The following is a 230686-nucleotide window of genomic DNA, read 5'->3' as shown; positions in this document are numbered from 1 at the left end:
AGGTGCTGCGCGAGTTTGGCAGACAACTTAGGACAAAGGTCATCTATTTCAGCAGTCAGAGAAAACTGGAAAGAGGAATATATTTGGATGACGGAAATATGATTTATAAAGGTGAGAAAGAAGTCTGCCTTTGCAATGTAAAGGATTTGAAACTTCTAGGCATGCATAACTATGAAAATGTGATGGCGGCATCTGTGATGGCTTTGGAGTATGGGGTGTCCGAGGAAATTGTACGGGATACGATCCGTGCATTTCAGGGAGTGGAGCACAGGATTGAGTTTGTATGTGAAAAGGATGGTGTAGCATATTACAATGATTCCAAAGGCACGAATCCGGACGCAGCGATCAGGGGCATCCGCGCCATGAACCGGCCTACATATTTGATCGGCGGCGGTTATGATAAGGACTCAGAGTATGACGAATGGATCGAGGCGTTTGACGGGAAGGTAAAAAAACTTGTCCTTATCGGAGCCACAAAGGAGAAAATAGCAAAGACAGCTTATGAACATGGATTCCATGAAGTTGTCCTTGCAGACACATTTGAGGAGGCTGTACAAATCTGCCATGACCTTGCCGGGAAAGGGGATGCGGTCCTGCTCTCTCCTGCCTGTGCAAGTTGGGGGATGTTTAAAAATTATGAAGAACGCGGAGATAAATTCAAAGAACTTGTAAAACAATTTTAAGGGGTTGAGTATGTGCCGCGTCCAAATAAAAAGAGACAATGGGATTATGGTCTTATCTGTATTGTGTTTATATTGGTCGGAATCGGGCTTTTGATCTTGTACAGTACAAGCGCATATAACGGAGAAGTCAAATTCCATGATTCTTTTTACTATCTGAAAAAGCAGGCATTTGCCACAGCGCTGGGCATTGCGGGAATGTTTTTTACGGCAAAGATGGATTACCATATTTTTCAAAAATTTGCAGTGTGGGGATATCTGGCGGCACTTGGGCTGTCAACCGCAGTGCTTTTTATCGGGGATGAATACAATGGCTCTAAAAGATGGCTTTCTTTTGGGCCATTCTCTTTTCAGCCCTCTGAGTATGCAAAACTTGCAGTCATTTTATTTCTGGCATCATTTGTATCAAAACATGTGAAAAAAATGGGAAAGATGGGGATGCTGCTGAAAGTGATGCTGACCATTCTGCCCATTGTGGCGCTGGTGGGGACCAACAACTTAAGTACCGCGATCATCATCCTCGGTATTGCAGTTGTACTTGTATTTGTTGCAAGTCCTAAATATGCTCAGTTTATCTGGATGGGCAGCTTAGGCATTGGTTTTATGGCGATCTTCCTTGGACTTGAGAGCTACCGGCTTGAAAGACTGGCTATATGGAGAAATCCGGAGGCGTACGAAAAAGGGTATCAGACACTGCAGGGGCTTTATGCCATTGGCTCAGGAGGTCTGTTTGGGAGAGGGCTTGGAAAGAGCGTACAGAAATTAGGGTTTGTTCCTGAGGCGCAGAATGATATGATCTTTTCCATCATCTGTGAGGAACTTGGGCTTGTGGGGGCTGCGTTCATCATTGTCCTGTTTCTTATCCTGATATGGCGTTTTTTTGTGATCGCCACACATGCGAAGGATCTTTTCGGCGCACTGATCGCCACGGGAGCGATGGCGCATATAATGATCCAGGTCATATTGAACATTGCTGTGGTGACAAATTCCATTCCCAATACCGGGATCACACTCCCCTTTATCAGCTACGGCGGGACTTCGGTAGTATTCCTTTTGGCGGAAATGGGGCTTGTGCTAAGTGTGTCGGGTCTGATAGAATAGACACTACCATAGAAAGAAAAGGAGGTACACATGGAGAAAATAAAAAGAAGGACAAAAGAAAAGAGGGCACAGCGGCTCTATGCGCTGACGGTCATCATTCTTGGGATTGCGATTTTTGTGATGGGATTCATTGTACTTTTCCACATTCAGAAAATAGAAATCAAGGGAACAGAATACGCCTCCAAAACAGAGATCGTAAAATGGATGCAGGACGGAAATTTTACGTCAAATTCTCTCTACGTGCTTATGCAGAATAAACTGGGATACAAAGAGCCTTTGGGATTTATGGAAGAAGTAAAGGTGAGCATGAAAAATCCATGGACCCTCAAGGTGACAGTCAAAGAAAAAGAGATGGTGGGCTGTTTTGTGAGTAAAGATGGGTATAATTATATTGACGGCCAAGGTGTGGTCGTGAAAAAGGATACGGTTTCCAGGCAGGCGATTCCGGTTGTGGAAGGACTTGAGATGGAAGAGCCAATATTATATGAGACGATCCGGGCAAAAGATGAGCGGGCAAAAGACATAATTTTGGATGCTCTAAGGTATGCAAAAGATGAAGAATTGGCACCGGACCGCATTGTATCGAATGACAATGGACTCACAATGGTGTTTGGAAGAGTGTATGTGAATTTAGGGATAGGGAACCTGGAAAACAAAATTCTTCAGATATCTCCTATACTGGAAAAACTAAGCGGCCAGGAGGGGACGTTGCATCTGGAATACTTTTCTGATGAAAGCACAAAAATCAGTTTTAAAAAGGGAGAAATTCCGGAAAATGGGCAGTAGAATTAGGAAAAATTCTATTGATTATTTAGAAAAAATCCGATATTATATTACTATATGGCAGAAAACCTATTGACATCCCAGAGGGAAGTATACGATAAACAGGGAAACAAAGGAGGAAAAACTCTTGTTAGAAATTAAAACAAACGAATCAGAGGCAGCAGCAAAAATTATTGTAATCGGCGTAGGCGGCGGCGGAAACAACGCTGTGAACAGAATGATTGACGAGCAGATCGCGGGAGTAGAGTTCATCGCGATCAATACAGATAAACAGGCATTGCAGTTGTGTAAAGCACCGACTCTGATGCAGATTGGGGACAAGCTTACAAAGGGCCTTGGAGCGGGGGCAAAACCTGAGGTTGGAGAAAAAGCGGCGGAAGAGAGCGCAGAAGAGATTGCATCTGCATTAAAAGGTGCGGATATGGTATTTGTCACATGCGGTATGGGAGGCGGAACAGGTACCGGAGCGACTCCTGTTGTTGCAAAGATCGCAAAAGAGCAGGGAGCTTTGACTGTAGGCGTTGTGACAAAACCGTTCCGTTTTGAATCCAAGACACGTATGCAGAACGCACTTGGTGGAATTGAAAAACTTAAAGAAAACGTAGATACACTGATTGTAATTCCAAACGATAAACTTCTGGAGATTGTGGACAGAAGAACAACTATGCCGGAGGCTTTGAAAAAAGCGGACGAGGTATTGCAGCAGGGTATTCAGGGAATTACAGACCTGATCAATGTGCCTTCTCTGATCAACCTTGATTTTGCGGATATCCAGACAGTCATGATCGACAAGGGAATCGCTCACATTGGAATCGGATACGGAAAGGGAGATGACAAAGCGCTTGACGCTGTCAGAGCAGCAGTTTCCAGTCCGCTTCTCGAGACAACAATTGCGGGCGCATCCCATGTCATCATCAATATATCCGGTGACATTACTCTTATGGATGCGAGCGATGCAGCTGAGTTTGTGCAGGATTTGGCAGGCGAGGATGCCAATATTATCTTTGGTGCAATGTACGATGATTCCAGGCCGGATGAGGCAACGATCACTGTTATTGCCACAGGATTACATAATGTAGAGGGAACAGCCTCAAAATTGAAATCCAGACTGGAGGGAACAGGAAAATCTTCCGTTCTTCCAGAAAATAATATGCGCGGTTTTCAGTCCCAGCAGACGACAACCCGTTCTATGGAAGACTTGGCAGGAAGAAGAACGCAGAATTCCGCTCCTGCATACAGAAACACTTCCTCTTCATCCGCAGCACCGGCAGGAAGAGTGAAAGAACAGTCTATCAAGATTCCGGATTTCTTTAGAAAATAAATACAGCATTATTATGGAGGGCAGATGCCCTCCATTTTTGTCGAAAGAAAAGCATGTCTATCATCTACTATCTGACAAATTTTTGAAACCCATTTCCCTATAATAAATTTTGCTTGAGTACCAAATCGATTTAGTATCAAAAGAGAAAGAAGGCAGAGCATGTATTATGAAGTATACATCGATGTCCTCTTCCTGATAAATTTTATGATGGATTATTTTCTGCTAGGAATTATAAAAAAAGTGCTCCGGTGTTCTGCCACACACTGGAGAATTTTTCTTGGAGCAGTTTTGGGAGCGGCACTCATGTGTTTGGTGTTTCTCCTGCAGGTCCATCCGTACATAAAATTGTTCTTATATCATATGGTAGCAAATACCGCAATGTTGTTGGTGGGACTTCATATAAAGAGTATAAAATCTTTTTTTGAGTCCTTTGTGCTTTTGTATACGGGAAGTTTTTTGATGGGGGGAATACTTGAAATCTTCCAGCCGTATACAAGGATAGCCGGACTTTTTGTCCTCTTGGCAGCAGTCAGCTATGAGGTGATCTGGAAGATTTTTGAATGGATAAAAAAATTGTACAGAATCAACGAATATTACTGCAAGGCTACACTGTATTGGAATGGAAAGAAATGTCATGTAAGAGCAGTGATCGATACAGGAAACCATTTAAGGGAGCCGTCCGGCGGCAAACCGGTCCATGTGATTGATAAGAGCGTATTTTTGAGGGCGTTTGAAAAAGAAAAGGTGAAAAACCTTCAATATGTGTGTTATCACTCTATCGGGAAGAAGGAGGATTTCATGCCAGTGATTCGTATTGACAGGATTTGTCTTCACAGAGAATCGGACTGCTGGCTTGAAACGCCGTATCTGGCAATTGGAAATGAAGAAATTACACTTACAGGGAAGTATGAAATGATTATCAACCCTGCGGCATTATAGGAGGGAATAGAATGGTTTTGAAAGTAGCTGTACCACATCAGTTTAAATTTAAAGTATATCCGGATTTGAAGACATTGTTTTTTCCGGAAAAGAAAGATATACACTACATAGGCGGCTCAGAAGTGCTGCCGGCACCGCTGGAAACAGAGGAGGAGGCGAGGGTCATAAACGGACTTGCAACGGAAAGTGCGGAGGAGTCAAGAAAGTTGTTGATCGAACATAATCTAAGGCTGGTCGTCTACATTGCAAAAAAATTTGACAACACAGGCGTTGGGGTGGAAGATTTGATCTCCATCGGGACCATAGGGCTGATCAAAGCTATCAACACGTTCAAACCAGATAAAAATATCAAGCTAGCCACCTATGCATCCAGGTGTATTGAGAATGAGATTTTGATGTATCTTCGCAGAACAAGCAAGACGAAGATGGAAGTGTCCATCAATGAGCCGTTAAATGTGGACTGGGATGGAAATGAGCTGCTGCTCTCTGATATCCTCGGCACAGAGGAGGATACGATTTCCAAAGATCTGGAGTCTGAGGTGGAGCGAAAGATTTTGAGCAAAGCCATTGCCTCCCTCTCAAACAGGGAGAGAATGATCGTGACTATGCGATTTGGACTGGATTCTGTGGATGATAAGGAAAAAACGCAGAAAGAGGTAGCGGAACTTCTAGGAATCTCCCAGTCTTATATTTCGAGGCTTGAAAAGAAGATCATGATCAGGCTGAAAAAAGAGATGAGCAGATATGTTTAAATTTGTATTAAGTTTATAAAAAAATCCCGCAACATATACTAAAACCAGGGCAGGAGTGTTACAATAAAACAAAAAGGAGGCTGGCGTTATGAAACTTACTTTTATTGGAGCCGCTCATGAAGTAACAGGCAGTTGCCATCTTTTGGAGGCGAACGGAAAGCATATTCTGATCGACTGCGGAATGGAGCAAGGGCCGGATCTTTATGAGAATCAGAAATTACCTGTAGCGCCAAAGGAAGTGGACTGCATTTTGCTGACTCATGCGCATATTGATCATTCAGGATTGATCCCTCTGATGTACAGGAATGGATTTTCAGGTCAGATTGTCTCCACATTTGCCACCTCTGATCTGTGCAGTATCATGTTGCGGGACAGTGCACATATCCAGGAATTTGAGGCGGAATGGAGAAACAGAAAAGCCAGGCGTTCAGGGGAGGCATTCTACGAGCCATTGTATACAATGCAGGATGCGCTGGGGGCTATTGACTTATTTGTCCCATGCGGGTATAATCAAAAAATTGATTTGTATGATGGAATCCAGGTGAGGTTTTCGGATATCGGACACCTTCTTGGGTCTGCAAGTATTGAAGTATGGATTTGTGAAAATGGCGTAAACAAAAAAATTGTTTTTTCCGGGGACGTGGGAAATAAAAACCAGCCGATCATCAAGGATCCTTCTCCGGTGAGGGATGCAGATTATGTGGTGATCGAGTCTACATACGGAAACCGGCTGCACGGGGATGAGCGGCCGGACTATATTGGAGAGTTTACTAGAATTTTAGAGGAAACATTTGACAAGGGCGGAAATCTTGTCATCCCGTCGTTTGCAGTCGGAAGGACACAGGAGCTTTTATATTTTATCCGTGAGATAAAGGAGAAGAAACTTCTGCCCCGGTATGAAGGATTTGAGGTGTATGTGGACAGTCCGCTTGCAATAGAGGCCACTACCATGTTTACCAAAAATATGAAGAGTTGTTTTGACAGCGAGGCTCTCGCCCTTGTGGAACAGGGCATCAATCCACTTGTCTTTCCGGGGCTCAAGACTACGATCACAAGTGATGAGTCAAAGATGATCAATCTGGATGAAAAGCCAAAAGTCATCATTTCAGCGTCCGGTATGTGTGAGGCAGGACGCATCAGGCATCATTTGAAACATAATCTGTGGAGGCCGGAGTGTACGGTGCTCTTTGTCGGATATCAGGCAGCGGGAACGCTTGGAAGAAGACTCCTTGAAGGGGTCTCGAGCGTGAAACTGTTCGGGGAGAACATTGAGGTGCTGGCAAGGATAGAGTCTTTAAAGGGAATCAGCGGGCATGCTGACAAAAAAGGACTGCTGGAATGGCTTCAGGCGTTTGAGAAAAGACCAGAGCATGTGTTTGTAGTGCACGGGGAGGATACTGTCACGGAAGAATTTGCAAGGGAAGTGGAGGATATATTCGGAATCCCCGCATTTGCCCCGTTTTCCGGCGGGTGCGTAGACCTTGCGGAAAATGAGATTTTGAGTCAGGGAGTGAGGATTCCGAAGAAATCACTGGAGAAACCGTCCACGCAGAGAGCGCGCACTGCGTTTGAGCGTGTGGTGGCTGCTGCCAGGAGACTACAGAACGTGGTTCTCAAAAACGAGGGGATTGCGAATAAAGATCTGGCAAAGCTGGAATCGCAGATCCAGAACCTGGCCGATAAGTGGGACAGATAAATTTGGCATAAAAACTTACAAAGGAGAAATTGCATGGCGGGTATGAGCCGAAAGGAACGAAAAGAATACGAGGAATTGAAAAAACGCAAGAAACGTCAGATGGAACGAAGGGAGCAGTATGCCAGAAGGAACGTCTACGACGAGGATTTCGGGGACATATACTGCGAGGAGCCGGTCAGGCGTGTGCGAAGACCGGAGGATTTGGACGGCCGATATGAAAGGGACAGAAAACACTACAGAGAGCCCAAGGCAGGAAGAAAAAAGAAGAGAAAGCAGCGGGGAAAGACTACGGCCCTTATTCAGGCCTGTACCTCCATCGCGTTCATCGGATTTGCGCTGTATCTGGGGATGATTCCATGGCTGTACTTGGGCATCATTGTAGCGGTTCTTGTCCTTCTTCTCTATCTTTTTTTGAAGATGCAGAATGGAAGAAAGGCAAAACCATTTGCAGGGAAATGTTTGGGTATGTTGCTTTCCATTGCCTTGGTGCTGGGCTGCTATTATATGTTTGATGTCAGACAGATGCTGGGCAAGATCAGCAGTAAGGGAGAAACGATCTCTAAGGATTCAGGGAATATTGACGTGAGCAAGGAGCCATTCAGTGTTTATATCAGCGGAATCGATGTGTACGGTGAGATCACAGCGGAGAGCAGGAGTGACGTAAATATTATTGCAACCGTAAATCCGAACACGAAGGAAGTGCTCTTGACAACCACGCCGAGAGATTATTATGTGGAGATTCCAGGCGTGAGCAATGGTTATAAAGATAAACTGACGCATGCGGGAACCTACGGTGTGGCCAGCTCTGTGGCAACGTTGGAACAGCTTTATGAAGTGGAGATTCCTTTTTATGTCAGAGTTAATTTCACTTCGCTGATAGAGATGGTGGATATTTTAGGGGGAATTGATGTAAAATCTGATCTTGCGTTTACGACCGGGCCGGAGTCCGGATGTATTGTGGAAGTAAAAGAGGGCATCAATCATTTTGACGGCAAGCAGGCACTTGCCTTTGCAAGAGAGCGTCATAGTCTGGCGGATGGAGACAACCAGAGGGGAAAGAATCAGCAGAAGATTATCGAGGCTTTGATCGATAAGGCTGCATCTCCGATCATACTTTTAAAACTGCCCCAGCTTCTCGACAAGGCCGGCGAGTATACAGACACCAATATGGCGACAAGTCAGATACAGGAGCTTGCGAGAGCCCAGCTTACAGGTCTTGGTGGCTGGAAGGTGCATTCGCTCGCAGCGGAGGGAACTGGAAAGAAGGCATACTGCTATTCCTACTCTGGCGGACCTTTGTATGTTACAGTTCCGGATGAGACTTCGGTTGCCAATATCAAAGATGCGATGAACCGGATTGAGGCAGGAGAAAAAATAGAATAACAGAAAACGCATGGACCTTGAAGAATTGTCAAGGTCCATTAATTTTTATATTTTACACTCCGTTGAATATTCAAAAGCCAGGATGCAAAAAATGGTACTAGAAGATGCGAGGAGGAATTTTGAAATGGCTTTGAATAAAGTGGAGATATGCGGAGTGAATACATCCAAGCTGCCGCTGCTGAACGACAAAGAAAAAGAGGAGCTGATTGCGAGGATCAAGGCAGGGGATGAAAAGGCAAAGGAGGAGTACATTAAGGGAAATCTAAGGCTTGTCTTAAGTGTGATCAAGCGGTTTTCCAATTCCAATGAAAATGCGGATGATCTGTTTCAAATCGGATGTGTGGGTCTTATTAAGGCGATCAACAACTTTAATCCGGATATGATGGTGAAATTTTCAACCTATGCGGTTCCGATGATCATCGGGGAGATCAAGCGGTATATGAGGGACAACAATTCTATCCGTGTAAGCCGTTCTTTAAGAGATACGGCTTACAAGGCAATCTATGCAAAAGAGGGGTACGTGCGGGAGCATTTAAAAGAACCTACAGTGCAGGAGATTGCTGATGAGATCGGGATTGCCAAAGAAGACATCGTATTTGCCCTGGATGCGATCCAGACACCGGTGAGTCTTTATGAGCCGGTGTACAATGACGGCGGGGATGCTCTGTACGTCATGGATCAGATAAGCGACAAGACAAACAAAGAAGAAAACTGGGTGGAAGATCTGGAGCTTGAGGCTGCCATGAAACGGCTTGGGGAGAGGGAAAAATATATCATTGAGCTTAGGTTCTTCCAGGGAAAGACTCAGATGGAAGTGGCGGAGGAAATCAAGATTTCGCAGGCACAGGTCAGTAGACTTGAGAAACATGCACTGGCAAAGATGAAACAGTATCTGAGTTGAAATTAGAGCAAAAGCCGCATTTTTGCAGGAGGGCTGTCCGATTGCCGGAATGCGGCACATATGATGGATGTAAAAATATGGGTTGAAATTTTAAGGGGTTCATACTATTATAGTGAAGAAGAAAATAAGGGGGAGGAAAAAGCATGTATCAGGCCTGTATTTTTGATTTGGATGGAACACTGACGGATACACTGGATTCGTTGGTATACTCGGTGAATTTAATGTTGTCTTCTCTGAACTTGCCAAAGATTTCGAGGGAGCAGTGCAGACAATTCGTGGGAAACGGGGCAAAGGTGCTTGTAGAGAAGGCACTGCGGGCATCCGGAGACGTAGATCTGAAACTGTTTGATGGAGCAATGAAAATTTATGGTGAAGTGTTTGGAGAGAACTGTACTTATCATGTCAGGCCGTACGAGGGGATTTTAAAGCTTTTAGAAGAATTAAAAAAGCGTGGTGTCAGGACTGCGGTCCTGTCAAACAAACCGCATGATCAGGCGGTGGACGTTGTACATTCCTTTTTTGAGGAAGGATGTTTTGACCTCGTTTTGGGACAATGCGAGGGAAGACCAAGGAAACCGGACCCTGCTGGGATTTATTTAGCTGCAGAGCAGCTCCTTGTTTCCCCAAAGAACTGTCTGTACATAGGGGATTCGGAAGTGGATATCAAAACAGGGATTGCGGCCGGGGTAAAGACCATTGGCGTGACCTGGGGATTCCGGGAGAGAGAGACGCTTGTCGAGGCAGGCGCAAAGTATCTGGCAGATAAGCCGGAGGATATTTTAATGTATATGGAAGAAAAGTAAAAAAGGAATGAAGGAGGGTTGTGAAAATGTATGAATATGATGAAGAGTGTCTTAGTACATTTTTAAAAAACCAATCACAGTTGTTTGACCAACCGGTGGCGGATACACCGGAAGAAGCGGAGGCATTTTTGGAAGATTGTATGGCAGTGGTTGTGGATTCGCTCAAAGAAGTAAAAGAGTATTTTGAGGAGAGCGGAGCTGATGTGGAACACATGTCTTTGGAGGAATTTGAGGAGGCATCGGAAGTGTTTGCCCTCCCAAGTGGAAAATACCTGATAGTAGAAGGTTAAAGTGGATGACAGCAAGGGTACCGCGTGCGCGGTACCCTCTATTCATGACAATAGGAAGTCTTAAATGGGACTTTCTATTGTTTTTTTGACTCTGCCTTTGAAAGGGCGTCTTCGATGGCATCCATGATGACTTGAGAGGTATAGGTGTTTTCTTCCGAATATGCGATATTTTCCACAGACTGGCTCTTTATGACCTGTTCGGCAATTTGCTCTACCGTTGGCTGGAAGAGAGGATACATGGTGGCCACAGTGTCATCCAGGTTGGAGCATCGGATGGAATTGATGTGGGAACTGTCCACAGAGACCTCTATTTCAAACTCTGTATTGTTGAGAGTGACGGTGGACGTGTACACGCCGGGCTGATATTTGGATGGAGTGGATGAAGTTTTCTGGTCTTTTGGAGAAAACATAAATACGAGAAGCAGGATTAAGAGGATCCCAAGCACAACAAAAAGAACAGTATAGATGATTTCTTTCATATGAAGAACGACGATTTTCGTTTTAGAACTCATAAAAGGCCTCCTGAATTTAAATAATATCACTGTTTGTTTATATAGTTTATGATGGGAACTGGAAATATATTCATGGTATGAAGAAGGAAAGGTGAAGCCTTTCAAAATCGATGCGTGACAAAATGGAAGAGCTTTAGTAGAATGAAAAAAGAAATTGAGGTGAAAATATGTTTATTATAGCAGGACTTGGAAATCCAACAAAGGAATATGAAAAAACGAGACATAATGTCGGTTTTGATGTCATAGATAAAATTGCAGAGAAATACGGAATCGATGTGACAGAGAAAAAGCACCGTGCGTACTGCGGGAAAGGGATGATCGCGGGGCAGAAAGTAATGCTGATAAAACCGCAGACGTATATGAATTTAAGTGGTGAAAGTATCCGAAGCGCAGTGGAATACTATAAAATTGAGCCGTGGGATGAGCTGATCGTCATTTATGATGACATTAGTCTTGATGTAGGACAGCTGAGAATCCGTAAAAAAGGCAGTGCCGGAGGGCATAATGGAGTAAAGAATATCATTGCCCAGCTGCAGACACAGGTATTTCCGAGAATCAAAATCGGCGTGGGAGAAAAACCAAAGGGATACGATCTTGCTGCTTATGTGCTGGGGCGTTTTTCCAAGACAGAGCGTGAGCGCATGGAGGAAGGATATGAAAGAGCAGTGTCCGCGGTTGAGAAGATCGTGTCAGGAGACATTGACGGCGCGATGAACGAGTTCAATAAAAAAGCAATGGGAAAGGAGTCGTAGGGCATGCAGGCTTTAATCAGTCCGCTGAAAGAACTGGCTGAATTCCAACAGATGAAGGAAGAATTGAAAAGAGGAAGTGCGTTTGTACAGGCTGCGGGCTGTGTCAATTCCCAGAAAACACACATGATGTATGCGCTCGGGGATGAAAGAAAAAAGAAACTCATCGTCTGTCCGTCTGAGACAAAGGCAAAGCAGACCTTTGAAGAATACAGGTTTTTGGATACAAACACCTGGTTTTATCCTGCAAAAGATTTTCTGTTCTATCAGGCAGATATTCGCAGCAAAGAGCTGGTAAAAGAGAGAATGGAAGTCATACGCGCTCTTTTGGAGGAGGACAGTATTGCTGTTGTCACAAGTTTTGACGGACTTTTGGATGCTCTTCTTCCTCTGGAGGAAATCCGAAAAAAGGTGTTTACAATACAGCCGGGGGATGTGTTTGAGTTTGAAAAATTAATACAGATGCTTTCCTCTCTTGGCTATGACAGGGAAGCGCAGGTGGAAGGTATCGGGCAGTTTGCGGTCAGGGGAGGGATCATTGACATTTTTCCGCTCACTGAAAATGCACCGGTGCGCATTGAAATGTGGGGGGATGAGGTGGACTCTGTCCGAAGTTTTGATCTTGAGAGCCAGCGCTCCATAGAAAATCTGGAAACCTTCACTGTGTATCCGGCCTGGGAGTTTGCAAAAGAGGATACAGAAAGGGTATCGTTTCTTAATTATTTTGAGAAGGAAAAAAGCCTGCTTTTTCTGGATGAACCTGCCAGACTTTTAGAAAACGGGGAGGCTGTGGAGGAAGAATTTTTAACTGCGCAGGCCAACCGTATGGAGAGTGGGTACGAAGTGACAGATGCAGAGGCCATACTTTTTCATACAAAGGACATTATCATGCAGATGCAGGGATATGCAGGGGTCTGTTTTACCACATTGGAGACAAAATGCAGGGATTTCCACGTGAAAAATGTGTTCAGTATCCAGGCAAAAAGCATGAATCCTTACAACAGCAGTTTTGATATTCTGACGCAGGATTTAAAAAAATTAAAAAGAAACAAAAACAGGGTTGTGCTGTTGTCCGGATCCAGGACAAGGGCAAAAAGACTTGCAGAGGATTTAAGAGATTACAATCTGAGCAGTTTTTATTCGGAGGACATGGACAGGGAAGTAAAGCCAGGAGAGATAATGGTTGCCTATGGGCATGTTGCGACCGGGTATGAATATCCGATGCTGAAATTTACAGTCATCTCCGAGACTGACATTTTCGGAAAAGTGAAAAAAAAGAAACGCCGAAAAACCTACGAAGGGAAGAAAATCCAAAGCTTTACTGAGTTAAAAGTCGGAGATTATGTGGTGCACGAACATCATGGACTTGGCATTTATCAGGGCATTGAAAAGATCGAGGTAGATAAAGTCACGAAGGACTACATGAAAATCTCCTACGCGGGGGGAGGAAACCTCTACATTCTTGCCACACAGCTGGATCTGATTCAGAAATATGCAAGCGCGGACGCAAAAAAGCCAAAACTGAACAGACTTGGCGGCCAAGAATGGGCTAAGACGAAAAAGCGGGTTCGCACAGCTGTTCGGGAAATTGCAAAAGATTTGGTAGAGCTCTACGCTGCGAGGCAGGAGCACCACGGATATCAGTACGGACCGGATACTGTCTGGCAGAGGGAGTTTGAGGAGATGTTTCCGTTTGAGGAGACAGAGGATCAGCTGCATGCGATAGAGTCTGTAAAAAGTGACATGGAGAGCGAGAAGATCATGGATCGTCTTGTGTGCGGGGACGTGGGATTCGGAAAGACAGAAGTTGCCATAAGAGCTGCGTTTAAGGCTGTACAGGAGAGCAAGCAGGTTGTCTATCTTGTGCCCACGACAATCCTGGCCCAGCAACATTACAATACATTTGTCCAGAGAATGAAAGATTTTCCGGTCCGGGTGGATCTGATGTGCAGATTCCGGACTGCGGCTCAGCAAAGAAAGACTGTGGAGGATACAAAGAAAGGGCTTGTTGACATCGTTATCGGAACGCACCGTGTGCTCAGCGATGATCTGCAGTTTAAAGATCTGGGACTTCTGATCATAGACGAGGAGCAGAGATTTGGCGTGCAGCACAAGGAAAAGATTAAAAAACTGAAGGAAAATGTGGATGTCATCACATTGACTGCGACGCCAATCCCAAGAACGCTCCATATGAGCCTCATTGGAATCCGCGACATGAGTGTGTTAGAGGAAGCACCGATGGACAGAATGCCCATTCAGACCTATGTCATGGAGTATAATGATGAGATGGTAAGGGAAGCGATCGACCGTGAGGTTGCAAGAGGCGGACAGGTCTACTATGTCTACAACAGGGTGGAGGATATTGAGGAGGTGGCAGCAAGAATCCAAAAACTGGTTCCGGACGCAGTTGTGGCGTATGCTCACGGGCAGATGAGGGAACACCAGCTGGAAAAAATCATGCTCGCGTTTATAAACAGAGAGATCGATGTGCTGGTTTCCACGACCATTATTGAGACCGGGCTTGATATCTCCAATGCCAACACCATGATCATCCATGATGCCGACAGACTTGGGCTTTCCCAGCTCTATCAGCTAAGGGGGCGTGTAGGACGATCGAACCGTATGGCTTATGCATTTCTCTTGTACCGGAGAGATAAGCTTTTAAAGGAAGTGGCAGAAAAACGTCTGTCGGCGATCCGGGAGTTCACGGACCTTGGATCCGGTTTCAAGATTGCCATGAGGGATTTGGAGATCAGGGGAGCAGGAAATCTTCTCGGCGCACAGCAGCATGGGCATATGGAAGCAGTTGGGTACGATCTGTACTGTAAAATGTTAAACGAGGCAGTTAAACACCTGAAAGGTGAGACTGATGAGGAAGAGGACTATGCCTCCACGGTGGATTTGAATATTGATGCTTACATTCCATCCTCCTATATCCCGAATGAGTATCAAAAACTGGATGTGTACAAACGGATCGCCAGTATTGAGAGTGAGGAGGAGATGGACGACATGCTCGAAGAGCTCATCGACCGTTTCGGCGATATTCCTAGAAAAGTTCATCAGCTTTTGAAGATTGCGGCGCTCAAAGCACTGGCCCACAACGTATATGTCACGGCTGTGGAGCAAAAAGGGGACAGTTTTAAATTCACGATGTACGAAAAAGCAAAAGTAGAGGCTGTGCGGATTCCTCTTCTTTTGGAACAGTATAAGGGGGCCCTGCAGTTTAAGGCGGATGCGCCTCCATACTTTCTCTATGAGAAAAAGGGAAGGAACAAAAGGGAGAAGGATGAGGACATTTTGGAAACTGTGAAAAAGGTGTTAAATGACATAAAAGGATTGATTGAGAAGTAAAAAAAAGGTATACTGGAATAGTTAGAAAGTACCAAGGAGGATGTAGCATGAAAGGGTTAAAAAGAAAGGCAGCCGTGCTGACAGTGGCGGCATCTCTTGCTGTGGGAAGTATGACTGCATGCGGCGGGGCAGTGCCTGCGGATGATGTGGTAATGAAAGTAAATGGAGAAGAGGTCAGTCTTGGTGTGGCGAATTTTTATGCCAGATACCAGCAGGCTCAGATGGAGACATCCTATGGAAGTATGCTTGGGGAGGATATGTGGTCACAGGAACTCTCCGAAGGCAAGACTTATGAGGACAGTGTAAAAGACAGCGTCATTGAGGATCTTCAGATGATGTATCTTTTAAAAGAGCATGCAAAAGAATACAATGTCTCCCTCACAGATGAGGAGACGAAAAAGATAGAAGAGACTGCCAAAGCATTTGAAGAGAACAATACACAGGCGGGAAAAGAAGCGGTTTCCGCTCAGGATACAGCTACAGTGGAGGAATTTTTGGAACTTCTGACTATTCGTCAGAAAATGTACGATGCTATCACAAAAGATGTGGACACAAATGTCACGGATGAGGAGGCTGCTCAAAAGAGTATGCAGTACGTGGAATTTGCTTTCTCAACGACAAATGAGGACGGCTCCACCAAGACTTTGTCAGACGAGGAAAAGACAAAGTTAAAAGAGACTGCCCAATCCTTTGCTGCAAATGCAAAGACAGCGGGAGACTTTGCATCTTACGCATCCGGTGCAGGATATGAAGCTAAGACACAGACATTTGACGCAGAGTCTACAACACCGAATTCAGAGCTTGTCAAGGCAGCAGATGCCCTCAAAGAAGGGGAAGTGACAGGAGTGGTGGAATCCGCAAACGGATACTATGTGGCAAAGGTGACCAGCCTTCTTGACAGAGAAGCTACGGATACAGAGAAAGAGTCTATTGTAAATCAGAGAAAGTCCGACAAGTACACAGAAGTCACAGATGGATGGAAAAAAGATGCAGATATTTCTGTGGACAAAGGTGCATGGAAAAAAGTAGATTTTGAAAAACAGGGTGTGACAGTGAAACAGGAAGACACGACCAACCAGGAAGGGACAACGGAGAACAGCACTACAGAAGGTACGGATACTGCTCAATAAAGAGACGAAGGGCCAAAATCAAATCGGTTTTGGCCCTTCATTTTTGTATAGAAAGCGTTATTATTGGAAATAAGTGCCAAGCAGCTGGTTTACAAGCTTGCCATCCGCTTTTCCTTTGACCTTTGGCATCAGATGTTTCATGATGTTACCCTTATCCTTGCCTGTAGGGGACAAAATATCAAGCTCCTTAAGCGTTTCCTCGATGACGGCCTTGATTTCTGTTTCGTCCATGAGTTTTGGAGCAAAACGCTCCAGCACGGAGAGCCTCAATTTGCACTCCCCGATAATGTCAGTACGTTCAGCAGGGGTGGTGTCCATCGTTTCTTTTGTCTGCTTGATCTCTTTTAATACAACCTGAATTTCTTCCTCCTCTGTTAAATCTTCACGTTTGTCGATCGCTTTGTTTTTCAAAGCGGAAAGAAGAAGGGAGAGAGATTCTTTGGTGTCCTTGTCTCCGGCTTTCATGGCATCCACCATGGCCTGTCTTACTTCATCTATTTTGCTCATATTGGCGCCTCCTTAAAAAATAATACTATTGTACTTTATTATACAAAAGTTATACACAAAATTCCAGAGCGAAATTTTGGACGCTGAAATTGAAACAAATAAGATTTTATAGTACACTATTAAAAGCAGGATGCTGACAGAGCAGAGGCAGGAAAGGAAAGAAACATATGACAGGAGAAGAAAGAAGGAGAGGGATTCTCGTGGATATAGAGAGCGCGCAATTGCCTATATCGGGCAGCGCGCTGGCAAAAAAGTACAAGGTGAGCAGGCAGGTCATTGTACAGGACATTGCACTTTTGAGGGCAGCAAAAAAGGAGATCATTGCCACAACAAAAGGGTATATGATAAAAGAACAGGAAATTGCTGTTCGGATTTTTGAAGTGGAGCACTCGGACGAGGAGATTGAAGAAGAGCTGAATGCTATCGTGGATTTGGGCGGTGTTGTCAAGGATGTCAGTGTCACGCATGAGGTGTATGGATTTTTGCAGGCAGACTTGCACGTGAGCTCCAGAAGGGATGTAAAGATGTTTCTTTTGGACATCAGGAATGGAAAATCCAGTCCTTTGAAAAATCTGACTTCAGGGATGCACTGCCACACAGTGGAGGCAAAAAGCGAGGAAATTTTGGATTTGATAGAAAACGAATTGAAAGAAAAAGGGTATTTGAGAGGATGCCGCAGAATTTAGGAGCCGATTCACATAGAAGACAAAGGAGTGTGAAGTCAGGAGATGAATTTTGCGGCATCTCTTCTTTGACAGGAAGAGGAGGAGACAATGAAACTATTGCACACAGCAGACTGGCATCTGGGGAAGATGCTGGAGGGAAGAAACAGAATCGAGGAGCAAAGGATTGTGCTGGAGCAGATGGTAAACATCGTGGACAAGGAGAAACCGGACATCGTCTGTATTGCGGGCGATATTTTTGACAACGGAAATCCAAGCGCCCAGGCACAAAAATTGTGCTACAGTACGTGGAAGAGAATGAGCAGGATGGGGCGCACACTTGTGGTGTGCATTGCCGGTAATCACGACAATCCTGTGCGGCTTGAGGCGTGCGCACCTCTGGCAAAAGAACAGGGAATTTTGATACTCGGAACGCCGGGCTTAAGGCTGCCCTCGGGAAAATACGGAGAGTTTGAGGTCAACTTTCTGGGAGAAGGCGCATTTACATTCGAAAAGAACGGGGAGCGCTCAGTGGTCGTCTGCCTGCCCTACCCAAGTGAAAAACGTTTGAATGAAGTTCTGTACAAAGAAGAGATGGAGGAGGAAAAAAAGGCGGACTCCTACACAGAAAAAATGAAGGCGTTGTTTGAAAAATGTAATGCATATTTCAAGGAGGATTGTGCCAACCTGTTTGTCAGCCATATTTACACAATGGGTGCAAGGGGAGACGGCAGCGAGAGGGGGCTCAAACTTGGGGACAGTTATCTCCTGCCTGCGTCCATTTTCCCGGATAAGGCCGGGTACACAGCTCTTGGACATGTCCACAAGCCTCAGAAAGTGCCGGGGACCAGAGGAAAGATTCGTTACAGCGGCTCAATCCTCCCTTATCACAGGGACGAAAGAAACATGGCAAAGCAATGTCTTCTTGTGGAAATTCATCCGGGAGAGGACGCAAAGGTGGAGGAAATCTATTTGAAAAATCCGAAACCTATTGAATTTTGGGAGTGTAAAAATTATGAGGAGGCGCTTTTGAAGTGCAGGGAAAATAAAGGGCGCCCGTGCTGGAGTTATCTTAGGATCCATACAGATACTTGTCTTAGAGAGGACCAATTAAAGGAGCTGAAAAGTATCAAAGAAGACATTCTGGAGATCATCCCTTTGTTTGAAGAAGAGAAAAAAAAGCGAAGGGAGTTTTGGCACGAGGAAAAAGATATGCGGACATTGTTTGAAGAATACTATGAGATGCGTCGGGGGACAAAACCCGATGAGGAGATGAGACAATTATTTGAGGAAATGCTCGAGGAGGATAAGGAAGATGAAACCGGTGAAATTGACGCTGAAAGGAATCAATAGTTTTGAGAAACTGCAGGTGATTGATTTTGAGGCGCTCACAAGACAGGGGGTATTTGGAATCTTTGGTCCGACAGGAAGCGGAAAGAGCAGCATTCTCGACGGAATCACACTGGCACTCTACGGAGAAGTGGCAAGGGAGAGCCGTAATTTTATCAATGTGAATATGGAACAGGCATCTGTGGAGTTTACCTTTCTTATACGGGAAGGAGGAGTAAAACGTTACCAAGTTTCCAGAAGTTTTAGAAGAGATAAAAAGAACGGAAATGTGCGCACATCCAGTGCAAAACTAATCTTTTTCAAGGACGGCAAAGAGGATGTGCTTGCGGAGCGGGCAAAGGAAGTCAATCAGATTTGTTATGAAATCATCGGTCTTTCCAGAGAGGACTTTTTCCGAACTGTGATTTTGCCTCAGGGAAGGTTTTTTGACTTTTTAAAGTTGGAGGGCGTGGCGCGAAGCCGGATGCTGGAGCGTCTGTTTCATCTGGAAAAGTACGGGGATGAACTCAGTGCAAAGGTAAATGCAAGGTGGCTTTGCCTGAAAGATGAGTATCAGACACTGGCCGGATACATGGATGCACAGGGGGATGTGTCAAAGGAGGCCATCGAAACGCTGAAAAAAGAGGAAGAATACCTTCAAAAGGAGCTGGAATCGGAGAAGGGGACAGCAAAGGGTGAGGAGAGGAAAATCCGAAGGCTTGAGAAACTTTTGGAAGTGCAGGACGCTTTGCAGATGGCAAAAGAAAAAGTGGACCAGCTTGCACGGAAAAGGGAAGAGATGGAGGCAGCAGCAAAAAAGGCAGAATATGCAAAGAAGGCTGCCTTATTATTGGAACTGGAGGCTGAGAAAAACGAAAGGAAGAAAAAAGAGCAGACCTGTCTGAAGGAATGGGAAGAAACTGAAAAAAATTATAGGACAGCCGAGAAAAAAAGCGAGAGCCTTCGACAACAGTGGGAGATATTTTCCGGGATTTACAAGGAGAAGATGCCAAAACTTGCAGTGTGGATAGAGCGATTGGAGAACGCAGTCAATGAATGGAAACAGTATGAAACATCGTGTGCGCGTATGGAAATACTGAAACAGGAAAAAGCGGATATTGGGAAAAAACTTTCAGAAAAGAAGAGTGCGCAGGAGGAAAAGCAAAAGGAGCTTGAGACACTGAAAATAGAGCGGAGGAAAGAAGAGCAGAAGGAGCGTCAGTATCAGGAAAAACAGGTGCAGAGAAATTTTCTGGAAGAAGGATATTTTTGCCAGAAAGATTGTAAAAGGATTGAAAGCGAGATCAAACGTCTGAAAAAAGAAAACGAGATACTGCTTTTGGAAGACTGGGAGGAGAAAAAAAGAGAGTGCGAAAGCAGCCTGGAAAAGATAAAGATGACAATGGTCTGGATGGATATACAAAAAGAGAGGACAGACTATGAACAGTTAAAAGCCGAGTATGAGATGAGTATGAGGGATTTTCAGGAAAAAGAAAAGGTAATGGAGGAGACAAAGGAAAAGAAGGAGCATGCCCAAAAAGTGTATGAGGAAAAATACAGGGAAGGACTTGCGGCCATACTTGCCGGGGAGTTAAAGGAAGGAATGCCCTGCCCTGTTTGCGGAAGTGTTCATCATCCTGGAAAACTTAAAAAAACTGTGGAGCAGATACATTTAGGCGGTTTCCGCCAGGAGAAGACCCGTCTGGAAGAAGAGGAGCGCAGACTTGCCGGGGAGCTTTTGGTGTGCAAAAGTGTCTGTGTACAGAAAGAAGAAAAAATGGTCTCCAGTCAGAATCTTTTAAGAGAAAAAGAACAAAAATATCTGGAGCAGACAGAAAGAATGACGAAAAAGCCATGGGAAGAGGAAACGTGGACAAAAGACAAAGAGAAAGAAATGCAGGAGAAGGCTGACTCTTTTGCAATGCTGCAGCAGGAAACAGACAGGGAACTTGGACGGTGGATGATCAAAATGGAGACCTGTCAAAAAAGTATGCATACACTAAGCGAACAATTGGACAGACAGAAGGAAAAACTGGAAGGATGGAAAAGGAAGACAGGGATTTTGGATTTTGAACAGGCATGGGAAGATGAGAAGGAGAGAGAAAAAAGAATAGAGACAATCAGAGGATGCATTCATGCACTTCGGGAAAAAGAAGAACTTCTGGAAAGAGAATGTCAAGAGTTTTCACAGAGCCGGCAGAAGTTTTTGCTTCTACTTGCTAGGTTGGAAGAAGAGGGGCGGATTTTAAAAGCCGATATCCAAAGGAAAGAGGAAAAAGGGGTGGAAAATCCAAAGGAGGAGCTCGAGCAGGCAGGACAGCAAAAGAAACAGATGGAAGACACCTACCAGTCTCTTTGTGGAAATCTAAAAAATGCACAAGAGGAAAAAGAAGAGTGGGAACAGAAAAGAAAGAATGAACAAAGACGGGCACAGGATGCCAAACTTCTTCTAAATGAGGCAGAGGAGAGACTTCTTGCAAAGATGGAGGAAAGCCCGTTTTCCGATATAGAGGATGTAAGAGTGTGGGAGCTGGAGGAAGAGGTGATCCTGTCCCTGGAAAAGACGGTCCAGGAGTACACGGATGCGTGGACCAGGGAAAATGCTAAGGTTTTGGAGTGCCGGACGCAGTTAAACGGGGAGACTGTGGAAAAAGAACAAATACGGCAGCTGGCAGAAAGTGCGAAAAAACGGGCAGAGTCCATTGAGATCATGCAAAGAGAACTTGGGAAAATGAGGGCAGAAAAGGAGCGTATGTGCAGGCAGTATGAGCGTTATAAGGAACTTTTGAACAAAAAGAAGGAACTGGAGCACAAGGTTGCGCTTGTGAATGAATTGTACCAAATTTTGAAGGGAAAACAGTTTGTGAATTATGCGGCAAAATACCATCTGGATTACATTGCCATGGATGCGGACGAAAGGCTGAAGGAAATGTCCAATGGAGCCTACGGGATGGAGACGGACGAGGAGGGAATTTTCCTCATCCGTGATTACAAAAATGGGGGCATTTTAAGATCTGCCCAGACGCTTTCCGGCGGGGAGACATTTATGGCATCTCTGGCGCTCGCCCTGTCCTTGTCCGCCAGGATACAGATGAAAGGAAAGGCTCCGCTTGAACTTTTCTTTCTGGATGAAGGCTTTGGAACCCTTGACAAAGAAAGTCTGGATGTGGTGATGCAAAGTCTGGAACATATCCATGGGGAGCGGATGGCAGTCGGCCTTATCACCCATGTGGAGGAAATCAAGGAACGTGTGGACTCCAGACTGATCTTGAGTCCGGCAAGGGCTGGGGAGGGCGGAAGCAAAATAAAAATGGAAATTCTTTAATATGCAGACAGGAATAATTTTCTTGCGTTTACAGATACTAGGGTACAGATAATAATTTGTAAACTGGAGGAAAACCGATTATGAAAGCAACAGGTATTGTCAGAAGAATAGATGACCTTGGAAGGGTTGTGATACCAAAGGAAATTCGAAGGACATTAAGGATCCGCGAAGGAGAACCGTTAGAAATTTTTACAGACAGAGAAGGGGAAGTCATCTTAAAAAAGTATTCCCCAATAGGCGAGATGAATACATTTGCCCAACAGTATGCGGAAAGTCTTGCCTTGACAATTGGAAACCTTGTGTGTATCACGGACAAGGAGCAGGTGATCGCAGCAGCGGGCAGCGGGAAAAAAGGTCTGTACGAAAAGAAACTGCATGAGAAAATGGAGGAAGCAATAGAAAAAAGAGAGATGCTCCATGCAGCCTTGGGGGAGAAAGGCTATATCCCTTTTGTGGAAGGTCAGGAAGAAGAGTATGCATCCCAGATCATCTGTCCGGTGATCGCCCAGGGAGACGCAGTGGGAGCCGTTGTTTTGCTCGAGAAAAATGCAAAGACTCCGTTTGGCGAGACGGAGAAGAAACTCATCAGCTGCGCTGCAGATTTTATCGGGCGTCAGATGGAGCAGTAGGGGAATAAAACCTTCTGGACAATCATAGTATGTATCAAAAAAAGACAGTGATTGTGCAAGGAGGAAGAGATGGAAAAGAAGTTGAAAAGAGAGAGCAAATGGGGATGGATTTTAAAATCCATGCTTGCATCCTATATCGTGACGGGAATTCTGCTGATGGTACTGGCGTTTCTCCTGTATAAAATGGATCTTGACAAAGCGAAAGTGTCCGCGGGAATCATCGTCATCTATGTGGTGTCGGCTTTTGTCGGAGGCTTTTTGATGGGAAAGATGGCGAAGGTGAAAAAGTTTCTGTGGGGACTTGGAATCGGAGCAGCATATTTCCTTTTGCTTTTTCTCATCTCGTTTGGGGTATACCATACTGTGCAGGGAAGCGTGATGAATACGTTGACTGCTTTTCTTTTATGCGCCGGCGGAGGGATGCTTGGAGGAATGCTCTCCTAAAACAAAGCTTGGAAAAAATACTTTCAAAATACAGGCTCCTATGGTATAATAACAAAAGCGAAAATGAATAAGGAGGCAATGAGATGAAACACATCAAAACATTGAATACACAGACTTTAAACCATACAGTCAAAAAAGGCGGATGCGGAGAATGTCAGACATCCTGCCAGTCTGCATGCAAGACATCCTGCACAGTAGGAAATCAGACTTGTGAACAGAAGAGATAATTTGCTGTAAGAGGTCAAGCAGCGGCTTCGGTCGCTGCTTATTCTTTGTTGTGACAAAACGGGTCTGCCCGCTTTGGAGCGACAAGGGAAATCCTGATCAGTCAGGTATTTTAAGGAGGATAAAGAAGTGATTCACCAGTACGAAAATAATGGTTATCGTATTGTGCTGGATGTGAACAGTGGATGCGTCCATGTGGTGGACGGGATCGGATATGATGTGATCGCATGCCTTGCGGACATCAGTCAGGAACATACAGAGGAATCTTTAAAGAGTGAAGGAATATGGGAAAAACTCTTAAAGGAACTGAAGGAAAAGTACAGCGAGGAAGAGCTGAAGGAAACGCTGGATGATGTCACAGAGCTTGTAAAGGCCGGGCAGCTGTTCACGAAAGACTTGTACGAAGGATTCGCGGGTGAGGTTAAGAAACGCAAAACCGTGGTAAAGGCGCTGTGCCTGCACATTGCGCACGACTGCAATCTTGCCTGCAAATATTGTTTTGCGGAAGAGGGCGAATATCATGGAAGACGAGCTTTGATGAGCTTTGACGTTGGAAAAAAAGCGCTCGATTTTCTGATAGCCAATTCCGGCAGCAGAAGAAACCTGGAAGTGGACTTTTTCGGCGGAGAGCCGCTGATGAACTGGCAGGTAGTGAAAGATTTGGTCGCATACGGAAGAGAACAGGAAAAACTGCACGGAAAACATTTCCGTTTTACACTGACGACCAACGGCGTTTTGCTGAACGATGAAGTACAGGAATTCGTCAATAAAGAGATGGACAATGTAGTGTTAAGTCTTGACGGACGAAAGGAAGTTAATGATTACATGCGTCCATTCAGAAACGGCAAAGGCAGTTATGAGCTGATCGTGCCGAAATTTCAAAAACTGGCGGACAGCAGAAATCAGGAGAAATATTATGTGAGGGGAACCTTCACGAGAAAGAACCTGGATTTCTCCAAGGATGTGATACATTTTGCAGACCTTGGTTTCAAACAGATGTCCATTGAACCGGTAGTTGGAGAGGAAAGCGAAGAGTACGCGATCCGAAAAGAAGATTTGCCTGTCATCTTTGAGGAGTATGACAAGCTTGCAAAATATATGATAGAAAGAGAGAGACAGGGAAAAGGATTTAACTTCTTCCATTTCATGATCGATCTGGAGGGGGGACCTTGCCTCGCGAAACGATTGTCCGGATGCGGCTCCGGGACGGAATACCTTGCGGTGACACCGTGGGGAGACTTTTACCCATGCCATCAGTTTGTAGGAGAGGAAGAATTTCTGATGGGAAATGTGGATGAAGGGGTCACACATCCTGAAATAGCGGATGATTTCAGGGGCTGTAATGTATACTCAAAAGAAAAATGCAGAAATTGCTTTGCCAGATTTTACTGCAGCGGAGGCTGCATGGCAAATTCCCATAAATTTCATGGCTCCATACATGACACCTATGATATTGCCTGCGACATGGAGCAGAAACGAGTGGAATGTGCAATTATGATAAAAGCTGCATTGGCAGAAGAAAGGAAGTAGGACATGAAGAAGAGCAGAGGAATTTTAAGCCTGATCCTTGTCGTTGTTGTCATCGGTGTCCTGGCATTTACAACGATCGTCGGATGGGGCGGAAGCAAGACCGGAGCGGCAAAGAACATTACGCTCGGACTGGATTTGGCCGGAGGTGTAAGCATTACATATCAGGCAAAAGGCGATACGCCTAGCAGTGAAGAGATGGCGGACACTGTCTACAAACTTCAGAAACGTGTGGAACAGTACAATACAGAGGCCAGTGTTTACCAGGAAGGGAGCAATCGTGTAAATATTGAGATTCCCGGAGTCACAGATGCAAACGAGGTCCTTGAAGAACTTGGACAGCCAGGCTCTCTGGAGTTCCAAACATCTGACGGTACCACAGTTTTAGATGGAACGGACGTCAAGACAGCTGAGGCAAAATCCACGACCAACCAGACGACGGGCGCTGCAGAGTATGTGGTGGAGCTGGTGCTCACAGATGAGGGTACACAAAAATTTGCAGAGGCAACCAGTGCAAACATAAACAAGAACATTGCGATTGTTTACGATGGACAGGTTATCAGCAATCCTATGGTCAAACAGGCGATCACAGGTGGAACTGCATACATCGATGGAATGGAATCCTATGAGGAAGCAGAGAACCTGGCATCTTCCATCCGTATCGGTGGACTGAAAGTAGAGCTTGAAGAGATCAGTTCAAGTGTAGTAGGAGCGCAGCTTGGAGAAGAGGCGGTCAATACAAGTCTTCTTGCAGGGGCGATCGGACTTGCCATTGTCATTTTATTTATGATTTTTGTATATCTCCTTCCGGGACTTGCATCCGGAATTGCGCTGCTTGTGTACACAGGACTTGAGATTGTGCTTTTGAATGCATTCAATATCACATTGACCCTTCCTGGAATTGCAGGTATTATTCTCTCCATTGGTATGGCTGTGGATGCAAACGTTATCATATTCGCGCGTGTGAGAGAAGAGCTTGCTGCAGGAAAGTCTGTGAAGACATCCCTAAAGACAGGATTTCACAAGGCAATGTCCGCAATTATCGATGGTAACGTGACAACATTGATCGCAGCTTTAGTGCTCGGGCTGAAAGGAAGCGGAAGTGTAAAAGGATTTGCACAGACACTGGCACTTGGTATCATTGTTTCCATGTTTACAGCGCTTGTAGTGACAAGACTGATCATCTATGCATTCTATGCGATCGGACTGAAAGATGTAAAATTCTACGGAATCAGGAAACACAGAAACACTATTGATTTCCTTGGCAAAAAGAAAATCTTTTTTGCAGTTTCCATTATCCTGATCCTTGTGGGACCGGTATGTATGGGAATTTACGCAGGACAGGGAAAAGGAGCGCTCAATTACAGCCTGGAGTTTATGGGCGGTACGTCCACAAATGTTACATTTAAAGAAGACTATTCGATCAAGGAGATTGATTCCAAGGTTATCCCGGTAGTTGAAGATATCACAGGAGATGCCAATGTGCAGGCTCAGAAGATCCGCGATACGAATCAGGTAGTGATCAAGACAAGGACTCTTGACCTTGAGGAACGTGAAGAATTCAACAAAGCGATGGTGGACAATTTCAAAGTGGATGAGTCTTTGATCACATCTACCAATATCAGCTCCACGGTAAGTTCTGAAATGCGTGTGGATGCTTTTGTTGCAGTTGCGATTGCTACTGTATGCATGCTGCTCTACATCTGGCTGCGTTTCAAGGATGTGCGTTTTGCCACAAGCGCGGTACTGGCGCTTGTACACGATGTACTGGTAGTTTTGGCATTCTATGCAGTGGCAAGAATTTCCGTTGGAAGTACATTTATCGCATGTATGCTGACCATTGTGGGATATTCTATCAACGCGACGATTGTCATTTTCGACAGAATCCGGGAGGAGAGAAAACTTCACAGCAAAGAAGATCTTGTGGAGCTTGTAAACCGCAGTATTACCCAGACACTCACAAGGAGTATCTATACTTCACTGACTACATTCATCACAGTGGCGGTTCTGTTTGTTCTTGGAGTAAGCTCTATCAAAGAATTTGCTGCTCCACTGATGGTTGGGATTGTATGCGGAGCATATTCTTCCGTGTGCATCACAGGTGCACTGTGGTATGTCATGAGGACAAAAATCGGAAAGAAAAAGTAACAGTATTATAGAAAAGATGCTGCAGAATTCAGACAAAGAAAATCTGGTTTTGCAGCATTTTCTCATTCGTAGAGTGAGAAAGACACAAAACATATTTTTGTGGAGGCGGAAAATACAGATGGAGAGATGGGTTTTACTGCAAAAAGGAGCAGATTACAGAAGGATTGCCGAAAAATATCATATCAGCCCAAGGCTTGCCTGCCTGATACGGAACAGGAATATTGTGGGAGACGAGGAAATGAACATGTATTTGAACGGTAGTCTGGAGGAGCTTAATGACGGGCTTTTGATGAGAGATATGGACAAGGCGGCGCAGATCCTTTTGGAAAAGATAAGAGAAGGAAGTAAGATTCGGGTGATCGGGGATTACGACATTGATGGGATCAATGCCTCCTATATATTGATGAAGGGATTAAAAACGCTTGGAGCAGATGTAGACACGGATATACCGGATAGAATGAAGGATGGGTATGGACTAAACAAAAACTTGATCGACAGAGCAATGGAGGATGGAGTGGACACGATTGTCACATGTGACAATGGGATCGCAGCGGCCGGGGAGATTGCGTATGGGAAAGAGCTTGGCATGACGCTGATCGTGACCGATCACCATGAGGTTCCATATGAGGAAGGACAAAAGAAAACATACATTCTTCCACCTGCGGACGCGGTTGTGGATCCAAAAAGGGCGGACTGTGAGTATCCGTTTAAAGGGCTTTGCGGCGCAGCCGTTGCATATAAACTGATCGAAGTTTTGATGAACATTACAGGGAACGATACAAAGGAAATTGAGTATCTGATTGAAAATGTGGCCATTGCGACTGTGGGAGACGTGATGGATTTGATCGGAGAAAACCGGGTTTTTGTGAAATATGGTCTGGAAATGTTGAAGAAGACGAAGAATTTGGGACTGCAGGCTTTGATGGAGTGTACACAGATTGACAAGGACAGGCTTAGTGCATATCACATCGGGTTTGTTTTAGGGCCATGCTTAAATGCCAGCGGAAGATTGGACACAGCAAAGCGTGCTCTGGAAATGTTGTCGGCGGAAACAAAAAAGGAAGCTGACATTCTGGCCGGAGATTTAAAGGCGCTAAACGACAGCAGAAAGGAGATGACGCTCCAGGCAGTGGAGGAAGCCATTGAAAAGATTGAAGGCAGTTCTTTAAAAGAGGACACTGTGCTCGTCGTCTATCTGCCGAATTGTCACGAAAGCCTGGCGGGTATTGTGGCCGGGAGGATCCGAGAGCGGTACTATAAACCAACCTTTGTCCTGACCAAAGCAGAGGAGGGAGTGAAGGGTTCCGGGCGCTCTATTGATGCATACCATATGTATGAGAAACTCAATCAGTGTAAAAATCTGCTCACAAAATTCGGCGGGCACAAACTGGCTGCAGGACTATCCTTAAAAGAGGAAAATATTGAAAAACTCAGAACACGGCTAAACGAGTGCGCAGGGCTTTCCGTGGAAGACTTGATGGAGAAAGTGTCGATTGATATGCAGATGCCGTTTTTTTCTGCCACGGAGGAGCTGGTCGAAGAGTTGGAGTTGCTGGAACCTTTTGGAAAGGGCAATGCAAAACCATTATTTGCAGAGAGAAACGTAGAAATTTTGGGAGCACATATCATTGGAAAAAATAAAAACGTGGTAAAATTTCAGCTGAAGGATCAAAATCAGACAACCATAGAAGGCATTTATTTTGGAGATGTGGAGAAACTGTACTCTTATATGGAAGAGACCTTTGGAAAAACCAGGACGGAAGAGGCGTTTCGCGGGAGGATTTCAGGGATCGCCATGTCATTTACATACTATCCTCAGATAAATGAATATATGGGCAGAAAAAATGTTCAGATAGTGATAAAGAATTATCGTTAAAAGCACAAGAAAGTGAGTTTTTCAGGTAAAAATTGAAAATTGTTAAAAAAGATGATATACTAAAAAATAGATTTAATTTTAGAAAATGGAGAAAAGAATGAAACCAATAGAAGAATATGTCATAAGTATTCCGGATTTTCCGGAGGAAGGAATTATCTTCAGAGATGTGACCAGTATTCTGGAGGACGCGGAGGGTCTTCATCTGGCCATTGATCTGATACAGGAAAAAGTAAAGGATATTGATTTTGACGCTGTGATTGGACCGGAGTCAAGGGGATTTATCTTTGGCATGCCGATTGCGTACAATCTTGGCAAGGCATTTGTCCCGGTGAGGAAAAAGGGGAAACTTCCAAGAAAGACCATCGGTGAAAGGTATGATCTGGAATATGGAAGTGCAGAGATTGAGATGCACGAGACATCCATAAAGCCGGGACAGAAGGTAGTGATTATCGATGATCTTATGGCAACAGGGGGAACCATTGAGGCGATCATTAAGATGGTGGAACGTCTCGGAGGAAAAGTAGTCAAAATTGTATTTCTCATGGAACTTATGGGACTGAAAGGAAGAGAGAAACTGGAAGGATATGATGTGGAGAGCGTCATCTCCTATCCTGGAAAGTAGCCTTAAGGATACGCAGGGATAAAGGAATGAAGGAGGGAATTGATATGGCAGACAATATACTGGAAGAGATGGACCATATACAGAAATTAAAAGTTGTGGATGGCCATGCGGTGAAAGAACCATCTGATTATCAAGACCCGGAAAAGTTATACCAGGCATTGATCGAGAGGGTAAAAAAATATCACCCGTCCGATGATATATCCATGATAGAAAAAGCATACAGGATTGCCAAAAGTGCGCATGAAGGACAGTTCCGCAAATCAGGGGAGGCTTACATCATCCATCCTCTCTGGGTCGGAACGATCCTGGCGGAGCTTGAGATGGATAAGGAGACCATTGTTGCTGGGATTCTCCACGATGTGGTTGAGGACACAGTGATGACCTCTGAGGAGATTGCAGATGAATTCGGGGACGAAGTAGCGCTGTTGGTGGACGGTGTCACAAAGCTGGGACAGCTGTCCTACTCTCAGGATAAAATAGAGGTTCAGGCAGAAAACTTAAGAAAAATGTTTTTGGCCATGGCAAAGGATATCCGTGTCATCATCATCAAACTGGCGGACCGATTGCACAACATGCGCACACTTCAGTTTATGAGACCTGAGAAACAGAAGGAAAAAGCAAGAGAGACTATGGACATTTATGCTCCGATCGCTCAAAGGCTTGGTATTTCCAAGATAAAGACAGAGCTGGATGATCTTTCCCTGCGATATTTAAAACCGGAAGTTTTTTACGATCTGGTGCAGCAGATCAATGCCAGGAAGACAGAAAGAGAAGAGTTTGTGGCTCAGATCGTCAAGGAAGTTTCCACACACATGAAAAATGCCAATATCAGGGCAGAGGTAAAAGGACGTGTGAAACATTTTTTCAGCATCTATAAAAAAATGGTGAATCAGGATAAAACAGTGGATCAGATTTACGATCTGTTTGCAGTCAGGATCATTGTGGACTCTGTGAAGGACTGTTACGCTGCACTTGGAGTTATCCATGAAATGTACACACCTGTTCCGGGACGGTTTAAAGACTATATCGCCATGCCGAAACCAAATATGTATCAGTCATTGCACACCACGCTGATGAGTTCCATAGGACAGCCGTTTGAGATTCAAATCCGCACTCAGGAAATGCACAAAACAGCGGAATATGGAATCGCAGCTCACTGGAAATACAAAGAATCCAATGACGGAAAGAAGAACATCAAAGTCCAGGAAGAAGAAAAGCTGACGTGGCTGCGCCAGATACTGGAATGGCAGCAGGATACCGATAACCGGGAGTTTTTAAGTCTTCTCAAAGGAGATTTGGATTTGTTTGCAGAGGATGTCTACTGTTTCACCCCGAACGGGGACGTAAAAAATCTGCCGAACGGTTCCACGCCAGTGGATTTCGCGTATGCGATACACTCTGCGGTCGGAAATAAAATGGTCGGGGCAAGGGTGAACGGAAAGCTTGTGAACATTGATTACAAGATTCAGAACGGAGACCGAATTGAGATTTTGACATCCCAGAATTCCAGAGGACCGAGCCGAGACTGGCTCAATATTGTAAAGAGCACACAAGCTAAAAATAAAATTAACCAGTGGTTTAAAAAAGAATTTAAGGAAGATAATATTGTCCGCGGAAAGGAACTGATCGGGGCTTACTGTAAGGCAAAGGGGATCGTGTTGAGCGATCTGACGAAACCAAAATACCTTCAGGTTGTGCAGACAAAATATGGATTCCGGGACTGGGATTCTGTGCTCGCAGCCGTGGGGCATGGAGGTTTGAAGGAAGGCCAGGTGGTAAACCGGCTTCTGGAGGAATACGGAAAAGACCATAAAGAAAGCATTACCGATGAGGCCATACTGGAGAAAGTCAATGAGGCCACGAGAAACAAGGTCCACATTGCAAAATCTAAGAGCGGCATTGTGGTGAAGGGAATTGACGATATTGCGGTGCGCTTTTCCAGATGCTGCAATCCGGTTCCCGGTGATGAGATCGTAGGATTTGTGACAAGGGGAAGAGGCATGACTATTCACCGGACGGACTGTGTGAATATCCTCCACCTATCGGAGAGTGAGAGAGCCCGTTTGATTCCGGCGGAGTGGGAATCCGGTGCCGAAGAAAATATCGGCCAGTATATGGCAGAGATTAAAATGTACGCCAACGACAGACAGGGACTTTTGATGGAGATCACAAAAGTATTCACAGAGATGAAGATAGATGTAAAATCCATGAATATCCGAACGAACAAACAAGGCACTGCAACTATTGAGGCGGGATTTATTGTCCATGGAAGAGAAGAACTTTCCAGGGCGATCGATAAGCTGAGGAAACTGGAAGGCGTTGTGGATATTGAGCGCGCAGTGGGCTAGAAAAGAGGAAAAGATGAAAGTTAAAACTTATGTACTGGGAATGTTCCAGACGAACACATATCTTGCAGTAAATGAGGAGACAAAGGAGTGTGTGATCGTTGATCCGGCACTGTTTTCGGCGGAGATGAAAGCGTATATTCAAAAAGAAGGGCTTACCCCAAAGGCTGTTCTTTTGACACACGGTCACATTGACCATATGGGCGGGGCAAGTGAGACAGCAAAAGAATACAAGATTCCAATCTATGCCCACGAAGAGGAACTTGCTGTATTGAAGGATGCAAACGTGAATTTATCAAGTTCTTTTGGGGCTCCTTACACGTTGGAGGAGGCACTGCCTTTGAAGGCTGATGAGAAGATTTCTTTTGCGGGATTTTCCTTCCGCGTCATCTTTACGCCGGGGCACACACAAGGAGGATGCTGTTACTATGAGGAGAGTGAAAATGTGCTTTTCAGTGGAGACACCTTGTTTGCAGGTTCTGTGGGGAGGACGGATTTCCCGGGAGGCAGTATATCTGCTTTGATCCGAAATATTAAGGAAAGATTGTTGCCTCTTCCGGATGACACGATCGTGTATCCGGGGCATATGCAGATGACCACGATCGGAAACGAAAAAAGGGAAAACCCATTTATTTAATGAATGTATTTGGCAGAGGATGCAAAAGAATGCGGCCTCTGCCAAATTGTGTGTAGATATATGAATAGGAAAGGAAACAGACGATGATACGCTTGGAGTTTCAAAATGAGAGTTATCCTTATGACATTTATCATATGGTGAAGGCGTTTTATCCTGCAGAGGAGCTGGAGCAGAGTATAAACGAGGAGTTTTCTGCTCTGGTGCGGATCCAAAAAGACGGCAGGGAAATCGCATCCGTCTGTCCGGAAGAGGTGGCGGAGTTTTCAGGAAAAAAAGAAAAGAAACAGTATGTGAATGTGAAGGTATACCGGATTCTTTCAAAGCTTACCGGAAAGGAGCTTGCCTGGGGAATCCTGACTGGTATTCGGCCTACAAAAATCATCATGAAAGGTCTGGAAGACGGGAAGACGAACGAGGAGATCATTTCTTCAATGAAGAAAGTGCACATGGTGACAGAGAAAAAAGCAAGACTTGGGCTGGAGATTGCAAAGAGAGAAAAAGAGCTGCTCTCCAGATTGGACTATAAGGATGGATACAGTCTGTATGTGGGGATTCCATTTTGTCCGACTACCTGTATCTATTGTTCTTTTACTTCTTATCCGCTGGCATCATACCAAAAATACGTGGAGGACTATTTGGCCGCTTTGTTAAAAGAACTTACCTTTGTGGCCAGTGTGTCCAAAGAGAAAAAGCTCAACACCGTGTACATTGGGGGCGGAACGCCGACCACACTTTCGCCGGATCAGCTTGATCGGCTCCTCACTCACATGGAGGAACATTTTTCCTACGAAGATGTAAAGGAATTTACCGTGGAGGCCGGAAGACCGGACAGCATTACACAAGAGAAACTAAAAGTGTTGCGTGCACATGGGATTTCCAGAATTTCTATCAATCCGCAGACTATGCAGCAAAAAACACTGGATCTGATCGGGAGAAAGCATACGGTCGAAGATGTAAGGAATGTTTTTTTTATGGCAAGGGAACTTGGATTTGACAACATCAATATGGATCTGATCGCAGGACTTCCGGGTGAGAGCGTAGTGGATATGGAAGATACACTAAAAGAGATTGAAAAGCTGAATCCGGATAATCTGACAGTCCACAGCCTTGCCATCAAAAGGGCATCAAAACTTCGCCAAATGGAAGAATACCAAAGAACCGCGGATGAGGAAGGAAAGATGGCAGAGACATTTTCCCGGATGATCGCGCTTTCAGAGAAGTATGCAAGGAAGATGCAAATGACACCGTATTACCTGTACAGGCAGAAAAATATTGCAGGGAATTTTGAAAATGTTGGGTATGCAAAGGTTGACAAAGCAGGAATATACAATATACTTATTATGGAAGAAAAGCAGTCGATCGTTGCGTGCGGCGCAGGTGCGAGCACGAAAATCGTATTTCCGGATTTGAACAAAAACGGGATGAACCGGATTGAGCGGACAGAAAATGTAAAAGACTTAAAAGAATACATCCAAAGAGTAGATGAAATGATAGAACGAAAAGGAGAATGGCTATGGCATTAAAGAAGAAACCAGTTACCGGAATGAAAGATATTCTGCCAAAGGAGATGGAAATCAGAGACTATGTCATCCGTTTAATTAAGGAGACATACGGGGCGTTTGGATTTTGTTCCATGGAAACCCCATGTGTGGAGCACATTGAAAACCTGTGCAGCAAACAGGGCGGTGACAATGAAAAACTGATTTTTAAAATCCTCAAGCGCGGTGAGAAGTTGAAGATTGACACAGCCAAGGAGGAGACTGATCTGGTGGACGGCGGACTGCGTTACGATCTGACTGTGCCATTGTCCAGATATTACGCAAATCATGCAAATGAACTGCCGTCACCGTTTAAAGCGCTCCAGATGGGCAATGTCTGGAGAGCAGACCGACCGCAGAGAGGTCGTTTCCGCCAGTTCATGCAGTGTGATATTGATATCTTGGGAGAGCCGTCTAACCTGGCAGAGATTGAGCTGATCCTTGCGACAACATCTCTGCTTGGAAAGCTGGATTTCCATAATTTTGCCATTCGTATCAACGACAGAAGAATCTTAAAAGCAATGGCAGCGTACAGCGGATTCGAAGAAACAGATTATGACAGCGTATTCATCACGCTGGATAAAATGGACAAGATTGGCATGGAAGGCGTGGAGGAAGAATTAAAAGCATCCTACGCAGAAGAAAAAGTGGACAAATACCTCGCCTTGTTTAAAGAGACAAGTTTTGACGTGGAAGGTGTGCGCTATCTGAAAGAAAAACTGGAAGGTTTTCTCGATCCAGACACAGCTGCAGGCCTTGAGACGATCATGGACAGCGTGGAACATGCAAAAGAAGCCGAATTTTCCATCCGTTTTGATCCTACTTTGGTGCGCGGAATGTCCTACTATACAGGCACAATTTTTGAGATCGCCATGGATGAGTTCGGCGGTTCTGTCGGCGGCGGCGGACGTTACGACAAAATGATCGGAAAGTTTACAGGCCAGGATACTCCTGCGTGTGGATTTTCCATTGGATTTGAGAGAATTGTCATGCTGCTTTTGGAGCGCGGATATGAAATCCCGACAGGCAGAGGGAAAAAAGCATACCTTTTAGAAAAAGGAATGCATAAAGAAGGATTACAGAAAGTGCTTGCGCTGGCAAAAGAAGAGCGTGCCGGCGGCATGCAGGTGACGATCCTGAACATGAAGAAAAATAAAAAATTCCAGAAAGAACAGCTGATGAATGAAGGATACACAGAAATCGTGGATTGTTACTGTGACTCTGTGGACAGATTGTAAGCTGCAGAATAAAGATAAGTGGAGGAAGAAAAAATGGCAGAATCAATGCGTGGTTTAAAGAGAAGCCACAGATGCGGGGAATTAAATAAGTCCAATGTGGGTGAAAAAGTGACCGTCATGGGGTGGGTCCAGAAAAACAGAAACAAAGGAGGAATCATTTTTCTTGATCTTAGAGACCGTTCCGGAATCCTTCAGATTATTTTTGAGGACAATGAGCAATTGATGGAAAAGGCCGCAAAACTTCGAAGTGAGTTTGTGGTTGCGGTTGTCGGACAAGTGGAGGCGCGTTCCGGTGCGGTCAATGAAAATCTTGCGACAGGAGAGATTGAGATCCGTGCGGAGGAACTTCGTATTTTATCTGAGGCTGAGACACCGCCGTTCCAGGTGGAAGAGAACAGCAAAACAAAGGAAGAGCTGCGTTTGAAATACCGCTACCTTGACCTTAGAAGACCTGACCTTCAGAAAAACCTGATGATGAGAAGCCAGGTGGCGACGTTGACACGTCAGTTTTTGACAGAAGAAGGGTTCATGGAGATTGAAACGCCGATCCTTGGAAAGAGTACACCGGAAGGGGCAAGAGATTACCTTGTGCCAAGCCGTGTGCATCCTGGTTCTTTCTATGGACTTCCGCAGTCACCGCAGCTTTTTAAACAGCTTTTGATGTGCTCGGGATGTGACCGGTATTTCCAGATCGCAAAATGTTTCCGCGATGAAGATTTAAGAGCGGACCGTCAGCCGGAGTTCACTCAGATCGACATGGAGCTGTCCTTTGTGGATGTGGACGATGTCATTGATGTAAATGAAAGACTGCTTGCAAAAGTATTTAAAGAAGTGCTGAATGTGGAAGTGCCATTGCCGATTCAAAGAATGACTTGGCAGGAGGCCATGGACCGCTTTGGTTCTGATAAACCGGATATCCGATTTGGCATGGAGCTTACAGATGTGACAGAAGTGGTAAAGAACTGCGACTTTGCAGTATTCAAAGGTGCAGTGGAAAATGGCGGCAGTGTGCGCGGTATCAATGCAAAAGGCCAGGGAGCAATGCCAAGAAAGAAAATTGACAAGCTGGTGGATTTTGCAAAAGACTACGGCGCAAAAGGTCTTGCATACATTGCCATTGGAGAGGATGGAAATGTCAAATCTTCTTTCGCAAAATTTATGAAAGAGGATGAGATGACAAATCTCATCCAGGCAATGGGTGGAGAGAACGGAGATTTACTTCTCTTTGCAGCAGATAAAAACAAAGTTGTCTGGGATGTGCTGGGAGCGCTTCGTCTGGAGCTGGCAAAACAGATGGAACTTCTGGATAAGAGTGAGTATAAATTCCTTTGGATCACAGAATTCCCGCTGCTAGAGTGGAATGAGGAAGAGAACCGTTATACAGCAATGCATCATCCGTTTACAATGCCGATGGAGGAAGATTTACAGTATCTTGACACAGATCCTGGAAGAGTACGTGCAAAAGCATACGACATCGTGCTCAACGGAAATGAGATCGGAGGAGGAAGCGTGCGTATCTTCCAGAACGATATCCAGGAGAAAATGTTTGAATGCCTTGGATTTACGAAAGAGCAGGCACAGAGCCGTTTTGGATTCCTTCTGGATGCATTCAAATACGGAGTGCCTCCTCACGCAGGGCTTGCATATGGACTGGACCGCCTTGTCATGCTGATGGCAAAAGAGGACAGCATCCGCGATGTGATCGCATTCCCGAAAATCAAAGATGCTTCCTGTCTTATGACAGAAGCTCCGGGAGAAGTAGATGAAAAACAGTTGGAAGAGTTAGGACTTGCGATCCGCAGGACGGAAGAACAGGAATAAGGATTGTTGATAGAGAACAGATAGAAAATGCAAAAGACAGCGTGGAGCGAAAAAGTTTTCCACGCTGTCTTTTTTGCGTGTGAAGAGTTCTTAAAATCCGAGCTCTTCACCAATCAGAAAGACTTTGATTCGGTCGTTGTGGCGGGAATGTCTGGTAACTACAATCTCGCAGCACATACATCCAGGGGCATGACAGTCGCCGCAGCATCCTGTCTTTTCGCAAGGAGTATTTGTGTGCAGACGTGCCGCGTTGGCAGGAGATGCACAGTTTTGGATGCGCGGTACCGCGCTTTTGATGTCCGGTACAACTTTGTTCATGCCGGCAAGGATGATCACGTGTTCAGGACCATGGATCAGACATGCCACACGATTTCCGTTTCCGTCAATATTGACCAGCTCGCCTTCCAAAGTGATGGCGTTCGTGCTCATAAAGAAATAGTCGGCTCCCACAGATTTCTGGTAAAATGCTTTTTTCTCTTCCAGAGTTTTTGCAAGATCTCTGTCCCAGACTTCAAAGTTTCCATTTTTCAGCGCATCCAGCATTCCGCTTTCTGCGAGTGTTTCAGAACCGCCCCATGTCACAGAAGAACCTTCAGGTATTGTGGAAAGAATGTATTCCACAGCGTCCTTGGCTGTGTCAAAATAAAAACCTTCCATGTTGCGTTTTTCCAATTTTTTGATGATGCTTGCAGCCTGCAGGGCGTAGGCATCCTTCTTTGCTTGACTCATATGTATCCCTCCAAAATAAATTCTTATTTTTTTATTGTATCACAGAGAATAGAGAAATAGGATTGTTTCCGTAAATTATAAAAAATGAAAAGACACTGTCAGCGGCTTGGAATGGATCAGACAGCTACGCCAGGGCGCAGAATCCATTGAAACGGTCAAGGGGAAATTGAGGATACAGGGGCAGAGTTGACCTTTGCCCCAAATTGTTATAATTGTTTAAAAAACTTGTTGACAAACATCTTTTCATATAGTATAGTATGTATTGTTCACGACAGAACAACAGATATGCACGAGTGGCTCAGTGGTGGAGTATCGCCTTGCCAAGGCGAGGGTCGCGGGTTCGAATCCCGTCTCGTGCTTTTCTTTCAGAAAAGATGAGTTCATGACAGACAACAAAATATGCACGAGTGGCTCAGTGGTGGAGTATCGCCTTGCCAAGGCGAGGGTCGCGGGTTCGAATCCCGTCTCGTGCTCTTAAGAAAGCAGTTTTCAATCTGAAAACTGCTTTTTTATTCTATAGGAAATTTCGATTTCCTATAGAACAAAACCCTCCGGGAGGATGCGCACGCCGCAATGAGGAAGTTTACCGCTCTGCGGTGTTGCGGCGGCGCGCAAAGTGCCAAGCCCCTCATGAGTGAGGGGAGGGGGGAGTTGAAGTGGGCTTGCCCACTTTGTTCTATACCCGGTTAGAAACAGGAAACATTCTTATGCAGTCAGCACTTTGGGATACTCCCTTATAACTGGATCTGTTTTTTCCTAACCTGATATCAATATCTTCGATACAGAAAACTTCAAATTCCAGTTCATCTTTATTTTCGTATCATTTAACATAACTGCGATACCTGGATGTATTTTTTTATAATTCTTCTCCTTGGTGTATGTTTTATTTTATTATCCCGGATGGTTTCTGACAGTTTTCTGTGTGTGAAAAATTTTGTTTTTTTTGAGAACGAGAGATCCATCTGTTTACAAAACGAAACAGCAGTGTTAGAATGGCAGATGTAACAAAAGAATAGTTTAAGCAGAATAGGAGTGTGCGCGTTAAGTGCCGGGTGAACGGGGAGTTGTCACCCGGACGAAAAGCTTAAATGCTTGCGGTGCACATTCCGCATCCCGCTGCTGCACATAGAGAAATCTTTATATCCTCCTTTCTATGCGTGGCGAAGGACACTGCAAAGGAGGTTATTTTTATGAGAAATTTAGCAACATGTTTTCAGGAATCCGCCAGGGAGCTGAAAGAGCACAAAACGTTGGTAGTTACAGCGATGATGATCGCGCTTGGAGTTGTGCTTGGTTTTTATACAGTTCAGATCGGAGATTTCCTGAAAATCGGATTTTCCGGTCTTGCCAATGAACTGACAGCTATGTTGTTTGGCCCGGTAGTCGGAGGGCTGATGGGAGGCGTCACGGATATCCTGAAATTTGTCATCAGGCCAACAGGACCATTCTTTTTTGGATTCACACTCAATGCTGTGTTGGGGGCTGTGATCTATGGGATGTTCTGGTATAAGAGACCGTTGTCCCTAAAAAGAGTGTTTGCCGCAAAGATTACGGTTGCCATTGTGGTCAATTTATTCCTTAATACGTACTGGCTATCCATTCTTTACGGAAAAGGATTTGCGGCCCTTCTCCCGGCAAGAGCGATCAAACAGCTCATTTCGGTTCCGGTGGACAGCCTGTTGTTTTTCCTTGTGGCGGGTATGCTGGTGAGGGCAAAGGTATTTGGAAAATTAAAAGCGTAGAAGAAAAAGAGGGAGAAAGATGGAGGAGAAGAAATCAATCGGAATGCTTGTAAAGCAGATAGGACATATATATGAAAAGGAGTTGAATCTTCTTCTGAAGAGAGTCGGAATCACATCCTCCCAATATGCGGTACTGCATTATCTTTTTCAATGCGGAAAAGAGAATATCACGCAAAGAGATATTGAAAAACAGTTGAGCCTGAGAAATCCGACGGTCACAGGCCTTTTAAAAAGACTGGATGAAAAGGGGTTTGTGTTTGCTGTGCCAGGTACGGAGGATAGGCGCTGCAAGCATGTATTTTTGACAGAGAAAGCCTACGATATCCAGAGAAGGATGGAAGCTGAGCGCAGAAAAATAGACAAAAAGCTGACGCTTGGCATGAACAAAAAAGAAAAAGAGCAGCTGGAGAAACTGCTGGACAAGGTGCTTTACAATATAGACGAACCATAGGAGGAAAAACATGAGTTACGCAGACCATATATTTATCGAAATGTGCCGCGACATTATTGAAAATGGAGTGAGCACGGAAGGAGAAAAAGTAAGACCAAAGTGGGAGGACGGCAGCCTTGCATACACGGTAAAAAAATTCGGCGTTGTAAACCGCTATGATTTGTCAAAGGAATTTCCGGCCCTGACACTTAGAAGGACTGCCATCAAAAGCTGTACAGATGAGCTTTTGTGGATCTGGCAGAAAAAATCAAACAATATCCATGACCTGCACAGTCATATCTGGGACAGCTGGGCGGATGAGAACGGATCGATCGGCAAAGCATACGGTTACCAGATGCAGGTGAAACATCAGTACAGAGAAGGCATGATGGATCAGGTGGACCGGGTGATCTATGATCTGAAGAACAATCCGTACAGCAGAAGGATCATGACAAATCTGTATGTGCATCAAGATCTGCACGAGATGAATCTGTATCCTTGTGCATACAGTATGACGTTCAATGTGACAAAAAAAGAAGGTGAAGATAAACTGGTACTCAATGCCATTTTGAACCAGCGCTCCCAGGATGTGCTCACTGCCAACAACTGGAATGTGTGCCAGTACGCAGTTCTCGTCCATATGCTTGCACAGGTGTGCGATATGCAGGCAGGAGAGCTGGTGCATGTGATCGCGGACGCGCACATTTATGACAGACATATTCCGCTTGTGAAAGAGTTGATTTCCAGAAAACCTTTTGAGGCGCCGAAATTCTGGCTGAACCCGGAGATCAAAGATTTTTATGCGTTTACGCCAGATGATGTGAAACTGGAAAATTATGAAACCGGACCGCAGATCAAAAATATACCGGTGGCAGTGTAGGAGGAAAGAGAAATGAATTTAATCGTGGCAGTGGATAAAAATTGGGCAATCGGAAAGGAAAATAAACTTCTTGTGAGTATTCCGGCGGATATGAAATTTTTCCGTGAGACAACGGGAGGAAAAGTGGTTGTCATGGGGAGAAAGACATTGGAGAGTTTTCCGGGAGGAAAACCTCTAAAAAACAGGACTAACATTGTGCTCACAACAGACACTTCCTACTGCGTAAAAGATGCATTGGCGGTGCATTCAGTGGAAGAGCTTTTGGAAGAGCTCAAAAAGTATGATCGGGAAGATATTTATGTCATCGGAGGGGAGAGTATTTACCGCCAGCTCCTTCCTTACTGCAGACTTGCCCATGTGACGAAGATTGACCACGCTTACGAGGCGGATACTTATTTCCCAAATCTGGATGACATGGATGACTGGGAAGTGACCGGGGAGAGCGAGGAGCAGACGTATTTTGATCTCGAATATACCTTTGTACGGTATGAGAGAAAGTATTAAAAACAATCATTGACAAAGAAAAAGAAAGACTCTATAATTATCTTAAATTTTATGATGATAGAAAGTTCGCAGCGCGTGCTTTCTATTATTTATTATTCAAATGCGATGAAGAGGAGGAGTACATAGTTTCCGCAAGCAAAGAGAGTGGATGGATGGTGGAAATCCTCGTGAGGAGATTATGGAAGTAGCCTTCGAGCAGCGGACTGAACAATTTATAAGTAGGCTCCGACGCAGTTCCGGCGTTAAAGGAAAACGATATCGGAAGATTCCTGTATCGGCAGAGTGCAAAGAGAAATCTTTGAATTTAGGTGGTAACACGGATATATATTCGCCCTAAGCTGTATTTCAGCTTAGGGCGTTTTCTTCTGATATGAATATTAGAAAGAAAGGGAGGCTTTACATGAAAAAAATAACGGGAAATAAATTATTGGTGAAAGCTTTAAAAGAAGAAGGTGTGGAGATCGTTTTTGGATATCCGGGAGCCTGTACCATTGATATCAGCGATGAACTCTATAAACAGCAGGACATACGCGTCATCCTTCCAAGACATGAGCAGGCGCTCGTCCACGCGGCGGATGCATATGCAAGGACAACAGGAAAAACAGGAGTATGTCTTGTGACGAGCGGACCGGGTGCGACCAATCTTGTGACCGGAATTGCGACCGCAAATATGGACAGTGTGCCGCTTGTGTGTTTTACCGGACAGGTGTCCAGAAATCTTATCGGAAACGATGCGTTCCAGGAAGTGGATATCGTAGGGATCACACGCACGATCTGTAAATACGGCATTACGGTGAGAAACCGTGAGGATCTTGGAAGGATCATAAAAGAAGCGTTCTATATCGCAAGAACCGGAAGACCGGGACCTGTTGTCGTGGATCTGCCAAAAGATGTGATGGCTGAGCTTGGAAGTCCGGAATATCCATCCGAGGTCAATATCCGTGGATACAAGCCGAGCACAGGGGTACACATCGGACAGTTAAAACGCGCCATCAAAATGCTGCACAAAGCAGAGAGGCCATTGTTCCTTGTGGGCGGAGGAGTCAATATTTCAAGAGCAGGAAAAGTTTTCACAGAACTTGTGGATAAGACACAGGTGCCGGTTGTGACGACCATTATGGGAAAAGGCAGCATTCCGACAGATCATCCGCTGTATATAGGAAATCTTGGTATGCACGGTGCTTATGCGTGCAACATGGCTGTGAGCGAATGCGATCTTTTGTTCTCCATCGGAACAAGATTCAATGACCGTATCACAGGGAAAATCCATGAGTTTGCGCCAAAAGCAAATATTGTACACATTGACATCGATACAGCGTCTATTTCCAGAAATATCCAGGTGGATATCCCGATTGTGGCGGATGCCAAAGAGGCGATTGAAAAAATGCTGGAGTATGTGGAGGTTTCCGATACAAAAGAATGGATGAGCCAGATTAATGAATGGAAGGAAAGATATCCGCTGAAGATGAAGGAACATCCGGGAATCACTCCGCAGAAAATCATTGAAGAACTGAACAGGCAGTTTGATGAGGCGATCGTAGTGACGGATGTAGGACAGCACCAGATGTGGACGACACAGTTTTTGGAGATGAATGAAAAGAAAAAACTGGTCACATCCGGAGGGCTTGGAACAATGGGATACGGATTTCCAGGTGCCATCGGAGCGCAGCTTGGCAATCCGGATGCAACCGTCATTTCCATTAACGGGGACGGTGGCTTTCAGATGAATATTCAAGAGTTTGCGACAGCGGTGATCCAGAAACTTCCGCTGATATTATGTGTGTTTAATAACAGTTACCTTGGAATGGTGCGCCAATGGCAGAAACTGTTCTATGGAAGAAGATACTCTATGACGGACTTATGCCCTGCGGAGGAAGGCAGCATGGAACCGCCAAAATACAGGCCGGATTTTGTAAAACTGGCTGAGAGCTACGGAGCATATGGAATCCGTGTGGAAAAAGAAGAAGACATTGCAGGAGCGTTTGAGGAGGCAAAAACACATAAAAATGCGCCGACGCTCATTGAATTTATCATTGATGCGGAAGAGCTTGTATACCCGATGATCAAACCGGGCGGTACACTGGAAGAAATGCTGTTAAGTTAGGAAGGAGACGGAATTATGAATGCAAAACTAAAACAAAGATGGATTTCCCTTTATGTAGAAAACCAGGTAGGTGTACTTTCAAAAATTTCCGGGCTCTTTTCCGGAAAATCCTACAATCTGGACAGTCTGACTGTAGGAACCACTGCAGATCCGACAGTTTCCAGAATGACGATTGCGACATCCAGCGATGAGGAGACGTTTGAGCAGATAAAAAAACAGCTGAACCGCATGGTGGAGGTCATTAAAGTGATGGACTTTACAGATTCCTCTGTATGTATGCTGGAAATTCTTTATGTGAAAGTAAAAAAATGCAACAAAGAAGAGAAAGAGGAGCTTTTCCAGATTGCACAGGCATTTGATGCAAAGGTGGTGGACTATGGACGGGACAGTCTTCTTTTGCTTTTTGTTCAGACCGCGGGAAAGAACGATGCTGTCATCAAACTTATGAAGGAAGAATTTCAGTCCATCGAGGTTGTGCGCGGGGGAAGTGTCGGTATTGAGGCCATCAGCATGGCGGAAAGATAAAAAACAGAGCGCACTCTTGATTTTTTGGAGATGCCGTATTATAATTGAGAACAGAATTTGAAACTGTACAGCAGCAGAGAAATGGAGTGGTGAGTAATGGAAAAAAAGAATATAGATTGGGAAAATCTGGGATTCGGATATGTGCAGACTGACAAAAGATATGTCTCGAATTATAAGGATGGCGCCTGGGATGAAGGTGTCCTTACAGAGGATGCCAATGTGGTGATCAATGAATGTGCAGGGGTTCTCCAATATGCACAGACGATCTTTGAGGGCATGAAAGCATACACAACAGAGGACGGGCGCATTGTGACTTTTCGCCCGGATTTGAATGCACAGAGAATGGCCGATTCCGCCAGACGTCTGGAGATGCCGGTGTTTCCGCCAGACAAGTTTGTGGATGCTGTAGTCAAGACGGTAAAGGCCAATGCAGCGTATGTGCCGCCGTATGGAACAGGCGCTACACTCTATGTCCGTCCATATATGTTCGGTTCCAATGCAGTGATCGGAGTAAAACCTGCGGATGAATATCAGTTCCGTGTATTCACCACACCGGTAGGACCTTATTTCAAGGGCGGAATCAAACCTTTGACCATCAAGGTGTCTGATTTTGACCGCGCTGCTCCGCATGGAACCGGTCACATAAAGGCAGGACTTAATTATGCCATGAGCCTTCATGCGATCGTGACTGCACACGAGGAAGGGTATGATGAGAATATGTACCTGGATTCTGCGACAAGAACGCATGTGGAGGAGACGGGGGGAGCAAACTTTATCTTTGTCACAAAAGATAAGAAAATTGTAACGCCAAAATCAAACACAATCCTTCCATCTATCACAAGACGTTCTTTGATGCATGTGGCTAAAGAGTATTTAGGCCTTGAGACAGAAGAAAGAACCGTGACACTGGAAGAAGTCAAAGATATGGCAGAGTGCGGACTTTGTGGAACTGCTGCCGTGATTTCGCCGGTTGGCAAGATCGTGGATCATGGAAAAGAAATCGTGATGCCAAGTGGAATGAACGAGATGGGACCTGTGACAAAACAGCTGTATGATACATTGACAGGTATTCAGATGGGCCGTATCGAGGCGCCGGAAGGATGGCTGAAAGTGATCGAATAAAGAAAAGGTTGAGGAATAAAAATGGTTGCTGCAGATTTGCAGCAGCCATTTTTGTTCACAAAAATATTCATAAAATCTTAAAATATACCCAAGAGAGATATGATAAAATAGAAATAAAAAATGAGTACATGAGGAAAGGAAAAAGTTATGGAACTTGTCATCGAACATCTGGAAAAACATTTTGAGAAAAAACAAGTGCTGAAAGATGTTTCTTATCGGTTTGAAGAAGGAAAGATTTATGCACTTTTAGGACGTAACGGAGCCGGAAAGACAACACTTTTCAACTGTCTGAACAGGGATATGAAAAACGATGGTGGAGAGTTTTATATAGTTGAGGGGAACGAACAGAGAAAGACAAAAACCGAGGATATCGGATATGTACTGTCCACACCTACGGTCCCGGAGTTTCTCACGGGAAGAGAATTTTTAAAATTCTTTATTGATATCAATCGGGAACACATTGAGGATTTAAAAAGTATCGATGAGTATTTTGAGATGATGAACATCGAGGAGGAGGACAGGGACAAACTGCTCAATGGGTATTCACACGGAATGAAAAATAAAATGCAGATGCTCATCAATGTCATAGCAAAGCCAAAGATCCTGCTCCTTGACGAACCGCTCACATCATTGGATGTGGTTGCGGCGGAAGAAATGCAGCGTATGTTGAAGAGCTGGAAGAAAGAGCAGATCATTATATTCTCCACTCATATTATGGAGCTGGCGCTTAGCCTGTGCGATGAGATTGTGATTTTAAATGGAGGAAAATTGTTTCAGGTAGAAAGAGGAGAAGAGGTCGCGGAGGAATTCAGACAGAAAATCATCAAGCTTTTACAGGAGGATGGACATGTTTCGGACATTTAAAATTGCATTTCTCCTGCGCAATACATACAAAGTAAATGGAATCATTTATTCACTGAAACAGATTCCGATCATAAAGAGGTTTCTTCCTGCCACACTTTACAGCAATGTGGGATTGAAACGATTTGCAGCTATCCTGCAGGGAATCCGCGAGTTTTTTTCCATTTTTATTGGAAAGTTTTTGTATCTTGGTCTGATGATCGTTCTCCCGGCTGCTTTGTACAAGGTAGGGAAGGCAGATGCATTTTTGCATATGTTCATCTTTCTTACTCTGATTGGAGGATTTATGAACACCTATATGTTCAATCCGACAAAAGATAAATACTATGCTATGATTTTAATGCGCATGGATGCAAGAAAATATACACTTACAGATTATATCTACGCGATGTTGAAACTTTTTATCGGCATGTCAGTGGCGGCCAGTGTATTTGCACTTTTTGTGGATATGAATGTGCTTTTGGCACTCAGTTTTCCTCTGTTTGCAATGGGGATGAAGTGTTTTTTGTCAGGAATGAAACTTCGAAAATATGAGATGACGTCGAAAGTTCCGAATGAAAATAATCTGTCAAAGGCAGAATGGGGAACGGTATTTCTTTTGCTCGCCGCTGCATATGGGTTGCCGGCGTTAAAAATTACCGTTAGTATTCCTGTATACGTGGTGATATTCCTGGTCTTTGCAACAGGAGGTGTTTGGGGGATTTGGCGCATCCAAAAATTTGAAAGTTACACAGAGCTGTACAAATTTTTGCTGGTCAGAAGTGCGATCGACCCGGAGAAGATTGTAAAGGATGTGGTGGAGGAGACAAACCGGAATATAATCTGTAGGGATGAGAAAATTACGAGTAGGAAGACAGGCTATGAGTATTTTCACGATTTGTTTATGAAACGGCATAAAAAGATCCTTTGGAAAGCAGCAAAACGAAATGCCTGTATTATGGCAGGGATTTTCGCAGCTGTGCTCATCGGAGTTTTGGTAAACGAAACGTTTTGTGAAAAAACGAATGAACTGCTCCTTACATTTCTTCCATATTTTGTTTTTATTTTGTATCTGATAAATCCAGGGGGAAGAGTCACAAAGCTGATGTTTGTAAACTGTGACCACAGTATGCTGAATTACACATTTTTCAGACAGCCAAAGGCAATCCTGAAATTGTTTCAGATCCGCCTGAAATCTCTTGCTTTGATGAATCTCCTTCCGGCCGGAGTGATAGCTGCCTCGCTTTCTGTTTTACTTTTTGTATCAGGAGGGACAAAGAGCGGATGGGATTATGTGATTTTGATCGTTTCTGTATTGGCCATCAGCGTATTTTTCTCTGTGCATTATCTGATCTGCTATTATCTCTTGCAGCCGTACAAAGAAGGGGCCTACATGGAAAGCGGGACGTACACTATCGTTTCGTGTGTCACTTATTTTGTATGTTTTTATTGTATGAAACTGCGAGTAGATATCGCCCTTTTCGGACTGCTTGCAATTGCATTTTGTCTGGCTTATTGTATTGTGGCCTGTGTTCTTGTGTATAAGATTGCATGGAAGACGTTTAAGATAAGAAACTAAAAATGAGCGACAATATGAAACGCAAACACCCAGGTAAGTCAGATGTCACACCACAGTAGATTGAAGAGACAATGGTACACTGTTTCCGGAGTGGGTGATGGCTTGATTTCAACTTTGTAATTTGCAAATAATAAAACATACTATAATGAGAATAATTAATCCTGCCTATGGTCTAACAGCATGGGCAGGATTTTTATGTTAAGATAGTTTGTTTAGTTGAAAAAATTTTTTGTTGTAATTTTTCAAAAATAATCTGTGTCTAAATAGATGAAAGGAGTAAGAGATGCCGGCAGAACAAATTCTAGAAAGATTAATGAAAGAATATGGAGATTCTATTTTCCGCATGTGTTATCTCTGTTTGAAAGATTACTATTTAGCTGAAGATGCAATGCAGGAAACATTTATAAAGGCAATGAGATTTTATGATTCTTTTTTGCACAAATCAAATGAAAAAACATGGTTGATGCGTATTGCTATCAATTGTTGTAAAAATATTATGAGAAAGCAATGGTTTCGGCTTCCGATGCTTAATATCGAGGATCACCAACAAGTAGATGATAAAAATCCCATTGAAGAATTATTGGAAAGAGACAGCTTGACAAAAGCAATTATGTCCTTGCGTAAAAGTGACAGGCAGATAATTATTTTATATTATTACCAAGAGCTTTCTGTAAAGGAAATTTCAGCGATTGTTGGGAAAAAAGAGAATGCTATTAATCAACAGTTAAAAAGGGCGCGGGAAAGATTAAAAAGATTTTTAAAGGAGACAGACTATGGGACAAAAGAATGTCAAAACAATTATTGATGAAGAATTAAGTATGATAAAAGTAAATGAGCAAATGAAAAAAAATATCAGAGGAGCGGTTTTTGTAAAAAAACAATATAATGTTTTAAAGACGGTGGCAGCTTGTTGTGCGGCTTTGTTATTGGGAAGCACAACAGTGGCAGCGGGATATTATTTTGTAAATAACATTAGTGTAAATGACGAGGTGTTACCAAAGTTAGATGAAATGCATGTAGTAAATGCAAAAAAAGTGCAAATCCCTAAGGATGAAAATGGCATGATAGAACACGATTTTAAAGAATATGATGTGTTGCAATCGCAACTGGGGATCGATTTACTGGATTCTGAGTCGGCAGAAAATAATCCATATATTCAGGGTCATCTTATGACAGATAATAAAGATTTTGCCATGATTACAATGGAAAATTATATTACAGGAGATACCAGTGAGTTTCAGTATTTACCTAAAGAGAAGAGGTATCAATATGAACATGGTGAAAAGTATTATTCTCCTGTTTCACTTGAGATAAATATTGTTTTGAGCGAAGAGCAATTGAAAAATGGTTGGGACAGTGATTATCTTGGAATGTATGAAAGCATGGAAAGTTTTGAAAGTGAACAAGGTTATCAAGTAAATGTTATTCAAGATACGGTCTCAAAGGAAATGGGAAATGCGAATACTGTATCAGAAAAAGTAGCTATTTTTGTTTCAGATGGTGTACGTTATATTTTGAAAGGGCATGTATCATTAGATACAATGAAAGAAATAATAAACACTATGGAATAGTGGCGAATAATATAAAGGAAATCTATTCTTTTCGAAAGGGAAGTCGCAAAATCATAAAATTAGTTGATTGAGCGATACCCTTGTTTTAATTAACGGGAAAACAGGAAGAAATTCTCCAGAGGTTTTTGATGTCTGCTAGTTGCGGTTGGATTATTGCCGTTCATGGAAATGAGTTGTAAAACATAAAATATTTTTGGTATCATTTTATTGTAAATAATAATTGATAGAAAATATAGGGGATTCAACAATAGTTGATTGTAAATACAAGGTGTAGAACGGAGGAAATGTTATGGAATCATTGCTCAGTGTAAAGCACTTGGAAAAAGATTTGGAGGGTTTTCAGTTAAAAACTGGCATACAGAAGAATTATATCAATGGCTTGACAGATTTTCTCTTCCGAAAGGGCAGCCGTTGTATCAGTTTTCAAAAGGGATGTATATGAAATACCAGGTCGCATTTGCAATGTCATATCACCCGGAATATCTTTTGTTAGATGAACCAACCGCGGGATTTGATCCGGTGTTCCGAAAAGACTTTATAAAAATCATACAGGAAATTCGGGAAAGAAAAATTGGGATTTTGATGTCAACGCATATTTTAAGTGATATGGAACAGATTGCAGATGAAATTATGGTGATTTCCAATGGGGAATTAAAGCTGCACGAGACAAGAGAAAGTATCAAAGAAAGATCGATTCAAGATCAACTGGAAACATTTTTGACAAATAAAGTATCGATCAAAGACTTGTTGAGAAAAAGGAGGCAGTGAAGTGAAAGAATTATACAGACATGAGAAAAAACGGATCGGCCTTGAAAGATGGGCTGTGCTAGTGATTTTTTTAGTTATTTATTTTTGTGTGCTACAGAGAAAAGCATCATATATCATATGGGATGAATTGGAAAACCAAGTGCTGCCTTATAATTTAAGTCTGCTTTGTATATTGGGAATTTTCTTTGTTACATATTTAAACAGAAAACTTTTCTTTATAAAGGAACAGGGAAAGACCATCTATCTTCTGAAAAAATATGAGATTGTCCCGATTCGAAAAATACACATGTACCAGATCCGTATTCGGATCATGGCGGAAATGATTCTCGTATTTGTGGCGGGTTCTTTAGCAGTATATTCATTTGCCGTGAAATCTAATTACATAGCAAGAGAAGGGGTAGCGATTAATATCTTGACAGAAGGAATGGCGCTCACTCCCAAGGTTGTCCTGTTGCTCTGTGTGATGGTAATCACAGTGGTCGCTGTTATATTTGGACTGGATGCATATCAGGAGAAAAAAGGATAGAAATGATAACAAACTCCGGGAAAATCAAAGTGAATTTACCCGGAGTTTTCTAGTGCTAAATATATATTTGCATCATGCTAAGTGGAACAGATGCGTCGCGATCTGAAAATAAATCATGATGGAGCAGGTGTCCACAATAGTTGTGATCAGAGGAGCAGCCATGATGGCAGGATCCACATGGATTTTGTTTGCCAGAAGAGGCAGCATGCATCCGATCATTTTTGAAATCAGGATTGTTGCGACCAAAGAAAGCGCGATCACAAGTGCGATCATTGGGTCGTGGTAGCGGAACATAATGTAAACTGCATTTGTCAAAGACAATGTTATGCCGACAACGATAGCTACGCGGAATTCTTTGAAGACCACTTTGAAGAAATCGCGGAACCGGATTTCCTGGAGAGCAAGCCCTCGGATCACCAGGGTGGAACTTTGGGAACCGCAGTTTCCGCCAGTGTCCGTCAGCATTGGGATAAAGGATACCAAAAGCGGGATAGCGGCGAACGCGTCCTCATAGTGGGCAATGATGGTCTGTGTCAGTGTTGCGGAGAGCATCAAAAAGAGGAGCCATCCAACACGGTTTTTGGCGTGCTGAAATACGGATGTTTCAAAATAAGTCTCCTCATTTGGAGCCAGAGCATTCATTTTTTCCATGTCTTCGGTCGTCTCATCCACCATGACATCGATGGCATCGTCCACTGTGACAATACCGACCATGTATCCCTGTAAATCCAAAACCGGAATAGCGAGGAGGTTGTACTTTGAAAACAGAGCTGCTGTTTCTTCCTGGTCTGTGTGTGTTGTCACGGAGATGATTTCCGTCTCCATAAGATTGGAGATTTTCATGTCATCGTCCATTGTCATCAAGTCTTTAGCCGAGACGATTCCGATCAATTTCCGGTTGTCCAGCACATAACAAGTATAGATGGTTTCTTTGTGGATCCCCGTGCGTTTGATATGCGCCATTGCTTCTGCCACTGTATTGTCCTCGCGCAAAGCCACATACTCGGTTGTCATGATACTGCCGGCACTGTCTTCCGGATAGTTTAAAAGCTGATTGATCAGGATTCGATCCTTGGACGGAATGATGTCAAGAATCCTTGTGACCAGGTTCGCAGGAAGATCCTCCAAAAGATCCACAGTATCATCCATATATAAGTCATTTAAAAGGTCTTTTAGTTCTTTTTCCGTAAAAATTTCTACCAGATAAGCCTGCATGGAATTGCTCATCTCAGAGAATACATCTGCAGCTTTAGATTTTGGGATCAGACGGAATGCCACAGCAAGTTCTCTGTCATCCAACTCGGACAGGAGAGAAGCAATGTCGAAGGCATTCATAGCATCCAGAATTTTTTGGATGGTTTTGAACTCGCGCCTGGAAAGGAGTTCTAAGAAAGTATTTTTGTTCATGATCATCACCTTTTTCCTTTCGTTTTGTATGAAGTTGTTGTCGTCCACAATCGGCACCAGCGTCCATTGCTCTCACCTGCCTTTCTGTTTGCGTATTGTTGAAGTAGGTTTGAATATCCAGGAAAAGTTCCAGGAACTTTTCTGCACAAAAAAATCCTGCCACTTGTACGTGACAGGACACAATTACACCTGAAGTTCGTACAAGTTTTAGCATCGCAGGGCATATCAAATTGCATTAGGTGATGCCTTCATCGACATCTCCTGCTGACCAGCGCGTTGTGTCTCCACAACTTTGCGGCAGCAATCTTAGGTATGACCAAATCCCTGCGGTAACCTCACCTACCGAATTTTCTCTTTTATTGTAGGCATATCCTTTTTGGTTGTCAATGCTTTTTAGAAAACTTTAAAAAATTTACCATGCATGCTATACTTAAAAAATGAGATTACTTGAAGAAGGAGAGAAGATCAGTGGATGCATATACAAGCTTTGCAAAGGTCTATGACAGGTTCATGGATAATGTTCCTTACAAGGAGTGGGGAGAGTATCTTTTAGAGCAATTAAAAAAGTATGGTGTGTCGGATGGCCTTGTGTTGGATCTTGGATGCGGGACCGGGAATATGACGGAATTTTTGGCGCAAAACGGTTACGATATGATAGGTGTGGATTATTCGGAAGAAATGCTGGAGATTGCATCCGGGAAGAAGGAAGAGTCGGGAAACGATATTTTATATTTGTGTCAGGATATGCGGGAGTTTGAACTTTACGGCACTGTGCGCGCAGTGGTAAGTGTGTGTGATTCCATCAATTACGTGACAGAGACTGAAGATTTAAAAGAAGTGTTCCGTCTTGTGAACAATTACCTGGATCCTGGAGGAGTGTTTCTGTTTGATTTCAACACAGTATATAAATACAGGGAAGTTTTGGGAGAGAGGACCATTGCGGAATCCAGAGAGGAGTGCAGTTTCATCTGGGATAATTACTATTATGAAGAGGAGCACATCAACGAGTATGAACTGAACCTGTTTGTAAAGGAAACAGAGGGGCTGTACCGGAAGTACACAGAAGAGCATTATCAGAGAGGATATGAGCTTGCTCAAATAAAAGCGTATCTTGAAGATGCCGGACTTATTTTTGAGGAGGCATTTGACGCCTACACATATGATGCGCCGGGCCAGGAGAGCGAGCGGATTTTTGTGATTGCAAGAGAGAGTGGAAAACATTAGAATGGGTATGCTATAATCATACGGATAAATTTGGAGATACATTTGGAGGAGATTGAAGAAATGAACGATTATATTGTAAGAGCAACAGCTGCAGGAAATCAGCTGAGAGCGTTTGCGGCATATACAAAACAGACGGTGGAGGATGCAAGACGGGCACACAATACAAGCCCTGTGGCAACTGCAGCTCTGGGCCGTCTTCTGACTGCGGGTGCTATGATGGGCAGTATGATGAAAAATGATTCCGATGTCCTGACGATTCAGATCAAATCAGACGGGCCGATCAAAGGATTGGTGGTCACAGCGGACAGTAAGGGGGATGTCAAAGGGTATGTGAACAACCCGGAAGTGATGCTGCCCCCGAGCAAGGCCGGAAAACTGGATGTGGGCGGAGCGCTTGGACATGGTGTGATGCATGTGATCAAGGACATGGGCTTAAAAGAGCCGTACGTGGGACAGACGGTCCTTCAGACCGGGGAGATCGCTGAGGATCTGACGTATTACTTTGCCACATCCGAGCAGGTGCCGTCCTCTGTAGGACTTGGAGTGTTGATGGAAAAGGACAATACTGTGAAACAGGCAGGCGGTTTTATCATTCAGGTGATGCCGTTTGTGGAGGACGAGGTGCTGGATAAGCTGGAGGAAAATATAGGGAAACTTCCGCCTGTGACTTCGATGCTTGAGAAAGGTTTTACTCCGGAAAACATGCTTGAGACGATTTTTGAGGGTATGGATGTGGAGTTTAACGATACATTGCCGACAAAGTTTTACTGCAACTGTACAAAAGAGCGTGTGGAAAAAGCGATCATAAGCGTGGGAGAAAAAGAGATCAGATCCATGATAGAGGAAGGAAAACCTGTGGAAGTGAACTGCCATTTCTGCAATACAAACTATACTTTTTCCGTGGATGAACTGAAGGAAATTTTGAAAAAATGTAAGAAGTAAGGAGAAACGAACATGAGATATGGATTTGTAAAAGCCGCAGCAGCCACACCGGATATCAGGGTGGCGGATCTTGCCTATAATACAGAGCAGATCTTAAGAGCTATTGATCAGGCTGCCTCCGCAGGTGCAAAGATCATCGTGTTTCCGGAGCTTTGTGTCACCGGTTATACGTGCAGTGATCTGTTTTATCAGGACACCCTTTTAAAGGGGACCAGAAAAGCACTCAAACAGATTCAGGAGCACACTGCAGAAAAGGACGGACTTTATTTTATAGGTATGCCGCTGGAAATCGGAGGAAAGCTTTACAATACAGCCGCTGTCTTAAACAGAGGAAAGCTTTTGGGAATCGTCACAAAAACATTTCTGCCAAACTACGGGGAATTCTATGAGATGCGCCAGTTTCAGCCAGGACCTGCCAAGGCAGAATGGATCTGCTTTGAGGGAGAAAGAATTCCATTTGGCCCCAATCTTTTGTTTCAGGCAGATCAGATGGAACATTTGATCGTCTCTGCAGAGATCTGTGAGGATGTGTGGGCTCCGGTGCCTCCAAGCATTCGTTCAGCGGTAAATGGGGCCACTGTGATCGTTAACTGTTCTGCCAGCAATGAGACGGTCGGAAAGAAACATTACCGCAGGGATCTGATCGTGGGTCAGTCTGCAAGACTCATAGCAGGCTATGTATATTCCAGCGCAGGAGAGGGGGAATCCACTACTGATCTTGTCTTTGGAGCCCACAATCTCATTGCAGAAAACGGGGTGCTCCTGGCCCAGTCCTGTAACTATGAAAATGGGATCATCTATTCAGAGATCGACGTGGAACGTCTGGTCAGTGAACGTAGAAAAAATACAACGTTTCAGATGGAGGAGGGAGCGCAGTTAGTTCAGGTGCCATTTCACATAGATTTGGGGGACACTGTGCTTACAAGAAAGATCGCAGTCAATCCATTTGTGCCTGCGGACAAAGAAAAACGGGAAGAGCACTGCGAAGAGATTCTGATGATCCAGGCGCTTGGATTAAAGAAACGTCTGCTGCACACAAAGGCAGCCACAGCGGTTGTGGGGATTTCCGGCGGATTGGATTCTACATTGGCATTGCTGGTATGTGCAAAAGCATTTGACATGGCAGGTCTGGATAGAAAAAATATACATGCAGTGACCATGCCTTGTTTTGGAACAACGGACCGGACGTATCGAAATGCCTGTCTGCTCACAAAAAAACTGGGAGCCACACTGATGGAGGTTCCGATCAAGGAAGCAGTGAATGTGCATTTCAGGGATATCGGGCATGATGCAGATGACCACGATGTGACATATGAAAATTCTCAGGCAAGAGAGCGCACGCAGGTGCTGATGGATATTGCAAACCAGTGCAATGGAATGGTGATCGGGACCGGAGATATGTCCGAGCTGGCGCTTGGATGGGCGACCTACAATGGCGACCATATGTCTATGTACGGCGTCAATGCATCCGTGCCAAAGACACTGGTAAGACATCTGGTGAAATATTATGCGGACACCTGCCAAGATAAGGAACTGGAAGAGGTTCTGCTGGATGTATTGGATACCCCGGTAAGTCCGGAGCTTTTGCCGCCAAAGGATGGAGAGATCGCACAAAAGACGGAAGATTTGGTAGGCCCATATGAACTGCATGATTTTTATCTTTACTATATGATGAGGTATGGATTTTCTCCGAAAAAGATTTTTTATCTGGCAAAACTTGCATTTGCCAGGGAATATGATGATGAGACCATGTACAAATGGCTGAGTACGTTTTATCGCAGGTTCTTCTCCCAGCAGTTTAAGCGCTCCTGTCTGCCGGATGGTGCGAAAGTGGGATCCGTAGCGCTTTCTCCAAGAGGAGACTTAAGGATGCCAAGTGATGCGTGTGCATCTGTCTGGATGGCAGAGATTGAAGAATTAAAAAACAGCAAATAAAAGGCGAAAAAATCCCCACTGGAATCTTTCATACCAAGAGTCTGGATTCCGGTGGGGATTTTGTCTGTTCTACAATTTCAGGTTTTTAAATAATTCGCCAAGATTGGTTCCGATTTCTTCTGATTTTGGAATCACAATTTTTTCTTGCGGCTCTTCTTTTGGCTCCAGTAAAGCTTTGATACTTAAGCTTAATTTGCCATCCTTGATCCCGATGATCTTTACTGTCACTGTATCGCCAACAGAAAGTGCTTCCGCAGGAGTTTTAATGCGCTTTTCACAAATCTGTGAGACATGTACGAGTCCGGAAAGGCCGTCCTCAAAACGGATGAAAGCCCCGTAATTCTGGATGCTTTCCACAACTCCGTCCAGTACAGTTCCGACTTTCAGTCCGGCAATCTTCTCCTCGCGTTCTTTCTTTTCTTTTTCTTTGAGGATCTCACGGGCGGACAGCACAAGGCGGTTGTTTGACTGGTCCACATCAATGACGCGTACTTCAATATCCTTTAAAAGAAAAGTTTCCAAATCTTCAATATAGGATAAAGAAAGTCTTGATGCCGGGATGAATCCGCGCAGGCCTTCCACCATAGCGATAGCGCCGCCGTTTACGATTCCTTCTACTTTTACAGGAAGGACGGTCTTTTCGTCCATGTATTTCTGGACAAGATTCCATGGATTGGCATCATCGAAGTGTTCTTCGTAGTTGGCCATTGTTTCCTCTTGTAATAATTCTTCACTCATTTTTGATACCTCTGCTTTCTCTCATGATTTAACAGTATAACATATTTTTCTGATAAAAAGTAGTTATTTTGTTAAATGTCCCGAAAACCAACGAAAAGGTTGAATTTTTGGGGAAAAGCACCTATAATTCTTACCAAGTATAACGATATAGGGAGATAAAAAATGGAGAAAACAAAAAAAGTATATGTCATAGGACATAAAAATCCGGATACGGACTCCATCTGTTCTGCTATCGCGTACGCGCAGTTGAAACGCACGATTACTGGGAACGAGTACGTGGCAAAGCGCGCAGGGCAGATAAATGAAGAGACAAAATATATTCTGGACAGATTCAAGGTAGAACCTCCAAGCCTTCTTTCCAATGTGAATCTTCAGATCAAAGACATTGATATCCATAAAATAGAAGGGATTGCGGATCATGCCTCTATCAAGGAGGCGTGGGAGCGGATGAAGGAAAACAATATGAAGACGCTTCCCGTGTTGAAGGAAGGGCACCTGGAAGGTCTTATCACAACAGGAGATATCGCAACATCCTACATGGATGTATATGACAGCACGATCCTTTCCACAGCAAGGACGCAGTACCGCAGTATCGCACATACTCTTGGTGGCAAGATCGTGACAGGAAATGAACATGGATATTTTGTAAAAGGCAAGGTAGTCATTGCAGCGTCCAGTCCGGATATGATGGAAAGTTTCATTGAGAAAGATGACCTCGTTATTTTAGGAAATCGGTACGAATCTCAGCTGTGTGCGATTGAGATGGACGCAAGCTGTCTTGTCGTTTGCCAGGGGGCTGAAGTTTCCAGGACCATCAAAAAACTGGCCGAAGAGAGGAGTGTTGTTATCATCAGCACGCCGCATGACACCTTTACGGTGGCAAGGTTGATCAATCAGAGTATTCCGGTCAAATATTTTATGACAAAGGAAGATCTTATCACGTTTCAGACAAACGAATACATTGATGACGTAAAGGAAGCCATGACAACAAAAAAATTCAGGGATTTCCCTGTGCTGGACAAAGAGGGCAAGTTTCTGGGATTTGTGTCAAGGCGAAGACTTTTGAATGCGAGAAAGAAACAGGTCATCCTGGTGGACCACAATGAGCGGTCCCAGTCAGTGGACGGTATTGAGGAGGCCAATATCCTGGAGATCATTGACCACCACAGGATTGGAAGTGTGGAGACGATAGGGCCGGTATTTTTCCGGAACCAGCCAGTGGGATGTACAGCGACCATCATCTATCAGATGTATCGGGAATATGGGGTGGAGATACCAAAGCTGATCGCATCTCTTCTGTGCTCGGCGATCATTTCAGACACCTTGATGTTCCGTTCACCGACGTGTACATTGGTTGACAAAGAGGCTGCCGAGGCACTTGCGAAAATCGCGGACATCCATATTGAAGAGCTGGCTAAAAGCATGTTCAATGCGGGCAGCAATCTGAAGGGAAAGACTGCGGAGGAGATCTGCTTTTTGGATTTCAAGAAATTTACTGTCAACAATACGACATTTGGAGTTGGCCAGGTAAACTCCATGAGCGAGGAAGAACTGGAACACATCCGGGAAAAGGTGCTGCCGGAACTTCCAAAGGCAATGGAAAAGCAGAACCTGGATATGATTTATTTTATGCTGACGAATATTGTGGAGGAAAGCTCAGAACTCCTCTGCTTTGGGCATCGTGCAAAAGAGCAGCTTTTGGAGGCATTTGACCTTTCCCAAAGCAGCGGACATGTCATTTTAAAGGGAGTGGTGTCCAGAAAGAAACAGCTTGTCCCTACGATCGTGAGTGCTCTGCAGCAGTAGAAGAGAGGATAAAGATATGCAAAAACAGATATGGAAGGCCGGGAATATGGTGTATCCTCTGCCAGCAGTGATGGTGAGCACTGCGGATACATTGGGAAATGACAATATTTTGACTGTGGCCTGGACAGGGACGATCTGTACAAATCCGGCTATGGTCTATATCTCCGTAAGACCGGAGCGGTATTCTTACCATATGCTAAAAGAAAGCGGAGAGTTTGTCATCAATCTGACAACAGAAAAACTTGCGAGAGCCACAGATTTTTGCGGTGTACGTTCAGGCCGGGATATAGACAAGTGGAAGGAGATGTGCCTGACAAGAGGAAAAGCACAGAGTCTTGTTTATGCACCGGTGATCGCGGAGAGCCCGGTCAATATTGAGTGCAAGGTGACAAAAGTGGAGGAACTTGGCTCCCATCACATGTTCCTTGCCAAGGTACAGGCAGTCCAGGTCAGCGAAGAGCATATGAATCCAAATGGGAAGTTTGAGTTGAATAAAACAGGACTTTTGGCTTACTCCCATGGAGAATATCTTCGGCTTGGAGCATCCATCGGAACATTTGGATACAGTGTCAGAAAAAAGCAGGTAAAGAAAAAGAGAAAATAGAAGATTACGGATAACTCATAGCAATGAGTTATCCTTTTCTCTTTACAGCAGGCTATTCTGGCAGGATTTTGCTGATGAAACTTTGGTAAAATGCATACACATAGTTTAAAGAAAGAGCAAAGAAGCGATACCTTTGAAAAAGTGGCAGAAAAGAGCGATTGTAGGTATATTGTATGTTTTGTCTGTTGCAGTGGCAGGTTTTACCATACAGAAAAAGGCAGAGTCATTGGAAGATCGGACTCAAATGGCGGACAGCGGAGAGATGGAAAACAATGAGAAAAAGAGTGCCTACCGGGAAATAAAGAAGGTGGCCCTTACATTTGATGATGGCCCGCATCCGTATTACACAGAAACATTGCTGGACGGACTAAAAGAGAGGAATGTCAAGGCCACCTTCTTTTTGATCGGTGATTATGTGAAAGCAGCGCCGGATATTGTGAAACGTATCAGCCAAGAAGGGCATTCCATTGGGAATCATACCATGCATCATGTAAAACTGACGGACCTTTCCAGAGAGGATGCAAGAAGAGAACTTGAGGAGGCAAACAAAGCGATCAAAGATGCCTGCGGGGAGAACGTGGAGCAGATGCGTCCTCCCTTTGGAGAATGGCAAAAGGAGCTGGAGGAGGATACAGGCATGTTTCCGGTTCTTTGGACCGTGGACCCCAGGGACTGGGCGACAGAGGATGTAGAGGAAATCGTAAATAGGGTAGTGACGAGTGTGGGGGAAAATGATATCATTCTCTTGCATGATTGTTATAAAACTTCCGTGGAGGCTGCGTTTCGCATTGTTGACAGACTGCTGGAAGACGGATATGAATTTGTGACAGCAGAGGAACTGCTGGCAGGATAAAAAAGACAAAAATTGGAGGAAACGGATGGTAAATGAATTTTCGAGGACAGAATTATTAATCGGAGAGGAAGGATTGAAAAGGCTGAAAAGCGCAGCCGTGCTTGTGTTCGGTGTCGGAGGAGTTGGCTCCCACTGTATTGAGGCGCTTGCAAGAAGCGGGGTGGGAAGACTATATTTGGTGGATAATGACACCGTCTCGCTTACAAACATCAACCGCCAGTCCATCGCCTACCACAGCACAGTGGGAAAATATAAGACAAAATTGATGAAAGAGCGGATCGCGGACATTTCCCCGGATACAGAGGTCCTCACCTATGAAACCTTTGTGCTGGAGGAAAACTTAGAGCCGATGTTTGACCAGAAACCCGATTATATTGTGGATGCCATTGATACAGTGACGGCAAAGCTGGCTATCGTAAAACTGGCAAAGGAGAGGGGGATTCCTCTTATCAGTTGTATGGGAACAGGAAATAAACTGCACCCGGAATTATTTGAGATAGCAGATATTCAAAAGACATCGGTATGTCCTTTGTGCAAAGTGATGCGAAGAGAGCTGAAAGCCAGGGGAATCAAAAATCTGAAAGTGCTGTACTCAAAAGAGAAACCAGTGGACATCAAAGACAGAGAGACAGGGGAGGACAAAGGGGCAAGAAGGAGTCTGCCTGGCAGCATCTCCTTTGTCCCTCCTGTGGCAGGACTTTTGATTGCCGGGGAAGTTGTGCGCACTCTGGCCGGTGTGGAGGAAAGAAGGAAATAATATGGATTTGTTTGACTACATGAGGGAAAATACAAAGAAACAGGAGTCGCCCCTTGCATCCAGAATGAGGCCGGAAAGTCTTGATGAGGTGGTGGGGCAGCAGCATATTATCGGAAAGGGAAAACTTTTGTACAGAGCGATCAAAGCCGACAAGCTTGGATCCATCATTTTTTATGGCCCTCCGGGGACCGGGAAGACAACACTTGCCAAGGTGATCGCAAGCTCTACGAGTGCAGAGTTTACACAGATCAATGCTACGGTCGCAGGAAAGAAGGATATGGAGGAGGTTGTAAAAAAGGCGCAGGATGTGCTTGGGATGTATCAGAAGAAGACGATCCTTTTTGTGGATGAGATTCATCGTTTTAATAAAGGGCAGCAGGATTATCTTCTCCCGTTTGTGGAGGACGGCACGATCATTCTGATTGGCGCCACAACGGAAAATCCGTATTTTGAGGTCAACAGCGCGCTGATTTCCCGTTCCATCATTTTTGAACTCTTCCATCTCTCCAAAGAGGATATCAAAATTTTGATCAAGAGGGCAGTGTACGATGAGAAGAAGGGGATGGGTAGCTATCAGGCTGTCATTGAGGAGGATGCGATGGAATTTCTCGCGGATATTGCCGGTGGAGATGCAAGGACTGCGCTCAACGCTGTGGAGCTTGGCGTTCTCACAACAGAGAGGGCTGCTGACGGAAAGATCCATCTGGATCTAAATGTGGTCAGCGAGTGTGTGCAAAAGAGAGTGGTCAGATACGACAAGACCGGGGACAACCATTACGACACCATCTCCGCATTCATCAAGAGTATGCGTGGTTCTGATCCGGACGCAGCAGTGTATTATCTGGCAAAGATGCTATATGCGGGGGAGGACATCAAGTTTATTGCAAGAAGGATCATGATCTGTGCGTCTGAGGATGTGGGCAATGCAGACCCAATGGCCCTTACCGTGGCCATCTCGGCAGCGCAGGCAGTGGAACGCGTTGGCATGCCGGAGGCAAGGATTCCTCTTGCTCAGGCAGCCACCTATGTGGCTTGCGCTCCAAAAAGCAATGCTGCCTATATGGCAGTGGAAAGGGCGATGGAAAATGTAAGAAAAGTAAAGACAAGCGTGCCTGCGCATCTGCAGGACGCACACTATAAAGGAGCGGCAAATTTCGGACATGGCATCGGGTACCAGTATGCCCATGATTTTCCAAACCACTATGTCCGCCAGCAGTATCTGCCGTCGGAAATCCTGGGGGAAACTTTTTACGAGCCAACAGAGAATGGCTATGAGAAAAAGATAAAAGAATGGCTTTCGTTTTTGCGCGGGAATGAAAAATAGGAGGTGGATTTCCACCTCCTTATCTGCTATTTGATGTCTTTTTTGGAAAATACCACCATTCCGATGCAGATGGTCACGGCAAGGTAGACAAGCGCAGTGACAATGCTGCGTGTCGCAAGGGAAGAGGTCAGTTCTTTTGTGGCCACTTCTGTGATGTTAGTGTCCAAAAGATACTTGGAAAGTACGATTGTGTCCCCGCTAATCTTTTTGTAAAGCATTTCCAGGAGCATGAAGATCATGGAGAAAAACTCCAGAAAACAAAGATTGACGGCAATGGCAGCTCCGCTTTGGCGGATGAGCATGGCGATCATGTAGAAGACGGATGCAAATGCGCCGGCAAGCAAAAGTTCAATGGCTGTCACTTGCATCACATGCGTCCAGAACCCAGAACCTGTACTTCCAAAGCCCCACAGGACAGTGGCTGTGATCGTCGTGGCTGCCATGTAGAGCAGAGTAAATACGATGGCTGCCAGGATGCTGATCAAAAGTTTAGACAGATAAATCTTTGCTCTGCTGTAATTTCTTGAGGCAATGTTTTTGATCGTCCCGTGGTTGAATTCTCCGCCCGCAAAAAGGGAGATGACGATTCCGATCAGCAAAAGACTGCTGCCAAAGGAAAGAGCGAGCATCTGGCTGGATGCGCTCAAGTCTTTGTAACTTCTTGCAAGTCCGTCTGTAGATATATTGACGCCGTTTTCCTGCATTGCCTGGTCCTGGGCCTCCAGGCTGGTTGCCATGGCATCGCCCGCAACCCTATAAGAAAAATCAATGATGAATACGGAAAGGACTGCCAGCACGATATTGATGACAAGGCAGATCCAAAAGTAGCGTGCTTTGTTCAATTTATAAAGATCACTTCTCAATAATTGTTTCATTGTCTGTTCCCTCCAATCACCTGTAAGAAATAAGATTCCAGATCCAGCTCCCCATTTTGGTTTTCACTGCATTTTTTCCACAGATCCTCCTCTGTGAATTCTTCCAGAAGTTTTCCTTGGTGGAGAATACCATAACGGGTTGCGATTTTGGAAAGTTCGCTCAAAATATGGCTGGAAATCAGCACGGTGATCTCGTATTTTTCGTTCAGCGTTAAAATCAGCTCCCGGATTTCCTTGATGCCTTCCGGGTCAAGTCCGTTGGTAGGCTCATCAAGCACAAGGAACTTTGGTTCTCCCACGAGGGAGAGGGCAATGGCCAGACGTTGTTTCATACCAAGGGAAAAATTCTTTGCTTTTTTCTTGTCAGTTCCTTCCAGTCCGACCATATGAAGGATCTTTGGGATACATTTTGTATTTTTGACTCCCATAAGTTTGCACTGTGCCATGAGATTTTGTTTGGCAGTCATGTTTGGATAAAAAGCAGGCGATTCAATTACTGTACCGATCTCTTTTCTGGCGCTCACCAGATCGGATGAGTCAAAAAGTTTAATGTCTCCGCCTGTCGGGGCAGCCAGGCCGCAGATGATGCGGATGAGTGTTGTCTTGCCCGCGCCATTCTTGCCGATCAGTCCATAGATATCGCCTTTTTTAATGTCCATGCTGACCTCGTCCAGAGCTTTTTTCTGTTTAAAGGTTTTGGTAACCTTGTTGGCAGTTAATACAGATGACATATCATACCCTCCTCTGAATTTGTGTTAATGTATTATTGTATTACTTGCTTAATACAATACACCCAAAAAGAAGAAATGTCAAGTATGGAAATAAAAAATAGGTATTTGGAAATGCATACGTTCCAAATACCCATGTTTAAGGTTTGATTTTGCTTATAAAAGTTTTTCCATGATCAGCGCATAGATTTCCTGATTGTGCTGGCTCCAGTTTGTGGCGATGGTCTCTGCTTCATTTTCCGTCGGAACGGTGAGAGTCAGATCAATAAGGGGAATCTGATTTTCAATGACCTGGCATCTGACGCAGAATTCATTGTGTTCGTTTTGAAAATAATCGGATTTTACGGACACTTCATCTTTTAAGTCATATCTGCGCTCCTTTAAAAACAGGTCAATGTCGTGCTGGATGGCAGGGGAAATCTTTGTATGAAAAAAGTCAATGGTCTGTTCCCCTTCTTCGGTCAGATGATAGAGTGTGCGGTTGTGAGCCTGCTCTTCGCGGAGAAGTCCTGTTTCCACCATCTCGGAGATCGCTTGCTGGAGTTTGAAGTAGGTCGTGTACCCCTTGTCCAAAATAAATTCCGAGATCTGACCGTTTGTGAGTGGGAAATCCACACGTTTTAGCATATATAAAATAATTAATTTGTAGAGGGTAAACGTATCAGCCATAAAAACGAATCCTTTCTCAGCTGGGAAACCATTCTTTTCCCTGCCATATGTCGTGTTCTTTCAAATAGTGGTTCATTTTATTCAGTACCTGTCGTTTGTCCGCGGTCCACAAAGGAGCAACGAGCAGATGTTTTGGAGCATCCCCGGTCAGCCTGTGGACCACAATATCTTCTCTTAAATGAGTCAGGCATCCGGACAGGATGGAAAAGTATTCGTCCATTGTGGGAAGAGTGAAATCTCCGTTCCTGTAATGTATTTCCAGATCCGTGCCTTTTAGTACATGCAAAAGCTGTAATTTAATGCCCTGAATAGGCTTGGTGTTCAGATAAGTGATTGTTTTTTGCATATCCTCTCTTGTCTCGTGCGGGAGCGAGAGGATGGTGTGGACGATGATGTCAATGTCCGCTTTATGCAGTGCATCCACAGCCCGATCAAAGACAGCGAGTGGATATCCTCTGCGGATAAAGTTTGCAGTGCCCTCGTGAATGGTTTGAAGGCCAAGTTCCACCCAGACGGGTTTGATTTTGTTTAATTCACTAAGCAGAGAGAGCACCTCCTCTCCAAGACAGTCCGGCCTTGTAGCGATGGATAGGATTTTTATGTCCGGCTCCTTTATGGCTGCCATAAAAAGAGGGCGAAGGTAGGTGACAGGAGCGTAGGTGTTTGTATATGCCTGGAAATAGGCGATGTAGGAACCACCTGTGTATTTTCTGGCCACCAGCTTTTTCCCCTCCACGATCTGTTCGTGGACGGAGAGGGCTGGGGAGGAAGCAAAATCACCGGAGCCTCCCGCGCTGCAGAAAATACAGCCGCGATCACCCAGTAGGCCATCGCGGTTTGGACAGCTCATACCACCGTTTAGTGCGATTTTATAAAGTTTTTCACCGCAGTGTTTCTTCACATAATAGTCTAAAGAGTAATATCTTTTGTCGCCCCAGCGCTTTGTCATTGTTTGATGTGCTCCTTAACTGCTGCGCTGACCACATCAGCGACACGAGGGTCAAAGGCCTCAGGGAGAATGTTAGTCTCACTGAGTTCTTCTTCACTTACAAGGCCGGCGATGGCGTGCGCGGCCGCAAGTTTCATTTCTTCTGTGATTTGTACAGCACGTCCTTCCAAAGCTCCCCGGAAGATTCCAGGGAAGGCAACGACATTGTTTACCTGATTCGGAAAGTCAGAACGGCCGGTTCCCACTACTTTAGCTCCGGCTTCTTTTGCAAGATCCGGCATGATCTCCGGCACAGGGTTTGCCATGGCGAACAGGATGGAGTCTTTGTTCATGGATTCCACCATTTCTTTTGTGACAATACCAGGAGCGGAGACTCCGATAAAGATATCTGCTCCTTTCAAAGCATCGGCAAGAGTCCCTGTTTTATTCTCCAGGTTTGTCAATTTGGCCATTTTCTCCTGCATCCAATTTAGATTTGGGGAATCTTTGGAGATGATTCCGTTGATGTCACACATAGTAATATGAGCAAATCCGTAGGTGAGGAGAAGTTTTGTGATGGCAACCCCTGCGGAGCCGGCTCCGTTTACGACAACCTTGCAGTCCTCTTTTTTCTTGCCTGTTACTTTCAGGGCATTGATGATGCCCGCGAGCACAACGATAGCTGTCCCGTGCTGGTCATCGTGGAAAACAGGAATGTCCAAAAGTTCTTTTAAACGCTCCTCGATCTCAAAACAGCGCGGAGCGGAGATGTCTTCCAGGTTGATGCCGCCAAAAGCAGGGGCAATGTTTACGACCGTGCGGATGATCTCCTCTGTATCCTGGGTGTCAAGGCAGACAGGGAAGGCGTTGACGCCGCCGAATTCCTTGAAGAGTACGGCTTTTCCTTCCATAACAGGCATAGCTGCGTAAGGACCGATGTTGCCAAGGCCAAGGACAGCGCTTCCGTCCGAGACTACAGCCACGGTGTTTGATTTGATCGTATAGCGGTAGGCTTCTTCTTTATCTTTTGCAATGACTTTGCATGGCTCTGCGACACCCGGGGTATACGCGATGGACAGATCCTCGCGGGATTTGACATGCGCTTTTGCGGTTGTCTCCAGTTTTCCATTCCATTCTTCATGCATCTTTAATGCTTTTTCACTTATCGTCATGTTCTTTCACACCTTTTCATTTTATTCTGTCAAAATCTATATAACATCATAGCATTGAAAGAATTCCAAAGCAACCAAATGTTTTCCGGGAAAAGCGGTAAAGAAAAAAGGCTTTCACTTTGTGGGGTTATGGTGTATAATGCAAAGTAAATTCACGAAAAGCATTTCATTTTTATAAAATCCCCAATGAATTACAGAGAGAACATAAAGAGGATAGGAAGCAAGAAAGGATTGAATCTATGAGAGAGAAGTACGAGTCTCTGTCTTTGTCAGCTTTAAGAGATGTGGCAAAGGCGCGAGGACTGAAAGGCATTTCTGCAATGAAAAAATCAGATTTGGTGGAACTGATGCTGAAAGAAGATGAGAAAGATTCTGCCAGAGAAGTAAAAGAAGAGGTAAAGCATGAAAAGGGAGGCAGCATGGATATAGAGCAGCTGGACAGTGGACAGACTGCCAATGGAATACTGGAGGTTCTGCCGGACGGATATGGATTTATCCGGTGTGAGAATTATCTCCCGGGTGAGAACGATGTCTATGTATCCCCGTCGCAGATACGCAGATTCAACTTAAAGACAGGGGACATTGTGAGCGGAAACACGAGGATCAAGACCCAGTCTGAGAAATTCGGTGCGCTTTTGTATGTGACAAAGATCAACGGAATCCATCCTGCGGAGGCTGCAAAAAGACAGAACTTTGAGGATATGACTCCGATCTTTCCGAACGAAAGGCTGCGCCTGGAAAACAAAAGGCGAGGGTCCACAGCCATGCGGGTGGTGGACTTGATCTCACCGATCGGAAAGGGCCAGAGGGGAATGATCGTATCTCCTCCGAAGGCAGGAAAAACTACATTATTAAAGGAGATTGCATTGTCTGTGCAGAAAAACAATCCGGAAGTGCACCTTCTCATTCTGCTCATTGATGAGAGGCCGGAAGAGGTGACAGATATCAAGGAGACGATCGAGGGGAAAAATGTGGAGGTGATCTACTCGACCTTTGATGAACTGCCGGAACACCACAAGCGTGTGTCAGAGATGGTGATCGAGAGGGCGAAGCGTCTTGTGGAACACAAGAAAGATGTCATGATCCTTTTGGACAGTATCACAAGACTTGCCAGGGCATATAATCTGACCGTGCCGCCGAGCGGTCGGACACTTTCCGGAGGACTTGACCCGGCAGCGCTGCACATGCCAAAACGGTTCTTCGGAGCTGCGAGAAATATGAGAGAGGGCGGAAGTCTCACTATCCTTGCCAGTGCGCTGGTGGACACGGGCAGCAAGATGGATGATGTCATCTACGAGGAGTTCAAAGGGACCGGAAATATGGAGCTTGTGCTTGACAGAAAATTATCAGAAAAGAGAATCTTCCCGGCACTGGATATTCCAAAATCAGGGACAAGAAGAGAGGACCTTCTTTTGGACAAGGAAGAGCAGGAAGCTGTCTATATCATGCGGAAGGCTTTGAATGGTATGAAAACGGATGAGGCAGTGGACAATATCCTCAATCTTTTCGAGAGGACAAAGGACAACCAGGAATTTGTCCAGATGATCAAGAAGACAAAAATTCTTTAAAAACAAAAATAAATAACTTGCAATCCAAAAACAGATATGGTACAATAACAACGCTGTTTAAGAGATAATGAAAAGCAGGCAGCCCCTTGGCTGCAAGGAACCTTGCGCAGGCGGTTGTTTTGCGTGAAAGATAATATAGAATGACGAGGTGAAAATCATGAAAAAAGGAATACATCCAGATTACCATCAGGCAACTGTGACTTGCAACTGTGGAAACACATTTGTGACAGGTTCTACAAAAGAAGATATCCATGTGGAAATCTGCTCCAAGTGTCATCCATTCTACACAGGACAGCAGAAAGCTGCTCAGGCACGCGGACGTGTAGACAAGTTCAATAAAAAATACGGAATTAAATAATCAAAGTTGGAATGTCAGGATTGCCGAACAGGCAATCCTGCTTTGCGTCATAAGGAGTTTTATTCATGAAATCATCAAATATCGGAGGGCAGGCAGTCCTCGAGGGAATCATGATGAAAAACAAGGACGAATACGCGGTGGCGGTGAGAAAACCGGACGGGAATGTGGAGGTGGACAAAAAGGAATACCGAAGCGTTGTCGGAAGGCATAAAATGCTCCTGAAGATTCCGTTTGTCCGCGGTGTATTTGCATTTGTCGATTCCCTCGTCCTCGGGATGAAGACCCTTGCTTTCTCTGCAAGTTTTTTTGAGGAGGAAGACGAGATGGAGGCGGGCCTGACAAAAAAAGAGGAAGAGAAAAAGGAGCGGGCGGAAAAATGGATGATGGGTGGAACCATTGCCCTGTCCATTGTGCTTGCCATTGCAATTTTTATGGTTCTCCCGTATCTTCTGTCATCCCTGTTAAAGCGCGCCGGCGCGTCACAGAGCGTATTTGCAGTGTGCGAGGGCATGATCAAGATCGCGATTTTCCTTGGATATATGGTACTTATTTCCAGGATGAAAGATATCAAAAGAGTGTTCATGTACCACGGAGCAGAGCACAAGTGCATCAACTGTATTGAAAATGGGTTTGAACTAAATGTGGAGAATGTCAGGAAAAGCTCCAGGCTGCACAAACGGTGTGGAACGAGTTTTCTTCTGTTTGTCATTCTCGTGAGTATTATTCTGCATTTTTTTGTCCAGTTCGACTCCATGGCGCTCAATCTGGCCGTCCGTCTGGCACTGATACCTGTGATCGCGGGGATTTCCTACGAGATCATCCGTCTGGCGGGAAACAGTGAGAGCGGGATTGTGTGCGCGGTGAGCAAACCTGGGCTGATGCTGCAGAAACTGACCACCAAAGAGCCGGAGGATGACATGATCGAAGTGGCTATTCTTGCAGTAGAAGCTGTATTTGACTGGAAAGAATATCAAAAAGAGACGTTCAAAGAGGTGGCTGCATGACATTTGCGGAACTGTACGAATACGGGAAACAAAGACTATTGGATGCAAAGGTTCCTGACTTTGACGTGGATGCCTGGTTACTTTTAGAGTTTGCCACAGGCATCACAAGGGCAGCCTACTATGCGGACAGAGGCAAAGAAGTGGATGAGGATGGAGCAAGGTACTATCATAAGCTTTTGGCGAAACGGGCAGAGAGGGTGCCGCTGCAGCATTTGACGAATTCACAGGAGTTTATGGGGCTTGACTTTTATGTCAACGGAGATGTTCTCATTCCAAGGCAGGATACAGAGATCCTTGTGGAGACAGCGCTCGGACTTCTGAAACTCCTTGCCAAAGAAAAGAAAGAGCTCTCCTGTCTTGACATGTGTACGGGCAGTGGATGTATCCCTGTCAGTCTGGCGCATTACGCCGTGCTCTCCAGGTGTGACGGCGCGGATATTTCCCAAAAAGCATTGAAAGTGGCTGAGGAAAATGCGGCAAGATATGGAGGAAAAGTCCATTTGGTCTTGTCGGATCTATTTAAAAACATTGAGAAAAAGTACGATTTGATTACATCCAATCCTCCGTATATTAAAAGCGGAGAGATTGAGGACCTGGAGGAAGAAGTGCGCATATATGACCCGCGGATTGCCCTGGACGGGATGGAAGACGGCCTTTATTTCTATAGGAAGATAGTCAGGGAGGCAGGAAATCATCTGCATACAGGAGGATATCTGGTTTTTGAGATTGGCTGCCACCAGGCAGAGGATGTGGCCCGCATGATGAGGGAGAGCGGGTTTGAGGATGTGTGCGTGAAAAAAGACTTGGCAGGACTTGACCGCGTCCTGTACGGCATGTACAATAATCAGGAGAAATAGGAGGAGAATGAACATGTTTGATAGATTGGAAGATTTGCTCATTCGCTTTGAAGAAATCATGAGTGAGCTGCAGGAGCCGGACGTAGCCAATGACCAGGACCGTTTCCGGAAATTGATGAAGGAGCAGAATGATCTTTCACCGATCGTGGAGACTTATAAAGAATATAAAAGCTGCAAACAGAATATTGAGGACAGCCTTGCAATGCTCGAGGAAGAGAGCGATGAAGAGATGAGAGAGCTTGCAAAGGAGGAGCTTGCAGAGTCCAGAAAAAGAGTAGAGGAACTTGAGCATGAGCTGAAGATCCTTCTCCTTCCAAAAGACCCGAACGATGAGAAGAATGTTATCGTGGAGATCCGCGCAGGCGCGGGCGGGGATGAAGCAGCGCTTTTTGCTGCGGAGATTTACCGCATGTATCAGCACTACGCGGAGAGCAGAAGATGGAGAACAGAGATGATCTCTGTAAATGAAAACGGCATTGGAGGATTCAAGGAGGCTGTTTTCATGATCAGCGGGCAGGGTGCATACTCAAGGCTGAAATATGAAAGCGGTGTACACCGCGTACAGCGTGTGCCGGAGACAGAGTCCGGAGGACGTATCCATACTTCCACAATTACCGTGGCGATCATGCCGGAGGCTGAGGAAGTTGACGTGGAGCTGGATATGAACGACTGTAAATTTGACGTTTTCCGTGCATCCGGAAATGGTGGCCAGTGTGTCAACACTACGGATTCCGCGGTGCGTCTGACACACATTCCGACAGGAATCGTCATCTCCTGCCAGGATGAAAAATCACAGTTGAAAAACAAAGACAAAGCGCTGAAAGTTTTACGCGCAAGGCTGTATGAACTGGAGATGGAAAAACAGCACGATGCGGAGGCTGAGGCGAGAAGAAGTCAGGTCGGAACAGGAGACCGTTCCGAGAAGATACGTACTTACAACTTCCCGCAGGGACGCGTGACAGACCATCGCATTAAGCTGACGCTGCACAAGCTGGATTCCATTTTAAATGGTGATCTTGATGAGATCATAGACAGCCTTATTGCCGCAGACCAGGCAGCTAAACTTAGCAATCTCCAGGAAAATTAGAGAGAATTTTATTTGAAACGTGCGTCCTAAGGGCGCACGTTTTATGATATATTCAGGGGGAAGTACCCGGTGGCATTTAAGTGGAATGTAACAAAATCACGGATGAAAAAAAAGAAAAACGGTAAAATTATGAAAAATTGGACAAATGAGGTAGCAAGCAAAAAAGAAAATGTGATATACTATTGTCTAGTTTTAAAACATTAACGTGAAAAAGGAAGAGTTGATATGGAATTACAATTTAAAAGACCTGCATTGGAGGACAAGGAGCTTATAGAACGTTATTTTAAAACTTACCCGTCCAGGAGTTGTGAAAGGACATTTATCAATGTATTTCTCTGGGCAAGATTTTATGGAGTGGGGTTTGCGATCGTGGAGGATACTCTGGTATTTCAGACAAAGACAGACGATGGATTTACGTTTGCGTACCCGGCGGGGAAAAAGGAAGATGTGAAAAAAGCACTGGAAGTACTGATGGCATACAGCAGGGAAAAGGGAGTGCCGTTTCAGCTGCACAATATGACGAAAGAGCAGATGGAGGAGCTGGAAGAGCTTTATCCGGGTATGTTCACAGTGGAGTGCAACAGGGATATTGCGGACTATGTGTATGAGACAGAAAAACTGGCAACTCTGTCAGGCAAAAAACTTCACGGGAAACGCAATCACATCAATAAATTCAAGGCAAAATATGCAAACTGGTCCTATGAGCCGATACGGGAGGAGAATCTGGAAGAATGTTTTCAGATGGCGCTCAAGTGGAGGAACCAAAACGGCTGCGAGGAGGATGAGGAGAAGAATTCTGAGATGTGTGTGACGCTCAACTCATTGCGTCTGTTCAAAGAGCTTGGCGCTGTGGGAGGTATTTTGAGAGTAAACGGAGAGATTGTGGCATTTACCATGGGAGAGCCGATTTGTTCGGATACGTTTGTCGTGCATATCGAGAAGGCATTTGCTGATGTAGAGGGCGCTTATCCGATGATCAATCAGCAGTTTGTACAGCACGAGTGCATGGACTATCAGTATGTCAACAGGGAAGAGGATACAGGGGCAGAAGGGCTTAGAAAAGCCAAACTTTCCTACCGTCCGGTTTTTCTTGTTGAAAAGGGAATTGCATCAATAAAAAGTGAAAATAAATAAAGGAAAAGGAGAAGAGGACAATGATAGCAGAAAAAATGAAAAATCTTGTAGCAAACAGTTCTGCCATCCGGGCAATGTTTGAGGAGGGGAACAGGCTGGCATCCATCTATGGAAAAGAAAACGTATTTGATTTCAGCCTTGGAAACCCGAATGTTCCGGCGCCAAAGGAAGTTAAAGATGCGTTTTTGGAAATCTTAAACGATGAGGAGCCTCTCATTGTGCATGGATACACAAACAGCAATGCAGGGTATGAGGAAGTGCGCAAGGCTGTGGCCAAATCTTTGAATGAAAGATTTCAGACCTCCTTCACATCAGAGAATATCGTGATGACGGTGGGAGCAGCAGGCGGACTGAACGTGATTTTGAAGACGATCATCAACCCTGGGGATGAGGTCGTTGTCTTTGCTCCTTATTTTGGAGAATACAGAAGTTATGTGTCAAATTTTGATGGGGTATTGGTGGAAGTATCTCCAAATACAGAAACCTTTCAGCCAAAACTGGATGAATTTAGGGAAAAGATTACGAAAAAGACAAAAGCAGTTATCGTAAATACGCCGAATAACCCGACCGGTGTCGTGTATTCCGAGGAAACGATCAAAAAGATGGCGGCGATCCTGGAAGAAAAACAAAAAGAGTTTGGCACGGATATTTATCTTATTTCTGATGAACCGTACAGAGAGCTTGTCTATGACGGAGTGGAAGTTCCGTACCTGACAAAGTACTATGCAAATACCATTGTAGGATATTCTTACAGCAAATCATTGTCCCTGCCCGGAGAGCGCATCGGCTATCTTGTCATTCCAAATGAAGTGGCGGACAGTGAGGAAGTCATTTCTGCTGCCAGCGTGGCAAACAGGATCCTCGGATTCGTGAATGCCCCGACACTTCAGCAGAAGGTGATCGCAAAATGCCTGAATGCAAAGACTGACGTTTCCTACTATGACAGAAACAGGGAGACTCTGTATGAAGGATTGAAAGCGTGTGGATTCTCCTGCATCAAGCCGGAAGGTGCCTTCTATTTGTTTGTCAAATCTCCGGTTGCAGATGAAAAAGAATTTTGCCAGGCTGCAAAGAAATACAATATCCTTCTTGTCCCTGGAAGTTCTTTTGCGTGTCCTGGCTATGTTAGGCTGGCATACTGCGTTTCCTATGAGACGATCGTAAATTCACTGCCAAAATTCAAAGAACTTGCAAAGGAATACTTTTAATTATGAAGAAATGGGAAGAAAATATCAGAAAAGTAGAGCCATATGTGCCCGGGGAACAGCCGCAGAAAAAGGTTATCAAATTGAACACAAATGAGAATCCATATCCGCCGGCTCCCGGTGTGGCAAAAGCATTGAACAGCATGGATACGGACGAGTTAAGAAAATATCCTGATCCGACAAGTGAATCACTTGTATGTGAGATGGCAAAATTTTATGGTGTGAAAAAAGAACAAGTATTTGTGGGCGTTGGATCTGACGATGTGCTTGCCATGAGTTTCCTTACATTTTTTAATTCTGGAAAACCGATTTTGTTCCCGGATCTTACATATTCTTTCTATAAGGTGTGGGCAGAGCTTTTTGGAATTCCATATGAATGCCCGAAACTGGACAAAGATTTTCGAATTCAAAGACAGGACTATTACAAGGAAAACGGGGGAATCATTTTTCCAAATCCGAATGCACCGACAGGAATCTATGAGAACCTGGATTTTGTGGAAGATATCCTAAAGCACAATGAGGATGTCATTGTGATCGTGGACGAGGCGTACATTGATTTCGCAGGGCCTTCCGCTGTTTTGCTTTTAGAGAAGTACGACAATCTTCTTGTAGTGCAGACGTTTTCCAAAGCACGCTCCATGGCAGGAATGCGCATTGGTTATGCGATTGGGAACGAAAGGCTGATCCGGTATTTAAATGACGTGAAGTATTCGTTTAATTCCTACACCATGAGTCGCGCAGCCCTTCTTGCAGGGGTGGAAAGTGTCAGGGACCGTTCATATTTTGAAAAAACGACAGAGGAGATCATAAAGACAAGAGAGTGGGCAAAAGGAGAATTTTTAAGGTTAGGATTTTCCTTTCCGGACTCCAAAGCAAATTTCCTTTTTGTGACACATCCGGATCATGAGGCAAAAGAAATTTTTGAAAAACTCAAGGAATGCGATGTGTACGTACGCTATTTCGGTGGGGAGAGGACTGGCCGGTATCTGCGCGTATCCATTGGCACGAAAGAGGAGATGGAGAAACTGTTTGATGCTCTTGGACGAATACTTACCCGTTGACAGCTTTCAGTGACTTCCGTATAATTGAAGTAAAATCACGAACGAGAGGGTAGTATAGATGATGATAGCAAAAAATGATGAAACAAAAAGGAATCACATCTGGCGTCTGGTGATCGGAATCACAACGATTTTGATCATTGTCATCGCTGTTTTCTTCCTCACAAGAATGTTCACAGGGGATCCGGTGGAAGGTACATGGGAAAATGAGGACATGAACATGAAACTGGAGATCAACGACGGAACCGCCCTGGTGACATGCAAAAGTCTTCTGGAAGAGACAAACGTAAAGATTCGTTTGAATTATACACTGGACAAAGAGGAAAAGATCATCACCATGCAGGTGGACACAGAAGAACTTGAAAAGGTGGCAGAAGATTCCAACGGACAACTTTCCGCTGAGAATCTTGAGGCAGCGGTAAGCCCGCTTTTGACTACGTTTAACTACAATATTGAAAACGGAGAGCTGACTTTGACAGAACGGGAATATGGGGAAGAACTCGTATTTACAAGAAAATAGACAAAAAAATCCCTTGCGGCGGTTGCCGTAGAGGGATTTTTTCGCTGAATAAGAAAGGAAGGAAAACATGTTTCAGAGAAAGGATACAAAGGTTGTTCGGATTGGAAATGTAAAAATCGGAGGGGGAAACCCTGTGGCGATACAGTCCATGACAAACACAAAAACAGAGGATGTGGACGCGACAGTCAGTCAGATTTTAAGACTTGAGAGTGCGGGCTGCGAGATCGTGCGCTGTGCAGTGCCGACAATGGAGGCGGCAGCGGCACTTGGAGAGATTAAAAAGAGAATCCATATTCCGCTTGTGGCAGATATTCATTTTGATTACCGTCTCGCCATTGCTGCCATGGAAAACGGGGCTGACAAAATAAGGATCAACCCTGGCAATATCGGAAACGAGGAACGTTTAAAAGCTGTGGTGGACAAGGCAAAAGAACTTGGGATTCCAATTCGCGTCGGAGTCAACAGTGGTTCCCTGGAAAAAGAGCTGGTGGAAAAGTATGACGGTGTGACGGCGGAAGGGATTGTTGAGAGTGCCCTTGAAAAAGTCAGAATGATCGAAAAATTCGGCTATGACAATCTTGTCGTAAGTATCAAGTCTTCCGACGTGCTGATGTGTGTAAAGGCGCATGAACTGATTGCAAAAGTGTGTCCGTACCCGCTGCATGTAGGCATTACGGAGTCAGGTACCCTGTTGTCCGGAAATGTGAAGTCCTCCGTGGGGCTTGGCATTATCCTCTACCAGGGAATCGGTGACACAATACGGGTGTCCCTGACCGGAGCCCCGGAGGAGGAAGTTAAGACTGCAAAACTGATCCTTCGCACACTGGGACTTCGAAAGGGAGGAATTGAAGTTGTCTCCTGTCCGACATGTGGAAGGACGAAGATCGATCTGATCGGGCTTGCAAACAAGGTGGAGACAATGGTGGAGGATTATCCGCTTGATATTAAAGTGGCAGTTATGGGATGCGTGGTCAATGGACCAGGAGAGGCTAAAGAAGCAGATATCGGAATTGCCGGCGGGATCGGCGAAGGCCTTCTCATCAAGAAAGGACAGATCGTGAAGAAAGTAAAAGAAGAGGAACTGTTGTCCGTACTACAAGAGGAGCTGGAACATTGGAACGAGTAAAGACAGTGACAAAGATGTTTTTTGATGTGTTTCCCACGCTGAAGGCTGAAGGCACGCTGCGGGAATTATTTGAGAATGTGGAAGTGCCAAAGGTGACGACAAACAAGGAGAGAAGTTACCTGAAGATTCATATTTTCAGCACTCACCTGATCCAGAAACGTCAGATCGTGAAGATGGAAGAGATGATACGGGAGCAGCTTTTTGGACGAACCCCTATCTGGATACATATAGTGGAAAGATATCAGCTCTCGGGTCAGTATACGCCGAAAAATCTGATGGAGGCATACAAAGAGAGCATTCTTTTTGAACTGCGTCAAAAGAGCGCCATTGAGTACAACATGTTTCAGAATGCGTCCTGTATTTTTGAGGAGGGAAATAAGCTGAAACTGGAGATGGAAGACAATATCGTTGCCCAGGGAAAGGAAGATTCCATCAGGATGCTTCTAAAAGAAGTGTACGAAGAACGTTTCCAGATTCCGATTGCAATTGAGATTTCCTACCGTCCTGCAAAAGAGAGCAAACATAAAAAGCTCAATGAGATGCAGCTTTTGCAGGAAGTGGAGGCGATCATGGAGAAAAATGCCGTGCTAAAAAAAGCGCATCAGGAGAAAAAGGCTGAGGAAAAAACTGCAGGGGAAAAACAGGAGAATAAGAAAACAGAAAAGACCTTCCAAAAGAGCTTTAAGAAACGGGAATTCATTCCTTTGAAACGGGATGATGACCCGAATCTGATCTATGGGCGTAATTTCGATGAGGAACCGATCGAACTTAGGGAAGTTACAGGTGAGATGGGTGAGATCGTTATCCGCGGGCAGGTCATCAGTTTTGACACAAGAGAGATCCGCAATGAAAAAACGATCGTCATGTTCGCTGTGACAGATTTTACGGATTCTATTATGGTAAAGATGTTTGTGAAAAACGAGCAGCTGCCCCAAATTTTAGGAGAAGTGAAAAAAGGTGCATTCCTGAAGATCAAAGGAGTGACAGCCATCGACCGATTTGACAGTGAGCTGACCATTGGCTCTGTGCATGGAATCAAGAAGGCTATGGATTTCCGCGTGGTGAGGAAGGATACGTACCCGGAGAAGAGGGTGGAACTGCACTGCCATACGAAGATGAGTGATATGGACGGTGTCTCAGATGCAAAAGCCATTGTAAAACGGGCTCATGACTGGGGGCACAAAGCGATCGCAATCACAGACCACGGAGTGGTGCAGGCGTTTACAGATGCAAATCATTATATTGAGACACTGGACAAGGATGACCCGTTTAAGATCATCTATGGGGTTGAAGGGTATCTGGTGGACGACTTGACGGAGATTGCCGTGGGCGCAAAAGAGGAAAGTCTGGACGATGCATATGTTGTCTTTGATATTGAGACAACAGGGTTCAGTTCCATCAAGGACAAGATCATTGAGATCGGAGCAGTCCGGGTGGAGAATGGGAAGATCGTGGATAAATTCAGTACGTTCGTGAATCCGGGGGTTCCGATCCCGTTTAAGATCACTCAGCTGACAAGCATCACGGACGGTATGGTCATGGATGCGCCGCGGATTGAGGAGGTTTTGCCAAAGTTTCTGGAATTTGTGGATGGAGCAGTTCTTGTTGCGCACAATGCAGGATTTGATGTTGGTTTTATTGAGCAGAACTGCAGATATCAGGACATTATCCCGGATTTTGTGTCTGTGGATACAGTGGCACTTGCAAGGGTTTTGATGCCCACACTTTCCAAGTACAAGCTGGATGTGGTGGCAAAGGCATTGAATATTTCTCTGGAAAGCCATCACAGGGCTGTGGATGATGCGGGGGCGACAGCGGAGATTTTTGTAAAATTTGTGGAGATGTTAAAGGAACGGGGGATCACTACGTTAAAGGGTGTCAATCAGTTTGGAAACTTAAATCCAAATGCAATTCGGAAACTTCCGACATACCATGTGATCATTCTTGCCTGCAATGACGAGGGGCGTATCAATCTCTATCGGCTTGTCTCCATGTCTCATCTGAAATATTTTGGGAGGAGACCGAGAATTCCTAAAAGTGAGCTGAATAAATACAGAAGGGGGCTCATTGTGGGCAGCGCCTGCGAGGCAGGGGAACTTTACCAGGCAGTGCTCAACAACCGGCCGCCGGAGACAATTGCAAAGATCGTGGATTTTTACGATTATCTGGAGATTCAGCCAAATGGAAACAATGCCTTTATGATCGAGAGCGACAGGGTCAGCGCCGTACAGTCCATTGAGGATTTAAAGGATATCAACCGCAGGATCGTAAAGCTTGGGGAAGAGTTCAAAAAGCCTGTGGTGGCCACCTGCGATGTGCATTTTCTTGATCCGGACGATGAGGTGTACAGAAGGATCATCATGGCGGGAAAAGGATTTGGAGATGCAGATTCACAGCCTCCTTTGTACCTGCGCACCACGGAGGAGATGTTGGAGGAGTTCTCTTATCTTGGAGCAGCGAAGGCTCATGAGATCGTCATAGAGAATCCATCCAGGATTGCAGATATGGTGGAGAAAATTTCTCCTGTGAGGCCGGATAAGTGTCCGCCGGTTATCCCGGACTCTGATCAGACGCTTAGAAAGATATGTTACGATAAGGCCCACAGCATGTACGGGGAAGAGCTGCCAAAGGTTGTGACGGAAAGGCTGGAGAGGGAGTTGAATTCCATTATCTCCAATGGATTTGCCGTCATGTACATCATTGCCCAGAAACTGGTATGGAAGTCCAATGACGATGGATACCTGGTCGGTTCCAGGGGGTCTGTCGGATCTTCCTTTGTTGCCACAATGGCCGGGATCACGGAAGTCAACCCTTTAAGCCCGCATTATTACTGTAAGCATTGCCATTACAGTGATTTTGACTCTGAAGAAGTGAAAAAATTTGCCGGGGGATGTGGATGGGATATGCCGGATAAAACCTGCCCGGTGTGCGGCGAGATGCTCGTAAAAGATGGGTTTGATATTCCTTTTGAGACATTTCTTGGGTTTAAGGGAAACAAAGAGCCGGATATTGACCTGAACTTTTCCGGGGACTACCAGAGCAATGCCCACAAGTACACGGAAGTTATCTTCGGAGACGGGCAGACGTACAGGGCAGGAACCATCGGAACTTTGGCGGACAAGACTGCTTTTGGATATGTAAAAAATTATTTTGAGGAGAGAAACAACCGAAAAAGGAATTGTGAGATTGACCGGATCGTACAGGGATGTACCGGAATACGAAGAAGTACAGGACAGCACCCGGGAGGAATCATCGTACTTCCGATCGGGGAGGACATCAACTCCTTTACCCCGGTGCAGCACCCGGCGAATGATATGCACACGGACATTATCACGACACATTTTGATTACCATTCGATCGATCACAACCTTTTGAAACTTGACATACTCGGACACGACGATCCGACCATCATCAAGATGCTCGAAGAGCTGGTGGAGCAGTTGACAGGAAAGCCGTTCGATGCGAAAAAAATCCGTCTGGACGACAAACAAGTGATGTCCCTGTTTGCTGACACAAGCGCTCTTGGGATTACGCCGGAAGATCTGGACGGGTGCCCGGTAGGATGCCTTGGAATCCCGGAGTTTGGAACGGATTTCGTCATCCAGATGGTGGTCGACACAAAACCAAAGACATTGTCCGATCTGATCCGGATCTCCGGGCTGTCTCATGGTACGGATGTATGGCTTGGAAATGCACAGACTCTGATCGAGACCGGCAAGGCGACGATTTCCACTGCAATCTGTACAAGGGATGATATTATGACGTATCTTATTAATATGGGGATGGAGAGTGAGTTGTCCTTCACCATTATGGAGAGTGTACGAAAAGGAAAAGGGCTCAAACCCGAGTGGGAGCAGGCCATGAAAGAAGCAGGTGTTCCGGACTGGTATATCTGGTCTTGCAAAAAGATCAAGTACATGTTTCCAAAGGCCCATGCCGCCGCTTACGTCATGATGGCGTATCGGATTGCGTACTGTAAGGTAAATTATCCGCTTGCCTACTATGCAGCGTATTTCAGTATCCGCGCCACTGCATTTTCCTATGAGCTGATGTGTCAGGGGAGGGAGCAGCTGGAGTATTATATAAAAGATTATAAAAGGCGTTCTGACTCCCTGTCCCAGAAAGAGCAGGCCACACTCAAAGATATGCGCATTGTCCAGGAAATGTATGCCAGGGGATTTGAATTTCTTCCAATGGACATCTACCGGGCAAAAGCGACAAAATTCCAGATCATAGACGGAAAATTGATGCCGCCTTTGTCCAGCATCGAAGGAATGGGGGACAAGGCCGCTGAGGCAGTGGAGTACGCATCCATGGATGGACCGTATCTGTCAAAGGATGACTTCAGGCAGCGGACAAAGGTGAGTAAGACAGTCATTGACTTGATGGCTGATCTTGGAATGTTCGGAGATTTACCGGATTCCAACCAGCTTTCCCTTTTTGACTTTTAAACCTTGAATTTTTCAAATCAACGCTTTAATTTACAAAAGTATTGTGATATGATAGTTAGAGTATGAACTATCAAGGAGGATGCAATTATGATTTGGGCAAAAGAAGAGACATTGCCGCGAGAAGAGCTGGAAAAAATTCAGTTAAAAAAACTGAAGGAGACGGTTCCGTATATTTATGAAAAAGTTGCGCCTTATCGTGCAAAGATGGATGCAGCGAATGTAAAGCCGCAAGACATCCAAAAGCTGGAAGATTTGAAAAAATTACCATTTACATATAAGTCTGATTTCCGGGACAATTACCCGACAGGCCTGTTCGCAGTGGAAGTAAAAGACCTGGTCAGATTTCATGCAAGTTCCGGCACCACAGGAAAACCTACAGTGGTGGGATACACAAGACATGATCTGGATGTGTGGCTGAATAATGTGGCAAGGGTCACCTGCATGGGAGGAGCCAGCTCTTCGGATATCGCGCAGATTGCTTTTGGGTACGGTACGTTTACCGGGGCTTTGGGACTGCACGGCGGCCTGGAGACGATCGGAGCCAGCGTGATACCGATGTCATCCGGAAATACAAACAAGCAGATCATGTTTTTAAAAGATATGGGAGTGACTCTTCTTGTGGCGACTCCTTCCTATGCACTGCATTTGGGAGAAGAGATCAGAAGAAGAGGCATGGATCCACAAAAAGATTTAAACGTGCGCATCGGCCTTTTTGGCGGAGAAGGGATGACGGAGCCGATGAGGGATGAGATGCATAAAGTGTGGGGCGATGAATTTTTCTGTACGCAGAATTATGGAATGAGTGAGCTTTGCGGTCCTGGTGTGGCCGGGGAATGCAGTGCACTTAACGGAATGCACATCAATGAGGACTGGTTTATACCGGAGATCATTGATCCCAAGACCGAGGAAGTGCTCCCTCCGGGAGAAAAAGGAGAGCTTGTCATCACATGTCTTGGGAAAGAGGCAATCCCGCTGATCCGTTACCGTACCGGAGATTTGACAAGACTGATGTACGAGCCTTGCAGCTGCGGGCGGACTACATGCCGTATGGAAAACTTATCCGGACGCGCGGATGATATGCTTGTGATCCGCGGAGTCAATGTATTTCCTACACAGATTGAGGAAGTGCTCCTTAAGATTCCGGAAATCGGTCCGCACTATGAAATACTTGTTGAGCGTAAAAACCGTCTGGATGTGATGACCATTACAGTCGAATTGATCGATGACAGACTTTTGGACAGCTATACAAAATTGAGTGAATTAGAGCAGAGGATCAAAGCGGGCTTGAAATCCCAGCTTGGTCTGGCAACACAGATCAAACTGGTGGCGCCAAATTCACTGCAGAGGTTTGAGGGAAAAGCAAAAAGAGTTACAGATTTACGAAAGGATGGTCTATAAAATGGCAGAGAAAATGATAATGTTGGGAAATGCCGCGATTGCCCGCGGCGCTTATGAGGCAGGGGTGAAAGTATCTTCTGCATATCCGGGGACGCCAAGTACAGAAATCAGCGAAAATCTGGTGCAGTACAAAGAGGATCTGTACTGTGAATGGGCTCCGAACGAGAAAGTGGCGGTGGAGGCAGCCATCGGCGCGAGTATTTCGGGCGTTCGCGCCATGGCCTGTATGAAACATGTGGGATTGAATGTGGCGTCAGACCCTTTGTACACGGTTTCCTACATGGGGGTAAACGGCGGACTTGTGCTTGTCGTTGCAGATGATCCTGGTCTTTACAGTTCTCAGAATGAGCAGGATACAAGGATGATCGCAAGAGCAGCAGGTGTTCCGGTGCTGGAGCCTTCCGACAGCGCGGAGGCAAAAGAGTTCATGAAAACAGCATTTGAGTTGAGCGAAAAATTTGATCGTCCGTTTATCTTGCGCACAACCACGAGACTTGCGCATTCTCAGGGCCTTGTAGAATTGAATGAGAGAGAGCAGGTACCGGATAAGTTGTATGAAAAGAACATTGCAAAAAATGTGATGATGCCGGGCTATGCGAAACTTCGTCATATTGAGATCGAAAAGAGAAACAATGAGCTCTCAGAAGCAGCAAATACGCTTTCCATCAACAAGGTGGAGATGAATGACACCAAAATCGGTGTGATCACAAGCGGAATCCCATATGAATATGTAAAGGAGGCACTTCCGGATGCGTCCGTGTTAAAACTTGGCATGGTCAACCCTCTGCCAAAAGAACTGATCAAAGATTTTGCATCAAAAGTAGAGAAACTTTATATTGTGGAAGAGCTGGAACCAGTCATTGAAGAACAGGTGAAATCCTGGGGAATCATGGCAGTGGGCAAGGAAATTTTCACGATTCAGGGCGAATACAGCGCCAATATGATCAGAAAGGCAATTCTTGGAGAGGATGTCGCCTGCAATGCACCTGCACAAGTGCCAGGCAGACCTCCGATCCTTTGCCCTGGATGTCCGCACAGAAGTGTGTATCATGTGCTCAACAAACTGAAATTCCATGCAGCAGGGGATATCGGATGCTATACATTGGGAGCAGTTGCACCTCTTAGTGTTGTGGACAGCTGTATCTGTATGGGCTCCAGTATTTCCAGTCTTCACGGCATGGAGAAAGCAAAGGGAAAAGATTATATCAAAAACTGGGTCGCTGTGATCGGTGATTCCACATTTCTGCACACAGGGATCAACTCTCTGATGAACATGGTGTACAACCATGCAACAGGAACCGTGATGATCCTGGATAACTCTACAACAGCCATGACCGGACATCAGGACCACGCAGCAACAGGAAAGACACTGCAGGGAGAGGATACCAATGCGATCGACATTCCAAATCTATGCCGTGCCATTGGTGTAAAAAATGTGGTGGAGGTCAATGCATTTGACATTGAGCGCCTGGAGAAGGTGATCAAAGAGGAGACGGCAAAAGATGAAGTCTCTGTCATCATCACAAAATCTCCTTGCGTGCTTTTGGATAAGTCCAAAAAACCAGTGTATATTGCCCATGAGGACAAATGTAAGAAATGCGGTATGTGTATGAAACCAGGATGTCCGGCCATGACGAAAAATGAGGACGGAACGATCCGCATTGACGATACCATGTGTACAGGTTGCGGGCTGTGTGAATCCTTGTGTAAATTTAATGCGATTGAATTGGTAAAGGCAGGTGACAGATAATGACAAAAAATATAATGATCGTCGGCGTTGGCGGACAGGGGACCCTTTTGACAAGTCGAATTCTGGGAGGGCTTGCTCTGGAAGGTGGATACGATGTAAAACTTTCGGAAGTGCACGGCATGGCGCAAAGAGGAGGAAGTGTTGTGACGTTTGTACGCTATGGGGATAAAGTTGCAGAGCCGATCGTGGAAGAAGGATGGGCTGATGTCATCATTGCCTTTGAAAGACTGGAGGCTCTTCGGTATGCGCATTATCTGAAAAAGAACGGCGCACTGATCGTCAATGACTGGAGAATCGACCCGATGCCTGTGGTGATCGGTGCGGCAAAATATCCGGAAAATATTTTGGATACTCTGAGAGAAAATTACAAAGTTTATACGGTAAATGCAACTGAAGAAGCAAAAAAACTTGGAAATTCCAGGGTGTTCAACATGATCGTCCTTGGAATCGCAGCGCAGCATATGGATTTTGACAAAGAGACATGGTATGCAGTGATCGAAAAGACAGTGCCGCCAAAGACGATCGACATCAATAAAAAAGCCTTTGAAACAGGATACCAGTTATAGGAGGAGATTATGATCAAACAGTTATCCGTATTCGTGGAAAACAGAACAGGAAGCCTTATGGACGTGACAAGCGCACTCACGAAGGCGCATGTGAATATCCGCGCCGTTGCATCTTTTGATACACCGGAGTTTGCCATTATGAGACTGGTGGTGGATAAGCCGGAGGTGGCAAAAGATTATCTGACAAGCCAGGGGTTTGTGGTAAGAGTAAGCGAAGTATTGGGTGTAGAGCTTGAGGACCGGGAAGGGCATTTAAATCAAATGCTCTCCATTCTGGCCAAAGGAGGAATTGATGTGCATTACATTTATTCTTTTGTCATCCGTGTGGGGCAGGCTCCGGTCATGGTCTTTAATACCGATGATTATGAGAAAGCTGCTAAAATTTTAAAGGATGCTGGAATTCGTGTAGTGAATGAAGTGTAACAGGCAGCAAAAGGGGATGTTGTAGAAATACAGCATCCCTTCTTTGATTCCAGTATGTCTTTTCTATTCAAAAATTTGCTAAAAAGTCATATGAAAAATCGGATTAAAGTGTTACAACATTTGTTGCCTGAGGTCCCTTTGTACCCTCTGAGATTTCGAACTCAACTGCCTGACCTTCCTCCAGAGTCTTAAAACCTTCCATATTCAGACTTGAGTAGTGTACAAATACATCGTTTCCGGTTTCGTCAGAGATGAATCCATAACCTTTCTGGTTATTGAACCATTTTACTGTACCTCTGTTCATAATGATACCTCCGTTAAAAATAAAAAATAAAATAAAAAAAACAGCCGTTCTATTTGGATAAAACGGCTGCCAATAGATACATACTAACAATAACATGTTATGACTGAAAAGTCAACGTAAATCTGATTGACATGTTTGTAATTACTGAATTTTCAGAAAAAAATCTGCCCCAGTCAAGTCTCCTTTTTGTTTACGAAAAGGAGAGGGTTTGCTAAAATAAGACTTGTAGGAAGAAAAGAGAAGAAGAGGAGGCACAAATGTTAGAAAAACTATTTAAACTGAAAGAGAACAAGACAGATGTACGCACAGAGATCATTGCGGGAATCACTACATTTATGACCATGGCATATATCCTTGCGGTCAATCCCAGTATTCTGTCCGCCACAGGGATGGATAAAGGTGCAGTCTTTACTGCCACAGCGCTCGCAGGATTTCTTGGGACACTTTTGATGGCGGTTTTTGCCAACTACCCGTTTGCGCTTGCGCCGGGAATGGGATTGAATGCATATTTTGCATATACAGTAGTCATGAAGATGGGGTATTCCTGGCAGGTTGCGCTGACTGCTGTATTTGTAGAAGGTATCGTGTTTATCATCCTTTCCTTGACAAATGTGCGGGAAGCGATCTTCAATGCGATTCCCCACAATTTAAAGGCAGCAGTAAGTGTGGGAATCGGTCTTTTTATTGCATTCGTGGGTCTTCAGAATGCACATATTGTAATTGGAAGCTCTACTTTGCTCGGGCTTTTCAGTCTGGAAGGATACAATGAATTCAATGGTGTGCAGGCAACGATGAATGATGTGGGAATTACGGTGCTCCTGGCGATCGTGGGAGTCATCATCACAGCGATCATGGTAGTGAAAAATATCAAGGGAAATATTCTGTGGGGAATCTTGATCACCTGGATCCTTGGAATTATATGTCAGTTCACAGGCCTTTATGTACCAAATGCAGAGATTGGGTTTGGCAGCCTGCTCCCGGATTTTAGCAATGGACTTGCCATTCCAAGCATTATGCCGGTATTTGGAAAACTCGACTTTTCCGGCGTGGCGTCCCTGGAGTTTGCAGTGGTAGTGTTTGCATTCCTTTTTGTGGATCTGTTCGATACAATAGGAACGCTCATCGGAGTGTCCTCAAAGGCAGGAATGCTTGACAAAGGCGGGAAACTTCCAAGAGTCAGAGGTGCACTTTTGGCTGATGCGGTTGCGACAACTGCAGGAGCAGTTCTTGGAACATCCACGACAACTACATTTGTGGAGAGTGCATCCGGTGTGGCAGAAGGGGGCAGAACCGGACTTACGGCTGTCACCACAGCGGTTTTATTTGGTCTTGCACTTTTTCTTTCGCCGATTTTTTTGGCGATCCCGTCCTTTGCGACTGCGCCTGCACTGATCGTTGTAGGATTCTATATGCTGACAAATGTGGTGAACATTGATTTTAACGATTATGCAGAGGCGATTCCTTGCTATATCTGCATAGCGGCTATGCCGTTTTTCTACAGTATTTCTGAAGGAATTGCTATGGGGGTCATCTCCTATGTGGCGATCCACATTTTTACAGGGGTGAAAAAAGGCAGGAAAGTCAGCGCCCTGATGTATGTGCTGGCAGTACTGTTTATTTTGAAATATATTCTTTTGTAGACAATGGTTTTCAGAACAAAAGCTCTATGAAGATGAATGATCTTCATAGAGCTTTTGTTCATTCTATAGGAAAGTCCTCTTGCCTCCCTATAGAATAAAAGTCCTCTGGATACTTTGTTCTGTAATCAATATTTATATGGAAAACAAAAGCTGGTCATAGGTTGGGTATGGAAGGTAGTCTGAAGGCATGCGTGTCTCCAGATCATCCAATGTGGCCCGCAGCTTTTCCATTGATGAAAGAAGAGTGTCATGACAGTATTGCGCATTTTTTAAAGGATCGGATATTGCCTGTGCAGTGCAAAGCGAGGATTTTAAGTCGGACAAAAGCTGAAAGGCTTCTTCATATCCGCTGGATAAATGTTCAATGAAAAACTTCTCCGCGTCTGATGCTGTGCGGGAGAGAAAGTTTTGCTTTGCAAACGCGATTTTGATCATGTCCCCCGTATAGGCAAGGAGAGAAGGGAGAAATTCTTTTTCTGCCATCTCAACGAGAGTTTTTGCCTCAATGTAGATTGTCTTTCTGTAATTTTCCAGAAAAATCTCATACCGGGAACGGATTTCCTCCTCTGTAAAAATCTGATGTCGGGTAAATAAATCCATGCTTTTTGGGGAGATGAATTTAGGAAACGCATCTGCTGATGACCGAAGGTTTGCCAGACCTCTTTTTTGAGCTTCCTCTATCCATTCATCCGTATATCCATTTCCATTGAAGACCACCTTTTTGTGAGAGCGGATCGTATCTTTTAACAAGGACATGATCTCATCGTGCAGATGATCTTTCGGGACATTGCAAAGGCGGTCAGAAAACTGAGAAAGAATTTCTGCCACAGCTGTATTGAGAACGACATTTGGCCCTGAGACAGAGGCATGGGAGCCAAGCATTCGAAATTCAAACTTGTTTCCTGTGAATGCAAATGGTGAGGTGCGGTTTCTGTCCGTGTTGTCCTTGATAAAATGAGGAAGGACTGTGGCGCCAGCACTCATCAGAATCCGCCCTGGATCTTTAAAAAACGTATCATTTTCAATGGAATCCAGAATCGCACTCAGCTCCTCGCCAAGAAAGATAGAAATAATTGCAGGGGGAGCTTCGTTAGCGCCGAGGCGATGGTCGTTTCCGGCGCTTGCCACAGAAACCCGAAGAAGGTCTGCATACTCATCCACAGCCTGGATCACGGCAGTCAAAAACAGAAGAAACTGTGTATTTTCTGCAGGAGTTTTTCCAGGGTTTAAAAGGTTGCTGCCATCATTTGCAGTCAGTGACCAGTTGTTGTGTTTTCCGCTGCCATTGATGCCTTCAAACGGTTTTTCGTGGAGAAGACATACAAGTCCGTGTTTTTCCGCCACCTTTTTCATGATCTCCATTGTCACCTGGTTGTGGTCTGCGGCGATGTTTGCGGTTTCAAACACAGGAGCAAGTTCGTGCTGGGCAGGGGCCACTTCGTTGTGTTTTGTCTTGGCAGGAATGCCAAGTTTCCAAAGTTCCTCGTCAAGGTCATGCATAAAGGCAGAAATGCGCGGCTTTAGGACTCCGAAATAATGGTCTTCCATCTCCTGGCCCTTTGGAGCAGGGGAGCCAAGAAGCGTGCGTCCGCAGAAGATGAGATCTTTTCTCTTTTTGTACAGATCTTTGTCGATAAGGAAGTACTCCTGTTCAGGGCCAACGGTCGCCAGAACCCGCGTAATGTCATCCCGTCCCAGAATACGAAGAAGTCTTACCGCTTCCCTGCTCAGTGTTTCCATGGAGCGAAGGAGAGGTGTCTTTTTGTCCAGAGCCTCCCCGCTGTAGGAACAAAAGGCAGTCGGAATGCAGAGCGTCCCGTCTTTAATGAATGCAGGGGAGGTCGGATCCCATGCAGTGTAGCCTCTTGCCTCAAACGTAGCGCGCAGTCCTCCGGACGGGAAACTGGATGCATCTGGTTCCCCTTTTACGAGCTCTTTTCCGGAAAAATCCATGTTGATTTCACAGTCTCCGGTCGGAGTGATAAAACTGTCATGCTTTTCCGCAGTGATCCCTGTCATTGGCTGAAACCAGTGAGTGAAATGAGTGGCTCCATTTTCAACGGCCCATTCTTTCATGGCAACCGCAACCGCGTTGGCCACATCCAGCTCCAGATGTGTTCCGTTTTCAATGGTCTTTCTCAATGCCTTGTATACATCTTTTGGCAGTTTGTTTCTCATCACCTTATCATTGAATACAAGACTTCCGTATAATTCCGGTATGTTTTTTCCCATAGCTTACAACTCCTTTCAAAATGACAAAACAGAAAAAGGCACCTTGGTGAAAACCAAAGCGCCTTTGCTGTTGCCGGTATGGGCTGTTCCCTGTTGTGGATCAGCTTTATGGGTAGTAGTATACACAAAATTTTGAATCTGTCAATTGATTTTTGGCAAAAAAAGAAAAAATGACATTGAGGGATTTACATTTTTTTTGTTTTGTTATATAGTAGTCCCATAATTTTTTTGAAAAAATGCAAGAAGAGATATTGAGAGGACAAAGGCGTCAAAAATCCAGAGAAAACAGGATTTTTGACGCTTTTTTTCGTTTTGGGAACATGGAAGGAGAAGAGCAATATGGCAGTCAAATATGTATTTGTGACCGGAGGGGTTGTGTCCGGTCTTGGAAAGGGAATCACGGCAGCATCCCTTGGAAGACTTTTAAAGGCAAGGGGATTCCAGGTGACGATGCAGAAGTTTGACCCCTACATCAATATGGATCCGGGAACGATGAATCCAATACAGCACGGAGAAGTGTTTGTGACGGATGACGGAACGGAGACAGATTTGGACTTGGGACATTATGAACGGTTTATTGATGAGAATCTGGACAAGGATTCCAATGTCACGACCGGAAAAATCTACTGGTCTGTTCTGCAAAAGGAACGGCATGGGGATTTCGGCGGAGGAACAGTTCAGGTGATCCCTCATATTACAAATGAGATCAAGAGCAGATTTTACCGCGCAAAAAAGCAGAAGGAAGACAGGATTGCCATTATTGAAGTCGGGGGAACAGTAGGAGACATTGAAAGCCAGCCGTTTTTGGAGGCAATCCGGCAGTTTCAGTTTGACATGGGGAGGGAAAATGTGGCTCTGATCCATGTGACCTTGATTCCCTACCTGAAAGCATCCGGGGAGATCAAGACAAAACCGACCCAGGCAAGTGTCAAAGAGCTGCAAAGACTTGGACTTTGGCCGGATGTACTTGTCTGCCGTTCGCAGATGCCTCTGTCCGATGAGGTCAAAGACAAGATAGCCCTGTTCTGCAATGTCTCAAGCAAACGGGTGCTGACCAACCTGGATGTGGAGTATCTGTACGAGGCTCCCCTTGCCATGGAAAAGGAGGGGCTTGCACAGGCAGTGTGCGATTGCCTGCAGCTTCCTTGTCCAAAGCCAGAGCTTTCGGACTGGGAAAAGATGGTGGAGAGTCTGCGCAATCCCCAAAAAGAGGTCCACATTGCACTGATCGGAAAATACATTCAGCTCCATGATGCCTATTTGAGTGTTGTGGAAGCGTTGAAACATGGAGGGATCGCAAACTGTACGGAGGTGAATATCCACTGGGTGGATTCTGAGGTGATCAATGCAGACAATGTCGGTGATGTTCTCCTTGGCATGGACGGCATTCTTGTTCCAGGCGGTTTTGGAAAACGCGGTACAGAAGGAAAGATTGCGGCCATTGGTTATGCAAGAGAAAAGAAAATTCCGTTTCTTGGAATTTGTCTTGGCATGCAGCTTGCTATTGTAGAGTTTGCAAGGAATGTGCTCGGATACCGGGATGCCAACAGCCAGGAGCTTGATCCCAATACGATGCATCCGGTGATCGCACTTATGCCGGATCAGGGGAATGTGGAGGATATCGGAGGCACGTTAAGACTTGGGGCTTACCCATGTATTCTCTCAAAGGATTCTAAGGCATATGAACTGTATGGAAAAGAGGAAATTTCAGAAAGGCACAGACACCGCTATGAGGTGAATAATGATTACCGGAGAGCCCTTGAGAAACACGGCATGCACCTTGCGGGACTTTCCCCGGACGGACATATTGTAGAAATGGTGGAACTAAAAAAACATCCGTTTTTCATCGGAATACAGGCGCATCCGGAGTTGAAATCAAGACCAAACCGTGTGCATCCGCTTTTTGCAGGATTTATAGGTGCGGCGGCAGAATACGCAAAAGATCACAATGGAATGGAGGAACACATGCATGGTAAATGATAGAAAAAATACACAAGAAGGATTGTACAGAGAGGCATTTGAACATGACAACTGTGGAATCGGTGCGGTTGTCAATATAAAAGGAAGAAAAACACATAAAACAGTAGCAAACGCTCTTGGGATCGTGGAGAACTTAGAGCATCGGGCAGGAAAAGATGCGGAAGGGAAAACCGGCGACGGAGTAGGGATCCTTCTTCAGATTTCTCACCGCTTTTTCAAAAAGGAATGTAAAAAGCTTGGCATGGACATCGGAGGGGAGAGGGAATACGGCGTTGGTATGTTTTTCTTTCCCCAGAATGAATTAGAGCGAAACCAGGCGAAAAAAATGTTTGAGATCATTGCCGAAAAAGAAGGACTTTCCATCATTGGATGGAGACAAGTACCGGTAAGGCCAAATGTTCTTGGGAAAAAAGCACGGGACTGCATGCCGTATATTGCGCAGGTTTTCATCGAAAAGCCGGAGGAAACAGCAAAAGGATTGGATTTTGACAGAAGACTGTACATTATCCGAAGAGAATTTGAGCTGAGCAATGACAATACTTATGTTTGCTCCCTGTCAGGAAGGACGATTGTCTATAAAGGAATGTTCCTTGTAGAGCAGCTTGGAACTTTTTTTGAAGATCTGCAAAGTCCGGACTATGAGTCCGCCATCGCGCTCGTGCATTCCCGTTTCAGCACGAACACGAATCCAAGTTGGAAGAGAGCGCATCCGAACCGTTTGATGGTGCACAATGGGGAAATCAACACGATTCGGGGAAATGCGGACAAGATGCTGGCAAGAGAGGAGACCATGGTTTCCCATTATTTTGAAGGAAAACTTCACAAAGTCCTTCCGGTGGTGGATACAAGAGGTTCCGACTCCTCCATGCTGGACAATACACTGGAATTTCTTGTCATGAATGGAATGGAGCTTCCTCTGGCAGTGATGATTGCGATTCCGGAGCCTTGGGCAAACAACCAGACCTTGTCCCAGGAGAAAAAAGACTTTTATCAGTACTACGCAACCATGATGGAGCCGTGGGACGGACCAGCCTCAATTCTGTTTTCTGACGGGGATATCATGGGAGCGGTACTGGACAGAAACGGACTCCGTCCGTCCAGATATTATGTGACATCTGACGATGATATGATCCTTTCCTCCGAAGTGGGAGTTTTGGAAATCCCGGAAGAAAAGATTGTTTTGAAGGAGCGTCTCCACCCTGGCAAAATGCTTGTTGTGGATACGGTTAAAGGTAAAATCATCGGAGACGATGAACTGAAAGAACACTACGCCAAAAGGCAGCCGTACGGGGAGTGGCTGGACAGCAATCTTGTGGAATTAAAGAGTCTGAAGATACCAAACAAGAAGGTGGAGGAATATGACCTGACCCGCTTAAAACAGCTTCAGAAAGCATTTGGTTATACGTATGAAGAATACCGTCAGGGTATTTACAAAATGGCGTTAAACGGAAGTGAAAGTATTGAGGCAATGGGAAAAGATACTCCGCTTGCCGTGCTCTCAAAGAAACCACAGCCATTGTTCGATTATTTCAAACAGCTGTTTGCCCAGGTTACCAATCCTCCGATCGATGCAATCCGCGAAAAGATCGTGACAAGTACAACCGTCTATATTGGAAGGGACGGCAATCTTCTGGAAGAAAAACCAGGAAACTGTCAGGTACTCAAAGTGAACAATCCGATTTTGACGAACACGGATATGCTCAAGATCAAAAATATGAACGTGGAAGGTTTTCGTGTGGCAGTGGTGTCCATCAATTACTATAAAAGCACAAAGATCGAGCGTGCCATTGAAAGACTGTTTGTTGAGGTGGACAGGGCCTACAAAGAGGGGGCCAATATTCTCGTTCTTTCAGACAGGGGTGTGGATGAAAATCATGTGCCGATGCCGTCGCTTTTGGCAGTGTCTGCAGTACACCAGCACCTTGTAAAGACGAAAAAGAGGACATCACTTGCCATTATTCTGGAGTCTGGAGAGCCAAGATGCGTCCATCACTTTGCGACATTGCTCGGATACGGGGCATGTGCGGTGAACCCGTATCTTGTACAGGACAGCATCAAAGAGCTTATCGAGAGCGGGCTTCTCGAAAAAGATTACTATGCAGCTGTAAATGATTACAATGACGCTGTCTTACAGGGAATTGTAAAAATCGCATCCAAGATGGGGATTTCCACGATCCAGTCCTACCACGGCTCTGGGATATTTGAGGCCATTGGAATTTCAGGAGAAGTGATCGACAAATACTTCACCGGAACAACAAGCAGAGTGGGGGGAATCACACTGGAGGAGATTGAGAGGCAGATGGATGCTCTTCACTCCAAAGCATTTGATCCTTTAGGACTTGCACATGATCTGGAGCTTGAGAGTGTTGGAAATCACAAATACAGGAGCGATGGTGAGGAACACCGTTATAATCCTAAGACGATCCATCTTCTGCAGGAATCCACAAAACGCGGGGACTATGAGATGTTTAAAGAATACACCCGTCTTGCGGATGAAGAAGAACATGGCTATTTGAGAAGTCTGCTTGATTTTTCCTATGACAGGGAGCCGATTCCGATAGAAAAAGTAGAGAGCGTGGACAGCATTGTGAAACGGTTTAAGACCGGGGCAATGTCCTATGGTTCTATCTCCCAGGAAGCTCATGAGACACTGGCCATTGCGATGAACCGTCTCAAGGGGAAATCGAACACAGGGGAAGGCGGTGAGAGCGAGGAACGTCTTGATTCTGCCGGCACGAAAAATGACAGATGTTCTGCCATCAAACAGGTGGCATCCGGACGTTTTGGCGTCACAAGCAGATACTTGGTGAGCGCAAAAGAGATTCAGATCAAGATGGCACAGGGAGCCAAGCCTGGAGAAGGAGGGCATCTGCCGGCAAAGAAAGTGTATCCATGGATTGCCAGGACAAGACATTCTACGCCGGGAGTGAGCCTGATCTCACCGCCTCCGCATCATGACATTTACTCGATCGAGGATTTGGCCCAGCTGATCTATGACCTGAAAAATGCCAACAAACATGCGCGTATTTCCGTAAAACTTGTATCAGAGGCAGGCGTTGGGACCGTAGCGGCAGGTGTGGCAAAAGCCGGAGCAGAGGTTATTTTGATATCCGGATTTGACGGAGGGACCGGGGCTGCGCCGGAAAGCTCCATCCACAATGCAGGATTGCCATGGGAGCTTGGCCTTGCCGAGGCGCACCAGACCTTGATAAGAAACGGACTTCGCAACCGTGTGATGATCGAGACGGACGGAAAACTGATGACCGGACGGGACGTTGCCATGGCTGCTCTTCTTGGGGCAGAGGAATTTGGTTTTGCCACAGCTCCGCTTGTTGTCATCGGATGTGTCATGATGAGAGTGTGCAATCTGGACACATGCCCGATGGGGGTGGCAACACAGAATCCAAAATTGCGTAAATGTTTCCGCGGAAAACCAGAATATGTGGAAAACTTTATGCGGTTTATCGCCCAGGAGCTCAGAGAATATATGGCAAAATTAGGATTTGCCACTGTGGATGAAATGGTGGGACGTTCGGATTTACTGAAAGCAAAAGAAGATGCCAGTCATCCAAATGCAAAAAAGATCGACTTGTCTGCAATTCTTATGAGGCAGCCGTCAGGCGGAGAAAAGGTGATTTTCGATGAGACGAAAAAATATGACTTTGCGCTGGAAAAAACGCTGGATGAACGTGTGCTTGTAAAAGAGCTTGGAGGGGCGCTGAAAAAAGGAGAGAAGGGAGAACTTTACGTCAAGGTCACAAACACGGACCGATCCTTTGGAACGATTTTTGGAGCAGAAATAACACGACAGTATAAAAAAGGACTTCCGGAAGATTCCTTTATCATCCACTGCGAGGGTGCAGGAGGACAAAGTTTTGGAGCGTTTATCCCGTCCGGGCTTACGCTGGAACTTTGCGGTGACAGCAACGATTATTTTGGAAAGGGACTCTCCGGAGGAAAACTGGTTCTCTATCCTTCCGGTAAAGCATCCTACAAAGCAGATGAAAATATCATTGTAGGAAATGTGGCGCTCTACGGAGCGACAAGCGGAAAAGCGTACATCTGCGGTGTGGCAGGAGAGCGTTTTGCTGTCCGCAATTCCGGGGCATGGTCAGTTGTGGAAGGTGTCGGCGACCACGGGTGCGAATACATGACAGGCGGAAGGGTTGTGGTCCTTGGAAAGACAGGGAAAAACTTTGCGGCCGGAATGAGCGGAGGAATCGCCTATGTGCTGGATGAGGAAAATAAGCTTTACCGCAATATCAACAAAACTATGGTAGCGATTGAAAAGGTGGAGAGCAAGTTCGATGAGCAGGAGTTGAAAAAGATGATCGAACAGCATGTGGAGGCTACCGGTTCCTGCAAGGGAAAGGCAGTTCTGGATCATTTTGACGAATACGTTCCAAAATTCAAAAAGATCATTCCGCATGATTACAAACGTATGCTTTCCCTGAGCGCGAAACTGGAAGAAAAAGGATTCACAAGCGAACAGGCACAGATTGAGGCTTTCTATGAAAGCATTGGACAAAAACAATAGGAGGGATGTGACGATATGGGAAAACCAACCGGATTTTTAGAATACAGGCGACAGACGCCAAAAGAAAAAGAGCCAAAGGAGAGAATTCTGGATTTTCAAGAATTTAAAAAGCATGATTCTTTGGAAAAACAAAGAGAGCAGGGGGCGAGGTGTATGGATTGTGGAGTGCCGTTCTGCCAGTCCGGCTGTACGCTTGCAGGCATGACGTCCGGATGCCCTCTCCACAATCTCATCCCTGAGATCAATGATCTCGTCTATGTGGGAAACCTTGAGGAGGCATATGCAAGGCTTACAAAGACGCACTGCCTTCCGGAGTTCACGGCCCGCGTATGCCCGGCGCTCTGCGAGGAAGCATGTACATGCGGCGTGAATTTTGCTCCTGTGGCCACAAAAGAAAATGAGTATGCTGTCATAGAGAATGCGTTCCGCAAAGGTCTTGTCAAACCATGTCCCCCAAAAGTGCGTACAGGGAAAAAAATTGCTGTCATAGGCAGCGGTCCGGCGGGACTTGCAGCGGCGCTGAAATTAAATCAAAGAGGCCATGAGGTGACTGTGTTTGAACGCTCGGACAGAATCGGCGGACTGCTCTGTTATGGCATCCCGAATATGAAATTGGACAAATCCATTATTGAGAGAAGAAAAAAGCTGATGGAGGAAGAAGGGGTACAGTTCCGGACAAATGTCAATGTAGGTGCGGACGTAAAAGCAAAAGAACTTTTGAAAGAATATGACCGCATTCTCCTTGCCTGCGGGGCATCCAATCCTCGGGATGTAAACGTAAAGGGAAGGGATGCAAAAGGGATCTATTTTGCAGTAGACTTCCTCTCCAGGGTGACAAAAAGTCTTCTGGATTCTTCATTGGAGGACAAAGCGTTTCCGGAAATAAAAGGAAAACGTGTTGTTGTGATCGGAGGAGGAGATACAGGAAACGATTGTGTGGGTACCTCCATCCGCCTGGGTGCAAAATCGGTGGTCCAGCTTGAGATGATGCCAGAGCCTCCAAAAGAGCGGACAGAAAGCAATCCATGGCCGCAATGGCCAAAAGTTCTGAAGACAGATTACGGTCAGGAGGAGGCGATTGCTGTCTTTGGAAAAGATCCGAGAGTGTACTGCACAACAGTGGATGAATTTATAAAGGACAAGGACGGAAACCTAAAAGCAGTCCGTACAGTGGAACTGACTGCGAAAAAAAATGAGAACACTGGAAGAGTGGAGATGAGCCCGGTCAAAGGCAGTGAAAAACAGATGGATGCCGATATCGTGCTGATCGCCGCAGGATTTTTGGGCGCGCAGAAATACATTGCAGATGAATTTGGAACAGCGTTAAACGAAAGAGGAAATGTAAAGACAAAAGACTCTGGATATGAAACTTTCAAACAAAAAGTTTTTGTAGCAGGCGATATGAGAAGAGGACAGTCCCTTGTCGTTTGGGCAATCAAAGAGGGAATTGAGGCAGCAAAAGCAGTGGACAGGTCTTTGATGGGATATACGAATCTTTGATTGAGCATGGGAAATCTTGACAAAGAAAAGGTGGATTGTTATAATAACCGCATGAACAAAGGCGTTCTTATTTTGGGGAGTGTCCCAGGATAGGAGCGCTTTTTTTTCTTTATGAGAGGAAATCTGAATAAAGGAGTGTGAAAAATGGAACATAAGACAAGAGAGAGTATTTTAAACTTGATAGAAGAAGAGGATGTGGAGTTTATCCGCCTTCAGTTTACGGATATGTTCGGAACACTGAAAAATATTGCAGTGACCGCAGGACAAATGGAGAAAGCTTTGGATGGAAAGTGCTGGATCGAAGGCTTGGCAGTCCATGGATTTGACAAAGATGATATGGAGCAGCTGTTTTTGTATCCGGATCTTACTACCTTTTCCATTTTACCGTGGCGTCCGCAGCAGGGAAAGGTTGCAAGGCTTTTGTGCGATGTCTGCTATGCAGATGGAAAACCGGTTTTTGAGAGCTCCAGATACATTCTGAAACGGGTGGTGGAAGAGGCAGAAAAAGAAGGCTATACGTTTTTTGCTGAGCCAGAGTGTGAATTCTTTTTGTTTCACACAGACGACAATGGAATCCCTACGACAACAACACATGAAAAGGCAGGCTATATGGATTTAAGTCCATTGGATTTGGGAGAGAATGCGCGCAGGGATATGGTGCTGACACTGGAAGATATGGGATATGACATCGAGACTTCCCATCATGAAAAGGCGCCTGCGCAGCACGAGATTGATTTTTGCAGCGAAGAAGGCGTCCGTCTTGCAGATCTCATTGTCACGTTTAAGACTGCGGTGCGAACTATTGCAAAACGGCACGGACTTCACGCCACTTTTATGCCAAAGCCAAGGAATGACGCCCAAGGGTCAGGCATGCATCTTCGGTTTCTTCTTCGGAAAGACGGAAAGGATGTATTTGAAGAGAATGGAGGCCTTAGCCAGGAAGCCAAATATTTCATAGGGGGGCTGAAATATCATGCAGGAGCCATGGCTGCAATTACGAATCCGATCGTAAATTCCTACAAACGGCTTGTCCCTGGATTTGGAGCGCCTTTAGTTGCGGGAGAAGGGCAGGGAAATGAGTCTTTGATTCACGTACCGCATCCTGGAAAAGAGGGTTACAAGATTGAATTCCGTCTCCCGGATGCAGCTGCAAATCCGTATCTTACATTGGCGTTATGCCTCGGAGCAGGGCTTGACGGGATTAAAAGAAAGCTGAAACCAGAGGAAGTTTATGCAAATATACCGAAAAACCTCTGTGAGGCTGTAAAGAGAATGGAAACAGACGAGTTTGTGAACCGGATTCTTGGAGAGGCGTTTGTGAAACAGTATGCAAAGGAGAAACAGACAGAGTGGAATGCCTATATGAACCAGGTGACGGAATGGGAAATTGAAAATTACCTTTTCCGAATTTAAGGCAGAGCACAAACAGGACAAAGGACAAGGACAGGGGGACATTCGATGGCAAACATCATCGTAGCATTGCCAAAAATTGAAGACGCGAAAAAAATCAGGAACATTCTAAACAGACATGATTTCCAGGTGAGAGCGGTCTGCACATTGGGCGCGGTTGTCCTTCAGGAGACGGAACAGATGCAGTCCGGACTTGTCATCTGTGGCAGCAGGCTTTTAGATATGCACTATACGCAGCTTTTGGAGTGTCTTCCTCCATTTTTTGATCTGATGCTCATTGGCTCTGCACACAAACTGGCGGAAAACGAGCACAAAGAGATTGTTGCATTGGAGACTCCGGTGAAAGTGTTTGAGCTTGTCAATACAGTGAGGATGATCCTTGCAAACCAGGAGAGAAAACGGAGAAAAAAGAGGGCAGGGCCAAAACCAAGAAGTGATGCGGATGAGGAGCTGATCCAAAAGGCAAAACATCTTTTGATGGAGAGAAATCATCTAAGCGAACCGGAGGCTTACCGATATATCCAAAAAAGCAGCATGGACACAGGGACCAATTTGGCGGAAACTGCACAGATGATATTGATGCTGCTTTATGATGAATTATAAAACAGGAAAAGAGGATGAAAGCATGTTTGAGATTAACCGCAATTATTTGAAATTGCCGGGAAACTATTTGTTTTCCACCATTGCCAAAAAGGTGGCAGAATACCAGGAGGCTAACAAGGAAAAAGAGATCATCAGACTTGGGATCGGGGATGTGACAAGGCCACTTGCGCCGGCGATCCTGGAGGCCATGCACAAAGCAGTGGATGAGATGGGATGCGCCGAAACTTTTCGCGGCTATGCGCCGGAACAAGGATACCAATTTTTGCGCACAGTCATCGCGAAAAACGATTACCAGGACAGAGGATGCCGGATTGAGGCAGATGAAATTTTTATCTCCGACGGTGCCAAATGCGACTCTGGAAATATCCAGGAGATTTTTGCAAAGAACAATAAGATCGCGGTGTGTGATCCGGTCTATCCGGTTTATGTGGACACTAATGTCATGGCAGGGAGAACCGGAAAATTTGATCAAAAGACAGGGAAGTTCGATGATGTGATCTATATGCCGTGCACAAGGGAAAATCACTTTGTTCCGGAGCTCCCAAAGGAGACACCGGATATCATCTATCTTTGTTTCCCGAACAACCCGACCGGTGAGGTGATCACAAAAGAAGAACTGCAAAGGTGGGTGGATTACGCCAACAAAGTGGGAGCTGTCATTATTTATGATGCAGCGTACGAAGCATACATTACGCAGGAGCATATCCCCCACAGCATTTATGAATGCGAGGGGGCGAGAACGTGTGCCATAGAGCTTAGAAGTTTTTCAAAAAATGCAGGATTTACAGGTGTGCGTCTTGGATTTACGGTTGTGCCAAAAGAAATCAATAGAGATGGAGTCTCCCTTCATTCCCTCTGGTTCAGAAGACAGGGCACAAAGTACAACGGTACACCGTACATTGTGCAAAGAGCTGGCGAGGCAGTCTACTCAGAGAAAGGAAAAGCCCAGCTTAGAGAACAGATTGGCTATTATCAGGAAAATGCCAAGATGATTTACAAAGGCCTTAAAGACACAGGTTATACGGTTTACGGTGGGGTCAATTCCCCATACGTCTGGATGAAGACACCTGGAACAAAGACGTCCTGGGAATTCTTCGATACATTGCTGCATGAAGCAAATGTAGTCGGAACTCCCGGCTCGGGATTTGGGCCTTGTGGAGAAGGGTATTTCAGGCTGACTGCATTCGGCACTCATGAAAATACAAAAAAAGCAATTGAAAGAATAAAAAATATGTAGCAATGATATCCCGGATATCCAGAAAAAGGAGAATCCGGGATTTTTATTTATCTATAGGAAAGCTCGCTGAACGCCCTATAGATATTAGCAGAAAAATCCTGTGTTGAATTTTAATAATAAGGAGGCGGTCATATGGAATTTTTGACAGGAACATATAAGACAACGAAACTGGAGCTTTCCGAACTTTTGGAGAAAGAACGGATCGGAAGAAAAGTGTGTACAGAGGGCGCTGTACATACAATCCGGGATATCGGCGAAGTTCTGTTTTTAATCTTGCGAAAAAGAGACGGACTTTTTCAGACTGTGTACGATGCAGGACAGTTGGGAAAACGGATAGAGAAGGTGATTCCAGGAGATATTGTGCGTATTTTTGGAGTGCTGAGAGAAGAAAAAAGAGCGCCACACAAAGTAGAAATGCTGATTACCTCCCTGGAAGTTTTGTCCAGGGCATCTGCGCCTCTTCCCATTGCAGTGGATAAATGGAAACTGACTGCCACATTGGAGACAAGGCTGGATATGAGGGCCATTACACTCCGGAACATGAAAGAGAGAGCAAAGTTTAAGATACAGGAAGGAATTGTCAGGGCATTTCGTGACTATTTGTATAAAAATGGGTTTACGGAGATTCATACACCTAAGATCGGAGCCAAAGGAGCGGAAGGAGGAGCAAATATTTTCAAACTCAGTTATTTTCATAAGCCGGCCGTTTTACAGCAAAGCCCTCAGTTTTACAAACAGATGATGGTCGGCGTATATGAAAGAGTTTTTGAGACAGCTCCTGTATTTCGGGCAGAGAAACATAACACCAAACGACACCTCAATGAGTATACAAGCTTGGATTTTGAGATGGGTTATATTGAGAATTTTGAGGAAATCATGCAAATGGAAACCGGATTTCTTCAGTACATGATAAAAACGCTGAAAAGTGATTACAAAAAAGAGCTGGAGCTTTTAGATATTTCCCTTCCGGAAACAGATCGCATTCCCAAGGTGAGGTTTGAGGAGGCGAAAAGGCTGGTGGCTGAAAAATATCAAAGACCAATGAAAAATCCTTATGATCTGGAGCCTGAAGAGGAGAGCTTGATCGGCACTTATTTTCAAGAAGAATTCGGCGCAGATTTTGTCTTTGTCACACATTATCCGTCAAAAAAGAGGCCGTTTTATACCATGGATGAGCCTTTAAACCAGGAGTATACATTGAGTTTTGATCTTCTCTTTCGCGGGGTGGAAGTCACGACAGGAGGACAAAGGATCCATGATTATAAAATGCTCCTAAACAAAATAGAGCGGCGGGGCATGTCCACGGAAGGGATGGAGCCCTATCTGGATGCGTTTCGGTACGGGATGCCGCCTCACGGGGGCCTTGGAATTGGACTGGAACGACTGACCATGCAGTTTTTGGGAGAAGAAAATGTGCGGGAGGCCTGTCTGTTTCCAAGAGATATCAATCGACTGATACCATAGAGAAAAGGAGGAGTGAGGGTGAAGAAGATAGACGATGAGATGATGGAATCCCTTAGTGTTTTGTCTAAGCTGTACCTGACAGAGAAAGAAAAAGAGAAGATGAAAGAAGAGCTGTGGAAAATACTGGACTATGTGGAAAAGCTCAACGAGCTTGACACAGAAAAGACCAAGCCGGGTGTACATGTTTTTGAGAACAGCAATGTATTCCGGGAAGATGTGGTGGAAAATGGAGACATGTGCGAAGAAATGCTTGCAAATGCGCCTGCAAAAAAAGACGGGCAGTATGAAGTTCCAAAGACGATCGGGTAAAAGGGGGGAAAACCAGATGGATATGAGAGATATGACCGCCATGGAGATCGGAAAAGAAATCCGTGAGGGAAGAATTCGCGTTGGTGAGGCTGTGGAGTTTTGCATGAAACAGATAGAGGAAAAAGAACCCAAACTTAATGCATTTATTTCTGTATGTGAAAAGGAGAGACTGCAAAAGAGGATTGCGGAGGTTGAGCAGGGGATCAAAGACGGCGTATATCAAGGTGGGCTGGCAGGGGTTCCGGTAGCAGTGAAAGACAACATCTGTACGGTACATATGCCTACAACCTGTGCGTCCAGAATGCTGGAACATTTTGTTTCCCCGTACCAGGCAGAGGTGGTGAGAAGACTTGAGAATGCAGGGGCAGTCATTATAGGAAAAACAAATATGGATGAATTTGCCATGGGAAGTACCAGCGAGACTTCTGCTTTTGGACCAGTGAAAAATCCGTGCAACCCGGAACATGTACCAGGGGGATCCTCCGGAGGTTCCTGTGCAGCCGTGTCCTCCGGGGAGTGTTTTTATGCACTTGGTTCAGATACAGGAGGTTCTATCCGCCAGCCAAGCGCCTACTGCAATGTCGCTGGCATGAAACCTACCTATGGAACGGTGTCCCGGTACGGACTGATTGCCTATGGCTCCTCTTTTGACCAAATTGGCCCCATTGCCAGGAATGTGGAGGATTGTGCCTGTATTCTGGAAACGATCGCAGGGTACGACAGGAAGGATTCCACTTGTGTGAAGAGAGATGTTTACGATTTTATGGATGGAATCAAGAGCGGAGTAGAGGGACTTCGGATCGGAATTCCAGAAGAATATTTAAAAGAAGGACTGCAAAAAGAAATCAGGGAGGCAGTAAAAAAAGCGGCAGAATGGCTTAAGGAATGTGGAGCAAAAATCGAATATTTTTCACTTGGACTTACAGAGTACACGATACCCTCTTACTATCTGATCGCCTGCGCACAGGCAAGCTCAAACCTGGAGCGGTTTGATGGGGTAAAATACGGATTTCGGGCAAAGGAATATGAGGAATTACATGAGATGTACAAAAAAAGCAGATCCGAAGGGTTTGGGATGGAGGTGAAACAGAGGATACTGTTAGGTTCTTTTGTTTTAAGCTCCGGCTACTATGATGCTTACTATCTGAAAGCATTGCGGGCCAGGACACAGATCAAACAAGAATTTGACAAGGCATTTGCAAAGTACGATGTACTGTTAGGCCCTGTGACACCGACAACAGCTCCGCCATTGGGGGAGAGTCTAAAAGATCCGTTAGCGATGTATCTTGGGGACATTTACACAGTGCCTCTGAATCTGGCAGGACTGCCGGGTATGAGTCTTCCGTTTGGGGTGGATGGAAAGAATCTGCCCATTGGACTGCAGATTTTCGCGGACTGTTTTCAGGAAAAGAAAATTTTGCGTACTGCCTATACATTAGAACGTGCACAGCAAAGAAGGGAACAGTAAGGAGGATGGGTATGAAAAAGGAATATGAAACGATCATTGGGCTGGAAGTGCATGTAGAACTTGCGACAAAGACAAAGATTTTCTGTGGCTGTTCCACAAAATTTGGAGGGGAACCCAATACACATACATGTCCGGTCTGCACCGGGATGCCGGGAGCTCTCCCGGTGTTAAACAAAAAGGTGGTGGAGTATGCCCTCAGAGCAGGACTTGCGCTGCACTGTGAAGTAAACAGCCCCTGCCTGTTCGACAGAAAAAATTATTTTTACCCGGACAATCCGCAGAATTATCAGATTTCCCAGCTGTATCTTCCTATCTGTCATGACGGTTATGTGGAGATTGAGACTGCATCCGGGAAAAAGAACATCCGGATCCATGAGATGCATATGGAGGAGGATGCGGGAAAGCTGGTTCACGATGAATGGAGTGACTGTTCCCTGGTGGATTATAATCGAAGCGGGATTCCGCTGATCGAGATCGTGTCAGAGCCGGACATGCGCACAGCCGCGGAGGTTGTGGCTTATCTGGAAAAATTAAGATCGATCATGCAGTATCTGGAAGTGTCAGACTGTAAGCTGCAGGAAGGTTCCATGCGTGCGGATGTGAATCTCTCTGTCAGAGAAAAAGGAACTCTGAATTTGGGAACGAGAACAGAGATGAAAAATCTAAACTCTTTTAAAGCGATCACAAGGGCGATCGAGAATGAGAGAGATCGTCAGATAGAGCTTTTGGAGGAGGGAAAGGCAGTCATTCAGGAGACGAGAAGATGGGATGACAATAAAGAATATTCTTATGCGATGCGCTCCAAGGAGGATGCAAAAGATTACCGTTATTTTCCCGATCCTGACCTTATGCCGGTGAATATTGAGGAGGAATGGCTGGAGTTTTTGCGCAAAAACCAACCGGAATTTGCAGAGGAAAAACGGGAGAGGTATCAAAAAGAATTTGGCCTGTCCAAGTATGATGTCCTGCTTCTCACGGAATCCAGACATCTGGCAAAGCTTTTTGAGGAGACAACAAAGTTTTGCGGTATGCCCAAACAGGCTGCAAACTGGATGATCGGGGAAACACTGCGTCTTGCAAAGGAAAGAGGAATGGAATATGAAGAGATCCATTTTTCCCCTCAGCATCTGGGAGATTTGATCAGGATCGTACAAAAAGGAGAAATCAACAACCGGAACGCAAAAAAAGTATTTGAGAAAATTTTTTATGAGGATATAGAGCCTTCTTTGTACATAAAAGAGCATGGTATGGTCTCCGTGAAGGATACAAAGAAACTAGCACAGGCAGTGGAAGAGATTATCGCGCAGAATTCAAAGGCAGTGGAGGAATACAGGGAAGGGAAACAAAAGACGTTTGGGTTTTTGGTGGGACAGACCATGCGCACAATGCACGGGAATGCGGATCCTGAGATGGTGAGGGAGATTTTGAAACAGAAACTGGATAGGAGAGCAGATTTTTCCTGATTCTTCGATTTTTTCCGAAAAAGCTTACACATTCAATAAAATATGCTATAATAGGGGAAGATTTTGAAAGCACTAGGAAAGGAGACTGATTTATGAGAGCAGAGTTTGACGAGTCCTTGGTAACAGGAAATGAAATGATAGACGGTCAGCACAAAGAATTGATTCAAAAGATCAATGATCTTCTGGACAGCTGTGAGGAGAACGGAGGAAAAGCAGCAGCAGTGCGTATGCTCAATTTTCTCGCCGACTATACAGAATTTCATTTTCAGGCAGAGGAAAAACTGCAGGAGGAGATTGCATATCCTGGAATTGAAGAGCACAAGAAAAAGCACGAAGAGTTTATCCGTACAGTGGAAGAGCTGCACGAGATGCTGGAGGAAGAGGAAGGGCCTTCCGAGGCATTTGTGGAGCAGGTAAACAAAAATGTGATCGAGTGGCTGTACGGACATATCAAATCCTTTGACCGTTCTGTAGCGGAATATAAATTTATGCGTGCAAATGAAAAGATGATTTAGTGTGTACAGTAAAAAGGAGAGAGTGTTGTTGGGAAAGCAGCACTCTTTTTATTCTACAGAAAAGATCTATTGATAAAATAACAAAAGCTGGATGGGACAGGTAGTGGGAAAATGACAAACGAAAAGGCATTCATTATTTTTCTGATTTTTCTCTTTTGGGCGCTGGCAACGATCATCACCTTTGCTTTTGTCCGGGGAGTTGCAGGGAACGTAAGAACCATAGAGGCACTGGTGCTTGGAAAAAGGAAACAGGGGAAAAAGTATTTCATTCAAATTTTGATCAATGACGAGGAAAAAGAGATACAGGCGAATGAAAAAGGGTACGATACAATCGAAAATGGAAACCAGGTGCTCTTGATACGGAAGAACAGAGTAATAGGGGTGCGTGGAAAATTTTATGATGGACAGGAAGAAGGAGGAAACTAGGGATGGATTTTTTAGAGCTGGCAAAAACGAGGTATTCTGTAAGGGAATATGAAGAAAAAAAGGTAGAGAAAGAAAAGCTTTACAAAATTTTGGAGGCGGCAAGAGTTGCGCCGAGTGCGGTCAACAACCAGCCGTACAGACTGATCGTGGTAGAGAGCGAGGAAGGCCTTGCAAAGATTGAGGAAGGTGCAAGACTTTACAATGCGCCGCTTGCCATCATTGTGTGCAAAGTGACAGAAGAGGCATGGTGCCGCAAATACGACGGAAAAAATCACGGAGACATTGACGTGAGTATTGTGACGGATCATATGATGATGGAAGCCACAGACCTTGGCCTTGGAACGCTTTGGATATGTTGGTTCAAGCCAGAAGTCATCAGAAAAAATTTCCAAATACCAGAAGGGATAGAACCGGTCAATATTCTGGCTGTGGGATATGCAAAGGACGGGAAAAAAGGTGATGTAAACCGGCATGAAACTATGCGCAAAAAGCCGGAAGAAATTGTAAAATATGAAACATTTTAATCATACAAAAAAGAAAAGGCAGAAACGAATGGATGATAAAGAAATAAAAATCATGGTGGCAGGAATCGGGGGTGTGGGCGGCTATCTGGCCGTCATGCTGTCAAAAGCCTACCCGCACGTGACATGGCTTGCAAGGGGAGAGAGAAAAGAAAAGCTGGAAAAGGAGGGTCTTATCTTACACAGCGAACTTCACGGAGACGTGCATGCATTCGCAAAGGAAGTGAAGGATGCCGCTAAAGATTCACTGGAAGTGCAGGATTATGTCTTTATCTGCGTAAAGAATTATTCACTGAAAGAAATGTGCTCCAATTTAAAAGGCGCTGTGGATGAACATACCATCGTCATTCCGGTGATGAACGGTGTTGACTGCGCAGACTGTGCAGGTAAATATCTTGGAAAGGGAAAGCTTGTGAAATCCTTGATCTACATTGTCTCTTTTGTGGCAGAAGACGGCAGTATCATCCACGAAGGAAACTTTGCGGATATCCGTATTGGGACAGAAGAGAACAGAAAACCTGAGTGGCTTTTAAAGACAGAGAATCTGCTGAAAAGAGCAGGGATTTCATGCAGGATTGGAGAGGATATCGAAGCAGAAATCTGGAAAAAATATATTTTGAATTGTGCTTACAATGTCATGACAGCGCTTTATGACAAGAGTATCGGGCAGCTTAGAAAAGAGGAAAAGACAAAAAAGCAGTACCTGACGATTTTACAAGAGTCATATACTGTGGCAAGAGAAAAAGGAGTACAGATTGAGGAGAGTTATGTGGAATATCAGTATGAGCATTTTCTTCACAGGCTGAAAGACAATGCAACCAGTTCTCTGCAAAGAGATATCCGTGCGGGAAGAAAAAGTGAACTGGATACGTTCGGAGGATATTTGGTGCGGGAGGCAAAGCGGCTTGGCATGAGTATTCCGGTGTCAGAGGAATGCTATGAAATACTATTGAAAAAAGAAAAAGGAGAAAACAAATGAGTCTTTCCACACTTTGTTATATAGAAAAAGATGATGCGTATCTGATGCTGCATCGGGTAAAGAAAAAAAACGATGTCAACGAAGGAAAATGGATCGGAGTGGGAGGACATTTTGAGAAGAACGAAAGTCCGGACGAATGCCTGGTAAGAGAAGTGAAAGAGGAGACCGGGCTTACCCTGTTAGATTACCGTTTTCGGGGACTTGTGACATTCATTTCGGATAAAGGGGTCACGGAATACATGTGCCTGTATACAGCGGATGCATATGAAGGGGAGATGACATCCTGCGATGAGGGCAATCTTTGCTGGATCAAAAAGGAGGACCTTTTAGAACTCAATTTGTGGGAAGGGGATAAGATTTTTCTCGATCTTATAAGAAGGGACGCTCCGTTTTTTTCATTGAAACTTCGCTATGAGGGGGACAACCTTATGGAGGCGGTGTTGGATGGAAGAGACATTCTTACAGATTTTGGAGGAAAGATTCTATGAAAAAACCGTTTCAATCCTGTGTGATCTGTCCGAGAAACTGCAGAGTCGACAGAACAGCCGGACAGAAGGGATTCTGTGGGATGAGCGACAGGCTTGTGGCAGCCAGAGCTGCCCTTCATATGTGGGAGGAGCCTTGTATTTCCGGCACAAAGGGATCCGGCACTGTGTTTTTTAGCGGCTGCTCGATGGGGTGTGTGTACTGTCAAAATCAAAAAATTGCAAAGGCAGAGATTGGAAAACAGATTTCTGTGTCAAGGCTTGCCAGGATTTTTTGTAATCTGCAGGACCAAGGAGCCGCAAACATCAACCTGGTGACCCCAGGACATTTTGTGTATCAGGTCCTTGAGGCTTTAAAACTTGCAAAACAAAAAGGGCTTGATATTCCCATCGTCTACAATTCCAGCGGATATGAAAAGGCAGAGACGATCCGCATACTGGAAGGATATGTGGACGTATATCTTCCGGATTTTAAATATTGGGAAAAGGAGAGCGCAAGGAGATATTCCAGTGCGCCGGATTACCGGGCGTATGCCATAGAATCTTTAAAAGAGATGGTGCGCCAGGCAGGAAAACCTGTGTTTGACGGGGATGGCTATATGAGACGGGGAGTCATCGTAAGGCACCTTGTCCTCCCGGGACATGTGGAGGAGGCAAAGAAGATCATCCGTTATTTATATGAAACTTACGGGGATGATATCTATATCAGTATTATGAACCAGTATACGCCGCTTTCGTGGGTGGAAGATTATCCGGAGATCAACCGGAAACTGACAGAAGAAGAGTACGAAGCAGTGGTGGATGCAGCCATTGACCTTGGAGTGGAAAATGGATTTGTGCAGGAAGGTGAAACGGCGAAAGAGAGTTTTATTCCGGATTTTGCTCTTCAGGGAATTGAGAAAGTATAAAAAATGCTTGAATTTTTCGTATTAACGTATAAAATAGTGAACAGAAAGATTAAGGAGGACAAACGATGAGTATTAGAATTGGTATTTTAGGATACGGAAATCTCGGAAGAGGCGTAGAATGCGCCATTAAACAGAGAGAAGATATGGAGCTGAAAGCAGTTTTCACAAGACGTGACCCAAAGACCGTGACTCTTTTGACTGACGGTGTGCCGGTATACTCTGTGGATGAAGCTGTAAATATGAAAGATGAGATAGATGTCATGATCCTGTGCGGAGGAAGTGCTACAGACCTTCCGGTGCAGACTCCTGAATTTGCAAAAACGTTCAATGTTGTGGACAGTTTTGATACACACGCAAAGATTCCAGAGCACTTTGAGGCTGTTGATAAAGCGGCAAAGGAGAGCGGAAAAGTCGGAATCATTTCCATTGGCTGGGATCCGGGAATGTTCTCTTTGAACCGTTTGTACGCAAATGCGATTCTGGAAGATGGAAAAGACTACACATTCTGGGGCAAAGGTGTAAGCCAAGGTCATTCTGACGCGATCCGTCGCATAGAAGGTGTAAGAGATGCAAAACAGTACACCATTCCAAAAGAAGAGGCGCTGCGTGCCGTGCGTGCAGGGGAAAATCCGGATCTGACAACAAGAGAAAAACATCTGCGAGAGTGTTTTGTTGTGGCAGAGGAAGGCGCAGACAAGGCAAAAATCGAGGAGACCATTAAGACAATGCCGAATTACTTTGATGAATATGACACTATTGTACATTTTATCAGTGAAGAAGAGCTGAAACGAGACCACAGCGGAATCCCTCACGGAGGATTTGTGATCCGCAGCGGTAAAACAGGCTGGAACGGTGAAAACAAACATCTTATTGAATACAGCCTGACACTGGATTCTAACCCGGAATTTACTTCCTCTGTATTGGTTGCATATGCAAGAGCAGCATACCGTCTCAACAAAGAAGGACAGTCCGGTTGCAAGACTGCATTTGATATTGCACCTGCATATTTGAGCGCAAAGACTCCGGAGTACTTAAGAAAACATTTTTTGTAAAAAATTGTTGAAAAGAATAAGTTAGAATTGACTAACAAAGATGCCGGATTTTATAATAACAGAGTTGGTAAGGGAGTAGTTGGCGCTCACGCGTAGTTTTGTCAACATACTGATAAGAAATTATCTGGCAGGACTTTAAACAGTAGAAAACAGAGTTTGTAGATTTTCTATTGTCAAAAATAACGAGACTTATCCATGGTGAAGGCAGAGACTTTTTCTGCCCACTGTGGATAAGTTTTTTTATCGTTAATTGGAAGTATAACTTAAAAATACTAAGAAAAGAGCAGTGCAGGTCTTGCCGGAAAGAACGGAGGAAGACATGGGGATTATTGAATTATTTCTGATTGCAGTAGGACTTTCTATGGACGCATTTGCCGTGTCCATATGCAAAGGACTCTCTATGAAACAATGTACATGGAAAAAGTCTGGGATCGTGGGTATTTATTTTGGTGTTTTTCAGGCCGGCATGCCACTTTTGGGATACCTTCTTGGAGTTCAATTTAAAGATGTGATCACTTCTGTTGATCATTGGATCGCGTTCATCCTTTTGGGATGTATTGGTGGAAACATGATAAAGGAGGCACTCTCAGGGGAAGAGGACTGCGTCTGCAATGAAGAAAAGCTGGATGTGAAAACCATGTTAGGACTTGCAGTTGCAACAAGCATTGATGCTTTGGCTGTGGGCGTGACATTTGCATTTTTGAATGTGGATATTATTCCGGCTGTCAGTTTCATCGGTGTGACAACATTCATGATTTCCATGGCAGGTGTGAAAATCGGACATGTATTCGGAAACAGGTATGAAAGCAGGGCAGAACTGTTCGGGGGAGTCATTCTTATTTTGATCGGCTTAAAGATTCTTCTTGAACATTTGGGTTTCCTGTCCTGATTGCGTTTTAGGCGGTCATTTGTTATACTTGTAAAAGACTAAAACGAGGTGAACGAAAATGAAATGGTATAAATTCAGATTAAAGACAACGACAAAGGCAGAGGATCTTGTCAGTTCCGTGCTTATGGACCTTGGGATTGGGGGAATCGAGATTGAGGATAAAATCCCGCTCACCCAAAAAGACAAAGAGCAGATGTTTGTGGATATTCTCCCGGAGATAGAGCCTGACGATGGAGTAGCGTATATCAGTTTCTATCTGGAGGAGGACGATGATAAGGAAAAAGTTCTGGATGATGTGAGAAGAGAGCTTGAGGAGCTTTCCTCTTTTATGGATGTAGGAGAGTGTACGATTGAGGAGTCTAAGACCGAGGATGTGGACTGGGTGAACAACTGGAAACAGTATTTCCATCAGTTTTATGTGGATGACATCCTTATCATTCCGTCCTGGGAAGATGTAAAACCTGAGGATGAGGACAAAATGATCATACACATTGATCCAGGTACAGCGTTTGGAACCGGAATGCATGAGACAACCCAGCTTTGTATCCGTCAGATAAGAAAATATACAACGCCATCCACAAAAATCTTGGATGTTGGCTGCGGAAGCGGGATTCTTGGCATGTTGGCTTTGAAATTCGGGGCAGCGTATTCCGTTGGGACGGATCTTGATCCGTGTGCGATTGATGCCACATATGAAAATATGGAGGTAAATGGGATTGCAAAGAATCAATATGAGGTGATGATCGGCAATATCATTGACGACGAAGAGGTGCAGGAGAAGGTTGGCTGCGGCTATGATATTGTCGTGGCAAATATTCTGGCCGATGTGCTTGTGCCGTTGACTCCGGTGGTCGCTGGTCATCTGAAAGAAGGAGGCATTTATATTACAAGCGGTATTATCCAGGAAAAGGAAGATACGGTTGTGGAGGCTGTCAAGGCATCAGGATTTACGGTTCTGGAAGTGAACCATCAAGGAGAATGGGTATCTGTGACAGCGAGAAAGAATTAGGTGAAAAGATGCATCAGTTTTTTGTGACACCAGATCAGGTGCAGGGACAAACCATTGAAATACAGGGGAATGATGTGAACCACATCAAAAATGTACTGCGCATGAAGGAAGGTGAAGAACTTCATGTCAGTGACGGCAACAATCAGAGATATCTGTGCAGAATTGAGAAGATAGAGGAAAGCAAAGTACTTGCAGCCATCAAAGAAATCCTGGCGGAGGATATGGAGCTTCCGGCAAAGATCTACCTGTTCCAGGGGCTACCAAAAGGAGATAAGATGGAGTGGATCGTGCAGAAGGCTGTGGAGCTTGGCGTGCATGAGATCATCCCGGTGGCAACAAAACGGTCGGTTGTCAGACTGGACGAGAAAAAGGCCAAAAAGAAAGTGGAGCGCTGGCAGATGATTGCCGAGAGTGCGGCCAAACAGTCTGCGCGCCAGATGATCCCTAAGGTCTGCCCTGTGATGAGCTATAAAGAGGCGCTTAGCTTGGCAAAAGAAATGGACAGATTTTTATTTCCTTATGAGCTAGCTGAAGGCATGGAAAGGACAAGGGAAGTGATCTCCACCATTCAAAGTGGACAGTCGGTGGCAGTCTTCATCGGGCCGGAGGGCGGATTTGATGCCAAAGAGGCGGAAGATGCCAAAGAGGCGGGGGCGCAGGTCATTACCCTGGGAAAGAGGATCCTGCGCACAGAGACTGCAGGACTTACTGTGCTCTCTATTTTGATGTTCTGTCTGGAAGGACGCTAGGGCCGTTGCACTTTGTTGGCGGGAGCATATAGTAATAAAGAAGAGGAAAAAGAGGAGAATACCTATGGAGGTTTATTTAGATAATTCGGCCACAACAAAATGTTATGACAGTGTACGGGACATTGTAGGGAAAGTGATGTGTGAAGATTACGGAAATCCGTCCTCCATGCACAGAAAAGGCGTGGTTGCAGAAAAATATGTCAAAGAAGCAAGATCCGTTCTTGCAAAGTCGCTGAAGGTGCAGGACAAGGAGATTTTTTTTACTTCTGGGGGAACAGAGAGTGACAATCTGGCTATCAGGGGAGTTGCAAGGGCCAATAAGAGAGCCGGAAAACATCTTATCACAACATCGATTGAACATCCGGCTGTTTTAAATACCATGCAATATATGGAAGAGCAGGGATACCGGGTTACGTTTTTGCCTGTGGATCAGTACGGGAGAGTACGGCTGGATGCCTTAAGAGATGCACTTTGTGAGGACACCGTTTTGGTATCCATCATGTATGTGAACAATGAGGTTGGAGCTGTACAGCCGATACAGGAGGCAGCCCGGGTGATTAAAAATTATAATAAAAATATCCTGTTCCATGTGGACGCAGTACAGGGATATGGAAAATACAGAATTTTTCCGAAAAGGGAAGGCATTGACATGCTCTCCTTAAGCGGGCATAAGATTCATGGTCCAAAAGGAATCGGGGCACTCTATATTGATGAAAGGGTGAAGATCAAACCGATCGTGTTTGGAGGAGAGCAGCAGCACAACATCCGATCCGGTACGGAGAATGTTCCTGGGATCGCGGGACTTGGTATGGCGGCAAAGGAAATTTATACCGGACTGGAAGAAAAGGTAGCTGTTATGAGAAAACTGAAAGGAAAGTTTGTTGAAGGGATCAAAAGGATTCCGTATACTGCGATCCATGGACTGTATGATGACACAAGCGCACCGCATATCATCAGCGTAGGATTCATGGGAGTGCGCAGCGAAGTTCTTTTGCACGCGCTGGAAGATCAGGGGATTTATGTGTCATCAGGGTCCGCATGTGCATCTAACCATCCGCAGATAAGCGGGGTGTTAAAGGGGATTGGAACGAGAAGGGAATTCCTGGATGCGACGTTGCGTTTCAGTATGTCTGAATTTACCACAGAGGAAGAGATTGACTATACGCTGAAGACGCTGTATAATTTGGTACCAATGTTACGTCGTTATTCCAGACGGTAAAAGAAGTCCAAGAGGGATAGAAAGGATAAATCAAAATGACATATCAGGCTTTTTTGATAAAATACGGAGAGATTGGAATTAAAGGAAAGAACCGCTACCTGTTTGAGGATGCGCTTGTGCGCCAGATTAAATATGCGCTCAAAGACGTGGAGGGCAGTTTCCATGTCCGCAAATCCCAGGGGCGCATCTATATAGACTGGAACGGATATTATGACTATGAGGATGCGATTTCTGCATTAAAATGTGTGTTCGGGATTGTGGGGATCTGTCCGGTCGTTCAGGTAGAGCAAAAGGGATTTGAGGAACTGAAAAAAGATGTGGTGGCATATATGGACGCGGCATATCCGGACAAAAACATTACCTTTAAAGTGGAGTCCAGAAGGCAGAAAAAGACCTATCCGAAAAACTCTATGGAGATCAACAGAGATTTAGGGGAGGCGATTCTGGAGGCATTCCCGGAAATCCGCGTCGACGTCCATCACCCAGATGTACTGCTCAATGTGGAAGTGCGCGACGAGGTGTATCTATACTCGGAGGTCATCCCGGGACCTGGAGGGATGCCGGTAGGGACAAACGGAAAGGCTATGCTTTTGCTCTCCGGCGGTATTGACAGCCCGGTGGCTGGTTATATGATCTCCAAGCGAGGTGTAGGATTGGAGGCAACCTATTTCCATGCGCCGCCGTACACGAGTGAGCGTGCAAAGCAAAAGGTAGTGGATCTGGCAAAACTTGTGGCAAAGTATTCCGGTCCGATCACTCTAAATATCGTGAATTTCACAGACATTCAGCTCTACATTTACGATGAATGCCCTCACGATGAGCTGACCATTATTATGCGCCGGTACATGATGCGCATAGCGGAACATTTTGCAAAGGAGAGCGGATGTCTTGGTCTGATCACAGGGGAGAGCATCGGCCAGGTGGCAAGCCAGACCATGCAAAGCCTTATGGCCACGAACGATGTGTGTACGATTCCGGTGTACCGCCCTTTGATCGGATTTGACAAACAGGAGATTGTGGAAATATCTGAAAAGATCAATACGTACGAGACGTCCATTCAGCCATACGAGGATTGTTGTACAATCTTTGTGGCCAAGCATCCGGTGACAAAACCGAATGTAAATGTGATCCGCCGTTCAGAGGAAAAACTTACCGAAAAGATTGATGAGCTTGTGAAGACTGCGATCGAGACAACCGAGAGAATAGTAATTGAATAGAGACAGAAAAAAATAGAGCCATCCTATTTTTAAATAGGATGACTTTATTCATGAAAATGCAATAAATTTTACGCCTCAACAATGTAAGGTTTTAAAGCCTCCATAATTTCGTCGATATCACTCTTTGCATAAATGTTCAATGTGATTGGTTTTGCGAGGTCAAGGCTGAAGATACCCATGATAGATTTTGCGTCAATAACGTATCTGCCGGAAACCAAGTCAAAATCAGAGTCGTATTTCGTAATTGTGTTTACAAATGATTTTACATTTTCGATAGAATTTAAAGAAATTGTAACTGTTTTCATTGGAAAACCCTCCTTAAGATTATTTGTAATTATATTTATATCTTACGGTGAGCGTATATAAAAGTCAAGAAACAAAATGACGAAACAAGCTTTTGTTTTTCGTTAATTTCGATAAATGGTGACAGCAGAAAGAAGGGAAAAAATGAAAAGAGCAGCATTGCATAATTTAGGATGTAAAGTAAACGCCTATGAGACAGAGGCCATGCAGGAGCTGCTGGAACGTGCCGGCTATGAGATCGTGCCGTTTCAGGAGGAAGCAGATGTTTATATCATCAATACCTGTACTGTGACCAATATGGCGGACAGAAAGTCAAGGCAGATGCTTCACCGGGCAAAAAAGAAAAATCCGGAAGCAATTGTTGTGGCGGCAGGATGCTATGTACAGGCAGCCGAAGAAAATGGGCAGATCGATGAATGCATTGACATTGTTATTGGCAATAATAAGAAAAAGAATATCGTAGAAGTGCTTAAGGAGTATGAGGAGCGCTGCGGGGAGAAGATAACGGAAGTCATTGATATCAACCACACACAGGAGTATGAGGGCATGCGCCTGACAAGAACAAGAGAGCACACAAGGGCATATATCAAAGTACAGGATGGGTGCAATCAGTTCTGCAGTTACTGTATCATCCCATATGCCAGAGGAAGAGTCAGAAGCAGGACAGCCGGCGATGTGGTGGACGAGATCAAAGACCTGGCGGAAAATGGATATAAAGAAGTTGTTTTGACAGGAATCCATTTGAGTTCCTATGGCGTGGATTTTGAGCAGGAAAAAACGGACCTTCTTGGTTTGATATTGGCAGTGCATAAGATTGAGGGAATTGAAAGAATCCGGCTTGGATCTTTGGAGCCAAGAATCATCACTGAGGAGTTTGCAAAAACGATTTCTGGGCTTCCTAAGTTCTGTCCGCATTTTCATCTGTCCTTGCAGAGCGGCTCCAATGCCACCTTGAAGCGCATGAACCGCAAATATACAGCGGAAGAGTTTAGAGAAAAATGCACATTGCTCAGAAAGTATTTTGAAAATCCAGCCCTTACTACCGATATCATCGTAGGGTTCCCTCAGGAGAGCGAGGAAGAATTTGCCCAGACGAAGGCTTTTGTGGACGGCATTGATTTCTATGAAACACACATTTTCAAATACTCCAAAAGACAGGGTACGAAAGCTGCGGCCATGGAAGGTCAGATCGATGAGCAGATAAAGACAAAAAGAAGTAATGAAATGCTTGCCATGGACAGGGAAAAACGCCAAAAATACGAGGATGCCTGGCTTGGGAAAGAGGTGGAGGTCCTTGTGGAGGAGGAGATTGTCCACGAAGGGAAGAAAGGATTTGTCGGACACACAAAGGAATATATGAAGGTGTTCCTTGAGTCAGATGAGGATATCAGGAATAAAATAGTAAAAATGACGCTTGAAAATCGTTTACAAATTATACATTGAATTTTATAACTAGTTATATTAGAATGAAATGGAAAGTAGATAGAAGGACGTGAGCAGATGAAAGATTTAAGCAATACACAATTTTTTAAAGTTGAGCCGGCACCTCAGATTCAGGCAAAGGATATTCTAGAGATTGTATACAGCGCTTTGAGGGAAAAAGGTTATAATCCAGTAAATCAAATCGTAGGATACATCATGTCCGGAGACCCGACGTACATTACAAGTCATAACGGAGCCAGAAGTCTGATTATGAAGGTGGAGCGAGATGAACTGGTAGAGGAGATGCTCAAAGAATATATCAAGAACCAGGGCTGGAAATAGAAGATGAGAGTACTTGGACTTGATTACGGGACAAAGACAGTGGGAGTGGCGATAAGTGACCCGCTGGGAATTACAGCGCAGGCTGTTGAGACGATTGTGAGAAAAGCGGAGAACAAACTTCGCCAGACCCTTGCCAGAATCGAGAGTTTGGCAAAGGAAAACAGTGTGGAGAAGATTGTACTCGGCTTTCCAAAGCATATGAACAACGACATAGGAGAACGCGCGAAACGTACGCTGGAGTTCAAGGAAATGCTGGAGAGGCGTACCGGGCTGGAAGTGATTTTATGGGATGAACGGCTGACCACGGTGGAGGCAGAGAGAACTTTGATCGAGAGCAGTATAAGGCGTGAAGAGCGCAAGAAATATATCGATAAGATTGCGGCAGTGTTTATTCTGCAGGGATATCTGGATTCCATATATCATGACAATGAGCGTAAAGGAGAAAAACATGGAGAAGATTAAGTTTGTATTGGACGGAACAGAGGAAACAGAGTTTTTTGTCCTGGAACAGACGAGGATCAACGGTGTTTCTTACCTTCTTGTCTCAGATTCTGAAGACGATGAAGCGGAATGTCTGATCCTGAAAGATACGAGTACAGATGAGGACAGGGACAGTATTTACGAGATTATTGAAGATGACACAGAATTATTGGCCGTATCAAAGATGTTTGAAGAACTTTTGGAAGACACAACAATTGAATTATAAGTATTAGAATGAAGTGAAACTTTTGCGTATATAAGATAGATTACAAAAGCCATAAGGCTGTTGCAATAGACGAGCCATGTCGGGGAGTATCATCCGGATTTGCAGTACTGAGGAGAAAAAGAGGACGGACAGAGTCAGGATTTCCTTAAAAATGCGGATAGGTAGACCCGCTGACATTGCATGTAGTAAAACAAAATGTGCGGAAGAGTTAGATTTATGGAGGTGTAGTTTTGAGAAAAGGAAACAATTCAAAATTGAGAATCATTCCTTTGGGCGGACTGGAACAGATAGGAATGAACATTACTGCCTTTGAATACGAAGACAGTATTATTGTCGTGGACTGCGGTCTTGCATTTCCACAGGACGATATGCTTGGAGTAGATTTAGTTATACCGGATATCACGTATTTAAAAGACAATGTAGAAAAAGTGAAAGGATTTGTCATCACCCACGGGCACGAGGACCACATCGGCGCACTGCCGTATATTTTAAAAGAGCTCAATGTGCCGATCTATACGACAAAACTGACAATGGGGATCATTGAGAATAAGCTCAAAGAGCACAACCTGATGCGCAGCACAAGAAGAAAGGTTGTGCGCCACGGACAGTCCATCAATCTTGGACAGTTCCGAATTGAGTTTATCAAGACAAACCACAGTATTCAGGATGCATCGGCGCTTGCCATCTATTCTCCGGCTGGAATTGTCGTTCACACAGGGGATTTTAAAGTGGACTATACGCCGGTATTCGGCGATGCCATTGATCTGCAGCGCTTTGCAGAGATTGGGAAAAAGGGTGTTCTGGCACTGATGTCCGACAGTACCAATGCGGAGAGACCAGGATTTACCATGTCTGAACGCACGGTTGGAAGAACCTTTGACAATATCTTTTCGGAGCACAGAAACACGAGGATCATCATTGCCACATTTGCATCCAATGTAGACCGTGTGCAGCAGATCATAAATTCGGCGTACAAATACGACAGAAAAGTGGTTGTTGAGGGAAGAAGTATGGTGAACATCATCTCCACGGCATCAGAACTTGGATATCTGCAGATTCCGGACAAGACATTGATCGACATTGACCAGCTTAGAAATTATCCGGACGAAAAGACAGTGATTATCACAACGGGAAGCCAAGGCGAGTCTATGGCTGCCCTTTCCAGGATGGCTGCGGATGTGCATAAAAAAGTGACGATCAAGCCGGGAGACACTGTTATCTTCAGCTCCAACCCGATTCCAGGAAATGAAAAAGCAGTATCACGCGTGATCAATGAGCTTTCCCAGAAAGGGGCTGATGTTATCTTTCAGGATGCCCATGTGTCCGGACATGCATGTCAGGAGGAGTTGAAACTGATCTATTCTTTGATCAAACCGAAATATGCGATCCCGGCTCACGGAGAGTACAGGCATTTGAAGGCAAATGCAGGGATTGCCCAGTCACTTGGTATTCCGAAGGAGAATATTTTTATCCTACAGTCAGGGGATGTGATCGAGCTTTCCCAGGACAGCGCAAAAGTCGTGGATAAAGTACACACCGGAGCAATCCTCGTAGATGGACTTGGTGTCGGAGATGTCGGAAATATCGTACTGAGAGACAGGCAGCATTTGGCAGAAGATGGAATCCTGATCGTTGTGCTCACTTTGGAAAAGGGGACAAACAGACTTTTGGCGGGGCCGGACATTGTGTCCAGGGGATTTGTCTATGTCAGAGAGTCCGAAAGTCTGATGGAGGAGGCAAGACAGGTGCTATACAATACGCTTGAGGACTGTCTTAGAAACCGGAATGCAGACTGGAGTAAGATTAAAAATGCAATCCGTGATACGATGAATGATTTTATCTGGAAGAGGACAAAGAGAAAACCTATGATTCTTCCGATCATTATGGATGTGAATGTATAAGTATATGAAGACTTGCGGGAGGGCATCGCAGAATTATGATTTTGCGGGCCCTCTCTTGATGCGCCACAGGAGGAAAAAAGATGATAGTAGAGGAAAGGATGGTATCCTTTATACGTTCTCTGGAACAGGAAAACACCCCTATCCTGGAAGAGATAGAAAGTGAGGCCCTCAAAGACAAGGTCCCTATTATCCGAAAAGAGATGCAGAGTTTTTTAAAGGTTCTGCTTTTAATAAAAAAGCCGGCGAGGATTTTGGAGGTCGGGACAGCAGTTGGATTTTCTGCCATTTTGATGAGTGAATATATGCCGAAAGGGTGCATCATCGACACTATTGAAAAGTATGAGAAGAGAATTCCCATTGCACGGGAAAATTTTAGAAGGGCAGGGAAAGAAGACTGTATCTCTCTGCTCAAAGGAGATGCACTGGAAATTATGCGCTCTCTTTCTGGACCGTATGATTTTATCTTTATGGATGCTGCGAAAGCACAGTATATCAGTTATTTTCCAGAGGCAGTGCGGTTGCTTGGCAAAGGAGGAGTACTTCTTTCGGACAATGTGCTGCAGGATGGGGATATCATAGAATCCAGGTTTGCAGTGGAGCGAAGAAATCGTACGATCCACAGCAGAATGAGGGAGTACCTTTACACTTTGAAACATGATGAAAGACTGGAAACGTCCATTGTCCCTATCGGGGACGGGGCGGCTCTGAGTATAAAGAAATAAAGGAGAGAAGACAATGGCAAGATATCCTGAATTGCTGATTCCGGCGAGCAGCCTGGAGGTATTAAAGACTGCAGTCATATTTGGGGCTGATGCAGTGTACATTGGAGGAGAGGCATTTGGACTTCGGGCAAAGGCAAAAAATTTTTCCATGGAAGAGATGAAGGAAGGTATTGCATTTGCTCACGAACACGATGTAAAAGTATATGTGACCGCGAATATTCTGGCGCATAATGATGACCTGGAGGGAGTCAGAGCATATTTTGAGGAGTTAAAAGAAATAGGGCCGGATGCGCTCATTATTGCAGACCCGGGGGTGTTTGAGATTGCCAAAGAGATTTGTCCGGACATTGAAAGGCATATTAGTACGCAGGCCAACAACACAAACTATGGAACTTATAATTTTTGGTATCGCCAGGGAGCAAGCCGCGTGGTGTCTGCAAGGGAACTCTCTCTTGAGGAGATCAAAGAAATCCGCGCTCATATTCCAAAAGAGTTGGAGATAGAGACATTCGTACACGGCGCTATGTGTATCTCTTATTCCGGAAGATGTCTGCTGAGCAACTATTTTACCGGAAGAGATGCCAACAGGGGGGCGTGTACTCATCCTTGCAGATGGAAGTATGCAGTTGTTGAGGAGAAAAGGCCGGGTGAGTATTTGCCGGTCTATGAAAACGAGAGAGGTACCTATATTTTCAATTCCAAGGATCTGTGCATGATAGAACATATTCCGGAAATCCTGGATGCGGGAATTGACAGTCTGAAAATCGAAGGGCGGATGAAGACAGCACTTTATGTGGCTACTGTGGCGAGAACATACAGAAAAGCCATTGATGATTATCAGAAGGATCCAAAACTCTATGAAAAAAATATGCCGTGGTATTTGGAACAGATATCCAACTGTACGTACCGCCAGTTTACAACCGGATTTTTCTTTGGTAAACCCGATGAGACAACGCAGATATACGACAGCAACACGTATGTGAAGGAGTACACTTACCTTGGCATCATTGGGAAGGAAAAAGACGGCATGTATAGGATTGAGCAGAGAAATAAATTTTCCGTTGGGGAAGAGATTGAGATCATGAAACCAAACGGGGACAATCTTGTGGCAACCGTAAAGAGGATCCTGGATGAAGAGGGGAACGAACAGGGGAGCGCACCACATCCAAAACAGGTGCTCTATGTAGACCTTGGGGTGAAAGCGGACAAGTTTGATATTTTGAGAAGAAAAGAGGAGTAAAAGTCCGGCGAAAAAGGAGCGGAGAGTCCGCTTCTTTTTCGGGAGCTGGTTTAAAAGTGAGCGCGCAGTTTTTCGATGGCGCTTTTTTCAATTCGGGACACATAGGAGCGGGAAATGCCGAGCAAAGCGGCGATTTCCCGCTGCGTGTATTCCTCTTCGTTGTAGAGGCCGTAGCGCATTTTCAGGACAAGACGTTCTCTTTTGGAGAGTGTGGATTCCAGAGTCTGATACAGTTTTTTGATATCCTCTTTTAAGGCCAGCTGATCCTGCACAGTTGTCTCATCGGATTCAATGATGTCGAAGAGCTGGATCTCATTGCCCTCCCTGTCTGTTCCGATTGGCTCATAGAGTGAGACTTCTCTGGAGATTTTTTTGTGGGATCGCAAAAGCATGAGAATTTCATTTTCTATGCAGCGGGCAGCATAGGTAGAAAGACGGCTGTTTTTGGAGGGGTCGAATGTCACAACCGCTTTGATCAGTCCGATGGTTCCGACGGAGAGAAGGTCTTCAGAGTCTTCCCCGTAATTCTGGTATTTTTTTACAATGTGCGCAACCAGTCTTAAATTACGCTCGATCAGGATGTGTTTTGCTTGAAGGTCGCCTTCTGTATATTTTTGCAGGTAATAAGCCTCTTCTTCGGGAATCATAGGTTTTGGAAATGCTTTCAAGAAAAACACCTCAAAGCGTATTTAATATAACGTATGAGAGGACAAAATGGATTGTGCTTTTCCAAGAAGATTTGGAGTTGTACGATTTTGATGAAACACGATAAGGAGGAAAGAGATGATACATCAGGAAATTCCTGTTGTCCTGGAAAAAATCAGGACAGAAGCGAAACTTTATACTTATTTTTGGGAAAATTCAAAGGAACTTTATGACGGAAGAAGAAGGCCTGTCGTGATCATCTGCCCGGGAGGCGCCTACCGCATGACATCCGACAGGGAGGCGGAATCTTTGGCGATCAAGTTTATGGAGATGGGGTGCCATGCAGCGGTCCTCCGTTACAGCGTGGCTCCTCAAAAGCTCTGGCCAAAGGTATTTTTGGAACTTGGATGGTGTGTCAAGATACTTCGGGAGAGGGCAGACGAATGGTATATTGAACCGGATAAAATCATTGTGCAGGGCTCGTCTGCGGGAGGACATCTGGCAGCCGGATATAGCAGTTTCTGGAAGGAAGAGTGGATGAAAAGCTCCCTGCATGTTTCAGACGCGGAACTGTTAAGGCCAAATGGGCAGATACTTAGTTATCCGGTTATCTCTTCCGGTGAATATGGACACAGGGAAAGTTTTTGCAATCTTTGCGGAGAGAAGTATGATGTGCTCAAGGAAAAAGTATCTTTGGAAAAACAGGTGAGCGATGCAGTTCCTCCAACCTTTATCTGGCATACATTTGAAGATACAACGGTTCCTGCGGAAAATGCCATGTTGTATGCGCGGGCGTTGAGAGAACATGGGATTGTCACAGAATTTCATTTGTTTCCAAAAGGCGCACATGGACTTGGAAGTGCGGATGGACTGGGGCTTTCCGAGGATGGAAGAGGTTTTCAAAAGGAATGCGCTGTATGGATGAAACTGGTTCGTCCCTGGATTGAAAATCTGCCGTTTTAGTACAAAAAGCAAGGGAAAACGAGAAACAAAAAAGAAAATCCCTTGCTTTTTTTGTATATATATGTATAATGATAACTATATTACGTTCTAACTCATTTCATGACATTTCGTCAATGATTTCAGAAAAAGAAAGGAAAAATTTCATGTACTGTAAAGTGATGTCAGCGGTTCTCAAGGGACTTAAGACAGAGTTTGTCTGTGTTGAGACCGATATTCAAAACGGGCTGCCCATGCTTCATATGGTTGGCTGCCTGGCTTCCGAGGTCAAAGAGTCTGGGGAGAGGATAAAAGCTGCAGCCAAAAATATGGGAATGGGAATCCCGGCAAAAAAGATTATCGTGAATCTGGCTCCAGCATGGGTGAGAAAGAGCGGGGCTGCATTTGATCTGCCTATAGGAGTGTCCATTCTCGGTGCTCTGATGGAGATTCCAAAAGAAAATCTGGAGAATGTACTCATTCTTGGTGAACTTGGACTGGACGGCAGTGTCCGTCCTATGAGGGGGCTTCTTCCCATGGTGCTTCACGCAAAGACACAAGGTGTGAAAACGTGCGTCATCCCTCATGGAAATCTGAAAGAGGGGAAGATGGCAGAAGGAATGCGGCTCATAGGGGTGAGCTCTTTGAAGGAAACAATAGAATTTTTAAAGGAGGGAAGAGTTCCCAGACATAGAACAGCCAGAAAAAAAGAAAAAAAGGAAAAATGCATTCCGGATTTTTCGGACATCAAAGGACAGAGGACATTAAAGAGGGCTGCGGAGGTGGCAGTGTGCGGAGGTCATAATATGCTGATGGTGGGGCCACCTGGAGCAGGAAAGACGATGATCGCAAAACGGATGGCAGGTATTCTGCCCAAGATGGGAGAGCAAGAAAAGCTTGAGATCATGAAAATATACAGTGTACTTGGACTGTTGGATGAGATGGAAGGAGAGGAGCAAAGGCCGTTCCGGGAAGTTCACCACACTATTACAAAAGCAGCCCTCATTGGCGGCGGGATTGTGCCAAAACCTGGGGAATTGAGTCTTGCAAATGGAGGAATCCTGTTCTTAGATGAACTTGCGGAATTTCAAAGAGGGGTGCTGGAGGTATTGAGACAGCCTTTGGAGGAGAGGCAGATCCGCCTTGTGCGAAACTCTGGAAACTATGTTTTCCCAGCGGACTGTATAGTGGTGGCTGCAACGAATGCATGTCCATGCGGAAATTTTCCAGACCTTTCGGCATGCACCTGTACACCTTCACAGAGGAGAAATTACTTTGGCAGAATCAGTCAGCCTTTTTTGTCCAGAATCGATATCTGTGTTGAGGCGCCGAAGATACAATTCAAGGATATTTCCGCAGACGGACAGGAGGAGACATCTGCATTGATCCGAAAACGAATTGAAAAAGCAAGGGAGATACAGGAAAAGCGATTTGGGAACAAGAGCATGGTCAATGCCAAGATGGGGATAAAGGAGATAGAAAGATTTTGCATCATGGATGGGGAGGCGAAGGACTGCCTTAAGGAGGCGTACACAGCACTTGGTTTGACGCCGAGGCTTTACCACAAAATATTGAGAGTGGCCAGGACGATCGCAGATCTAAAGGGCGATGAAAAGATAAAAAGAATACAGATAAGGGAGGCGCTTGGATATCGTGTCATGGAGCAAAGAAATTGGAGAGAGTGAATGGGGTAGTATGTGGAAGTATGGAATGTGGCTTTCCACAGTGAAAGGCATTTCACTGGCAAAGAAACGAAAAATGAATCCAAAACTTCTGTATCATAATATAGAAGAAATGAACTTATATACCGAATATGGGCTTTCTGACAAACAAATCCTGTCTCTAAAAGAGAGCAAAAAAACGTGGGAAATGGAGAGGCAGATGGAAGTTTTGAGGAAAAAGAACATAGCATTTGTTCCTTTTTTTACAGAGGAATACCCAGAAAAGCTTTTAAAGATCCCGTCAAGTCCTTATGGTTTATATGTGAAAGGAAAACTTCCAAACAAGAAAAAAAGATCAGTTGCTATTATCGGAGCAAGAATGTGCAGCAATTACGGAAAGGGTATGGCATCGCTCTTCGCAAAGGAACTTGCAGTGGCTGGTGTGGAGATTGTGAGCGGCATGGCTCATGGGATTGACAGTATTGCACAGAAAAGTGCATTGGATGCCAGGGGAATGACATTTGCAGTGCTCGGGTGCAGTGTGGATATTTGTTATCCAAGGGAAAATTTTTCACTGTACATGGAGATATTGGAAAAAGGGGGAGGCATTTTGAGTGAATATCCTCCCTCCACCCCACCCCTTGCCAAAAATTTTCCGGCTAGAAACCGTATCATCAGCGGTCTTTCGGATGCTGTCCTTGTCATGGAGGCAAAAGAGAAAAGCGGATCACTTATAACCGCTGACATGGCGCTGGAGCAGGGAAGGGATGTGTATGCACTGCCGGGAGATGTGACAAGTGCGTTAAGCCGCGGATGCAACCAGCTTTTAAGACAGGGGGCAGGTGTGCTGATATCGCCCGGGGAGACGCTTTTGGACCTTGGGATTATAAATACTGGAAAGAAACAAGAAAAAAATGAAAATAAAATAATGCTTGAAAGTGCCGAAAATATGGTGTATAGTTGCCTTGGTCTACATCCAAAAAGTCTGGAAGAACTTTCAGACGAAATTTCCATGAATATACCGGAACTTTTAGACATATTGATTGCATTGGAAATCAAAGGATGTATTTGTGAAATAGGAAAAAATTATTATGCGAGAGTAGAATCGACCATTGAAATATAAGGAGGATGTTATATGGCCCGGTATCTTGTAATTGTAGAATCTCCGGCGAAGGTAAAAACCATCAAAAAGTTTTTGGGCAGTAATTATGTTGTTGCCGCATCAAATGGGCATGTGAGAGATTTGCCAAAAAGTCAGCTCGGTATTGACGTGGAGCATGATTTTGAACCAAAATATATCACCATCAGAGGAAAAGGTGATATCCTTGCCAATTTGAGAAAGGAAGCAAAAAAGGCAGATAAAGTCTATCTGGCAACTGACCCGGACCGTGAAGGGGAGGCTATCGCGTGGCATCTTTCCAAAGCTTTAAAAGTGGACAGCAAAAAGATGTACCGGATTAGCTTTAACGAGATTACAAAGAGTGCTGTAAAGGCATCGATCAAACAGGCTAGGGAAATCGATACAAATCTGGTGGATGCACAGCAGGCAAGACGAGCCCTTGATAGAATCGTGGGATATCGCATCAGTCCGGTTCTCTGGGCAAAGGTAAAAAGAGGGTTAAGTGCAGGCCGTGTGCAGTCTGTGGCGCTTCGTATCATTGCGGACCGTGAAGAAGAGATCAATGCATTTATCCCGGAAGAATACTGGACATTGGAAGGGACCTTCCGTGTGGAAGGGGAGAAGAAACCTCTGAAAGCGAAATTCTACGGGACAGAAAAAAGTAAAATGAATATTCATTCCAAAGAAGAATTGGATGAAATCTTAAAAAAAGTAGAAAATGCTGCTTACCGTGTTGCGGAAGTAAAAAAAGGGGAGCGCTCTCAGAAAGCGCCTGTTCCGTTTACGACGAGCACATTGCAGCAGGAGGCATCAAAGGCGCTGAATTTTGCAACGCAGAAGACGATGCGCATTGCGCAGCAGCTATATGAAGGAATCGACATCAAAGGGAATGGAACAGTCGGTGTGATAACCTATCTGCGTACCGATTCCACCCGTATTTCCGAGGAGGCAGACACTGCTGTGAGGGAATATATTGGTCAGGTATACGGGGAAGAGTATGTAGCGGAGAAGGAAGGAAAAAAAGAGTCAGGGAAGAAGATTCAGGATGCCCATGAGGCTATCCGTCCGACAGATCCTGCAAGGACCCCGGCTTCATTGAAAGAATCCTTGACAAGGGATCAGTTCCGGCTGTACCAGCTTATCTGGAAACGTTTTCTTGCAAGCAGGATGAAACCAGCGAAATATGAGACAACATCCGTTAAGATTGCAGCAGATGAATATCGCTTTTCAGTTGCTGCATCCAAACTTGTATTTGACGGATTTCGAAATGTATACGTGGAGTCCGGAGAGGAGAAGGCGGAGGGGAATCTGCTTGTCAAAGGGCTGGACAAAGATTCTGTTCTCTCAAAAGAGTCCTTTGAATCAAAACAGCATTTTACCCAGCCCCCGGCTCATTATACGGAGGCAGCGCTTGTCAAGACGCTGGAGGAGCTTGGGATCGGACGCCCGAGTACGTACGCTCCGACCATTTCAACCATCATTGCAAGGCGTTATGTGGCAAAGGAGAATAAAAATCTCTATCTTACTGAGATTGGGGAAGTTGTAAACAATATTATGAAAAAATCCTTTGAGAGCATTGTGGATGTGAATTTTACAGCCTATATGGAGGGGCTTTTGGACCTGGTAGCAGAAGGAAAGGTGGAGTGGAAGTCTGTCATCAGCAATTTTTATCCTGATCTGGATGAAGCAGTGAAAAAAGCGGAAAAAGAGCTGGAGAGCGTGAAGATCGAAGACGAGGTGACAGATGTCATCTGTGAGGAGTGCGGCCGGAACATGGTGGTGAAATACGGACCTCACGGAAAGTTTCTTGCCTGTCCAGGGTTTCCTGAGTGCAGAAATACAAAACCTTATCTGGAAAAAGCAGGGGTGGCCTGCCCTCTGTGCGGGAAAGAGGTTGTGATCCGAAAGACCAAAAAGGGACGAAAATACTATGGATGTGAGAATAATCCGGAATGTGAGTTTATGTCATGGCAAAAACCTTCTGAAAAGAGATGTCCAAGATGTGGAAAATACATGACTGAAAAGGGAAATAAACTTGTCTGCAGCGACGCTCAGTGCGGATATTTTGAAGAAAAAGTGAAAAATTAGAAAAAATGTTGAATTGTGATAAATTGTATGATAACATTACAAATGAAAAGTGATTTGTGTTTGGCAAAATGTTATTAATGAAAAAGGCACAGAATCAAATAATCTTAATTGGAGGAAGAAAAAATGAGCGTACAGTTGTTGGATAAAACTCGAAAAATTAATAAACTGCTCCATAACAACAATTCCAGTAAGGTGGTGTTTAATGATATCTGTGAGGTACTTACGGAAATACTGGCCTCGAACGTGCTTGTAGTAAGTAAAAAGGGAAAAGTTCTTGGTATCGGAAAATGCTTGGGTGTTGAGTTGATCAATGAATTGATTACATCTGAAGTGGGAACTCACATTGACGGACTTTTAAATGAGCGTCTGTTGAGCATTCTTTCCACGAAGGAGAATGTAAATCTTCAAACACTTGGATTTTCAAAGGATGTTGTAGAAAACTATCAGGCGATCATCACTCCGATCGACATTGCGGGAGAGCGTCTCGGAACACTGTTCCTTTACAAGATGAATGCGACATACGATATCGATGATATTATCTTAAGTGAGTACGGCACAACTGTAGTTGGACTTGAAATGCTTCGTTCCGTGAACGAAGAAAATGCTGAGGAAGCCAGAAAAGAGCAGATTGTTCAGTCAGCTATCGGGACACTTTCCTTTTCAGAGTTGGAAGCAATTATTCATATTTTCGACGAACTGGAAGGGACGGAAGGGATTCTTGTGGCGAGCAAGATTGCGGACAGAGTGGGAATCACAAGGTCTGTTATCGTTAACGCCCTGCGCAAATTTGAGAGTGCAGGGGTGATTGAATCCAGGTCTTCCGGAATGAAAGGAACATACATTAAGGTCGTAAACGACTATGTGTTCAAGGAAATTGAATCTTTAAAGAAAGAAAAAATGAAAAAGTAAAAAGTAATTTGGGAAGAATAAAAGGATGCTGCAAACACTGGAGATAAAAGGTTAGCGTTTTGCAGCATCCTTTTTTACGAAAGGAGAGCCATTCATGTTTGAAGGAATGCGGGCAGGGCTTGAATTAAAAAAGGTGATTCTCGATGAAGAGAAAAGGGCGCGCGTTTATTATAACTGCAGGATTCTTGCGTATGATGGGGAAAAAGAATGCATATATTTGGTGATGGAGGAGGGGACATTGCGGGAGATTCTTTTGGATGCGGTCTATGAGTGCACTATTTTTGAGAAAGAGCCTGTTATCTGTGAGGGCGTTGTCATGGAAAGATACTTTTCAAAAGAGGGAAGAACATTAAAATTTCAGATAAAAAACGGGTTTTATCATTCTATAAAATAAATATAAAGTGAAAAGAAACCGGTTGACAAGTGGAAAGAGGAGTGCTATTTTATTACTAGATTAAAAATAGCACTCGTTTTTAGTGAGTGCTAATAAGAATAGAGGAGGAATTGACCATGAAATTAAAACCATTGGGTGACAGAGTTGTATTGAAACAATTGGAAGCAGAAGAGACAACAAAATCAGGAATCGTACTTCCGGGGCAGGCAAAAGAAAAGCCGCAACAGGCGGAAGTGATCGCAGTTGGTCCTGGTGGAGTTGTGGACGGAAAAGAAGTTACAATGAATGTTGCAGTGGGAAATCAGGTTATCTACTCAAAGTATGCAGGGACAGAAGTGGAACTGGACGGAGAAGAATATATCATTGTCAGACAGAGTGATATTCTTGCAGTTGTTGAATAGAGAAAAAGAAAAGCAGATATAGACATAGTTTAGGAGGTCTTTGAAATGGCAAAGGAAATTAAATTTGGTGCAGAAGCAAGAAGTGCATTGGAAACAGGTGTAAATAAACTTGCAGATACTGTAAGAGTGACATTGGGACCAAAAGGAAGAAACGTTGTGCTTGACAAATCTTTTGGCGCTCCATTGATTACAAATGATGGTGTTACGATTGCAAAAGAAATTGAACTTGAGGATGCTTTTGAAAACATGGGAGCACAGCTGATCCGTGAAGTGGCATCCAAGACAAATGACGTAGCTGGTGACGGTACAACGACAGCCACAGTACTTGCACAGGCAATGGTTCACGAGGGAATGAAAAACCTGGCAGCAGGTGCAAATCCGATCGTTCTCCGCAAGGGTATGAAAAAGGCGACAAGCGCTGCAGTGGATGCGATCTTAAAGATGAGCAGCAAAGTCAGCGGCAAAGAACAGATTGCAAGAGTTGCAGCAATTTCTGCAAGCGACGATGAGGTAGGAGCTATGGTTGCGGACGCTATGGAAAAGGTTTCCAATGACGGTGTCATTACAATCGAAGAATCCAAGACAATGAAGACAGAGCTTGACTTAGTAGAAGGTATGCAGTTTGACAGAGGATATGTTTCCGCATATATGGCTACAGATATGGATAAGATGGAAGCAAATCTGGAAGATCCATACATTCTGATCACAGATAAAAAGATTTCTAACATTCAGGAAATTCTTCCGCTTTTGGAGCAGGTTGTGCAGTCCAGCGCAAAACTTCTTATCATCGCTGAAGACGTTGAGGGAGAGGCTTTGACAACTCTCATCGTCAACAAACTGCGCGGAACATTCAATGTAGTGGCAGTAAAAGCTCCGGGATATGGCGACAGAAGAAAAGAGATGCTCAAAGATATCGCAATCCTGACAGGCGGACAGGTGATTTCAGAAGAGCTTGGACTTGATTTAAAAGAGACAACGTTGGATCAGCTTGGACGTGCAAAATCCGTAAAGGTTCAGAAAGAGAACACAGTGATTGTGGACGGATACGGACAGAAAGAAGAAATCAACGCACGTGTCGCACAGATCAAGAAACAGATTGAAGAGACAACTTCTGATTTTGACAGAGAAAAATTACAGGAAAGACTTGCAAAACTGGCAGGTGGAGTTGCTGTTATCCGTGTGGGAGCGGCGACAGAGACAGAGATGAAGGAAGCAAAACTTCGTATGGAAGATGCTCTTGCAGCAACGAGAGCTGCAGTGGAAGAGGGAATCATTGCAGGAGGCGGATCTGCTTATATCCACGCTACAAAGGAAATCTCAAAACTTGTTGCATCTTTGGAAGGAGACGAGAAGACCGGTGCGAATGTAATCCTCAAAGCTTTGGAGGCGCCATTGTACCACATCACAGCCAATGCAGGGCTGGAAGGATCCGTGATCATTAATAAGGTAAGAGAGCTGGAGCCAGGCATGGGATTCGATGCATATACAGAACAGTATGTGGACATGGTAAAAGCAGGTATTCTTGACCCTGTAAAAGTGACAAGAAGTGCTCTGCAGAATGCAACAAGCGTTGCATCCACTTTGCTTACAACAGAATCTGTTGTTGCAAATATCAAAGAAGAGACACCGGCAATGCCGGCGGGCGGAGCCGGAATGGGCATGATGTAAAGAAAACAAAGGGTGCTGTAGGAAAGAAACTGCAGCATCCTTTTTGCATTGTGGAGCAATTTGTCTGCTCTGTTTTTGGGAAACTTCCAGTGCCAGGACTTGTGAAACTTCATTTATTTGTGATAGAATAGGCAATAGAAAAACGGAGGTTGGGAAGATGAATGATTTTTATACGGAACAATTATTGAAAAGAAGGACGCCAGTTTCTGAGATGGCGTTGGTTGTGGTGCTGGCAGTAATCGGAATTGCAGCGCTTGCCATGACTCCCATGACGATTTTTGCTCCGCTTGTGGCAATTGTATTTCTTGCGGTCGCCATCTTTAAGGCGAGAAACTCAAACCAGGAGTTTGAGTATTTGTACATGAACGGGGAGCTGGATATTGACAGAATCATTGCAAAGTCAAAGAGAAAACAGGTTTTTTCAGGAAGTTTAAACCAGCTGGAGCTTTTAGTGAAAGCGAATTCCCATGAATTGGATGCTTACGCAAGTGCACCTCTAAAAGAGTTTAGCTCCGGCATGCATAAAGACAGAGAGTGCGTGGCAGTGTATGTAAAAGACGGACAGAGTATGAGGATTGTCTTTGAGCCAAATGACAGGATTTTGGAAGCATTCCGCATGCAGGCGCCGAGGAAAGTCAGAATTTAGTATTGACAGGAACCGAACTTTTTTGTAGTATAACTGTTAAACAATTCAAGCAAGATAAAATTTAATGAGGAGGATAAAATCATGGGTAAAATTATTGGAGAAGGTATTACTTTTGATGATGTGCTGCTTGTTCCGGCATATTCAGAAGTGATTCCAAACCAAGTTGATTTATCAACTAATTTGACAAAGACTATCCGCTTAAACATTCCGATGATGAGTGCGGGAATGGACACGGTGACAGAGCACCGGATGGCGATTGCGATGGCCAGACAGGGAGGAATCGGAATCATCCACAAAAACATGTCCATTCAGCAGCAGGCAGAAGAAGTGGACAAAGTAAAGAGGTCTGAGAACGGTGTTATCACAGACCCATTTTATTTATCGCCGGAGCACACACTTGCGGATGCAAATGAACTGATGGCGAAATTCCGCATTTCAGGTGTGCCGATCACAGAGGGAAAGAAATTAGTTGGTATCATTACAAACCGTGATTTAAAATTTGAAGAAGATTTTACAAAGAAGATCAAAGAATCAATGACTTCTGAAAATCTGATCACAGCTCCTGAAGGAATTACATTGGAGGAAGCTAAAAAAATCCTGGCAAAAGCCAGAAAGGAAAAGCTTCCGATCGTAGATAAAGATTTCAATTTAAAAGGTCTTATCACGATCAAAGATATTGAAAAACAGATTAAATATCCACTCTCCGCAAAGGATGCCCAGGGAAGGCTTCTGTGCGGTGCTGCTGTGGGGATTACGGCAAACTGTCTGGAGCGTGTGGACGCATTGGTGCAGTCAAAAGTCGATGTGATCGTCATGGATTCTGCACACGGACATTCCGCTAATGTTTTGAGAACAGTTAGAATGGTAAAAGAAAAATATCCGGATCTTCCTGTGATCGCAGGAAATGTAGCAACCGGTGAGGGCACAAAGGCATTGATCGAGGCCGGAGTTGACGCGGTGAAAGTGGGAATTGGACCGGGCTCCATCTGTACGACACGTGTTGTGGCAGGTATCGGCGTCCCTCAGGTTACAGCTGTTATGGACTGCTATGCGGTTGCAAAAGAGTACAATATCCCGATTATCGCGGATGGAGGAATCAAGTATTCTGGAGACATGACAAAGGCGATCGCAGCCGGAGCAAACGTATGTATGATGGGCAGCATCTTTGCGGGATGCGATGAAAGCCCGGGAACATTTGAGTTGTACCAGGGAAGAAAATACAAAGTATATCGTGGAATGGGATCCATCGCAGCGATGGAGAACGGCAGCAAGGACCGTTATTTCCAGTCCGATGCCAAGAAACTGGTGCCGGAAGGCGTGGAAGGTCGTGTGGCTTATAAAGGGACCGTTGAGGACACTGTATTCCAGCTCATGGGCGGCTTACGTGCAGGTATGGGATACTGTGGTACAAAGACAGTGGAGGAATTGAAAGCAAATGGAAGATTTGTCAAGATTTCAGCAGCGTCTTTGAAGGAAAGCCATCCACATGATATCCACATTACAAAAGAGGCGCCAAACTACAGTGTAGATGAATAGAATGCGTCTGGGGAGAGGGTATTGCAAAATAGAGGTTTTGCAATACCCTCTTTTGATGATGGGGAAAGACAAGGAGGAAGGGCAGTGAAAATATTTAAAGCATCTTTAGACTGGCTGGAAAAGCCGGAGGTGTTTGCGGTGAACCGGATGAGGGCACACTCGGATCATAAATTCTATGAGACCTGGTCTGAGATTGAAAACGGAAAAATGGAGTTAAGACAGTCCTTAAATGGTATCTGGCATTTTTCCTATGCGCGTTCCCAAAAGGAGAGAAAAGAAAATTTTTACAGAGGAGATTTTGGGTTTCGGGGATTTGGGAGAATTGAAGTTCCGGGACATATTGAGCTACAGGGATTTGGGCAGAATCAGTATACAAATGTCAATTATCCTTGGGACGGAAGGGAAGTTCTCCAAGAAGGAGAGGTTTCAAAAGAGGAAAACCCGGTGGGCAGCTATATCCGATATTTTCAGCTTGAGAGGAAACTGGAAGGAAAACGGGTGATTCTTTCTTTTCAGGGAGTGGAGACTGCGTTCTATGTGTGGCTGAATGGAAAGTTTGTCGGATACAGTGAAGACAGTTTTACACCGGCGGAATTTGAGATCACGCCGTTTTTGAAAGAAGGCCAGAATAAACTGGCTGTGGAGGTATACAAAAGAAGTACGGCCAGCTGGCTGGAGGATCAGGATTTCTGGAGATTTTCCGGGATTTTCCGGGATGTGTATCTGTACGCGTTTCCCAAAAGTCATGTGTACGATGTGGATGTGCGGGGAGGACTTTTGGATGATTTCCGCACAGGGACTTTAAAGACGAAACTTAAGCTGTGCGGTGAAGTTTTGGAAACACAGGACGGTTATATAGAGATCATCCTTGCAGACCAGAGAGAAAAAGGGGTCTTCCAGACCCAGCTTTTGGCGTCTGAGTGCAGAAAAAAAGGAGAATTCCTTGTGCTGGATCTGGAAGTTCCGATCGGACGGGTGCGGCCGTGGAGTGCGGAGGAGCCATACCTCTACGATATGTATGTCTTTTTAAAGGACGGGCAGAAAAGTCTGGTGGAGATCGCAAGGACAAAGGTAGGATTCCGCAGGTTTGAAATCCGGGACAATGTGATGTGCCTGAATGGGAAAAGACTGCTTTTAAAAGGAGTCAACAGGCATGAGTTTAACTGTAAAAGAGGACGTGCGGTCACAAAGGAGGACATGATTTGGGATATCCGTTTTATGAAACAGCACAATATCAATGCAGTGCGCACCTCCCATTATCCGAACCAGACACTCTGGTATGAGTTGTGCGATCAGTACGGAATTTATATGATAGATGAGATGAACTTGGAGAGCCACGGCAGCTGGCAGAAAGGAAATATAAAGATGCCAGAAGGGCATTTGCCGGGCGATGCACCTGAATGGAAGGATATGCTTTTGGACAGGGCAAAGTCCATGTATGAAAGAGATAAAAACCATGTATCCATTCTCTTTTGGTCTTGCGGAAATGAATCTTACGCAGGAGAGAATATTGCCGCAGTGTCCAGGTATTTCCACGAAAAGGATAAGGAGAGGCTTGTGCAATACGAAGGCGTTTTCCATAACCGGAAGTATGATGCCATCAGTGATGTGGAGAGCCGCATGTATGCGAAACCACAGGAGATCCAGGAATATTTAGAGTCAGACCCAAAGAAACCTTATCTGAGTTGTGAGTATATGCACGCCATGGGAAATTCTCTCGGGGGACTGAAACTGTACACGGATTTGGAGCGGGAGTATTCAATGTACCAGGGAGGATTTATCTGGGATTTGATCGACCAGGCATTGATTGGATGGCGGGATGGAAAAGAGGTTCTTGCGTACGGTGGGGATTTCGGGGACCGGACATCTGACTATGAATTTTGTGGAAACGGGATTGTATTTGCGGACCGGACGATTTCACCGAAAGCCCAGGAAGTCAAGATGCTCTATTCCAATGTAAAATTGTATCCGGATGAAAAAGGGGTCAAAGTTGTAAATGACAATTGTTTTACAAATACAGATGAATTTATCTTTGTGTACGGCATTTTAAAAGATGGGGAATGTGTTTTTATCGGACAGAAAGAGATTTCCGTGCCTCCGCTTGAGAGCGCGTACATTCCTTTGGACTATCCGGATGTAAAGGAAGAAGGGGAGCTTGTGTACGAAGTATCCATGCGGCTTTTGGAGGATACGATGTGGGCGGAAAAAGGATTTGAGATTGTCTCGGGTCAGTATGTGACTGGGAAAATGAAAGGTCCGAAAAAGTCGAAAAAGCCGTGGAGGATCGTAAAAGGAGATGCCAATATCGGAGTATTCGCGGACGGGTTTGAAGCAATGTTTTCCAAAACCGAAGGTGGGATCACTTCATTAAAATATGAGGGAAAAGAATATGTTCTGCGCACACCGAAGACGAATTATTGGAGACCTTTGACGGATAATGACAGAGGAGCGGGAGCAGGCTTGGCTTTTGATATGGCTCCATGGATGTATGCGGGGCAGTGTCAGAAACTGGAAAATGTAGAGGTGGATGTTCAGGAGAGGTATTTAAAAATCAGGTATGAATACAAACTTCCGTTGTCCCAGGACGCGAGAAATATTATCACCTATAAGGTGGATTCCTGCGGAAAAATCCAGGTGACGACAAGATATGAAGGAGCAAAAAATCCGGGTATCATGCCATCCTTTGGAATGCTCTGGAAACTGGATGAAAAATATCACAACTTTCGCTATTACGGATATGGGCCTTCTGAGAATTATGTGGACCGGATGGAGGGCGCAAGGCTTGGGATCTATGAAGGCACTGCAAAGGATAATGTGACGCCTTACCTTGTCCCTCAAGAATGCGGAAACCGTGTGGGAACAAGATGGCTGGAGGTGTACGATGAGGAAGGCTGTGGTATTCGTTTCCGCGCAAAGGAGGGCACCAGTTTTGAAAGCTGTGTACTGGCGTACGGTCCATTGGAATTGGAGCAGGCCCTGCACCAGTATGAACTCCAAAAGCCGTGTTTTACCTGGGTGCGGCTCAATGCGGCCCAGATGGGAGTCGGAGGAGACGACAGCTGGGGCGCTCCTGTACACGATATCTATCTTCTTTCGCCAGACAGTGTCTACGAGATGACGTTTACGATAGAAAAAATTTAGAACCGTTTAATAAAAATATAAGGAATTTCTTCATCCATCCTAACTTTTCTGTGCTAGAATAAAAACACAAAAGATGCGGGAAGAGATACAAATGAAGAAAAGAAAAAGAATCAGTTATCAGACGAGAAGAAAACGAAAATTACAAAGACAAATCCGAGTTGGCTTTTTGTGCCTTTGTGCAGTATTCTGTGTGCTTTTGGTGAAAGGGGTTTACAAAAAGGTCACAGCAGGGTATATGGAGATCCCGGATTCCGAGATTACAGCAGAAAAGCCGGACATTCAAGTGGATCTTTTGGAGAAAAATCCGTACTCCAGGCCAGGGATCGAAATAGGGAAGATCCAGGGGATCGTCATCCATTATACGGCAAATCCGGGTTCCACGGCAAAGCAGAACAGGGATTATTTCAATGGACTGAAGGATACGCACATCACACATGCCAGCAGTCATTTTGTGGTGGGGCTGGAAGGAGAGATCGTACAGTGCATCCCCACATGGGAAATTTCCTATGCGTCCAATGACAGAAATGGGGACACGATTTCCATTGAGACATGCCATCCGGATACAAGCGGAAAGTTCACGGAAAAGACATACCGTTCGCTTGTACGGCTGACAGGATGGCTGTGCCAGAAATTTGATCTTTCATCCAGCGATGTGATCCGGCATTACGATGTGACGGGAAAAAACTGTCCGAAATATTTTGTAGAACACGAGGATGCATGGCAGATTTTTAAAGGGAACGTACAAAAAGTAGTGGATAAAGCGAACAGCCAAAAATAGCGGCAAGAGCGCAAAAGGGAGAAATCTCATTTTGCGCGTCATTGTTGCTATTTCTTTTTTGGTTTGCTATAATTAAGGTCATGTTTTGTAAAAAAAGAAACAGCGGGGAAAGAAATATGGGAGAAAATGACAAAAAAATTTCGTTTAATATTGCATTGATTGGGTTTATGGGAACAGGAAAATCCACGATCGCTGCCTGTATGCACACGCTTTACGGCATGGAGGTCGTGGAGATGGACAGTCTGATTGAAAAGAGGGAAGGCATGAGCATCCCGGAAATTTTTGAAAAATACGGGGAGGAACATTTTAGAAATCTGGAAACCAGTCTTTTGATAGAACTCCAGGGCAAAAAGAATGTTGTCATTTCCTGTGGAGGCGGAACTCCTCTTCGCAAGAAAAATGTTTCCATCATGCGAAAAACCGGAAAAGTGGTACTGTTGACGGCAAAACCGGAGAGTATTTTAGAGCGTGTGGGAGAAAATCATGACAGGCCTCTTCTCGAGGGAAATAAGAATGTTTCCTTTATTGAGGAGATGCTTAAGAAACGAAAAGACAGATATGAGGCTGCCGCGGATCTCATTGTGGCCACGGATGGAAGGACAAAAGAAGAGATATGCGATGAAATCATAGAGAAAGTATTGGAGTTGAAAAGATAGATGTTTGAGCGGTTTTTTCCGGATGAATATATGGTGTCCACCTATGTGATACCGTTTGAAGAATTGTACAAAGAAGGATACAGGGGAATTATTTTTGACATTGACAACACACTTGTTCCGCACGGAGCGCCGTCGGATGCGCGTTCCAGGGAACTGTTTCAAAGATTGAAGAAGATCGGATTTGAGACCTGTCTGCTCTCGAACAACCAGGCAGGCCGAGTGAAGATGTTCAATCAACCCATTGGCAGCCATTATATTTATAACGCACATAAGCCGTCGATAAAGAATTATGAGCAGGCTATGCAGAAGATGGGGACGGACAAAAGGACGACAGTGTTTGTGGGAGACCAGCTTTTTACGGATGTATGGGGAGCAAAAAAAGCGGGTATTCATGCCATTTTGGTTAAACCAATGCACCCGAAAGAGGAGATTCAGATCGTGCTGAAACGGTACCTCGAAAAGATCGTCTTGCGTTCGTACAAAAAACAAAACAGGAAGTAGAGAGATGAAGATTTTAAGACAGTTTACAATTATTCTTGTGATTTCATTTTTGGGAGAAGGCATCAAGATGCTCATACCGCTGCCAATTCCGTCAAGTGTGTGGGGACTTGTGCTGATGCTTGCGGCCTTGCAGTTTGGGATTGTGAAGGTGGAGCAGGTCAAAGAAGCGTCGTCATTTTTGATAGAGATTATGCCTGTGATGTTCATTCCGGCAGGAGTGGGACTGATCACCGCGTGGCCTGTGCTGAAACCGGTTTTTGTACCGGTCATGATCATCACAGCTTTTTCAACAGTCATTGTCATGGCAGTGACGGGAATTGTGACACAGAAGATGATAAAGATGGGAAGGAATGGAGAAGATGAAAACGTTTCTGATTGATTCTGTTTTCTTTGGAGCAGGGATCAGCCTGATTGCTTATGAGATCGGACTGCTCGCGAAACGAAAATTTAGGATGGCGATATTTAACCCATTGCTTATAGCGATTTTTTGCGTCATCGGGATTCTGATGGTGCTGAAAATCGATTATAAGGATTACGACAAGGGAGCGCAATATTTAAGTTACCTTTTGACTCCGGCCACTGTGTGCCTGGCCATACCTTTGTATGAGCAGCTGACTCTTCTTAGAAAAAATTTAAAGGCAGTTGCAGCGGGGATCCTCTCCGGAGTGCTATCAAGTCTTGTAAGTGTTTTTGTGCTGGCAAAACTGTTTTCCCTGTCCCATGAGATGTACGTGACCATGCTGCCGAAATCCATCACTACGGCTATTGGAATGGGGATTTCCGAGGAGCTTGGCGGAATCGCCACGATCACTGTGGCAGTGATCGTGATCACAGGTGTTTTGGGAAATATTTTTTCCGATATCATCTGTAAATGTTTCAAGATTACCCAGCCGGTGGCAAAAGGATTGGCGATCGGCACTTCCGCACATGCCATGGGGACAGCCAAGGCCATGGAGTTAGGACCTGTGGAAGGGGCCATGAGCAGTCTTGCCATTGCGGTGGCCGGACTTTTGACTGTAATAGGGGCATCCGTGTTTGCGGGCTGGATGTAGAAAATAAATCGAGTGTGGTATAAGGAAAAGCTCTTTTACAGGAGCTTTTTCTTTTTTGAAAAAAATTATGGATAATGGTATTATTTTTCTACTTGAAAAATACCCATATGGGGTATATAATGGCGCTGTAAAGAGAGGTGTTGCAAATGGATAATTACACAGAATGCTGTCATAAGACAAAAGAGCGTTCAGAAAAAGAATACAAAGATTTGATCAATCGACTTAGCAGAATTGAAGGACAGGTAAGGGGAATCAAAAAGATGGTGGAGAACGATGCCTATTGTCCGGATATTCTGATTCAGGTATCTGCAGTCAATGCAGCGCTCAACAGTTTCAATAAAGTCCTTCTTGGAAATCATATCCGTACCTGTGTGGCCCGGGATATCCGGGAGGGAAAAGAGGAAACGATCGATGAGCTTGTCGTGACGCTGCAGAAATTGATGAGGTAAGGAGGCAGAAGATGAAACAATATTCAGTGACAGGAATGAGTTGTGCTGCGTGCAGCGCAAGGGTGGAAAAAGCTGTCTTAAAAGTGCCGGGCGTTACTTCCTGTTCGGTCAGCCTTTTGACAAACTCCATGGGCGTGGAAGGGGAGGCAAAAGAATCGGATATCGTTAAGGCAGTGGAAGAAGCAGGATACGGTGCTGCGCCAAAATCTGCCGGCAAAGAAAAAAAGGATGTACAGGGAATTTCGGATGGGGAAGAAATGCTCAAAGACAAGGAAACGCCAGTGCTGAAAAGAAGGCTGATCGTATCTTTATGTCTGTTGTTTCCTTTGATGTACGTCTCTATGGGACATATGATGTGGAACTGGCCCCTTCCAAATGTTCTGGAAGGAAACCATGTAGCCATGGGATTGATCCAGCTTTTGTTTACCATCGCGGTCATGGTAGTCAATCAGAAATTTTTTATCAGCGGCTTTAAAAGTCTTTGGCACAGAGCTCCAAACATGGATACGCTTGTGGCGCTTGGTTCAACCGCTGCATTTGTGTACAGTACCTATGCACTGTTTGCCATGACAGACGCGCAAATGCGTATGGATATGACTGGAGTCATGAAGTATATGCATGAATTTTATTTTGAGTCTGCGGCTATGATTCTGACTTTGATCACAGTCGGTAAAATGCTGGAAGCCCGATCAAAAGGGAAGACAACAGATGCTCTCAAAGGTCTGATGAAACTGGCCCCAAAGACAGCGGTTGTGTTAAAAGACGGGGTGGAGATGCAAGTTTCCATTGACCAGGTAAAAAAAGGTGATATTTTTGTAGTAAGACCAGGAGAAAATATCCCGGTGGATGGAATTGTCCTTGAAGGAACAAGCGCAGTGAATGAATCTGCCCTCACCGGAGAGAGCATTCCGGTGGACAAAAAGAAGGGGGATGAGGTGTCCGCTGCCACTTTAAACCAGGAAGGGTTCCTTACATGCGAGGCATCCAGAGTGGGCGAGGACACGACCCTTTCCCAGATCATCCAGATGGTGAGCGATGCGGCTGCCACAAAAGCGCCGATCGCCAAGGTGGCGGATAAAGTGTCGGGCGTGTTTGTTCCGGTAGTCATAGGAATTGCGGTTTTGACGATCCTGGTATGGCTTTTTGCAGGGGAAAGCGTTGGATTTGCCCTGGCAAGGGGAATTTCTGTACTGGTCATCAGCTGTCCTTGTGCGTTGGGGCTTGCCACTCCGGTTGCCATTATGGTGGGAAATGGAATGGGTGCAAAGAATGGCATTATGTTTAAGACAGCGGTTTCTTTAGAGGAGGCCGGGAAAATGCAGATTGTTGCCCTCGACAAGACAGGCACGATCACCCAGGGTGAGCCAAAGGTGACAGATATCCTTCCGGCAGAGGGCATGCAAGAGGAAGAGTTTCTTGCTTTGGCGTATGCTCTGGAAAAGAAAAGTGAACATCCCCTTGCACACGCCATTTTGGCGCTTGCAAAAGAGCGGGAGATCAAAGAGCCTGGGGAGGTCCGCGACTTTACGGCGGTACCCGGAAACGGTCTGTCCGGTGAATGGAAAGGCAGTTATCTTGTGGGAGGAAATTTAAAGTTCATCAGGGAAAAGGTTCTGGTGCCAAAAGAGATGGCAGAAAAAGCCATCAGACTTTCAGAAGAAGGAAAGACTCCGCTGTTCTTTGGAAAGGATGAAACGTTTGCAGGTATCATCGCTGTGGCTGACGTGATGAAGGAGGACAGCCCGCGTGCCGTCAAAGAGTTGCAGAACATGGGAATTTCGGTTGTCATGCTCACCGGAGATAATGAGCGAACGGCAAGAGCGATCGGAAAGCAGGCAGGTGTGGACGAAGTGATCGCAGGCGTCCTTCCGGACGGAAAGGAGAGCGTTATCCGTTCTCTGAAACGAAAAGGAAAAGTGGCCATGGTGGGGGATGGCATTAATGACGCGCCGGCGCTTACAAGGGCGGATATTGGAATCGCCATCGGTGCAGGCACGGACATAGCTATTGACGCAGCGGATGTAGTGCTGATGAAAAGCAGGCTTTCGGATGTTCCGGCTGCAATCCGCCTAAGCAGAGCGACTCTGAAAAATATCCATGAGAATCTTTTCTGGGCATTTATCTATAATATCATCGGAATCCCATTGGCAGCAGGAGTTTTTATTCCGCTTGTGGGGTGGCAGTTAAATCCCATGTTCGGTGCTGCTGCCATGAGTCTTTCCAGTTTCTGTGTTGTGACCAATGCGCTCAGGCTGAATTGGTTTAAAATGTATGATGCGGGGAAAGACAAAAAAAGAAAAACAAAACAAAATAAGGAGGACATGACAATGACAAGAACTATGAAGATTGAAGGAATGATGTGCGGGCACTGCGAAGCAAGGGTGAAAAAGTGTCTGGAGGCGCTGCCTCAGGTGGATGCGGCAGATGTAAGCCATGAGGAGGGAAGAGCTGTTGTGACATTGAACGCACAGATTGCGGACGATGTGCTGAAAAAGGCTGTGGAAGATCAGGATTACAAGGTGATTGGAATCGAATAAAGAAGATGGCAGAACAATACCGTCAGCTGGTTGATCGGCTGACGGTATTTTTATAACGTTGCCGCTTTTATGTTGTAATTGAAAATTTTTGACTGACAAGATATATCATAAGGAAAACTGTGATATAATGAAAGACATTGGGATATGGAATGATTCAAAAATGAAACAATGAAAGAGTGAATAAGAAAAGAGGCGCAGGGTATGGCAGAAAGAGAAAAGAAAAAAAGACTGGTAATCGAAGAGAAAAACAAAGAGATTCTCCTTTTGGAGGATTATGCAGGGGTGGAGGAAGAGGAAAACCTAAAGCCCCAAAAAGAAGTGAACGGTTTTTTAGTGCGGCCGGGATTCTACGAGATCAACGGCGCATCGGCCCTGCCCAATGGTGTCAATTTTACTGTGACGTCCCATTCCGCCTATTCCTGCGAACTTTTGCTGTTTCGAAGGAAAGAACAAGAACCGTATGCAGTGATTCCATTTCCGCCGGAATACAGGGTCGGAAAGGTATATTCTATGTTTGTATTCGGGCTGAATATTGAAGAATTTGAGTATGCCTACCGCCTGGATGGACCAAATGAACCTCAAAAGGGCCTTATTTTTGACAAGAGCAAATATATTTTGGATCCCTACGCCAAGGCAGTGACAGGACAAAGAGAGTGGGGAGTGAAACTATCAGGAGGAGAGTTTTATAAGGCCAGGGTTGTGCACAATAACTTTACATGGGGAAATTGTGAAAAGCCCAACATTCCCTTGAATGACAGCATCATCTACGAGATGCATGTGCGGGGATTTACGAAAAGCAGTACTTCGGCAGTGAAACATCCGGGGACTTTTGATGGTATCCGTGAAAAGATCCCTTATCTGAAAGAGCTGGGGATCAATGTGGTGGAGTTGATGCCGATTTTTGAGTTCGATGAAATGAGAAATGCACGGGAAGTGGACGGCACAAAACTTCTGGACTACTGGGGATACAATCCCGTCTGCTTTTTTGCGCCTAACACAAGTTATGCATCCGAAATTGAGTACAATCGGGAAGGGCGGGAACTCAAAGAATTGATCAAAGAGCTCCATGAAAATGGAATCGAGGTCATTTTGGATGTGGTGTTCAATCATACAGCCGAGGGAAATGAACACGGACCATTTTTCTCTTTTAAAGGAATCGACAATAATATTTACTACATGCTCACGCCGGACGGATATTATTATAACTTCAGCGGATGCGGCAATACATTGAACTGCAATCATCCGCTTGTGAGAGATTTGATACTCAATTGTCTGCGATATTGGACCATGAACTACCAGGTGGATGGCTTTCGGTTTGATCTGGCATCCATTTTGGGGAGGAGTGAGGACGGCGCTCCCATGAACAGACCGCCTCTTCTGGAAAGACTTGCCTACGACCCTATTTTGGCCGGGGTGGATTTGATCGCTGAGGCGTGGGATGCAGGCGGATTGTATCAGGTGGGGAGTTTTCCTTCCTGGAACAGATGGGCGGAATGGAACGGAAAATACAGGGATGATATCCGCAGTTTCCTGAAAGGGGATGCCGGTTTTGCAAGGGCGGCCGCAAACCGGATCACTGGCTCCACAGACCTTTATCCGCCGGACAAACGGGGAGACAATGTATCCGTTAATTTTCTCACATGCCACGATGGTTTTACTCTCTACGATTTGTACAGCTACAATGAAAAACACAATGAAAAGAACGGGTGGAACAACACAGACGGTGCGGACGACAACCGAAGCTGGAACTGCGGTGCGGAAGGGGATACGGACAATACCCAAGTGATGAGACTTCGTTTTCAGATGATCAAAAACGCCTGCGCAGTTTTAATGTTGAGTCGAGGTACACCGATGTTCCTGGCCGGAGATGAGTTTGGAAATACCCAGTTTGGAAATAACAATGCCTATTGCCAGGACAATGAAATTTCCTGGCTTGACTGGTCGTTTCTCAAGAAAAACAGAGAGTTATTTGAATTTTTTAAGTTCATGATAAAGTTCCGCAAAGAACATAAGATAGTTAGAAAAGACACAAAAGAGTGTACGCTTGGGTTCCCGAAAGTCAGTTTTCACAGTGTGAAACCTTGGGAGGGAGCATATGACCATGAAACAAGGATGATTGGAATCATGTATGCCGGAAGGCAGAACGGAGTGGATGATGTCATCTATCTTGGCATCAATGCTTACTGGGAGCATTTGGAAGTTACACTGCCAAAACCGGAAAACGCATATTTCTGGCGCCCTCTGGTCGACACATCCAGGGGAGAGGATGCGCTCATAGGGAAAGAGGAGATTCTGGACAAAGGCATCTATGTGATGGGACCGCGCTCAGTGGCCGTCTTTACGCTTGGGCATGTAGGCAGGGAGGTATAGCAGGATGGAAGAGAAGATGAAAATTTTGATTGTGGAGGACGACGAGACCCTGGCAGGGGAAATCATAGGTTTCCTGGAAAAATGGGGATACGAGGCAAAGGCAGCGAAAAATTTCGGGGACATTGCCGGTGAGTTTATCAAATACAGTCCTCATTTGGTGCTGATGGATATCAATCTTCCCTTTTGTGATGGGTTTTATTGGTGTAAAAAAATCCGTCAGGTGTCTGAAGTTCCGATCATCTACATCAGCAGCAGAGATGATGACAGGGACAAGATCATGGCCATTGCCCAGGGAGGGGATGACTATGTGGAAAAACCATTTCACCTGGAACTTTTGAAGGCAAAGATGGATGCCATTTTAAGAAGGACGTATCAATACAAAGTCAGGGACAGAGGGTACCTTGGTGAGGAGCTTTATTTTGACTATGGGACAGGTACATGCATCTTTCAAAATAAGAGACTGGAACTTACGAAATCAGAAAAGAAGATCATGTCCAAACTTCTTGGGGCCCGTCCTTGTATTGTGACGAGGGATGAGCTGATGATGGAGCTTTGGAGCACAGATGAATTTGTCTCCGACGGAACTTTGACGACTATGGTATCCAGAATGAGAGGAAAGCTCAAAGAGTTCTGCGGCAGAGATATCATATGTACAAAGAAAGGACAGGGATATTATATAGAATGAAATATTTCAGAAAACATATCAAATATATCCTCCTTCTTTTTTTAGTCGTCTTGGCGTACAATTTGTATTTCCTTTTTCTTTTGCAGGATATTGACAAAGCGTATCTTTACTATTTGGATTTCCTCACGGTGTTCTTTCTGACGATGTTTACTATAAGGGAATGGACTGTTTTTCGCAGAAAGGAAAAAGAGCGAAAAGAATTGCTTGACGGAGAGGAGATCATTTGGACGTATCTTGACGACCTGGAGGATGAAGAGATTTTAAAACATGATATGGATATTGTAAATGGGCAGTTGAGCGAACAGTTTGACATCAACTGTGAGCTGCAGGATTACATTGCCAAGTGGTGCCATGAAGTCAAGATTCCTCTCTCAGCAGCTCTTTTGATCGACGAGCGGATCGAGGACCCAATGACAAGGCAGCAGATGAGGGAACAGCTTGAAAAGATCAGGCAGCACTTAAATTCTGCGTTGACTGGATGTAAAGTGCAAAGCAGCATCTATGATCTTCAGATACAGGCTGTGGGCCTGAAGGAGTGTGTCAGCACATCCATCAAAAACAATCAATTCTTTTTGATCAACCGTCGTTTCGAGATTTTTCTCGATGTGGGTGAGGAGAAGGTGTACACGGACAAGGAATGGCTTGTCTATGTTTTGGATCAGATGATCGGGAATGCCATGAAGTATGCGGGGGAGAAAAAGGAGCTGCATATCTGGTCAAAAAAGGAAGAGAACAGAACGATCCTTTTTGTGGAGGACAAAGGGGAAGGAATCAAAGAGAGCGATATCCGCAGAATATACGAAAAAGGGTTCACAGGACAGAACCACCATAATGGACAGTACAAATCCACAGGAATGGGGCTTTATATGGTATCCCTCATTTTAAAACGGCTTGGGCATGACATTGATGTGGAAAGTGAATACGGAAAATTTACAAGGTTTTCCATCACATTTAAAGATAACAGGGACTATTTCAATCTCTGACATTACAAGAAATGTAATGTTGGAGATTGTTTTGTAATGAGGGTGTAAGGATTTTTGTGCGTGGATTTTTTATAATGATGGCATAAGGAGGAATTGCATAATGAGTGAAAGAAAAGTAGCGGAAATTAAAAACTTGATAAAAAATTATGGAGGGAAGGGATTCCAGACAAAAGTGTTAAAAGGAATTGACCTGACCATCTATGAGACTGATTTTATTGCCATCATGGGTCCAAGCGGTTCCGGAAAGACGACGCTTTTGAATATTCTCTCCACCATCGACAAGCCGTCCCAGGGAAGTGTGATGCTGGACGGAAAAGAGATCACAGGACTGAACAACAAGGATCTGTCCAGACTTCGGAGAGACAAAATTGGATTTATTTTTCAGGACTATAATCTTTTGGATACCATGACTTTGCAGGATAACATTGCACTTCCGTTGTCTTTGAATGGTGTTTCCCCAAAATCCTGCGTTGAGAGGACAAATGAGCTTGCAGAAATGTTCGGTTTAGCGGAGGAGCTGAAGAAATATCCGTATCAGCTCTCGGGAGGTCAGAAACAGCGGGGAGCTACATGCCGGGCACTGATCACAGATCCCAAGATCATTTTTGCCGATGAGCCTACAGGGGCTTTGGATTCCAAGTCAAGCAAAGATTTGTTGGAATGCTTAAGGATTGTCAATGAAAATAGGCAGGCAACGATCATGATGGTCACTCACGACGCGTTCAGTGCTTCTTATGCAAAGGATGTGTATATTTTGAGCGATGGACTGATCAAATGTAAGATCAGCAGGGGCAGCGAGAGAAAAGAATTTTATGACAGGATCATTGATGTGCAGACATCTATGGGGAGGTGAGAGTCATGAGTATGATGAAACTTGCCTATATGAATTTTAAGAACAGCCTGAAGAGCTATCTGTCCCTGATCGTTTCTTTGGCTTTTACAATACTGATTTTTTTGAATTTTCAAAATATTGTCTATTCCAATTCGCTGGATGTGCTGGGAGAGAGGAACAAGGATAATATCATTATCATTGTACAGGCAATTACCGTTGTCCTGATCTGTTTCATGTTTTTCTTTATCTGGTATTCCACCAATGTGTTTTTGACAAAGAGGAAGAAAGAGATTGGAATCTATGTATTCATGGGTTTGACGAATCAGAAAATCGGGAAATTGTATATGATCGAGACAACAATGATCGGATTTTTGGCCCTCATACTTGGGCTTGGATTTGGGCTTGCACTCACATGGCTCTTCCAGATGGTGCTCTTGGCCATCTCGGATATTGCAGTTAAGATTGAATTTCAGCTTTCCTGGCAGCCGATTGCCGTGGCGGCATGTACCTATCTTGCCGTGTATATGATTTTTGTGCTGAAAGGCTATGTGAATATTGTGCGCAGCAGTGTGCTCAACATGGTGCTGGCAACCAAAAAGAATGAATATGTAAAACAAAATTCTGTGATTTTGGCATTCAAATCTGTTTTAGGCGTTTGCGTACTGGGAGCCGGATACTTTTTGGCCATCAAAGAAGGCGGTCAGGAGGTTATGGGAAATGTACTTGCAGCAGTTGTTCTTGTGATCGCGGGAATCTATCTGCTTTTTGGCGGAGTGATACCAATGGTGACCCAAAGCCTTGCAAAAAGAAAGAAGTTTCTCTACAAAAAGCAGAGAAATCTTTGGGTGAACAACCTGATCTTCCGCATGAAGAAAAATTACCGGACTTATGCCATCGTATGCGTGCTCATGTTGTGTTCCGTGACCGCGCTGGCCACAGGAGTTGCCATGAAGAACCGATATGAGGGGATCGTACACTTTCGCAGCACCTACACCTACCAGCTGATCAGCAATGATGCAGACGAAAAAGAAAAGATGGACGAAGTGATAGAGAGAAACAGTGACATCAAATACAGCACAAAGATTCCGATCCTTTATCTGGACGGTTCCCTTTTTAAAACTGCATACAAAAATAACACATATGCAATACTGTCCTGGTCGGACGTAAAACAGGCGGCAGAGGACGCGGGGCTGAAACTTGACATCAAAGAGCCAAAAGACGATGAGATCATTGATGTGAGCAAGATGTATCTTTTGTCCCTATATACAGAGAAATCGGGGATCCGTGTGACGATCAACGGAAAAGAATACCGCCAGATTGACGACACAAACGAGCCCTATCTTGGGTATCTACAGGAGCAGATCAGTTTTTATCTTGTAAATGATCATGAATTTGAAAGACTTTGTCCTCTTGGGACAATGAGTTATACCTATAATTACAAAATCAGCGATATGGATAGTTTCGAGCAGACAAAGGCCAAGCTTGATGACCTTGTTAAGACAAAGCAGGAGAATGGAGAAGATATTGGAAGGATTGCAGTGGATATGAGAAGCAATGACATTGAGTGGGTAAAAGTGCTCTACACCATCTGTATCTTCATGTTCCTCGTCTTTGTGCTCGCCGGCGGCAGCATTTTGTTTATGAAACTGTACAACGATGCATTTGAGGAAAAAGAGCGGTACCAGGTGCTGAAAAAACTTGGGATTGACCGTAAAACACTGAAAAAATCCATTGCAAATGAGCTGAAATTTGCCTATGTCGGCCCTCTTATTGTGATGACGGTTTCGTCCTGGTTTTCCGTACATGCGCTGGCAAAAATGATGAGTACCGAACTTTTGAGCGTCAATATCATCAGCGTACTTGTCATTTACGCAATCTTTTTTGTATGCTATCTGCTCTCTGTTTCCGTGTACCAAAAAAATGCCGGGGTAAAACAATAGAAAAAGATGCCTCTTTCCATGAAAAGGAGAAAAGGATATAATGGACGCAGAAGAAAGACGGAAAGGGGAGAAAATGAGCATGTATCAGATCATGATCGTGGAGGACGACGAAGTCATAGCATCTGCCATGAAAAACTGTCTCGAATCGTGGAATTATCAGGTAAGGCTTACAAAAAATTTTGAGAATGTAATGGGAGAGTTTTTCAGGTATTCACCCGATTTGGTGCTGCTTGACATTACATTGCCGTATTTAAACGGGTATCATTGGTGTGAAGAGATCAGGAAAGTCTCCAAAGTGCCGATACTTTTTATCTCTTCTGCGTCCGACAATATGAATATTGTGATGGCTATGAGTATGGGGGCGGATGATTTTGTCACGAAACCATTTGATCTGACTGTGCTGGCGGCAAAAATACAGGCAATCCTAAGAAGAAGTTATGATTTTTCGGGGAAAACAGAGGTGTTGGAATATCGGGGGGTCCGCTTTTTTCCGGCAGAAGGGAGTGTGTCTTTTCAGGAGAAAAAGCTGGAGCTTACAAAAAATGAGATCAAGATCATGCGCATACTGATGGAACATCCAGGAGAGATCGTGGAGAGGGATATGCTTATGGAATATCTTTGGAAGACGGATTCCTATGTGGATGAGAATACTTTGTCTGTAAATGTCAACCGGCTTAGGAAAAAACTGGAGTCCATAGGTGTGAAAGAGTTCATACATACGAAAAAGGGGATAGGCTATCGCATATGAAAAGGACAGATAAGAAAAGAATGTGGCAGCAGTATTTCAGGGACAGATGGCGTCTGTTCCTGATTTTTGCTGTCTGTTTTATTATTTTTTTGACCGTATTTTTGCTCTACAGGCTGGAGAAGGAGGCGTTCTGCTACGCGTGCTTGCTTTGCGCAGTGTTTTTAGGGGCTTTGTTTTTGGCAGATGTTGTATCCTTTGTCAAAAAACACAGGAAATTGCAGTCTTTGAGGGAAGAAATCGGTTTTACGCTGGAGAATCTTCCCCATGAGACAAAGGTGGAAGGAAAGGATTACCAGGAGCTGCTTTTTTTATTGATGGAGGAGAAAAACAGACAGTCGTTTGTCTATGAAACGGAAAGAAAAGAGATGGAAGATTACTTTACTTTGTGGGCGCACCAGATGAAACTTCCGATTGCAGCCATGAAACTGGTGCTTGAGACAGACAGGAAACCGGATGTGAAAGTATTGAAGTCCGAACTTTTTAAGATTGAGCAGTATGCACAAAATGTACTCGTCTTTTTCCGGATGAAAAGTCCGTACACGGACTATGTTTTTCGTGAGGTTTTCGTGGATGATCTGATCAGACAGGCTGTGCGCAGGTTTTCAGGGGAATTTATACGAAAGAAAATCCGTCTGGATTTCCAGGAGACAGAGCAGAAGATTTTCACAGATGAAAAATGGGTTGTCTTTGTTCTGGAACAGATTTTGTCTAATGCCATCAAATATTCCGGTGAAAAAGGCGAAATCCGGATCTACGCTCAGGATGAAGGGGAGATTGTTGTACAAGATAACGGAGTTGGAATCGACGAAGTGGATTTGGAACGCATTTTTGAGAAAGGATTTACAGGACTGAACGGGAGAATGGAGAAACAGGCATCAGGCCTTGGACTATATCTTTGCAAAAATATATTGAAAAATCTTTCCTGTGACATCAAAATCGAGTCAAAAAAAGGAAAAGGGACAAAAGTCCACCTGTTTCTCGGACAGAGAAAGATAGGAGGGGGAAAGGCGGATTTCTTACAAAAATGACAGAAATGCATTCCTTTTGTTAGGGCAGAAAATAGAATCAACGAGAGCTGCCCCGTAAAATAGGAAGTGCAAAGGAGGAATGCGAATATGACATTGCTGAAAGTAAAAAATGTTAAGAAAACGTATACGACAAGGTTCGGGGGCATGCAGGTGCAGGCTCTCAAAGGCGTGGATATGGAGGTGAATGAAGGGGAATATGTTGCCATCATGGGAGAATCCGGTTCCGGAAAGTCAACTCTTTTAAATATTCTGGCTGCTTTGGATAAACCCACACAGGGAGAGGTCCTCTTGAATGGAAAAAGCCTTACGGACATCTCAGAAAAAGAAATCTCTGCTTTCCGGAGGAAACATTTAGGGTTTGTGTTCCAGGATTTCAATCTTCTGGACAATTTCACTTTGAAGGATAACATTTTTCTGCCCCTTGTCCTTTCCGGGGAGCACTATGAAGAGATGGAGCGAAAACTTTTTCCTCTGGCAAGAGAGCTTGGAATTGGAGGAATCCTGGAAAAGTATCCGTATGAGGTGTCCGGAGGACAAAAACAAAGGTGTGCAGTTGCAAGGGCAGTCATCACAAGTCCCAGTCTTGTCCTGGCGGATGAGCCTACAGGTGCGCTGGACTCTAAAAGTGCAGATGAGCTTTTGACACTTTTGGAAAGGGTGAATCAAACAGGAAGGACCATCATAATGGTGACGCATTCGGCAAAGGCTGCAAGTTTTGCAAAAAGGGTGCTTTTTATTAAAGACGGGCGGGTGTATCACCAGGTATATAAAGGTAGTAAGACGAACGAGGAAATGTACCAGAACATTTCAAACATCCTGACAGTGATGGCGACAGGAGGTGTTGGCCATGAGAAGTAGATTTTTTGTGTCCATGGCTGCAGGCAACATCAAAAAGAATGCAAAGATGTACGTTCCATACCTTTTGGCCTGCACGTTCACCACAGCCATGTTCTATATCATCACGTCTTTGTCTTGGAACAAGGATTTAAAAAAGATGCCGGTGGGCGCAGATGAGATTCAGATACTTCTGTCTTTGGGGACTGGGATTGTTGCATTTTTTGCACTGGTGTTTTTATTTTACATCAACAGCTTTCTGATGAAGAGAAGAAAAAAGGAATTCGGTCTTTTCAATATTCTTGGTATGGAGAAGAGGCATATCGGGCGGATCATTGCCTGGGAGAGCATTTTGACAGCAGCATCCAGCATGGTGGTTGGATTGTTTTTTGGAGTTCTTTTGGATAAGTTAATGTTTTTGATTTTATTGAACATTTTTCAGGCAGAGGATGTTGCGCTTGGATTTCATGTTTCCTGGAAAGCGGCTGCACAAACAGCGATTTTATTTGGAGTTCTCTATTTGCTTTTGTATGTGGATGCCAGAAGGCAGATTCATCTGGCAAAACCGATCGAACTTCTGCGCTCCCAAAATCAGGGGGAAAAAGAGCCAAAGGCCAGATGGGCTGCCGCGTTTTTGGGAGTAGCGTGTCTTTTGGGCGGATACTATATTTCTGTGACCAGCACCAACCCTTTGGCTGCATTCGGTCTTTTTTTTCTCGCTGTGATCCTTGTCATTGTGGGGACGTATCTTTTCTTTCTTGCAGGCAGTGTTGCCTGGCTGAAACTGCTCAAAAAGAAAAAGTCCTACTATTACAAAGCAAACCATTTTATCAGCGTGTCCGGAATGATCTACCGCATGAAACAAAATGCAGTTGGACTTGCGAACATCTGTATTTTGTCCACCATGGTGCTTGTCATGCTCTCATCCACCTTAAGTCTTCATTTCGGTATCAAAGAGGCTTTAAATGAAAAATATCCAAGAGAAATGACAGTGGCCTGTGACGAGAAAAACATGGAGCAGAATAAGCAGTTTCAGGTCATTCAGGAGATTTTAAACAAAGAGAAGGTGGAAAAAAAGAATTATATTGGATATAGCTATCTTGGATTTTCTGCAGTAAGAGATAAAGATGAGTTTCAGGTAAAACGGGATGAGTGGAAGATGCCGGATTTGAGGAAGGTAAGTAATCTGTTTTTTATTACCCTGGATGATTACAACAAAAATAATGATACAAAAGAAACGTTGGAAAAGGATGAAATTTTCATATATGGAAATCAGAAACCTTACAGGGAGAAGAGCCTCCATATTTTCGAAGATACATTTCAGATAAAAGAAGAATTGAATGCGTTTCAAGGGGATGCCCTGATGGCGTCAAATGTAGCATCTTCTTACTTTATTGTGGTGGAAGATCAGGAAATCCTTGCGGATCTTTACGAAAAACAGAAAGCCGCCTATGGGAAGGAGGCGTCTGAAATAAAAAATTATATGGCATTTGACATGACTGGAGAACAGGAGGAAAAAGACAGAGTATATGAAACTCTGAAAATAAAGCTGGAGGAGACAGGAGTGGGAAATGTTGACTTCAAAGATGCAGCGTATGATTCTTTTTTGTCCTTGTACAGTGGTTTTTTGTTTATAGGAATTTTTCTCAGTATCCTCTTTGTCATGGCAGCAATCCTTATTATTTACTATAAGCAGATAACAGAAGGGTATGAGGACAAAGAACGATATGAAATCATGCAGAAAGTGGGACTTGGAGAGCGGGAAGTAAAACGGGCCATCAACTCGCAGATACTGACTGTCTTCTTTTTGCCGTTGATCATGGCAGCAGTGCACATCGTTTTTGCTTTTCCGATCATAAAAAGACTTTTGGCTACCCTGTATTTGACAGATACGAAATTATATATGACATGTACAGTCGGATGTTTTGCCGTATTTGCGCTTATTTATGTGTTGATCTATAAAATCACGGCCAGAACATACTATTCAATTGTAAAAAGGTGAAATCATCTTGATGAGAAAAATGAAAAATTTTAGAAGGTTATACTAAGAAAAGGAGAGAGTGCGTGTGAAGGTTGTAGTGGCAATGGATTCGTTTAAGGGAAGTTTAGGTTCTTTAGAGGCGGCAGATGCAGCAGCGGTTGGAATCCAGAAAGCACTTCCGGACAGTGAGGTTGTGAGAAAACCAATCGCGGACGGAGGAGAAGGTTTTTTGGATGTTCTGACAGAGGCACTGGAAGGAGAGAGAAGAACAAGGAGAGTTACCGCTCCTCTGGGAGACTGTGTGGAGTGCACCTATGGGATTGTCAAAGCCAGAAAAATGGCTGTCATTGAGATGGCCAGGGCAGCCGGGCTTACGCTGGTGAAAAAAGAAAAGAGAAATCCGCTTTACACAACAACATATGGAGTAGGGGAAGTAATCCGGGATGCCATGGAACAAGGGTGCAGGCATTTTCTTGTTGGTATCGGCGGAAGTGCAACCAATGACGGTGGGATCGGAATGCTGAAAGCACTGGGATTTGGGTTGTGGGACAAAAAGGGAAATCCGGTGCCAAACGGTGCTTTGGGGCTTGCATCGCTTGCCCATATTACAGAAGAGAATGTGCCGGACATGCTAAAAGAGTGTACATTTGAGATTGCGTGCGATGTGGGCGCCCCTCTTTGCGGACCTGAAGGATGCAGTGCAGTTTTTGGTCCGCAAAAAGGGGCGGATGAAAAAATGATAAAAAGGATGGACGCATGGATGGAACAGTATGCGCTGCTTGCCAAAAAGCATTATCCGGACGCTGACCCTTTTGCGCCTGGAGCAGGCGCCGCTGGAGGCTTGGGCTTTGCTTTTCTTACCTTTACAAATGCAGTGATAAAGTCAGGCATTGAGATTGTGACAGAAAAAACGTATCTGGAAGATGCGATCAAAGATGCGGATGTGGTTGTGACCGGGGAGGGAAGACTTGACGCTCAGAGCGCCATGGGAAAAGCTCCGGTGGGAATTGCAAAATTGGCAAAAAAGTATGGAAAACCGGTTCTTGCCCTTTCAGGGAGCATTGGAGAGAGCGCAACAAAATGCAATGAACAGGGGATTGACGCCTGTTTTTCCATTCTGAAGACTCCTGTGTCATCAGAAGAGGCAATGCAGGTACATACGGCAAAGGAAAATTTGCAGGATACAGCAGAACAGATTTTTCGTCTATGGGCAACGATAAACCATATTTCGTCCACAGATTAAAAGGTGCTGCATATACTGGTAAAAAAGAAAAGGTGCAAAGAAATGGAGATCATGGATTATGTAAGACCCGAACTTCTCGTAGTGGCGGTTGTCCTCTACTTCATTGGGGGTGGGATAAAGAAAAGCGGAAAGATTGACTGCAGGTATATTCCGCTTATCAATGGAGCGGCGGGAATCGCTGTATGTGCGCTGTATGTATTTGCCACGAGTTCTTTTGCAGGTGCCAAAGATGTTGCCATGGCAGTGTTCACTGCGGTGACCCAGGGGATACTGGTGGCGGGCCTTAGTACTTATATTCATCAGGTGCAAAAACAGATAAAAGAGAAAAAGTAAAGTGTTTGGAGATAATAGACAAACAAAAGAGGGATATCGTTTGCAAAAGAGCTGAAAAAAATTTTTACACCTCAAGTCTTACAAAAATTACTGAAAAGTGCTAAAATAGTCATATAAAAGTTTTACGAACCCGTTTAGTTGATTTTGTCAAAACTAGCGGGTTTTTTATGAGCGGAAGTATGAATCTGTTTTAGAAAGAAAGGTGATGCAGGTGTTTGAAATTGGGGCGTATATTGTGTACGGCGACAATGGTGTTTGCCAGGTAGAAAAAATTGGAGGTTTACAGCTGGCTGGTGCGGATAAAGAAAAACTTTACTATACTTTGCGGCCTTATTATGATAAGGAAGGTGTGATCTACACCCCTGTGGACAACCACAGAGTGACAATGAGAGAAATCATCACAAAAGAAGAGGCCAGGCATTTGATAGACGAAATCAGTACAATAGAAGTGCTGCAAGACAAAGGAAAAAAGCAAAGTGAGGAAGAGTACAAAGAAATCGTAAGAAAATGTGACTGCAGAGAACTTGTAAAAGTCATCAAAACCATTTACTTTAGAAAGCAGAAACGGTTAAAAGAAGGAAAAAAGGTAATCTCCCTGGACGAACGGTATTTTAAGATTGCGGAGGACAACCTCTATGGTGAACTTGGCGTTGTCTTTCAGGTTGAGAAAAGAAAGATCAAAGATGTTGTGATCGGTCAGCTGAAAGAAAGGAAAAAAGAAGAAAAAAACTAGCAGGATGGGGGATTGTGCGTTTCGCAGTGAAATGCTATACTTTTCTGGAATGATGCCTAGAGCATACAAAATTTAAGAAGGAATGGAAGATGGCATGAACGGAAGATTCAGGAAGGCAACAGAACATGACCTGGCCGGCATGGAGGAGATATTAAAAGATGCGATCCGGTTTTTGAAAGAGCAAAAGATTGATCAGTGGCAGAGAGGGTATCCGGACAGGGAGCAGCTTATAAAAGATATCAGGGCAAAATGTTCCTACGTGATCGAGGAAAAAGATGGGCCGAAAGCTATGTGCGCGGTAAGTTTTGACAGTGAAAAGAGTTATGAGAGAATAGAGGGCGGAGCCTGGCTGACAAAGGGAGAAGATCATGCAATCGTGCATCGGTTTGCCGTCCATTCTTCCTGCAAAGGGAAAGGAATGGCCTCCTTTCTTTTGGGGGAGATAGAAAAACTGGCGCAAAAAGAAGGAGTTTTTAGCATCCGGATCGATACACATGAGGACAATGTGCGCATGCAGCATGTTTTGGAGAGAGCGGGGTATCAAAAGTGCGGGGTCATCCGTTTGATCGGGGGATCAGAAGATGGCGTACCGCGTCTGGCGTACGAGAAAGTCCTTGAAAACTTCGGAAAAAAATGTTGAATTTCCAGTGTCTCTTTAGTACAATAAATAAGATTGTTTAATAAATAACAAAGAGACAAAGGAGAAGACAGATGAAAGACAAATGGATAAGCAGTGTAGTTGCAGGCGTGTTCATTTCCATGGGAGCGATGGTGTACCTGATCATTCCCGACACAATTGTAAGAAGTCTCTTTTTTGCGACGGGAATTCTGCTTGTGCTGAACCTGCACAACATGCTTGTGACAAGAGTGTGTCCACTCAAAGTGTATGACGGCAGTTATGGATGGGGAGATATCGTCATTGCATGGATTGGAAATGGCATCGGAACGGTGATTGCTGCGGTGGCAGTTCATTTTACGAGATTTGAAACAGGGATCCGCAATTCCGTGGAAAGTATCGGAAATGTGAAACTTTCTGATGATCCTTTAAGCCTTTTCATACTCGGAATTTTTTGTGCGCTGTTCGTGGCATTTGCAGTGCTGATAGGGGCAAAACAGGAAAAAGGGTCCTTTGCGCAGATTTTTTATGTGTGGCTTTTTATCACTGCTTTTGTGTTCTGCGGATTTGAACATATTGTGGCGGATATGTTCTATATTTCCTCATATGTGCTTATGTTTGGCGCTGAAATTATGGATATCGTCAAAGTGCTGGTGTTTGTGTCAGCAGGAAATCTTGTGGGAGGACTTGGATGTGCGTGGCTGATCAAACGCCTTGACAAACAAAAATAAAAGAGCAGAAAATTGTGTCGAATCCGTTGCATTTGCAACGGATTTTTTGCGCTCAAAATTCTATAATGGTGGCATTCTAAGAAAACAAAGGAGAGATATTATCATGGAACATAAAATGTTTTGCTATCAATGCCAGGAGACAGCCGGATGTAAGGGGTGCACAAATGCAGGAGTGTGCGGAAAAAGTGCAGCTACTGCAAATTTGCAGGATATGCTTGTATATGCGACAAAGGGGCTGTCAGAAGTTCTGATGAGAGCCAGAAACAAAGGAATGATCATTCCGGGTACATGCAATCATTTGGTAACGGAAAACTTGTTTGTGACGATCACAAATGCTAATTTTGACGATGAAAAAATAAAAGAAAGAATCCAAAAGACATTGGAGAAAAGAGATGAGATCCGGAAAGAACTTTCGGACGAGTTCGGGTTTTCAAAAGCAGCTCTTTGGACAATGGAAACCTGGGAAGAAGTGTCAGAGGAAACAGGAGTACTCGCCACAAAAGATGAGGATATCAGAAGTCTCCGTGAGCTGATCACTTATGGGTTAAAAGGAATGTCTGCTTACCTGAAACATGCCAATGCCCTTGGATGGGAGAAGGAGGAGATTGACACATTTCTCCAGGAAACGCTGGCAAAAATGCTGGATGAACATGCTTCTGTTGAGGAACTTACTGCTCTTGCACTTAAAACCGGAGAGGTTGGCGTGAGCGCTATGGCTCTTCTGGACGAGGCGAATACACAAAGATACGGAAATCCGGAAATCACAAAAGTGTCTATCGGGGTGAGAAAGAACCCGGGGATCCTTGTGTCAGGACATGACTTAAGAGATCTGGAGATGCTTCTCGAACAGACAAAAGGAACCGGGGTGGATGTGTACACTCACTCTGAGATGCTGCCGGCCCACTATTATCCGGCCTTCAAAAAGTATGAACATTTTGTGGGAAATTACGGAAATGCCTGGTGGAAACAAAAGGAAGAATTTGAAAGTTTCGGCGGCCCGATCCTGTTGACGACAAACTGCCTTGTCCCGCCAAAGGATTCTTACAAGGACAGGCTGTTTACAACCGGAGCTGTGGGATTTACAGGATGTAAACATATAGAAGGAGCATGCGGGGAGGAGAAGGATTTTAGCGAAATGATCGCCATGGCAAAACAGTGTCCTGCTCCAAAAGAGATTGAGAGCGGAGAGATTGTCGGAGGATTCGCACATGGTCAGGTGATGGCACTTGCAGATAAGATTGTGGATGCAGTGAAATCCGGTGCGATCCGCAAATTCGTTGTCATGGCCGGATGCGATGGGAGAAGTAAAAAGAGGGATTACTATACAGAATTTGCCAAAGCGCTTCCAAAGGATACCGTGATCCTGACAGCAGGATGTGCAAAGTATAAATACAATAAACTGGACCTTGGAGACATCGGGGGAATTCCAAGAGTATTGGATGCAGGACAGTGTAATGACTCCTATTCTTTGGCGGTGATCGCTCTTAAGTTAAAGGAAGTATTCCAGCTTGCGGATATCAACGAGCTGCCAATCGTCTACAATATTGCGTGGTATGAGCAGAAAGCAGTTATCGTGCTTTTGGCCCTTTTGTCCCTTGGCGTGAAGAATATTCACCTTGGGCCAACGCTCCCGGCGTTTTTGTCTCCGAATGTAGCAAAACTTTTGGTGGAAAACTTCCAGATTACAGGGATTACAACAGTAGAAGATGATATAAAGGCTTTGATGGCATAAAAATAGAGCAGCGGATTTTGGAAATTTCAAAATCCGCTGTTTCTCCTTTACAGAAACAGAAGATGTGTTATAGTATAATGTCAGAGAAAAGGAGTAAGATATGGGATTTACACATTTTGATAAAAAGGGCCGTGCTGTCATGGTGGATGTGACGGAAAAAAAAGAGACATACAGGGAGGCAGTGGCAAAAGGGAAGATCAAAGTAACCGCAGAGGTTTTGCGGGCAGTCAAAGAAGGGAGGGCTGCAAAGGGGGATGTGCTGGCCTGTGCCACAGTTGCAGGTATCATGGGGGCAAAACAGACATCACAGCTGATTCCTATGTGCCATCCTCTGCCAATTTCCAAGTGCGCGGTTGATTTTGAGATAGATGACAGCCATCTGGAGATTCACTGTACATGTACAGTCAGAGTGACTGGGAGGACTGGGGTAGAGATGGAGGCGCTGACCGGTGTCTCCGCAGCTCTTCTCACAGTGTATGATATGTGCAAGGCAATGGACAAGACGATGGAGATTGGTGGCATTTATCTTTATAAAAAGACAGGCGGAAAAAGCGGAACTATTTTTAATGAAAAGGAGGCGGAAAATGAAAGATACAAGGGAAAACCGGATTTCTGCTGCGATCATAACCCTGAGTGATAAGGGGGCAAAAGGGGAGCGGGAAGATGTGAGCGGGGCATGTATTGAAAAGATGCTGGAGGAAAGCAACACATATTATGTGGAGGAATATCATCTGATTCCGGATGATGAGGAGAAACTGGAAACACTTCTTCGGGAAATCTGTGATGAGAAAAGGGCCCGGCTGATTTTGACGACAGGGGGGACCGGATTTTCTAAGCGTGATATTACGCCGGAGGCAACGCTCAAAGTTGCGGAGAAGATAGCTCCCGGTATTTCCGAGGCCATGCGCGCCGCATCCATGCAGGTTACAAAAAGAGCCATGCTCTCAAGAGGAGTCTCGGTCATCCGGAATGAAACGCTCATCGTCAATCTGCCCGGCAGCCCCAAAGCAGTCAGAGAGAATCTGGAAACAGTTCTTCCAACCTTGATCCACGGCATTGAGATATTGGGCGGTGAGGCACAGGAATGCGCAGCAGAATAGGGGAGGGGAAGATGCAGGACCAGTATGGAAGAGTTATCGATTATCTTAGGATTTCCGTGACGGACCAGTGTAATCTGCGCTGTGTATATTGTATGCCAAGAGAAGAGAATCTTCGGTTTCTCCCAAAAGACGAGTTGCTGACCGACGAAGAGATCGTACGGCTTTGCCGTATATTTGCGGATATCGGGATTTCCAGGATCAAATTCACAGGAGGTGAGCCCCTTTTGCGGAAAGGGCTTGCAGATCTTGTCTTTCGTATCGGGCAGATTCCGGGAGTGAAAGAGATGACGCTGACCACAAACGGGGTTCTTCTGAAAGATCAGATAGGAGCACTTTATCAATCCGGGATTTCCTCTGTAAATATCAGTCTGGATGCAGCACAGAAAGAGCACTTTTCTTCTATTGCCGGCATAGACTATTTTGAGCAGGTGATGGAGGGCTTTGAGGAGGCTAAAAAATATCCCATGACCGTAAAGATCAACTGTGTCCTTGCCCGAGAGCTCAATGAAGGACAATGGCTTTCTCTGGCGGAATATGCCAAAGATGCGAAGGTCGATGTCCGCTTTATTGAAATGATGCCAATAGGCACTGGAAAACAGTACACGAGCGGGGGGCAGGATGAACTGCTTGCACGCATCAAAGAAAGATATGGGGATGTAGAGGAGCAAAAAGAAAAGGGGAATGGACCAGCCATTTATTATAAAGTGCAAGGATTTTTGGGTAGGATTGGGTTTATAAGTGCCATGTCCCACAAGTTTTGTTCCCAGTGCAACCGTATCCGCCTGACTGCGGATGGAGTTTTGAAACCTTGTCTGCAGTACGAATCACATGTGGAACTAAAACGTATGTTGAGACAAGGAAGGACTGAGCACGAGCTGACAGAATTGATCGTAAAAAGCATCTTTCAAAAACCGAAGGAACATAAATTTCAGGAACAGCAAGAAAAAAGATGTGATTTAACAGGAAACATGCTGGAAAAGAAAAAGATGTCGGAAATCGGTGGATAGAAGAAAAATGAGAAAAAGCAATTGACAAAAGTGATTTAAAGTGATAAAGTAATAAAAGAAAAACCGATGAGAAAGAGTAGTAAGATATCAGGTGAAACAACAGAGAGCGGCAGGCGGTGGGATTGCCGTGTGGAGCAGATATCCGAATGGACTTTCGAGGGCAGCCTGAAATGAAAAAAGTAGGCGCTGTCGGGAACCAAACCCGTTATCAATGTGGGATGTATGCTAGTACATGAAAGAGGACTTAACGTCAATTTGAGTGGCACCGCGATAATACAAGTTTATTACCGTCTCAAACCAGCATGGTTTGGGACGTTTTTTCATTCTATAGGAAAGTCCTTATGTCTCCCCCCTATAGAATTAAAAGCCCTCCGGGCAGGATGCGCACGCCAAAATAAAGTATTTTACCGCTTTGCAGTATTGCGGCGGCGCGCAAAGTGTCTGTTCTCCTAGCATAGCAAATGTCATTTTTTATTTATTTTGAAAAGGAGAGAAAAAGATGAAAAAGAGAATGTTAGCAATTTTAATGAGCGCAGTGATGGTGGCTGTCATGGCGGCAGGATGTGGAAGTAAAGGTTCCGGATCAGAAGATAAGGATATGTACACGATCGGAATCTCCCAGTTTGCGGAACATGGTTCTTTAGATAACTGCAGGGAAGGATTTCTGGAAGGTTTAAAGGAAGAAGGAATTGAGGAAGGAAAGAACTTAAAAGTAGAATATAAGAATTCTGCATCTGATCAGGGAACTGCAGCGCAGATAGCACAAGGTTTTGTGTCCGACCGCGTGGATATGATCTGCGCCATTGCAACTCCGAGTGCCCAGGCAGCGTTTAATGCGGCCATGGATTCTGAGATTCCGGTCATCTACACAGCGATCACAGACCCGGTTGCAGCTGAGCTTGCAACAGAGGATGGAGAGTCCGTTGGCAACATCACCGGGACGAGTGATATGCTCCCTGTGGAAGAACAGTTAAAGATGATCCGTGCAATCCTTCCGGATGCCAAGACGATCGGAATCCTGTATACAACAAGTGAGGCGAATTCAGAATCTGCGATCAAAGTATATGAAAAATACGCAAAAGATTACGGATTTGAAATCAAGACTTCCGGTATCTCTACCACAGCAGATATTCCACTGGCAGCGGAAAGCCTTATGGATAAAGTGGATTGTCTTACAAACTTGACAGATAATACGGTTGTAAGCTCTCTACCTACTATTCTGGAAAAGGCAAATGAAAAGAAGATTCCGGTATTCGGAAGTGAAATCGAGCAGGTAAAACTGGGATGTCTTGGTGCAGAAGGGCTGGATTTTGTGGATCTTGGAAAACAGACCGGAAAAATGGCAGCCCAGGTACTCAAAGGGGAAAAAGAAGCATCCGAGATCAAATATGAAACAATTTCCAAAAGTTATCTTTACCTGAACACAAAAACAGCCGAAAATCTTGGGATCACACTTCCGGAAGAGCTCAAAAACGAGGCAAAGGAAGTGTTTGACGAAATTGATACAAAGTAGGACCGTAAATAAGACAAAATATTGGGAGGCGCCTTATGGATTTGGCAGTTACAATTTTAGAGCAGGGGCTTATCTATGGAATACTTGCCCTTGGCGTATACATTACTTATAAAATACTGGATTTTCCTGACTTGACTGTGGATGGCAGTTTCCCTTTAGGGGCAGCTGTGACAGCAACACTGATCGTAAAGGGGGTCAATCCGTATCTGACTCTTTTGATTTCGTTTGTGGCAGGGGCACTGGCTGGTGTGTGTACAGGGTTGATCCACGTAAAATTTAAAGTCCGGGATCTGCTATCAGGGATCATCATGATGACAGCGCTTTGGACGATCAATTTAAGGGTTGCGGGTACATCCAATGTTCCGCTTTTTTCCAAAGAGTCTATTTTTAACAATGATATGCTAAAAAGTTTTGTGCCAGAGAGCATGATGCCGTACATGACACTGATCATCGTATTGATTTTGACGATGATTGTAAAAATAATTTTGGATTTATATTTAAAGACAAAGTCAGGACTTCTTCTCCGTGCAGTTGGAGACAACGACAGGCTTGTGATCTCCCTTGCAAAAGAAGACGGGAATGTAAAGATATTGGGCCTTGCTCTGGCGAACGGTCTTGTTTCCCTTGCAGGCAGCGTTTTCTGTCAGGAGGAGCGAGTGTTTGAGATTTCTATGGGAACAGGAGCGATTGTCATCGGACTTGCAAGTGTGATCATCGGAACAAGCCTTTTCAAAAAAATGACTGTGATCAAGGCAACGACGAGTGTTCTGATCGGTTCTGTGCTTTACAAGGCATGTGTAGCGATCGCGATCCGGAATTTTGAACCGCAGGACATGAAACTGATCACAGCGGTTTTGTTCCTTGTAATCCTGATTATCAGTATGGAGAGAAAGAAGAAGGTGAAGGGAAATGCTTGAGTTAAAGGGGATACACAAATACTATAATCCGGGCACGGTCAACGAAATGTGTCTGTTCGATAATTTTGATCTTTCTGTCCAAAAAGGAGAATTTATTTCCATTGTCGGAAGCAATGGATCAGGGAAAACTTCTCTTTTGAACATTATCTGCGGCAGTATACCGGTGGAGGCAGGGACCATTAAGCTGGAAGGAAAAGATATCACAAGGGAAAAAGAGTTTAAAAGAAACCGGAGAATCGGGAGAGTGCATCAAAATCCGGCTATGGGAACCTGTCCGAACATGACGATATTGGAAAACATGTCTCTGGCGGACAACAAAGGTAAATTTTTTGGTCTATCCAGGGGCACCAATAAAACCAGGATTGATGCGTACAAGGAAAGCTTAAGACAGCTTGGTCTTGGGTTGGAAGACAAGTTGAATGTAAAAGTAGGCAGTCTTTCGGGAGGGCAGCGTCAGGCGATGGCGCTTCTGATGTCAACTATGACGCCGATTGATTTTTTGATCCTTGATGAACATACCGCGGCCCTGGATCCAAAGACAGCGGACCTGATCATGGAGCTTACAGACAAAATTGTCAGAGAAAAGCAACTGACCACTATTATGGTGACTCATAATCTGCGTTATGCAGTGGAGTACGGAACCCGTCTTATGATGATGCACCAAGGAGAGTGCATCCTGGATAAAAAAGGAAAAGAAAAAGAAGAAGTGTCTGTGGATACAATTCTCTCTCTGTTCAATGAAATCAGCATTGAGTGCGGAAATTAGCAAAAAGACTTGAAATCGGGCTTTATATATGATAAAAAAGATATGCTTAGGAGGGAATATGAGAAGAATCGCAAAGTTTTATAAAGTCAGCTATGAACAGTTTAAGAAAGGATATGCAGACATCTGTCCACAGGAAAAGGAAGAGAACATCCGAAAGGTCTATGATGCCATAAAACTTCCAAAGCGCGCTACAAAAGGCTCCGCAGGATACGATTTTTATGCTCCTACGAATATTACGATAGAGCCTGGAAAAACCATAAAGATTGCGACGGGAATCCGCGTGGAGATGGAAGAAAACTGGGTGTTGAAATGTTATCCAAGAAGTGGACTGGGATTCAAATACCGCCTGCAGATGAACAATACAGTTGGAATTATTGACAGTGATTATTTCTATTCGGACAATGAGGGACATATTTTTGCAAAACTGACAAATGATACGAACGAAGGAAAAACAGTCAGCATTCCTGCTGGGAATGGATTTATGCAGGGAATCTTTGTAGAATACGGGATTACGGTTGACGATGATGCAGATGGAGTGCGCAACGGTGGTTTTGGGAGCACAAGCAAATAATATATGAAAAGCACAGGATGAGGCAGGGAAAACTGTCTCATCCTGTTTTTGTATAATAGATGTAAAAACAGGACATGCTAACACTAAATCCGATAGGAGGAGTAGTTTCATGTCCAAAAAAGTGAGCAGGCAGATTGAGGAGAACAAGCGGTATGTATCATATGTTCTTCCAATAGGAAAAAGTTTTGATATTGTGTGTAAGGATTTGCTCATTGGTGGGAAAAGGAGCAGTTTTTATTTTATCAATGGATTTATCAAAGATGAAATACTAAATAGGATCGTGAGTGAATTTTTTGATATTCCAAAACTAAAGATGGCAGAGAATGCGCGCGAATTTTCGGAACGTTTTGTACCTTATGGGCAGGTGGATGTTATCAGTGATTTTGATATGATCTTCTATAAACTGTTGTCCGGAACCATATGCTTTTTTGTGGATGGGTACGAGGAAGCTGTGATTATTGACTGCAGGAGTTATCCGGCCAGGAGTGTAGGGGAGCCGGATAAAGATAAGGCTCTTAGAGGTTCCAGGGATGGATTTGTGGAAAACATTATATTCAATACTGCCCTGATGAGAAGAAGGATCAGAGATCCGCATCTTGTGATGGAGCTTGTGCAGGTGGGAGATGCGTCCAGGACAGATGTGGCCATCTGTTACATGGAGGAGCGGGTTGATGATAAAGTGCTACAGGAATTAAAAACCCGCATTAAAAGCATACAGACCGATGCCCTGAAAATGAATCAGGAAACACTGGCGGAAGGAATTTTTAAACGAAAATGGTATAATCCTATGCCAAAATACAAATTTACAGAAAGACCGGATACAGCGACTGCATGTCTGCTGGAAGGGAAGGTTGTCTTGATTGTGGACAATTCTCCATCCGCATTGATCCTTCCCACTTCCATTCTGGATATGATAGAGGAGGCAAATGATTATTATTTCCCTACGATCACAGGGGTGTACCTGAAGATATCGCGGGGAATCATCACATTCCTCACTGTATTCCTCACCCCGGTGTTTCTTCTGTTTATGCAGAATCCGGAATGGATTCCAAAACCTTTTTCTTTTATCAATGTGCAGGATTCCATCCATGTTCCGCTTGTCCTGCAGTTTTTGCTTTTGGAGATGGCCATTGACGGGCTGAGACTGGCGGCCCTCAACACACCGAGTATGCTCAGTACCCCTTTGAGTGTGATCGCAGGTATTGTGATGGGGGAATTTTCCGTAAAGTCAGGATGGTTTAATTCGGAGGTGATGCTCTATATGGCTTTCGTAGCTGTAGCAAATTATACACAGCCGAATTTTGAATTGGGATACGCCCTGAAATTTATGAGACTTCTTCTTTTGGTGCTGACAGCCGCGTTAAACCTTCCGGGATTTCTTATTGGATGTATTGTGATCATCTGTGCGATAGCGGGAAACAGGACACTTTCCGGAAGAAATTACCTGCATATCAGCAAAAACTAAAAACAGGATTTGAGGGGCAGAAAGCTGCCCCCGCCAAATTCGTTTTGCATAATCACATCAATGATGATATGATAAAAAGCAAAGAGAATGAAGAGCAGGAGGAGACGAATGAAAGAGTATATTATCACTACAGACAGTACAGTGGACTTGCCCAAAAGTATGCTCGAAGAAAAAGGTGTCCCGTACATAGCATTAAGCTATACGATCGATGGAATCACTTATGAGGACAGAAATGGTCTAAGTCCAAAAGAATTTTTTGACAAGATCAGGAACGGCTCTATGCCAACGACTTCCCAGGTCAATCCGGAACAGGTCAGGGAAATGTTTGAAAAGGAACTGGAGAAAGGATATGATATCCTGCATATTGCCTTTTCTTCCGGATTGAGCGGTACATGCAACAGCGCTAGAATTGCAGCCCAGACTTTGATGGAGGAGAAAGAGGGGGCAAAGATCATTGTGATAGATTCTCTTTGCGCCTGCCTCGGGCAGGGGCTTCTTCTTACAAAAGCGCTTGCTTTGAAAGAGCAGGGCAGGAAACTGGAAGAGGTTGCAGACTGGGTGGAGAAAAATAAACTTCACATTTGTCACAATGTGACAGTGAATGATCTGCATCACCTGCACCGCGGTGGAAGGGTGTCAAAGGCCACAGCGATTCTTGGCACCATGGTACAGATCAAGCCTATTATTTACTTGAATGACGAAGGTAAACTTGAGGTTATCGGAAAAGAGCGTGGAAGAAAAAAAGCGTTGAACAGGATCGTGGATATGATGGAAAATCAGATGAAAGGTTATGAGAAGGAAAATGATCTTGTAATGATCACCCATGGGGATTGTATTGAGGATGCCGAGTATGTGAAGGAACAAATACAGAAAAAGTATGGAATTTCAAACGTTATTATTAATAATATAGGCACAGTGATAGGAACACATACGGGGCCGGGTGTTGTCGCAACGTTCTGTATGGGAAATAAAAAAGCATAAGAAGGCATCTCTACTTGCTATTCTGGCAGTTTTATGTAATAATAAGTCAACACACTAAAGTTAAAGAGAGGAATGGAAAGGATGAAGGAAAGAAGTAGCTTTTCAAGCAAAATGGGATTCGTCATGGCTGCAGCAGGTTCTGCCGTTGGACTTGGAAATATATGGAGATTCCCATATCTTGCTGCAAAGTATGGAGGGGGCACCTTTTTGGTCGTTTACATTGTACTTGCAGTGACATTTGGATTTTCTTTGATGGTTGCGGAGATTGCGATCGGAAGAAAAACAGGATTAAGCCCAATTGGGGCATTTAAAAAACTGGATAAGCGGTTTGGATTTGTCGGAGTTTTAGCTGCGCTCGTACCAGTCATCATTTTCCCGTATTATTCTGTGATCGGAGGATGGGTGATCAAATATCTTGTGACATTTGCGACAGGAGGGGCAGCACAGGCAGCAGGAGATACATATTTTTCTGAATTTACCGCATCTACTGGGGAACCAATCCTCTGGTTTGCAGTTTTTATTGGCGCGACAGCTATTATCGTAGCGCTTGGCGTGGAAAAAGGTATTGAGAAAGTGAGCAAATTTATGATGCCGGTGCTGGTGTTGCTGACTATAATCATCGCTATCTACAGCTGTACCATTGAAGGGGCAGGAGAGGGAGTGAAGTATTATCTTCTTCCTCAGATGGAGGACTTCTCCGCAAGTACAGTAGTGGCTGCTATGGGACAGATGTTTTACTCCATGTCACTTGCCATGGGAATCATGATCACGTACGGTTCCTATATGAAAAAAGAAAACAGTCTGGAAGGCGCGGTAAGACAGATTGAGATTTTCGATACAGGAGTTGCTTTCCTGGCAGGGCTTATGATCATTCCGGCTGTATTTGCATTCTCAGGAGGAGATGAATCTGCTTTGAGCGCAGGCCCTGGGTTGATGTTTATCACATTGCCGAAAGTATTTAACAGCATGCCTGCAGGAGGACTGATAGGAGCACTGTTTTTCCTCATGGTTCTTTTTGCAGCACTCACATCCTCTATCTCCCTGATGGAGACGATCGTATCAGTTGTAATGGATAAATTGGGATGGAAAAGAAAACCAACCTGTATTTTGGTACTTGCGATCGCAGTTTTGATGGGACTTCCATCTTCCCTTGGATTTGGGCTGTTAAACGGAATCAGTTGGCAGGGATTGACGATTTTGGACATCATGGATTTTGCAAGCAACAGTGTACTGATGCCGATCGTCGCATTCTTTACCTGTGTATTTGTCGGTTTCTTCTTAAAGCCAAAGGTGATCAGCGAGGAAGTCAAAGTCACAAATGGAAGTTTCAAGGCGGAAAAATTGTTCAAAGTTATGATCAAATGGATCTGTCCGGTATTTATGGTACTCATTCTTTTGAGTTCAGTAGCCGGAGTTATGCAGTGGGATTTGGGACCATTTGATTTCCTGAAAGTATAAAAAAGGTATTGACATCAGAAAAAAGACATGGTAATATTATCTGCGTGTGAAGAAAAGAAAGAAGAGTATCCACTCTCACCTTAGCACGATTGAGTGACTAATGGTTTTATATTGCAGAGAATACAGATGTTGAGAAATCTTTGTTTATGTATAGAAAGTGGATAGTCTTGTGCTATTCACTTTTTTTTGTAAGTTTAATGAATTCCATTGATGGGGGTGTACTACAATTAGCGATTTAATGATCAACGAACAAATCAGAGACAAAGAAGTGAGAGTAATCAGTGAAAACGGAGAACAGCTCGGCATTATGTCAGCGAAAGAAGCGATGAAAATTGCCGTGGAAGCTGAGTTAGACTTGGTAAAGATTGCTCCAACAGCAAAACCGCCGGTATGTAAGATTATTGATTACGGAAAGTACCGGTATGAACTGGCGAGAAAAGAAAAAGAAGCAAAGAAAAAACAGAAGACTGTTGAAGTAAAGGAAGTGCGCCTGTCACCAAATATTGAGGGCAATGACCTGAATACAAAAGTGAATAACGCCAGAAAATTTATTGCAAAAGGCAATAAAGTAAAAGTAACGCTTCGGTTCCGGGGAAGAGAGATGGCACATGTACAGACAAGCAAACATATTCTTGATGATTTTGCAAATATGCTGGAAGATGTAGCTGTCATTGAAAAAGCGCCAAAACTCGAGGGAAGAAGCATGAGCATGGTTTTAACTGAAAAACGTTAAACACATAAATATTCAGCCGCAAGAAAAGGCCAAAGAGACGGAGGAGGACAAAATTATGCCAAAAATAAAAACAAGCAGAGCAGCTGCAAAACGTTTCAAAGTAACAGGTACAGGAAAATTAAAAAGAGCGAAAGCTTATAAAAGCCATATCTTAACAAAAAAATCTACTAAGAGAAAAAGAAATCTTAGACAAACAACTGTTACAGATGCATCTAACGTAAAGAATATGAAGAAAATCTTACCATACCTGTAAGATGTAGAAAAACAATTGAAGGAGGATTATAAGAGATGGCAAGAATCAAAGGCGGAATGAACGCTAGAAGAAAACATAATAAAGTTTTAAAACTCGCAAAAGGATACAGAGGAGCAAGATCTAAACAGTACAGAGTTGCGAAGCAGTCTGTAATGAGAGCTCTTACAAGTGCATATGCAGGAAGAAAGCAGCGCAAGCGTCAGATGAGACAGCTTTGGATTGCTCGTATCAACGCAGCAGCAAGAATGAATGGACTTTCCTACAGCAAATTTATGCACGGTTTAAAACTTGCAGGTGTTGAAGTGAACAGAAAAATGCTGGCAGAGATGGCAGTAAACGATGCAAAAGGGTTCACAACACTCGCAGAGGTTGCAAAATCTAAATTGGCTTAATTTCAGATTGGTAAAAGGAACGAGAGTGGATAGATGAAAAGATGCCAGGTGCTGCGCTTGTGCGCGGCGCTGTATGGCGTTTTTTTATTCTATAGGGGAGTCAAAAGAATTTCTTATGAATATAAGATCTCTCCGGGCAGAATGCGCACGCCGCAATAAATAGTGATAAAATATTGAAAAATATGTAAAAAAACTGTTGACAAATGGGGGGAAAGACAATATAATAAGTTTTGTCTTCGAGATACACCAATCGAGAGATGAGACGGGGTGTGGCTCAGTTTGGCTAGAGCGCCTGGTTTGGGACCAGGAGGTCGCAGGTTCGAATCCTGTCACCCCGATTAGCCTTCAAAAAATAAGAGGGCTATTTTTGTGAAAAGGATTCACAAACAAAAAATAATTAAAAAAGTTCTTGACAAAAAGAAAAATAAGTGATAGAATATTTTTTGTTGAGACGCGCGGAAGTGTCGGAACTGGCAGACGAGCAAGACTAAGGATCTTGTGGCTATTGCAGTCGTGTGGGTTCAAGTCCCATCTTCCGCATTCTAAAAAGCCTTGAGAATTCAAGGCTTTTTTGTTATATAATGGCCCCTTCGTGATGCACATGGCGCAAATTTTGGAAAGGAGGAGAACTATGACGATAAGAGAAGAGCTGGAACAAAGAGAATTGACATATTTGAGTCCGTACGCTGCAAAAAGCGCGCTGTCAAGAGGGAGAAAGAGAGACGAAGAGCAGTGTGATCTTCGGCCTGTATTTCAGAGGGACAGGGACAGGATTCTTCACTGTAAAGCTTTCCGAAGATTAAAACAGAAGACGCAGGTTTTTCTGTTGCCGGACGGAGACCATTACCGGACGCGACTTACGCACACACTTGAGGTTGCACAGAATGCAAGGACCATTGCAAAAGCATTGCGCTTAAATGAAGATTTAGCTGAGGCTATTGCGCTCGGGCACGATCTGGGACATACACCTTTTGGGCATGCGGGGGAGAGGGCTCTTGATCAGATGTGTCCGGAAGGTTTTCGGCACAATGAACAAAGCGTACGCGTGGTGGAGTACCTGGAAAAGGATGGAAAGGGATTAAATCTCACTTATGAGGTCATTGACGGTATTTTGAATCATAAAAGCGCAGGCAGACCCAAGACGCTGGAAGGCCAGATTGTACGGTTGTCAGATAAGATTGCATATGTAAATCATGACATTGACGATGCCATCCGGGCAGGAGTGTTAAGAGCAAGCGATATCCCTCTGGAGTACAGGGAGGTGGTCGGGAATACGATCAGCAGCCGCCTTAGTACAATGGTCCACGATGTCATACGAAACAGTGTCGACAAACCTGAAATCAGAATGTCAAAGAAAGTAGAGGGAGCCATGAAAGGGCTGCGGCAGTTTATGTTTACTCACGTGTATCTGAATCCTGAGGCGAAAAGTGAGGAGAAAAAGGCTGTGCAGATGATAGCAGCTTTGTATGAGTATTACTTTCTCCATATAGAGGAACTGCCCAAGTTTTACGTTGATCTTGTGGAAAAGGGGCACTCCAAAGAGCGTGCAGTGTGCGATTATATCGCCGGAATGACCGATACATATGCGGTAAAAATGTTTCAGAAATTTTTTGTGCCGCAATCGTGGAAAAATTAAAGGAAATCAAAATCTCCTGTCGAATATTATATATAGCAGAGTGTATTTGGAAGGAAGGACAGCATGTATTATCCAGAAGAGATAGTTGAAGAAGTAAGGATCAAAAATGATATCGTGGATGTGATTTCCGGATATGTCAAATTGCAGAAAAAAGGAAATTCCTATTTTGGACTCTGTCCGTTTCACAATGAAAAATCCCCCTCTTTATCCGTCAGCAGGGACAAGCAGATGTACTATTGTTTCGGATGCGGAGCTGGAGGAAATGTTTTTACGTTCATCATGGAGTATGAAAACTTCTCTTTTGTGGAAGCACTCAAATATCTTGCCGAGAGGGCGGGAGTGGAGCTACCGCAGATGGAGTACTCCAGAGAGGAGCAGGAAAAGAGAGATTTGAGGAATGCGCTTTTGGAAATCAACAAACTGGCGGCAAAGTATTATTATGCGCAGTTAAAGACAGAAAAAGGGAGGACAGCGTGGAAATACCTGAAGGAGCGCGGGCTCGACGATGAGACGATCGTGCACTTTGGACTCGGATACTCCAATAAATACAGCGATGATTTGAGCAGGTATCTAAAAACGATGGGGTACTCCGAAGAGCTGCAGCAAAAGGCCGGGCTTGTGACCATTGATGAAAAACACGGGGTTCATGATAAGTTCTGGAACCGGGTGATGTTCCCGATCATGGATGTGAATAACAGGGTCATTGGTTTTGGCGGGCGTGTTATGGGGGATGCCAAGCCGAAGTATCTCAATTCTCCGGAGACGATGATTTTTGACAAGAGCAGAAACCTTTACGGTTTGCATAGGGCAAGGACATCGAGAAAGCCATATTTCATTGTGTGCGAAGGCTACATGGATGTTATTGCGCTGCATCAGGCAGGATTTCAGAATGCCGTGGCATCACTTGGCACAGCACTGACATCGGGACATGCATCCCTGATCAAGAGGTATGTAAAGGATGTATATCTGACATATGACAGCGATGAGGCCGGAACAAGAGCCGCGCTGCGGGCAGCGCCGATTTTAAAAGCATCGGGGATCAATACAAAAGTAATACGGATGGAACCGTACAAAGATCCGGATGAATTTATCAAAAATTTGGGTGCGGAGGCGTTTGAAGAGCGGATCACAAATGCAGAGAATAGCTTTATGTTCGGGCTGCGCGTGCTTGCAAAATCATACGATATGAATTCGCCGGAAGGGAAGACAGAATTTTTCCGGGAAACAGCCAGAAGGCTGGGAGAGTTTGAGGAGGAGATTGAGAGAAATAATTATATAGAGGCAGTGGCCAAAACGTATCATACCGGCTATGAAGAGCTGCAGAAACTGGTGCGGAAAGTGGCTGTGCAAAGTGGGCTTGCCGCCCCGGCTGTACGGGCAAAACCTTCAGTACACAGGGAAAAAAAAGAGAGCGGGAATACGACTTCCCAAAAAGCGCTGCTTACCTGGATGTTGGAGGATGAAGGGGTGTTTGGGCAAATACGCAAATACATTTCCCCGGAAGATTTCACGACAAAATTATATCAGGATGTGGCGGAAATGCTCTATGAGCAGTATGACAACGGTGAGAGAAACCCGGCAAAGATCATGAATCATTTTACAGATGAAGAGGAGCACCGGGAGGTCGCAAAGCTTTTTCACACAAGGATCAAAGAGCTTACGACAAAAGAGGAACAAGAAAAAGCGCTAAAGGAAATGGTAATTCAGGTCAAGAGAAACAGTATAGAAGAAAAGACGGCGAAACTCGCCCCTACAGATATACAAGGACTGCAGCTTTTGATGGATGCAAAGCGCTCGCTGCAGGACCTGGAAAAACTGCATATTTCCGTTAAATAAGGATAAAATATAAACAACCGGCCTTGACAGCAGTTTGCACTGTCATGCCAAGAGAGGATGGACACATTATGGAAGAAAACATAACAAAGTTCGAAGAAAAACTAAAAGAGCTTGTCAACCTTGGCAAGAAGAAGAAAAATATTCTGGAGATTCAGGAAATCAACGACTGTTTTGCGGACATGGAATTAGAACCGGAACAGATGGAAAAGGTATTTGAGTATTTGGAATCCTGTAATATTGATGTGCTTCGAATCAATTCAGACGATGATGATGATATGGAGATCGTTATCACAGACGAGGACGAAGTGGATATGGAGAAAATTGACTTGTCTGTACCTGACGGCATCAGCATTGAGGATCCGGTAAGAATGTATTTAAAGGAAATCGGTAAGGTTCCACTGTTGAGCGCAGAGGAGGAAATCGAACTTGCAAAAAGGATGGCTGAAGGGGATGAAGAGGCGAAGAAACGTCTGGCGGAGGCAAATCTGCGTCTTGTAGTCAGCATTGCGAAACGCTATGTAGGCCGCGGAATGCTCTTTTTGGATCTGATCCAGGAGGGAAATTTAGGACTTATCAAGGCAGTTGAGAAGTTTGATTACCAGAAAGGGTTTAAGTTCAGTACCTATGCCACATGGTGGATCCGTCAGGCCATTACAAGGGCGATCGCGGACCAGGCGCGTACAATTCGTATCCCTGTTCATATGGTTGAGACCATCAATAAGCTGATCCGCGTGTCAAGACAACTTCTTCAGGAGCTTGGAAGGGAGCCGTCACCTGAGGAAATCGCAGAAGAACTGGACATGCCTGTTGAGAGAGTGCGCGAGATTTTAAAAATTTCCCAGGAGCCGGTTTCTCTGGAAACTCCGATCGGTGAGGAGGAGGACAGCCATCTTGGGGACTTTATCCAGGATGACAATGTGCCGGTACCTGCAGAGGCTGCAGCTGCAACTCTTTTGAAGGAGCAGCTCGATGAGGTTTTGGGCACACTTACTGAGCGTGAGCAGAAGGTTTTAAGGCTGCGTTTCGGCATGAATGACGGACGTGCGCGCACACTGGAGGAAGTGGGAAAAGAGTTTGATGTGACCCGTGAACGTATCCGCCAGATTGAGGCAAAAGCGCTCCGAAAATTGAGACATCCAAGCCGCAGCCGTAAGCTTAGGGATTATCTGGACTAAGAGGAAACGCGGATGAACATGGATTTATCAAAAAGACTTTGCGCCGTGGCAGACCTGACGGCAGGAGGAAAAAAGAGTACAACTGTCTGTGTGGCGGATATCGGGACGGATCATGGATATATTCCAATCAGTCTGATAAAGGAAAAGGGATTTGGACATGCCATTGCTATGGATGTGAACAGAGGGCCTTTGGAGAGGGCTAGACATCATATTGCCCTGGAAGGATTGGAAGAATACATAGAGACAAGACTTTCGGACGGCCTGAGAGAGCTTGCCAGGGATGAGGTACAGTGTGTCATCATCGCCGGTATGGGAGGAGCGCTCTGTACTAAAATTTTAGAAGAAGGAAAAGAAGTTGTGGAGGGGCTGCAATATTTTGTATTGCAGCCTCAGTCTGAAATCTGGAAAGTAAGAAACTATCTCCAGGAGAACGGATACTGCATTGTAGAGGAAGATATTGTGCTTGAGGATGGAAAATATTATCCGATGATGCGCGTGGAAAAAGGGGTGGAAAGCCCGTACAGCGAGACAGAATTGCGATATGGGAGAGTTCTTCTGAAAAAAAGACATCCGGTGTTGAAAAATTACCTGGAGTTTGTGGCAAAAGAGAAGGAAAGAATATTAAAGAGCCTGAAAGCATCGCCTACACAGCGCGCGAAGAGAAGGGCTTTGGAAGTGGAACGGGAACTGGAGACTGCAAAAGAGGGATTGTCATGTTATGTAGAGAAGTAATAAAAAAAATAGAAGAAGTATATCCTAAAGACTATGCACTGTCCTGGGACAATGTAGGACTGCTCGCAGGAAGGCGGGACAAAGAGGTGAAAAAAATCCATCTTGCCCTGGATGCGGATGATAGAGCAGTTAAACACGCCATCACGGAAGGATCCGACATGTTGATCACACACCACCCGCTCATTTTTTCTGGAATCAAAAAGGTGACAGATGAGGATTTCATAGGAAGACGCCTTGTCCGTCTTCTTCAAAATGATGTCAGCTATTATGCCATGCATACTAATTACGATGTGCTTTCCATGGCAAAGAGTGCGGCAGATCGGATGGGAATGACAGAGTATGAGGTTTTGGAAAAGACAAAGGAGGATCCTGACAAAGGGAAAGTTTTTGGGATCGGTCTCATTGGACATGTAGAAAGGCAGACGGCAAAAAAATTGTGCGTCATATTAAAATCTGCATTTGATCTGCCGGGAGTGGTATTATTTGGAGACGGACAGAAGGAAATGCACAGAATTGCCATCTGTCCCGGCTCAGGAAAAAGTGTCATTGATGTGGCAGTCCAAAAAGGTGCGGATGCGCTTGTGACAGGGGATATCGGACACCATGAAGGGATTGATGCTGTTGCAAAAGGGCTTTGCATCATCGATGTCGGACATTATGGGATGGAACATATTTTTGTGGAAGATATGAAAGAGAGTCTTGGCAGAATGTTTCCGGAATTGCTTATTGAGACGGAACCAATTCATTATCCATATCATATTTTGTAAAGGCAGGGATCAGGCAGCAAAAGGAGGCGGCAGAAATGGAAGAAAGGTTATTTGAGGTTACGGTGAAAGGAGAAAAAAAGAGGTATCCGCATGGCACCAGTATGGAAGAGATCGCCAGGGACTTTCAGGGGCTGTATAAAAATGATATTGTGCTCGTCTTTATAAATGGAAGACTTCAGGAGCTGCACCGGACACTGAAGGAAGATGCAGAACTTATCTTTGTCACAACAAAGGATTCCATTGGCATGAAGACTTATAAAAGAAGTATGAATCTTCTTCTGGTGAAATCCATCTACGATATCAGCGGTCATGATAAGATCAAGGAGGTCCGTATCCGGCATTCTGTGAGCAGGGGCTACTACTGTACTGTGAACGGTGATGTCACGGTTGATAAGGAGTTTCTCGAAAAGGTAAAGGAGCGTATGAAGTCGCTTGTGGAACAGAAACTGCCGATCAAAAAGCGCACAGTGACCACAGATGAGGCGATCGCGCTTTTTCACAGGCATGGGATGTATGCCAAGGAAAAGCTGTTCCATTTTAGGAGAAGTTCCAATGTCAACATTTACAGTTTAAATGAATTTGAAGACTATTACTATGGATACATGGTATCAAACACCGGTTATCTGAAATATTTTGATCTGTATCTTTACGACAAAGGGTTTGTCATTCAGATGCCGACAAAAGAGGAACCGACAAAAGTGCCGGAATTTAAGCCTCAAGAAAAGCTGTGCCAGGTCTTAAGAGAGTCAGAGCAGTGGGCTGATATGCTGCATGTGCCGGTTGTGGGGGAACTGAATGAGGAAGTGATCGAGCAGGGAGCAAATGATCTGATCCTTGTACAGGAGGCATTGCAGGAAAAGAAGATCGCAGAGATTGCACAGCAGATTGTGGAGAGGCAGAAAGTAAAGTTTGTTCTCATTGCAGGTCCGTCTTCCTCCGGGAAAACGACTTTTTCCCACAGACTTTCCATACAGCTTAAGGCGAATGGATTGACTCCTCATCCGATTGCAGTGGACAATTATTTTAAGAACCGCACAGAAACGCCTTTGGATGAAAACGGAAATTATGATTTTGAATGTCTGGAAGCCATTGATGTGGAAAAGTTCAATGAAGATATGTCAAGGCTCTTGAGGGGAGAAGTGGTGGAACTTCCTGTCTTCAATTTTAAAACCGGGATGAGGGAGTACCGCGGAGATAAAAAGAAACTGGGTGAGCAGGATGTTCTTGTCATTGAAGGAATTCACGGCCTCAACGATGCACTCACATACGGCCTGGATGCCAGCAGCAAATTTAAAGTCTATATCAGTGCGCTCACACAGATCCATATTGATGAGCACAACCGGATTCCAACTACAGACGGAAGACTTTTAAGGCGCATAGTGCGGGATGCGAGGACAAGGGGCACAAGCGCCAGAGAGACGATCCGTATGTGGCCGTCAGTGCGAAGAGGAGAGGAGAAGAACATTTTCCCGTACCAGGAGCAGGCAGATGCCATGTTCAATTCTGCACTGATCTATGAGATGGCAGTCTTAAAGGTGTATGCAGAGCCCGCACTTTTTGGCATTCCAAAAGACTGCGAAGAATATGCAGAGGCAAAAAGACTGCTGAAATTTTTAGATTATTTTCTTCCGATCGACAGCAGGAATATCCCGCAAAATTCTCTTCTCAGAGAATTCATAGGCGGAGGATGTTTTAAGATATAAAAAATTGTTTCATATCTTCGGGTAAAGGAGAAGTAAAAGACAGGGGAATTCCCAAAATGGGGTGTGGAAACTCCAGTTTATAGGAATGAAGGGCCTGTCTTTTTATATGCGAATAATCCGGATTGTACAAAAAATCTCCGGGCAGAGGATGCCCAATGTGTTTCATATGCACACGTATTTGGTGGGTGCGCCCGGTTTCCAGCCTGATTTTGGCAAGAGAGTACCCTGCATGTTCACAGATCCGGCAAAAATGAGTTCTGGCGTATTCTCCTGCTGTTTCATCCACGCACCGCTCAATGGTGGAACCCTCCTTTCTCGCAATAGGAGCGTCTATGGTGCCGCGCTCCGGGAGAAGTCCTGTGGTAACGGCAAGGTATGTCCGCTTGATCCGGCGCTCTTTCACCATGTCGGACAACAGGGAGGCGCTGTACATGTGCCTGGCCAAAATGAGAAGTCCGGTTGTATCCCTGTCCAGGCGATTGATACAGCGAAAGGTAAAGGGTTCGTTTTTCTGGGCAAAATACCATGCGGCTGCATTTGCCAGTGTGTTTTCATAGTTGCCCTGGGAAGGATGTATGGGCATTCCGGCAGGCTTGTCGATCACAAGCAAATCTTTGTCCTCGTAAACGACAGGAAACGGAAGAGATACAGGGAGAATCCCTTTTGGGGATGGGGGTTCCACGAGCCTGACAGTCAAAATATCTCCGTAAGATGGGATGTCCCAGACTCTCGCCCATTCGTTGTTTAAGAGAAGACCGTTTTCGGTTCTCTTTAAGTGTGTGACAACTGTCTGGGAGTATCCTTTTTGTTTCAAGAAGAACAAAAGAGGATGAAGTGCATCCTCTTTTGTCATTGTGTATTGCAGAATTCGTTCCATTGTTTTCCTATCTTTCATACAGTTTTTTCAGAGATTCCATTTTTGCATACATATTGGCAAAAAGCAAGTCCACCAAAGTGATGGCTGTCATGGATTCAACGACAACCACCGCGCGAGGAACAATGACCGGGTCATGCCGTCCCTTTATGGCAATGTCGATTTCCTCGTGGTCTTTAGTGATGGTCTGCTGTGTAGAAAAAATAGAGGAGGTTGGCTTTATTGCTGCCCTCAGGATTAAGGTGCTGCCGTCGCTGATACCTCCAAGGACACCTCCTGCATGATTGGAAGTTTTGAAAACAGATCCATCCGAATGGATGCGGAAAGGGTCATTGTTTTTGCTGCCGTTTGATTTTGCCGCCTCAAAACCGTCTCCGATTTCCACACCTTTCACTGCACCTATGGACATAATGGCCTTGGCAAGGCAGGCATCCAGCTTGTCAAAAACAGGTTCCCCTAGGCCTGTTGGAAGATGTTCGGCAGTACATTCCACAATACCTCCACAGGAATCGTAATGTGCCATGCATTCAGAGACATATTCAGCTGCTTCTTGCGCCTTCCCCCGGTTCGGCATGTTCAGAGGATTATCCTGGATACAGGAAAAATCATAGTCCTCGTTGTCGATTGACACAGGTCCTATAGCTTTTGTGTAGGCCCTGACATGTATTCCCAGCTCCAAGAGGATTTTGGAAGCTACAGCTCCTGCGGCAACGCGTGCGATGGTTTCGCGGCCGGAAGAACGGCCCCCGCCTCTGTAATCGCGGATGCCGTATTTTTCGTCAAAAGTATAATCTGCATGTCCTGGGCGGTAGCTGTAAGCGATGTTTCCATAATCTTTGGAACGCTGGTCTTTATTGTGTACGAGCATGGAAATAGGGGTACCGGTTGTCTTCCCCTCAAAGATTCCGGAAAGGATCTCCACTGTATCTTCCTCAGCCCGGTGCGTGGCGAATTTGCTCTGCCCTGGTTTTCTTCTGTCTAATTGTTTCTGGATATCTTCCTCACAGAGAGAAAGCCCGGCAGGGCAGCCGTCGATGACAACGCCGACAGCCTTCCCGTGGGATTCTCCCCATGTTGAAATTTTAAAATGAGTACCGTAAATTGAACCTGACATCATATCCCCCTTTTCTTAAGCAAAATTTTTACTGAGGTTATTATATAAGAACTAAAAAAAACAAGCAATGATTATTTTAAGGCTGTACTTTTAGACCATGGTGTATTATAATTACAAAATGTAGAATTAAAGCACAAGGGGTTACACAAAATGAGCGAAGAAAACAGAAAAAAGAATCGCCGGAACAAGGGCGAAGGACAGCTTGTTGCCGGGAATTCTGACAAGACAAAAGAAAAGCGAAATGCCGGGATGGACAGAAGAATAGATAAAACGGGAGTGATCTATTTAGATGACATGGAGGGGCTTGACAGAAAAGAGCCAAAGCACAGCCGGGGACGTCGCAGGAGACATGGAAAAGAGAAAACAAACAGCCATAAAAAGGTCTGGATAGCTGTGGGAAGTGGGGCAGGCATTCTGCTTGTCATTTACATTGGATTTGCGGTATTTTTTATGAGTCATTATTATTTCTCCACAAAAATCAATGGAACAGATTTTTCAGGGAAATCAGTGGCCCAGGTTAAAGAATATATGCAAAAAAAGGTGGATGACTATAAACTGACCATAAAAGAAGACAGCGGAAACACGGAGACGATCGATGGGGCGGACATTTCTATCTCCTATGAGAGCGGAGACGAACTGCAGAAAGTCATGGATGCTCAGAATCCGTTTTTATGGCCGTCTGCTCTGTTTAAAAAGTCAAATGTGACAGCACAGATGGGGGTCAAATATGATGAGAGTGCGCTGGAGGAACAGCTTGCAGGACTTTCCTGTATGGAGGAAGAAAACCAGACAGCTCCAAAATCCGCACAGCCGGTGTTTGACGGTGCAAAGTTTACAGTTCAAAAAGAAGAACAAGGGACCCAGATCGATGTGGAAACATTTAGAAAGAAGGTCAAAGAGTCCATCGAAGGATTTCGGCAGGAAATTGACCTGAGAAAAGACGAATGCTATGTGGCGCCGTCCTATACTGCCGATTCCGAAGAAGTGAAAAAAGCCTGTGATGACATGAACCAGTATCTCAATGCGAAGATTACCTATGATTTTGGAAAAGCGACTGAGGTGGTCGACAAGGCGTTGATTTCGGAATGGCTGACTGTGGACGATAAAATGCAGGCCTCCTTTGATACTGACAAGGTGAAAGAATATTTGAGGGGCATCGGGAAGAAATATGACACCAAGGGAACAAAGAGAAGTATTACTACCCCGGATGGAAAAAAGACGACCGTCACAGGCGGAACCTATGGCTGGGAAGTAGACGAAGCAAAAGAGTTGGAACTTCTGACAGCAGATATCAAAGCGGGAAAAGAGACGAAGAGAGAACCTGCCTATGTGCAGAAGGCTGCGTCCAGAGAAGAACAGGATTGGGGAACCACTTATATTGAGGTGGATCTGACAACCCAGCACATGTGGCTGATCGTGGACGGCGGGGTTGTATTTAGCACAGACATTGTCACAGGAAAACCGACACCGGAAAAAGAGACACCGCAAGGCGTATATGACATTCTCGAGAAAAAGAGAAATAAAACTTTAAGAGGAGACCGCCAGACAGACGGCAGCTATGAATATGAAACACCGGTGTCCTACTGGATGCGTGTGACATGGACAGGAATCGGTTTCCACGATGCAACATGGCAGTCTGCATTTGGCGGAGAACTTTACAAAACAAAAGGCTCACACGGATGTATCAATATGTCGCTGAAAGATGCAGGCACTCTGTATGACAAAATCGATTTGGGATATCCTGTTGTAATGCACTACTAGAATCGGAGTTAAAAATATGTATCAATTGTTAAAAAAGGATAAGTCAGCCAAAAGAGGCAGACTGCACACAGTACATGGGGTCATTGAGACCCCTGTATTTATGAATGTGGGAACCATTGCAGCTATCAAAGGAGCGGTTTCCACAGATGATTTAAGGCAGATCAAAACGCAGGTGGAATTGTCCAATACCTATCATCTGCATGTAAGACCGGGAGATCACATTGTAAAGAAATTGGGCGGCCTTCATAAGTTTATGAACTGGGACCGGCCGATATTGACGGATTCAGGAGGATTCCAGGTCTTTTCTTTGTCAGGCCTTCGTAAGATCAAGGAGGAAGGCGTATATTTTCAGTCCCACATTGACGGGAGAAAGATTTTCATGGGGCCGGAGGAGAGCATGCAGATTCAGTCGAACCTGGCATCCACTATTGCTATGGCATTTGATGAATGCCCATCCAGTGTGGCCACAAGAGAGTATATACAGAATTCTGTGGAACGCACTACAAGATGGCTTATGCGCTGCAAAAACGAGATGCAGAGATTAAACAAGCTTGAGGATACCATTAATCCAAACCAGCTGTTGTTTGGGATCAATCAAGGCGGGGTATACGAAGATATCCGAATTGAACACGCGAAGAGGATTGCGGATATGGAGCTGGACGGATATGCTATTGGTGGTCTTGCGGTAGGCGAGACACATGAGGAGATGTATCGGATTCTGGAGGCTGTTGTGCCGTATCTTCCGCAGGAGAAACCAACTTACCTGATGGGAGTGGGAACACCGGCCAATATTTTGGAGGCTGTGGACAGGGGTGTGGATTTCTTTGACTGCGTATATCCGTCGAGAAACGGCCGACACGGGCACGTGTATACCAATCACGGAAAGCTGAATCTGTTCAATGCAAAATACGAGCTGGATGACAGGCCGATCGAGGAAGGATGCGGCTGTCCTGCGTGCAGGAGTTACAGCAGGGCGTACATCCGACATTTGCTGAAGGCAAAAGAAATGCTTGGAATGAGACTTTGTGTTCTACACAATCTCTATTTCTACAATACAATGATGGAAGAGATCCGACAGGCCATTGACGGTGGATGTTACCAGGAGTACAAGAAAAAGAAACTGGAAGGTCTTACGGAAAAATAGCATAAAGATTTTATGAAAAAGCGGTAAAGTACTTGATGGATTTACCATTTTTGTGTATGATAGCAATAGCGTTTAAAAAGGAATAAGACAAACGCAGGATAAGCACAGCCAGACGGAGGTATGAGAATGGTTATTATTATTGTATACGTGTTATTGTTCGCAGGACTTTGGTTTTTCCTCGTACGTCCTCAGAAAAAAGAGCAGAAGAGAATCCAGACGATGATTTCTTCTCTTGAGGTGGGAGATACCGTTCTTACGACAAGCGGATTTTACGGAGTTGTCATTGATATCACAGACGACGATGTGATCGTGGAGTTCGGAAGCAACAAAAACTGTAGGATTCCGATGCAGAAAGCTGCAATTGCACAGGTTGAGAAACCGGAATAAAGTAAAAGAATGTATAGAAAAAGCGGAAGAAGGTACTGCAAATGAGCAGTGCCTTTTTTGCATGTATATTCATTGAAAAAATTAGAGTGCGCTCCAAATTTTTAATGCTTTAACACGGAAAAGGTTGAAAATCAAAAGGGAATAGGGTATGATAGAGTTTAATCAGTTAAAGTACTTTAGGAAGGGTGACATTATGAACTTACATATCGGAGTGATAAAAGGGGATGGAATAGGGCCGGAAATCGTGACGGAGGCGATGAAAGTCCTGGATAAAATCGCAGAGTTGTACGGACACACCTGTGAATATGAGGAGTTGTTGCTCGGTGGAGCGTCCATTGATGTACACGGAATACCGCTCACAGATGAGACAGTGGAGAGGGCAAAAACATGTGACGCTGTACTGATGGGTTCTATAGGAGGAGATGCAAAGACTTCACCTTGGTATCAGCTGGAGCCTTCCAAAAGACCGGAAGCAGGACTTTTGGCGATCCGCAAGTCTTTGAATCTATTTGCCAACTTAAGGCCTGCTGTATTGTATGAGGATTTAAAAGGCGCCTGCCCTCTCAAGGAAGAGATTACTGAGGGCGGATTTGATATGATGATCATGCGTGAGCTGACAGGAGGACTTTATTTTGGGGAGAGGAACACAGTGGAAAAAGACGGTGTGCTGACTGCTTACGATTCTCTGACCTACAATGAGACAGAAATCAGGCGAATCGCGAAAAGGGCCTTTGACATTGCTATGAAACGCAGAAAGAAAGTCACAAGCGTGGACAAAGCAAATGTTCTGGATTCCTCAAGGCTCTGGAGAAAGGTTGTCGCAGAAGTTGCGGCAGATTATCCGGAAGTGGAACTGGAGAACATGCTCGTGGACAATTGTGCGATGCAGCTTGTGAAGAATCCAAAACAGTTTGACGTGATTTTGACGGAGAATATGTTTGGGGATATTCTCTCAGACGAGGCAAGCATGGTGACAGGGTCTATCGGAATGCTTGCATCTGCAAGTCTTAATGAGAGTAAATTCGGATTGTATGAGCCAAGCGGCGGATCCGCACCGGATATCGCGGGAAAAGGAGTCGCTAATCCGATCGCAACGATCCTCTCTGCAGCCATGATGCTTAAGTTTTCGTTTGATTTGGATAAAGAGGCAGATGCGATTGAAAATGCGGTTGCACAGGTACTAAAGGATGGATACCGCACAGGTGACATTATGTCCGATGGAAAGACACTGATAGGCACAGAGGAAATGGGTGATTTCATCTGTGAGAGATTGAAATAGAAAAGACAGATAAGGAGGCAGACATCTATGAAAAGTGATACAGTGAAAACAGGGATGCAGCAGGCACCCCACCGCTCCCTGTTCAATGCATTGGGGATGACAAAGGAAGAATTGGAACGGCCGCTTGTTGGAATCGTATGTTCCTACAATGAGATTGTGCCAGGGCATATGAACCTGGATAAGATAGCAGACGCAGTTAAGATGGGAGTTGCGATGGCAGGCGGAACACCTGTCATGTTTCCGGCGATTGCTGTTTGTGACGGAATCGCCATGGGACACATTGGAATGAAATATTCCTTGGTGACAAGAGATCTGATCGCAGATTCCACGGAGGCCATGGCGTTGGCGCACCAGTTTGACGCTCTTGTCATGATTCCAAACTGCGATAAAAATGTTCCGGGACTTTTGATGGCAGCAGCAAGGATCAATGTTCCGACAGTGTTTGTCAGCGGAGGACCGATGCTGGCAGGTCATGTGAAGGGTCATAAGACAAGTCTCTCGAGCATGTTTGAGGCAGTTGGCTCTTATGCGGCAGGAACAATGACAGAGGAGGATGTATGTGAGTTTGAGAACAAGGCATGTCCGACCTGCGGTTCCTGTTCTGGTATGTACACAGCGAACAGTATGAACTGCCTGACAGAAGTGCTTGGAATGGGATTGAAAGGAAATGGAACGATACCGGCAGTATATTCTGAGAGACTGCGCCTTGCAAAGCATGCGGGCATGCAGGTGATGGAGATGTTGAGAAGAAACATCCGTCCAAGAGATATCATGACAAAGGAGGCTATTTTAAATGCGCTCACTGTGGATATGGCTCTTGGATGCTCCACAAACAGTATGCTGCATCTGCCGGCTATTGCCCATGAGATTGGGATGGACTTTGAGATTGATTTTGCAAATGGAATCAGTGAAAAAACTCCGAACCTGTGTCATCTTGCACCGGCAGGTCCTACCTATATGGAAGACTTAAATGAAGCAGGCGGTGTTTACGCGGTGATGAATGAGCTGAACAAAAAAGGACTTTTACATACAGAGTGCATGACTGTGACAGGAAAGACAGTAGGAGAAAATATTAAAGACTGTATCAATAAAAATCCGGAAGTTATCCGGCCGATCGACAATCCGTACAGTCAGACCGGAGGGCTGGCAGTGCTCAAAGGAAACCTTGCACCGGATGGAAGTGTTGTAAAACGCTCTGCAGTTGTGGAGGAAATGATGGTGCATGAAGGCCCTGCAAGAGTGTTTGACTGCGAGGAAGATGCGATTGCAGCCATCAAAGGCGGCAAGATCGTGGAAGGCGATGTGGTGGTCATTCGCTACGTAGGACCAAAAGGCGGACCTGGTATGCCGGAGATGTTAAACCCAACCTCTGCGATTGCCGGTATGGGGCTTGGCAGCAGCGTGGCCCTTATCACGGACGGACGTTTCAGCGGCGCCTCAAGAGGAGCGTCCATCGGACACGTTTCCCCGGAGGCGGCAGTCGGAGGCCCGATTGCTCTTGTTGAAGAAGGAGATATCATTAAGATCAATATTCCGGCGCTGACCCTTGAGATTGATGTGAGCGAAGAGGAGCTTGCAAAAAGAAAAGCTAAGTGGGAACCAAGACAGCCAAAGATTACCACAGGATACCTTGCCAGATATGCATCCATGGTTACGTCAGGAAACAGAGGAGCAGTTCTGGAAATTCCAAGATAAAAAGCCGAAAATCATGACAGAGAAAGAGGAGTGGATTCATGCAGTTGACAGGATCAGAAATTGTAATAGAGTGTTTAAAAGAGCAGGACGTGGATACCGTATTTGGATATCCGGGAGGAGCGATTTTAAATGTATATGATGCGCTGTACAAACACAGCGGCGAAATCCGCCATATTCTCACCTCCCACGAACAGGGAGCTGCCCATGCAGCGGATGGATATGCAAGAGCCACAGGAAAAGTCGGCGTCTGCTTTGCGACAAGCGGGCCGGGAGCCACGAATCTGGTGACCGGGATCGCCACCGCATATATGGATTCTATTCCGGTGGTGGCGATCACCTGCAATGTGGGGGTATCCCTTCTTGGAAAGGACAGTTTCCAGGAGATTGATATCACGGGAGTGACTATGCCGATCACGAAACATAATTATATTGTAAAAGATGTTACGAAACTGGCGGACACGATCCGCAATGCGTTCCGCATTGCAAAATCCGGCCGGCCGGGTCCGGTGCTGATCGATATTCCAAAGGATGTGACTGCACAGGAAACAGAATATGAAAAGAAAGAACCGGAAAAGCCGTGTCAAGAAACCTTGATTGATGAGGAGCAGTTAAAGACTGCCGTGGAAATGATTCATAATTCCAAAAAACCATACATATTTGTAGGAGGAGGAGCCATTCTGTCTGATGCCAGTGAGGAAATCCGAAAGTTTGCTCATAAAGTGGATGCCCCTGTGGCTGATTCACTTATGGGAAAAGGTGCATTTCCGGGGACGGATGAGCTGTATTCCGGAATGCTTGGAATGCACGGGACAAAGGCATCCAATTTTGGAGTGAGCCAGTGTGACCTGCTGATCGTTGCGGGGGCAAGATTCAGCGACCGTGTGACCGGGAATGCAAAAAAATTTGCATCCAACGCAAAGATACTTCAAATTGATATCGATCCTGCTGAGATTGACAAAAACGTACTCACACATGCCAGCGTGGAGGGAGATTTGAAATGTGTTTTAAGAGAACTGTGCGCAAGGCTTGAGCAACAGGACCACGCAGAGTGGAAACAGCAGATCAGGGAATATGAGGAGAAATATCCGCTGACCTACCACGAAGAACCTTTGACAGGACCTTATGTTGTGGAGGAAATCTATCGGCAGACAAAAGGGGATGCGGTCATTGTAACGGAAGTGGGACAGCATCAGATGTGGGCTGCGCAGTTCTATAAATACACAAAACCGAGGACGTTTTTAACATCCGGAGGACTTGGAACCATGGGCTATGGTCTGGGAGCATCTATAGGAGCAAAGGTGGGATGTCCGGACAAGACGGTTGTGAATATTGCCGGGGACGGGTGTTTCCGTATGAATATGAACGAGATTGCGACGGCAGTCAGACATCAGGTTCCAATTATCCAGGTTGTGATCAATAACCATGTTCTGGGTATGGTGCGCCAGTGGCAGGATCTGTTCTATGAAAAACGCTATTCCGCAACTGTGTTGAACGATGCAGTTGATTTTGTAAAATTGGCAGAGGCAATGGGGGCAGAGGGTGTGTGCGCGGCAACAAAAAAAGAATTTGAAGATGCGTTTGTATATGCTCTGAAGTGCAAGAACCCGATCGTCATTGACTGTCAGATTGGCTGCGATGACAAAGTCTGGCCGATGGTGGCGCCTGGCGCTGCTTTGAGCGAGACATTCAGTGAGGAAGACTTAAAAGAAAAACAATAATTATAAATTAGCACAAAAACATTTTTAAAGGAGGAGCAAGATGGGAAGAGTATTTAATTTTTCAGCCGGGCCGGCTGTACTCCCGGAAGAAGTACTAAAAGAAGCAGCAGAAGAGATGTTGGACTACCAAGGAACCGGGATGTCCGTGATGGAGATGAGCCACCGTTCGGCTGCATTTGAAAAGATTATCACGGATGCTGAGAACGATCTCCGGGATCTTATGGGGATTCCTGACAATTACAAAGTACTGTTCCTACAGGGGGGCGCTTCTTTACAATTTTCCATGATCCCTATGAATCTTATGAAACATGGGACTGCAGATTACATCGTCACAGGACAGTGGGCAAAAAAAGCCTACGAGGAGGCAAAAAAATATGGAAAAGTAAACAAGATCGCATCTTCTGAGGATAAGACATTTTCCTACATACCGGATTGCCGCGATCTTCCGGTTTCCGAGGATGCAGACTATGTTTACATCTGTGAGAATAATACCATCTACGGTACAAAATTCAAAGAACTGCCGGACACAAAAGGAAAAACATTGGTTGCGGACGTCTCATCTTGTTTTCTTTCTGAACCTGTGGACGTGACGAAATATGGAATGCTTTTTGGAGGAGCTCAAAAAAATATCGGACCTGCGGGAGTTGTGATCGCCATTATCAGGGAAGATCTTATCACAGACGAGGTGATGGAGGGGACACCGACAATGATGAAATACAAAACTCATGCAGATGCAAAGTCGCTGTACAATACACCGCCGGCATATGGAATTTATATATGCGGAAAAGTGTTTAAATGGTTGAAAAAGCAGGGCGGACTTCAGGCGATGAAGGAGCGCAATGAGAGAAAGGCAAAAATACTCTACGACTTTTTGGACTCCAGTAAACTGTTCAAGGGAACTGTGGAGAAGAAAGACCGGTCCCTTATGAATGTTCCTTTTGTGACAGGGGACAAAGATTTGGATGCAAAATTTGTAAAAGAGGCAAAAGAGGCAGGACTTGAGAACCTGAAAGGGCACCGCAGCGTAGGAGGAATGCGCGCAAGCATTTACAATGCAATGCCGGAAGAAGGGGTAAAAGCACTGGTGGAATTTATGGATAAATTTGAAAAGGAGAATCTGTAATATGTATCAATATCATTGTTTAAATCCGATTTCTGAAGTCGGATTGGAAAAATTTGCAGAAGAGTACGTACCGTCAAGCCTTCCGAATGCGGATGCAGTCCTTGTCCGAAGCGCATCTATGCACGAGATGGAGTTTTCGCCGAAATTAAAAGCAATTGCGAGAGCAGGGGCAGGAGTCAACAACATTCCTCTTGAAAAGTGTGCGGACGCGGGCATTGTTGTTTTCAATACCCCGGGAGCAAACGCCAACGGTGTAAAAGAGCTTGTGATTGCCGGAATGCTGCTGGCCGCAAGGGATATCGTCGGTGGTATCAACTGGGTGGAAGAGCATGAGGAAGACGGGGATATCGCGAAACTGGCGGAAAAGAAGAAAAAAGAATTCGCAGGGCATGAGATTGAAGGGAAAAAGCTTGGCGTCATCGGACTTGGCGCGATCGGCGTCCTTGTCGCGAATGCCGCGACTCATCTTGGCATGGAAGTGTATGGTTATGACCCGTATGTGTCCGTGGATTCTGCTTGGAGATTATCCAGAAACATTAAGCATGCCCGCACACTGGATGAAATTTATAAAGAGTGTGACTATATTACGATCCATGTTCCTGCCACAGAGGAGACAAAAGGTTTGATCGGCGCTGAGGCGATCAGCCTGATGAAAAAGGATGTTGTGATCTTAAACTTTGCAAGAGGGGTGCTGGTGGAGCAGGAGGCTATTGTGGATGCCCTGGTATCCGGCCGGGTGAAACGATATGTCACAGATTTCCCGTCTCAGGAAATCGTGGGAGTGAAAAACGCCATTGTGATTCCGCATCTTGGAGCATCCACAGAGGAATCCGAAGACAACTGTGCCAAGATGGCGGTTTCCGAGCTCATGGATTTCCTGGAAAACGGAAATATCCATCATTCTGTCAACTATCCGGACTGTGATATGGGCGTATGCCGCGCAAAAGCAAGAGTCACTCTTCTGCACAGAAACGTACCGAATATGATCGGACAGTTTACTGCTCTTCTGGCAGAGGAAAATGTTAACATTGACAGGATGGTGAACAAGAGCAAGGGTGCTTACGCATACACTATCATTGATGTCAATGAAGAAATATCACAAAATATTGTGGATAAGTTAACAAAAGTTAAAGATATTTTAAGGATTAGGGTTATTGTATAATAGGACTGCACACGTTATAATAATCATCGTAAGAGTATAGAGATGATGAAAAGGGTGTAGTTACAAATGATGATAGACAGACGAGACATGTCTAAGATTAAGATGCATAAAAAGCGGCATCATATTCCACAGATAAGGATGCCGAGAAGGAGAAAGAACAATGCGCACCTGGACAGAAACACGGGCATTTTGGTGGTGTTGTTCTTTCTTGTTGCCCTGGCGGTCCAGGGGACAGGTTCCATGAAGGACGGAACAGTGGTGAACGTCAGGCTGAAGGCCGAGAATATAGAGATCAGACAGGAAGAAAATATTCCAAAACTGAAGGCAAAAGTTGAAGTGGAGGGCAATAGGGAAACGATTCTGGACAAAGAGAGAGGGTATACGGTCCAGGATTTAGTGGACGAGCTTGAGAGTGGAAAAGGATATGAGCTGGAATGCCAGACGGATGGCACAAAAGAGGGAAGATATCCGATAAAGATACGGCTTGACGGCGATTTTGAAGAGACGCTGATGGGAAAATATTTAAATAAACTGCAGCTGGAGACAAAGGAGGGGGCCCTGACTGTAAGCAATAAATACGGTACATGGGATGGAGATAAGTTCAAACGGTATGACGGGACCTATGTTGAGAAGGACTTCATTGAATCAAAAGGGGATACATACTATCTTGACGATAAAGGCAAAAAAGTCACAGGATGGCAGACTTTGAATTCCTATACATACTACTTTGACAAAGATGGCAAGATGAAAACCGGGTGGATGGAAAATAAAGACGGGAAGTATTATTTTAACAGCGATGGGACCATGCACATTGGATGGTTGACCGAGAATGAGGACAAGTACTACTTTGACAAAGATGGAAAAATGATGACTGGTGAGCAGCAGGTGGGAATCCGTCATTGTGTGTTTGGGAAAGATGGAAAGTTGGAAACGGAAGATTTGTCCATTGATGTGAACAAGCCGATGATCGCGCTGACATTTGATGACGGACCTGGTGCCAGGACGAAAGAGCTTTTGGAAGTGCTCAAAGAGAACGGGGCGAGAGCTACCTTCTTCATGGTTGGAGAGAATATTCCGAACCATCCGGATACGATCAAGCTGATGGAGGATATTGGGTGTGAGCTTGGAAACCATACGGCCCACCATGAGAATCTGACAAAACTTAACGAGTCAGGTATCCAGGCAGCTGTAGGAGATGTCAATACAAAACTGAGCAAGATCGTGGGACATGGCGCGACTTCTCTGAGACCGCCTTACGGTGCAAAAAATGATCTGGTGAAAAAAACAGCGGGGCTGCCGCTTGTTCTCTGGTCTGTGGACACAGAGGACTGGAAACTGAAAAATAAAGAGGCAACGTACAAAGCCATCATGAACGGTGCAAAGGATGGAAATATCATCCTTCTGCACGATATCCATTCCTGGTCCGTGGACGCAGCGATTGAGGCAATCCCTCAGCTTGTGGCCAGGGGATTTCAGTTAGTGACAGTTTCGGAACTGGCAGATGCAAGGGACGTTCAGATGCAGAATGGAGAGTCCTATTTTAGTTTTCCAAAACAACAGTAGAAAAAAATAGAAAAAACTCTTGACGGATGAAAAAAGTGGGAGTAGAATACAAAACAGAAAATCAAATAAATATCTACTTAGAAATACGATGAAAAGAAATAGTAAGTATGAAAGGTGTGTCACAGAGAGTTCCGGCATGGTGGGAGCGGAACACACAGAACCACATTACTGAATTCCTCTTGGAGTAGAATGCTGAAATTGCAGTAGGCATCTCCGGCAGCAACCGTTACCATGCAAGGGTATAACTTTCAAAGCGTACCTGACGAGGCAGATGCTGTGAGGCATCTGTGAACTGAGGTGGAACCACGAAGCATTTTGCTCTCGTCCTCTGAATAACAGAGGACGGGAGTTTTTTTCTTTTAGAGGAAAGTTCCAAAAAGATTCCTTTTTCGAAAAGTATTCCGGGTAGAAAGCATTTTAGGGAGGGTAAGACATGATTATTGTATTAAAGCCAAGGACTTCACAGGAACAGATTAAAAAAATGGAAAACCAGATTATCCGAAGAGGATTGACTCCTCATACGGTGATCGGGGAAGAGATGACCATCATTGGATGTATCGGGGATACAACAAAAATAGACTCTAAATTATTTGAAGTCAATGAGTGTGTGGAAAAGATCATGCATGTACAGGAGCCTTATAAACTGGCAAATAGAGCGTTTCATCCGGAGGATTCCGTTATCGACGTGTCCGGAGTGAAAGTGGGAGGAGATCATTTGGCTCTGATCGCGGGACCTTGTTCTGTAGAATCTGAAGAACAGGTGATCGGCATTGCAAAAGCGATTAAAGCAGCTGGTGCAAACATGTTGAGAGGAGGTGCCTTCAAGCCAAGAACAAGTCCATATGCATTCCAGGGAATGGGACTGGACGGATTAAAAATTTTGTGTGCAGCAAGAGAAGAGACAGGACTTCCGATCGTAACAGAATTAATGTCCTTAGAATATCTGGAAGCGTTTGACGAAAATGTGGATTTGATCCAGATTGGTGCGAGAAATATGCAGAATTTCGACCTTCTCAAACATCTGGGACAGACCAAGAGACCAATTCTTTTAAAGAGAGGATTGAATGCCACATATGAAGAATGGATCATGGCGGCAGAGTATATTATGGCAGCAGGAAATGAAAACGTGATCCTCTGTGAAAGAGGTGTCCGCACCTTTGAAAGCTATACGAGAAACACACTGGATCTGCAGGCCATTCCTGTCATCAAATCTTTGACGCATCTTCCGATCGTGGTTGACCCAAGCCATGCAGGAGGGAAATGGTGGCTTGTCGAGCCGATGGCAAAGGCAGCGGTTGCAGCGGGAGCAGACGGCTTGATGGTGGAAGTACACAATGATCCGGAAAATGCACTTTGCGATGGAGCGCAGTCATTGAAACCAGAGAAATATGATATGCTGCTAAACTCTATCTCCAAAATTGCCCCGGTGGTAGGGAAAAGCCTGTAGACAAGGATTAGGTGACGGATATGAAACTCATAGTAAACTTAAAAGAAAACAGCTATCCGATTTATATAGAGCGGGGGATCAGGAAAAAAGCTGTAAAGCTTATCCGGGAAGTGTGGAACGGAAAGCGCATTATCATTGTGTCAGACGATCAGGTTTATGAACATTATGGGGAAGAGCTTTTGGAAAACCTCTCTCAGGAGTTTTCATGCACCAGACTGGTACTTCCACACGGAGAAGGGACAAAGAGTTTTCAGAATCTGCCGATTATCTACGATGCGATGCTTAAGGCGCGCCTGTCAAGAAGCGATCTTCTTGTGGCACTTGGCGGTGGAGTGATCGGGGACCTGGCAGGGTTTGCGGCAGCGACTTATTTAAGGGGAATTCCGTTTGTACAGATTCCGACTTCCCTGCTGGCGCAAGTGGATTCTTCGGTAGGCGGAAAGGTTGCTGTGGATCTGCCGCAGGGGAAAAACCTTGTGGGCGCATTTTATCAACCTAAACTGGTACTGATCGACCCGGATGTACTTGACACACTGCCAGAGCGGTTTTTGAAGGATGGCATGGGTGAAGTGATCAAATACGGCTGTATCAAGGATGCGGTATTGCTTGAAAAGCTGGAGAGCTTAGGTTCTTACGGGAAACTTGGCAGAGAGATGGAGGAGATCATTTACCACTGTGTGGATATTAAACGGAAGGTTGTGGAGGAAGATCAGTTTGACAAAGGAGAGAGGATGCTTCTCAATTTTGGCCACACGCTGGCGCATGCGATCGAGCAGTACTTTCACTATGAAAGAGAGAGCCACGGAGAGGCAGTTGCGGAAGGCATGTACCAGGTGATGCGGATTGCCGAACAAAAAGGGATTGCCAAATCAGGGATAGCTGCAAAGATTGCACATGTGCTGAATATGTATGGACTCCCTTGTGAAAGCGGGATACCGGTCAGTGAACTTATCAAGGCAATCTGTCTTGACAAAAAAAATTTAAATAATCATCTCAATCTGATTCTGTTGAAGAATGTCGGGGAGAGCTATATTTACCAGACTGATACAGAATTTTTTGATGGAATTGATAAGGTATAGGAAAGAAGAGGATAAATATGATACATCTTGCAGTGATCGGGAAAGTGCTCGCGCACTCTCTCTCCCCGGAAATCCACCGGTATATGTACGAAAAACTTGGAATTGAAGGGACATATGAAAAACTGGAACTTACGCCAGATGAGGTTCCTTGTATTGCAAAGATTATGAGGGAAAAGAATTTGAGCGGAGTGAATGTGACTATGCCTTATAAGGAGACGGTCATGGAATATCTGGATGTTCTCGGGGAAGATGCAAAGGCTATAGGGGCTGTAAATACGATTTTGCTCAAGGACGGAAAGACTTACGGTTACAACAGCGATTATGTTGGTGTGTGTTATATGTTTGATTCTCACGATGTAAAACTTCGCGGAAAAGAGATCGTCATCCTTGGCAATGGGGGAGCGGCTCATGCCCTTATTTACGCCATGAAGGAGGCGGAAACCAAAAAGATCACTGTTGTGGCCAGGTCAAGGGAAAAACTGGCAAAGCTGAAAGAGAGGTTTCCTTATATAGAAGAAAAGACATACGAGGAGGAGCTCTGTGGGGATATCATTATCAATACAACTCCGGTCGGTATGTACCCAAATACGGGAAAGAGCGTTGTGGGAAAAGAAGTGCTGCGCAATTTTAAAGTGGCGGCAGACATTGTATACAATCCTTTGATGACAGAATTTCTCCTCGCCGCGAAAAGAGAAGGTCTTACAGTTGTGAGTGGGCTGTCAATGTTGGTAGGGCAGGCCATCCATTCAGAGGAAATCTGGTTTGAACGGCCGATCGACTATTCCCTGGGAGAGGGAATTCACGATGAACTGGCAAAAAGGTTTGCAGAGTAATAAAAAGGGAAGGGGCACTTAAAGAAGTATCCTTTCCCTTTTGATATTTAGCGTTTGTTGTATTTATCCAGCAGAGCGTGGATCTTATCAGTCGGATTCATAACTTTGCCGATAGTCAGATCGTGATTGATGGAGTCAATGATGAGTGCAAGGAATTTGCTCATATCCGCAATCACAAAATAAGGTTTCTCCTTTACAATCGGCGGAAGGTAGGTCAGATTTGTAGTGATGACCTTGTCGATCCAGCCGTTTGCATAATATTCGTCGAATTTGTCAAAACCTTCTGTGAAAAGTCCAAAAGTCGTGCACACAAAAACACGGCGTGCATTGCGGTCTTTTAATTTTTTTGCCACATCAAGCATACTCTCACCGGAGGCGATCATATCGTCGATGATGATCACATCTTTTCCGGACACATCATCCCCTAAGAATTCATGAGACACGATCGGGTTTTTGCCGTTTACAACTGTGGAATAGTCGCGGCGCTTATAGAACATACCCATGTCTACGCCAAGCACGTTGGAGAAGTAGACAGCTCTGTGCATCGCACCTTCGTCAGGACTGATGATCATGAGATGGTCTTTGTCCACCGTTATATCAGGCACTTCACGGAAAAGTGCTTTCATAAACTGGTATGGCGGATTAAAGTTGTCAAATCCATCAAGAGGGATTGCGTTCTGCACTCTTGGGTCGTGGGCATCAAAGGTGATGATATTGGAGACGCCCATATGTACCAGTTCCTCCAGGGCAAGCGCACAGTCCAAAGATTCGCGTTTGGTTCGCTTGTGCTGTCTGCTTTCGTAGAGGAAAGGCATGATCACGCTGATCCTGTTTGCTTTTCCGGTTGCAGCGGAGATGATCCTCTTTAAATCCTGATAGTGGTCATCCGGTGACATGTGATTTTTATATCCATTGACAGAGTAGGTCAGGCTGTAATTGCACACATCAACCATGATAAACAAATCTTTTCCACGGATTGTTTCATAAAGCATTCCCTTTGCCTCACCGCTCCCAAAACGAGGGCAGGCATGCTTTACAAGATAATTGTCGGATTGATAACTTGCAAATAAAGCAGAATCACTGATATTAAAGGATGCCTGCTTGCGGAAATCAACAATATAGTCATTGACTTTCTGTCCAAGTTCTTTGCAGCTCTCTAATGCAATGATTTTCAAAGGTGCCTTTGGAAGAGACTGCTCTAATAAATTAATATTCGGCATAGTATTCTCCTATCTGTTTGTGTTTTGTTACAGTTCAGTTATACCATTTTTTCTTTTGCAGGACAAGAAAGAGATGTAAAAAATTGCATTTTAATATGAAATTTAGTATGATAAGGAAAGAATCAAAGACAGGAGAACAGGAATGAAACATGAGCATATAGTACGCAGTGTGGAGCAGGGCGGCATTGCATGGGAAATGGGAATCGAGCCGGGGGACAAGCTTTTGGCTATCAATGGCACGGAGATTGAAGATGTATTTGACTACCATTATCTGGTGAATGACGAGGAGCTTCTTGTACTGATAGAAAAGACAAACGGGGAACAGTGGGAGCTGGAGATTGAAAAAGAGTATGAAGAGGATTTGGGCATTGAATTTGAGCAGGGACTGATGGATGAATACCGTTCCTGCAGAAATAAATGTATTTTCTGCTTTATCGACCAAATGCCTCCGGGGATGAGGGAGACACTTTATTTTAAGGATGATGATTCCAGGCTCTCCTTCCTTCAGGGAAATTATGTCACGCTTACAAATATGAGTGACCATGATATAGACAGGATCATCCGATATCACCTGGAGCCGATCAATGTCTCCATACACACGACTAATCCGGAACTTCGCTGCAAAATGCTGCACAATCGTTTTGCGGGGGATGCACTGAAAAAGATTGATCGTCTCTACGAAGGCGGAATACAGATGAATGGTCAGATCGTGCTTTGTAAAGGCATCAATGACGGAGAGGAGCTGGAGAGAAGTATCCGGGATATGTCAAAATATTTTCCGACACTGCAAAGTGTTTCCATTGTACCGGTAGGACTTAGCAAATACCGGGACGGGCTTTATCCGCTGGATCCGTTTACAAAGGAAGATGCTTTAAAGGTTTTGGATACCATACACAGGTGGCAGGAAAAATTTTACGAAGAATATGGGATGCATTTTATCCATGCAGGGGATGAGTGGTATATTCTGGCAGAGCAGGAAGTGCCTTTGGCAAACAGGTACGACGGGTACCTGCAGCTGGAAAACGGAGTTGGTATGTTACGGCTTTTGCACGATGAATTTGAGGAGGCTTTTTTGGCAGCGACAGGGGATGACAAGAAAAGAGAACTGTCCATGGCTACGGGGGTGTTGGCTTATCCGTATATCGGACAGATGCTTGAGAGGATGAAAGAGAAATTTCCAAATACGAAGGTACATCTGTACTGTATCCGAAACGATTTCTTTGGGGAGAGGATCACGGTAGCGGGGCTGCTCACAGGGCAGGATCTGGTTGCCCAGTTAAAAGGAAGAGCGCTTGGAGAGACCCTTCTTCTTCCTGTCAGTATGTTCCGAAACGGAGAGGAAGTATTTTTGGATGACTACACAAAAGAAGATGTTGCGAACGCTTTACAAGTACCGATAGATATTGTAAAATCAAGCGGGCAAGATTTTATTGAAATGATAATAGACAGATAGATGAGGAGAAACAAAGATGAGTAAACCAGTAGTAGCGATAGTCGGGAGACCGAACGTGGGAAAATCAACACTGTTCAATGCCCTGGCAGGGGAGATGATCTCCATTGTAAAAGATACCCCTGGTGTTACCAGGGACCGTATTTATGCGGATGTGGCATGGCTGAACCACAATTTTACCATCATCGACACCGGGGGGATTGAGCCTGACAGCAAGGATATCATTCTCTCGCAGATGAGAGAACAGGCACAGATTGCCATAGACACGGCAGATGTGATCGTATTCATCACAGATGTGAGACAGGGAGTGGTGGACGCAGACTCCAAGGTTGCGGACATGTTGAGACGCTCCGGAAAACCGGTTGTGCTTGTAGTAAACAAGGTGGACAGTTTTGAAAAATTTATGCCGGATGTATACGAATTTTATAATCTTGGAATCGGCGACCCTGTACCGGTGTCAGCAGCATCGAGACTTGGAATCGGAGATATGCTGGATGTTGTGTGCAGTTTTTTCCCGGAACATTCCAAAGAGGAGGAAGAAGATGAAAGGCCGAGAGTGGCAATCGTGGGAAAACCAAACGTGGGAAAATCCTCCATTATCAATAAACTTCTGGGCGAGAACCGTGTCATTGTCTCAGACATTGCGGGAACAACAAGGGATGCCATCGACACAGCGATCAAATATCATGGAAAAGAATACATTTTCATCGATACAGCAGGACTTAGACGAAAAAATAAGATCAAAGAAGAGCTGGAGCGCTACAGTATCATCCGCACAGTGACTGCGGTTGAGAGAGCGGATGTGGTGCTGATGGTGATCGATGCCACAGAAGGTGTGACAGAGCAGGATGCGAAGATTGCTGGAATCGCACATGAAAGAGGAAAAGGGATCATCATTGTGGTGAACAAATGGGATGCCATTGAAAAGAACGACAAGACGATGAATGAGTTTGAGAAAAAGGTGCGCGAGGTGCTCTCCTATATGCCGTATGCGCAGATCATGTATGTGTCTGCGAAGACGGGGCAAAGGCTTGGAAAACTGTATGACATGATCGATATGGTGATCGAAAACCAGACACTCAGAGTTGCCACAGGAGTCCTCAATGAGATCATGACAGAGGCAGTGGCTATGCAGCAGCCGCCTTCAGACAAAGGAAAACGTCTGAAATTGTATTACATCACGCAGGTGTCTGTTAAACCGCCGACATTCGTCATTTTTGTCAATGACAAAGAATTGATGCATTTTTCATACACAAGATATCTGGAAAATAAGATCAGAGAAGCATTCGGGTTTAAAGGTACTTCTTTGAGATTTTTGATACGTGAAAGAAAGGAAAAGTAATGGAAAGGATCATTTGCATATTGATTGGGTATATTTGCGGCCTTCTCCAGACAGGATATTTGTATGGAAAGTTTCATCATATGGATATCCGCAAATACGGCAGCGGAAACGCAGGGACGACAAATGCCCTGCGAACACTCGGATGGAAGGCCGGAGTGATCACATTTTTGGGGGACTGTTTCAAGTGTGTGCTCGCCGTTGTGCTCGTGCGGCTTATTTTTGGACACTCCCATGAAGAGATTCTGCCAATGCTTTCTATGTATGCAGGAATGGGGGCTGTGCTTGGCCATAATTTCCCGTTTTATTTGAAATTTAAGGGAGGAAAAGGAATCGCGGCCACGGCAGGACTTTTTTTGGCGACAAATATTTGGATGGCCCTTATTGCATTTGCAGTGTTTCTCGTCATCGTGGGCATTACGCGTTACGTGTCTGTTGGCTCTATTGCGCTTGTGGTGCTGTTTGTGATCGAGGTTGTGGTGTACGGACAAAGCGGAGGTTTTGGAATTTCCGGTACGCCGCTTTATGAAATGTACGGAATCGCTGTGTTTTTGATGGTGCTTGCAGTGTATAAGCACCGGACAAACATCAAGAGACTTTGCAACGGAACAGAAAACAAACTGAAATTTGGAAAAGAAAAATAAGATGGAGGATGGCTTATGGCAAAGATAGGGATTTTAGGTGCGGGAAGCTGGGGAACCGCGTTGTCGCTTTTGTTGAGTGAAAATGGCCATGAGGTTACTGTGTGGTCGATTCAAAAAGAAGAGGTTGAGATGCTCTCTTCCAAAAGAGAGCACCTGTCAAAACTGCCGGGAGTCAAACTGCCGGATAGTATCTGTTTTACGGGGGACATTGCAAGTGCGGTGGTTGGAAAGGATATCTGTATTCTGGCAGTTCCTTCCATTGCCACGAGAAGCACCGCGGCGGCAATGAGAGAATACGTAAAAGACGGACAGATTCTCGTCAATGTTGCAAAGGGAATTGAGGAAAATACGCTGATGACATTGACCGAACAGATTGAAGAGGAAATCCCCTATGCCAATGTTGCTGTTTTGTCTGGACCAAGCCATGCGGAGGAGGTTGGAAGAAGGCTGCCGACCACCTGTGTTGTAGGGGCCAGGGAGAAGGCGACAGCAGAGTATATCCAGTCATTGTTTATGAGCAAGGTGTTCCGTGTCTACACAAGCCCGGATATCACGGGTATTGAAGTTGGAGGCGCGCTTAAAAATGTGATCGCCCTGGCAGCAGGAATCGCAGACGGACTCGGATACGGGGACAATACAAAGGCAGCCCTTATCACAAGGGGAATCACAGAGATTGCCCGTCTTGGAGTCAAAATGGGAGGACATCTGGAGACGTTTGCAGGACTTACAGGGATCGGTGATCTGATCGTGACATGCGCAAGTGTGCACAGCCGGAACCGAAGAGCCGGTGTGCTTATCGGGGAGGGAAAATCCATGGAAGAGGCCATGAAGGAGGTCAAGATGATTGTGGAAGGTGTCTACTCCACCAAGGCAGCGGTGCAGCTGGCAAAGAAATATGATGTCTCCCTCCCGATCATTGAGCAAGTAAATGCAGTTTTGTTTGCTGGCAAGAACCCTGGCAAAGCAGTGGAAGATTTGATGATGAGAGATGGGAGAGCAGAGTCCAGTGCCTTGCCGTGGGAACAATAATAGACTCTGTGTTCTTTAAATTGTTCTATTGCTATAAATAAAAAGACATAAACCCCTCTTGCTGTGCATAAAGTATATCAGCACAGCAAGGGGGTATTTTTATATATGAACACATTTCACTTATACAAAGATATTCAGGCAAGGACAAACGGGGAAATCTATATCGGCGTTGTAGGTCCTGTAAGAACCGGAAAGTCAACTTTTATTAAACGTTTTATGGACTTGCTCGTGATTCCGAAAATGGAAGATGAGCATAACAAGGAGCGCACAAAAGATGAGCTGCCACAGTCTGCCTCCGGGAAAACGATCATGACTACAGAACCCAAATTTGTTCCAAAGGAAGCTGCAAGGCTTCACCTTGGAGAGGAGAATGTTCCGGTCAAGGTCCGGCTCATCGACTGCGTGGGGTATATGGTGAAGGGAGCAGCCGGGCACATTGAGAATGGTGAGGAAAGACAGGTGAAAACGCCATGGTTTGAAAATGAGATTCCTTTTACAAAAGCAGCGGCGATCGGTACGAGGAAAGTAATCCACGAACATGCGACCATTGGGATTGTAGTGACTACAGACGGCAGTATCGGTGAGATTCCGGGGGAAAATTACATAGAGCCGGAAGGACAGACGATCCGGGAGCTAAAGGCGATCGGAAAACCGTTTATTGTACTGGTGAACTCCACAAAACCATACGGCGCTGGAGCGAAAGCAGTGGTGGACAGGATTAAAGAGGAGCATCAGACCGAGGCAATCGCGGTCAACTGTGAACAGCTCAGGGAAGAGGATATCCATCAGATCATGGAGCGTGTGCTCTTTGCATTTCCAATTTCAGAAGTACGTTTTTATGTGCCGCAGTGGACCGAAATGCTGCCAAGAGAGCACAAGATCAAAGAGAGTCTTCTTGATTATGTAAAAAAAGTGATGGAGGGAATGACGGAAATTAAAGACGCGGAACAAAAACTCCCTTCGCCGGAAGAGGAGTACATCACATCCGCCAAAACAGAGGAGATCCACATGGATACGGGAAGTGTGGATGTACGGATAGATATTGCGAAAAAGTATTATTATGAGCTGCTCAGTGAGATGACAGGGATGGAGATCGAAGATGAATATGAACTTATAAAAACCATGAGCCAGATGTCTTCTATGCAAAAGGAATACGAGTCCGTAAAGGATGCTCTTTCCAGCGTGAGGATGAAAGGGTATGGTGTGGTCAGTCCGAAAAAGGAAGAGATACATTTGGAGGAGCCGGTGATCATCAAGCAGGGAAACAAATACGGGGTGAAGATCAAATCCCAGGCACCATCCATTCACCTGATCCGGGCAAATATTGAGACAGAGATCGCACCGATCGTGGGAAATGAAAAACAGGCGCAGGATTTGGTACAGTTTATCAAAAATGCGGAGAATTCGGAAGAAGGAGTATGGAAAACAAGTATCTTTGGAAAGACGATCGAGGATTTGGTGGAGGACGGTATGAGAAACAAAATGCAGATGATCAACGAGGAGAGTCAGTCAAAATTGCAGGATACCATGCAGAAGATTGTCAACGACAGTAATGGAGGAATGGTGTGCATTATCATATAGACTTCAAATGGCTGTTCTGATATAATAAAAATGCATGAAAGATATCGGAAAGATATAAAAATCCGAATAAAACGGAAAAAGGGGTAGGAACTTAGGATGAGAGCGGCAATATTAGTTGTAGATACGGATGCTTATCTGAAGATGCAAAAAAGCAGAAACAGTGAGATACTGAAGAGAATTCTAGAAAGAGCGGGATTTGAGATAGGATTTGAAAAAGTGCTGCCAAGTGACAGGACAGTGCTTTTGGAGGTTATGAAACGGATTGCATCAAGCGGGATGATTGATTTGATATTGACTGTGGGAAGTACAGGGATTGCAGAGGATGACATTGCACCGGAGGCGACGAAGGATATTGTGGAGAAGGAACTTCCGGGTATTCCGGAGGCAATAAGGGCATATGGCAGAAAAATTTTGGCAGACTGCATGATGACAAGAGAGACCGCAGGGATTTATGAAAATACGCTGATCGTCAATCTTTCGGGGGAGACAGAATGGATGGCTGAGTCTGCACAGTACATGATGCCGGAGTTCATTCAGGGAGTGAAGATCATTGGAGAAAAGACAAAAAAATAAAAGCACAGAAAAGGAAGGCAGGGAACTGCCTTTTCCTGTTTTTATCCGCTTAAATGGCAAAAGAGTGCTTATAGTGGGAGCAGGGAAGGTGGCACAGAGGCGTGTATGTGCGCTTCTGCCTTTTGGTGTGCACATCACTGTCGTTGCACCGGAGGTTTCCGAAATACTGCAAAGGTATGAAAAAGAAGGAAAAATAGAGATCAAGAGAAAAAGATTTACAGAGCAGGAGCTTGGGGAGCAGCCGTTTGCTGTTCTGGCAGCCACAGATGAAAAAGAACTCAACAGGAACATTGCGCTTTTGTGCAGAAAAAGGGGAATTTTTGTCAACAATGCGTCCGATGCATCCATGTGTGATTTTTATTTTCCTGCCTTGGCAAAAGGAGAAGGTATTGTTGCAGGCGTGTGCGGGGACGGCAACGACCACAGAAAAGTGGCACAGACAGCAGAAAAAATTCGTAGATGTTTGGAGAGAGAGGATGAAAGTAACGTATTTAAGACACAGCGGTTTTAAACTGGAATTGGAGCATCATATTTTAATTTTTGACTATTTTAAAGGCAATGTAGGGGATCTCTCAAAAAAAGAGGTGATCGTATTTTCCAGCCACAGGCATTTTGACCACTTTCGTAAGGAGATTTTTGATTGGAGAGAGAAGACGAAGAGCATTCATTATGTTCTGTCAGACGATATCCAGGGGCAAGATAAAGAACTGCAGGAAGATGCAGACATCCGCTGGTGTGCGCCGGATGAGCGGTTTGAGATGAAAGGCTGCACTGTGCAGACCTTACGTTCCACAGATGAGGGTGTCGCGTTTCTTGTAGAGTGTGAAGGAGTTCGCATCTATCATGCAGGAGATCTGAATTGGTGGCACTGGGAAGGAGAGCCGGGGGAATTTAATGAGACGATGAAAAAGGATTACCAGCGCGAAATCGCAAAGATAGAAGGCAAAAAGTTTGACGTCGCCTTTATCCCGGTTGATGCAAGGCTTGGCGAACAGTATTTTTGGGGACTGGACTGGTTCATGCGTCATACAGACACAAGGTGGGCAGTGCCGATGCATTTCTTTGAGGACTATTCCGTGTGCAAAAGGTTGGAGTTGCAGGAGGAGACGAATTCCTACAGGGACAGGCTGATTTTGGTGCACGGGCAAGGAGAGACATTTGAAATTTAGATGGGAGCAAATGATATGAAAGTGATGATCTATACAGATGGAGCGGCAAGAGGAAACCCGGAAGGGCCTGGAGGATTTGGCACAGTCCTGGAATATACGGACACAAAAGGTGTGCTGCACACAAAGGAAATTTCAAAAGGATATAAACGGACCACGAACAACAGGATGGAGCTGATGGCAGCCATCGCAGGGCTTGAGGCTCTAAACCGTCCGTGTGAGGTAGAGCTTTACTCAGATTCCAAGTACCTGGTGGATGCATTTAACCAAAGATGGATTGATGGCTGGCTTAAGAAAAACTGGAAGAGAGGGAAAAATGAGCCGGTGAAGAATATTGATCTTTGGAAACGTTTGTTGAAGGCAAAGGAGCCTCATAATGTCTCTTTTTTCTGGGTAAAGGGACACGACGGGCATCCCCAGAATGAGCGGTGCGACACGCTTGCCACAACAGCTGCAGACGGCGATGACTTGTCGGTGGATGAAGGACTTGAGATATAGAATGGCGGGGATGGTACTTTACTTTGCATGTGAGTTGTGATAGAATGACAAAGGTTTTAAGTAAGACAGGCGGTCGCGGCTGCGAATTCCGAAAGGATGCAGGCGAGGAAAGTCCGGGCTTCACAGGGCAGGATGCCGGATAACGTCCGGTGGAGGCGACTCCAAGGCCAGTGCAACAGAAATGTACCGCCAGCCAGTGGCTGGTAAGGGTGGAAGGGCAGTGTAAGAGACTACCGCCCTGCTGGTGACAGCGGGGGCACATGTAAACCCCATCCGAAGCAAAACCGGAGTAAAACAATGTGGCGGCCCGTCACGTTTTAGGTAGGTTGCTTGAACCTGCCGGCAACGGCAGGTCTAGATAGATGACCGCTCAACGACATAACCCGGCTTATCGTCTTGCTTAAGCCCAAGATTAAGATTATAGTTCCTGTACAAAAAATGTATTGGGGACTATTTTTTTATGCAGAGTATGGTAAAATATAACTGTAAATTGTTAAAAAAGCATGACAGAAAGGGGAATGTTTTATGAATAGCCGGATTATTACGATCAACCGCATGTACGGAAGCTGTGGACGGCAGATAGCGAAAAGCCTAGGCGAGCTTTTGGGAATACATTATTATGACAATGAGTTGCTGAAGATTGCGGAGGAACGCGAAGGCATTCCTTACGAAGAGCTGATAAAAGTGGATGAAAAAAGGGCCAGTTCCTGGCGTTATCCTGTTGAGGATGAGATACAGATGGAAAAGAAATTCCGTTTTGAACCGCTCAATGATGTGCTTTTTAAAACGCAGAGAGAGATTATCTTAGAGCTTGCAAAAAAGGAAGACTGTATTTTTGTCGGAAGATGTGCCAATTTTATTTTAAGAGAAGAACAAAACTGCAAGAGTGTATTTCTTTACGCACCGTTTGAAAAGCGTGTGGAGGAAATCGTGAACCGCACATCAGCGGATGAGAAGATAGCAAAGATGATGGTAAAAAGGATGGATAAGCAGAGAAAATACTATTACAATTATTTCACAGATGAACAGTGGAATGACATGGAGCAGTACGATGTATGCATAGATACAAGCCGGGTCTCCAGAAAACAGATTCTTCTGATGCTGAGCACACTTTATGAAAATATGTAGAGAAAACGGGACACGCCAATAGCGTGTCCCGGTCTTTTATTGCTTGCGCAGTCGTCCTTCATATTTTTCTTCACAGTATTTACAGCGGTATATTTCCTTCTCCTCATCTGTGAGGACAAAGACATGCTCCAGTTCCTGTTCAATGGAAGTGATGCACCTTGGATTCTTGCACTTGATAACATTTGTGATTTCTGATGGCAGATGGAGCTGTTTCTTTTCCACAACCTTGTCATGCTGGATAATGTTGATGGTGATATTGTGGTCAATGAATCCCAATACATCCAGGTCAATGTAGTCGATCGGACATTCGATTTTTATAATATCTTTTTTCCCCATTTTGTTGCTGCGTGCATTTTTGATGATGGCAACTGTGCAGTCAAGCTTGTCCAGTTTCAGATAATTGTAGATGTCCATGGATTTGCCTGCCTGGATATGGTCAAGGACCACGCCTTCGTTCAGTCCGCTGACGTTTAATGTCTCATTATTTTCTTTTTTTACCATTTTTTCAGCCTCCCTATGATTCCACATTGATTTCGAGCAGTGTCAGTATAAGAGCCATGCGTACGTACACGCCGTATTGTACCTGTTTAAAGTATACAGCTCGTGGGTCTTTGTCTACTTCCACAGAGATTTCGTTGACTCTTGGGAGCGGATGAAGGACGAGCATATCCTGTGGTGCAAGCTGCATTTTTTTTGCATCCAGAATGTAGAAATCTTTCATGCGGACATAGTCCTCTTCATTGAAGAAACGTTCTTTCTGCACACGTGTCATGTATAAAAGATCCAGGCTTGGAAGAGCTTCCTCCAGGCGAACGACCTCTTTGTAAGGGACATTATTTTTTTCCAATACATCTTCACGGATGTAGTCCGGAAGGCGCAGCTCTTCCGGGGAGATCAGGACAAATTCAATTCCTTCGTACCGCACAAGGGCGTGGATCAGAGAGTGGACTGTGCGCCCGAACTTCAAATCTCCGCAGAGCCCGATTTTCAAGTGATCCAGTCTGCCCTTTAAAGAGCGGATGGTCAAAAGGTCTGTCAATGTCTGAGTCGGGTGCTGATGTCCTCCGTCTCCCGCGTTGATGACAGGGATAGAAGAGTGTTTGCAGGCAACCATCGGCGCGCCTTCTTTTGGATGGCGCATTGCGCAGATGTCTGCATAGCAGGAGACCATGCGGATCGTGTCCGATACGCTCTCCCCTTTCGCAGCGGAGCTGGAATCAGCAGAAGAAAAGCCAAGAACACTACCGCCCAGGTTCAACATTGCAGCCTCATGGCTTAATCTGGTACGTGTGCTTGGCTCATAGAATAAGGTTGCCAGTTTCTTTCCTGCACAGGCGTGTGCATATTTATCCGGATGACGTTCAATGTCATTGGCCAAATCTAAGATACGGTCCAGTTCTTCGACTGAAAAGTCCAAAGGACTCATTAAATGTCTCATATGAAACCTCCTTTAAGGAAAATTCTTGGAATTATCTTTCTACATCATATAATAAAATAAAATTGATTTCAACCAGCGGCATGGATTTTACGGAAAAAATGTATTATAATGGGAAAAGAATTTTGAAAGCAGGGTGAGGGAATGGCAAAATTAGAAGACTTAAGAAAAGAAATCGACAGAATTGACGCAGAGATTGTAAAACTTTATGAAGAAAGAATGGATATCTGCGGGAAGGTCGCAGAATATAAGATAGAAACTGGCAGCCGTGTGTTTGACAAGGAAAGAGAAAATGAGAAACTGGCGGCTGTTGAGGAAAAGGTGAAAACAGACAGCTACAAAACAGGTGCAAGAGAGCTGTTTCAGCAGCTGATGTCCATGAGCAGAAAGCTGCAGTATCAGCTTTTGACAGAAAAAGGGACTCTTGGGAAACTGCCTTTTATTGAGATTGACAAACTGAATGTGGAGGGGGCAAGGATTGTATTCCAGGGCACAGAAGGAGCTTATTCTCAGGCAGCGATGCAGAAATATTTTGGGGAGGATATCAATAGTTTCCATGTGTCCACCTTCAAAGATGCGATGGCTGCGATTGAGGAAGGCAGCGCGGATTTCGCGGTGCTGCCGATAGAGAATTCTTCTGCAGGCGCTGTGGACCAGGTGTATGATCTGCTTGTTGAGTTTGAAAATTATATTGTGGGGGAAGTGGTGATCCCGATTTCCCACACGCTTTCCGGGTTAAAGGGCGCAAGTCTTTCCGGTATCAGGAGGGTCTACTCCCATCCGCAGGGACTGATGCAGTGTCAGAAATATTTGGAGGAACACCGGAATTGGCAGCAGATCAGTGTGGCAAACACAGCTGTCGCGGCGCAAAAAGTGCTGGAAGACCAAAACGTGGAGGAAGCGGCTATCTGCAGCGAATATGCGGCAAAGGTACATGGTCTTGAGATTTTGGAGAGACAAGTGAATTTTGACAGCAGTAATTCCACACGATTTATCGTTGTGACGAACCAGAAAGTGTTCCTAAAGGACGCTGCCAAGGTCAGCATTTGTTTTGAAGTTCCGCATGAAAGCGGTTCCCTCTATCAAATGCTGTCCCATTTTATCTACAATCACTTAAATATGACGAAGATTGAGTCCAGACCAATTGAGGGACGCACATGGGAGTATCGTTTTTTTGTTGATTTTGAAGGAAATCTGGCGGACGGAGCAGTCAAAAATGCTTTAAGGGGACTGAGAGAAGAGGCAAGAAGTTTAAGGATCCTTGGCAATTACTAGAGAAAAAGAGGCGGTGAGAGAATGAGGACGAATGAATTGATGCTCTATAAACATATGGAGCAGGAGTCAATTTTGGATGACATGACATTTTTGATGGATAATTACGACAATGCATATTACAACAAAGAGGACTTAAAGAGCCTGCTGTTTGAATGCATGAATGCACTTTTGGAATTGGCGGCAAGCCATGGGTTTGAGGGAAATCTTTGGCATACCTATCTCACATACCTTCTTGCAAATCACGAAAATGCCTACAGTACAGCTTGTGAGATTGTGGGGGAAATCGAAGGAAGTATCAATGAGGTAGCGCTGCATGATTTTGAGATTTTCAAAGAGCTTTTTGATTATGATTTCCAAAAGCTTGAAAATGCATTGGAGGCATCCTGTTTTTCCGTGCTTTTTGGGTACAAGAACCCAAAAGGACAAGGTAAAGTGTATAATAAAAGAATTCGGGACAGAATCTGCGATCTGAGTGTGCATCTTGGAAAGGCACAAGATGCAGCGGAGTTCAAGAAGGTGCTGACCAACTTTTACAAAGAGTTTGGCGTAGGAAAGTTTGGTCTTCATAAGGCATTTCGTGTGGAGAGGAAAGACGGGGAGGTGGATATTGTCCCTATCACAAAGATTGCCCATGTCAACCTGGATGATCTCGTTGGATATGAGATTGCAAAGCAGAAACTGACGGACAACACGAGGGCATTTGTGGAAGGCAAGAGGGCAAACAACTGCCTGCTCTACGGCGATGCGGGGACCGGAAAATCCACATCCATCAAAGCAGTGTTAAACCAGTATTATGATCAGGGGCTGCGTATGATAGAAGTATATAAGCATCAATTTCAGGATTTGAATGATGTGATCGCAAAGATCAAAGACAGAAATTATAAGTTTATCATTTATATGGATGACCTGTCCTTTGAGGAATTCGAGATCGAATACAAATATTTGAAGGCAGTGATCGAGGGAGGATTGGAGAAAAAACCGGAAAATGTGCTGATCTATGCAACTTCAAACCGGCGTCATCTGGTGCGCGAGAAATTCAGCGACAAAGAAGAGCGGGATGATGATCTGCACAAAAATGATACGGTACAAGAGAAACTCTCCCTTGTGGCAAGGTTTGGGGTGTCCATCTACTTTGGAAAGCCGGACAAAAGACAGTTCCAGGATATCGTAAAAATGCTGGCTGCAAGAAATGGAATCGAGATGCCCCAGGAAAAACTTTTGTTGGATGCGAACAAATGGGAGCTCTCCCACGGCGGACTTTCCGGGAGGACAGCACAGCAGTTTATTGATTATCTGCTTGGCAAATAGAAACAAAAAGAGAAAAGGAGAACGCATGTATGAATTTAGTGACAGAAGTGATGGATTTTGTGAAAGAATTTGACCCGGAAGTAGGAGAGGCGCTTTACGGGGAACTTGGAAGACAGAGAAGAAATTTAGAGCTTATCGCATCGGAGAACATCGTGAGTCCGGCTGTTATGCTCGCTATGGGAACCGTGCCGACTAACAAGTATGCGGAAGGATACCCTGCAAAAAGATATTATGGTGGATGCCAGGATGTGGATGTGATTGAGAATATCGCGATCGAGAGAGCAAAAAAACTATTTGGGGCAGAACATGCGTGCGTGCAGCCTCATTCCGGAGCAAATGCAAATCTGGCTGTATACCAGGCGTTTTTAAATCCAGGGGATACTGTAATGGGGCTGAACCTGGATCACGGCGGACATCTGACACATGGCTCACCGGTCAATGCATCCGGTCTTTTGTATCATTTTGTGCCTTACAGTGTAAATGATAACGGATATTTGGATTACGACATCATCCGCAGTCAGGCGCTGGAGTGCAGGCCAAAGATGATCGTGGCAGGGGCATCTGCATATCCAAGAGCGATTGATTTTGAAAAATTTTCTGAGATTGCAAAAGAGGTTGGAGCAATTCTCTTTGTTGACATGGCTCACATCGCAGGGCTTGTAGCGGCAGGGCTGCATCAGAGTCCGGTTCCGTATGCGGATGTAGTGACGACGACAACCCACAAAACACTAAGAGGTCCAAGAGGGGGATTGATTCTGTGCAAAGAGGAACATGCAAAGGCGATCAACAAGGCAATTTTCCCGGGAACGCAGGGGGGACCTTTGGAACACATCATTGCGGCAAAGGCAGTATGCTTTGGTGAGGCCTTGAAACCGGAGTTTAAGGAATATCAGGCGCAGGTGGTAAAGAATGCAAAAGTGCTGGCACAGGCACTGGTGGATGAAGGCTTTGATCTGGTGTCAGGGGGAACGGACAATCATCTGATGCTTGTGGATCTGCAGAATATGAATATCACAGGAAAAGAACTTCAGAACCGTTTGGATGAAGTTTACATCACAGTGAACAAAAATGCGGTTCCAAATGATCCGCAAAGTCCATTTGTCACAAGCGGTGTCCGTATTGGAACACCGGCTGTCACGACAAGAGGGCTGAAAGAAGATGATATGAAAGAGATTGCCAGACTGATCAAACTGACGGTGACAGATTTTGAGACAAAAGCAGATGAGATCAGAAGTGCTGTCAATGCTATCTGCGAGAAATATCCGCTTTACGAATAGAAAAGTACGGACAGTTTCCTTACGCCTCAAAGGAGCTGTCCGTGTTTTTGTATTAATTTAAAATATTTCCATCCGGGGAAATGATGCACACTTCTACAGGAATCTCTTTTCCGCTTGCCTGCACGGCTGTTTTTACCGCGTACTCCATACCGCCGCAGCAAGGAACCTGCATGCGGGTTACGGTGACATCAGCAATGTCATTTTCGCGGAAGATTTCCGTCAGTTTTTCGGAGTAGTCGACCATATCCAGTTTGGGACATCCGATGAGCACTGTGCGGCCTTTGATAAAGTCCTGATGGAAATTGGCGTAAGCGTAAGCAGTACAGTCAGCTGCTATCAATATGTGGGCATTTTGAAAATAAGGTGCTTTTGTCGGAAGAAGTTTTATCTGTACCGGCCACTGGGAAAGTTGGCTTGAAGAAACAGAATTTCTGTTGGCTGTTTTTGTTGGCTGTTTTTCCAGATGGCGTTTTACGGCGTGTTCATCGTAGGCAGCTGCCTCGCGCTCCTCAAAGGAAATGGCATCTGCAGGACAGGCAGGAAGACAGTCGCCAAGCCCATCGCAGTAATCATCCCGGATCAGTTTTGCCTTGCCGTTTACCATTCTGATCGCACCTTCGTGGCAGGCGGTTGCGCAGGCCCCGCAGCCATTACACTTTTTTTCATTGATTTTTATAATACGTCGAATCATAGTATCCTCCCAATATCAGTTATTTTTATAGAATTTTCATGACACACAGAGTATAATAAAAAAATAAAAATTTGTCTGTTGTTTTTGCAACAAAGAATAGGAGTTTGTGATGGGAATTTTAAAAAAAAGTACCTTGTTTGAAGGAAATACAGAGGAAGAAATTGAGTCTATGCTAAAGTGTATGGGTGCAAAAAGAGCGACATATGGCAAGGGAAATTATATTTTTAATGAAGGGCAAACGATACATGAGATGGGGCTTATTCTGACCGGAAAAGTGCAGGTGATCAAAGAAGACTTTTGGGGGAACCGAACCATTTTGGCACAGTTAAAGGAAGGTGAGTTGTTTGGTGAGACGTACGCCTACGTGGAGGGAATGAGACTCGAAGTCAGTGTCCTTGCATCGGAGAAAACAGAAATTTTGTTTCTTGACTGCAAAAAAATTCTGCACGTCTGTCCGTCTTCCTGCCAGTTCCATCAAAGAGCTGTCAAAAATCTTCTGAAGATCATGGCGGAAAAAAATCTGCAGCTTTCCGAGAAAATTACTTACCTGTCAAAAAGAACGACGAGGGAGAAAATATTGTCTTTTCTTTCGGGACAGGCAAAAAAAGCGGGCAGTTACAACTTTGAGATTCCGTTTAACAGGCAGGAGATGGCAGATTATCTCGGAGTGGACAGGAGCGCACTCTCCAAAGAGCTTGGAAAACTAAAAAGAGAATCCATTCTTACGTTTCAGAAGAATCGATTCTCTCTTACAAAAGAACTTTCCGGTTATTCGGACTCGGATTTTTGAATGTCCGAGATATCACAGTCCATGACAAGGGAATAGTTAGTGTGATAAATGACAAAGCCTGGCTTTGCTCCCTTTACTTTTTTTACATGTTTTTTCTCCACATAGTCAATCTCCACTTTATCGCTGCCGCGGCTTTTGGAATAGTAGGCAGCCAGTTTGCCGGCCTCTTCGAATGTCCGGTCCGGAAGTTCCTGTCCATTGCTTTTTACAATGACGTGGGAGCCGGGAATGCCTTTTGCGTGGAACCACCAGTCATTCCCGGAGGCAAACTGGAAAGTGAGTTCCTCGTTCTGAATATTATTTTTACCTACATACATGTCAAAACCATCGCTGGAAATATAATGAAACGGATGGCTTTTCCATTTTATTTTTTGTTTGGACGCTTTTTTCTTTACATAGCCGGTACGGATGAGCTCTTCTTTGATCTCCAGAAGATCGTCCTCGCTAAGGGCAATGTCAAGCGCGTTGCTGACAGATTCCAGATAGTCGATCTCATCTTTTGTCTCTGTGATCAGTGTGGACAGTGCCTCATAGGTGCGTTTTAATTTATTGTATTTTTCAAAATATTTTTTCGCATTTTCTGCCGGAGTTTTCGTTGGATCCAAAGGAATGGAGATAGTTTCATTTTTATAATAATTCAATGCCTCCATATTTTTGGCTCCTTCCGGAACATTGTAGCCGTAAGTGTGGATGAGCTCGCCGTAGACTTTGAATTTTTCCCTTCCTTCCGTATCTTTTAACTGTTTTAGCTGAAGGTCATATTTTTTCCGGTTGCGCTCAAGCGCAGTCTGTACGATATGGCGCAGGTCAACGGATTTTTGACGGATACGGCCAAGTATGTTTTTGGACGCATAATAGTTGGACACAACCTCTGATACAGAAGAAAAAGAGACTTTGCTATAAGTAGAAAAGTGTGTAAGTGGAACCGAAGAGAATTCCTTAGGTTCTTTTTTGTCATAGTAGATAGCTGGTTCAAAATTTCCTTCCTTCACAGCGTCAAAAAAGAAGACAAACTGTTTGTAAAAATGCAGGAGCATATCTTCGGAAAACTCTTTTGGAGGGATGGAAGAATCCACTCCTGCGCGATGGCAGATTTCTTCCGAAATCACAGGGCTGATGCCTGTGAACCCAGTATAAACAGCTTTAGATAAAGGCATTGGTTTGGAGCAAAGTACCTCTTTAAATTCTTTCCATGTAGTCTCCAATGGATTTTTTTTGTGCATGGTATCCGGGATAAAGTATTCCCGTCCCGGCAGTACTTCCCGGACAGAGCTCATCTGTGCGGATACATGCTTGATGCTGTCGATGATCTTTCCGTCTGCAGTGCAAAAAATGATATTGCTGTGTTTTCCCATGATTTCCACGATCAGTTTCTTGCGGCAGACATCCCCAAGCTCGTCCAGGTGTTCAATGTCAAAGTGAATGATGCGCTCCAAAGATGGCTGAAAGATGTCTACGATCCTTCCATTTCCGATGTATTTGCGAAGCAGCATGCAGAAGTTAGGCGCTGTCATTGGGCTTGGTTTGTTTTCTGAAGTTTCATATATTAAAGGCAGGGACGCGCTGGCAGAGATACACAGCCTTTTTTGGCCGGATGGAGTTTTGACAGTGAGAAGAAGTTCATCCGTCTCCGGCTGTGCGATTTTATTGATGCGGCCCTCTATTAGATTTTTTTTAAATTCCTTTACTAAATTAGCGATGGTAATTCCGTCTAAAGCCATGATGATTTGTTCCTCCTGTGCATCGTTTGTTTTGTAGCTATATTGTTATCTTAAAATCTTAATTTTAATTCTTATCTTTCATTATAGCATGGCCTTAACATTCTATCTATCAGTGATCGCAAGAATTTGAACAGGAAATTTATCACATAAGTATTTTTACAATAAAACAAGGAATGAAATGACGACTATTCGTTACCGTGCTATAATCAAAGATAAAAGCCAGAGGATTGATCACAGATTTATGGGAGTGTAAACAAATGAGCATTGAAAAAGAAGTATTCAAAAGATGTAAGATAGATTTTGAAAAATTATTGTCTTATGGATTTTCAAACGAAAATGGTGATTATATTTACTCAAAAAATATTATGAATGATAATTTTAGAGTTGACATTATTGTTACCAAAGATGGAAGAATCGCTGGGACAGTATTAGATTTATCATTATATGAAGAATATACAAACTTTCGTATTGAATCTTTGGTGGGAGAATTTGTTGCAAAAGTTCGAGAAGAATTTGAAAACATTTTATGGGATATAAAAAATAGTTGTACTACGACAGAATACTTTTTGTCAGGTCAGGCAAATAGAATATCTCATTTAATCATACAAAAATATGATGATAAACCAGAGTTTTTATGGAAAAAATACCCTGGATACGGTATATATAGAAATACTAGCAATGAAAAATGGTATGCATTGATTATGAATATTAGTATAGGCAAAATATCTCAAGGAGATTATGAAGTAGAAATTATAAATGTTAAATTAAATGAAGAAAAAATAAAAAAACTTTTAAAGCAAAAAGGGTTCTATCAGGCATACCATATGAATAAAAAAAATTGGATTTCTATTATTTTGGATAATACTCTAAGTGACGATGAAATCATGTCCTATATAGAAGAGAGTCATAGATTTACAGAAATGACGGATAGATAGTTCCTGTAAGCGTATTCTGTCTGTTCGCGGGGAGCTTTCAGTTGACATAAAAGTAGAAAAAGATTATCATAAACAATAATGATTTAACACAGGAAACAGTGAAAATGAGGTAGTGCAGATGATAAAAAGTATGACAGGTTTTGGGAGATTTGAGATTTCCAAGGCAGAGCGGAAGATTACAGTGGAGTTAAAAAGCGTGAACCACAGATATCTGGATGTAAATATCCGGATGCCGAAGAAACTGAATTTTTTCGAATCCTCCATAAGAAACCTTTTAAAACAGTACGCGTCCAGAGGAAAGATAGATATTTTTATCACGTATGAGGATATGACGGAAACCCAGGTTGCGCTGAAATACAATGAAACGCTGGCAAGGGAGTACATGGAATATTATAAGAAGATGAGAGAAACTTTTGGATTGGAGAACGATGTAAAGGTGTCTACTTTGGCAAGATGTCCGGAAGTGATCACTATGGAGGAGCAGACAGCGGACGAGGAAGAACTCTGGAATATTTTAAAGCAGGCATTGGAAGGAGCGTTTGAGCAGCTTGTGGAGACGAGAGCTGCGGAGGGAATCCATCTGAAAAAAGATTTGATCGAAAAGCTGGACAATATGGAAACATATGTGGAGAAGGTGGAAGAACGCTCTCCAAAGATCGTTGCAGAGTACAGGGAAAAGATAGAGGCAAAAGTCAAAGAGCTTTTGGATGATACACAGATCGATGAGAACCGGATCGCGCAGGAAGTTGTTCTTTTTGCAGACAAGATCTGCACAGATGAGGAGACAGTCCGCCTGAAAAGCCATATCAGGAATATGAAGGAAACGTTGGAGGCCAGTGAAGGGATTGGAAGAAAATTGGATTTTATCGCTCAGGAGATGAACCGGGAGGCAAATACGATCCTCTCCAAAGCCAATGATCTGGAGACATCCAATCTTGCCATAGAGCTGAAGACAGAAGTAGAAAAAGTGCGGGAGCAGATACAAAATATTGAATAATTTTTCATTTAATGGTATGATACTGAAATATGACATTATGAAAGGTGAAGAAAATGGATAGAAAAGGTATTTTGATTGTCGTATCAGGATTTTCCGGATCCGGGAAAGGTACCATCATGAAAAAGCTCTTGGAAGAGCATGACAATTATGCGCTGTCCATTTCCGCGACTACAAGACAGCCGCGGGAAGGAGAGATGGACGGGAGAGAATATTTTTTCAAAACAAGAGAAGATTTTGAAAAAATGATTGCACAAGATGGCCTGATAGAGTATGCTGAATACGTAAATAATTATTACGGCACACCAAAAGCGTATGTGGAGCAAAAACTTTTGGAAGGAAAAGACGTAATTTTAGAGATTGAGATTCAGGGTGCGCTCAAAGTCAAGGAAAAATTTCCTCAGACGCTCCTTCTTTTTATCACGCCTCCGGATATGGAGACATTGAGGAAAAGGTTGATCGGCAGAGGCACAGAGACACTGGAGGTTGTGGAATCCAGGATGAGACGTGCCGCAGAAGAGGCGGAGGGAATCGAAGAGTATGATTATCTGGTTGTGAACGATACGCTGGATGAGTGCACAGAAGAGGTTCACCGTATCATTCAAAGTGAGCACAGCCGGACAGCGCGCAATGCCCAGTTTATTGAAAGAATAAGGAAAGAATTAAAAGAGAACAGGAAAGGGGAATAATCATGCTGCATCCATCTTATACGGATTTGATGAAAGTTGTAAACCAGGACGTTGAGGAGGGAGCTACAAAAATTGTCAACAGCAGATACTCCATCGTTCTTGCAACAGCAAAAAGAGCAAGACAGATCATTGCCGGTGCAGAGCCTTTGGTGATGCACAAGTCGGAGGATAAACCGCTATCCATTGCAATTGAAGAGCTCAACAAAGGAAAGATTAAAATTGTTGCAGAGGATTCTGAACAGTAAGGATAAGAAAAAGGCAGGTGCCAAAAAGGTATCTGCCTTAAAAACTGATAAGGGGAAAACGAATGAACATATTATTTGTTTCGCTTGGGTGCGATAAAAATCTGGCGGATACAGAGGCCATGCTGGGCCTTTTGGCGGCAAAAGGATATCATATGACAGATGATGAAACTTTGGCTGACATCATCATTATCAATACATGCTGTTTTATCCATGACGCAAAGGAAGAGAGTGTACAGACCATCCTTGAGATGGCAGAGTACAAAAAGACGGGATCTCTAAAAGCGCTTGTGGTGACAGGATGTCTGGCGCAGAGATATCAGCAGGAAATTCTGGATGAGATTCCTGAAGTGGATGTCATTTTGGGGACAAGCTCATTTGACGAGATCATTGAGGCAGTGGAGGAAGCGCTGGAGGGCAAACACGGTATGCATTTAAAGGATATCGATGCCTTGCCTTTGATAGAAGGAAAAAGACTTGTCACAACCGGAGGGCATTACGCTTATTTAAAGATAGCCGAAGGATGCGACAAACACTGCACATACTGCATTATTCCGAAGATCCGCGGAAACTTTAGGAGCGTTCCGATGGAAAGACTCATCAAAGAGGCGGAAGATCTTGCCTCTCAGGGAGTCAAAGAGCTTATCTTAGTGGCGCAGGAGACGACGTTGTACGGGAAAGATCTGTACGGAGAAAAATCACTGCATAAGCTATTACGAAAACTTTGCAAGATCAGCGGTATTTACTGGATCCGGATTCTTTATTGCTATCCGGAGGAGATCACGGATGAGCTTATCGAAGTGATGAAGGAAGAAAAGAAGATCTGCCACTATCTGGATCTGCCGATCCAGCATGCAAGCAATCGGATTTTAAAACGCATGGGAAGGCGTACATCGAAAGAACAGCTGATGGAGATCATCGGGAAACTTAAGAAAGAAATTCCGGATATTGCCCTTCGCACTACGCTCATCACCGGATTTCCGGGTGAGACACAGGAAGATCACGAAGAACTGATGCAGTTTGTGGATGAGATGGAGTTTGACAGACTGGGCGTGTTTACGTACTCCCAGGAAGAAGATACCCCTGCAGCTTTGATGGAAGACCAGATAGAGGGAGAGGTCAAAGAAGAGAGACAGGCAGAGCTTATGGAACTGCAGCAGGAGATTGCATTTGACATGGCTGAGGATATGATCGGAAGAGAAGTGCTGGTCATGGTGGAAGGAAAAGTTGCGGATGAAAACGCCTATGTCGGCAGAACGTACAAGGATGCACCGAATGTGGACGGGCTCATTTTTATCAATACAGAGGAAGAACTGATGTCCGGGGATTTTGTCAAAGTAAAGGTGACAGGGGCATTGGAATATGATTTGATAGGAGAGATGATACCATGAATTTACCAAATAAACTCACAGTGTTAAGAGTATTGATGATACCGTTTTTTGTATTTTTTATGCTCACGGACGTGGCGGGAGATGCCGGTAAATGGATTGCCCTTGCGCTCTTTTGTATCGCGAGTTTTACGGATCTTTTGGATGGAAAGATTGCAAGAAAATACAATCTGGTGACCAATTTTGGAAAATTTATGGATCCGTTAGCAGACAAACTTCTTGTCTCCTCCGCGATGATCTGTCTTGTGGAAAGCGGAAAGCTTGCTGCGTGGATCGTCATCATCATCATAAGCAGAGAGTTTATCATCAGCGGTTTCCGTCTTGTGGCGTCTGACAGCGGTATTGTCATTGCTGCAAGTTATTGGGGGAAATTTAAAACCGTATTTCAAATGCTGATGATCATTGTCCTGATCATGGATCTGGGCGGTGTTTTCGACACTGTTGAAACAGTGCTGATCTGGGCGGCATTGATTTTGACAATCGTATCTTTGATCGATTATGTGGCAAAAAATGTGCAGGTCCTGACAAAGGGCGGCATGTAAGAAAAAAGACAGTATTTCCGAAAAATGGAAGGCGGAAGTACTGTCTTTTGTGTTATGATAAGGATATGGGACAAGAAATGACAGAAGTGGAGGCAAAGTGATGAGATTAGAAGAACAGGTTATGAAAAAATTGATGGAACATCATATCACAGTCACGACGACAGAATCATGTACCGGAGGACTTTTGGCCGGAACGATGTTAAATGTGCCGGGGGCATCAGCTGTGTATGAGGAAGGATACATTACCTATTCCAACCAGGCAAAAGAAAAGCTGCTTGGAGTATCTCATGAGACACTCCAAAAGTACGGCGCTGTGAGTAAGGAGACAGCAGAAGAGATGGCAGCCGGGGCAGCCAGGTCAGCCAAGGCGGACGCAGCCTTATCTACTACCGGGATTGCAGGGCCTGACGGAGGGACAAAGGAAAAGCCGGTAGGGCTCATATATATAGGATGCAGTCTCTTTGGAAAGGTCACGGTAAGAGAGCTGCGCCTGCATGGAACAAGAGAAGAAAATCGAAACGAAACCGTCAGACAGGCATTGCTGCTTTTGGCTGAACAGGTATCATGTATAAAGTAGTAGAAGGAAGTGGAAAAATGGAAGTACGTTTGGTAAAAGAGGGAGAATTGTGGGATGCCATGAACCTGTGCTACCAGGTGTTTATGGAGCAGGTGGCAAACAGCTATACAGCTGAAGGGCAGAAAACTTTTCTGGATTTTTTGGAATACAACAACCAGCGCAGTGGATTTTTGGCAGGGCGTAGAAAGACATACGCTGCTTTTGAGGAAGATGGAATACGCGGCGTATTACAGATGACAAAAGAAGGACACATTACCCTTCTTTTTGTGAGAATGGACTGCCAGAGGAAGGGAATTGCCGGAGAACTTTTAAAAAAGGCAGCCGGGGAGATAAAGGAGCTGCAGATTCAGTACCTGACTGTGAACGCGGCGCCAGGGGCAGTGCAGGCATATATGCATCTTGGATTTATTCTGGATGGTGAGGAGATGATCGAGAATGGAATCCGATACACGCCGATGCATATTCAGATTGAAAAATTGCTGCAAAGGGAAGGAAAAAAGAAATATCCGGAAAAGAAAATTGCTGTTGCGGTGGCATGCGTAATCGCGGTTGTGGGAGCTGTCCATGCAGGGTTTGTTGTGTCGGATGCAATAGAGGAGCAGAACCGGATTGTCCATGAGATGGAGCAGGAGCTATCACCTTACCAGGAGTATTATGAAGATGAGGGCAACTATTTGGATGACTATTATGACAATTTTGACAGATTTTTCCGTGACGGCGGTGATTTTGGGGGCAGCGATGGCGGTGGATATTATGATTCTCCATACAAGGGCGGAGCAGACGGATGGCTGTAAAAACAGACAAAAACCGTCAATAGTGACAATGGGAAAGAGCTTACTTTCCCGGCATACATAAAGTTGCCAAAAACGAAAAATTAGGAAAAAATATGTGGACGAAACCCACAGTTTGTGAGAAAATATAGCTATATATGGGTGTTAAAACTTTATCAACCATTATAAAAGAGAAAATTTCATAATTTGAAAGGAGTCTTAACATGATTTATTCACACGAAGTACAAATGATGTGTCCGGTTGCACAGGGTGCAAACCATGGACCAGCTCCAATCCCAGAAGAAGCAAAATGGGTACAGGCAAAAGAGATCAAGGATATCTCCGGCTTAACTCACGGTGTAGGCTGGTGTGCACCTCAGCAGGGAACGTGTAAACTTACACTGAATGTAAAAGAGGGTATCATCCAGGAAGCACTGGTTGAGACAATCGGATGTTCAGGTATGACACACTCCGCTGCTATGGCATCTGAGATCCTGCCAGGAAAGACAATTCTCGAAGCATTGAACACAGACCTTGTCTGTGATGCGATCAATACAGCTATGAGAGAATTGTTCTTGCAGATTGTATACGGAAGAACACAGAGCGCATTCTCAGAGGATGGACTTCCGATCGGAGCTGGTCTTGAGGATTTAGGAAAAGGACTTCGTTCTCAGGTTGGTACCATGTACGGAACATTGGCAAAAGGTCCTCGTTACCTTGAAATGGCAGAAGGTTATGTAACAGGAATCGCTTTGGATGAGAACAATGAGATCATCGGATACCAGTTCGTAAGCCTTGGAAAATTCACAGATTTCATCAAAAAAGGTGATACACCGAACGATGCTTGGGAAAAAGCTAAAGGACAGTACGGCCGCGTCGCTGACGCAGTAAAAATCATCGACCCAAGACAAGAATAGGAGGAGGACGTTACAATGGCTTTATTTGAATCATATGAAAGAAGAATTGATAAAATCAATAGCGTATTAAACAGCTATGGAATCGCATCTATTGAAGAAGCGGAAAAAATCACAAAAGATGCTGGCCTTGACGTTTACAATCAGGTAAAAGGAATCCAGCCAATCTGTTTTGAAAATGCTTGCTGGGCATACATCGTAGGCGCTGCGATCGCGATCAAAAAAGGATGTACAAAAGCAGCAGATGCGGCAGCTGCAATCGGTGAAGGCCTTCAGGCTTTCTGTATCCCGGGCTCTGTTGCTGACCAGAGAAAAGTTGGTCTTGGACATGGAAACTTAGGAAAAATGCTTCTGGAAGAAGACACAGACTGTTTTGCATTCCTTGCAGGACACGAATCTTTCGCAGCAGCTGAAGGTGCTATCGGAATTGCTGAGAAAGCAAACAAAGTACGTAAAAAACCACTGCGTGTTATCCTGAACGGTCTTGGAAAAGACGCTGCAAAGATCATCTCCAGAATCAATGGTTTTACATATGTTCAGACAGAGTATGACTACTACACAGGAGAACTCAAAGAAGTTTCCAGAACAGCTTACTCTGACGGACTTCGCTCTAAAGTAAACTGCTACGGAGCAAACGATGTTCGCGAAGGTGTTGCGATCATGTGGAAAGAGGGAGTAGACGTATCCATCACAGGTAACTCTACAAACCCGACACGTTTCCAGCATCCGGTTGCAGGAACATACAAAAAAGAATGTATTGAAGCAGGAAAGAAATACTTCTCCGTTGCATCCGGCGGTGGTACAGGACGTACACTTCACCCGGACAACATGGCAGCAGGTCCAGCTTCCTACGGTATGACAGATACATTGGGACGTATGCATTCTGACGCTCAGTTTGCTGGTTCTTCTTCTGTACCTGCACACGTAGAGATGATGGGTCTTATCGGCGCTGGAAACAACCCGATGGTTGGTATGACAGTTGCTGTTGCAGTTGCTATTGAAGAGGCTGCTAAAGAAGGTAAGTTCTAAGAATTGGATCAATGAAAGCTCAGGAAACGCCGCAATCTCAAGGGATTGCGGCGTTTTTTAGCGTTGAGCAAGATTTGTAAAAAAGCGGTCTGGAAAAACAGAAAAAGGGAACGGAAACTAACACACAACTAACACCTACAACTAACACGGGAATCTTGTTGTGAAACATGATTTTTAGAAATATCATCCGATTTTACAGATTTCCGACATGAGGTAATCATTCAGATCCAGGTGTGTATAATGCTTATCTGTGACATCTGTGATTTCATGTCCCATAATTTTTTTGCGTGCAAAATCATCCATGTGGGCATCTTTGGCGCGAGTAGAAAAGGTGTGTCTTGGACAACTTGGGCGGTATAACTTGTCCAACCCGTGGCGAGTGAGAATCTTTTTAAAGCGGCCGCGGTATTTATCATAAGTCATGGCAGCAGGTGTTGTTTTATCATAATCGTAAAAGAGAAGTTCTCCATCAGATTTTTTATAATAGTATTCGATAAGGCCGACAATCTTTGGATGAATCGGAATGGTCCGATTAAACCCGGCATCTGTTTTCATTCCACCAGTCATAGTCATGTGAAATAAGTCTATATTTTCTTTTTTTAGCTGCAACAATTCCTCTGGCCGCAATCCTGAATATATGTTAATAAGTATCATTTTCGTATATCCGTAGTCCAAATCATCCCATAATATTTGTTCATGCTCGGGCAAAATTGGGTTTTTATCTTTTCGATTTTTCTCAATCTACCCTGTATTCCTTTGAGTGTGAATTGCTTTGCCGGATTGTATTGTACGAGATTTGCAAGCACGGCATAATCATACATAAGATTAAAAATAGACTTCATACGGGATTTTGTATTATCGGACGGAGAGACTTTTTTACCTTTATCGTCAATTTTATAAGAACTATTGATAAGATTCTTGATTTGCTGGGGAGACAGAGTGCAGGCATTCTGCGTTTTAAATTCAGAGTGAACATATTGCCAGGCGGCTTGTACGGTCCGAATTGCAGAGGCATCAATCTCTTCAAAGTATTCATCTGTCCAATGTTCGTACAGATCAGATACAGTGGTAATCTTCGTAGTAAGTTCATAAGGGTTTTCATTGTACTGATCGAGTGCAATATTTGCTTTGGATTCTGTTGGAAAATAACCAATGGGTTTTTGAATTTGCCGAACTCTGCCTGTCTTTTCGTTAAGCTCCCAACCGGTAGTGACAGACGCAACCCATAGATTGCGTCGATTTCCGGATAATCGGTATACGGTACCGTGACCGTTCGCGCGTCTCGTGCTCCTTACACTTTTTTCTTTTTTGGAAGTACAGGTTGGTTAATGGGATAGCCGCAGCCGGGGCAGCAGAGCGCAACACTGCTTATTTGCCGGTTGCATTCCGGACAGTTGATTAATGCCATAAGATCACCTTTCTTAATTTTGGGTATAAAAATAACAGCCAGCGAACTTTTGTTTCGCTTGCATGGCTGTTCCAAAGATGATACAATAGTGTCCGTTAAAATATTCGCATATCTTCGGATATGTAACTCCGTCCTGGTGTTGGCGCACCGGGGCGGTTTTTCTGTTATATAAGGATGTTATAAATAAAAGATAGAGTTTTGAAAAGTATATGGACAATAGAAATGCCACATAATATTCCCAAAACAAATCTTTTAGGATTGGTAGAAGTATAACGGGTAAAATACTGAATAACTCCATCTAATGCACAAGAAAAAAAGAATATCAATAGTAATAAAAGAGAGAGTTGGATATTAAAAATCCAGAATAACACTCCTAAAATATAACCTAAAGCGATGCCAGTACATCTGGCACAAAGCGGAAATTGATATCCTCGAAAGAAAAAACTTCTTTCAGGCATTTGATGACACCCGCCATACTTAGCAAACCAATTCATTGTTTTGACCCAGATTTCGTCTTTGCGATTCATTACATTTTAAATTTATGTCCACAATCAGAACAAACCCAATAGTGATCGGTTTGTGTTTTGCCAGCTCCGCAAAGACCACAGATACCAAATAAGCATACTTTCCAGGCTTTTACACCCTTTCCGTGTGTGTCAGTGATTGCCTGTAAATTTGTGCCGCCGCAGTTTGGGCAACAAACTTTACCCTCTTCATTTTTTGCCATTGTAGGTTGTTTTTCATGGCAGTTTTCTAGTCCGTATAGAAACTGAACTGCCGGTTTATTGTCTTAATTTGGTTGCGTGTTTTATCCATGTTTCTATATTGTTTCAGTTTTGCCCAGCGGTCAAGAGCATAACGGGAGATTTTTTTAGAATCCACTTTATCCGTCTTTGGAGTACGAAGAGAGTCGTCTCCGAAATCCCTGATAAGTATAGGATTGACAGCGTTGACAAAGATGCCGGCATCAGAGAGACAGCTGGCAATGGGTTCATAATATCTGCCGGTGTGCTCCATGTAGGCTTTGGTTTCGTCGTCCAGACGTTTGATCTGCTCAATAAGAGTGTTAATAGCGGACCGGGTGAGTGGAATATCACGGGGCGGCATGAGAACCACACCGCCGGGGCTGCGGATGGTGACAGTGCTTTTGCCTTCGGAAACATCGATACCAATAGCGTTCATGATAAAAACTCCTTTGAAATGAACTAGCAATGGTCAATACCAGATTTATTCATTGACTGTTCAATCTACTGGGGATATCACATGAACGTAAAAGGGTTCAACCTGCGTAAAACGAATGCTGCGAATGAGGGCTGGTTGACTGGCTTAATTACGGACGCTACGTCCTGAGAAAGGAAGGCCAGACCTATTGCCATACTCATTCTAACAGCTTAAGCAACAAGATGGGTAATTCCTTACTGGCTGTAAGGGGTATTAACCATAAATATATTGGAGTAATGAAAGAATAAATTTAGCAAAAAATATAAACAAAGCAGCAATTATTAGTAATGAAAAAAAGCAACTAAAATTCTATAATTATTTTTATGAATAAAAAAATAAAATGTATAGGAGGAAGTAGTTATGCGAAAGAGAAGACACAGAGTGATTTCTCTGCTTTTGGCATCCGCAATGGTTTTGACCAGCGGGCTTTACGGTAATATAACCGATGCCAAAGCAGAGGGAACCGCCAAAGAGTCAGAAAGTTTGGAAAGACAGTTGATTCCGAAACCATTGGAATACTATCAGGATGAAGATGGCGGTAAATTTGTCCTGGAGGATGATGCGGAAATCTATGTGGATGAAAATGCTGAAGTGACAAGGACCGGAAACTATCTTCAGGAAGAGTTTCAGAAATCAACAGGATTTGAACTCCCTGTAAAAACAGGAGACGATGCTTCAGCGGAGGATATCCAGCTTGCACTGGACGGAGCGGAAGATCTTGGAAATGAAGGCTACACAGTCAAAGTAGATGAAAACGGAATCAAAGTTTCCGCATACCAGCCGGAAGGTGTATTCAATGGAGTTCAGACGTTGAGGCAGCTGTTCCCGTCAGAAATCGAGAGCACAGAAGTGGAAACAGATGTGGAGTGGGCTGCCCCATATTGCGACATCAAGGACAAACCGGAATATGAATACCGTGGAATGATGCTGGATGTGGCAAGACATTTCTTCCCTGTAGAATCTGTAAAACGTCAGATCGATCAGGCAGCAAAGTATAAAATCAACAAACTGCACATGCATATGACGGATGACCAGGGATGGCGTCTGGAAATTAAGGGAGAAATGTACGGGGAAAGTCTTGACAAACTGCGCACCATCGGAGCGTCAAGGTCTTGTGCAACAAATGGTTACAGACCAGGACAGTATACGCAGGAAGAATTCAGAGAACTGGCAGAGTATGCAGCTGAACGTTATGTTGAGATCATTCCGGAATTCGATATGCCTTCCCATACATGGGCAGCGCTTGTATCCTTAAATTTCCTCAACAGTACAGAAGATGGAAAACCGCATGCACCTGGATATGACAATACACAGCCATATGACGGCTATGATGTAGGGTTCTGTACATATGAATGCCGCAATGAGAAAACATATGAATTTATCGAAGAAGTGATCAAACAGGTGGCTCCATTGTATCCGTCAAAATACATTCATATCGGCGGAGATGAGGCACACAGTACATCCGATGAGGACTATGCATACTTCTGCAACCGTGTCACAGAGATTGCACAGAAATACGGAAAGACTCCGATTGGATGGCAGAATTATGATACTGTAGTAGAAGACAAAGAGAATACAGTGACACAGTTCTGGTCAACAGGTAATACCCAGTTCCAGGAAGGGATCAATTATATTGTATCAACAGCAGACCATGCATATATGGATATGAAGTATGATTCTTCCTGCCCATATGGACTGACCTGGGCAAGTATGAATCCAATCGATGATGCTTACAACTGGGATCCGACAGACCATGGTTCCAAAGATCAGGTTGTAGGTATAGAGGCTCCGATGTTTGGAGAGACTCTGGCAGAGGATGAAGCATGGGACTACATGATTTATCCAAGATTAATGGGACATGCAGAGATTGGCTGGACTCCAAAGGATGACAGAGTATGGGAAGACTACAGAACCAGAATGATCGCTCATGGAGAACGTCTGAAAAATGCAGGCATTCAGTTCTATGAAGATGAAGATTACTGGGAAAAACCGTCCATTCCGGTAAGTGATTCCTGGACAATGAATGAAGGAGAAGGAACTACGATTCAGGATGTATCCGGGGAATACCCGGGAACAATCGCAGGAGATGTTCAGTGGGTTGATGGAAAATATGGAAAAGGTCTGAAATTCAACAGCGGATATGTTGACTTGAATGTGGAAGGTGCAAGAAAACAGTGGACAGCCAGCATGTGGGTCAACAGAGAAGACAATCCGCATACAAACAGTGTGCTTTTGTCAGGAGATGCCGGAGAGATCAAACTGGAGCAGTATAATGACACGAATAAAGTGGGATTAACAGAATTTGGAGTGGAGGACTGGACATTTGACTATGAAGCTCCAATTGGAGAATGGGTACACCTGGCATTTGTATCAGACGGAACAAGCACTTCTTTATATGTAAACGGTGAATTACAGGATTCTTTGGATCATGTGATCACAGCCCCGTTCAAGAGAGCAGGTTCCAACGCGAAATCTGATCTGGCAGATAATGGTGCATTAAAGGGCAGCATGGATGATCTGAAAGTGATCAACCGCGCACTGACAGCCGATCAAGTAAAAGATCTGATGAATGAAGGGAACGTACCGCTTTATACAGATTTTCTGGAAACTGCGTTAGAGGCAGCAGAAAAAGTAAATCTTGATGATTATGTGACAGCAGGAAAAGCAGAATTTGAAACAGCCAAAGCTGCTGCAGAAGCAATCAAAGAAAATGGAGCAGCAAATCAGGGTGAAATCAACAGAGCTACTCAGGCACTGGATGATGCAAGACTGGCATTGAAACCAAAAGCAGACAAGAGTATTTTGAATTCCATTGTTGATAAGGCGAAAAAACTGGTGGAAGACGAATACACGGAAGAATCATGGGATGTACTGGAAGAAAAACTGGCAGCAGCGGAAGAACTTCAGAATAATCCGGAGTTATCAACAGATGACCAGCAGACAATCAGTGCAGCAGTAGATGCATTGAATGAAGCAATTGACGGACTGGTCAAGAAAGGGGAAAAACCTCTTCAGATCCATATGAACTTTGACGAAGGCGAAGGTACAACCGTAACAGACAGTGAAGGTGCTTATACAGGAACACTCACAGGAAGTGTTGAATGGGTGGACGGTAAATACGGGAAAGCCCTTTCCTTTGATGAAGGATATGTAGACCTTGGCATCAATGATGTGAAAGGCAGCTGGACAATCGGTATGTGGGTAAAACGGGAAGACAATGACCGCACAAATACTGCATTGATTTCGGGAAATACAGGAGAACTGAAACTGGAACAGTGGAAGAATACAAAGAAAGTCGGTGTCAGCGAGTATGGAGTGGATGACTGGACATTTGATTACGAAACACCGGCTGATGAATGGGTACATCTGACATTTGTGGGAGCAGACAACAAGACTGTACTGTATGTCAATGGTGAAAAACAAGGTGAGATAGACCATTACATTGCAGCTCCAACTTTATTCCTTGGCGCAAATGCAAGAACAAATCTGGCAGACCGGGGATATCTGAAAGGTGCGGTAGATGATCTGAAGATTTATCAGGGTGCGCTGACAGAAGAGGAGATCAAGGAGATGATGAAGAACGAAACTTCATCAGAAAAAATATCCACAGCAGTTCTTGAATATGCACTGGAGCTTGCAGCAGGAGCGGACACAGAAGGTGTTATTGCATCCGTTGTGGACAGATTCAACGCAGCAGTGGAAACAGGTCAGGAACTCCTTGACAAAGTTCAGGCAGGAGATGCAGCCGTAACTCAGGAAATGGTGGACAATGCATGGCAGGAGCTTGTCAGCATGATGCAGTATCTGTCCTTCAAACAGGGCGACAAGACAGACCTTGCAAAAGTGATCGCTCTGGCAGATGAGATGAACAACAACATGGACTCCTATCTGGATGATGGAAAAGAATCGTTTGCGGAAGCACTTGAGGCTGCAAAAGCAGTGCAGGCAGACGGCGATGCAATGCAGGAAGAGGTCAATACAGCATGGAAAAACCTTCTCACAGCCATGGCAGGACTTCAGAAGATTCCGGACAAGACTGCTCTGGAAGAACTTTTGAATAAGGCGGAAGGATTGAATGAGGCTGATTACGAGGCAGAAAGCTTTGCGGCATTCAGGACAGCATTTGCAGATGCAAAAGCAGTTTATGAAGATGAGCAGGCTACAACAGCACAAGTAACTGCAGCGGCTAAAGAGCTTGAAGGAGCGATTTCCAAACTGACACCTGTAAAAGATACAGATGAAAGTACTGTGGCGAATTCAGGAAGTACAACGACAAGCTCTGACGACAAGGGTACATCTGCAGATAAGAAAGATACAAATACGGCCAATACGTCAAACGTGGCAAAAGGAACAACGACAAAATCTGCGAAGACAGGCGATATGGCAAACATGACAGCAGTGGCAGCAATGATGCTTGCAGCAGCAATGGTATCAATTGTGGTTTATACAAAGAGAAAAGAAGATTGTTGATTTAATAATGGCTAACCAGTTACGAAAATTTCTTTGTTAGAAACCCGGACAAAAAAGTTATAGAATAAAATATAATATGCTCCCTTCTGGATAGTAGATTAACATTATGAAACTTGCTATCCGAAAGGGAGCATTTTTTCTGCTAAAATTTATTATAGTAAATATAATAATTTCTATAAAATTAATAGTGAAAAGTGCACATAAAAAATGGAAAATAATAGAAAATTTGTTCCATAAAGATATTAATTGTATAATTATCCGAAAAAAGTATACTATTAAATGTTTTTGCATTTTGATATTGAAAATAATAACCAAAAAAATAATATAAAAGAGTAAATATCAGCTGATTTACACAAAAATGATAGAAAGAGGGTTACTATGAAGAAGAGAAATTTGAAAGTGCTCAGTATGCTCTTGGTAGCAAGCATGGCAGTACCGCAGGCAGCGGGAACATTGGGCTACACATCTTTGAACGTTCATGCAGA

Annotated in this window: 208 protein-coding genes, 4 tRNA genes, 1 other RNA gene, 2 riboswitches and 3 other annotated features (1 of these 218 cut by a window edge); of the genes, 189 read left to right on the top strand and 24 right to left on the bottom strand. The window is 44.6% G+C overall.

What is annotated here, in order from left to right; all coding sequences use genetic code 11:
- The 11 genes from murD to B5F18_RS03525 form a co-directional block, all read left to right on the top strand.
- On the top strand, positions 1-683 hold the 3' portion of the coding sequence (gene murD / locus B5F18_RS03575) for a UDP-N-acetylmuramoyl-L-alanine--D-glutamate ligase (protein ID WP_087156285.1). 670 nt of this gene lie to the left of the window's left edge; only the last 683 of its 1353 coding nucleotides appear in the window; its start codon lies beyond the left edge, outside the window; its stop codon occupies positions 681-683.
- 12 nt (positions 684-695) lie between these two features.
- Complete coding sequence (locus B5F18_RS03570) at positions 696-1781, top strand: FtsW/RodA/SpoVE family cell cycle protein (RefSeq protein ID WP_087156284.1); 1086 nt, start codon at positions 696-698, stop codon at positions 1779-1781.
- 30 nt (positions 1782-1811) lie between these two features.
- Complete coding sequence (locus B5F18_RS03565) at positions 1812-2567, top strand: cell division protein FtsQ/DivIB (protein ID WP_087156283.1); 756 nt, start codon at positions 1812-1814, stop codon at positions 2565-2567.
- A 124-nt stretch (positions 2568-2691) separates the two neighbouring features.
- A complete protein-coding gene (gene ftsZ / locus B5F18_RS03560) occupies positions 2692-3885 on the top strand; it encodes a cell division protein FtsZ (protein WP_087156282.1) in 1194 nt (397 codons plus the stop codon).
- Between the two features lie 159 nt (positions 3886-4044).
- Positions 4045-4824, top strand: a complete 780-nt coding sequence (locus tag B5F18_RS03555) for a sigma-E processing peptidase SpoIIGA (RefSeq protein WP_087156281.1) — start codon at positions 4045-4047, stop codon at positions 4822-4824.
- An 11-nt stretch (positions 4825-4835) separates the two neighbouring features.
- Positions 4836-5576 carry an RNA polymerase sporulation sigma factor SigE gene (gene sigE / locus B5F18_RS03550; protein ID WP_087156280.1) on the top strand — a complete coding sequence of 247 codons (741 nt, stop codon included), beginning with the start codon at positions 4836-4838 and terminating at the stop codon, positions 5574-5576.
- Between the two features lie 88 nt (positions 5577-5664).
- Positions 5665-7272: an MBL fold metallo-hydrolase RNA specificity domain-containing protein gene (locus B5F18_RS03545; RefSeq protein ID WP_087156279.1), complete on the top strand. Its 1608-nt coding sequence runs from the start codon at positions 5665-5667 to the stop codon at positions 7270-7272.
- Between the two features lie 33 nt (positions 7273-7305).
- Positions 7306-8655 (top strand): LCP family protein, encoded by a 1350-nt coding sequence (locus B5F18_RS03540; protein WP_087156278.1) that lies wholly within the window; start codon positions 7306-7308, stop codon positions 8653-8655.
- A 124-nt stretch (positions 8656-8779) separates the two neighbouring features.
- A complete protein-coding gene (gene sigG / locus B5F18_RS03535; RefSeq protein ID WP_087156277.1) occupies positions 8780-9556 on the top strand; it encodes an RNA polymerase sporulation sigma factor SigG in 777 nt (258 codons plus the stop codon).
- Between the two features lie 143 nt (positions 9557-9699).
- Positions 9700-10359: an HAD family hydrolase gene (locus tag B5F18_RS03530; RefSeq protein WP_087156276.1), complete on the top strand. Its 660-nt coding sequence runs from the start codon at positions 9700-9702 to the stop codon at positions 10357-10359.
- Between the two features lie 26 nt (positions 10360-10385).
- Complete coding sequence (locus B5F18_RS03525) at positions 10386-10649, top strand: glyoxalase (protein ID WP_087156275.1); 264 nt, start codon at positions 10386-10388, stop codon at positions 10647-10649.
- A 74-nt stretch (positions 10650-10723) separates the two neighbouring features.
- Here the strand turns inward: B5F18_RS03525 and B5F18_RS03520 are convergent, their stop codons facing one another.
- Complete coding sequence (locus B5F18_RS03520; protein ID WP_087156274.1) at positions 10724-11161, bottom strand: FMN-binding protein; 438 nt, start codon at positions 11159-11161, stop codon at positions 10724-10726.
- A 167-nt stretch (positions 11162-11328) separates the two neighbouring features.
- Between B5F18_RS03520 and pth the strand changes: the two genes are divergently transcribed.
- Genes pth through B5F18_RS03505 form a run of 3 tightly spaced genes read left to right on the top strand, consistent with a single transcriptional unit; the run spans position 11329 to position 16391 of the window.
- A complete protein-coding gene (pth, locus tag B5F18_RS03515) occupies positions 11329-11913 on the top strand; it encodes an aminoacyl-tRNA hydrolase (RefSeq protein WP_087156273.1) in 585 nt (194 codons plus the stop codon).
- Between the two features lie 3 nt (positions 11914-11916).
- Positions 11917-15261, top strand: coding sequence for a transcription-repair coupling factor (gene mfd / locus B5F18_RS03510; protein ID WP_087156272.1), 3345 nt, complete (start codon positions 11917-11919; stop codon positions 15259-15261).
- 47 nt (positions 15262-15308) lie between these two features.
- Complete coding sequence (locus B5F18_RS03505) at positions 15309-16391, top strand: peptidyl-prolyl cis-trans isomerase (protein WP_087156271.1); 1083 nt, start codon at positions 15309-15311, stop codon at positions 16389-16391.
- 60 nt (positions 16392-16451) lie between these two features.
- On the opposite strand, the gene B5F18_RS03500 is transcribed toward B5F18_RS03505, so the two are convergent.
- Positions 16452-16898, bottom strand: coding sequence for a GatB/YqeY domain-containing protein (locus tag B5F18_RS03500; RefSeq protein WP_087156270.1), 447 nt, complete (start codon positions 16896-16898; stop codon positions 16452-16454).
- 167 nt (positions 16899-17065) lie between these two features.
- Here B5F18_RS03500 and B5F18_RS03495 point away from each other — a divergent pair, with 167 nt between their 5' ends.
- The 15 genes from B5F18_RS03495 to aspS (B5F18_RS03425) all read left to right on the top strand — a co-directional run bounded on the left by B5F18_RS03495 (position 17066) and on the right by aspS (B5F18_RS03425) (position 37264).
- The gene (locus B5F18_RS03495) at positions 17066-17584 is read left to right on the top strand and encodes a transcription repressor NadR (RefSeq protein WP_087156269.1); all 519 of its coding nucleotides are present in this window, start codon (positions 17066-17068) and stop codon (positions 17582-17584) included.
- An 87-nt stretch (positions 17585-17671) separates the two neighbouring features.
- Positions 17672-18913, top strand: a complete 1242-nt coding sequence (locus B5F18_RS03490) for a metallophosphoesterase family protein (protein ID WP_087156268.1) — start codon at positions 17672-17674, stop codon at positions 18911-18913.
- Positions 18876-22214 carry an SbcC/MukB-like Walker B domain-containing protein gene (locus B5F18_RS03485; protein ID WP_087156267.1) on the top strand — a complete coding sequence of 1113 codons (3339 nt, stop codon included), beginning with the start codon at positions 18876-18878 and terminating at the stop codon, positions 22212-22214. The genes B5F18_RS03490 and B5F18_RS03485 overlap by 38 nt, the downstream gene beginning before the upstream one ends.
- 80 nt (positions 22215-22294) lie before the next feature.
- A complete protein-coding gene (spoVT, locus tag B5F18_RS03480; protein WP_087156266.1) occupies positions 22295-22843 on the top strand; it encodes a stage V sporulation protein T in 549 nt (182 codons plus the stop codon).
- A gap of 69 nt (positions 22844-22912) precedes the next feature.
- Entirely contained in the window at positions 22913-23287 is a 375-nt protein-coding gene (locus B5F18_RS03475) for a TIGR04086 family membrane protein (protein WP_087156265.1), read from the top strand.
- A gap of 83 nt (positions 23288-23370) precedes the next feature.
- Positions 23371-23514 carry a six-cysteine ranthipeptide SCIFF gene (gene scfA / locus B5F18_RS03470; protein ID WP_087156264.1) on the top strand — a complete coding sequence of 48 codons (144 nt, stop codon included), beginning with the start codon at positions 23371-23373 and terminating at the stop codon, positions 23512-23514.
- A gap of 127 nt (positions 23515-23641) precedes the next feature.
- The gene (scfB, locus tag B5F18_RS03465) at positions 23642-25042 is read left to right on the top strand and encodes a thioether cross-link-forming SCIFF peptide maturase (RefSeq protein WP_087156263.1); all 1401 of its coding nucleotides are present in this window, start codon (positions 23642-23644) and stop codon (positions 25040-25042) included.
- 3 nt (positions 25043-25045) lie between these two features.
- Positions 25046-27187 (top strand): protein translocase subunit SecD, encoded by a 2142-nt coding sequence (gene secD, locus B5F18_RS03460; protein WP_087156262.1) that lies wholly within the window; start codon positions 25046-25048, stop codon positions 27185-27187.
- Between the two features lie 118 nt (positions 27188-27305).
- Positions 27306-29063 (top strand): single-stranded-DNA-specific exonuclease RecJ, encoded by a 1758-nt coding sequence (recJ, locus tag B5F18_RS03455; protein ID WP_087156261.1) that lies wholly within the window; start codon positions 27306-27308, stop codon positions 29061-29063.
- A gap of 97 nt (positions 29064-29160) precedes the next feature.
- Entirely contained in the window at positions 29161-29685 is a 525-nt protein-coding gene (locus B5F18_RS03450; RefSeq protein WP_087156260.1) for an adenine phosphoribosyltransferase, read from the top strand.
- 68 nt (positions 29686-29753) lie between these two features.
- Positions 29754-32033 (top strand): RelA/SpoT family protein, encoded by a 2280-nt coding sequence (locus B5F18_RS03445; protein WP_442911364.1) that lies wholly within the window; start codon positions 29754-29756, stop codon positions 32031-32033.
- 13 nt (positions 32034-32046) lie between these two features.
- Entirely contained in the window at positions 32047-32667 is a 621-nt protein-coding gene (locus B5F18_RS03440; protein ID WP_087156258.1) for an MBL fold metallo-hydrolase, read from the top strand.
- A gap of 83 nt (positions 32668-32750) precedes the next feature.
- Positions 32751-34190, top strand: coding sequence for a coproporphyrinogen dehydrogenase HemZ (gene hemZ / locus B5F18_RS03435; RefSeq protein WP_087156257.1), 1440 nt, complete (start codon positions 32751-32753; stop codon positions 34188-34190).
- Positions 34181-35443: a histidine--tRNA ligase gene (gene hisS / locus B5F18_RS03430; RefSeq protein ID WP_087156256.1), complete on the top strand. Its 1263-nt coding sequence runs from the start codon at positions 34181-34183 to the stop codon at positions 35441-35443. Before hemZ ends, hisS begins: the two co-directional genes overlap by 10 nt.
- Before the next feature lie 33 nt (positions 35444-35476).
- Positions 35477-37264 carry an aspartate--tRNA ligase gene (aspS, locus tag B5F18_RS03425; protein ID WP_087156255.1) on the top strand — a complete coding sequence of 596 codons (1788 nt, stop codon included), beginning with the start codon at positions 35477-35479 and terminating at the stop codon, positions 37262-37264.
- A gap of 90 nt (positions 37265-37354) precedes the next feature.
- Here aspS (B5F18_RS03425) and B5F18_RS03420 read toward each other — a convergent pair whose 3' ends face one another.
- Positions 37355-37993, bottom strand: a complete 639-nt coding sequence (locus B5F18_RS03420) for a lactate utilization protein (RefSeq protein ID WP_087156254.1) — start codon at positions 37991-37993, stop codon at positions 37355-37357.
- Between the two features lie 287 nt (positions 37994-38280).
- On the opposite strand from B5F18_RS03420, the gene B5F18_RS03415 reads away from it, so the two are divergent.
- From B5F18_RS03415 to B5F18_RS03340, 15 genes are all read left to right on the top strand, one after another.
- A tRNA-Gly gene (locus B5F18_RS03415) sits at positions 38281-38352 on the top strand.
- 42 nt (positions 38353-38394) lie between these two features.
- Positions 38395-38466 (top strand) — tRNA-Gly (locus tag B5F18_RS03410).
- A 547-nt stretch (positions 38467-39013) separates the two neighbouring features.
- Positions 39014-39114: riboswitch (THF riboswitch) on the top strand.
- A gap of 69 nt (positions 39115-39183) precedes the next feature.
- Positions 39184-39735 (top strand): folate family ECF transporter S component, encoded by a 552-nt coding sequence (locus tag B5F18_RS03405; protein ID WP_087156253.1) that lies wholly within the window; start codon positions 39184-39186, stop codon positions 39733-39735.
- Between the two features lie 19 nt (positions 39736-39754).
- On the top strand, positions 39755-40186 hold the full coding sequence (locus tag B5F18_RS03400; protein WP_087156252.1) for a MarR family winged helix-turn-helix transcriptional regulator: 432 nt from the start codon (positions 39755-39757) through the stop codon (positions 40184-40186).
- A 10-nt stretch (positions 40187-40196) separates the two neighbouring features.
- Complete coding sequence (thyA, locus tag B5F18_RS03395; protein WP_087156251.1) at positions 40197-41045, top strand: thymidylate synthase; 849 nt, start codon at positions 40197-40199, stop codon at positions 41043-41045.
- A gap of 12 nt (positions 41046-41057) precedes the next feature.
- Positions 41058-41549 (top strand): dihydrofolate reductase, encoded by a 492-nt coding sequence (locus B5F18_RS03390; protein ID WP_087156250.1) that lies wholly within the window; start codon positions 41058-41060, stop codon positions 41547-41549.
- Positions 41550-41645: 96 nt separating this feature from the next.
- Positions 41646-41888, top strand: a binding site (T-box leader).
- Between the two features lie 61 nt (positions 41889-41949).
- On the top strand, positions 41950-43653 hold the full coding sequence (ilvB, locus tag B5F18_RS03380; protein ID WP_087156248.1) for a biosynthetic-type acetolactate synthase large subunit: 1704 nt from the start codon (positions 41950-41952) through the stop codon (positions 43651-43653).
- A 15-nt stretch (positions 43654-43668) separates the two neighbouring features.
- The gene (gene ilvN, locus B5F18_RS03375; RefSeq protein WP_087156247.1) at positions 43669-44178 is read left to right on the top strand and encodes an acetolactate synthase small subunit; all 510 of its coding nucleotides are present in this window, start codon (positions 43669-43671) and stop codon (positions 44176-44178) included.
- Positions 44179-44274: 96 nt separating this feature from the next.
- Positions 44275-45300: a branched-chain amino acid aminotransferase gene (locus B5F18_RS03370; RefSeq protein ID WP_087156246.1), complete on the top strand. Its 1026-nt coding sequence runs from the start codon at positions 44275-44277 to the stop codon at positions 45298-45300.
- A gap of 147 nt (positions 45301-45447) precedes the next feature.
- Positions 45448-46164 (top strand): ABC transporter ATP-binding protein, encoded by a 717-nt coding sequence (locus B5F18_RS03365; RefSeq protein ID WP_087156245.1) that lies wholly within the window; start codon positions 45448-45450, stop codon positions 46162-46164.
- Entirely contained in the window at positions 46148-47719 is a 1572-nt protein-coding gene (locus tag B5F18_RS12685) for a hypothetical protein (protein WP_087156244.1), read from the top strand. The genes B5F18_RS03365 and B5F18_RS12685 overlap by 17 nt, the downstream gene beginning before the upstream one ends.
- Before the next feature lie 283 nt (positions 47720-48002).
- Entirely contained in the window at positions 48003-48524 is a 522-nt protein-coding gene (locus B5F18_RS03355; protein WP_087156243.1) for a sigma-70 family RNA polymerase sigma factor, read from the top strand.
- Positions 48493-49290, top strand: a complete 798-nt coding sequence (locus B5F18_RS03350) for a hypothetical protein (protein WP_087156242.1) — start codon at positions 48493-48495, stop codon at positions 49288-49290. Before B5F18_RS03355 ends, B5F18_RS03350 begins: the two co-directional genes overlap by 32 nt.
- A 261-nt stretch (positions 49291-49551) precedes the next feature.
- Entirely contained in the window at positions 49552-50058 is a 507-nt protein-coding gene (locus B5F18_RS03345) for an ATP-binding cassette domain-containing protein (protein WP_143468350.1), read from the top strand.
- A gap of 1 nt (position 50059) precedes the next feature.
- The gene (locus B5F18_RS03340) at positions 50060-50584 is read left to right on the top strand and encodes a hypothetical protein (protein WP_087156240.1); all 525 of its coding nucleotides are present in this window, start codon (positions 50060-50062) and stop codon (positions 50582-50584) included.
- A gap of 72 nt (positions 50585-50656) precedes the next feature.
- On the opposite strand, the gene mgtE is transcribed toward B5F18_RS03340, so the two are convergent.
- On the bottom strand, positions 50657-51991 hold the full coding sequence (mgtE, locus tag B5F18_RS03335) for a magnesium transporter (protein ID WP_087156312.1): 1335 nt from the start codon (positions 51989-51991) through the stop codon (positions 50657-50659).
- A gap of 188 nt (positions 51992-52179) precedes the next feature.
- Positions 52180-52345, bottom strand: a riboswitch (M-box (ykoK) riboswitch).
- A 93-nt stretch (positions 52346-52438) separates the two neighbouring features.
- On the opposite strand from mgtE, the gene B5F18_RS03330 reads away from it, so the two are divergent.
- The 3 genes from B5F18_RS03330 to B5F18_RS03320 are packed head-to-tail and all read left to right on the top strand — an operon-like array spanning position 52439 to position 56092.
- Positions 52439-53215, top strand: a complete 777-nt coding sequence (locus tag B5F18_RS03330; RefSeq protein ID WP_275532803.1) for a class I SAM-dependent DNA methyltransferase — start codon at positions 52439-52441, stop codon at positions 53213-53215.
- 60 nt (positions 53216-53275) lie between these two features.
- A complete protein-coding gene (gene hslO / locus B5F18_RS03325; RefSeq protein WP_087156238.1) occupies positions 53276-54157 on the top strand; it encodes an Hsp33 family molecular chaperone HslO in 882 nt (293 codons plus the stop codon).
- A 12-nt stretch (positions 54158-54169) separates the two neighbouring features.
- Positions 54170-56092, top strand: coding sequence for an NAD(+) synthase (locus B5F18_RS03320; RefSeq protein ID WP_087156237.1), 1923 nt, complete (start codon positions 54170-54172; stop codon positions 56090-56092).
- A 69-nt stretch (positions 56093-56161) separates the two neighbouring features.
- On the opposite strand, the gene B5F18_RS03315 is transcribed toward B5F18_RS03320, so the two are convergent.
- Entirely contained in the window at positions 56162-56830 is a 669-nt protein-coding gene (locus B5F18_RS03315) for a S1 RNA-binding domain-containing protein (RefSeq protein WP_087156236.1), read from the bottom strand.
- 162 nt (positions 56831-56992) lie between these two features.
- On the opposite strand from B5F18_RS03315, the gene B5F18_RS03310 reads away from it, so the two are divergent.
- From B5F18_RS03310 to B5F18_RS03290, 5 genes are all read left to right on the top strand, one after another.
- Positions 56993-58636, top strand: a complete 1644-nt coding sequence (locus B5F18_RS03310) for a putative manganese-dependent inorganic diphosphatase (RefSeq protein WP_087156235.1) — start codon at positions 56993-56995, stop codon at positions 58634-58636.
- Positions 58637-58652: 16 nt separating this feature from the next.
- Positions 58653-59240 carry a flavin reductase family protein gene (locus B5F18_RS03305; RefSeq protein ID WP_087156234.1) on the top strand — a complete coding sequence of 196 codons (588 nt, stop codon included), beginning with the start codon at positions 58653-58655 and terminating at the stop codon, positions 59238-59240.
- Between the two features lie 133 nt (positions 59241-59373).
- Positions 59374-60093 (top strand): polysaccharide deacetylase family protein, encoded by a 720-nt coding sequence (locus B5F18_RS03300; protein ID WP_242955793.1) that lies wholly within the window; start codon positions 59374-59376, stop codon positions 60091-60093.
- Positions 60094-60118: 25 nt separating this feature from the next.
- Positions 60119-60850, top strand: coding sequence for a tRNA threonylcarbamoyladenosine dehydratase (locus tag B5F18_RS03295; protein ID WP_087156233.1), 732 nt, complete (start codon positions 60119-60121; stop codon positions 60848-60850).
- A gap of 1 nt (position 60851) precedes the next feature.
- Positions 60852-62174 carry a replication-associated recombination protein A gene (locus B5F18_RS03290; protein ID WP_087156232.1) on the top strand — a complete coding sequence of 441 codons (1323 nt, stop codon included), beginning with the start codon at positions 60852-60854 and terminating at the stop codon, positions 62172-62174.
- A 26-nt stretch (positions 62175-62200) separates the two neighbouring features.
- On the opposite strand, the gene B5F18_RS03285 is transcribed toward B5F18_RS03290, so the two are convergent.
- The 5 genes from B5F18_RS03285 to B5F18_RS03265 all read right to left on the bottom strand — a co-directional run bounded on the left by B5F18_RS03285 (position 62201) and on the right by B5F18_RS03265 (position 66546).
- The gene (locus B5F18_RS03285) at positions 62201-63049 is read right to left on the bottom strand and encodes an ABC transporter permease subunit (RefSeq protein WP_087156231.1); all 849 of its coding nucleotides are present in this window, start codon (positions 63047-63049) and stop codon (positions 62201-62203) included.
- Positions 63046-63780: an ABC transporter ATP-binding protein gene (locus tag B5F18_RS03280; protein ID WP_087156230.1), complete on the bottom strand. Its 735-nt coding sequence runs from the start codon at positions 63778-63780 to the stop codon at positions 63046-63048. The genes B5F18_RS03285 and B5F18_RS03280 overlap by 4 nt, the downstream gene beginning before the upstream one ends.
- Before the next feature lie 153 nt (positions 63781-63933).
- The gene (locus B5F18_RS03275; protein ID WP_087156229.1) at positions 63934-64446 is read right to left on the bottom strand and encodes a DUF4364 family protein; all 513 of its coding nucleotides are present in this window, start codon (positions 64444-64446) and stop codon (positions 63934-63936) included.
- A gap of 16 nt (positions 64447-64462) precedes the next feature.
- Complete coding sequence (locus B5F18_RS03270) at positions 64463-65395, bottom strand: TIGR01212 family radical SAM protein (protein ID WP_087156228.1); 933 nt, start codon at positions 65393-65395, stop codon at positions 64463-64465.
- Positions 65392-66546: an NAD(P)-dependent malic enzyme gene (locus tag B5F18_RS03265; RefSeq protein WP_087156227.1), complete on the bottom strand. Its 1155-nt coding sequence runs from the start codon at positions 66544-66546 to the stop codon at positions 65392-65394. The genes B5F18_RS03270 and B5F18_RS03265 overlap by 4 nt, the downstream gene beginning before the upstream one ends.
- Before the next feature lie 239 nt (positions 66547-66785).
- Here B5F18_RS03265 and rho point away from each other — a divergent pair, with 239 nt between their 5' ends.
- From rho to B5F18_RS03190, 15 genes are all read left to right on the top strand, one after another.
- Positions 66786-68114: a transcription termination factor Rho gene (gene rho, locus B5F18_RS03260; RefSeq protein WP_087156226.1), complete on the top strand. Its 1329-nt coding sequence runs from the start codon at positions 66786-66788 to the stop codon at positions 68112-68114.
- A gap of 157 nt (positions 68115-68271) precedes the next feature.
- A complete protein-coding gene (rpmE, locus tag B5F18_RS03255) occupies positions 68272-68472 on the top strand; it encodes a 50S ribosomal protein L31 (protein WP_087156225.1) in 201 nt (66 codons plus the stop codon).
- A gap of 65 nt (positions 68473-68537) precedes the next feature.
- The gene (locus B5F18_RS03250; RefSeq protein ID WP_087156224.1) at positions 68538-69476 is read left to right on the top strand and encodes a DUF1385 domain-containing protein; all 939 of its coding nucleotides are present in this window, start codon (positions 68538-68540) and stop codon (positions 69474-69476) included.
- A complete protein-coding gene (prmC, locus tag B5F18_RS03245; protein ID WP_087156223.1) occupies positions 69473-70333 on the top strand; it encodes a peptide chain release factor N(5)-glutamine methyltransferase in 861 nt (286 codons plus the stop codon). Before B5F18_RS03250 ends, prmC begins: the two co-directional genes overlap by 4 nt.
- Before the next feature lie 13 nt (positions 70334-70346).
- A complete protein-coding gene (gene prfA, locus B5F18_RS03240) occupies positions 70347-71420 on the top strand; it encodes a peptide chain release factor 1 (RefSeq protein ID WP_087156222.1) in 1074 nt (357 codons plus the stop codon).
- A 225-nt stretch (positions 71421-71645) separates the two neighbouring features.
- A complete protein-coding gene (locus tag B5F18_RS03235) occupies positions 71646-72554 on the top strand; it encodes a DUF2156 domain-containing protein (protein WP_087156221.1) in 909 nt (302 codons plus the stop codon).
- A gap of 20 nt (positions 72555-72574) precedes the next feature.
- Positions 72575-73762, top strand: coding sequence for a pyridoxal phosphate-dependent aminotransferase (locus B5F18_RS03230; protein WP_087156220.1), 1188 nt, complete (start codon positions 72575-72577; stop codon positions 73760-73762).
- Positions 73763-73764: 2 nt separating this feature from the next.
- Positions 73765-74820 carry a histidinol-phosphate transaminase gene (gene hisC / locus B5F18_RS03225; protein WP_087156219.1) on the top strand — a complete coding sequence of 352 codons (1056 nt, stop codon included), beginning with the start codon at positions 73765-73767 and terminating at the stop codon, positions 74818-74820.
- Between the two features lie 58 nt (positions 74821-74878).
- Positions 74879-75337, top strand: a complete 459-nt coding sequence (locus B5F18_RS03220; RefSeq protein ID WP_087156218.1) for a hypothetical protein — start codon at positions 74879-74881, stop codon at positions 75335-75337.
- 67 nt (positions 75338-75404) lie between these two features.
- The gene (gene ispG / locus B5F18_RS03215; protein ID WP_087156217.1) at positions 75405-76463 is read left to right on the top strand and encodes a flavodoxin-dependent (E)-4-hydroxy-3-methylbut-2-enyl-diphosphate synthase; all 1059 of its coding nucleotides are present in this window, start codon (positions 75405-75407) and stop codon (positions 76461-76463) included.
- Positions 76464-76468: 5 nt separating this feature from the next.
- The gene (locus B5F18_RS03210) at positions 76469-80914 is read left to right on the top strand and encodes a PolC-type DNA polymerase III (protein WP_087156310.1); all 4446 of its coding nucleotides are present in this window, start codon (positions 76469-76471) and stop codon (positions 80912-80914) included.
- A gap of 87 nt (positions 80915-81001) precedes the next feature.
- Positions 81002-82312: a phenylacetate--CoA ligase family protein gene (locus B5F18_RS03205; protein ID WP_087156216.1), complete on the top strand. Its 1311-nt coding sequence runs from the start codon at positions 81002-81004 to the stop codon at positions 82310-82312.
- Position 82313: 1 nt separating this feature from the next.
- On the top strand, positions 82314-84062 hold the full coding sequence (iorA, locus tag B5F18_RS03200) for an indolepyruvate ferredoxin oxidoreductase subunit alpha (RefSeq protein ID WP_087156215.1): 1749 nt from the start codon (positions 82314-82316) through the stop codon (positions 84060-84062).
- On the top strand, positions 84059-84628 hold the full coding sequence (locus B5F18_RS03195; RefSeq protein ID WP_087156214.1) for an indolepyruvate oxidoreductase subunit beta: 570 nt from the start codon (positions 84059-84061) through the stop codon (positions 84626-84628). The genes iorA and B5F18_RS03195 overlap by 4 nt, the downstream gene beginning before the upstream one ends.
- Before the next feature lie 9 nt (positions 84629-84637).
- Positions 84638-85051 carry an ACT domain-containing protein gene (locus B5F18_RS03190; RefSeq protein WP_087156213.1) on the top strand — a complete coding sequence of 138 codons (414 nt, stop codon included), beginning with the start codon at positions 84638-84640 and terminating at the stop codon, positions 85049-85051.
- Positions 85052-85154: 103 nt separating this feature from the next.
- Here B5F18_RS03190 and B5F18_RS03185 read toward each other — a convergent pair whose 3' ends face one another.
- Positions 85155-85355 carry a cold-shock protein gene (locus tag B5F18_RS03185; RefSeq protein WP_087156212.1) on the bottom strand — a complete coding sequence of 67 codons (201 nt, stop codon included), beginning with the start codon at positions 85353-85355 and terminating at the stop codon, positions 85155-85157.
- 257 nt (positions 85356-85612) lie between these two features.
- Between B5F18_RS03185 and B5F18_RS03180 the strand changes: the two genes are divergently transcribed.
- Complete coding sequence (locus B5F18_RS03180) at positions 85613-86995, top strand: NCS2 family permease (RefSeq protein ID WP_087156211.1); 1383 nt, start codon at positions 85613-85615, stop codon at positions 86993-86995.
- Positions 86996-87127: 132 nt separating this feature from the next.
- Here B5F18_RS03180 and B5F18_RS03175 read toward each other — a convergent pair whose 3' ends face one another.
- Positions 87128-89227, bottom strand: coding sequence for a glutamine synthetase III family protein (locus B5F18_RS03175; RefSeq protein ID WP_087156210.1), 2100 nt, complete (start codon positions 89225-89227; stop codon positions 87128-87130).
- A 339-nt stretch (positions 89228-89566) separates the two neighbouring features.
- Between B5F18_RS03175 and B5F18_RS03170 the strand changes: the two genes are divergently transcribed.
- The 22 genes from B5F18_RS03170 (at position 89567) to thiI (ending at position 115167) form a co-directional block, all read left to right on the top strand.
- The gene (locus B5F18_RS03170; protein WP_087156209.1) at positions 89567-91207 is read left to right on the top strand and encodes a CTP synthase; all 1641 of its coding nucleotides are present in this window, start codon (positions 89567-89569) and stop codon (positions 91205-91207) included.
- On the top strand, positions 91197-95744 hold the full coding sequence (gltB, locus tag B5F18_RS03165) for a glutamate synthase large subunit (protein ID WP_087156208.1): 4548 nt from the start codon (positions 91197-91199) through the stop codon (positions 95742-95744). The genes B5F18_RS03170 and gltB overlap by 11 nt, the downstream gene beginning before the upstream one ends.
- 15 nt (positions 95745-95759) lie before the next feature.
- Entirely contained in the window at positions 95760-97244 is a 1485-nt protein-coding gene (locus B5F18_RS03160; RefSeq protein ID WP_087156207.1) for a glutamate synthase subunit beta, read from the top strand.
- A gap of 144 nt (positions 97245-97388) precedes the next feature.
- Positions 97389-98657, top strand: coding sequence for a glutamine synthetase family protein (locus tag B5F18_RS03155; RefSeq protein ID WP_087156206.1), 1269 nt, complete (start codon positions 97389-97391; stop codon positions 98655-98657).
- Between the two features lie 45 nt (positions 98658-98702).
- On the top strand, positions 98703-99257 hold the full coding sequence (locus tag B5F18_RS03150) for an ANTAR domain-containing response regulator (RefSeq protein WP_087156205.1): 555 nt from the start codon (positions 98703-98705) through the stop codon (positions 99255-99257).
- Positions 99258-99279: 22 nt separating this feature from the next.
- Positions 99280-100494, top strand: a complete 1215-nt coding sequence (locus B5F18_RS03145) for an LL-diaminopimelate aminotransferase (RefSeq protein ID WP_087156309.1) — start codon at positions 99280-99282, stop codon at positions 100492-100494.
- A gap of 132 nt (positions 100495-100626) precedes the next feature.
- Positions 100627-101958, top strand: coding sequence for an aspartate--tRNA(Asn) ligase (aspS, locus tag B5F18_RS03140; protein WP_087156204.1), 1332 nt, complete (start codon positions 100627-100629; stop codon positions 101956-101958).
- Between the two features lie 18 nt (positions 101959-101976).
- A complete protein-coding gene (gatC, locus tag B5F18_RS03135) occupies positions 101977-102267 on the top strand; it encodes an Asp-tRNA(Asn)/Glu-tRNA(Gln) amidotransferase subunit GatC (protein ID WP_330394089.1) in 291 nt (96 codons plus the stop codon).
- 16 nt (positions 102268-102283) lie between these two features.
- Positions 102284-103735, top strand: coding sequence for an Asp-tRNA(Asn)/Glu-tRNA(Gln) amidotransferase subunit GatA (gatA, locus tag B5F18_RS03130; protein ID WP_087156203.1), 1452 nt, complete (start codon positions 102284-102286; stop codon positions 103733-103735).
- 11 nt (positions 103736-103746) lie between these two features.
- Positions 103747-105198 carry an Asp-tRNA(Asn)/Glu-tRNA(Gln) amidotransferase subunit GatB gene (gene gatB / locus B5F18_RS03125; protein WP_087156202.1) on the top strand — a complete coding sequence of 484 codons (1452 nt, stop codon included), beginning with the start codon at positions 103747-103749 and terminating at the stop codon, positions 105196-105198.
- 92 nt (positions 105199-105290) lie between these two features.
- Positions 105291-105713 carry a bacteriohemerythrin gene (locus tag B5F18_RS03120; protein ID WP_087156201.1) on the top strand — a complete coding sequence of 141 codons (423 nt, stop codon included), beginning with the start codon at positions 105291-105293 and terminating at the stop codon, positions 105711-105713.
- A gap of 111 nt (positions 105714-105824) precedes the next feature.
- Positions 105825-106139 (top strand): hypothetical protein, encoded by a 315-nt coding sequence (locus B5F18_RS03115; protein WP_087156200.1) that lies wholly within the window; start codon positions 105825-105827, stop codon positions 106137-106139.
- A 2-nt stretch (positions 106140-106141) separates the two neighbouring features.
- A complete protein-coding gene (locus B5F18_RS03110) occupies positions 106142-106663 on the top strand; it encodes a nitroreductase family protein (protein ID WP_087156199.1) in 522 nt (173 codons plus the stop codon).
- Positions 106650-107639 carry a ketopantoate reductase family protein gene (locus tag B5F18_RS03105; RefSeq protein WP_087156198.1) on the top strand — a complete coding sequence of 330 codons (990 nt, stop codon included), beginning with the start codon at positions 106650-106652 and terminating at the stop codon, positions 107637-107639. The genes B5F18_RS03110 and B5F18_RS03105 overlap by 14 nt, the downstream gene beginning before the upstream one ends.
- A complete protein-coding gene (locus B5F18_RS03100) occupies positions 107636-108127 on the top strand; it encodes an NUDIX hydrolase (protein WP_087156197.1) in 492 nt (163 codons plus the stop codon). Before B5F18_RS03105 ends, B5F18_RS03100 begins: the two co-directional genes overlap by 4 nt.
- Positions 108124-109032: a radical SAM protein gene (locus tag B5F18_RS03095; protein ID WP_087156196.1), complete on the top strand. Its 909-nt coding sequence runs from the start codon at positions 108124-108126 to the stop codon at positions 109030-109032. The genes B5F18_RS03100 and B5F18_RS03095 overlap by 4 nt, the downstream gene beginning before the upstream one ends.
- Positions 109033-109097: 65 nt before the next feature.
- Positions 109098-110084: a diaminopimelate dehydrogenase gene (locus B5F18_RS03090; protein WP_087156195.1), complete on the top strand. Its 987-nt coding sequence runs from the start codon at positions 109098-109100 to the stop codon at positions 110082-110084.
- A 319-nt stretch (positions 110085-110403) separates the two neighbouring features.
- Entirely contained in the window at positions 110404-110973 is a 570-nt protein-coding gene (locus B5F18_RS03085; protein ID WP_087156194.1) for a manganese efflux pump MntP, read from the top strand.
- Positions 110974-111031: 58 nt separating this feature from the next.
- Complete coding sequence (gene prmA / locus B5F18_RS03080; RefSeq protein ID WP_087156193.1) at positions 111032-111982, top strand: 50S ribosomal protein L11 methyltransferase; 951 nt, start codon at positions 111032-111034, stop codon at positions 111980-111982.
- Between the two features lie 8 nt (positions 111983-111990).
- Positions 111991-112731 carry a 16S rRNA (uracil(1498)-N(3))-methyltransferase gene (locus B5F18_RS03075; RefSeq protein WP_087156307.1) on the top strand — a complete coding sequence of 247 codons (741 nt, stop codon included), beginning with the start codon at positions 111991-111993 and terminating at the stop codon, positions 112729-112731.
- A 64-nt stretch (positions 112732-112795) separates the two neighbouring features.
- Positions 112796-113950 (top strand): cysteine desulfurase family protein, encoded by a 1155-nt coding sequence (locus tag B5F18_RS03070; protein ID WP_087156192.1) that lies wholly within the window; start codon positions 112796-112798, stop codon positions 113948-113950.
- A 35-nt stretch (positions 113951-113985) separates the two neighbouring features.
- Entirely contained in the window at positions 113986-115167 is a 1182-nt protein-coding gene (gene thiI, locus B5F18_RS03065) for a tRNA uracil 4-sulfurtransferase ThiI (RefSeq protein WP_087156191.1), read from the top strand.
- A gap of 68 nt (positions 115168-115235) precedes the next feature.
- Here the strand turns inward: thiI and B5F18_RS03060 are convergent, their stop codons facing one another.
- Positions 115236-115472, bottom strand: coding sequence for an HPr family phosphocarrier protein (locus B5F18_RS03060; RefSeq protein ID WP_087156190.1), 237 nt, complete (start codon positions 115470-115472; stop codon positions 115236-115238).
- 142 nt (positions 115473-115614) lie between these two features.
- On the opposite strand from B5F18_RS03060, the gene mtaB reads away from it, so the two are divergent.
- The 7 genes from mtaB to B5F18_RS03025 all read left to right on the top strand — a co-directional run bounded on the left by mtaB (position 115615) and on the right by B5F18_RS03025 (position 121803).
- Positions 115615-116913, top strand: coding sequence for a tRNA (N(6)-L-threonylcarbamoyladenosine(37)-C(2))-methylthiotransferase MtaB (gene mtaB, locus B5F18_RS03055; protein WP_087156189.1), 1299 nt, complete (start codon positions 115615-115617; stop codon positions 116911-116913).
- 57 nt (positions 116914-116970) lie between these two features.
- Positions 116971-117234 carry an IreB family regulatory phosphoprotein gene (locus B5F18_RS03050; protein ID WP_087156188.1) on the top strand — a complete coding sequence of 88 codons (264 nt, stop codon included), beginning with the start codon at positions 116971-116973 and terminating at the stop codon, positions 117232-117234.
- A 3-nt stretch (positions 117235-117237) separates the two neighbouring features.
- Positions 117238-117696 carry a Holliday junction resolvase RuvX gene (gene ruvX / locus B5F18_RS03045; protein ID WP_087156187.1) on the top strand — a complete coding sequence of 153 codons (459 nt, stop codon included), beginning with the start codon at positions 117238-117240 and terminating at the stop codon, positions 117694-117696.
- Positions 117683-117940 (top strand): DUF1292 domain-containing protein, encoded by a 258-nt coding sequence (locus tag B5F18_RS03040; protein WP_087156186.1) that lies wholly within the window; start codon positions 117683-117685, stop codon positions 117938-117940. Before ruvX ends, B5F18_RS03040 begins: the two co-directional genes overlap by 14 nt.
- A gap of 230 nt (positions 117941-118170) precedes the next feature.
- The gene (locus tag B5F18_RS03035) at positions 118171-119841 is read left to right on the top strand and encodes a ribonuclease J (protein ID WP_087156185.1); all 1671 of its coding nucleotides are present in this window, start codon (positions 118171-118173) and stop codon (positions 119839-119841) included.
- Between the two features lie 80 nt (positions 119842-119921).
- Positions 119922-120563, top strand: a complete 642-nt coding sequence (locus B5F18_RS03030) for an O-methyltransferase (RefSeq protein ID WP_087156184.1) — start codon at positions 119922-119924, stop codon at positions 120561-120563.
- Between the two features lie 13 nt (positions 120564-120576).
- On the top strand, positions 120577-121803 hold the full coding sequence (locus B5F18_RS03025) for a peptidase U32 family protein (protein ID WP_087156183.1): 1227 nt from the start codon (positions 120577-120579) through the stop codon (positions 121801-121803).
- Between the two features lie 50 nt (positions 121804-121853).
- Here B5F18_RS03025 and sigK read toward each other — a convergent pair whose 3' ends face one another.
- A complete protein-coding gene (gene sigK, locus B5F18_RS03020) occupies positions 121854-122471 on the bottom strand; it encodes an RNA polymerase sporulation sigma factor SigK (RefSeq protein ID WP_087156182.1) in 618 nt (205 codons plus the stop codon).
- A gap of 115 nt (positions 122472-122586) precedes the next feature.
- Here sigK and B5F18_RS03015 point away from each other — a divergent pair, with 115 nt between their 5' ends.
- From B5F18_RS03015 to B5F18_RS02750, 54 genes are all read left to right on the top strand, one after another.
- Entirely contained in the window at positions 122587-123411 is an 825-nt protein-coding gene (locus B5F18_RS03015; protein ID WP_087156181.1) for an alpha/beta hydrolase, read from the top strand.
- Positions 123412-123554: 143 nt separating this feature from the next.
- Positions 123555-125072 carry a YifB family Mg chelatase-like AAA ATPase gene (locus B5F18_RS03010; RefSeq protein WP_087156180.1) on the top strand — a complete coding sequence of 506 codons (1518 nt, stop codon included), beginning with the start codon at positions 123555-123557 and terminating at the stop codon, positions 125070-125072.
- Complete coding sequence (gene dprA / locus B5F18_RS03005; RefSeq protein WP_242955792.1) at positions 125041-126171, top strand: DNA-processing protein DprA; 1131 nt, start codon at positions 125041-125043, stop codon at positions 126169-126171. The genes B5F18_RS03010 and dprA overlap by 32 nt, the downstream gene beginning before the upstream one ends.
- Before the next feature lie 12 nt (positions 126172-126183).
- Positions 126184-128256: a type I DNA topoisomerase gene (topA, locus tag B5F18_RS03000; RefSeq protein WP_087156178.1), complete on the top strand. Its 2073-nt coding sequence runs from the start codon at positions 126184-126186 to the stop codon at positions 128254-128256.
- A 123-nt stretch (positions 128257-128379) separates the two neighbouring features.
- Positions 128380-129165, top strand: a complete 786-nt coding sequence (gene codY / locus B5F18_RS02995; RefSeq protein ID WP_087156177.1) for a GTP-sensing pleiotropic transcriptional regulator CodY — start codon at positions 128380-128382, stop codon at positions 129163-129165.
- A 94-nt stretch (positions 129166-129259) separates the two neighbouring features.
- Positions 129260-129559, top strand: coding sequence for a hypothetical protein (locus B5F18_RS02990; RefSeq protein ID WP_087156176.1), 300 nt, complete (start codon positions 129260-129262; stop codon positions 129557-129559).
- 116 nt (positions 129560-129675) lie between these two features.
- Positions 129676-129960, top strand: coding sequence for a co-chaperone GroES (groES, locus tag B5F18_RS02985; RefSeq protein ID WP_087156175.1), 285 nt, complete (start codon positions 129676-129678; stop codon positions 129958-129960).
- Between the two features lie 45 nt (positions 129961-130005).
- Positions 130006-131628, top strand: a complete 1623-nt coding sequence (gene groL / locus B5F18_RS02980) for a chaperonin GroEL (RefSeq protein WP_087156174.1) — start codon at positions 130006-130008, stop codon at positions 131626-131628.
- A gap of 157 nt (positions 131629-131785) precedes the next feature.
- A complete protein-coding gene (locus tag B5F18_RS02975) occupies positions 131786-132274 on the top strand; it encodes a DUF6106 family protein (protein WP_087156173.1) in 489 nt (162 codons plus the stop codon).
- A gap of 81 nt (positions 132275-132355) precedes the next feature.
- Positions 132356-133810, top strand: a complete 1455-nt coding sequence (gene guaB / locus B5F18_RS02970; RefSeq protein ID WP_087156172.1) for an IMP dehydrogenase — start codon at positions 132356-132358, stop codon at positions 133808-133810.
- Between the two features lie 84 nt (positions 133811-133894).
- Complete coding sequence (locus B5F18_RS02965) at positions 133895-136951, top strand: glycoside hydrolase family 2 TIM barrel-domain containing protein (RefSeq protein ID WP_242955791.1); 3057 nt, start codon at positions 133895-133897, stop codon at positions 136949-136951.
- 91 nt (positions 136952-137042) lie between these two features.
- On the top strand, positions 137043-137729 hold the full coding sequence (locus B5F18_RS02960; RefSeq protein ID WP_087156171.1) for a peptidoglycan recognition protein family protein: 687 nt from the start codon (positions 137043-137045) through the stop codon (positions 137727-137729).
- 116 nt (positions 137730-137845) lie between these two features.
- On the top strand, positions 137846-138385 hold the full coding sequence (locus B5F18_RS02955) for a shikimate kinase (protein ID WP_242955790.1): 540 nt from the start codon (positions 137846-137848) through the stop codon (positions 138383-138385).
- Complete coding sequence (locus B5F18_RS02950; protein ID WP_087156170.1) at positions 138386-138886, top strand: YqeG family HAD IIIA-type phosphatase; 501 nt, start codon at positions 138386-138388, stop codon at positions 138884-138886.
- A 4-nt stretch (positions 138887-138890) separates the two neighbouring features.
- Positions 138891-139265 carry a CidA/LrgA family protein gene (locus B5F18_RS02945; RefSeq protein WP_087156169.1) on the top strand — a complete coding sequence of 125 codons (375 nt, stop codon included), beginning with the start codon at positions 138891-138893 and terminating at the stop codon, positions 139263-139265.
- Positions 139246-139938, top strand: coding sequence for an LrgB family protein (locus B5F18_RS02940; RefSeq protein WP_087156168.1), 693 nt, complete (start codon positions 139246-139248; stop codon positions 139936-139938). The genes B5F18_RS02945 and B5F18_RS02940 overlap by 20 nt, the downstream gene beginning before the upstream one ends.
- A 146-nt stretch (positions 139939-140084) precedes the next feature.
- Complete coding sequence (locus B5F18_RS02935) at positions 140085-140387, top strand: metal-sensing transcriptional repressor (RefSeq protein WP_087156167.1); 303 nt, start codon at positions 140085-140087, stop codon at positions 140385-140387.
- 11 nt (positions 140388-140398) lie between these two features.
- The gene (locus B5F18_RS02930) at positions 140399-142924 is read left to right on the top strand and encodes a heavy metal translocating P-type ATPase (RefSeq protein ID WP_087156166.1); all 2526 of its coding nucleotides are present in this window, start codon (positions 140399-140401) and stop codon (positions 142922-142924) included.
- Positions 142925-143125: 201 nt separating this feature from the next.
- Positions 143126-145294: a glycogen debranching protein GlgX gene (gene glgX / locus B5F18_RS02925; protein WP_087156165.1), complete on the top strand. Its 2169-nt coding sequence runs from the start codon at positions 143126-143128 to the stop codon at positions 145292-145294.
- Between the two features lie 4 nt (positions 145295-145298).
- Complete coding sequence (locus B5F18_RS02920; RefSeq protein WP_242955789.1) at positions 145299-145979, top strand: response regulator transcription factor; 681 nt, start codon at positions 145299-145301, stop codon at positions 145977-145979.
- Positions 145976-146962, top strand: coding sequence for a sensor histidine kinase (locus tag B5F18_RS02915; protein WP_162607526.1), 987 nt, complete (start codon positions 145976-145978; stop codon positions 146960-146962). Before B5F18_RS02920 ends, B5F18_RS02915 begins: the two co-directional genes overlap by 4 nt.
- A gap of 100 nt (positions 146963-147062) precedes the next feature.
- On the top strand, positions 147063-147815 hold the full coding sequence (locus B5F18_RS02910; RefSeq protein WP_087156163.1) for an ABC transporter ATP-binding protein: 753 nt from the start codon (positions 147063-147065) through the stop codon (positions 147813-147815).
- Between the two features lie 5 nt (positions 147816-147820).
- Positions 147821-149734, top strand: a complete 1914-nt coding sequence (locus B5F18_RS02905) for an FtsX-like permease family protein (protein ID WP_087156162.1) — start codon at positions 147821-147823, stop codon at positions 149732-149734.
- A 79-nt stretch (positions 149735-149813) separates the two neighbouring features.
- Positions 149814-150482 (top strand): response regulator transcription factor, encoded by a 669-nt coding sequence (locus B5F18_RS02900; RefSeq protein WP_087156303.1) that lies wholly within the window; start codon positions 149814-149816, stop codon positions 150480-150482.
- Positions 150479-151510 (top strand): sensor histidine kinase, encoded by a 1032-nt coding sequence (locus B5F18_RS02895; protein ID WP_204217061.1) that lies wholly within the window; start codon positions 150479-150481, stop codon positions 151508-151510. Before B5F18_RS02900 ends, B5F18_RS02895 begins: the two co-directional genes overlap by 4 nt.
- Positions 151511-151597: 87 nt before the next feature.
- Entirely contained in the window at positions 151598-152368 is a 771-nt protein-coding gene (locus B5F18_RS02890; RefSeq protein WP_087156161.1) for an ABC transporter ATP-binding protein, read from the top strand.
- Positions 152358-154346: an ABC transporter permease gene (locus tag B5F18_RS02885; protein ID WP_087156160.1), complete on the top strand. Its 1989-nt coding sequence runs from the start codon at positions 152358-152360 to the stop codon at positions 154344-154346. Before B5F18_RS02890 ends, B5F18_RS02885 begins: the two co-directional genes overlap by 11 nt.
- A 64-nt stretch (positions 154347-154410) precedes the next feature.
- Positions 154411-155568: a glycerate kinase family protein gene (locus B5F18_RS02880; RefSeq protein ID WP_087156159.1), complete on the top strand. Its 1158-nt coding sequence runs from the start codon at positions 154411-154413 to the stop codon at positions 155566-155568.
- A 42-nt stretch (positions 155569-155610) separates the two neighbouring features.
- Entirely contained in the window at positions 155611-155901 is a 291-nt protein-coding gene (locus tag B5F18_RS02875; RefSeq protein ID WP_087156158.1) for a phage holin family protein, read from the top strand.
- A gap of 205 nt (positions 155902-156106) precedes the next feature.
- The gene (locus B5F18_RS02870) at positions 156107-156634 is read left to right on the top strand and encodes a CarD family transcriptional regulator (protein WP_242955788.1); all 528 of its coding nucleotides are present in this window, start codon (positions 156107-156109) and stop codon (positions 156632-156634) included.
- A 94-nt stretch (positions 156635-156728) separates the two neighbouring features.
- A complete protein-coding gene (locus B5F18_RS02865; protein ID WP_162607525.1) occupies positions 156729-157274 on the top strand; it encodes a GNAT family N-acetyltransferase in 546 nt (181 codons plus the stop codon).
- 71 nt (positions 157275-157345) lie between these two features.
- Positions 157346-157981: a formate/nitrite transporter family protein gene (locus B5F18_RS02860; RefSeq protein ID WP_087156156.1), complete on the top strand. Its 636-nt coding sequence runs from the start codon at positions 157346-157348 to the stop codon at positions 157979-157981.
- A 103-nt stretch (positions 157982-158084) separates the two neighbouring features.
- The gene (gene hcp, locus B5F18_RS02855) at positions 158085-159713 is read left to right on the top strand and encodes a hydroxylamine reductase (RefSeq protein ID WP_087156300.1); all 1629 of its coding nucleotides are present in this window, start codon (positions 158085-158087) and stop codon (positions 159711-159713) included.
- A gap of 100 nt (positions 159714-159813) precedes the next feature.
- Positions 159814-160350 carry a cyclic pyranopterin monophosphate synthase MoaC gene (gene moaC, locus B5F18_RS02850; RefSeq protein WP_087156155.1) on the top strand — a complete coding sequence of 179 codons (537 nt, stop codon included), beginning with the start codon at positions 159814-159816 and terminating at the stop codon, positions 160348-160350.
- On the top strand, positions 160298-160813 hold the full coding sequence (locus B5F18_RS02845) for a MogA/MoaB family molybdenum cofactor biosynthesis protein (RefSeq protein WP_204217060.1): 516 nt from the start codon (positions 160298-160300) through the stop codon (positions 160811-160813). Before moaC ends, B5F18_RS02845 begins: the two co-directional genes overlap by 53 nt.
- A gap of 11 nt (positions 160814-160824) precedes the next feature.
- Positions 160825-161820, top strand: a complete 996-nt coding sequence (gene moaA, locus B5F18_RS02840) for a GTP 3',8-cyclase MoaA (RefSeq protein ID WP_087156154.1) — start codon at positions 160825-160827, stop codon at positions 161818-161820.
- A 57-nt stretch (positions 161821-161877) separates the two neighbouring features.
- Positions 161878-162118 (top strand) — a binding site (T-box leader).
- Positions 162119-162319: 201 nt separating this feature from the next.
- Positions 162320-163333, top strand: a complete 1014-nt coding sequence (locus B5F18_RS02835; RefSeq protein WP_087156153.1) for an ABC transporter substrate-binding protein — start codon at positions 162320-162322, stop codon at positions 163331-163333.
- A gap of 35 nt (positions 163334-163368) precedes the next feature.
- Positions 163369-164250: an ABC transporter permease gene (locus B5F18_RS02830; protein WP_087156152.1), complete on the top strand. Its 882-nt coding sequence runs from the start codon at positions 163369-163371 to the stop codon at positions 164248-164250.
- Positions 164243-165016 (top strand): ABC transporter ATP-binding protein, encoded by a 774-nt coding sequence (locus B5F18_RS02825; protein WP_087156151.1) that lies wholly within the window; start codon positions 164243-164245, stop codon positions 165014-165016. The genes B5F18_RS02830 and B5F18_RS02825 overlap by 8 nt, the downstream gene beginning before the upstream one ends.
- A 58-nt stretch (positions 165017-165074) precedes the next feature.
- A complete protein-coding gene (locus B5F18_RS02820; protein WP_087156150.1) occupies positions 165075-165587 on the top strand; it encodes a deoxyuridine 5'-triphosphate nucleotidohydrolase in 513 nt (170 codons plus the stop codon).
- Between the two features lie 109 nt (positions 165588-165696).
- Entirely contained in the window at positions 165697-167052 is a 1356-nt protein-coding gene (locus tag B5F18_RS02815; RefSeq protein ID WP_087156149.1) for a spore germination protein, read from the top strand.
- Positions 167053-167160: 108 nt separating this feature from the next.
- The gene (locus B5F18_RS02810; protein ID WP_087156148.1) at positions 167161-168033 is read left to right on the top strand and encodes a DegV family protein; all 873 of its coding nucleotides are present in this window, start codon (positions 167161-167163) and stop codon (positions 168031-168033) included.
- Positions 168034-168114: 81 nt separating this feature from the next.
- Positions 168115-169491, top strand: coding sequence for a sodium-dependent transporter (locus B5F18_RS02805; protein ID WP_087156147.1), 1377 nt, complete (start codon positions 168115-168117; stop codon positions 169489-169491).
- 238 nt (positions 169492-169729) lie between these two features.
- On the top strand, positions 169730-170224 hold the full coding sequence (gene infC, locus B5F18_RS02800) for a translation initiation factor IF-3 (protein ID WP_087156146.1): 495 nt from the start codon (positions 169730-169732) through the stop codon (positions 170222-170224).
- Positions 170225-170279: 55 nt separating this feature from the next.
- On the top strand, positions 170280-170477 hold the full coding sequence (gene rpmI / locus B5F18_RS02795; RefSeq protein ID WP_087156145.1) for a 50S ribosomal protein L35: 198 nt from the start codon (positions 170280-170282) through the stop codon (positions 170475-170477).
- A 35-nt stretch (positions 170478-170512) separates the two neighbouring features.
- Positions 170513-170869: a 50S ribosomal protein L20 gene (rplT, locus tag B5F18_RS02790; RefSeq protein ID WP_087156144.1), complete on the top strand. Its 357-nt coding sequence runs from the start codon at positions 170513-170515 to the stop codon at positions 170867-170869.
- 263 nt (positions 170870-171132) lie between these two features.
- Positions 171133-171207 (top strand) — tRNA-Pro (locus tag B5F18_RS02785).
- Between the two features lie 117 nt (positions 171208-171324).
- A tRNA-Leu gene (locus B5F18_RS02780) sits at positions 171325-171409 on the top strand.
- 91 nt (positions 171410-171500) lie between these two features.
- Positions 171501-172505, top strand: coding sequence for a deoxyguanosinetriphosphate triphosphohydrolase (locus tag B5F18_RS02775; protein WP_087156143.1), 1005 nt, complete (start codon positions 171501-171503; stop codon positions 172503-172505).
- A gap of 63 nt (positions 172506-172568) precedes the next feature.
- Positions 172569-174341, top strand: a complete 1773-nt coding sequence (gene dnaG / locus B5F18_RS02770; protein WP_087156142.1) for a DNA primase — start codon at positions 172569-172571, stop codon at positions 174339-174341.
- Positions 174342-174409: 68 nt separating this feature from the next.
- A complete protein-coding gene (gene rpoD, locus B5F18_RS02765) occupies positions 174410-175516 on the top strand; it encodes an RNA polymerase sigma factor RpoD (RefSeq protein WP_087156141.1) in 1107 nt (368 codons plus the stop codon).
- A 12-nt stretch (positions 175517-175528) separates the two neighbouring features.
- Complete coding sequence (locus B5F18_RS02760) at positions 175529-176248, top strand: tRNA (adenine(22)-N(1))-methyltransferase (protein ID WP_330394085.1); 720 nt, start codon at positions 175529-175531, stop codon at positions 176246-176248.
- On the top strand, positions 176230-177015 hold the full coding sequence (locus B5F18_RS02755) for a Nif3-like dinuclear metal center hexameric protein (RefSeq protein ID WP_087156140.1): 786 nt from the start codon (positions 176230-176232) through the stop codon (positions 177013-177015). Before B5F18_RS02760 ends, B5F18_RS02755 begins: the two co-directional genes overlap by 19 nt.
- 35 nt (positions 177016-177050) lie before the next feature.
- Positions 177051-178718: a nucleoside kinase gene (locus tag B5F18_RS02750; RefSeq protein ID WP_087156139.1), complete on the top strand. Its 1668-nt coding sequence runs from the start codon at positions 177051-177053 to the stop codon at positions 178716-178718.
- Here the strand turns inward: B5F18_RS02750 and B5F18_RS02745 are convergent.
- Entirely contained in the window at positions 178708-179595 is an 888-nt protein-coding gene (locus tag B5F18_RS02745) for an RluA family pseudouridine synthase (RefSeq protein ID WP_087156138.1), read from the bottom strand. The genes B5F18_RS02750 and B5F18_RS02745 overlap by 11 nt on opposite strands.
- Before the next feature lie 7 nt (positions 179596-179602).
- Positions 179603-180706 (bottom strand): chorismate synthase, encoded by a 1104-nt coding sequence (gene aroC, locus B5F18_RS02740; RefSeq protein ID WP_087156137.1) that lies wholly within the window; start codon positions 180704-180706, stop codon positions 179603-179605.
- A 150-nt stretch (positions 180707-180856) separates the two neighbouring features.
- On the opposite strand from aroC, the gene B5F18_RS02735 reads away from it, so the two are divergent.
- From B5F18_RS02735 to aroE, 12 genes are all read left to right on the top strand, one after another.
- Positions 180857-182467 (top strand): L,D-transpeptidase family protein, encoded by a 1611-nt coding sequence (locus tag B5F18_RS02735; protein WP_143468349.1) that lies wholly within the window; start codon positions 180857-180859, stop codon positions 182465-182467.
- A gap of 16 nt (positions 182468-182483) precedes the next feature.
- Positions 182484-183611 (top strand): tRNA guanosine(34) transglycosylase Tgt, encoded by a 1128-nt coding sequence (gene tgt / locus B5F18_RS02730; protein ID WP_087156136.1) that lies wholly within the window; start codon positions 182484-182486, stop codon positions 183609-183611.
- A gap of 126 nt (positions 183612-183737) precedes the next feature.
- Complete coding sequence (gene yajC / locus B5F18_RS02725) at positions 183738-183998, top strand: preprotein translocase subunit YajC (RefSeq protein WP_330394084.1); 261 nt, start codon at positions 183738-183740, stop codon at positions 183996-183998.
- 193 nt (positions 183999-184191) lie between these two features.
- Positions 184192-185277, top strand: a complete 1086-nt coding sequence (gene leuB / locus B5F18_RS02720; protein ID WP_087156134.1) for a 3-isopropylmalate dehydrogenase — start codon at positions 184192-184194, stop codon at positions 185275-185277.
- A 27-nt stretch (positions 185278-185304) separates the two neighbouring features.
- Positions 185305-186972, top strand: coding sequence for a dihydroxy-acid dehydratase (gene ilvD / locus B5F18_RS02715; RefSeq protein WP_087156133.1), 1668 nt, complete (start codon positions 185305-185307; stop codon positions 186970-186972).
- A 38-nt stretch (positions 186973-187010) separates the two neighbouring features.
- On the top strand, positions 187011-188690 hold the full coding sequence (ilvB, locus tag B5F18_RS02710) for a biosynthetic-type acetolactate synthase large subunit (RefSeq protein ID WP_087156132.1): 1680 nt from the start codon (positions 187011-187013) through the stop codon (positions 188688-188690).
- Positions 188691-188730: 40 nt separating this feature from the next.
- Positions 188731-189813: a 3-phosphoserine/phosphohydroxythreonine transaminase gene (gene serC, locus B5F18_RS02705; protein ID WP_087156131.1), complete on the top strand. Its 1083-nt coding sequence runs from the start codon at positions 188731-188733 to the stop codon at positions 189811-189813.
- A 1-nt stretch (position 189814) separates the two neighbouring features.
- Positions 189815-190975 carry a phosphoglycerate dehydrogenase gene (locus B5F18_RS02700; RefSeq protein WP_087156130.1) on the top strand — a complete coding sequence of 387 codons (1161 nt, stop codon included), beginning with the start codon at positions 189815-189817 and terminating at the stop codon, positions 190973-190975.
- A gap of 66 nt (positions 190976-191041) precedes the next feature.
- Positions 191042-192538 carry a polysaccharide deacetylase family protein gene (locus B5F18_RS02695; RefSeq protein WP_087156129.1) on the top strand — a complete coding sequence of 499 codons (1497 nt, stop codon included), beginning with the start codon at positions 191042-191044 and terminating at the stop codon, positions 192536-192538.
- A gap of 79 nt (positions 192539-192617) precedes the next feature.
- Positions 192618-192870, top strand: a binding site (T-box leader).
- Between the two features lie 101 nt (positions 192871-192971).
- Positions 192972-193985 (top strand): 3-deoxy-7-phosphoheptulonate synthase, encoded by a 1014-nt coding sequence (gene aroF, locus B5F18_RS02690; RefSeq protein WP_087156128.1) that lies wholly within the window; start codon positions 192972-192974, stop codon positions 193983-193985.
- Between the two features lie 20 nt (positions 193986-194005).
- Positions 194006-195064 (top strand): 3-dehydroquinate synthase, encoded by a 1059-nt coding sequence (gene aroB / locus B5F18_RS02685; protein WP_087156127.1) that lies wholly within the window; start codon positions 194006-194008, stop codon positions 195062-195064.
- Between the two features lie 17 nt (positions 195065-195081).
- The gene (gene aroE, locus B5F18_RS02680; protein ID WP_087156126.1) at positions 195082-195897 is read left to right on the top strand and encodes a shikimate dehydrogenase; all 816 of its coding nucleotides are present in this window, start codon (positions 195082-195084) and stop codon (positions 195895-195897) included.
- A gap of 47 nt (positions 195898-195944) precedes the next feature.
- On the opposite strand, the gene B5F18_RS02675 is transcribed toward aroE, so the two are convergent.
- A complete protein-coding gene (locus B5F18_RS02675) occupies positions 195945-197117 on the bottom strand; it encodes a ribose-phosphate pyrophosphokinase (protein WP_087156125.1) in 1173 nt (390 codons plus the stop codon).
- A 142-nt stretch (positions 197118-197259) separates the two neighbouring features.
- On the opposite strand from B5F18_RS02675, the gene B5F18_RS02670 reads away from it, so the two are divergent.
- The 11 genes from B5F18_RS02670 (at position 197260) to B5F18_RS02620 (ending at position 206525) form a co-directional block, all read left to right on the top strand.
- Positions 197260-198570 (top strand): DUF512 domain-containing protein, encoded by a 1311-nt coding sequence (locus tag B5F18_RS02670; protein WP_087156124.1) that lies wholly within the window; start codon positions 197260-197262, stop codon positions 198568-198570.
- A 16-nt stretch (positions 198571-198586) separates the two neighbouring features.
- Positions 198587-199909: a ribosome biogenesis GTPase Der gene (der, locus tag B5F18_RS02665; protein WP_087156123.1), complete on the top strand. Its 1323-nt coding sequence runs from the start codon at positions 198587-198589 to the stop codon at positions 199907-199909.
- A complete protein-coding gene (plsY, locus tag B5F18_RS02660; RefSeq protein ID WP_087156122.1) occupies positions 199909-200550 on the top strand; it encodes a glycerol-3-phosphate 1-O-acyltransferase PlsY in 642 nt (213 codons plus the stop codon). Before der ends, plsY begins: the two co-directional genes overlap by 1 nt.
- Before the next feature lie 15 nt (positions 200551-200565).
- Complete coding sequence (locus B5F18_RS02655; protein ID WP_087156121.1) at positions 200566-201579, top strand: NAD(P)H-dependent glycerol-3-phosphate dehydrogenase; 1014 nt, start codon at positions 200566-200568, stop codon at positions 201577-201579.
- A 105-nt stretch (positions 201580-201684) separates the two neighbouring features.
- Positions 201685-203160: a stage IV sporulation protein A gene (gene spoIVA, locus B5F18_RS02650; protein ID WP_087156120.1), complete on the top strand. Its 1476-nt coding sequence runs from the start codon at positions 201685-201687 to the stop codon at positions 203158-203160.
- Positions 203161-203256: 96 nt separating this feature from the next.
- Positions 203257-203733 carry a MogA/MoaB family molybdenum cofactor biosynthesis protein gene (locus B5F18_RS02645; protein ID WP_087156119.1) on the top strand — a complete coding sequence of 159 codons (477 nt, stop codon included), beginning with the start codon at positions 203257-203259 and terminating at the stop codon, positions 203731-203733.
- The gene (locus tag B5F18_RS02640) at positions 203711-204244 is read left to right on the top strand and encodes a precorrin-2 dehydrogenase/sirohydrochlorin ferrochelatase family protein (protein ID WP_242955787.1); all 534 of its coding nucleotides are present in this window, start codon (positions 203711-203713) and stop codon (positions 204242-204244) included. Before B5F18_RS02645 ends, B5F18_RS02640 begins: the two co-directional genes overlap by 23 nt.
- On the top strand, positions 204210-204902 hold the full coding sequence (locus tag B5F18_RS02635) for an MBL fold metallo-hydrolase (protein WP_087156118.1): 693 nt from the start codon (positions 204210-204212) through the stop codon (positions 204900-204902). The genes B5F18_RS02640 and B5F18_RS02635 overlap by 35 nt, the downstream gene beginning before the upstream one ends.
- A 15-nt stretch (positions 204903-204917) precedes the next feature.
- Positions 204918-205397: a ribonuclease HI gene (gene rnhA / locus B5F18_RS02630; protein ID WP_087156295.1), complete on the top strand. Its 480-nt coding sequence runs from the start codon at positions 204918-204920 to the stop codon at positions 205395-205397.
- 57 nt (positions 205398-205454) lie between these two features.
- Positions 205455-205804, top strand: an RNA gene (rnpB, locus tag B5F18_RS02625) — RNase P RNA component class A.
- Positions 205805-205922: 118 nt separating this feature from the next.
- The gene (locus B5F18_RS02620; RefSeq protein ID WP_087156117.1) at positions 205923-206525 is read left to right on the top strand and encodes a cytidylate kinase-like family protein; all 603 of its coding nucleotides are present in this window, start codon (positions 205923-205925) and stop codon (positions 206523-206525) included.
- Between the two features lie 36 nt (positions 206526-206561).
- Here B5F18_RS02620 and B5F18_RS02615 read toward each other — a convergent pair whose 3' ends face one another.
- Entirely contained in the window at positions 206562-207026 is a 465-nt protein-coding gene (locus B5F18_RS02615) for an aspartate carbamoyltransferase regulatory subunit (protein ID WP_087156116.1), read from the bottom strand.
- A gap of 13 nt (positions 207027-207039) precedes the next feature.
- A complete protein-coding gene (gene pyrB, locus B5F18_RS02610; RefSeq protein ID WP_087156115.1) occupies positions 207040-207963 on the bottom strand; it encodes an aspartate carbamoyltransferase in 924 nt (307 codons plus the stop codon).
- A gap of 141 nt (positions 207964-208104) precedes the next feature.
- Here pyrB and pheA point away from each other — a divergent pair, with 141 nt between their 5' ends.
- Genes pheA through glyA form a run of 3 tightly spaced genes read left to right on the top strand, consistent with a single transcriptional unit; the run spans position 208105 to position 211820 of the window.
- Entirely contained in the window at positions 208105-209235 is a 1131-nt protein-coding gene (gene pheA / locus B5F18_RS02605; RefSeq protein ID WP_087156114.1) for a prephenate dehydratase, read from the top strand.
- A gap of 21 nt (positions 209236-209256) precedes the next feature.
- Positions 209257-210543: an ATP-binding protein gene (locus B5F18_RS02600; protein ID WP_087156113.1), complete on the top strand. Its 1287-nt coding sequence runs from the start codon at positions 209257-209259 to the stop codon at positions 210541-210543.
- Between the two features lie 29 nt (positions 210544-210572).
- Entirely contained in the window at positions 210573-211820 is a 1248-nt protein-coding gene (gene glyA / locus B5F18_RS02595; RefSeq protein ID WP_087156112.1) for a serine hydroxymethyltransferase, read from the top strand.
- A 52-nt stretch (positions 211821-211872) separates the two neighbouring features.
- Here glyA and B5F18_RS02590 read toward each other — a convergent pair whose 3' ends face one another.
- Positions 211873-212511: an ATP-binding protein gene (locus B5F18_RS02590; RefSeq protein ID WP_087156111.1), complete on the bottom strand. Its 639-nt coding sequence runs from the start codon at positions 212509-212511 to the stop codon at positions 211873-211875.
- Between the two features lie 109 nt (positions 212512-212620).
- On the opposite strand from B5F18_RS02590, the gene B5F18_RS02585 reads away from it, so the two are divergent.
- Positions 212621-213301 (top strand): Crp/Fnr family transcriptional regulator, encoded by a 681-nt coding sequence (locus B5F18_RS02585; protein ID WP_087156110.1) that lies wholly within the window; start codon positions 212621-212623, stop codon positions 213299-213301.
- Here B5F18_RS02585 and B5F18_RS02580 read toward each other — a convergent pair.
- Positions 213280-215022 (bottom strand): Rqc2 family fibronectin-binding protein, encoded by a 1743-nt coding sequence (locus B5F18_RS02580; RefSeq protein ID WP_087156109.1) that lies wholly within the window; start codon positions 215020-215022, stop codon positions 213280-213282. The genes B5F18_RS02585 and B5F18_RS02580 overlap by 22 nt on opposite strands.
- A gap of 257 nt (positions 215023-215279) precedes the next feature.
- Between B5F18_RS02580 and B5F18_RS02575 the strand changes: the two genes are divergently transcribed.
- The 10 genes from B5F18_RS02575 (at position 215280) to B5F18_RS02530 (ending at position 223102) form a co-directional block, all read left to right on the top strand.
- Entirely contained in the window at positions 215280-215957 is a 678-nt protein-coding gene (locus B5F18_RS02575; protein ID WP_087156108.1) for an MmcQ/YjbR family DNA-binding protein, read from the top strand.
- Between the two features lie 118 nt (positions 215958-216075).
- Entirely contained in the window at positions 216076-216954 is an 879-nt protein-coding gene (locus B5F18_RS02570) for a YicC/YloC family endoribonuclease (protein ID WP_087156107.1), read from the top strand.
- 53 nt (positions 216955-217007) lie between these two features.
- Positions 217008-217640 (top strand): guanylate kinase, encoded by a 633-nt coding sequence (gmk, locus tag B5F18_RS02565; RefSeq protein WP_087156106.1) that lies wholly within the window; start codon positions 217008-217010, stop codon positions 217638-217640.
- A gap of 2 nt (positions 217641-217642) precedes the next feature.
- Positions 217643-217885 (top strand): DNA-directed RNA polymerase subunit omega, encoded by a 243-nt coding sequence (gene rpoZ / locus B5F18_RS02560; RefSeq protein ID WP_087156105.1) that lies wholly within the window; start codon positions 217643-217645, stop codon positions 217883-217885.
- 62 nt (positions 217886-217947) lie between these two features.
- Entirely contained in the window at positions 217948-219273 is a 1326-nt protein-coding gene (rimO, locus tag B5F18_RS02555; protein ID WP_087156104.1) for a 30S ribosomal protein S12 methylthiotransferase RimO, read from the top strand.
- On the top strand, positions 219270-219812 hold the full coding sequence (pgsA, locus tag B5F18_RS02550; RefSeq protein WP_087156103.1) for a CDP-diacylglycerol--glycerol-3-phosphate 3-phosphatidyltransferase: 543 nt from the start codon (positions 219270-219272) through the stop codon (positions 219810-219812). Before rimO ends, pgsA begins: the two co-directional genes overlap by 4 nt.
- 100 nt (positions 219813-219912) lie before the next feature.
- Entirely contained in the window at positions 219913-220389 is a 477-nt protein-coding gene (locus tag B5F18_RS02545) for a CinA family protein (protein ID WP_087156102.1), read from the top strand.
- Positions 220390-220406: 17 nt separating this feature from the next.
- Positions 220407-221183, top strand: a complete 777-nt coding sequence (locus B5F18_RS02540; protein WP_162607524.1) for a GNAT family N-acetyltransferase — start codon at positions 220407-220409, stop codon at positions 221181-221183.
- Between the two features lie 200 nt (positions 221184-221383).
- Positions 221384-222076 carry an iron-sulfur cluster assembly scaffold protein gene (locus tag B5F18_RS02535; protein ID WP_087156100.1) on the top strand — a complete coding sequence of 231 codons (693 nt, stop codon included), beginning with the start codon at positions 221384-221386 and terminating at the stop codon, positions 222074-222076.
- 15 nt (positions 222077-222091) lie between these two features.
- On the top strand, positions 222092-223102 hold the full coding sequence (locus B5F18_RS02530; RefSeq protein ID WP_087156099.1) for a GGGtGRT protein: 1011 nt from the start codon (positions 222092-222094) through the stop codon (positions 223100-223102).
- A gap of 183 nt (positions 223103-223285) precedes the next feature.
- On the opposite strand, the gene B5F18_RS02525 is transcribed toward B5F18_RS02530, so the two are convergent.
- The 3 genes from B5F18_RS02525 to B5F18_RS02505 all read right to left on the bottom strand — a co-directional run bounded on the left by B5F18_RS02525 (position 223286) and on the right by B5F18_RS02505 (position 225692).
- On the bottom strand, positions 223286-223756 hold the full coding sequence (locus tag B5F18_RS02525) for a tyrosine-type recombinase/integrase (RefSeq protein WP_087156098.1): 471 nt from the start codon (positions 223754-223756) through the stop codon (positions 223286-223288).
- 918 nt (positions 223757-224674) lie between these two features.
- Entirely contained in the window at positions 224675-224968 is a 294-nt protein-coding gene (locus B5F18_RS13035; RefSeq protein ID WP_242955794.1) for a DUF2085 domain-containing protein, read from the bottom strand.
- A gap of 295 nt (positions 224969-225263) precedes the next feature.
- Positions 225264-225692: an IS110 family transposase gene (locus tag B5F18_RS02505; RefSeq protein WP_242955786.1), complete on the bottom strand. Its 429-nt coding sequence runs from the start codon at positions 225690-225692 to the stop codon at positions 225264-225266.
- Positions 225693-226091: 399 nt separating this feature from the next.
- Between B5F18_RS02505 and B5F18_RS02500 the strand changes: the two genes are divergently transcribed.
- Positions 226092-230201: a family 20 glycosylhydrolase gene (locus tag B5F18_RS02500; RefSeq protein ID WP_087156094.1), complete on the top strand. Its 4110-nt coding sequence runs from the start codon at positions 226092-226094 to the stop codon at positions 230199-230201.
- The last annotated feature ends 485 nt before the right edge of the window (positions 230202-230686 follow it).

Origin of the sequence: Lachnoclostridium sp. An181, assembly GCF_002160325.1 — a bacterium.
Taxonomy (GTDB): Bacteria; Bacillota; Clostridia; order Lachnospirales; family Lachnospiraceae; genus An181.
This window is presented reverse-complemented; position numbering and strand designations above follow the sequence as displayed.

What these genes read in the sequence shown, in the direction of transcription:
- B5F18_RS03565 (WP_087156283.1), top strand. Translation starts at nt 1,812, where the DNA reads ATGGAGAAAATAAAAAGAAGGACAAAAGAAAAGAGGGCACAGCGGCTC.
- B5F18_RS03555 (WP_087156281.1), top strand. Translation starts at nt 4,045, where the DNA reads ATGTATTATGAAGTATACATCGATGTCCTCTTCCTGATAAATTTTATG.
- sigE (WP_087156280.1), top strand. Translation starts at nt 4,836, where the DNA reads ATGGTTTTGAAAGTAGCTGTACCACATCAGTTTAAATTTAAAGTATAT.
- B5F18_RS03545 (WP_087156279.1), top strand. Translation starts at nt 5,665, where the DNA reads ATGAAACTTACTTTTATTGGAGCCGCTCATGAAGTAACAGGCAGTTGC.
- B5F18_RS03540 (WP_087156278.1), top strand. Translation starts at nt 7,306, where the DNA reads ATGGCGGGTATGAGCCGAAAGGAACGAAAAGAATACGAGGAATTGAAA.
- sigG (WP_087156277.1), top strand. Translation starts at nt 8,780, where the DNA reads ATGGCTTTGAATAAAGTGGAGATATGCGGAGTGAATACATCCAAGCTG.
- B5F18_RS03530 (WP_087156276.1), top strand. Translation starts at nt 9,700, where the DNA reads ATGTATCAGGCCTGTATTTTTGATTTGGATGGAACACTGACGGATACA.
- B5F18_RS03525 (WP_087156275.1), top strand. Translation starts at nt 10,386, where the DNA reads ATGTATGAATATGATGAAGAGTGTCTTAGTACATTTTTAAAAAACCAA.
- B5F18_RS03520 (WP_087156274.1), bottom strand. Translation starts at nt 11,161, where the DNA reads ATGAGTTCTAAAACGAAAATCGTCGTTCTTCATATGAAAGAAATCATC.
- pth (WP_087156273.1), top strand. Translation starts at nt 11,329, where the DNA reads ATGTTTATTATAGCAGGACTTGGAAATCCAACAAAGGAATATGAAAAA.
- mfd (WP_087156272.1), top strand. Translation starts at nt 11,917, where the DNA reads ATGCAGGCTTTAATCAGTCCGCTGAAAGAACTGGCTGAATTCCAACAG.
- B5F18_RS03505 (WP_087156271.1), top strand. Translation starts at nt 15,309, where the DNA reads ATGAAAGGGTTAAAAAGAAAGGCAGCCGTGCTGACAGTGGCGGCATCT.
- B5F18_RS03500 (WP_087156270.1), bottom strand. Translation starts at nt 16,898, where the DNA reads ATGAGCAAAATAGATGAAGTAAGACAGGCCATGGTGGATGCCATGAAA.
- B5F18_RS03495 (WP_087156269.1), top strand. Translation starts at nt 17,066, where the DNA reads ATGACAGGAGAAGAAAGAAGGAGAGGGATTCTCGTGGATATAGAGAGC.
- B5F18_RS03490 (WP_087156268.1), top strand. Translation starts at nt 17,672, where the DNA reads ATGAAACTATTGCACACAGCAGACTGGCATCTGGGGAAGATGCTGGAG.
- B5F18_RS03485 (WP_087156267.1), top strand. Translation starts at nt 18,876, where the DNA reads ATGAAACCGGTGAAATTGACGCTGAAAGGAATCAATAGTTTTGAGAAA.
- spoVT (WP_087156266.1), top strand. Translation starts at nt 22,295, where the DNA reads ATGAAAGCAACAGGTATTGTCAGAAGAATAGATGACCTTGGAAGGGTT.
- B5F18_RS03475 (WP_087156265.1), top strand. Translation starts at nt 22,913, where the DNA reads ATGGAAAAGAAGTTGAAAAGAGAGAGCAAATGGGGATGGATTTTAAAA.
- scfA (WP_087156264.1), top strand. Translation starts at nt 23,371, where the DNA reads ATGAAACACATCAAAACATTGAATACACAGACTTTAAACCATACAGTC.
- secD (WP_087156262.1), top strand. Translation starts at nt 25,046, where the DNA reads ATGAAGAAGAGCAGAGGAATTTTAAGCCTGATCCTTGTCGTTGTTGTC.
- recJ (WP_087156261.1), top strand. Translation starts at nt 27,306, where the DNA reads ATGGAGAGATGGGTTTTACTGCAAAAAGGAGCAGATTACAGAAGGATT.
- B5F18_RS03450 (WP_087156260.1), top strand. Translation starts at nt 29,161, where the DNA reads ATGAAACCAATAGAAGAATATGTCATAAGTATTCCGGATTTTCCGGAG.
- B5F18_RS03445 (WP_442911364.1), top strand. Translation starts at nt 29,754, where the DNA reads ATGGACCATATACAGAAATTAAAAGTTGTGGATGGCCATGCGGTGAAA.
- B5F18_RS03440 (WP_087156258.1), top strand. Translation starts at nt 32,047, where the DNA reads ATGAAAGTTAAAACTTATGTACTGGGAATGTTCCAGACGAACACATAT.
- hemZ (WP_087156257.1), top strand. Translation starts at nt 32,751, where the DNA reads ATGATACGCTTGGAGTTTCAAAATGAGAGTTATCCTTATGACATTTAT.
- hisS (WP_087156256.1), top strand. Translation starts at nt 34,181, where the DNA reads ATGGCATTAAAGAAGAAACCAGTTACCGGAATGAAAGATATTCTGCCA.
- aspS (WP_087156255.1), top strand. Translation starts at nt 35,477, where the DNA reads ATGGCAGAATCAATGCGTGGTTTAAAGAGAAGCCACAGATGCGGGGAA.
- B5F18_RS03420 (WP_087156254.1), bottom strand. Translation starts at nt 37,993, where the DNA reads ATGAGTCAAGCAAAGAAGGATGCCTACGCCCTGCAGGCTGCAAGCATC.
- B5F18_RS03405 (WP_087156253.1), top strand. Translation starts at nt 39,184, where the DNA reads ATGAGAAATTTAGCAACATGTTTTCAGGAATCCGCCAGGGAGCTGAAA.
- B5F18_RS03400 (WP_087156252.1), top strand. Translation starts at nt 39,755, where the DNA reads ATGGAGGAGAAGAAATCAATCGGAATGCTTGTAAAGCAGATAGGACAT.
- thyA (WP_087156251.1), top strand. Translation starts at nt 40,197, where the DNA reads ATGAGTTACGCAGACCATATATTTATCGAAATGTGCCGCGACATTATT.
- B5F18_RS03390 (WP_087156250.1), top strand. Translation starts at nt 41,058, where the DNA reads ATGAATTTAATCGTGGCAGTGGATAAAAATTGGGCAATCGGAAAGGAA.
- ilvB (WP_087156248.1), top strand. Translation starts at nt 41,950, where the DNA reads ATGAAAAAAATAACGGGAAATAAATTATTGGTGAAAGCTTTAAAAGAA.
- ilvN (WP_087156247.1), top strand. Translation starts at nt 43,669, where the DNA reads ATGAATGCAAAACTAAAACAAAGATGGATTTCCCTTTATGTAGAAAAC.
- B5F18_RS03370 (WP_087156246.1), top strand. Translation starts at nt 44,275, where the DNA reads ATGGAAAAAAAGAATATAGATTGGGAAAATCTGGGATTCGGATATGTG.
- B5F18_RS03365 (WP_087156245.1), top strand. Translation starts at nt 45,448, where the DNA reads ATGGAACTTGTCATCGAACATCTGGAAAAACATTTTGAGAAAAAACAA.
- B5F18_RS12685 (WP_087156244.1), top strand. Translation starts at nt 46,148, where the DNA reads ATGTTTCGGACATTTAAAATTGCATTTCTCCTGCGCAATACATACAAA.
- B5F18_RS03355 (WP_087156243.1), top strand. Translation starts at nt 48,003, where the DNA reads ATGCCGGCAGAACAAATTCTAGAAAGATTAATGAAAGAATATGGAGAT.
- B5F18_RS03350 (WP_087156242.1), top strand. Translation starts at nt 48,493, where the DNA reads ATGGGACAAAAGAATGTCAAAACAATTATTGATGAAGAATTAAGTATG.
- mgtE (WP_087156312.1), bottom strand. Translation starts at nt 51,991, where the DNA reads ATGAACAAAAATACTTTCTTAGAACTCCTTTCCAGGCGCGAGTTCAAA.
- hslO (WP_087156238.1), top strand. Translation starts at nt 53,276, where the DNA reads ATGAACGATTATATTGTAAGAGCAACAGCTGCAGGAAATCAGCTGAGA.
- B5F18_RS03320 (WP_087156237.1), top strand. Translation starts at nt 54,170, where the DNA reads ATGAGATATGGATTTGTAAAAGCCGCAGCAGCCACACCGGATATCAGG.
- B5F18_RS03315 (WP_087156236.1), bottom strand. Translation starts at nt 56,830, where the DNA reads ATGAGTGAAGAATTATTACAAGAGGAAACAATGGCCAACTACGAAGAA.
- B5F18_RS03310 (WP_087156235.1), top strand. Translation starts at nt 56,993, where the DNA reads ATGGAGAAAACAAAAAAAGTATATGTCATAGGACATAAAAATCCGGAT.
- B5F18_RS03305 (WP_087156234.1), top strand. Translation starts at nt 58,653, where the DNA reads ATGCAAAAACAGATATGGAAGGCCGGGAATATGGTGTATCCTCTGCCA.
- B5F18_RS03295 (WP_087156233.1), top strand. Translation starts at nt 60,119, where the DNA reads ATGGTAAATGAATTTTCGAGGACAGAATTATTAATCGGAGAGGAAGGA.
- B5F18_RS03290 (WP_087156232.1), top strand. Translation starts at nt 60,852, where the DNA reads ATGGATTTGTTTGACTACATGAGGGAAAATACAAAGAAACAGGAGTCG.
- B5F18_RS03285 (WP_087156231.1), bottom strand. Translation starts at nt 63,049, where the DNA reads ATGAAACAATTATTGAGAAGTGATCTTTATAAATTGAACAAAGCACGC.
- B5F18_RS03280 (WP_087156230.1), bottom strand. Translation starts at nt 63,780, where the DNA reads ATGTCATCTGTATTAACTGCCAACAAGGTTACCAAAACCTTTAAACAG.
- B5F18_RS03275 (WP_087156229.1), bottom strand. Translation starts at nt 64,446, where the DNA reads ATGGCTGATACGTTTACCCTCTACAAATTAATTATTTTATATATGCTA.
- B5F18_RS03270 (WP_087156228.1), bottom strand. Translation starts at nt 65,395, where the DNA reads ATGACAAAGCGCTGGGGCGACAAAAGATATTACTCTTTAGACTATTAT.
- B5F18_RS03265 (WP_087156227.1), bottom strand. Translation starts at nt 66,546, where the DNA reads ATGACGATAAGTGAAAAAGCATTAAAGATGCATGAAGAATGGAATGGA.
- rho (WP_087156226.1), top strand. Translation starts at nt 66,786, where the DNA reads ATGAGAGAGAAGTACGAGTCTCTGTCTTTGTCAGCTTTAAGAGATGTG.
- rpmE (WP_087156225.1), top strand. Translation starts at nt 68,272, where the DNA reads ATGAAAAAAGGAATACATCCAGATTACCATCAGGCAACTGTGACTTGC.
- B5F18_RS03250 (WP_087156224.1), top strand. Translation starts at nt 68,538, where the DNA reads ATGAAATCATCAAATATCGGAGGGCAGGCAGTCCTCGAGGGAATCATG.
- prmC (WP_087156223.1), top strand. Translation starts at nt 69,473, where the DNA reads ATGACATTTGCGGAACTGTACGAATACGGGAAACAAAGACTATTGGAT.
- prfA (WP_087156222.1), top strand. Translation starts at nt 70,347, where the DNA reads ATGTTTGATAGATTGGAAGATTTGCTCATTCGCTTTGAAGAAATCATG.
- B5F18_RS03235 (WP_087156221.1), top strand. Translation starts at nt 71,646, where the DNA reads ATGGAATTACAATTTAAAAGACCTGCATTGGAGGACAAGGAGCTTATA.
- B5F18_RS03230 (WP_087156220.1), top strand. Translation starts at nt 72,575, where the DNA reads ATGATAGCAGAAAAAATGAAAAATCTTGTAGCAAACAGTTCTGCCATC.
- hisC (WP_087156219.1), top strand. Translation starts at nt 73,765, where the DNA reads ATGAAGAAATGGGAAGAAAATATCAGAAAAGTAGAGCCATATGTGCCC.
- B5F18_RS03220 (WP_087156218.1), top strand. Translation starts at nt 74,879, where the DNA reads ATGATGATAGCAAAAAATGATGAAACAAAAAGGAATCACATCTGGCGT.
- ispG (WP_087156217.1), top strand. Translation starts at nt 75,405, where the DNA reads ATGTTTCAGAGAAAGGATACAAAGGTTGTTCGGATTGGAAATGTAAAA.
- B5F18_RS03205 (WP_087156216.1), top strand. Translation starts at nt 81,002, where the DNA reads ATGATTTGGGCAAAAGAAGAGACATTGCCGCGAGAAGAGCTGGAAAAA.
- iorA (WP_087156215.1), top strand. Translation starts at nt 82,314, where the DNA reads ATGGCAGAGAAAATGATAATGTTGGGAAATGCCGCGATTGCCCGCGGC.
- B5F18_RS03190 (WP_087156213.1), top strand. Translation starts at nt 84,638, where the DNA reads ATGATCAAACAGTTATCCGTATTCGTGGAAAACAGAACAGGAAGCCTT.
- B5F18_RS03185 (WP_087156212.1), bottom strand. Translation starts at nt 85,355, where the DNA reads ATGAACAGAGGTACAGTAAAATGGTTCAATAACCAGAAAGGTTATGGA.
- B5F18_RS03180 (WP_087156211.1), top strand. Translation starts at nt 85,613, where the DNA reads ATGTTAGAAAAACTATTTAAACTGAAAGAGAACAAGACAGATGTACGC.
- B5F18_RS03175 (WP_087156210.1), bottom strand. Translation starts at nt 89,227, where the DNA reads ATGGGAAAAAACATACCGGAATTATACGGAAGTCTTGTATTCAATGAT.
- B5F18_RS03170 (WP_087156209.1), top strand. Translation starts at nt 89,567, where the DNA reads ATGGCAGTCAAATATGTATTTGTGACCGGAGGGGTTGTGTCCGGTCTT.
- gltB (WP_087156208.1), top strand. Translation starts at nt 91,197, where the DNA reads ATGGTAAATGATAGAAAAAATACACAAGAAGGATTGTACAGAGAGGCA.
- B5F18_RS03160 (WP_087156207.1), top strand. Translation starts at nt 95,760, where the DNA reads ATGGGAAAACCAACCGGATTTTTAGAATACAGGCGACAGACGCCAAAA.
- B5F18_RS03155 (WP_087156206.1), top strand. Translation starts at nt 97,389, where the DNA reads ATGGAACATAAGACAAGAGAGAGTATTTTAAACTTGATAGAAGAAGAG.
- B5F18_RS03150 (WP_087156205.1), top strand. Translation starts at nt 98,703, where the DNA reads ATGGCAAACATCATCGTAGCATTGCCAAAAATTGAAGACGCGAAAAAA.
- B5F18_RS03145 (WP_087156309.1), top strand. Translation starts at nt 99,280, where the DNA reads ATGTTTGAGATTAACCGCAATTATTTGAAATTGCCGGGAAACTATTTG.
- aspS (WP_087156204.1), top strand. Translation starts at nt 100,627, where the DNA reads ATGGAATTTTTGACAGGAACATATAAGACAACGAAACTGGAGCTTTCC.
- gatA (WP_087156203.1), top strand. Translation starts at nt 102,284, where the DNA reads ATGGATATGAGAGATATGACCGCCATGGAGATCGGAAAAGAAATCCGT.
- gatB (WP_087156202.1), top strand. Translation starts at nt 103,747, where the DNA reads ATGAAAAAGGAATATGAAACGATCATTGGGCTGGAAGTGCATGTAGAA.
- B5F18_RS03120 (WP_087156201.1), top strand. Translation starts at nt 105,291, where the DNA reads ATGAGAGCAGAGTTTGACGAGTCCTTGGTAACAGGAAATGAAATGATA.
- B5F18_RS03115 (WP_087156200.1), top strand. Translation starts at nt 105,825, where the DNA reads ATGACAAACGAAAAGGCATTCATTATTTTTCTGATTTTTCTCTTTTGG.
- B5F18_RS03110 (WP_087156199.1), top strand. Translation starts at nt 106,142, where the DNA reads ATGGATTTTTTAGAGCTGGCAAAAACGAGGTATTCTGTAAGGGAATAT.
- B5F18_RS03105 (WP_087156198.1), top strand. Translation starts at nt 106,650, where the DNA reads ATGAAACATTTTAATCATACAAAAAAGAAAAGGCAGAAACGAATGGAT.
- B5F18_RS03100 (WP_087156197.1), top strand. Translation starts at nt 107,636, where the DNA reads ATGAGTCTTTCCACACTTTGTTATATAGAAAAAGATGATGCGTATCTG.
- B5F18_RS03095 (WP_087156196.1), top strand. Translation starts at nt 108,124, where the DNA reads ATGAAAAAACCGTTTCAATCCTGTGTGATCTGTCCGAGAAACTGCAGA.
- B5F18_RS03090 (WP_087156195.1), top strand. Translation starts at nt 109,098, where the DNA reads ATGAGTATTAGAATTGGTATTTTAGGATACGGAAATCTCGGAAGAGGC.
- B5F18_RS03085 (WP_087156194.1), top strand. Translation starts at nt 110,404, where the DNA reads ATGGGGATTATTGAATTATTTCTGATTGCAGTAGGACTTTCTATGGAC.
- prmA (WP_087156193.1), top strand. Translation starts at nt 111,032, where the DNA reads ATGAAATGGTATAAATTCAGATTAAAGACAACGACAAAGGCAGAGGAT.
- B5F18_RS03075 (WP_087156307.1), top strand. Translation starts at nt 111,991, where the DNA reads ATGCATCAGTTTTTTGTGACACCAGATCAGGTGCAGGGACAAACCATT.
- B5F18_RS03070 (WP_087156192.1), top strand. Translation starts at nt 112,796, where the DNA reads ATGGAGGTTTATTTAGATAATTCGGCCACAACAAAATGTTATGACAGT.
- thiI (WP_087156191.1), top strand. Translation starts at nt 113,986, where the DNA reads ATGACATATCAGGCTTTTTTGATAAAATACGGAGAGATTGGAATTAAA.
- B5F18_RS03060 (WP_087156190.1), bottom strand. Translation starts at nt 115,472, where the DNA reads ATGAAAACAGTTACAATTTCTTTAAATTCTATCGAAAATGTAAAATCA.
- mtaB (WP_087156189.1), top strand. Translation starts at nt 115,615, where the DNA reads ATGAAAAGAGCAGCATTGCATAATTTAGGATGTAAAGTAAACGCCTAT.
- B5F18_RS03050 (WP_087156188.1), top strand. Translation starts at nt 116,971, where the DNA reads ATGAAAGATTTAAGCAATACACAATTTTTTAAAGTTGAGCCGGCACCT.
- ruvX (WP_087156187.1), top strand. Translation starts at nt 117,238, where the DNA reads ATGAGAGTACTTGGACTTGATTACGGGACAAAGACAGTGGGAGTGGCG.
- B5F18_RS03040 (WP_087156186.1), top strand. Translation starts at nt 117,683, where the DNA reads ATGGAGAAGATTAAGTTTGTATTGGACGGAACAGAGGAAACAGAGTTT.
- B5F18_RS03030 (WP_087156184.1), top strand. Translation starts at nt 119,922, where the DNA reads ATGATAGTAGAGGAAAGGATGGTATCCTTTATACGTTCTCTGGAACAG.
- B5F18_RS03025 (WP_087156183.1), top strand. Translation starts at nt 120,577, where the DNA reads ATGGCAAGATATCCTGAATTGCTGATTCCGGCGAGCAGCCTGGAGGTA.
- B5F18_RS03015 (WP_087156181.1), top strand. Translation starts at nt 122,587, where the DNA reads ATGATACATCAGGAAATTCCTGTTGTCCTGGAAAAAATCAGGACAGAA.
- B5F18_RS03010 (WP_087156180.1), top strand. Translation starts at nt 123,555, where the DNA reads ATGTACTGTAAAGTGATGTCAGCGGTTCTCAAGGGACTTAAGACAGAG.
- topA (WP_087156178.1), top strand. Translation starts at nt 126,184, where the DNA reads ATGGCCCGGTATCTTGTAATTGTAGAATCTCCGGCGAAGGTAAAAACC.
- codY (WP_087156177.1), top strand. Translation starts at nt 128,380, where the DNA reads ATGAGCGTACAGTTGTTGGATAAAACTCGAAAAATTAATAAACTGCTC.
- B5F18_RS02990 (WP_087156176.1), top strand. Translation starts at nt 129,260, where the DNA reads ATGTTTGAAGGAATGCGGGCAGGGCTTGAATTAAAAAAGGTGATTCTC.
- groES (WP_087156175.1), top strand. Translation starts at nt 129,676, where the DNA reads ATGAAATTAAAACCATTGGGTGACAGAGTTGTATTGAAACAATTGGAA.
- groL (WP_087156174.1), top strand. Translation starts at nt 130,006, where the DNA reads ATGGCAAAGGAAATTAAATTTGGTGCAGAAGCAAGAAGTGCATTGGAA.
- B5F18_RS02975 (WP_087156173.1), top strand. Translation starts at nt 131,786, where the DNA reads ATGAATGATTTTTATACGGAACAATTATTGAAAAGAAGGACGCCAGTT.
- guaB (WP_087156172.1), top strand. Translation starts at nt 132,356, where the DNA reads ATGGGTAAAATTATTGGAGAAGGTATTACTTTTGATGATGTGCTGCTT.
- B5F18_RS02960 (WP_087156171.1), top strand. Translation starts at nt 137,043, where the DNA reads ATGAAGAAAAGAAAAAGAATCAGTTATCAGACGAGAAGAAAACGAAAA.
- B5F18_RS02955 (WP_242955790.1), top strand. Translation starts at nt 137,846, where the DNA reads ATGGGAGAAAATGACAAAAAAATTTCGTTTAATATTGCATTGATTGGG.
- B5F18_RS02950 (WP_087156170.1), top strand. Translation starts at nt 138,386, where the DNA reads ATGTTTGAGCGGTTTTTTCCGGATGAATATATGGTGTCCACCTATGTG.
- B5F18_RS02945 (WP_087156169.1), top strand. Translation starts at nt 138,891, where the DNA reads ATGAAGATTTTAAGACAGTTTACAATTATTCTTGTGATTTCATTTTTG.
- B5F18_RS02940 (WP_087156168.1), top strand. Translation starts at nt 139,246, where the DNA reads ATGAAAACGTTTCTGATTGATTCTGTTTTCTTTGGAGCAGGGATCAGC.
- B5F18_RS02935 (WP_087156167.1), top strand. Translation starts at nt 140,085, where the DNA reads ATGGATAATTACACAGAATGCTGTCATAAGACAAAAGAGCGTTCAGAA.
- B5F18_RS02930 (WP_087156166.1), top strand. Translation starts at nt 140,399, where the DNA reads ATGAAACAATATTCAGTGACAGGAATGAGTTGTGCTGCGTGCAGCGCA.
- glgX (WP_087156165.1), top strand. Translation starts at nt 143,126, where the DNA reads ATGGCAGAAAGAGAAAAGAAAAAAAGACTGGTAATCGAAGAGAAAAAC.
- B5F18_RS02920 (WP_242955789.1), top strand. Translation starts at nt 145,299, where the DNA reads ATGGAAGAGAAGATGAAAATTTTGATTGTGGAGGACGACGAGACCCTG.
- B5F18_RS02915 (WP_162607526.1), top strand. Translation starts at nt 145,976, where the DNA reads ATGAAATATTTCAGAAAACATATCAAATATATCCTCCTTCTTTTTTTA.
- B5F18_RS02910 (WP_087156163.1), top strand. Translation starts at nt 147,063, where the DNA reads ATGAGTGAAAGAAAAGTAGCGGAAATTAAAAACTTGATAAAAAATTAT.
- B5F18_RS02905 (WP_087156162.1), top strand. Translation starts at nt 147,821, where the DNA reads ATGAGTATGATGAAACTTGCCTATATGAATTTTAAGAACAGCCTGAAG.
- B5F18_RS02900 (WP_087156303.1), top strand. Translation starts at nt 149,814, where the DNA reads ATGTATCAGATCATGATCGTGGAGGACGACGAAGTCATAGCATCTGCC.
- B5F18_RS02895 (WP_204217061.1), top strand. Translation starts at nt 150,479, where the DNA reads ATGAAAAGGACAGATAAGAAAAGAATGTGGCAGCAGTATTTCAGGGAC.
- B5F18_RS02890 (WP_087156161.1), top strand. Translation starts at nt 151,598, where the DNA reads ATGACATTGCTGAAAGTAAAAAATGTTAAGAAAACGTATACGACAAGG.
- B5F18_RS02885 (WP_087156160.1), top strand. Translation starts at nt 152,358, where the DNA reads ATGAGAAGTAGATTTTTTGTGTCCATGGCTGCAGGCAACATCAAAAAG.
- B5F18_RS02875 (WP_087156158.1), top strand. Translation starts at nt 155,611, where the DNA reads ATGGAGATCATGGATTATGTAAGACCCGAACTTCTCGTAGTGGCGGTT.
- B5F18_RS02870 (WP_242955788.1), top strand. Translation starts at nt 156,107, where the DNA reads ATGCAGGTGTTTGAAATTGGGGCGTATATTGTGTACGGCGACAATGGT.
- B5F18_RS02865 (WP_162607525.1), top strand. Translation starts at nt 156,729, where the DNA reads ATGAACGGAAGATTCAGGAAGGCAACAGAACATGACCTGGCCGGCATG.
- B5F18_RS02860 (WP_087156156.1), top strand. Translation starts at nt 157,346, where the DNA reads ATGAAAGACAAATGGATAAGCAGTGTAGTTGCAGGCGTGTTCATTTCC.
- hcp (WP_087156300.1), top strand. Translation starts at nt 158,085, where the DNA reads ATGGAACATAAAATGTTTTGCTATCAATGCCAGGAGACAGCCGGATGT.
- moaC (WP_087156155.1), top strand. Translation starts at nt 159,814, where the DNA reads ATGGGATTTACACATTTTGATAAAAAGGGCCGTGCTGTCATGGTGGAT.
- B5F18_RS02845 (WP_204217060.1), top strand. Translation starts at nt 160,298, where the DNA reads ATGAAAGATACAAGGGAAAACCGGATTTCTGCTGCGATCATAACCCTG.
- moaA (WP_087156154.1), top strand. Translation starts at nt 160,825, where the DNA reads ATGCAGGACCAGTATGGAAGAGTTATCGATTATCTTAGGATTTCCGTG.
- B5F18_RS02835 (WP_087156153.1), top strand. Translation starts at nt 162,320, where the DNA reads ATGAAAAAGAGAATGTTAGCAATTTTAATGAGCGCAGTGATGGTGGCT.
- B5F18_RS02830 (WP_087156152.1), top strand. Translation starts at nt 163,369, where the DNA reads ATGGATTTGGCAGTTACAATTTTAGAGCAGGGGCTTATCTATGGAATA.
- B5F18_RS02825 (WP_087156151.1), top strand. Translation starts at nt 164,243, where the DNA reads ATGCTTGAGTTAAAGGGGATACACAAATACTATAATCCGGGCACGGTC.
- B5F18_RS02820 (WP_087156150.1), top strand. Translation starts at nt 165,075, where the DNA reads ATGAGAAGAATCGCAAAGTTTTATAAAGTCAGCTATGAACAGTTTAAG.
- B5F18_RS02815 (WP_087156149.1), top strand. Translation starts at nt 165,697, where the DNA reads ATGTCCAAAAAAGTGAGCAGGCAGATTGAGGAGAACAAGCGGTATGTA.
- B5F18_RS02810 (WP_087156148.1), top strand. Translation starts at nt 167,161, where the DNA reads ATGAAAGAGTATATTATCACTACAGACAGTACAGTGGACTTGCCCAAA.
- B5F18_RS02805 (WP_087156147.1), top strand. Translation starts at nt 168,115, where the DNA reads ATGAAGGAAAGAAGTAGCTTTTCAAGCAAAATGGGATTCGTCATGGCT.
- infC (WP_087156146.1), top strand. Translation starts at nt 169,730, where the DNA reads ATGATCAACGAACAAATCAGAGACAAAGAAGTGAGAGTAATCAGTGAA.
- rpmI (WP_087156145.1), top strand. Translation starts at nt 170,280, where the DNA reads ATGCCAAAAATAAAAACAAGCAGAGCAGCTGCAAAACGTTTCAAAGTA.
- rplT (WP_087156144.1), top strand. Translation starts at nt 170,513, where the DNA reads ATGGCAAGAATCAAAGGCGGAATGAACGCTAGAAGAAAACATAATAAA.
- B5F18_RS02775 (WP_087156143.1), top strand. Translation starts at nt 171,501, where the DNA reads ATGACGATAAGAGAAGAGCTGGAACAAAGAGAATTGACATATTTGAGT.
- dnaG (WP_087156142.1), top strand. Translation starts at nt 172,569, where the DNA reads ATGTATTATCCAGAAGAGATAGTTGAAGAAGTAAGGATCAAAAATGAT.
- rpoD (WP_087156141.1), top strand. Translation starts at nt 174,410, where the DNA reads ATGGAAGAAAACATAACAAAGTTCGAAGAAAAACTAAAAGAGCTTGTC.
- B5F18_RS02760 (WP_330394085.1), top strand. Translation starts at nt 175,529, where the DNA reads ATGAACATGGATTTATCAAAAAGACTTTGCGCCGTGGCAGACCTGACG.
- B5F18_RS02755 (WP_087156140.1), top strand. Translation starts at nt 176,230, where the DNA reads ATGTTATGTAGAGAAGTAATAAAAAAAATAGAAGAAGTATATCCTAAA.
- B5F18_RS02750 (WP_087156139.1), top strand. Translation starts at nt 177,051, where the DNA reads ATGGAAGAAAGGTTATTTGAGGTTACGGTGAAAGGAGAAAAAAAGAGG.
- B5F18_RS02745 (WP_087156138.1), bottom strand. Translation starts at nt 179,595, where the DNA reads ATGGAACGAATTCTGCAATACACAATGACAAAAGAGGATGCACTTCAT.
- aroC (WP_087156137.1), bottom strand. Translation starts at nt 180,706, where the DNA reads ATGTCAGGTTCAATTTACGGTACTCATTTTAAAATTTCAACATGGGGA.
- B5F18_RS02735 (WP_143468349.1), top strand. Translation starts at nt 180,857, where the DNA reads ATGAGCGAAGAAAACAGAAAAAAGAATCGCCGGAACAAGGGCGAAGGA.
- tgt (WP_087156136.1), top strand. Translation starts at nt 182,484, where the DNA reads ATGTATCAATTGTTAAAAAAGGATAAGTCAGCCAAAAGAGGCAGACTG.
- yajC (WP_330394084.1), top strand. Translation starts at nt 183,738, where the DNA reads ATGGTTATTATTATTGTATACGTGTTATTGTTCGCAGGACTTTGGTTT.
- leuB (WP_087156134.1), top strand. Translation starts at nt 184,192, where the DNA reads ATGAACTTACATATCGGAGTGATAAAAGGGGATGGAATAGGGCCGGAA.
- ilvD (WP_087156133.1), top strand. Translation starts at nt 185,305, where the DNA reads ATGAAAAGTGATACAGTGAAAACAGGGATGCAGCAGGCACCCCACCGC.
- ilvB (WP_087156132.1), top strand. Translation starts at nt 187,011, where the DNA reads ATGCAGTTGACAGGATCAGAAATTGTAATAGAGTGTTTAAAAGAGCAG.
- serC (WP_087156131.1), top strand. Translation starts at nt 188,731, where the DNA reads ATGGGAAGAGTATTTAATTTTTCAGCCGGGCCGGCTGTACTCCCGGAA.
- B5F18_RS02700 (WP_087156130.1), top strand. Translation starts at nt 189,815, where the DNA reads ATGTATCAATATCATTGTTTAAATCCGATTTCTGAAGTCGGATTGGAA.
- B5F18_RS02695 (WP_087156129.1), top strand. Translation starts at nt 191,042, where the DNA reads ATGATGATAGACAGACGAGACATGTCTAAGATTAAGATGCATAAAAAG.
- aroF (WP_087156128.1), top strand. Translation starts at nt 192,972, where the DNA reads ATGATTATTGTATTAAAGCCAAGGACTTCACAGGAACAGATTAAAAAA.
- aroB (WP_087156127.1), top strand. Translation starts at nt 194,006, where the DNA reads ATGAAACTCATAGTAAACTTAAAAGAAAACAGCTATCCGATTTATATA.
- aroE (WP_087156126.1), top strand. Translation starts at nt 195,082, where the DNA reads ATGATACATCTTGCAGTGATCGGGAAAGTGCTCGCGCACTCTCTCTCC.
- B5F18_RS02675 (WP_087156125.1), bottom strand. Translation starts at nt 197,117, where the DNA reads ATGCCGAATATTAATTTATTAGAGCAGTCTCTTCCAAAGGCACCTTTG.
- B5F18_RS02670 (WP_087156124.1), top strand. Translation starts at nt 197,260, where the DNA reads ATGAAACATGAGCATATAGTACGCAGTGTGGAGCAGGGCGGCATTGCA.
- der (WP_087156123.1), top strand. Translation starts at nt 198,587, where the DNA reads ATGAGTAAACCAGTAGTAGCGATAGTCGGGAGACCGAACGTGGGAAAA.
- plsY (WP_087156122.1), top strand. Translation starts at nt 199,909, where the DNA reads ATGGAAAGGATCATTTGCATATTGATTGGGTATATTTGCGGCCTTCTC.
- B5F18_RS02655 (WP_087156121.1), top strand. Translation starts at nt 200,566, where the DNA reads ATGGCAAAGATAGGGATTTTAGGTGCGGGAAGCTGGGGAACCGCGTTG.
- spoIVA (WP_087156120.1), top strand. Translation starts at nt 201,685, where the DNA reads ATGAACACATTTCACTTATACAAAGATATTCAGGCAAGGACAAACGGG.
- B5F18_RS02645 (WP_087156119.1), top strand. Translation starts at nt 203,257, where the DNA reads ATGAGAGCGGCAATATTAGTTGTAGATACGGATGCTTATCTGAAGATG.
- B5F18_RS02635 (WP_087156118.1), top strand. Translation starts at nt 204,210, where the DNA reads ATGAAAGTAACGTATTTAAGACACAGCGGTTTTAAACTGGAATTGGAG.
- rnhA (WP_087156295.1), top strand. Translation starts at nt 204,918, where the DNA reads ATGAAAGTGATGATCTATACAGATGGAGCGGCAAGAGGAAACCCGGAA.
- B5F18_RS02620 (WP_087156117.1), top strand. Translation starts at nt 205,923, where the DNA reads ATGAATAGCCGGATTATTACGATCAACCGCATGTACGGAAGCTGTGGA.
- B5F18_RS02615 (WP_087156116.1), bottom strand. Translation starts at nt 207,026, where the DNA reads ATGGTAAAAAAAGAAAATAATGAGACATTAAACGTCAGCGGACTGAAC.
- pyrB (WP_087156115.1), bottom strand. Translation starts at nt 207,963, where the DNA reads ATGAGACATTTAATGAGTCCTTTGGACTTTTCAGTCGAAGAACTGGAC.
- pheA (WP_087156114.1), top strand. Translation starts at nt 208,105, where the DNA reads ATGGCAAAATTAGAAGACTTAAGAAAAGAAATCGACAGAATTGACGCA.
- B5F18_RS02600 (WP_087156113.1), top strand. Translation starts at nt 209,257, where the DNA reads ATGAGGACGAATGAATTGATGCTCTATAAACATATGGAGCAGGAGTCA.
- glyA (WP_087156112.1), top strand. Translation starts at nt 210,573, where the DNA reads ATGAATTTAGTGACAGAAGTGATGGATTTTGTGAAAGAATTTGACCCG.
- B5F18_RS02590 (WP_087156111.1), bottom strand. Translation starts at nt 212,511, where the DNA reads ATGATTCGACGTATTATAAAAATCAATGAAAAAAAGTGTAATGGCTGC.
- B5F18_RS02585 (WP_087156110.1), top strand. Translation starts at nt 212,621, where the DNA reads ATGGGAATTTTAAAAAAAAGTACCTTGTTTGAAGGAAATACAGAGGAA.
- B5F18_RS02580 (WP_087156109.1), bottom strand. Translation starts at nt 215,022, where the DNA reads ATGGCTTTAGACGGAATTACCATCGCTAATTTAGTAAAGGAATTTAAA.
- B5F18_RS02575 (WP_087156108.1), top strand. Translation starts at nt 215,280, where the DNA reads ATGAGCATTGAAAAAGAAGTATTCAAAAGATGTAAGATAGATTTTGAA.
- B5F18_RS02570 (WP_087156107.1), top strand. Translation starts at nt 216,076, where the DNA reads ATGATAAAAAGTATGACAGGTTTTGGGAGATTTGAGATTTCCAAGGCA.
- gmk (WP_087156106.1), top strand. Translation starts at nt 217,008, where the DNA reads ATGGATAGAAAAGGTATTTTGATTGTCGTATCAGGATTTTCCGGATCC.
- rpoZ (WP_087156105.1), top strand. Translation starts at nt 217,643, where the DNA reads ATGCTGCATCCATCTTATACGGATTTGATGAAAGTTGTAAACCAGGAC.
- rimO (WP_087156104.1), top strand. Translation starts at nt 217,948, where the DNA reads ATGAACATATTATTTGTTTCGCTTGGGTGCGATAAAAATCTGGCGGAT.
- pgsA (WP_087156103.1), top strand. Translation starts at nt 219,270, where the DNA reads ATGAATTTACCAAATAAACTCACAGTGTTAAGAGTATTGATGATACCG.
- B5F18_RS02545 (WP_087156102.1), top strand. Translation starts at nt 219,913, where the DNA reads ATGAGATTAGAAGAACAGGTTATGAAAAAATTGATGGAACATCATATC.
- B5F18_RS02540 (WP_162607524.1), top strand. Translation starts at nt 220,407, where the DNA reads ATGGAAGTACGTTTGGTAAAAGAGGGAGAATTGTGGGATGCCATGAAC.
- B5F18_RS02535 (WP_087156100.1), top strand. Translation starts at nt 221,384, where the DNA reads ATGATTTATTCACACGAAGTACAAATGATGTGTCCGGTTGCACAGGGT.
- B5F18_RS02530 (WP_087156099.1), top strand. Translation starts at nt 222,092, where the DNA reads ATGGCTTTATTTGAATCATATGAAAGAAGAATTGATAAAATCAATAGC.
- B5F18_RS02525 (WP_087156098.1), bottom strand. Translation starts at nt 223,756, where the DNA reads ATGATACTTATTAACATATATTCAGGATTGCGGCCAGAGGAATTGTTG.
- B5F18_RS13035 (WP_242955794.1), bottom strand. Translation starts at nt 224,968, where the DNA reads ATGCCTGAAAGAAGTTTTTTCTTTCGAGGATATCAATTTCCGCTTTGT.
- B5F18_RS02505 (WP_242955786.1), bottom strand. Translation starts at nt 225,692, where the DNA reads ATGAACGCTATTGGTATCGATGTTTCCGAAGGCAAAAGCACTGTCACC.
- B5F18_RS02500 (WP_087156094.1), top strand. Translation starts at nt 226,092, where the DNA reads ATGCGAAAGAGAAGACACAGAGTGATTTCTCTGCTTTTGGCATCCGCA.